Annotated in this window: 236 protein-coding genes, 1 other RNA gene, 1 pseudogene, 1 riboswitch and 3 other annotated features (2 of these 242 only partly in view); of the genes and pseudogenes, 206 read left to right on the top strand and 32 right to left on the bottom strand. The window is 42.6% G+C overall.

The window, feature by feature from the left end:
• From yihA to ACF3OH_RS08070, 12 genes and pseudogenes are all read left to right on the top strand, one after another.
• Positions 1-554: the 3' portion of a ribosome biogenesis GTP-binding protein YihA/YsxC gene (gene yihA / locus ACF3OH_RS08125; RefSeq protein ID WP_392454004.1), read on the top strand. Its footprint begins 40 nt before the window's first position; 554 of the gene's 594 nt are visible here — the last part of the coding sequence; the start codon falls outside the window, past its left edge; it ends in the stop codon at positions 552-554.
• 499 nt (positions 555-1053) lie between these two features.
• Positions 1054-2418 (top strand): glutamyl-tRNA reductase, encoded by a 1365-nt coding sequence (gene hemA / locus ACF3OH_RS08120; RefSeq protein ID WP_392454003.1) that lies wholly within the window; start codon positions 1054-1056, stop codon positions 2416-2418.
• Positions 2419-2512: 94 nt separating this feature from the next.
• Positions 2513-3340, top strand: coding sequence for a cytochrome c biogenesis protein CcsA (ccsA, locus tag ACF3OH_RS08115; protein WP_392454002.1), 828 nt, complete (start codon positions 2513-2515; stop codon positions 3338-3340).
• Between the two features lie 18 nt (positions 3341-3358).
• Positions 3359-4288, top strand: a complete 930-nt coding sequence (gene hemC / locus ACF3OH_RS08110; RefSeq protein WP_392454001.1) for a hydroxymethylbilane synthase — start codon at positions 3359-3361, stop codon at positions 4286-4288.
• On the top strand, positions 4281-4985 hold the full coding sequence (locus tag ACF3OH_RS08105; RefSeq protein WP_392454000.1) for a uroporphyrinogen-III synthase: 705 nt from the start codon (positions 4281-4283) through the stop codon (positions 4983-4985). The genes hemC and ACF3OH_RS08105 overlap by 8 nt, the downstream gene beginning before the upstream one ends.
• A 5-nt stretch (positions 4986-4990) precedes the next feature.
• Entirely contained in the window at positions 4991-5971 is a 981-nt protein-coding gene (gene hemB / locus ACF3OH_RS08100; protein WP_204590366.1) for a porphobilinogen synthase, read from the top strand.
• Positions 5972-7264 (top strand): glutamate-1-semialdehyde 2,1-aminomutase, encoded by a 1293-nt coding sequence (gene hemL / locus ACF3OH_RS08095; RefSeq protein ID WP_392453999.1) that lies wholly within the window; start codon positions 5972-5974, stop codon positions 7262-7264. It begins immediately after the preceding gene.
• Between the two features lie 202 nt (positions 7265-7466).
• Positions 7467-7679, top strand: a binding site (T-box leader).
• A 67-nt stretch (positions 7680-7746) separates the two neighbouring features.
• Positions 7747-10389: a valine--tRNA ligase gene (locus ACF3OH_RS08090; RefSeq protein WP_392453998.1), complete on the top strand. Its 2643-nt coding sequence runs from the start codon at positions 7747-7749 to the stop codon at positions 10387-10389.
• 543 nt (positions 10390-10932) lie between these two features.
• Entirely contained in the window at positions 10933-12219 is a 1287-nt protein-coding gene (locus ACF3OH_RS08085) for a bifunctional folylpolyglutamate synthase/dihydrofolate synthase (protein WP_392453997.1), read from the top strand.
• 65 nt (positions 12220-12284) lie between these two features.
• Entirely contained in the window at positions 12285-13457 is a 1173-nt protein-coding gene (locus ACF3OH_RS08080) for a bifunctional folylpolyglutamate synthase/dihydrofolate synthase (RefSeq protein ID WP_392453996.1), read from the top strand.
• A gap of 75 nt (positions 13458-13532) precedes the next feature.
• Positions 13533-15239, top strand: coding sequence for a sensor domain-containing diguanylate cyclase (locus ACF3OH_RS08075; protein WP_392453995.1), 1707 nt, complete (start codon positions 13533-13535; stop codon positions 15237-15239).
• A 453-nt stretch (positions 15240-15692) separates the two neighbouring features.
• A pseudogene (locus ACF3OH_RS08070) lies at positions 15693-15953 on the top strand (DUF6431 domain-containing protein); the annotation flags it as partial.
• A gap of 67 nt (positions 15954-16020) precedes the next feature.
• Here ACF3OH_RS08070 and ACF3OH_RS08065 read toward each other — a convergent pair.
• Positions 16021-16203, bottom strand: a complete 183-nt coding sequence (locus ACF3OH_RS08065) for a hypothetical protein (RefSeq protein ID WP_392453993.1) — start codon at positions 16201-16203, stop codon at positions 16021-16023.
• A 39-nt stretch (positions 16204-16242) separates the two neighbouring features.
• Here ACF3OH_RS08065 and ACF3OH_RS08060 point away from each other — a divergent pair, with 39 nt between their 5' ends.
• The 3 genes from ACF3OH_RS08060 to ACF3OH_RS08050 are packed head-to-tail and all read left to right on the top strand — an operon-like array spanning position 16243 to position 18630.
• The gene (locus ACF3OH_RS08060; RefSeq protein WP_094943789.1) at positions 16243-17601 is read left to right on the top strand and encodes a DDE-type integrase/transposase/recombinase; all 1359 of its coding nucleotides are present in this window, start codon (positions 16243-16245) and stop codon (positions 17599-17601) included.
• Complete coding sequence (locus tag ACF3OH_RS08055) at positions 17594-18394, top strand: ExeA family protein (protein WP_094943787.1); 801 nt, start codon at positions 17594-17596, stop codon at positions 18392-18394. Before ACF3OH_RS08060 ends, ACF3OH_RS08055 begins: the two co-directional genes overlap by 8 nt.
• Entirely contained in the window at positions 18391-18630 is a 240-nt protein-coding gene (locus tag ACF3OH_RS08050) for a DUF5348 domain-containing protein (RefSeq protein WP_204592022.1), read from the top strand. Before ACF3OH_RS08055 ends, ACF3OH_RS08050 begins: the two co-directional genes overlap by 4 nt.
• Before the next feature lie 108 nt (positions 18631-18738).
• Here the strand turns inward: ACF3OH_RS08050 and ACF3OH_RS08045 are convergent, their stop codons facing one another.
• From ACF3OH_RS08045 to ACF3OH_RS08030, 4 genes are all read right to left on the bottom strand, one after another.
• Positions 18739-19761 (bottom strand): hypothetical protein, encoded by a 1023-nt coding sequence (locus ACF3OH_RS08045; protein ID WP_392453992.1) that lies wholly within the window; start codon positions 19759-19761, stop codon positions 18739-18741.
• 16 nt (positions 19762-19777) lie between these two features.
• Positions 19778-21025: a hypothetical protein gene (locus tag ACF3OH_RS08040; RefSeq protein ID WP_392453991.1), complete on the bottom strand. Its 1248-nt coding sequence runs from the start codon at positions 21023-21025 to the stop codon at positions 19778-19780.
• 151 nt (positions 21026-21176) lie between these two features.
• On the bottom strand, positions 21177-21659 hold the full coding sequence (locus ACF3OH_RS08035; RefSeq protein WP_392453989.1) for a type II secretion system protein: 483 nt from the start codon (positions 21657-21659) through the stop codon (positions 21177-21179).
• A gap of 4 nt (positions 21660-21663) precedes the next feature.
• A complete protein-coding gene (locus tag ACF3OH_RS08030; RefSeq protein ID WP_392453988.1) occupies positions 21664-22146 on the bottom strand; it encodes a type II secretion system protein J in 483 nt (160 codons plus the stop codon).
• A gap of 217 nt (positions 22147-22363) precedes the next feature.
• Between ACF3OH_RS08030 and ACF3OH_RS08025 the strand changes: the two genes are divergently transcribed.
• From ACF3OH_RS08025 to pheA, 24 genes are all read left to right on the top strand, one after another.
• Complete coding sequence (locus ACF3OH_RS08025; protein ID WP_392453987.1) at positions 22364-23761, top strand: VanW family protein; 1398 nt, start codon at positions 22364-22366, stop codon at positions 23759-23761.
• Between the two features lie 18 nt (positions 23762-23779).
• The gene (locus ACF3OH_RS08020) at positions 23780-25444 is read left to right on the top strand and encodes a GspE/PulE family protein (protein ID WP_392453985.1); all 1665 of its coding nucleotides are present in this window, start codon (positions 23780-23782) and stop codon (positions 25442-25444) included.
• 14 nt (positions 25445-25458) lie between these two features.
• A complete protein-coding gene (locus ACF3OH_RS08015) occupies positions 25459-26499 on the top strand; it encodes a type IV pilus twitching motility protein PilT (RefSeq protein ID WP_204590295.1) in 1041 nt (346 codons plus the stop codon).
• A complete protein-coding gene (locus ACF3OH_RS08010) occupies positions 26499-27704 on the top strand; it encodes a type II secretion system F family protein (protein ID WP_392453984.1) in 1206 nt (401 codons plus the stop codon). The genes ACF3OH_RS08015 and ACF3OH_RS08010 overlap by 1 nt, the downstream gene beginning before the upstream one ends.
• Before the next feature lie 35 nt (positions 27705-27739).
• Positions 27740-28267 carry a prepilin-type N-terminal cleavage/methylation domain-containing protein gene (locus tag ACF3OH_RS08005; protein WP_392453983.1) on the top strand — a complete coding sequence of 176 codons (528 nt, stop codon included), beginning with the start codon at positions 27740-27742 and terminating at the stop codon, positions 28265-28267.
• A 90-nt stretch (positions 28268-28357) separates the two neighbouring features.
• Complete coding sequence (pilM, locus tag ACF3OH_RS08000; protein ID WP_392453982.1) at positions 28358-29350, top strand: type IV pilus biogenesis protein PilM; 993 nt, start codon at positions 28358-28360, stop codon at positions 29348-29350.
• Positions 29334-29930: a PilN domain-containing protein gene (locus tag ACF3OH_RS07995; protein WP_392453981.1), complete on the top strand. Its 597-nt coding sequence runs from the start codon at positions 29334-29336 to the stop codon at positions 29928-29930. Before pilM ends, ACF3OH_RS07995 begins: the two co-directional genes overlap by 17 nt.
• Positions 29927-30670, top strand: coding sequence for a hypothetical protein (locus ACF3OH_RS07990; protein WP_392453979.1), 744 nt, complete (start codon positions 29927-29929; stop codon positions 30668-30670). Before ACF3OH_RS07995 ends, ACF3OH_RS07990 begins: the two co-directional genes overlap by 4 nt.
• A gap of 150 nt (positions 30671-30820) precedes the next feature.
• Positions 30821-31390 (top strand): GGDEF domain-containing protein, encoded by a 570-nt coding sequence (locus ACF3OH_RS07985; RefSeq protein ID WP_392453978.1) that lies wholly within the window; start codon positions 30821-30823, stop codon positions 31388-31390.
• The gene (locus ACF3OH_RS07980) at positions 31387-32139 is read left to right on the top strand and encodes a prepilin peptidase (protein ID WP_392453977.1); all 753 of its coding nucleotides are present in this window, start codon (positions 31387-31389) and stop codon (positions 32137-32139) included. The genes ACF3OH_RS07985 and ACF3OH_RS07980 overlap by 4 nt, the downstream gene beginning before the upstream one ends.
• Before the next feature lie 588 nt (positions 32140-32727).
• Complete coding sequence (locus ACF3OH_RS07975) at positions 32728-32919, top strand: hypothetical protein (RefSeq protein ID WP_392453976.1); 192 nt, start codon at positions 32728-32730, stop codon at positions 32917-32919.
• 88 nt (positions 32920-33007) lie between these two features.
• The gene (gene radC, locus ACF3OH_RS07970; RefSeq protein ID WP_392453975.1) at positions 33008-33709 is read left to right on the top strand and encodes a DNA repair protein RadC; all 702 of its coding nucleotides are present in this window, start codon (positions 33008-33010) and stop codon (positions 33707-33709) included.
• 81 nt (positions 33710-33790) lie between these two features.
• Positions 33791-34810, top strand: a complete 1020-nt coding sequence (locus tag ACF3OH_RS07965; RefSeq protein ID WP_204590276.1) for a rod shape-determining protein — start codon at positions 33791-33793, stop codon at positions 34808-34810.
• A 12-nt stretch (positions 34811-34822) separates the two neighbouring features.
• Positions 34823-35722 carry a rod shape-determining protein MreC gene (mreC, locus tag ACF3OH_RS07960; protein ID WP_204590275.1) on the top strand — a complete coding sequence of 300 codons (900 nt, stop codon included), beginning with the start codon at positions 34823-34825 and terminating at the stop codon, positions 35720-35722.
• On the top strand, positions 35719-36243 hold the full coding sequence (gene mreD / locus ACF3OH_RS07955) for a rod shape-determining protein MreD (RefSeq protein ID WP_204590274.1): 525 nt from the start codon (positions 35719-35721) through the stop codon (positions 36241-36243). The genes mreC and mreD overlap by 4 nt, the downstream gene beginning before the upstream one ends.
• A 17-nt stretch (positions 36244-36260) precedes the next feature.
• A complete protein-coding gene (gene minC, locus ACF3OH_RS07950; protein ID WP_204590273.1) occupies positions 36261-36932 on the top strand; it encodes a septum site-determining protein MinC in 672 nt (223 codons plus the stop codon).
• 1 nt (position 36933) lies between these two features.
• Positions 36934-37734 (top strand): septum site-determining protein MinD, encoded by an 801-nt coding sequence (minD, locus tag ACF3OH_RS07945; RefSeq protein ID WP_204590272.1) that lies wholly within the window; start codon positions 36934-36936, stop codon positions 37732-37734.
• A 376-nt stretch (positions 37735-38110) separates the two neighbouring features.
• Positions 38111-38188: a sequence feature (ribosomal protein L21 leader region), on the top strand.
• Positions 38189-38202: 14 nt separating this feature from the next.
• The gene (gene rplU / locus ACF3OH_RS07940) at positions 38203-38511 is read left to right on the top strand and encodes a 50S ribosomal protein L21 (protein WP_204590271.1); all 309 of its coding nucleotides are present in this window, start codon (positions 38203-38205) and stop codon (positions 38509-38511) included.
• A 2-nt stretch (positions 38512-38513) separates the two neighbouring features.
• On the top strand, positions 38514-38846 hold the full coding sequence (locus ACF3OH_RS07935; protein ID WP_204590270.1) for a ribosomal-processing cysteine protease Prp: 333 nt from the start codon (positions 38514-38516) through the stop codon (positions 38844-38846).
• A 16-nt stretch (positions 38847-38862) separates the two neighbouring features.
• Entirely contained in the window at positions 38863-39153 is a 291-nt protein-coding gene (rpmA, locus tag ACF3OH_RS07930) for a 50S ribosomal protein L27 (RefSeq protein WP_094944214.1), read from the top strand.
• Positions 39154-39209: 56 nt separating this feature from the next.
• Positions 39210-39806 (top strand): Spo0B domain-containing protein, encoded by a 597-nt coding sequence (locus tag ACF3OH_RS07925; protein WP_392453974.1) that lies wholly within the window; start codon positions 39210-39212, stop codon positions 39804-39806.
• Between the two features lie 4 nt (positions 39807-39810).
• Positions 39811-41100 carry a GTPase ObgE gene (gene obgE, locus ACF3OH_RS07920; protein ID WP_204590268.1) on the top strand — a complete coding sequence of 430 codons (1290 nt, stop codon included), beginning with the start codon at positions 39811-39813 and terminating at the stop codon, positions 41098-41100.
• 67 nt (positions 41101-41167) lie between these two features.
• Positions 41168-41623: an ACT domain-containing protein gene (locus ACF3OH_RS07915; RefSeq protein ID WP_204590267.1), complete on the top strand. Its 456-nt coding sequence runs from the start codon at positions 41168-41170 to the stop codon at positions 41621-41623.
• Entirely contained in the window at positions 41623-42483 is an 861-nt protein-coding gene (pheA, locus tag ACF3OH_RS07910) for a prephenate dehydratase (RefSeq protein WP_392453973.1), read from the top strand. The genes ACF3OH_RS07915 and pheA overlap by 1 nt, the downstream gene beginning before the upstream one ends.
• A 360-nt stretch (positions 42484-42843) precedes the next feature.
• Here the strand turns inward: pheA and ACF3OH_RS07905 are convergent, their stop codons facing one another.
• On the bottom strand, positions 42844-43371 hold the full coding sequence (locus tag ACF3OH_RS07905; protein WP_204590265.1) for a transcription repressor NadR: 528 nt from the start codon (positions 43369-43371) through the stop codon (positions 42844-42846).
• A 602-nt stretch (positions 43372-43973) separates the two neighbouring features.
• Between ACF3OH_RS07905 and ruvA the strand changes: the two genes are divergently transcribed.
• The 12 genes from ruvA (at position 43974) to dtd (ending at position 57124) form a co-directional block, all read left to right on the top strand.
• Positions 43974-44579, top strand: coding sequence for a Holliday junction branch migration protein RuvA (gene ruvA / locus ACF3OH_RS07900; protein WP_392453972.1), 606 nt, complete (start codon positions 43974-43976; stop codon positions 44577-44579).
• A 12-nt stretch (positions 44580-44591) separates the two neighbouring features.
• The gene (gene ruvB, locus ACF3OH_RS07895) at positions 44592-45590 is read left to right on the top strand and encodes a Holliday junction branch migration DNA helicase RuvB (protein ID WP_204590261.1); all 999 of its coding nucleotides are present in this window, start codon (positions 44592-44594) and stop codon (positions 45588-45590) included.
• A gap of 18 nt (positions 45591-45608) precedes the next feature.
• Positions 45609-46652, top strand: coding sequence for a tRNA preQ1(34) S-adenosylmethionine ribosyltransferase-isomerase QueA (gene queA, locus ACF3OH_RS07890; protein WP_392453970.1), 1044 nt, complete (start codon positions 45609-45611; stop codon positions 46650-46652).
• The gene (gene tgt, locus ACF3OH_RS07885; protein WP_392453969.1) at positions 46649-47788 is read left to right on the top strand and encodes a tRNA guanosine(34) transglycosylase Tgt; all 1140 of its coding nucleotides are present in this window, start codon (positions 46649-46651) and stop codon (positions 47786-47788) included. Before queA ends, tgt begins: the two co-directional genes overlap by 4 nt.
• A gap of 45 nt (positions 47789-47833) precedes the next feature.
• Positions 47834-48091 carry a preprotein translocase subunit YajC gene (gene yajC, locus ACF3OH_RS07880; RefSeq protein ID WP_204590258.1) on the top strand — a complete coding sequence of 86 codons (258 nt, stop codon included), beginning with the start codon at positions 47834-47836 and terminating at the stop codon, positions 48089-48091.
• A 173-nt stretch (positions 48092-48264) separates the two neighbouring features.
• Positions 48265-48567, top strand: coding sequence for a post-transcriptional regulator (locus ACF3OH_RS07875; RefSeq protein ID WP_204590257.1), 303 nt, complete (start codon positions 48265-48267; stop codon positions 48565-48567).
• 123 nt (positions 48568-48690) lie between these two features.
• Positions 48691-50964 carry a protein translocase subunit SecDF gene (gene secDF / locus ACF3OH_RS07870; RefSeq protein ID WP_392453968.1) on the top strand — a complete coding sequence of 758 codons (2274 nt, stop codon included), beginning with the start codon at positions 48691-48693 and terminating at the stop codon, positions 50962-50964.
• Between the two features lie 82 nt (positions 50965-51046).
• Positions 51047-51403, top strand: a complete 357-nt coding sequence (locus ACF3OH_RS07865) for a lipopolysaccharide assembly LapA domain-containing protein (RefSeq protein WP_392453967.1) — start codon at positions 51047-51049, stop codon at positions 51401-51403.
• 64 nt (positions 51404-51467) lie between these two features.
• On the top strand, positions 51468-53774 hold the full coding sequence (recJ, locus tag ACF3OH_RS07860; RefSeq protein WP_392453966.1) for a single-stranded-DNA-specific exonuclease RecJ: 2307 nt from the start codon (positions 51468-51470) through the stop codon (positions 53772-53774).
• A 13-nt stretch (positions 53775-53787) separates the two neighbouring features.
• Positions 53788-54300, top strand: coding sequence for an adenine phosphoribosyltransferase (locus ACF3OH_RS07855; RefSeq protein ID WP_392453965.1), 513 nt, complete (start codon positions 53788-53790; stop codon positions 54298-54300).
• Positions 54301-54486: 186 nt separating this feature from the next.
• Positions 54487-56676 (top strand): RelA/SpoT family protein, encoded by a 2190-nt coding sequence (locus ACF3OH_RS07850; RefSeq protein ID WP_392453964.1) that lies wholly within the window; start codon positions 54487-54489, stop codon positions 56674-56676.
• Positions 56677-56686: 10 nt separating this feature from the next.
• Complete coding sequence (gene dtd / locus ACF3OH_RS07845) at positions 56687-57124, top strand: D-aminoacyl-tRNA deacylase (RefSeq protein ID WP_392453963.1); 438 nt, start codon at positions 56687-56689, stop codon at positions 57122-57124.
• Positions 57125-57409: 285 nt separating this feature from the next.
• Here the strand turns inward: dtd and ACF3OH_RS07840 are convergent, their stop codons facing one another.
• On the bottom strand, positions 57410-58918 hold the full coding sequence (locus ACF3OH_RS07840) for an N-acetylmuramoyl-L-alanine amidase (protein ID WP_392453961.1): 1509 nt from the start codon (positions 58916-58918) through the stop codon (positions 57410-57412).
• 117 nt (positions 58919-59035) lie between these two features.
• Positions 59036-59267 (top strand) — a binding site (T-box leader).
• A 269-nt stretch (positions 59268-59536) separates the two neighbouring features.
• Here ACF3OH_RS07840 and hisS point away from each other — a divergent pair.
• The 4 genes from hisS to ACF3OH_RS07820 all read left to right on the top strand — a co-directional run bounded on the left by hisS (position 59537) and on the right by ACF3OH_RS07820 (position 63696).
• Complete coding sequence (gene hisS, locus ACF3OH_RS07835; protein WP_392453960.1) at positions 59537-60814, top strand: histidine--tRNA ligase; 1278 nt, start codon at positions 59537-59539, stop codon at positions 60812-60814.
• The gene (gene aspS, locus ACF3OH_RS07830; RefSeq protein WP_392453959.1) at positions 60811-62583 is read left to right on the top strand and encodes an aspartate--tRNA ligase; all 1773 of its coding nucleotides are present in this window, start codon (positions 60811-60813) and stop codon (positions 62581-62583) included. Before hisS ends, aspS begins: the two co-directional genes overlap by 4 nt.
• A 56-nt stretch (positions 62584-62639) precedes the next feature.
• Positions 62640-62824, top strand: a non-coding RNA gene (gene ssrS, locus ACF3OH_RS07825) — 6S RNA.
• Between the two features lie 92 nt (positions 62825-62916).
• Complete coding sequence (locus ACF3OH_RS07820) at positions 62917-63696, top strand: ThiF family adenylyltransferase (protein ID WP_392453958.1); 780 nt, start codon at positions 62917-62919, stop codon at positions 63694-63696.
• Positions 63697-63996: 300 nt separating this feature from the next.
• Here ACF3OH_RS07820 and ACF3OH_RS07815 read toward each other — a convergent pair whose 3' ends face one another.
• Entirely contained in the window at positions 63997-65283 is a 1287-nt protein-coding gene (locus tag ACF3OH_RS07815) for a replication-associated recombination protein A (RefSeq protein WP_392453957.1), read from the bottom strand.
• Positions 65284-65417: 134 nt separating this feature from the next.
• Here ACF3OH_RS07815 and cymR point away from each other — a divergent pair, with 134 nt between their 5' ends.
• The 17 genes from cymR to mtnN all read left to right on the top strand — a co-directional run bounded on the left by cymR (position 65418) and on the right by mtnN (position 81972).
• The gene (gene cymR, locus ACF3OH_RS07810) at positions 65418-65840 is read left to right on the top strand and encodes a cysteine metabolism transcriptional regulator CymR (protein WP_204590245.1); all 423 of its coding nucleotides are present in this window, start codon (positions 65418-65420) and stop codon (positions 65838-65840) included.
• A gap of 12 nt (positions 65841-65852) precedes the next feature.
• On the top strand, positions 65853-67004 hold the full coding sequence (locus ACF3OH_RS07805) for a cysteine desulfurase family protein (protein ID WP_392453955.1): 1152 nt from the start codon (positions 65853-65855) through the stop codon (positions 67002-67004).
• A 5-nt stretch (positions 67005-67009) separates the two neighbouring features.
• Positions 67010-68122 (top strand): tRNA 2-thiouridine(34) synthase MnmA, encoded by a 1113-nt coding sequence (mnmA, locus tag ACF3OH_RS07800; protein ID WP_204590243.1) that lies wholly within the window; start codon positions 67010-67012, stop codon positions 68120-68122.
• Between the two features lie 7 nt (positions 68123-68129).
• Entirely contained in the window at positions 68130-68786 is a 657-nt protein-coding gene (locus tag ACF3OH_RS07795) for a tetratricopeptide repeat protein (protein WP_392453953.1), read from the top strand.
• A 16-nt stretch (positions 68787-68802) separates the two neighbouring features.
• The gene (locus ACF3OH_RS07790) at positions 68803-71184 is read left to right on the top strand and encodes an ATP-dependent RecD-like DNA helicase (protein WP_392453952.1); all 2382 of its coding nucleotides are present in this window, start codon (positions 68803-68805) and stop codon (positions 71182-71184) included.
• Positions 71185-71470: 286 nt separating this feature from the next.
• Positions 71471-74098, top strand: a complete 2628-nt coding sequence (gene alaS / locus ACF3OH_RS07785) for an alanine--tRNA ligase (protein WP_392453951.1) — start codon at positions 71471-71473, stop codon at positions 74096-74098.
• Between the two features lie 74 nt (positions 74099-74172).
• Complete coding sequence (locus ACF3OH_RS07780; protein ID WP_204590239.1) at positions 74173-74448, top strand: IreB family regulatory phosphoprotein; 276 nt, start codon at positions 74173-74175, stop codon at positions 74446-74448.
• Positions 74441-74860: a Holliday junction resolvase RuvX gene (gene ruvX, locus ACF3OH_RS07775; protein ID WP_392453950.1), complete on the top strand. Its 420-nt coding sequence runs from the start codon at positions 74441-74443 to the stop codon at positions 74858-74860. Before ACF3OH_RS07780 ends, ruvX begins: the two co-directional genes overlap by 8 nt.
• 10 nt (positions 74861-74870) lie before the next feature.
• Entirely contained in the window at positions 74871-75182 is a 312-nt protein-coding gene (locus ACF3OH_RS07770; RefSeq protein ID WP_204590237.1) for a DUF1292 domain-containing protein, read from the top strand.
• A 102-nt stretch (positions 75183-75284) separates the two neighbouring features.
• Positions 75285-76403, top strand: a complete 1119-nt coding sequence (gene mltG, locus ACF3OH_RS07765) for an endolytic transglycosylase MltG (protein ID WP_392453948.1) — start codon at positions 75285-75287, stop codon at positions 76401-76403.
• A 104-nt stretch (positions 76404-76507) separates the two neighbouring features.
• Positions 76508-77140, top strand: coding sequence for an O-methyltransferase (locus ACF3OH_RS07760; protein ID WP_392453946.1), 633 nt, complete (start codon positions 76508-76510; stop codon positions 77138-77140).
• Between the two features lie 5 nt (positions 77141-77145).
• Positions 77146-78072 carry a peptidase U32 family protein gene (locus tag ACF3OH_RS07755; RefSeq protein WP_392453944.1) on the top strand — a complete coding sequence of 309 codons (927 nt, stop codon included), beginning with the start codon at positions 77146-77148 and terminating at the stop codon, positions 78070-78072.
• Positions 78073-78084: 12 nt separating this feature from the next.
• On the top strand, positions 78085-79338 hold the full coding sequence (locus ACF3OH_RS07750; RefSeq protein WP_392453943.1) for a U32 family peptidase: 1254 nt from the start codon (positions 78085-78087) through the stop codon (positions 79336-79338).
• Complete coding sequence (gene udk, locus ACF3OH_RS07745) at positions 79335-79967, top strand: uridine kinase (protein WP_204590232.1); 633 nt, start codon at positions 79335-79337, stop codon at positions 79965-79967. Before ACF3OH_RS07750 ends, udk begins: the two co-directional genes overlap by 4 nt.
• Before the next feature lie 42 nt (positions 79968-80009).
• The gene (greA, locus tag ACF3OH_RS07740; protein ID WP_392453942.1) at positions 80010-80483 is read left to right on the top strand and encodes a transcription elongation factor GreA; all 474 of its coding nucleotides are present in this window, start codon (positions 80010-80012) and stop codon (positions 80481-80483) included.
• 123 nt (positions 80484-80606) lie between these two features.
• Positions 80607-81269, top strand: a complete 663-nt coding sequence (locus ACF3OH_RS07735; protein ID WP_392453941.1) for a DUF1510 family protein — start codon at positions 80607-80609, stop codon at positions 81267-81269.
• A gap of 13 nt (positions 81270-81282) precedes the next feature.
• Positions 81283-81972, top strand: coding sequence for a 5'-methylthioadenosine/S-adenosylhomocysteine nucleosidase (mtnN, locus tag ACF3OH_RS07730; protein ID WP_392453940.1), 690 nt, complete (start codon positions 81283-81285; stop codon positions 81970-81972).
• Between the two features lie 389 nt (positions 81973-82361).
• On the opposite strand, the gene ACF3OH_RS07725 is transcribed toward mtnN, so the two are convergent.
• Together ACF3OH_RS07725 and pssA are read right to left on the bottom strand one after the other, a co-directional pair.
• Positions 82362-82628, bottom strand: a complete 267-nt coding sequence (locus ACF3OH_RS07725) for a hypothetical protein (RefSeq protein ID WP_392453938.1) — start codon at positions 82626-82628, stop codon at positions 82362-82364.
• Positions 82629-82869: 241 nt separating this feature from the next.
• Positions 82870-83409, bottom strand: a complete 540-nt coding sequence (gene pssA / locus ACF3OH_RS07720; RefSeq protein ID WP_204590228.1) for a CDP-diacylglycerol--serine O-phosphatidyltransferase — start codon at positions 83407-83409, stop codon at positions 82870-82872.
• An 82-nt stretch (positions 83410-83491) separates the two neighbouring features.
• Here pssA and ACF3OH_RS07715 point away from each other — a divergent pair, with 82 nt between their 5' ends.
• The 12 genes from ACF3OH_RS07715 (at position 83492) to ACF3OH_RS07660 (ending at position 92781) form a co-directional block, all read left to right on the top strand.
• The gene (locus tag ACF3OH_RS07715) at positions 83492-84271 is read left to right on the top strand and encodes a phosphatidylserine decarboxylase (protein WP_392453937.1); all 780 of its coding nucleotides are present in this window, start codon (positions 83492-83494) and stop codon (positions 84269-84271) included.
• Positions 84272-84307: 36 nt separating this feature from the next.
• Positions 84308-84829, top strand: a complete 522-nt coding sequence (locus ACF3OH_RS07710; protein ID WP_392453936.1) for a YqeG family HAD IIIA-type phosphatase — start codon at positions 84308-84310, stop codon at positions 84827-84829.
• The gene (gene yqeH, locus ACF3OH_RS07705; protein WP_392453934.1) at positions 84829-85929 is read left to right on the top strand and encodes a ribosome biogenesis GTPase YqeH; all 1101 of its coding nucleotides are present in this window, start codon (positions 84829-84831) and stop codon (positions 85927-85929) included. Before ACF3OH_RS07710 ends, yqeH begins: the two co-directional genes overlap by 1 nt.
• Positions 85930-85932: 3 nt before the next feature.
• Entirely contained in the window at positions 85933-86727 is a 795-nt protein-coding gene (gene aroE / locus ACF3OH_RS07700) for a shikimate dehydrogenase (RefSeq protein WP_392453932.1), read from the top strand.
• Positions 86728-86738: 11 nt separating this feature from the next.
• Positions 86739-87035: a ribosome assembly RNA-binding protein YhbY gene (gene yhbY, locus ACF3OH_RS07695; RefSeq protein ID WP_204590223.1), complete on the top strand. Its 297-nt coding sequence runs from the start codon at positions 86739-86741 to the stop codon at positions 87033-87035.
• A gap of 3 nt (positions 87036-87038) precedes the next feature.
• The gene (locus ACF3OH_RS07690) at positions 87039-87614 is read left to right on the top strand and encodes a nicotinate-nucleotide adenylyltransferase (RefSeq protein ID WP_392453931.1); all 576 of its coding nucleotides are present in this window, start codon (positions 87039-87041) and stop codon (positions 87612-87614) included.
• On the top strand, positions 87598-88155 hold the full coding sequence (gene yqeK / locus ACF3OH_RS07685; protein ID WP_239584885.1) for a bis(5'-nucleosyl)-tetraphosphatase (symmetrical) YqeK: 558 nt from the start codon (positions 87598-87600) through the stop codon (positions 88153-88155). Before ACF3OH_RS07690 ends, yqeK begins: the two co-directional genes overlap by 17 nt.
• Positions 88156-88170: 15 nt before the next feature.
• Positions 88171-88524: a ribosome silencing factor gene (rsfS, locus tag ACF3OH_RS07680; RefSeq protein ID WP_204590221.1), complete on the top strand. Its 354-nt coding sequence runs from the start codon at positions 88171-88173 to the stop codon at positions 88522-88524.
• Entirely contained in the window at positions 88524-89246 is a 723-nt protein-coding gene (locus tag ACF3OH_RS07675) for a class I SAM-dependent DNA methyltransferase (RefSeq protein WP_392453930.1), read from the top strand. Before rsfS ends, ACF3OH_RS07675 begins: the two co-directional genes overlap by 1 nt.
• A gap of 190 nt (positions 89247-89436) precedes the next feature.
• On the top strand, positions 89437-89901 hold the full coding sequence (locus tag ACF3OH_RS07670; protein WP_392453928.1) for a helix-hairpin-helix domain-containing protein: 465 nt from the start codon (positions 89437-89439) through the stop codon (positions 89899-89901).
• Between the two features lie 53 nt (positions 89902-89954).
• Positions 89955-90515 (top strand): ComE operon protein 2, encoded by a 561-nt coding sequence (locus ACF3OH_RS07665; RefSeq protein ID WP_392453927.1) that lies wholly within the window; start codon positions 89955-89957, stop codon positions 90513-90515.
• Positions 90475-92781, top strand: a complete 2307-nt coding sequence (locus tag ACF3OH_RS07660) for a DNA internalization-related competence protein ComEC/Rec2 (RefSeq protein WP_392453925.1) — start codon at positions 90475-90477, stop codon at positions 92779-92781. Before ACF3OH_RS07665 ends, ACF3OH_RS07660 begins: the two co-directional genes overlap by 41 nt.
• A gap of 17 nt (positions 92782-92798) precedes the next feature.
• Here ACF3OH_RS07660 and ACF3OH_RS07655 read toward each other — a convergent pair whose 3' ends face one another.
• On the bottom strand, positions 92799-92933 hold the full coding sequence (locus ACF3OH_RS07655) for a YqzM family protein (protein WP_204590216.1): 135 nt from the start codon (positions 92931-92933) through the stop codon (positions 92799-92801).
• Between the two features lie 108 nt (positions 92934-93041).
• On the opposite strand from ACF3OH_RS07655, the gene holA reads away from it, so the two are divergent.
• Positions 93042-94046: a DNA polymerase III subunit delta gene (holA, locus tag ACF3OH_RS07650; RefSeq protein WP_392453923.1), complete on the top strand. Its 1005-nt coding sequence runs from the start codon at positions 93042-93044 to the stop codon at positions 94044-94046.
• Positions 94047-94114: 68 nt separating this feature from the next.
• Here holA and rpsT read toward each other — a convergent pair whose 3' ends face one another.
• On the bottom strand, positions 94115-94363 hold the full coding sequence (gene rpsT, locus ACF3OH_RS07645) for a 30S ribosomal protein S20 (RefSeq protein ID WP_204590214.1): 249 nt from the start codon (positions 94361-94363) through the stop codon (positions 94115-94117).
• A 157-nt stretch (positions 94364-94520) separates the two neighbouring features.
• On the opposite strand from rpsT, the gene ACF3OH_RS07640 reads away from it, so the two are divergent.
• The 23 genes from ACF3OH_RS07640 (at position 94521) to recO (ending at position 116892) form a co-directional block, all read left to right on the top strand.
• Positions 94521-94742 carry a hypothetical protein gene (locus ACF3OH_RS07640; protein ID WP_392453922.1) on the top strand — a complete coding sequence of 74 codons (222 nt, stop codon included), beginning with the start codon at positions 94521-94523 and terminating at the stop codon, positions 94740-94742.
• The gene (locus tag ACF3OH_RS07635) at positions 94736-94825 is read left to right on the top strand and encodes a hypothetical protein (protein ID WP_392456738.1); all 90 of its coding nucleotides are present in this window, start codon (positions 94736-94738) and stop codon (positions 94823-94825) included. The genes ACF3OH_RS07640 and ACF3OH_RS07635 overlap by 7 nt, the downstream gene beginning before the upstream one ends.
• A gap of 66 nt (positions 94826-94891) precedes the next feature.
• Positions 94892-96724, top strand: a complete 1833-nt coding sequence (lepA, locus tag ACF3OH_RS07630; protein WP_204590212.1) for a translation elongation factor 4 — start codon at positions 94892-94894, stop codon at positions 96722-96724.
• 62 nt (positions 96725-96786) lie between these two features.
• Positions 96787-97923, top strand: coding sequence for a radical SAM family heme chaperone HemW (gene hemW / locus ACF3OH_RS07625; protein ID WP_392453921.1), 1137 nt, complete (start codon positions 96787-96789; stop codon positions 97921-97923).
• An 87-nt stretch (positions 97924-98010) separates the two neighbouring features.
• On the top strand, positions 98011-99042 hold the full coding sequence (hrcA, locus tag ACF3OH_RS07620; RefSeq protein ID WP_204590210.1) for a heat-inducible transcriptional repressor HrcA: 1032 nt from the start codon (positions 98011-98013) through the stop codon (positions 99040-99042).
• A gap of 15 nt (positions 99043-99057) precedes the next feature.
• Complete coding sequence (gene grpE / locus ACF3OH_RS07615) at positions 99058-99597, top strand: nucleotide exchange factor GrpE (protein ID WP_204590292.1); 540 nt, start codon at positions 99058-99060, stop codon at positions 99595-99597.
• 33 nt (positions 99598-99630) lie between these two features.
• The gene (gene dnaK, locus ACF3OH_RS07610) at positions 99631-101451 is read left to right on the top strand and encodes a molecular chaperone DnaK (protein WP_392453920.1); all 1821 of its coding nucleotides are present in this window, start codon (positions 99631-99633) and stop codon (positions 101449-101451) included.
• Positions 101452-101546: 95 nt separating this feature from the next.
• Positions 101547-102677, top strand: a complete 1131-nt coding sequence (gene dnaJ, locus ACF3OH_RS07605) for a molecular chaperone DnaJ (protein WP_204590208.1) — start codon at positions 101547-101549, stop codon at positions 102675-102677.
• 14 nt (positions 102678-102691) lie between these two features.
• Positions 102692-103630: a 50S ribosomal protein L11 methyltransferase gene (gene prmA / locus ACF3OH_RS07600; RefSeq protein WP_392453919.1), complete on the top strand. Its 939-nt coding sequence runs from the start codon at positions 102692-102694 to the stop codon at positions 103628-103630.
• A gap of 11 nt (positions 103631-103641) precedes the next feature.
• Entirely contained in the window at positions 103642-104376 is a 735-nt protein-coding gene (locus ACF3OH_RS07595) for a 16S rRNA (uracil(1498)-N(3))-methyltransferase (RefSeq protein WP_392453917.1), read from the top strand.
• A gap of 14 nt (positions 104377-104390) precedes the next feature.
• Complete coding sequence (gene mtaB / locus ACF3OH_RS07590) at positions 104391-105731, top strand: tRNA (N(6)-L-threonylcarbamoyladenosine(37)-C(2))-methylthiotransferase MtaB (RefSeq protein ID WP_392453916.1); 1341 nt, start codon at positions 104391-104393, stop codon at positions 105729-105731.
• Positions 105732-106156: 425 nt separating this feature from the next.
• Positions 106157-106828: a deoxyribose-phosphate aldolase gene (gene deoC / locus ACF3OH_RS07585; protein ID WP_204591854.1), complete on the top strand. Its 672-nt coding sequence runs from the start codon at positions 106157-106159 to the stop codon at positions 106826-106828.
• A 108-nt stretch (positions 106829-106936) separates the two neighbouring features.
• Positions 106937-107110 (top strand): 30S ribosomal protein S21, encoded by a 174-nt coding sequence (gene rpsU, locus ACF3OH_RS07580; RefSeq protein WP_004227078.1) that lies wholly within the window; start codon positions 106937-106939, stop codon positions 107108-107110.
• 711 nt (positions 107111-107821) lie between these two features.
• A complete protein-coding gene (locus ACF3OH_RS07575) occupies positions 107822-109144 on the top strand; it encodes a nodulation protein NfeD (RefSeq protein WP_392453913.1) in 1323 nt (440 codons plus the stop codon).
• Positions 109144-110148: a flotillin-like protein FloA gene (floA, locus tag ACF3OH_RS07570; protein WP_204591858.1), complete on the top strand. Its 1005-nt coding sequence runs from the start codon at positions 109144-109146 to the stop codon at positions 110146-110148. Before ACF3OH_RS07575 ends, floA begins: the two co-directional genes overlap by 1 nt.
• A gap of 25 nt (positions 110149-110173) precedes the next feature.
• Positions 110174-110695, top strand: a complete 522-nt coding sequence (locus ACF3OH_RS07565; protein WP_392453912.1) for a hypothetical protein — start codon at positions 110174-110176, stop codon at positions 110693-110695.
• A 50-nt stretch (positions 110696-110745) separates the two neighbouring features.
• Positions 110746-110970, top strand: coding sequence for a hypothetical protein (locus ACF3OH_RS07560; RefSeq protein ID WP_204591862.1), 225 nt, complete (start codon positions 110746-110748; stop codon positions 110968-110970).
• Positions 110971-111207: 237 nt separating this feature from the next.
• Positions 111208-112161 carry a PhoH family protein gene (locus tag ACF3OH_RS07555; protein ID WP_392453911.1) on the top strand — a complete coding sequence of 318 codons (954 nt, stop codon included), beginning with the start codon at positions 111208-111210 and terminating at the stop codon, positions 112159-112161.
• A gap of 56 nt (positions 112162-112217) precedes the next feature.
• Positions 112218-114329 carry an HD family phosphohydrolase gene (locus ACF3OH_RS07550; RefSeq protein WP_392453910.1) on the top strand — a complete coding sequence of 704 codons (2112 nt, stop codon included), beginning with the start codon at positions 112218-112220 and terminating at the stop codon, positions 114327-114329.
• Positions 114326-114796, top strand: a complete 471-nt coding sequence (ybeY, locus tag ACF3OH_RS07545) for an rRNA maturation RNase YbeY (protein WP_392453909.1) — start codon at positions 114326-114328, stop codon at positions 114794-114796. Before ACF3OH_RS07550 ends, ybeY begins: the two co-directional genes overlap by 4 nt.
• A 4-nt stretch (positions 114797-114800) precedes the next feature.
• Positions 114801-115160, top strand: coding sequence for a diacylglycerol kinase family protein (locus tag ACF3OH_RS07540; RefSeq protein WP_392453908.1), 360 nt, complete (start codon positions 114801-114803; stop codon positions 115158-115160).
• Between the two features lie 28 nt (positions 115161-115188).
• The gene (gene era, locus ACF3OH_RS07535; RefSeq protein WP_204591871.1) at positions 115189-116094 is read left to right on the top strand and encodes a GTPase Era; all 906 of its coding nucleotides are present in this window, start codon (positions 115189-115191) and stop codon (positions 116092-116094) included.
• Between the two features lie 15 nt (positions 116095-116109).
• Positions 116110-116892 (top strand): DNA repair protein RecO, encoded by a 783-nt coding sequence (gene recO / locus ACF3OH_RS07530; protein ID WP_204591872.1) that lies wholly within the window; start codon positions 116110-116112, stop codon positions 116890-116892.
• Between the two features lie 16 nt (positions 116893-116908).
• On the opposite strand, the gene ACF3OH_RS07525 is transcribed toward recO, so the two are convergent.
• A complete protein-coding gene (locus ACF3OH_RS07525) occupies positions 116909-118279 on the bottom strand; it encodes a glycine--tRNA ligase (RefSeq protein WP_392456735.1) in 1371 nt (456 codons plus the stop codon).
• A gap of 321 nt (positions 118280-118600) precedes the next feature.
• On the opposite strand from ACF3OH_RS07525, the gene ACF3OH_RS07520 reads away from it, so the two are divergent.
• From ACF3OH_RS07520 to ACF3OH_RS07470, 11 genes are all read left to right on the top strand, one after another.
• Entirely contained in the window at positions 118601-119239 is a 639-nt protein-coding gene (locus ACF3OH_RS07520; protein ID WP_392456733.1) for a helix-turn-helix transcriptional regulator, read from the top strand.
• 13 nt (positions 119240-119252) lie between these two features.
• Entirely contained in the window at positions 119253-120074 is an 822-nt protein-coding gene (locus ACF3OH_RS07515) for a pyruvate, water dikinase regulatory protein (protein ID WP_204591876.1), read from the top strand.
• A 207-nt stretch (positions 120075-120281) separates the two neighbouring features.
• The gene (gene dnaG, locus ACF3OH_RS07510) at positions 120282-122099 is read left to right on the top strand and encodes a DNA primase (protein WP_392453907.1); all 1818 of its coding nucleotides are present in this window, start codon (positions 120282-120284) and stop codon (positions 122097-122099) included.
• Positions 122100-122130: 31 nt separating this feature from the next.
• Complete coding sequence (gene rpoD / locus ACF3OH_RS07505) at positions 122131-123255, top strand: RNA polymerase sigma factor RpoD (RefSeq protein WP_392453906.1); 1125 nt, start codon at positions 122131-122133, stop codon at positions 123253-123255.
• A gap of 887 nt (positions 123256-124142) precedes the next feature.
• Entirely contained in the window at positions 124143-124535 is a 393-nt protein-coding gene (merR, locus tag ACF3OH_RS07500) for an Hg(II)-responsive transcriptional regulator (protein WP_392453905.1), read from the top strand.
• Positions 124536-124559: 24 nt separating this feature from the next.
• Positions 124560-126200 (top strand): mercury(II) reductase, encoded by a 1641-nt coding sequence (merA, locus tag ACF3OH_RS07495; RefSeq protein ID WP_392453904.1) that lies wholly within the window; start codon positions 124560-124562, stop codon positions 126198-126200.
• Between the two features lie 241 nt (positions 126201-126441).
• On the top strand, positions 126442-127764 hold the full coding sequence (locus ACF3OH_RS07490; protein ID WP_392453903.1) for an ISL3 family transposase: 1323 nt from the start codon (positions 126442-126444) through the stop codon (positions 127762-127764).
• A gap of 490 nt (positions 127765-128254) precedes the next feature.
• The gene (locus tag ACF3OH_RS07485) at positions 128255-129394 is read left to right on the top strand and encodes an acyl-CoA dehydrogenase (protein ID WP_204591882.1); all 1140 of its coding nucleotides are present in this window, start codon (positions 128255-128257) and stop codon (positions 129392-129394) included.
• Positions 129395-129525: 131 nt separating this feature from the next.
• Positions 129526-129903, top strand: coding sequence for a cytochrome c550 (gene cccA / locus ACF3OH_RS07480; protein WP_204591884.1), 378 nt, complete (start codon positions 129526-129528; stop codon positions 129901-129903).
• Between the two features lie 94 nt (positions 129904-129997).
• On the top strand, positions 129998-130690 hold the full coding sequence (locus ACF3OH_RS07475; protein ID WP_392453902.1) for a tRNA (adenine(22)-N(1))-methyltransferase: 693 nt from the start codon (positions 129998-130000) through the stop codon (positions 130688-130690).
• On the top strand, positions 130687-131793 hold the full coding sequence (locus ACF3OH_RS07470) for a Nif3-like dinuclear metal center hexameric protein (protein ID WP_392453901.1): 1107 nt from the start codon (positions 130687-130689) through the stop codon (positions 131791-131793). The genes ACF3OH_RS07475 and ACF3OH_RS07470 overlap by 4 nt, the downstream gene beginning before the upstream one ends.
• 449 nt (positions 131794-132242) lie before the next feature.
• Here the strand turns inward: ACF3OH_RS07470 and ACF3OH_RS07465 are convergent, their stop codons facing one another.
• Together ACF3OH_RS07465 and ACF3OH_RS07460 are read right to left on the bottom strand one after the other, a co-directional pair.
• Positions 132243-133217, bottom strand: coding sequence for a 4-hydroxy-3-methylbut-2-enyl diphosphate reductase (locus ACF3OH_RS07465; RefSeq protein ID WP_204591890.1), 975 nt, complete (start codon positions 133215-133217; stop codon positions 132243-132245).
• A gap of 69 nt (positions 133218-133286) precedes the next feature.
• Positions 133287-133520 (bottom strand): hypothetical protein, encoded by a 234-nt coding sequence (locus ACF3OH_RS07460; protein ID WP_392453900.1) that lies wholly within the window; start codon positions 133518-133520, stop codon positions 133287-133289.
• A gap of 98 nt (positions 133521-133618) precedes the next feature.
• Between ACF3OH_RS07460 and ACF3OH_RS07455 the strand changes: the two genes are divergently transcribed.
• The 5 genes from ACF3OH_RS07455 (at position 133619) to ACF3OH_RS07435 (ending at position 137930) form a co-directional block, all read left to right on the top strand.
• Complete coding sequence (locus ACF3OH_RS07455; protein WP_392453899.1) at positions 133619-134917, top strand: DEAD/DEAH box helicase; 1299 nt, start codon at positions 133619-133621, stop codon at positions 134915-134917.
• Between the two features lie 11 nt (positions 134918-134928).
• On the top strand, positions 134929-135813 hold the full coding sequence (locus ACF3OH_RS07450; RefSeq protein WP_392453898.1) for a deoxyribonuclease IV: 885 nt from the start codon (positions 134929-134931) through the stop codon (positions 135811-135813).
• A 104-nt stretch (positions 135814-135917) separates the two neighbouring features.
• Complete coding sequence (locus tag ACF3OH_RS07445; protein WP_392453897.1) at positions 135918-136685, top strand: metal ABC transporter ATP-binding protein; 768 nt, start codon at positions 135918-135920, stop codon at positions 136683-136685.
• Positions 136678-137520 (top strand): metal ABC transporter permease, encoded by an 843-nt coding sequence (locus tag ACF3OH_RS07440; protein ID WP_392453896.1) that lies wholly within the window; start codon positions 136678-136680, stop codon positions 137518-137520. The genes ACF3OH_RS07445 and ACF3OH_RS07440 overlap by 8 nt, the downstream gene beginning before the upstream one ends.
• Positions 137517-137930, top strand: a complete 414-nt coding sequence (locus tag ACF3OH_RS07435) for a Fur family transcriptional regulator (protein ID WP_392453895.1) — start codon at positions 137517-137519, stop codon at positions 137928-137930. The genes ACF3OH_RS07440 and ACF3OH_RS07435 overlap by 4 nt, the downstream gene beginning before the upstream one ends.
• A 169-nt stretch (positions 137931-138099) precedes the next feature.
• Here ACF3OH_RS07435 and ACF3OH_RS07430 read toward each other — a convergent pair whose 3' ends face one another.
• From ACF3OH_RS07430 to ACF3OH_RS07415, 4 genes are all read right to left on the bottom strand, one after another.
• Positions 138100-138666 (bottom strand): hypothetical protein, encoded by a 567-nt coding sequence (locus tag ACF3OH_RS07430; protein WP_392453894.1) that lies wholly within the window; start codon positions 138664-138666, stop codon positions 138100-138102.
• 1 nt (position 138667) lies between these two features.
• Entirely contained in the window at positions 138668-139789 is a 1122-nt protein-coding gene (gene ispG / locus ACF3OH_RS07425) for a flavodoxin-dependent (E)-4-hydroxy-3-methylbut-2-enyl-diphosphate synthase (RefSeq protein WP_275580355.1), read from the bottom strand.
• Positions 139790-139862: 73 nt separating this feature from the next.
• Positions 139863-140126 carry a hypothetical protein gene (locus ACF3OH_RS07420; RefSeq protein ID WP_392453893.1) on the bottom strand — a complete coding sequence of 88 codons (264 nt, stop codon included), beginning with the start codon at positions 140124-140126 and terminating at the stop codon, positions 139863-139865.
• A 44-nt stretch (positions 140127-140170) separates the two neighbouring features.
• Positions 140171-140680 carry a DUF1189 family protein gene (locus ACF3OH_RS07415; protein WP_392453892.1) on the bottom strand — a complete coding sequence of 170 codons (510 nt, stop codon included), beginning with the start codon at positions 140678-140680 and terminating at the stop codon, positions 140171-140173.
• 158 nt (positions 140681-140838) lie between these two features.
• On the opposite strand from ACF3OH_RS07415, the gene ACF3OH_RS07410 reads away from it, so the two are divergent.
• From ACF3OH_RS07410 to ACF3OH_RS07350, 13 genes are all read left to right on the top strand, one after another.
• Positions 140839-142470 (top strand): Na/Pi cotransporter family protein, encoded by a 1632-nt coding sequence (locus ACF3OH_RS07410; RefSeq protein WP_392453891.1) that lies wholly within the window; start codon positions 140839-140841, stop codon positions 142468-142470.
• A complete protein-coding gene (locus ACF3OH_RS07405; protein WP_204589344.1) occupies positions 142471-142950 on the top strand; it encodes a DUF456 domain-containing protein in 480 nt (159 codons plus the stop codon).
• A 114-nt stretch (positions 142951-143064) separates the two neighbouring features.
• Positions 143065-143673, top strand: a complete 609-nt coding sequence (locus ACF3OH_RS07400) for a superoxide dismutase (RefSeq protein ID WP_392453890.1) — start codon at positions 143065-143067, stop codon at positions 143671-143673.
• A 99-nt stretch (positions 143674-143772) separates the two neighbouring features.
• A complete protein-coding gene (locus ACF3OH_RS07395) occupies positions 143773-145989 on the top strand; it encodes a peptidoglycan D,D-transpeptidase FtsI family protein (protein WP_392453889.1) in 2217 nt (738 codons plus the stop codon).
• 520 nt (positions 145990-146509) lie between these two features.
• Entirely contained in the window at positions 146510-147466 is a 957-nt protein-coding gene (locus ACF3OH_RS07390; RefSeq protein WP_392453888.1) for a PstS family phosphate ABC transporter substrate-binding protein, read from the top strand.
• Between the two features lie 77 nt (positions 147467-147543).
• Entirely contained in the window at positions 147544-148479 is a 936-nt protein-coding gene (pstC, locus tag ACF3OH_RS07385) for a phosphate ABC transporter permease subunit PstC (RefSeq protein WP_204589340.1), read from the top strand.
• 1 nt (position 148480) lies between these two features.
• Positions 148481-149359: a phosphate ABC transporter permease PstA gene (gene pstA / locus ACF3OH_RS07380; RefSeq protein ID WP_204589339.1), complete on the top strand. Its 879-nt coding sequence runs from the start codon at positions 148481-148483 to the stop codon at positions 149357-149359.
• 26 nt (positions 149360-149385) lie between these two features.
• Entirely contained in the window at positions 149386-150174 is a 789-nt protein-coding gene (gene pstB, locus ACF3OH_RS07375; RefSeq protein WP_392453887.1) for a phosphate ABC transporter ATP-binding protein PstB, read from the top strand.
• A 13-nt stretch (positions 150175-150187) separates the two neighbouring features.
• Complete coding sequence (gene phoU, locus ACF3OH_RS07370; protein ID WP_204589337.1) at positions 150188-150844, top strand: phosphate signaling complex protein PhoU; 657 nt, start codon at positions 150188-150190, stop codon at positions 150842-150844.
• 197 nt (positions 150845-151041) lie between these two features.
• Positions 151042-151191, top strand: coding sequence for a 50S ribosomal protein L33 (gene rpmG, locus ACF3OH_RS07365; protein ID WP_053588882.1), 150 nt, complete (start codon positions 151042-151044; stop codon positions 151189-151191).
• A gap of 117 nt (positions 151192-151308) precedes the next feature.
• Positions 151309-151863, top strand: coding sequence for a 5-formyltetrahydrofolate cyclo-ligase (locus tag ACF3OH_RS07360; RefSeq protein ID WP_392453886.1), 555 nt, complete (start codon positions 151309-151311; stop codon positions 151861-151863).
• A gap of 5 nt (positions 151864-151868) precedes the next feature.
• Positions 151869-152060 (top strand): YqgQ family protein, encoded by a 192-nt coding sequence (locus ACF3OH_RS07355; RefSeq protein WP_342525433.1) that lies wholly within the window; start codon positions 151869-151871, stop codon positions 152058-152060.
• Between the two features lie 164 nt (positions 152061-152224).
• Positions 152225-154144: an LTA synthase family protein gene (locus ACF3OH_RS07350; protein WP_392453885.1), complete on the top strand. Its 1920-nt coding sequence runs from the start codon at positions 152225-152227 to the stop codon at positions 154142-154144.
• Positions 154145-154801: 657 nt separating this feature from the next.
• Here ACF3OH_RS07350 and ACF3OH_RS07345 read toward each other — a convergent pair.
• Positions 154802-154981: a DUF2759 domain-containing protein gene (locus ACF3OH_RS07345; RefSeq protein WP_204589333.1), complete on the bottom strand. Its 180-nt coding sequence runs from the start codon at positions 154979-154981 to the stop codon at positions 154802-154804.
• Between the two features lie 142 nt (positions 154982-155123).
• On the opposite strand from ACF3OH_RS07345, the gene ACF3OH_RS07340 reads away from it, so the two are divergent.
• On the top strand, positions 155124-155756 hold the full coding sequence (locus tag ACF3OH_RS07340) for an MBL fold metallo-hydrolase (protein WP_392453884.1): 633 nt from the start codon (positions 155124-155126) through the stop codon (positions 155754-155756).
• 46 nt (positions 155757-155802) lie between these two features.
• On the opposite strand, the gene ACF3OH_RS07335 is transcribed toward ACF3OH_RS07340, so the two are convergent.
• Positions 155803-156045: a DUF2626 family protein gene (locus ACF3OH_RS07335; protein ID WP_204589389.1), complete on the bottom strand. Its 243-nt coding sequence runs from the start codon at positions 156043-156045 to the stop codon at positions 155803-155805.
• Positions 156046-156286: 241 nt separating this feature from the next.
• Between ACF3OH_RS07335 and comGA the strand changes: the two genes are divergently transcribed.
• The 10 genes from comGA to gcvPB all read left to right on the top strand — a co-directional run bounded on the left by comGA (position 156287) and on the right by gcvPB (position 164645).
• Positions 156287-157279 carry a competence type IV pilus ATPase ComGA gene (gene comGA / locus ACF3OH_RS07330; RefSeq protein ID WP_392453883.1) on the top strand — a complete coding sequence of 331 codons (993 nt, stop codon included), beginning with the start codon at positions 156287-156289 and terminating at the stop codon, positions 157277-157279.
• A gap of 3 nt (positions 157280-157282) precedes the next feature.
• Positions 157283-158266, top strand: coding sequence for a type II secretion system F family protein (locus ACF3OH_RS07325; protein WP_392453882.1), 984 nt, complete (start codon positions 157283-157285; stop codon positions 158264-158266).
• Between the two features lie 12 nt (positions 158267-158278).
• The gene (gene comGC, locus ACF3OH_RS07320) at positions 158279-158584 is read left to right on the top strand and encodes a competence type IV pilus major pilin ComGC (RefSeq protein WP_204589329.1); all 306 of its coding nucleotides are present in this window, start codon (positions 158279-158281) and stop codon (positions 158582-158584) included.
• Between the two features lie 5 nt (positions 158585-158589).
• Positions 158590-159015, top strand: a complete 426-nt coding sequence (gene comGD, locus ACF3OH_RS07315) for a competence type IV pilus minor pilin ComGD (protein ID WP_392453881.1) — start codon at positions 158590-158592, stop codon at positions 159013-159015.
• Positions 159008-159277 carry a hypothetical protein gene (locus tag ACF3OH_RS07310; protein ID WP_392453880.1) on the top strand — a complete coding sequence of 90 codons (270 nt, stop codon included), beginning with the start codon at positions 159008-159010 and terminating at the stop codon, positions 159275-159277. The genes comGD and ACF3OH_RS07310 overlap by 8 nt, the downstream gene beginning before the upstream one ends.
• A complete protein-coding gene (locus tag ACF3OH_RS07305) occupies positions 159265-159702 on the top strand; it encodes a competence type IV pilus minor pilin ComGF (protein ID WP_392453879.1) in 438 nt (145 codons plus the stop codon). The genes ACF3OH_RS07310 and ACF3OH_RS07305 overlap by 13 nt, the downstream gene beginning before the upstream one ends.
• Before the next feature lie 188 nt (positions 159703-159890).
• On the top strand, positions 159891-160406 hold the full coding sequence (locus ACF3OH_RS07300; RefSeq protein ID WP_392453878.1) for a shikimate kinase: 516 nt from the start codon (positions 159891-159893) through the stop codon (positions 160404-160406).
• A 109-nt stretch (positions 160407-160515) separates the two neighbouring features.
• Positions 160516-160607, top strand: a riboswitch (glycine riboswitch).
• Between the two features lie 148 nt (positions 160608-160755).
• Positions 160756-161829, top strand: coding sequence for a glycine cleavage system aminomethyltransferase GcvT (gene gcvT, locus ACF3OH_RS07295; RefSeq protein ID WP_392456730.1), 1074 nt, complete (start codon positions 160756-160758; stop codon positions 161827-161829).
• 19 nt (positions 161830-161848) lie between these two features.
• Complete coding sequence (gene gcvPA, locus ACF3OH_RS07290; RefSeq protein WP_392456728.1) at positions 161849-163195, top strand: aminomethyl-transferring glycine dehydrogenase subunit GcvPA; 1347 nt, start codon at positions 161849-161851, stop codon at positions 163193-163195.
• A complete protein-coding gene (gcvPB, locus tag ACF3OH_RS07285) occupies positions 163188-164645 on the top strand; it encodes an aminomethyl-transferring glycine dehydrogenase subunit GcvPB (RefSeq protein WP_392453877.1) in 1458 nt (485 codons plus the stop codon). Before gcvPA ends, gcvPB begins: the two co-directional genes overlap by 8 nt.
• Before the next feature lie 273 nt (positions 164646-164918).
• Here the strand turns inward: gcvPB and ACF3OH_RS07280 are convergent, their stop codons facing one another.
• Positions 164919-165308 (bottom strand): rhodanese-like domain-containing protein, encoded by a 390-nt coding sequence (locus ACF3OH_RS07280; protein ID WP_204589323.1) that lies wholly within the window; start codon positions 165306-165308, stop codon positions 164919-164921.
• A gap of 69 nt (positions 165309-165377) precedes the next feature.
• Here ACF3OH_RS07280 and ACF3OH_RS07275 point away from each other — a divergent pair, with 69 nt between their 5' ends.
• The 19 genes from ACF3OH_RS07275 to ACF3OH_RS07185 all read left to right on the top strand — a co-directional run bounded on the left by ACF3OH_RS07275 (position 165378) and on the right by ACF3OH_RS07185 (position 184040).
• Positions 165378-166211 carry a biotin/lipoate A/B protein ligase family protein gene (locus ACF3OH_RS07275; protein ID WP_239584762.1) on the top strand — a complete coding sequence of 278 codons (834 nt, stop codon included), beginning with the start codon at positions 165378-165380 and terminating at the stop codon, positions 166209-166211.
• A gap of 162 nt (positions 166212-166373) precedes the next feature.
• Positions 166374-168935, top strand: a complete 2562-nt coding sequence (locus tag ACF3OH_RS07270) for a vitamin B12-dependent ribonucleotide reductase (protein ID WP_392453876.1) — start codon at positions 166374-166376, stop codon at positions 168933-168935.
• A 135-nt stretch (positions 168936-169070) separates the two neighbouring features.
• Complete coding sequence (locus ACF3OH_RS07265) at positions 169071-170129, top strand: M24 family metallopeptidase (protein ID WP_392453875.1); 1059 nt, start codon at positions 169071-169073, stop codon at positions 170127-170129.
• Between the two features lie 11 nt (positions 170130-170140).
• Positions 170141-170701: an elongation factor P gene (efp, locus tag ACF3OH_RS07260; protein ID WP_204589320.1), complete on the top strand. Its 561-nt coding sequence runs from the start codon at positions 170141-170143 to the stop codon at positions 170699-170701.
• A gap of 35 nt (positions 170702-170736) precedes the next feature.
• Entirely contained in the window at positions 170737-170877 is a 141-nt protein-coding gene (locus tag ACF3OH_RS07255) for a hypothetical protein (RefSeq protein ID WP_392453874.1), read from the top strand.
• A 144-nt stretch (positions 170878-171021) separates the two neighbouring features.
• Complete coding sequence (gene accB / locus ACF3OH_RS07250; RefSeq protein ID WP_392453873.1) at positions 171022-171507, top strand: acetyl-CoA carboxylase biotin carboxyl carrier protein; 486 nt, start codon at positions 171022-171024, stop codon at positions 171505-171507.
• A gap of 21 nt (positions 171508-171528) precedes the next feature.
• On the top strand, positions 171529-172893 hold the full coding sequence (gene accC, locus ACF3OH_RS07245; RefSeq protein WP_204589317.1) for an acetyl-CoA carboxylase biotin carboxylase subunit: 1365 nt from the start codon (positions 171529-171531) through the stop codon (positions 172891-172893).
• Positions 172886-173281, top strand: a complete 396-nt coding sequence (locus ACF3OH_RS07240; protein WP_204589316.1) for an Asp23/Gls24 family envelope stress response protein — start codon at positions 172886-172888, stop codon at positions 173279-173281. The genes accC and ACF3OH_RS07240 overlap by 8 nt, the downstream gene beginning before the upstream one ends.
• A 141-nt stretch (positions 173282-173422) precedes the next feature.
• Positions 173423-173800 (top strand): transcription antitermination factor NusB, encoded by a 378-nt coding sequence (gene nusB, locus ACF3OH_RS07235; RefSeq protein ID WP_204589315.1) that lies wholly within the window; start codon positions 173423-173425, stop codon positions 173798-173800.
• 11 nt (positions 173801-173811) lie between these two features.
• Positions 173812-174669, top strand: a complete 858-nt coding sequence (gene folD, locus ACF3OH_RS07230) for a bifunctional methylenetetrahydrofolate dehydrogenase/methenyltetrahydrofolate cyclohydrolase FolD (RefSeq protein WP_204589314.1) — start codon at positions 173812-173814, stop codon at positions 174667-174669.
• A 59-nt stretch (positions 174670-174728) separates the two neighbouring features.
• Positions 174729-176090, top strand: a complete 1362-nt coding sequence (xseA, locus tag ACF3OH_RS07225) for an exodeoxyribonuclease VII large subunit (RefSeq protein WP_204589313.1) — start codon at positions 174729-174731, stop codon at positions 176088-176090.
• A complete protein-coding gene (gene xseB / locus ACF3OH_RS07220) occupies positions 176074-176268 on the top strand; it encodes an exodeoxyribonuclease VII small subunit (protein ID WP_239584761.1) in 195 nt (64 codons plus the stop codon). The genes xseA and xseB overlap by 17 nt, the downstream gene beginning before the upstream one ends.
• A 4-nt stretch (positions 176269-176272) precedes the next feature.
• A complete protein-coding gene (locus tag ACF3OH_RS07215; protein WP_338032423.1) occupies positions 176273-177154 on the top strand; it encodes a polyprenyl synthetase family protein in 882 nt (293 codons plus the stop codon).
• 87 nt (positions 177155-177241) lie between these two features.
• Positions 177242-179125 carry a 1-deoxy-D-xylulose-5-phosphate synthase gene (gene dxs / locus ACF3OH_RS07210; protein WP_392453872.1) on the top strand — a complete coding sequence of 628 codons (1884 nt, stop codon included), beginning with the start codon at positions 177242-177244 and terminating at the stop codon, positions 179123-179125.
• Entirely contained in the window at positions 179125-179937 is an 813-nt protein-coding gene (locus ACF3OH_RS07205; protein WP_392453871.1) for a TlyA family RNA methyltransferase, read from the top strand. The genes dxs and ACF3OH_RS07205 overlap by 1 nt, the downstream gene beginning before the upstream one ends.
• Positions 179938-180048: 111 nt before the next feature.
• Complete coding sequence (ahrC, locus tag ACF3OH_RS07200) at positions 180049-180498, top strand: transcriptional regulator AhrC/ArgR (RefSeq protein WP_204589309.1); 450 nt, start codon at positions 180049-180051, stop codon at positions 180496-180498.
• 11 nt (positions 180499-180509) lie between these two features.
• Positions 180510-182189 carry a DNA repair protein RecN gene (recN, locus tag ACF3OH_RS07195; RefSeq protein WP_392453870.1) on the top strand — a complete coding sequence of 560 codons (1680 nt, stop codon included), beginning with the start codon at positions 180510-180512 and terminating at the stop codon, positions 182187-182189.
• A gap of 341 nt (positions 182190-182530) precedes the next feature.
• Positions 182531-183307 (top strand): sporulation transcription factor Spo0A, encoded by a 777-nt coding sequence (spo0A, locus tag ACF3OH_RS07190; protein ID WP_204589307.1) that lies wholly within the window; start codon positions 182531-182533, stop codon positions 183305-183307.
• A gap of 13 nt (positions 183308-183320) precedes the next feature.
• A complete protein-coding gene (locus ACF3OH_RS07185) occupies positions 183321-184040 on the top strand; it encodes a glycerophosphodiester phosphodiesterase (RefSeq protein ID WP_392453869.1) in 720 nt (239 codons plus the stop codon).
• A gap of 81 nt (positions 184041-184121) precedes the next feature.
• Here the strand turns inward: ACF3OH_RS07185 and ACF3OH_RS07180 are convergent, their stop codons facing one another.
• Entirely contained in the window at positions 184122-184373 is a 252-nt protein-coding gene (locus tag ACF3OH_RS07180) for a DUF2627 domain-containing protein (RefSeq protein ID WP_204589305.1), read from the bottom strand.
• A gap of 127 nt (positions 184374-184500) precedes the next feature.
• Here ACF3OH_RS07180 and ACF3OH_RS07175 point away from each other — a divergent pair, with 127 nt between their 5' ends.
• The 12 genes from ACF3OH_RS07175 (at position 184501) to ACF3OH_RS07120 (ending at position 199334) form a co-directional block, all read left to right on the top strand.
• On the top strand, positions 184501-186456 hold the full coding sequence (locus tag ACF3OH_RS07175; protein WP_392453868.1) for a PAS domain-containing protein: 1956 nt from the start codon (positions 184501-184503) through the stop codon (positions 186454-186456).
• A gap of 14 nt (positions 186457-186470) precedes the next feature.
• Positions 186471-187346, top strand: coding sequence for a bifunctional enoyl-CoA hydratase/phosphate acetyltransferase (locus ACF3OH_RS07170; protein ID WP_392453867.1), 876 nt, complete (start codon positions 186471-186473; stop codon positions 187344-187346).
• A 24-nt stretch (positions 187347-187370) separates the two neighbouring features.
• Positions 187371-188465, top strand: coding sequence for a Leu/Phe/Val dehydrogenase (locus ACF3OH_RS07165; protein WP_392453866.1), 1095 nt, complete (start codon positions 187371-187373; stop codon positions 188463-188465).
• A 23-nt stretch (positions 188466-188488) separates the two neighbouring features.
• Positions 188489-189565 (top strand): butyrate kinase, encoded by a 1077-nt coding sequence (gene buk, locus ACF3OH_RS07160; protein ID WP_392453865.1) that lies wholly within the window; start codon positions 188489-188491, stop codon positions 189563-189565.
• A 12-nt stretch (positions 189566-189577) separates the two neighbouring features.
• A complete protein-coding gene (gene lpdA, locus ACF3OH_RS07155) occupies positions 189578-191005 on the top strand; it encodes a dihydrolipoyl dehydrogenase (RefSeq protein ID WP_392453864.1) in 1428 nt (475 codons plus the stop codon).
• A 14-nt stretch (positions 191006-191019) separates the two neighbouring features.
• Positions 191020-192024 (top strand): thiamine pyrophosphate-dependent dehydrogenase E1 component subunit alpha, encoded by a 1005-nt coding sequence (locus tag ACF3OH_RS07150; protein ID WP_204589300.1) that lies wholly within the window; start codon positions 191020-191022, stop codon positions 192022-192024.
• Positions 192024-193007 carry an alpha-ketoacid dehydrogenase subunit beta gene (locus tag ACF3OH_RS07145; protein WP_094942020.1) on the top strand — a complete coding sequence of 328 codons (984 nt, stop codon included), beginning with the start codon at positions 192024-192026 and terminating at the stop codon, positions 193005-193007. The genes ACF3OH_RS07150 and ACF3OH_RS07145 overlap by 1 nt, the downstream gene beginning before the upstream one ends.
• Positions 193008-193022: 15 nt before the next feature.
• Entirely contained in the window at positions 193023-194333 is a 1311-nt protein-coding gene (locus tag ACF3OH_RS07140) for a dihydrolipoamide acetyltransferase family protein (protein ID WP_392453863.1), read from the top strand.
• Between the two features lie 104 nt (positions 194334-194437).
• The gene (locus ACF3OH_RS07135; protein ID WP_392453862.1) at positions 194438-195769 is read left to right on the top strand and encodes a methylmalonyl-CoA mutase family protein; all 1332 of its coding nucleotides are present in this window, start codon (positions 194438-194440) and stop codon (positions 195767-195769) included.
• Positions 195766-197853: a methylmalonyl-CoA mutase gene (gene scpA, locus ACF3OH_RS07130; RefSeq protein WP_239584758.1), complete on the top strand. Its 2088-nt coding sequence runs from the start codon at positions 195766-195768 to the stop codon at positions 197851-197853. Before ACF3OH_RS07135 ends, scpA begins: the two co-directional genes overlap by 4 nt.
• The gene (meaB, locus tag ACF3OH_RS07125) at positions 197850-198845 is read left to right on the top strand and encodes a methylmalonyl Co-A mutase-associated GTPase MeaB (RefSeq protein ID WP_392456654.1); all 996 of its coding nucleotides are present in this window, start codon (positions 197850-197852) and stop codon (positions 198843-198845) included. Before scpA ends, meaB begins: the two co-directional genes overlap by 4 nt.
• A 48-nt stretch (positions 198846-198893) precedes the next feature.
• Positions 198894-199334: a BrxA/BrxB family bacilliredoxin gene (locus tag ACF3OH_RS07120; RefSeq protein WP_392456652.1), complete on the top strand. Its 441-nt coding sequence runs from the start codon at positions 198894-198896 to the stop codon at positions 199332-199334.
• 411 nt (positions 199335-199745) lie between these two features.
• Here the strand turns inward: ACF3OH_RS07120 and prli42 are convergent, their stop codons facing one another.
• The gene (gene prli42 / locus ACF3OH_RS07115) at positions 199746-199841 is read right to left on the bottom strand and encodes a stressosome-associated protein Prli42 (protein WP_165767453.1); all 96 of its coding nucleotides are present in this window, start codon (positions 199839-199841) and stop codon (positions 199746-199748) included.
• 112 nt (positions 199842-199953) lie between these two features.
• Between prli42 and mce the strand changes: the two genes are divergently transcribed.
• The 5 genes from mce to rnz are packed head-to-tail and all read left to right on the top strand — an operon-like array spanning position 199954 to position 205240.
• A complete protein-coding gene (gene mce / locus ACF3OH_RS07110; RefSeq protein WP_204589294.1) occupies positions 199954-200367 on the top strand; it encodes a methylmalonyl-CoA epimerase in 414 nt (137 codons plus the stop codon).
• The gene (locus ACF3OH_RS07105; RefSeq protein ID WP_204589293.1) at positions 200367-201914 is read left to right on the top strand and encodes an acyl-CoA carboxylase subunit beta; all 1548 of its coding nucleotides are present in this window, start codon (positions 200367-200369) and stop codon (positions 201912-201914) included. Before mce ends, ACF3OH_RS07105 begins: the two co-directional genes overlap by 1 nt.
• 10 nt (positions 201915-201924) lie before the next feature.
• Complete coding sequence (locus ACF3OH_RS07100) at positions 201925-203022, top strand: M20/M25/M40 family metallo-hydrolase (protein WP_392456649.1); 1098 nt, start codon at positions 201925-201927, stop codon at positions 203020-203022.
• Positions 203023-203035: 13 nt separating this feature from the next.
• On the top strand, positions 203036-204283 hold the full coding sequence (locus ACF3OH_RS07095) for a DNA polymerase IV (RefSeq protein WP_392456646.1): 1248 nt from the start codon (positions 203036-203038) through the stop codon (positions 204281-204283).
• A complete protein-coding gene (rnz, locus tag ACF3OH_RS07090; protein ID WP_392456644.1) occupies positions 204284-205240 on the top strand; it encodes a ribonuclease Z in 957 nt (318 codons plus the stop codon).
• Here the strand turns inward: rnz and proC are convergent.
• The gene (gene proC, locus ACF3OH_RS07085) at positions 205186-206025 is read right to left on the bottom strand and encodes a pyrroline-5-carboxylate reductase (protein ID WP_392456641.1); all 840 of its coding nucleotides are present in this window, start codon (positions 206023-206025) and stop codon (positions 205186-205188) included. The genes rnz and proC overlap by 55 nt on opposite strands.
• A 128-nt stretch (positions 206026-206153) precedes the next feature.
• Between proC and ACF3OH_RS07080 the strand changes: the two genes are divergently transcribed.
• On the top strand, positions 206154-207095 hold the full coding sequence (locus ACF3OH_RS07080) for an MBL fold metallo-hydrolase (RefSeq protein WP_392456637.1): 942 nt from the start codon (positions 206154-206156) through the stop codon (positions 207093-207095).
• On the top strand, positions 207088-207840 hold the full coding sequence (locus ACF3OH_RS07075) for an SDR family oxidoreductase (RefSeq protein WP_204589287.1): 753 nt from the start codon (positions 207088-207090) through the stop codon (positions 207838-207840). Before ACF3OH_RS07080 ends, ACF3OH_RS07075 begins: the two co-directional genes overlap by 8 nt.
• Positions 207841-207863: 23 nt before the next feature.
• Here ACF3OH_RS07075 and ACF3OH_RS07070 read toward each other — a convergent pair whose 3' ends face one another.
• From ACF3OH_RS07070 to ACF3OH_RS07060, 3 genes are all read right to left on the bottom strand, one after another.
• Complete coding sequence (locus ACF3OH_RS07070) at positions 207864-209387, bottom strand: cation acetate symporter (RefSeq protein ID WP_392456634.1); 1524 nt, start codon at positions 209385-209387, stop codon at positions 207864-207866.
• Positions 209384-209722, bottom strand: a complete 339-nt coding sequence (locus ACF3OH_RS07065; RefSeq protein ID WP_204589285.1) for a DUF485 domain-containing protein — start codon at positions 209720-209722, stop codon at positions 209384-209386. Before ACF3OH_RS07065 ends, ACF3OH_RS07070 begins: the two co-directional genes overlap by 4 nt.
• A 175-nt stretch (positions 209723-209897) precedes the next feature.
• The gene (locus ACF3OH_RS07060) at positions 209898-210923 is read right to left on the bottom strand and encodes an NADH:flavin oxidoreductase/NADH oxidase (protein WP_204589284.1); all 1026 of its coding nucleotides are present in this window, start codon (positions 210921-210923) and stop codon (positions 209898-209900) included.
• Positions 210924-211040: 117 nt separating this feature from the next.
• On the opposite strand from ACF3OH_RS07060, the gene ACF3OH_RS07055 reads away from it, so the two are divergent.
• From ACF3OH_RS07055 to argH, 3 genes are all read left to right on the top strand, one after another.
• Positions 211041-211820, top strand: coding sequence for a polyphosphate kinase 2 family protein (locus ACF3OH_RS07055; protein WP_392456632.1), 780 nt, complete (start codon positions 211041-211043; stop codon positions 211818-211820).
• A gap of 90 nt (positions 211821-211910) precedes the next feature.
• The gene (locus ACF3OH_RS07050) at positions 211911-213119 is read left to right on the top strand and encodes an argininosuccinate synthase (RefSeq protein WP_204589282.1); all 1209 of its coding nucleotides are present in this window, start codon (positions 211911-211913) and stop codon (positions 213117-213119) included.
• A complete protein-coding gene (gene argH / locus ACF3OH_RS07045; protein ID WP_392456629.1) occupies positions 213116-214486 on the top strand; it encodes an argininosuccinate lyase in 1371 nt (456 codons plus the stop codon). The genes ACF3OH_RS07050 and argH overlap by 4 nt, the downstream gene beginning before the upstream one ends.
• Here argH and ACF3OH_RS07040 read toward each other — a convergent pair.
• Positions 214478-214837 carry a hypothetical protein gene (locus ACF3OH_RS07040; protein ID WP_392456627.1) on the bottom strand — a complete coding sequence of 120 codons (360 nt, stop codon included), beginning with the start codon at positions 214835-214837 and terminating at the stop codon, positions 214478-214480. The genes argH and ACF3OH_RS07040 overlap by 9 nt on opposite strands.
• 469 nt (positions 214838-215306) lie before the next feature.
• Here ACF3OH_RS07040 and ACF3OH_RS07035 point away from each other — a divergent pair, with 469 nt between their 5' ends.
• The 10 genes from ACF3OH_RS07035 to ACF3OH_RS06990 all read left to right on the top strand — a co-directional run bounded on the left by ACF3OH_RS07035 (position 215307) and on the right by ACF3OH_RS06990 (position 224616).
• Positions 215307-215813: a type I restriction-modification system subunit M N-terminal domain-containing protein gene (locus ACF3OH_RS07035; protein ID WP_392456625.1), complete on the top strand. Its 507-nt coding sequence runs from the start codon at positions 215307-215309 to the stop codon at positions 215811-215813.
• Position 215814: 1 nt separating this feature from the next.
• Positions 215815-216444: a hypothetical protein gene (locus ACF3OH_RS07030; RefSeq protein WP_392456622.1), complete on the top strand. Its 630-nt coding sequence runs from the start codon at positions 215815-215817 to the stop codon at positions 216442-216444.
• Positions 216445-216511: 67 nt separating this feature from the next.
• Positions 216512-216775 carry a hypothetical protein gene (locus ACF3OH_RS07025; protein ID WP_204589279.1) on the top strand — a complete coding sequence of 88 codons (264 nt, stop codon included), beginning with the start codon at positions 216512-216514 and terminating at the stop codon, positions 216773-216775.
• A gap of 121 nt (positions 216776-216896) precedes the next feature.
• Positions 216897-217487: a hypothetical protein gene (locus ACF3OH_RS07020; protein ID WP_392456620.1), complete on the top strand. Its 591-nt coding sequence runs from the start codon at positions 216897-216899 to the stop codon at positions 217485-217487.
• Positions 217488-218120: 633 nt separating this feature from the next.
• Positions 218121-219371, top strand: a complete 1251-nt coding sequence (locus tag ACF3OH_RS07015; protein WP_392456618.1) for a UV damage repair protein UvrX — start codon at positions 218121-218123, stop codon at positions 219369-219371.
• 106 nt (positions 219372-219477) lie between these two features.
• Positions 219478-221238, top strand: coding sequence for an ABC transporter ATP-binding protein (locus ACF3OH_RS07010; RefSeq protein WP_392456615.1), 1761 nt, complete (start codon positions 219478-219480; stop codon positions 221236-221238).
• Positions 221231-223018, top strand: coding sequence for an ABC transporter ATP-binding protein (locus ACF3OH_RS07005; RefSeq protein ID WP_204589276.1), 1788 nt, complete (start codon positions 221231-221233; stop codon positions 223016-223018). The genes ACF3OH_RS07010 and ACF3OH_RS07005 overlap by 8 nt, the downstream gene beginning before the upstream one ends.
• 79 nt (positions 223019-223097) lie before the next feature.
• A complete protein-coding gene (locus tag ACF3OH_RS07000) occupies positions 223098-223808 on the top strand; it encodes a cytochrome c biogenesis CcdA family protein (RefSeq protein ID WP_204589275.1) in 711 nt (236 codons plus the stop codon).
• Positions 223809-223820: 12 nt separating this feature from the next.
• Entirely contained in the window at positions 223821-224150 is a 330-nt protein-coding gene (locus tag ACF3OH_RS06995) for a thioredoxin family protein (protein ID WP_204589274.1), read from the top strand.
• Positions 224143-224616, top strand: a complete 474-nt coding sequence (locus tag ACF3OH_RS06990; protein WP_204589273.1) for a CcdC family protein — start codon at positions 224143-224145, stop codon at positions 224614-224616. The genes ACF3OH_RS06995 and ACF3OH_RS06990 overlap by 8 nt, the downstream gene beginning before the upstream one ends.
• Positions 224617-224632: 16 nt before the next feature.
• On the opposite strand, the gene ACF3OH_RS06985 is transcribed toward ACF3OH_RS06990, so the two are convergent.
• Positions 224633-225088: a DUF2621 domain-containing protein gene (locus ACF3OH_RS06985; protein ID WP_204589272.1), complete on the bottom strand. Its 456-nt coding sequence runs from the start codon at positions 225086-225088 to the stop codon at positions 224633-224635.
• Positions 225089-225194: 106 nt separating this feature from the next.
• Between ACF3OH_RS06985 and ACF3OH_RS06980 the strand changes: the two genes are divergently transcribed.
• The 5 genes from ACF3OH_RS06980 to ACF3OH_RS06960 all read left to right on the top strand — a co-directional run bounded on the left by ACF3OH_RS06980 (position 225195) and on the right by ACF3OH_RS06960 (position 227232).
• A complete protein-coding gene (locus ACF3OH_RS06980) occupies positions 225195-225410 on the top strand; it encodes a DUF1659 domain-containing protein (RefSeq protein WP_204589271.1) in 216 nt (71 codons plus the stop codon).
• A 21-nt stretch (positions 225411-225431) separates the two neighbouring features.
• The gene (locus ACF3OH_RS06975; protein WP_204589270.1) at positions 225432-225644 is read left to right on the top strand and encodes a DUF2922 domain-containing protein; all 213 of its coding nucleotides are present in this window, start codon (positions 225432-225434) and stop codon (positions 225642-225644) included.
• 52 nt (positions 225645-225696) lie between these two features.
• Positions 225697-225834 (top strand): YvrJ family protein, encoded by a 138-nt coding sequence (locus ACF3OH_RS06970; RefSeq protein ID WP_204589269.1) that lies wholly within the window; start codon positions 225697-225699, stop codon positions 225832-225834.
• A 65-nt stretch (positions 225835-225899) separates the two neighbouring features.
• Positions 225900-226472, top strand: coding sequence for an SCO family protein (locus ACF3OH_RS06965; RefSeq protein WP_239584756.1), 573 nt, complete (start codon positions 225900-225902; stop codon positions 226470-226472).
• A gap of 79 nt (positions 226473-226551) precedes the next feature.
• Positions 226552-227232 carry a lytic transglycosylase domain-containing protein gene (locus ACF3OH_RS06960; protein ID WP_392456608.1) on the top strand — a complete coding sequence of 227 codons (681 nt, stop codon included), beginning with the start codon at positions 226552-226554 and terminating at the stop codon, positions 227230-227232.
• Positions 227233-227262: 30 nt separating this feature from the next.
• On the opposite strand, the gene ACF3OH_RS06955 is transcribed toward ACF3OH_RS06960, so the two are convergent.
• Positions 227263-227514, bottom strand: a complete 252-nt coding sequence (locus ACF3OH_RS06955; protein ID WP_204589267.1) for a GlsB/YeaQ/YmgE family stress response membrane protein — start codon at positions 227512-227514, stop codon at positions 227263-227265.
• Between the two features lie 88 nt (positions 227515-227602).
• Positions 227603-228145 (bottom strand): cysteine hydrolase family protein, encoded by a 543-nt coding sequence (locus ACF3OH_RS06950; protein WP_204589266.1) that lies wholly within the window; start codon positions 228143-228145, stop codon positions 227603-227605.
• 233 nt (positions 228146-228378) lie between these two features.
• Between ACF3OH_RS06950 and ACF3OH_RS06945 the strand changes: the two genes are divergently transcribed.
• Together ACF3OH_RS06945 and acnA are read left to right on the top strand one after the other, a co-directional pair.
• Positions 228379-228870 carry a DinB family protein gene (locus tag ACF3OH_RS06945; protein WP_204589265.1) on the top strand — a complete coding sequence of 164 codons (492 nt, stop codon included), beginning with the start codon at positions 228379-228381 and terminating at the stop codon, positions 228868-228870.
• A gap of 119 nt (positions 228871-228989) precedes the next feature.
• Positions 228990-230686 carry the 5' portion of an aconitate hydratase AcnA gene (gene acnA, locus ACF3OH_RS06940; RefSeq protein WP_392456604.1) on the top strand. Its footprint extends 1015 nt past the window's final position, so only the first 1697 of its 2712 coding nucleotides appear in the window; it begins with the start codon at positions 228990-228992; the stop codon falls past the right edge of the window.

Raw genomic sequence — 230686 nt, 5'->3', positions numbered from 1 at the left:
GCCCGGAACAGTACCCTGAAACGGGATTACCGGAAATCGCACTTGCAGGTCGATCAAATGTAGGAAAATCATCGTTCATCAATCGTATGATTGGACGTAAAAGTATGGCACGTATTTCATCAAAGCCAGGAAAGACACAAACTTTGAACTTCTACAAAATCGAAGAACAATTAGTGTTTGTCGACGTCCCGGGCTACGGGTACGCAAAAGTTTCAAAAACTGAGCGTGCTGCTTGGGGAAAAATGATCGAGACGTACTTCACGTCACGTGAATCTTTAAAATCGGTTGTCTTAATCGTGGATTTACGTCATCCGCCAACAAACGATGATACTATGATGTATGACTTTTTAAAGCATTACGCTATCCCATGTATCATTGTCGCAACAAAGTCCGACAAGATTCCAAAAGGCAAATGGGAGAAGCATAAAAAAATCGTCAAAGAAACACTCGACATGGATCCATCTGACCCACTCGTGTTGTTTTCATCTGAGACAGGAAAAGGTCACGACGAAGCTTGGGCTGAAATCCGCAAAGCAATCGGTGAAGAAAACTAATAGTTCAAACCCGCTGACATTATGTTGGCGGGTTTTTTTAGATACTTTTTTTTTAGGTACCTGTCACAAACACTATTCTGACATTCACGACTATTCAATAGATATGCATCCTGAACCCGCATTGCTACATTCGATGGTAAATATTTATAAATTGTGTTGGAGTTGTTTGGGGTCCAGGTACCTTTTGGGAACAGCTGGTAATTAACAGTTGACTACTATATAAGTTGAGTGGAAAGCAGCCCCGTAATGGAACTCAAGGCTTTCTTTTCAGTCGGTTTCACATCTACTATACAGGGAATAAAAGAGGGAATACTCTGACTAATAGCGTATCATTGTAAGGATCGACACATTTTGGTACACTATATTTAGAATCATTCTAATGTAGAACGTAATCCAGTGTAGGACTTTCATACACTGTTCACAAATGTCGAAGTACGCTGTCCTACACCTGTGCTATACTAGGACTAGTGAAATGGACGTATAAAGGAGATATGACGCAATGAACACTCTCGTGGTCGGTGTCAATTACCGAACAGCGCCAGTGGAGATTCGTGAAAAGCTTTCGTTTATCGAAGCTGAACTTCCGAATGCCATGGAGGCGTTGCAAGAGCAAAAAAGCATACTCGAAAACGTAATTGTCTCAACGTGTAATCGTACAGAAGTCTATGCAACTGTCGATCAGCTGCACACAGGCAAATACTATATAAAGCAATTCCTAGCAGCGTGGTTTGATCTTAGTATTGATGAGATCTCACGCTATGTGTTTGTCAAAGAAGAAGACGACGCAAAAAAACACCTATTTAAAGTGTCGGCTGGTATTGACTCGATGGTTCTTGGCGAAACGCAAATTCTCGGCCAAGTCAAAAAGAGTTTCTTATCTGGACAACAGCACGGCACAACAGGTACAGTGTTCAATCAGCTGTTCAAACAAGCTGTGACGTTTGCAAAACGTGCGCATGCTGAAACCGCGATTGGCGAAAATGCAGTGTCTGTTTCGTACGCGGCTGTTGAGCTTGGCAAAAAAATCTTCGGTTCGTTAAGAAACAAGCACATTGTCATTTTAGGTGCAGGGAAGATGGGCGAACTAGCTATTCAGAATCTCCACGGTTCTGGAGCTGGAAAAGTCACGGTCATCAACCGTACATTTGAAAAAGCGGAACTGCTTGCAGCGAAATTTGATGGAAAAGCAAAGCCACTGGATGAACTGCAATGTACGTTACTTGAAGCAGATATCTTGATCAGTTCGACAGGATCTTCGACATACGTCATTGACTTCGAATTGATGCAATTTGTAGATAAACTTCGTAAAGGAAAGCCTTTATTTATGGTCGATATCGCGGTACCACGCGATTTAGATCCGAAAATCGGGGATCTTCCGAACGTATTCTTGTATGACATCGATGATCTACAAGGCATTGTAGAAGCAAACCTTGCAGAACGAAAACGTGCAGCAGCGCGTATTGAAGATATGATCGAAACTGAAGTGACGACATTCAATGACTGGATTGCGACGCTTGGTGTTGTTCCTGTAATTTCTGCACTACGTAAAAAAGCAAGCACGATTCAACAAGAGACGATGGCATCGATTGAAAACAAGATGCCAGAACTAACAGAACGTGAGCGTAAAATTTTAAACAAACATACAAAATCCATTATCAATCAGCTATTGAAGGAACCGATCCTTCAAGCAAAAGAGCTCTCGACGAGTCCGGATGCCGCGAAACAACTTGCGCTATTCCAGCAAATCTTTGGCATTGAAGAAGAGGTCAAAGACGAAGTGCAACTCGCGCAACAAAAAGCGAAAACAGTGAAAGCGCCGACTACAAAAGAAGCGCAAGCACTGCGCGGTGAATACTCGTTTTAAAGACTGAAAAGGCGTTTCTCCAATCTATTTGTGGCATAATAGATGATAGAGAAATGCCTTTTTTCAGTTTCAATTTCAGCAGAGGATGATTTCAATGAATGAGTTATGGATGCTACGGCTGCAAGAAATCATCGTAATCATGATTGCTGTCAGTCTCGTGTTTTATGTGATTGATTTCTTGAAAAAGAATACACGCATGAACCGCATCGGGACGTCTCTACTCATCACTGGTTGGGCGGTCCAGACGTTGCTCTTGCTGTATTTATTGATTGGTGACAACCGCTTTCCGATTTTATCACTTGAGGAAGGCTTCTATTTTTATGCATGGTTACTCTTAGGAGTGACGATAGCGCTAAAAGTGTTTTTGAAACTCGACATCCCTGCCTTATTGTTCAGTTGTCTCGGCTTTATCTTTCTCGTCATTTATACATTTGGCGCAGGGCGAATTTCCGGCGGGGAAGTGTCTGCGTACTTGATCAATGAACTATTGATTATTCATATCACGTTTGCAATTCTTGCCTATGTGGCATTTTCCGTGTCCTTTGTATTCTCGATTTTGTATTTGGTTTTGCACCGGATGTTGAAACAGAAAAAATGGAATGCACAGTTTACACGCCTTCCATCTTTGTCACAAGCTGAATCGATGATGACCTATTCGATTTTAGCCGGTATTCCTTTATTATTTGTCAGCTTATTGTTAGGCTTAGAATGGGGCTATATTGCTATAGTCGGATTCAACTGGTTCGATTCTAAAATCGTGACCTCGTTCGTCCTTCTCATCGTGTATCTGATCGTCTTTATTGTACGAGAACGACCACGTGTGATTGGAACGACCTATGCATGGATCCATATCTATGCGTTCTTATTTGTACTCATTAATTTTTTCCTCGGAAGCTCGTTTTCCGAATTTCACTTATGGTAACTAGAAAGGTTGAGAGATATGCGTAAAATTATCGTCGGTTCACGCCGCAGTAAACTCGCTCTTTGGCAAACAAATTGGTTCATCGAGCAGATGAAAAGTTCAGGAGCTCCGTTTGAGTTTGAAATCAAAGAAATCATAACAAAAGGAGACCGAATTTTAGACGTCACCCTTTCAAAAGTCGGTGGTAAAGGATTGTTTGTGAAAGAAATTGAGCAAGCTTTATACGACAAAGAAATCGACTTCGCTGTACACAGCATGAAAGATATGCCGTCAGCCATGCCAGAAGGACTTGTCATCGGTTGTGTGCCGGATCGCGTGGATGAGCGGGATGCATTTATCTCGAATAATCATGTGAAGCTTGCAGACCTGCCAAAAGGTGCAGTTGTCGGAACGAGTAGTCTACGCCGTAGTGCACAGATCTTGTTGCAACGCCCAGACGTTGAAATCAAGTGGATTCGTGGAAATGTAGATACGCGCTTAGCGAAACTTGCAGCAGGTGAATATGATGCGATTATACTAGCAGCAGCTGGCTTGAAGCGTTTAGGCTGGAGCGAAAATACAGTAACGGAATATTTGGATGTCGAGACATGTATTCCGGCAGTTGGACAAGGCGCACTAGCAATCGAGTGTCGCGAAGACGATGCGGAATTACTCGAAGCGCTTGGCAAACTGACAGATGCAAACACGTGGAAAACAGTTGAAGCGGAGCGTGCATTCTTACACGCAATGGATGGTGGATGCCAAGTGCCAATCGCAGGACACGCGACGATCGATGGTGACACCATTACATTGACAGGTTTAGTAGCCGCACCAGATGCTTCGATTGTATATAAAGAAACAAAGACAGGTACAGATGCAGTAGCACTTGGAAAAGAAATTGCAGATACCCTGACAAAAGAAGGGGCCTATGATTTGATTCAACGTGTTAAAGAACAGGCCGATGTCTGAACCGTTTATTGTAACCGGGCAGCTGCATGATGAGACTTTGCTGAAGACGATTGAACAAGCAGGGTTTCAAGCTGTGCATCTCCCGTTGATTAAGACGCGACCGCTGACTCTTTCCGAGGTTGAAATCGCGCGCATTACAGCGTGCGACTGGCTCCTCTTTACAAGTCAGACGGCTGTTCATGCGTTTTTTGACCAATTAGAAACGCCTTTCACCGGTAAGTTTGCCGTCGTCGGATCAAAGACAGAAAAAGCACTGCAATCCCATGGCTACGAAGCAAGCTTTAAACCATCAGTTTACAGTGCAGATGTATTTGTCGAAGAATGGAATGCAAGTCAACCCAATGATTGTCGTGTGGGATTTGTAAAAGGCAATCTTGCAAAGCCGACAATCGAACAAGGTCTTCATTCTAGTGTTGATTTTGTCGTAGTCTACGAGACGACTTCTGTTCCACAAAATGTTCTTACAATCAATGACTGGATCGCACAGCATCACCAAGTGACGCTTGTCTTTGCGAGTCCTTCTGCAGTGCGTTCATACACACAAGCAGGAGGCTCCATAACAGACAAAGTCATTTTCTGTGCCATCGGTCATATTACAAAAAAAGCGCTTGAAGACGCGGGAATGACTGTCCACGTGATGCCTGAGCGCTATACATTGGAAGACGTCGTGAATGCGCGTCTTCATTACAAGGAGTGAATGCCATGCAACCGACTTTTAAACGTCACCGCAAACTGCGTACATCTGCAGCCATGCGTGCATTAGTAAAAGAAACGTATCTTCATAAAGAAGACTTAATTTATCCTTTATTCGTCGCTGAGGGCGAAAATCGCAAAACCGAAGTGTCATCGATGCCAGGTGTTTTCCAATTTTCTTTAGACCGTCTAGGCGAAGAACTCGATGAAATCGTAGAACTTGGTATTCAGTCCATCATCTTATTCGGCCTTCCTGCTGAGAAAGATGAAATGGGAACAGGTGCCTATCACAATCACGGAATCATCCAAGAAGCGACGCGCTTTGTAAAAGAACGCCACCCACAATTACTTGTCATCGCGGATACGTGTTTATGTGAATACACGAGCCACGGTCATTGTGGAGTCGTCGATGAATCGGAACGTATCGTCAATGATGCGTCGTTAAATCTACTCGCGAAGACGGCTGTCAGCCAAGCGGAAGCCGGAGCTGACATTATTGCACCTTCGAACATGATGGACGGGTTTGTCGCTGTGATTCGTAAAGCACTTGACGATGCAGGATTCGAAGACATTCCCATCATGTCGTATGCTGTAAAATATGCATCAGGATACTATGGACCGTTCCGCGAAGCAGCAGATGGTGCACCAAAGTTTGGTGACCGTAAAACGTATCAAATGGATTATGCGAATCGTTTAGAAGCGCTTCGTGAAGCACAGTCCGATGTGGAAGAAGGCGCAGACTTCCTAATTGTGAAGCCTGCACTGAGCTATTTAGATATAATTCGTGATGTCCGCAATGCACATGACCTGCCAATTGTTGCGTACAACGTAAGTGGCGAGTATGCGATGGTCAAGGCAGCAGCAATCAACGGATGGATTGATGAAAAGTCTGTCGTGCTTGAAACGATGACAGGAATGAAACGCGCAGGTGCAGATCTTATTCTGACGTACCACGCGAAAGACGTAGCAAAATGGCTGGAGGAGAAGTAAATGGCAAAAACCTATACAAAATCTCAGCACGCATTTGAAGAAGCAAAAGATTTGATGCCAGGGGGCGTAAACAGCCCTGTTCGTGCGTTTAAATCGGTCAATATGGACCCGATCTTTATGGAAAAAGGAAAAGGCGCGATCGTGACGGATATCGATGGCAATGACTACATCGATTATGTATTATCATGGGGTCCACTGATTCTAGGTCATACAAATGAAAAAGTTGTGGCTGAAATTCAACGTGTTGCTGAACTTGGTTCAAGCTTTGGTGCATCGACGCTGATTGAAAACGAGATGGCGAAACTTGTGATGGATCGTGTACCGTCAATCGAAATGATTCGCATGGTGTCGTCTGGAACAGAAGCAACAATGTCAGCTCTTCGTTTAGCTCGAGGGTTCACTGGCCGCAACAAGATTTTAAAATTCGAAGGTAGCTACCACGGACATGGCGATAGCTTATTGATCAAGGCTGGTTCCGGTGTTGCGACTCTTGGACTTCCCGATTCACCGGGAGTGCCAGAATCTGTTGCAAAAAACACGTCAACAGTGCCATTCAACGATTTAGAGGCTGTAAAAGAAGCGTTTAAACATTTTGGTGACGATATCGCTGCCGTTATCACAGAACCGGTTGCAGGGAACATGGGTGTCGTTCCACCACAACCTGGATTTTTAGAAGGCTTGCGTGCCATCACAGAAGAAAATGGCGCATTGTTGATTTTTGATGAAGTCATGACTGGCTTCCGTGTAGATTACGGTTGTGCACAGGGCTACTACGGGTTAAAACCTGATATCACGTGTCTAGGAAAAGTAATCGGAGGCGGCCTTCCAGTAGGCGCATTCGGTGGACGTCGTGACATTATGGAACAAATCGCTCCAGCAGGTTCTGTCTACCAAGCAGGTACTCTTTCAGGAAATCCACTTGCGATGGCAGCTGGTTATGCGACATTGTCTCAGCTGACTCCAGACAGCTATACGTATTTCCAAAAGCTTGGGGACCGTTTAGAGCAAGGATTCCGCGCAGTAGCAACGGAATTTGATATTCCGCACACGGTGAACCGTGCAGGCTCGATGATCGGATTCTTCTTCACAAACGAAGACGTGACGAACTACGACAAAGCAAAAACGTCAGACTTAGGCTTGTTTGCAGATGTATACCGTTTGATGGCGGAGCAAGGTGTCTACTTGCCACCTTCTCAGTTCGAAGGATTGTTCCTCTCAACTGCGCACACGGAAGAGCATATCGATAAAACGATTGACGCATTCCGCGAAACATTCAAACAATTGAAATCATAAATTTTTGACCCCTGGGGTTGTCTCACTTGTGAAGTTAACTAGTCACGAGACAATCCCAGGGGTTTTAAATTTCCATTTCGCTGCATAGGATACGGCAGGGAGGGGAATAATGGACAAAACTTGGTCAGAACACGAAACATTTGGGCTCGCCGATTCACTCTTGACGGCACCCGTGCGATTCCTTACAATAAGGACATATACAATAAATGCATCGAACGGGAAGAGTAATGATTTCCTTGATCTGTAGAGAGAAGGCCATTTGGTGAAAGGTCTTCGGTCAAGCGTCATGAAGGTAGCCCAGGAGCAGCTGTCGTGAACTTACAGTAGTGACAGCCGGTGAAGAGCCGTTAGTGAATGAAGTGCATGCTTCGGCATGAAGTAAAGGTGGTACCGCGACTATACCCTCGTCCTTTTTCCTAAGGACGGGGGTTTTTTGTATTCTCCGACCGCTTCATTCACACAAACCAAAAGGAGTGACGTACATGACAAACGAAATCGAAATGCCGACAAAGTACGATCCGCAATCGATCGAACAAGGCCGCTATGACTGGTGGTTGAAAGGGAAATACTTCGAAGCACATCCAGAGAGAGATAAAGAGCCCTACACAATCGTGATTCCACCGCCAAACGTAACAGGGAAGCTACACCTTGGACACGCTTGGGATACGACGCTACAAGATATCATCATTCGTATGAAACGTATGCAAGGCTATGATGCATTATGGCTTCCTGGAATGGACCATGCGGGTATCGCGACACAAGCTAAAGTTGAAGAAAAACTTCGCGCGGAAGGCAAGACACGTTATGACCTTGGTCGCGAGGCATTTGTCGAAGAAACTTGGAAGTGGAAAGAAGAATACGCAGGTCACATACGCTCACAATGGTCGAAGCTTGGTCTCGGTCTCGATTACTCACGTGAACGTTTCACACTTGATGAAGGCCTATCTCACGCAGTACGCGAAGTATTCGTAAAGCTATACGAAAAAGACTTGATCTACCGCGGTGAGTACATCATCAACTGGGACCCAGCGACGAAAACGGCATTATCGGATATCGAAGTTATTCATAAAGAAATAGAGGGTGCCTTCTATCATATGCATTACCCGCTAACAGATGGAACTGGTTCGATCGATGTTGCAACGACGCGTCCTGAGACGATGCTTGGGGATACTGCGGTCGCAGTTCACCCAGAAGATGAGCGCTACAAGCATTTGATTGGCAAAACTGTAACACTGCCAATCGTTGGACGTGAAATCCCGATTGTGGCAGATGACTACGTAGACATGGAATTCGGAAGCGGTGCTGTAAAAATCACACCTGCACACGACCCAAATGACTTCGAAATCGGTAACCGCCACAACTTGGAGCGCGTTCTAGTCATGAACGAAGATGGATCTATGAACGGCAATGCTGGTAAATACGAAGGCTTGGACCGTTTCGAATGCCGTAAGCAAATCGTCAAAGATCTACAAGAGATGGATGTTCTTTTCAACATCGAAACGCACGTTCACTCCGTTGGTCATTCGGAGCGAAGTGGGGCAGTTGTTGAGCCTTACCTATCTACACAATGGTTCGTTCGCATGAAGCCACTAGCGCAACAAGCCATGGACATTCAAGATACAGACGGCAAAGTGAACTTTGTTCCGGACCGTTTCGAAAACACGTACATGCGCTGGATGGAAAACCTCCACGACTGGTGTATTTCTCGTCAACTCTGGTGGGGCCATCGCATTCCAGCTTGGTACCACAACGAGACAGGTGAAGTTTTCGTAGGACACGAAGCGCCTGCAGACCTTGAAAACTGGCGCCAAGAAGACGATGTACTCGACACGTGGTTCTCCTCTGCACTATGGCCGTTTTCAACGATGGGCTGGCCGGATTCCGACAACGAAGAGTTCAAGAAGTATTACCCGACGAACACATTAGTTACAGGCTATGACATCATCGCCTTTTGGGTATCGCGTATGATTTTCCAAGGTGTAGAATTTACAGGCACACGCCCATTCCAAGACGTATTGATTCACGGTCTTGTACGTGACGCGGAAGGCCGCAAGATGTCGAAGTCTCTTGGTAACGGCGTTGACCCGATGGATGTCATCGAACAGTACGGTGCGGATGCACTTCGCTACTTCTTATCAACAGGTTCATCACCAGGACAAGACCTTCGCTACTCAACGGAGAAAGTAGAAGCCGTATGGAACTTTGCGAACAAGATTTGGAATGCTTCTCGTTTCGCCCTCATGAACATGGATGGCATGAAATATGAAGAAATCGATTTAACGGGTGAAAAATCAGTTGCAGATGCATGGATTTTGACGCGTTTGAACGAGACAATCGAAACCGTAACACGCTTGTCTGATCGCTATGAGTTCGGGGAAGTGGGCCGTGCCCTCTACAACTTCATCTGGGATGACTTCTGTGATTGGTACATTGAGATGGCGAAACTGCCACTGTACGGTGAAGACGAAGCAGCGAAGAAGATGACGCGTTCAGTCCTTGCGTACGTACTCGACCAAACAATGCGCTTGTTGCACCCATTCATGCCTTTCATCACGGAAGAAATCTGGCAGAACTTGCCGCACAAAGGCGAGTCCATCGTTACAGCAAGCTGGCCAACAGTACGTGACGACTTGAACTTCCCAGAGCAAGCAGAAGAAATGAAACTTCTTTCGGAAATCATTCGTTCGGTTCGTACAATCCGTGCAGAGGTGCAGACACCAATGAGCAAAAAAGTACCGCTGATCCTATCTGCGAAAGATGAAAAAGCACTGGCGACTCTAGAAAACAACGCTGCCTACATCGAGAAATTCTGTAACCCAGAAACACTTGAAATCGGCTTACGTCTAGATGCACCAGAAAAAGCAATGTCTGCTGTTGTTACAGGAGCTGAACTGTTCTTACCACTACAAGGGTTGATCGATATCGACGCTGAACTTGCGCGACTTGAAAAAGAACTTGCGAAGTGGGAAAAAGAAGTGAAACTCGTTCAGGGCAAACTTTCAAACGAACGCTTTGTTTCAAAAGCACCAGAAGCTGTTGTAGCAGAAGAACGTGCTAAAGAAGCGGACTACCTCGAAAAACGCGACACAGTCATCAAGCGTTTAGAAGAATTGAAGAATCTATAATTTGATATGAACCCCTGGGGTTGCCTCTTACCAAGTAAACTTGGCAAGTGAGACAAATCCAGGGGTGTTTTTTATTTCGTTTTTTTGATTTTTTTCTTTTCTAGGTACCTGTCCTTTTCTAGGTACCTGTCCCAAAAACAATTCTGACATTCATGACTATTCACTAGATATACATTCTGAGGTCGCATTCTTATGTTAATTACTGACTATTTATAAATTGTGTTGGAATTGTGCGGGTACCAGGTACCTTTTGGGAACTGTTGGTAATCGTTGAATGAATAGTGAAGGGAACCTTTCAAATGAAGTTGAGTGGAATGGAGGGGTTGACTCCAGTGGGATTCCAGTCTGCCGTGAGATCCCGCAGGAGCCTGCGACGAGGAAGCTCACGCAGCGCCCGCGGAAAGCAGCCCCGCAGTGGAACTCAACGTTTCAAAGTCGGAGTTTCTAGAGTGGCGTTCTGCACATCTAAAGTGTGACATTTCGTGTCTCAAATTGTTATACTAAATCTGATAAGAATTCACCCACCAAGAGGAGACCAAATGCATGTACACTAACTTACAAGAATGCCTAGAGTTCGTATTCTCCATTCGCACGAGCACTTACAAACGCACACCCCTAGAGATGATCGAGGATATCTTAAACGACCTCGGAAATCCACACCATACATTTAAAACCATTCACTTTGCCGGCTCGAACGGAAAAGGTTCTACATTAAACGCAGTTGACTCAATTTTAAAAGAAGCTGACCTACAAGTGGGCGTGTTCACGTCACCACACATTCACCGCGTCAATGAGCGTATTCGTATTAACGAAGTGCAGATTCCTGATGACAAATTACTCGACTACTTGAACCAAGTACTATCAATTGTCGAAACAAAATACGATGGCAAATATCCGACATTCTTCGGCATTATCACAATCGTTGCGTACATGCACTTTGCGGAACAGCAAGTAGACGTTGCACTGATTGAGACAGGAATTGGTGGTTTACGTGACTCAACAAACGTTATCACACCGCTCATCTCCGTTATCACAACAGTTTCATATGACCACACGGACGTCCTCGGCGAAACGATTCAAGAAATCGCGTCTGAAAAAGCGGGAATCATCAAGCCAGGCGTTCCAGTCGTTTCAAGTGTGAAAAATCCTGAAGCGCAAGTTGTCATTCGTGAAACGGCGGCAGAAAAAAAAGCTCCACTTCAACAATTAGAAGAGCACATGAAAGTATCTAATGTTCGATTAGAAGACGGATACCAAGTGTTCGACTTAGAAATCGGGGAAGCCCGTTTAGAAAATATCGCACTTTCCATGTTCGGCATTCACCAAGCAGAGAACGCAGGCTTAGCAGTAACAGCTGTGAAAACAATCGCAGATTCGTTCAATGTGTCAGACGAAGCCATTTATGCAGGGCTGAAAAAAGCGAAGTGGGCAGGGCGCTTTGAGAAATTCGGCGACCATATTGTGATTGACGGAGCCCACAATCCAGAAGGCATGACAATGCTTCTGCAAACATTAACGGCCGTATATCCGGAATACAAGTATCACTTCCTTTATGCAGCTCTAGAAGAAAAAGACAATGCATCAAGTGTCGCGATGGTCGATCAAGTCGCAACAGACATTACCTTCACATCGTTCCACCACGCTGGCGCAACTCCAAAAGAAAAATTGATGGACTACTCGTCCCACACAGAAAAGTCAGCTGTTGATGACTGGAAAAAAGTTATCACAGACTTCAATTCGTCTCATGGAGAGACAGATGTTCTTGTCATCACAGGTTCTCTCTACTTTATGAGCGAAGTTCGGGAATACTTATTAACTCTTACTCTGTAACAAAAATGAAAGGCTCGGATTCTTAGGAATGCAAGCTTTTTCAATTCGAAAAAGGAGATGAGACGATGAAAATCACTGGATTCGATACATACAAAACTCGATTCGGTATTGAGAGCCGTTCTGTAATCGAACCTGGCCTCGAGCGAATTGAACGAGTTTTGGCTGCACTCGGTCACCCTGAACGTCATGACAAAATCATTCACGTTGCAGGTACAAATGGGAAGGGGTCCACAATTGCATTTTTAAAAGCACTTTGTGAAACACATAATCTTACATATGGAGCGTTTCAGTCACCTGCGATAGTTGATGTACATGATCAAATTGTGGTAAATGGTACTCCAATTAGCGAGCACGAAATGAATTCGATTGTCGAGAAAGTATCAAAGGTAGAAGAAGCAAAGACACTAACGGACTTTGAACTTCTCACAGTCTGCGCATTTTTGTTCTTCCAACAAAAAGAAGTGGAGATGTGGCTAGTTGAAACCGGAATGGGCGGGCGCTTTGATAGCACAAATGTCGTGTCAAACAGTACAGCAGTCATTACAAGTCTCTCGATTGACCACACCAATTTCTTAGGTACAACACTTGATGACATTGGCTCGCACAAAGCGGGCATTATCAAACAGAAGGCGAATGTCTTTGTACCAGAGTCGATTTATCTCGCGCCAATCGAAAAGGAAGTCGAAGCGAAGAATGCATTACTGAACATGATTGCACCCCTTGGCGAAGAAATCGAAATTGCTTTGCTCGGCGAACACCAGCGAATGAATGCTTCACTGGCAGTTGCAGCTTTCCAATCACTAGTTGACTCTAATCCCGGTGCGATCGAGCAAGCTTTGAAAACCGCCTATATACCATTTCGAATGGAGAAGATTGCAGAAAATGTGTACTTGGATGGAGCCCATAACTTAGAAAGTGCAGTCAAACTCGCTGAGACAATAAAAAAATCATTCAAAGGTCAATCTATCCATTTAATAATGGGAATATTAGCCGATAAAGAGTATAAGGAAGTTTTAAAGGCACTGGAAGAAGTTGCGGATAAAATCACATTTGTCGAATTTTCACATGAACGTGCACTTGATGCAAATAGACTAGTCGAATTATGTCGGATAGAAAATTATGATTTGAAGAAAGTCGAAGATATAGTAATAAATTTAACAAACGATGGAAAAACAAGTACTTTTCTCACAGGTTCACTGTACTTTTTAACTGAATGGCGATTCAAAAACAGCCAATAATGCCCGATGGATTTTTCTTATGGAGTGCTATAATTTTATTTGTCAGACAACTCTAAAAATGGAAGGCGGGAGACAATGGAATTCAGCAAGCGTACGAAACGTACCATCGTTTTACTTTATTGCTTTACCGCACTTCCACTCATGGCACTCCTTTTTCTCGCATTTCCTAGTCAACCAATCGACTGGCTGATTTTTTCGTTTATGTTCATATTGGCACTTGCAACAACTGCTATTCCATTCCATATCGGGGCGACAACAATATTCCTATCCCAATGGGTGACAGTTGCAGCTTTTCTGCAGTACGGGGCAGGTGTTGAAATGATTCTCGTACAATTTTCAATCTTACCGATGTTATTCCGCGTTCGTTTTTTAACAGATTTGCCGTATCGGATTTTATTTAGTTCTTGGATGTTTGTTCTGGTCTCTTTAGTATCGGCTTTGGCCGCTCATGCAGTTGGCTACCAGCTCGGTACAACAGACATCGGAATGATTTTAATCGGCGCTAGTGTGTTTATGTTCGTAAGTTTAACTAGCAATCATATCATTTTATATACAAGAGACAGGATTTTAGGAAGTAAAGATAAATTCTTCTCACGCGATGCTCTTTGGGACTATACGGGAAGCTTGATTACATTGCCTTTTGCGATATCACTATACGTGCTCCAAAATGAAATCGGCTGGATTGCCTTTTTATTACTAGGTATTCCATTTTTACTTGTTACCTATGTCGTGCGAATGTACAACACCGTAGAGCGTGCTAACCTTGCTCTTTCGAAAGCCAGCGCATTTGGTCATGAAATGGCAGATCGCTTAAGTGCCAATCAAATTGTCGATATGTTTATGAAGCGAGTGGCAGAACTGTTCCCGCTCGATGCCATCTACATTGTTGATAATTTAAAAGGCCGCTATGTTGTACTCCGAGCTGTTGTGGACAAAGAAGAAGTTACAATTGAAGTAGAGTCAGAATCGATACAGAACTCATTCATTCATTCTTATTTTAGTCGATCAGAAAAACATTGCTTTGGGAAAGCTTCTGAATGGAGAGAAGATGCGCCTGATTTTCTTGAGAAAGATATGAACAGCTTGCTAATTGTTCCTATCCATCGCAACAAAAAGACAGAAGGAATGGTCATTTTATCTGCGCGAAAGAAATATGCGTTTGAAAAATACCAGATGGACATTGTTCACTTATTGTCGACGTACTTTGCAGTTTCTTTAGAAAAAGCAAAATACGTCCATGCAGCTGTTGAGAAAAGTGAGACATGTGCTCTGACCGGACTTTATAATTATCGCTATTTAGATAAAAAGCTAGAAATTGAGCAAAACCGCTTAGATACGAATCCACATCTTTATTTATCTGCACTTATGTTAGATATTGACCACTTTAAACAAATTAACGATCAATATGGCCATCATGCCGGAAATAGTGTATTAAAAGATTTTGCGCGTTTATTAAAAAATCATGTCCCAGAGGATGGAACGATTGCACGCTATGGTGGAGAAGAGTTTGTCATTCTATTACCGCACATGACGAAACAAGATGCCGCTGAACTAGGTGAGAAGATTCGAAAAGAAGTTCAAACCACTTCTTTTTTAATAGATTCGGACCTCTCCAAAAATCGACAAGATGAAATCATTTATTTGACGGTCTCGATTGGTGTTTCAAATGCACCAGAAGATACCGATGAAACAATCACAATGCTACGAAATGCCGATCGCGCGCTCTACATTGGAGCTAAGCAGGCGGGGCGGAATCGTGTAGCGGAATACAATAGTAACTAAAAAAACAGCCGCATAGGCTGTTTTTTTAGTTGTATTTGATTTTTGTTAGTGATGCCCATTCTAAGGGAGTGATTGTGATGGATTGAGAAGAACTTGCATATTCAGAAGTTATACTTACAGAGCAGGCTGTCTCAAAACGAGCTTTATCTAAGTAAACAGGACCTGAGTAAGATTGATTTGATTTATACTTTGCCGGATTAAATATTAATAGTTTACTATTATTTTCTAATATATAATTATTAGTGTAAATGCTGATTAAAAACGTCAATTTGTTGACGGTATTGTTTGTCCAGGAATTGACGGATATAATGTCCTTAACAAACCTGAAGAAAGGAAAAGACGCCTCCCATGATGTCGGCCATTACCAGTGGCGCGACGGAAGACGTCCCTCAAACAATATGATTGTTGTCTCTGATTATAGCATAGTCAAATGCGCCGAGAAAAGCGTTTTTTATTAAATGTGCAGAAAAGGTCCCTTGTCCCTGTTGCGAGCATCTGGAGTACAAGGTCATTGGTTCGAGAGAGCGTAAGTTGAAAGATGAGACAGGTAGTGCAAGAACATTTGTGGTCAGAAGGTTGCGTTGTAAACAGTGTGAGAAGATCCATCATGAGCTCCCTGACCTGATGATCCCCTATAAACGTTACGCTGCATCCGTACTTGAAGAGACGATCTTCCAGAGCTCCCACCTGACGGTGGCGGTAGATGAATCGACTCTGTATCGCTGGAGAAAGTGGTTCGATGAGTTGATCGACTACTGGCTGTTCATCCTACAATCCATACTTATTCAATTTCAGAAGAATGAGGCCTCGATAGCCGACCTGTCCAGTCGGCTATTGCCTGTACATAAGCGAGTCGGACAATGGTTCGGTTCAGCACCTGGTTGGCTGGGAAAGATTGTCCATCCGGTTGCGAACCGTCATTTTTGGATACATACCCGTTCTGCGTTTTTGTCCATCCTCCCATCGACTACACTTCAATTATCGACTAGAAGGAGTGTGGAGAATGGGAAGAACAAAAGCAGATGAGAAGGCGACAAATCGGTTTCAGATGATCGCGCCACTATTGAATGAAGAACTAGATCAACAGGAACGAGGAAGGCTCCTCAAGCAGGTCGCGTCACATCATGGACTTTCTGAACGCACCATCCGGCGCTATCTCTCACAATTCAAGACTGAAGGGTTCGAGGGGCTGAAACAGAAGCAATATCGATCAATCCCAGTAGAGTCACAGGACCTGGTGCTCGAGCAGGCCATCTTATTGCGACGTGAGGTGCCGAGCAGGAGCATCGCCTCCATCATCCAGATATTAGAATGGGATGGAGTCGTAGAAAAAGGTACATTGAGGCGCTCTACATTGCAGGAACGGCTAGCCAAGCGTGGTTATAGTGCGCGCCAGATGAAGTTGTATCATGAGACATCTGGTGCTGTCCGTCGTTTTCAAAAGCGCAGTCGAAATGCCTTGTGGCATTCTGACATCAAATACGGACCGTACCTGCCGATCGGACCAAACGGCACGAAGAGACAGGTCTATATGGTGGCCTTCCTCGATGATGCGACACGGTTCCCATTGCACGTCTCGTTCTATGAGATGCTTGACGCACGGTGTGTTGAAGATGCGTTTCGCGAATCTGTCCGAAAGCATGGTGTGCCAGAGAGTGTGTACTTTGACAACGGCAAACAATATCGCACGAAATGGATGGCAAGGACCTGTTCCAAATTAGGGATACGTCTCCTCTATGCCCGTCCCTACTCGCCTGAATCGACTGGGAAGGTAGAACGTTTCAATCGAACATTTGAGGAGTTCCTACAAGAGGTGAAGCTCGAAAGTCCACAGACCACCGATGAACTGAACAAGTGGCTGGAGGTCTGGTTGGAAGAGCGCTATATCCATAAGCCACATCAGGCGTTAGGTGAGAACACGACGCCGCTCGAGGCCTATCGCAAAGAAGGTACACCGATCCGTCACATATCGGCTGAAGACCTTGCGCATGCCTTTCTGCATTCAGAGAGCCGAAAGGTCGATAAAGCCGGTTGCATCAGTTTCCAGGATGAGAAATATGAGGTCGGAATAAACTTCGTGGGCTGTAAGGTCGAGATCACCTATGATCCACAGGACACCGATGAATTGATCGTAGATTACCCAGGATATGATAGCTGGAAGGCAAAACGATTGGTGATAACCGAGCGGACCGGAAGGCGTCCATCCCTTCCAGAAAAGATGACGAAGGAACCTGCCGGTTCTTCAAGACTTCTAAAAGGTGCACAGAGAAAGAACAAAGAGCGACGGGCAGCTGCCATGACCCCTACTGTTCCAGCAGTCAGCTTCCGAAATATCGGAAAAGGAGGATCAGAACATGTTTGAATCCTTCTTTGAGATGCGCCATACCCCTTTCTCGCGTAGCATCCCGACAACTGAACTCTATGAATCTACTCAGCTAGAAGAGATCATCGGACGACTAAACTACGCCGCAGAACGTCAACTGTTTGCGGTGATGACCGGAGAATGTGGACTCGGAAAGACGACAGCGATCCGCCGGTTCACAGATCAGTTGGACCCGTCGCGTTTCAAACTCCTCTATCTTTCCGACAGTAAACTGACACCCCGTCATTTTTACAAGGGGATGTTAGAACAGTTAGGACTTGAAGCGAAGTTCTATCGAGGTGACTCGAAACGGCAATTACACCGCGAGATCGAACTGATGAAAGGCATCCATAAGTTGACGCCCGTCGTCGTCGTGGACGAAGCACATCTACTCGACCGTGAGATGTTAGAAGAGGTGCGCTTTCTATTGAACTTTCGTATGGATGCGCAAAGTCCGATGGCATTGATCATGGTCGGTCAGACGGAACTATGGGACCGCCTACAGTTACAGTCCTTTGCGGCAATCCGTCAGCGTATCGACATCCAGTTCAAGCTCGACCACCTTGATCGGTCGGAGACCGAACAATACATGAACAAACATCTGCGCTATGCAGGTGTCGAGCGAGATATCTTCAGTGACCTGGCAATCGATGAGATCTTCAGTTACTCGAGTGGCGCATCCCGATTGATCAACAAGTTGGCGACACATTGTCTTCTGTTCGCAGCACAGAATGGCTCCCGCATCATCGACGACCGTATGGTCAAGAAGGTGATCGAAGGTGAACTGGCATGAAGAAGAGCCGTTGGAAGAAGATGCGTTATGAAGAAAGTCTCGACTGTTGGGTGGTCGTCTGGGATGACGAGACAGGTTACAGGATGCGATGCGGAGAATGGTTCGAGTTGTACCTTGGGTACGGGAAGGTGCTCTCGTGTCGTCTAGAGCTCGGAAGAGATTGGTACATCATCACTGGGCAACATGAGGTCCGTTTTTATCTGAAACAAAATGAGACATATCAGGTGAATCTATAAATCATCAATGGGAGGTGCCACTGGCAGCCTCCCATTTGTCTAATGACAAAAAATCCGTCAGGACTTGGACAAAATCATCCATCAACTTACGGTCATTATTTGGCGTCATTAACAATTAGTTGGATCCCAAGATGAATTAAATACACACATTGTAGAGTTATTTAATGCTATTACTTTGTTTTTAGGTTTTTGAATAAAAATATCTTTAACTAAAATCTTCGAGTTAGTAAAATATGTTTTCACTGCGCTAGAGTTTGAAGTGAAATTTAATATATTTGTTACTACATTGGCATTATAAACATAACTTTGATTGTGATTAAAAGTAATGGATTTTTCAGATAGAACAGTAATAGTGTTTTTAGCTAAATTAGTACCATCAAGATCCCCCTTTTTTTTGTTATTTCTATCACCAAGTTTTTCAAAACTAATAGCTTTTGTACTTAAAATATCTCTAGTATGAGGAGCTGTGTTATTTGCAAATTTTAATTCACTATTTGAACAAGCAAAATTTGTGCCACACATGAATTCATTAAATGTAATACTGACCACAGGAGTTCCTGCTGTAGTAGTGGTAATTGAATAGCTAATTCCTAGATTATCGGGTAAGTTAATTGTCAGATCAATTGAGTTTTCTTTACTTGAATCTCCAATTAAAGAGGTTCCATATACAGTTACGACTTTTTTTTTCGATGAGATGAAATTTGCAACCTCATTTTGTAATGAATAAGTCGAGTCAACTGAAGTGGATGTGTGGTAAGAGTTACTATCTACATCCGTATCTAAAGTTCTTAACAACTCTATAATCTCTTTTGCTGTTGCAAGCTCATGTTTAGTAATCGATTGTTCCACTTTGTTATCAAATTGAATTCTGGTTAAATTCTTGTCTATGCTTTCCACATCACGCTTAAGTGTTTGTTGGTGACGAATAATAATTTCTGAGGTTTTTGCCTCGATATACTCTGCACCCATCTCGGCTACAGAATAGGAGACGCTAGTAGTACTAGTATTTTTAATTTGCTTAGATTGATTTATAGAGGCAACTGTAAAGCTAGCAGTCACTACTAATAACAACACCACTAAAACAAGCACTAATAGTAATGTGTAACCTTCCTGTCTCCTGAGCATCTTCATTCAAACACCCCAACATCTAATTATAATTAATATCCTCAATCGAAGTTCCTGGATCAATTACACCATTTGGATCCGTAATCGTTAAATTGCATACCGTGTCTTTTTGTTGTTGCGTAATGACTGTTTGATCAGAAGCGGCAGTCATTTGATACCATGGTGCATTCACATCATTGCTTAACTTATAGATCACTTTGTAGTTAGAAGAATCTCCATGTTTAAAGCTAGATTTTACTTGTGCGAAAGCTGAAGAAGAAAGAGGACTTTCAATGCAAACGTTACTATTGATTAAAGTTACGCGTTTATCATCTTCTTTAATATTATTTCCATTCGTATTCTCGAGTGTGAAACCTATAGTGTTGGTAACTAAAGTTGAATTTAGAATATCCGATTTCGCATTAGAACTAAATGTGAAAGAAATAGTTTTAACCTTTAAAAATGAATTATCGATACGTACATGTTTTAGGAAAAACACTCCATCAGCTGCGAGTACTTTAATATTACCTAAATCTTTATTTTGCTGAGAATTAAATTGTTGTGAATCAAATGTAACTGTGATAGGGAAGTAATAGAATGTATTATCTGTAAATGAGAACCCAGGATTTGATATTGTAGGAACGTTTAAAACTGTAACTTTAGACGGATCATTTATATATAAATCCTTATAGTCATCAAAACTAATGGTTGGTAAAGTCGGAGATCCATTTATTAATGGCAAACTAAGTTTAGGATAGCTCATCTTCATATCAATACTACGTGTAACCGTTGCATCAAACACCCCTGCAACTTTCAATGTCAAAACATAACGTGTGAAACCAGAAGTAGCATCCGTGACTTCTTCTTTCGAATAGCTCTGCAATTTGTATGCACGGTTCGCAGTTGCCACTTCCCGTAAAGCTGCTGAAGCAGACTCTGCATTTAAAAAGTTCGTGATGTCTGTATTGATCAGAGTATTGTATGTAGTAATTTTACTAGCAATTTCAGTAGCTTTTGTTTCAGCTGAAAGGGTTGAATTGTTTTGAATAGTTTTAATTTCTAGTAGTGCTTTTGAATAGTGGCCGCTGATAATTGTTTCAAGACGGTTCTGATAATATTCGACTCCCATTTCTGCAAGGGAAGTGGATACAAATGAATCGTCTGTTTTTGAAACCTGTTTTTGTTGATTCATAGAAGCGATTGTAAAGCTGGCAGTGAGCATCAATAACAAAACTACAAGAACCAAAGTGAGTAACAAAGTGTAGCCTTTTTGATTAAGATAATTCGTCATGATTTCTCACTCCATTCATGGAATATAATTACTATTAGTATATCAAAAGAGATAGGTCTATAGGTATGATATTCTGGAATGTAAAAATAACGATTTTACATAATGAGAAATTTAGTCCAAAGACCTAAAAAAGCTAAGCGAAGTCGCTTAGCTAGTCAGTAGTTAATTTTGATAATGTTGTATTTAATACATAATAAGTTGATTTTCCATCCTTGAATTCAGCAGTTAAGCTCAAATGCACAGGCAAAAGAATTCTTCCCCCATTTGAATAACTTACAATACTCAAAGTAGCTTCTTCTTGATTGATTATATTATTTTCAATAGTGGGCGAGACATTATAAAGTTGATAAGTGACTCCAGGGCGTTTTGGAATTCTAATTTCACCATCATCTTTAGAGTTAATCACTAATTGGCCAGCCTCAATTTTTAGATCTATAATTGTGCTTCTTGTATGAGTAGATTGTAATGTCGACAAAATCACATTCGCTTCCTGTTGTAAGGACTGTGTAGTAACGGCATAGCTATTGGAATCGATAGTCTGAAAAAAGACTCTCCAAATCAAAATAGTCAAAAATCCTATAATGACAATGACTGCAAGAAGCTCAATAAGTGTAATTCCTTTTTGGTTTTTCATCTTGTCATCCTCCGGTCACTGTAACTGGTAGATTATCAGATGTAAGGTAGCCATAATTTGTTGCACGGATAGATTCTTTTTCCACAACATAAATTGTTACTTCAAATAAGTCTAATCCGTCAACTTCGTTATCATCTACTAGATAATAAATTTGATAACCACCAGACAAAGGTGTTGTCTCAGTGGCGACATAAAAGTCTTGAGTCGGTTTGTTATTGTCTGGAAATAACTTATTGAAAGTTTCATTGCTACTTACAAGGTTAAATTGTGGGGGTGGATTAGCTCCATCTATTTCCCAGCCTTTTGCTCTTACAAGCGCATCTTTCGCAACTGCTACCGAGTCGAGACTCTCCTCATTCACTTCATTCGTCCTGAACATATTCGGAAAAACACTTAATGCGATGGATAACACAACAGCTAAAAGTACAACAGATGCTAAAACCTCCACTAATGTAAATCCTTTAGAATTCAGAAAATTTCTATACACCTCTTGCACCCCCCTATGGTACCCTTTATACTTTCATCATAACAGAGGATTCAAAAGAATGAAACAAAGGAAATATCTGTCGTAAAGATTTCATAAATAAGGTAAATAGTTGTATTCAAAGTTACAACTATTACGTTACAATGAGATTAATAAGATAATTCTATGATGTAAGGCCTATAGAGAGTAGTAGGTAAATCTAACGGGGGAGTGAATCAATTTGAGGAAAGTAATTGCAGGTTTAATTAGTATTGGCCTACTCGCTTTACTTTTTTCTCCTTTTGTATTAGCAAATGAACATACGCATACATTAGGTGGGAAAGTAGCTCCTTCAACAGATGAGGAAGAAGTGACGGCTTGGATTGCAACAGAGATTGATGTATGGAAAGCATCAGTGGTCGAGCAGTTAAATGCAACGAATTCTTCATTAGAAGTGACAGCAGATGATTTTGTTTTTGATATCGCGCAATCGGTTGACCAATTTGTTAGTAAAGCAAATGTGCCGTGGTATGCATTTTGGAAAAGCGATCAAGAAGTCCATCAACCACTTGTGGTAACAATCAGTGAGCGACTTACTTCAGCAATCGATGCCGATCCGGCGTTTGATCGAGTCAAAACTATAGAAGACCTTCGCTTAAAAGCAAGTGTATTGAGTGATGAATCGATTCAACTAATTGCGAGTGACATTTCTATAGCGGACTTGGAACGTGTTGGGTTTGTAACAGTTCAAACCGGACTGCCAGCTGCAGAACTAAATGCAGTAAATGAATTGATACACAATAAAGTGATTCAACCTCAAGAAATCGTTTCATTAAATGAAACTTTAGTGCAAGGTGCTGCACCAATCTCGGAGACAACTGCAAACTTTGTAGCATCAATGTTTTATATAACTGTCCTTCAAACGGAATTTGATTTAGTTGAACGTCACTCACAAGGGGTCGTACCTGACTATTCGACTTTAGGATTAGAAGCGATGATCAACGCGAAGTTGAACCGTGATTTTAAATTCAAAAATACGTTTGATACACCAGTAACTATCCAAGCAACCAACTCGGGTGGTACATATTTACTTGAATTCCTAACACTCAATCCAGATTCTACTGCTAGTTTTGAAGTAGGATCTCGTGAAGAAATTGAACCGAAACGTGTGGAACGTCTGGTTGCAGATTTAAATTACGGACAGTCTCGTCAAATCGAAGCGGGAAGAAGCGGTTGGAGAGTCGTAACATACCGCACCGTTTCATCAAAAACAGGATCATTTGAAACACAAGAAATTATCGCACGGGACTATTATCCACCTGTACATACAGTGGTGGAAGTCAGTGCGAAAGAAGCACCACCAGCTCCAGAACCACCTGTACCAACAACGGGGGATCCTGCTAATGGCTCAGGTACTGGAACAGGAACGACTGGTGGAACTGGAACTGGAACAGGTACTGGAACAGGAACAGGAACTGGTTCGGGCAACGGCACCGGCAGTGGAAATGGTTCCGGATCGGGATCTGGTACAGGTTCAGGAAATGGATCAGGCTCTGGCAATGGTTCAACCAATGACCCTGCAGATTCTGACAATGATGGCACACCGGATTATGACAAAGGCGGAAATAAAGTTGATTAACGGAGGGAGGGATTCACAATGAAACCTGGGACGAAAAAACGGATTGGGGATATGCTGGTAGATGCGGGCATGATTACCCAGCAACAACTCGAATATGGTCTTGAAAACAAAGCACCTTCTGAAAAACTTGGGGATTATTTCATTCGTGAAAACCTCATCACCGAACAGCAATTAAATGAAATGCTCGAGCGCCAACTTGGTATTCCAAATATCAACTTGACGCAATACCCTATTGACCCAGAACTGACGTCACTTGTGCCAAAAGATATTGCAAAGCGACTGTTAGTTCTGCCAATTAAACGGGAGCGCAATAAACTCTTACTTGCGATGGCCGATCCAATGGATTACTTCGCAGTAGAAGAAGTCCGAATGGCAACAGGTCTTCAAGTCGAACCGGCGATTGCAGCGAAATACGATTTACTGCGCATGCTGACAAAGTTCTATGATTTGAAAGAAACGATGGATATGTCCTTACAAGACATCATTCCAACGAGCTTAGAAGACGAGAACCAAATCACGGATCTTGACTCACCAATCGTCAACTTAGTGAATCAACTCATCAGTAACGCCGTCACGCAACGTGCATCAGATATTCACTTTGATCCACAAGAAACAGACTTCCGCGTCCGGTACCGGATTGACGGTGTACTACACCTGGAACGAGCGCTACCAAAATACATTCAAAACGTCATCTTAGCGCGTATCAAAATCTTGGCGAACTTAAACATTACCGAGCACCGGATCCCGCAAGATGGTCGTATCAAACAAAACATCAATATGAAGCCAGTCGATATTCGCGTATCAACACTTCCAACGATTTATGGCGAAAAAGTCGTAATGCGGGTACTCGATTTAACGAATGCTATCAACGATATTTCAAAACTTGGCTTCAGCGACACGAACTTAACTTCGTTCAAAAAAATGTTGAAACGTCCAAATGGAATTGTGCTGATCACAGGTCCTACGGGTTCTGGTAAATCTTCTACTCTATATGCGGGTTTGAACCGCTTAAATGAAGATGAAGTAAACATCATCACAGTCGAAGATCCAGTCGAGTATCAGTTAGAAGGAATCAACCAGATTCAAGTAAAAGAAGAAGTGGGCTTAACGTTCGCAGCAGGTCTTCGCTCGATACTTCGACAAGATCCAGACATTGTCATGATCGGGGAGATTCGTGACTTAGAGACCGCCCAAATCGCGGTTCGAGCATCACTTACGGGTCACTTGGTTTTAAGTACACTGCACACGAACTCTGCAGTTGAATCGGTCTCGCGTCTTCGCGATATGGGAATTGAGCAATTCTTAATCGCCTCTTCACTAGTTGGCGTCATCTCGCAGCGTCTTGTACGTCGTGTATGCCGAGATTGTGCAGTAAAAGAACCGGCAACGAGTCGTGAAAAAGAGTTGTTCCAAGAAAACGGTATCGAAATTGACGAAATTTCACGTGGTGTTGGATGTCCAGCATGCAACAACACGGGTTACCGTGGACGACTCGCAGTTCATGAAGTATTAGAAGTCGATGATGAAGTGCGCACGATGATTATTGATGGCAGAAGCCAACGAGACATCATGCGCTATATGAAACAAGCGAAAATGAAATCCCTACTGCAAGACGGGATGGAAAAAGTAGCCCAAGGCGTGACAACGACAGAAGAAGTATTCCGCGTTGCCACACTTGATTAAAGGAGGTGACCCCACTGAGTTACTCAATACTCGATTTACTCAATCGCAGCTATGAAGAAAAGATTTCGGATTTGCATATCACAGTGGGTGTTCCCCCGATGTTCCGGAAGAACGGGAAGTTGATTCCTGGTGGAGAAGTTGTTTTGACGGAAGAAATGACCAAGCAAATGGTCAATGAATTGTTACCGGCTGACAAGCAAGAAGAATTTGCAGAAAAAGGTGAGACGGATTTCGGGTTTGCTCTCGGCGAAAAATGTCGTTTTCGTATCAATGCGTACCATCAGCAAAAGCGAATGGCACTAGCTGCTCGTCAAATTTCAAACTCCATTCCAACTTTACAACAGCTCAACATGCCAAAGGTATTATATGACTTAGCGGAACGTCCGCAGGGGTTGATTTTAGTTACGGGTCCTACAGGCTCAGGAAAATCTACGACACTAGCAGCGATGATTGATCATATCAACCGGACGATGTCTCGTCACATTTTGACTTTGGAAGATCCGATTGAGTACGTGCATCCGCACAATCAATCGATTGTGAATCAACGTGAAATTGGTGCTGACTCCATGACATTTGCCAACGCATTGCGGGCAGCACTTCGTCAAGATCCAGATGTCATCCTAGTTGGAGAGATGCGGGACTTGGAAACGATATCTACAGCTATCACAGCTGCTGAAACCGGTCACTTAGTGATGGGAACGTTGCATACAAGTTCTGCACCAACGACAATCGACCGAATCATTGATGTGTTCCCCCCGTTCCAGCAAGGTCAAATCCGGATTCAACTCGGAAACGTATTGCAAGGAATTGTCTCTCAACGATTATTCGTGAATGCAACCGGAAATGGGCGGGTAGCGGCTACAGAAATTTTAATTTCCACACCCGCTGTCTCGAACTTGATTCGAAACGAAAAAGTGCATCAGATTCAAAACGTGATGCAAACGAGTCGCGCACTAGGCATGCATACACTTGAAGCCAATATCCAAGAACTGATTACAAAAGGCTCCATCAAGTACGAAGATGCCAAGCCATACCTACCGGCAGGTGATTACTAATGGTTGTATTTCGTTATAACGGCCGCTCCATAGAAGGAGCCATTAAAAAAGGAACCATCGACGCAGTCTCCAAGGCTCAAGCGATTCAAAAGCTGCGCGAGATGAAAATTAACCCGCGTGAAGTGGAAGAGTCGAAATCGATTTTGCATAAAGAATTATCTTTAGGCTCAAAAGTGAAAAACCAAGATTTCGTAATCTATGTGCGACAGTTCGCAACCTTAATCCGTGCGGGTGTTTCCATCGTAGAATCCACACGAATACTAGCAGATCAAACAAAATCAAAGCCGTTGAAAAAAGCGTTGAATAGTGTAGAAGAAGACGTGCGAACTGGACTTACATTCTCGGATGCAGCTGCGAAATACCCGAATGTTTTTCCTGGCGTATTTGTCAATATGATTCGTGCAGGGGAAGCAACAGGTAATTTGGACAATTCACTTGATCGATTGGCGATGTCTCTTGAGAAGCAGTATGCAATCAAGAAAAAAGTTCAGTCAACCATGACGTATCCAGTTATTTTGTTAATTCTTACTTTTGGTGTAGCAGGGTTTCTAATGCTAACAGTAGTTCCTCAATTTGTCGATATGTTTGATGACATGGGTGCTGAACTGCCTACCATCACGAAAGTCGTGATGGCAATGAGTGAATTTTTACAAACCAGTTGGTATATCATCATCATCGCAATCGTTTTAGCAGTAACTATCTTTATGTATTTATTTAAAAACAATGAAAAGTTCAACTTTGGTGTGTATTACGCCATTATGCGAATGCCGGTATTCGGTCAACTTGTACAAAAGTCTTCGATTGCACGTGTAACAAGAACTTTATCGTCATTGTTTAGTTCGTCTGTTCCTATACTCCAAGCACTTACAATTGTGGAAAAAGTATCTGGGAATCCAGTCATTGGAAAAGTATTGAATGAAGCAAAACGAAGCCTTGAAAAAGGAAGCACTTTGACAGCGCCACTTCAGGAAAGTTGGATATTCCCACCTTTAGTTACGCAGATGACATTGATTGGAGAGCAAACAGGATCACTTGATTACATGTTAGAAAAAGTTGCAACGTTTTATGAAGAAGAAGTAGACAGAACTGTAGACACTTTAAAATCACTGATCGAACCTCTTATGATTTTATTTTTAGCGTTTATTGTAGGTGGAATTGTCATGGCGATTATGATTCCAATGTTTAGCTTGTATGAACAAATTTAATGCTTTCATTCCATTTAAGGAGGTGAGAATACGACATGAATGAACAAATATACTTAGAACAACAAAATGAATCGATGGGAGAGAACTCATTAATGAAAAAATTACTCAAGAAACGTTTAAATCAAAAAGGTTTAACACTTATTGAATTACTTGCAGTTATTGTTATCTTAGCAATCATCGCAGCTATTGCAGTACCTGCTATAGGAAATTTAATTGAAAATTCTCGTTATAATGCAATAAAAGCTGATGCTGTAAATGCCTTAAACGCAGCTAATTTATACTACACTGAGAATCCTGATGCAGCAGATGGTGTTTTGATTTCAACTTTAGAAACTGATGGATATTTGGATAGTGCTGGAAACCTTGATACGGATGGTACAGTTTCGAAAGACAGCCCTCGTTCACTTACCGTTTCTGTTGAAGCAGACGATTGGAATGGTAGTTCTGATTTTGACTTCACTAATGCCACTCTTGAAGATATAAATGGTGATACAGAAAGAGGTTCCAATTTACCAGAAAATCATGTTATCGGAACAGCTACAACAACTCCAACAACTCCATAATTCCAACCTTATTTGAAGCCGGAGCAATCCGGCTTGACATAAGCTTGGCATTGCGACAAGTAGAAAGAGATGGACGAGAGGGGTCATGGAATGTTTCGAAAACGCGGAAGTCGACAAATCGTGTCGATGGATCTTCACGAGACAGTGTTACGTGCGCTAGTTCGGCCACGTGAGGATGGGGACGACTGGTTGCTGTACGAAGCGGCTGTGCCTCCTGGGTATGTAGAAGATGATCATATTAAAGATGAAATTGGCTATTTTAATTGGATGAAAGAACAAGTCGCTTCTTGGGGCATCAAGCGCGATCAAGTGCGTTATTTCGTTCCGGACAGTGCAGTCATGATGAAAGCAATCGAGCATCCAGAAGACGTGAAGACTGAAGATTTAAAAGGGTATGTACAGATGGAGCTTGGGCGTTCGATTCAACTACCTTTCGAGAACCCGTTACTTGACGTATATGACCCGACTCCAGGTGACCAAAAAGCTACATTATTTGCTGCTCCTGCTGAAGAAGTCATGCGCTTTGCGAATATTTTGGATGACGCGGGACTTGATCCTGTCATTGCAGATCTTCGTGCATTGTCTGCTATTCGTTATTTTACAAAGCGCGATTATTTTAAAACAGACAAATCCTATCTCTTAGTTGAATGGTTGATGACAGGCGTCGTCGTCACAATCTACCGCGACGGGGAAGTCGAATTTTTACGTTACCAGCCTTTTGAGAAAGAAAACGGCGTATATAGTTCCTATGCGGAAGGGGACGACATCAAATTCCGTCTAGATGGGGATGTTGAAGCGTATCGTTACCAACTCGCAGAACAAGTGACTGAACTTGAGCGAATGATGACCTTCTACCGATTCTCGATTCATAAAGGCGACATTGCGGTAGAAGAAATCGTATCGTTTGGCGAGTCACCAGAACTTGATTACATCGACGGCTTACTTCGGGAAAACTTATCGTTCCCGCAAGTGACAACTGTACGAGATGAAGATGTGCGCAAGTTTTACAATGGATTCGGATCGAGTGACGTGTCACTCATCGGTCTCGCGTTAAAGGGGGATGTCCATGAATCCGGAAATTAATTTACTTCCCGTCTTTGAAAAGCGTAAACCGGAGAGTTATTTAGGTCTTATTTTATTTATCGTTGTCCTCGGTGCGCTCATCGTATTTCTAGCGGTTTATCTGATGGGAATCAAACAAGATGCAGCAGACCTACAAGCACAAGAACAAATTCTTGTTGCAGAACGGACTGCACTACAAGAACAAGTATCTACGGGCGTGGATACTCCTGAAATCAGCTACGCAGATGCGGTGCTATTTGTAGAACTGAACTCATACCCGGTATCTCCTTTATACGAAGAAATTCAAAACCTTGCTGACGAGAATACATACGTTCGCAACTATAGCTTTAGCCCAGAAACAATCACATTAGCCGTTGATTTCGAGACAAAATCAGAAGTTGCATTTTTCGTTGAGAACCTAATGAAGAGCAACTATTTCGCAAATGTCCAAGTCGACAGTATTTTAGAATTTGAACCACTCAGCACAACAAATGAACAAGAAGGCATCGTGGAAGAGAACGAAGTTGCACCACGCTACACGGCTTCGATTCGTCTCACACCGCTTCCTGAATATGTCGCGCAGGGGGTGACACAACCATGATGGATTCAATTCGTGAAAACAAACGAGCAGCGTTCCTACTTGGAGGGGCGCTCATCGCACTTATTTTAGCTGGCGTATATTATCTGTATATCTTACCGCTACAAGGTGAGAACGACGCTAAGCGAAATGCTAACGCTCTGATCCAAGCAGAGATTGACGTTCTTCAGCAACAACTAGCAGTCGAAGAAGACGGGGAACTGCCGCTTCAAGACGACCCGTACGAACTGATGAAAAAAGTTCCGAACCAACTGGAAATCGACAAGATCATTCGAACAATCGAAGAAATCGAATTGATTACGGCCACAAATGTCGGGAGTGTCAGTTTCAATGGCTATGATTCAGAAGGCGTTACAGGATTCGTTGAAGAAGAAGAGGAAGAAGTCGTGAACGAAGAGCCGGAAGAGCAAGCAGAGACTCCGGAAACGGATGATGAGACGCCAGAGCCTGGAGATTCTTCAACAGAAGCACGTGAAGAAGCCGCTGAAGGGGAAACACCAGTATCGACGATCTCAGTTGCAGATCTACCACTAGAACTGCGCATGATCACGATGACGATTGATGTCACTGCCGAGACAGAAGAGCAACTCGTTGCTATAATGAAAGAAATTGAAAACTTAGAGCGTGTGTATCGCATTGATGCTCTCGACACAGGTCTTCCTGGAGAAGAGCAGATTGCAACAGAAGCTGAGGAACAAATTAGTGCGTCACTAACAATTACTACATTCTATTATATTCAATAACCTGCCAGGGGTGGTTGCGATGGAAGCCGGACAAATAACTGTTTACATTGTTGTCTACCTTCTGCCTGCAGCCACTCTTTTTGTGTTGGCCGTCGTTGCGTTACTGGCGAATCCTTCGAACCGATTCACCTACGAATTGACGGGGCACTGATGAAAATTGATGCGACTCTTCATTATGCTTTGATTTTCCGAGACATGACGACAGAAATCGAAGCATCAAAGCTTGTGAATCGCCTGGCGTATGAAGATTCATTGACTGGAATTGCAAATAGAACGTACTTCATTCAAGAGCTTGAGAACGCATTACTTGAAAAGCGCTCTATCGGCGTATTGTTGCTAGATTTAAACGGGTTTAAACAAATCAATGATCAATTCGGGCATATAAGTGGAGATGAAGTGTTGAAAACCGTTGCCATGCTGCTCACAAAATCGTTTCCTACACCCCATTTTGCGGCGCGTCTCGGTGGAGATGAATTTGTAGTGTTGCTTGATGGCATCACACGACAGTCACAGCTCGATGAATCGATTGGGTTTATTAAAACGAAAGAAAAAAACTTCTCGGTTCTGCTAGGAGAACAATCCGTCCCTGTCGAATTTAGTGTAGGAGGAGCTTACCGCGAAAATGGCGACACGATAGACGAGTTGTTGATGCGTGCTGATGAACAAATGTACAAAGAAAAATACAAAGATCGTCCCCATGAAAGGAATTCATTCAATTGACTGCAGTTGTCACAGGTTTATTTTTTATTTATGGTTTAGTATTTGGTAGTTTTTATAACGTGGTCGGGCTTCGTGTGCCGAACGGAGAATCGATTGTCCATCCACCGTCACATTGTCCTAAATGTTCACGCAGGTTGACGGTGTTAGACCTAGTTCCCGTGTTTTCGTATATTTTCCTCCGCGGGAAATGCCGGGGGTGTGGTTCGAAGATTAGTTTCGTCTATCCCTTGATGGAGTTGATTACGGGAGTTTTATTTGCGTTCGCATTTTGGCATTTCGGCTGGTCACTAGAGCTTGCTGTGGCACTTGTGTTTTATTCACTTCTTGTCGTATTAACAGTTTCGGATCTAGCATATATGTTGATTCCAGATAAGTTTTTATTGTTCTTCGGAATCCCGCTCATTGTTTTGCGCATTTTCGAACCGCTTGACCCGTGGTGGGATAGTTATCTCGGTGCTGCCGTCGGTTTTACGTTATTGCTATTAATTGCAATCGTATCTCGCGGCGGAATGGGTGGCGGCGATATTAAATTGTTCCTAGTCATCGGAATTGTGCTCGGAACTATCCAGTCGCTCGTCGTTCTCGGACTCGCGTCAGTGATCGGCTTAATTTTTGGCATCATCTCTTTACGCCTTGCCAAAAAAGGCCGCAAAACGCCCATCCCATTCGGCCCATCCATCGCCATTGCTGCGGTCATCGTCCATCTCTACGGACAACAACTAATCGACTGGTATGTGAATTTGTTTTAATAGCAATCCCTACATCCAAAATATCATTTCCTGGGAGAGTGTCACTGAGCCTCCTCACGTCGACTTCGTCTCGTTGCGGGGTCTCAGTAAAACTCTGATGGCCCGGGAAATAACATCCTGGCTTCCGGTCTTTGAACTGCAACAAGTTTAATAAATCATTTATCACAGAAAAGAGAGTTGCCAAGAATGATTTTGGCACTCTTTTTTTATTCCTATAAATAAGCACAGTAATAAATACGAGTGGAAATACGAAGTTGAGTGGAGTGGAGGGGCTGACTCCAGCGGGATTCAAGTCGGAACGTGAGACCCCGCAGGAGCCTGCGACGAGGAGGCTCACGCCGCGCCCACGGAAAGCAGCCCCGCAGCGGAATTCAACGTTTTACTTCGCGTTCTACACATCTAAATGGAATCAGTTCCCAAAAGGTACCTGTCACCGACACAATTCCAACACAATTCATAATTATTGGAAAAAAACATAGGAATGCGGGTTTAAAATGCATAAATAATGAATTGTCATGAATGTCAGAATAGTTTGCGGGACAGGTACCTAAAAAAACAACTGGCTGTCCTGCGCACATCGAGGTTCTTGTGGATAACCTTGAGAATAGCACCGATCAAAATTTTATTTTGACGCATGCAGAGGCCGCAAAACTTCAAAGTGAAGAAATGCAAAAGTTGCAAAATGTGCTCGCCACATTTAAAGACAAATCGGTAAGTCCTCTGTTCACCTTGGATTCGGTCCTCACGAAACAAGCCTGTGTTGCGATTGAGCTCGATTGATCCATTTCACACAACTCTATTTTTAAAATTGTCTATCGTTTTTCACCAATTCATTTAGCCGGTACACTAGCTCGAAAGGGGGAATACGATGACTAAAGTACTGGCAGAAACTTTCGAATTAATTCGCGATGTGAATCAAGATGATAGACCGCGTGAGCGACTGATCCAGCAAGGAGCGCAAAGCCTTTCAAATCAAGAACTGCTTGCTATCCTATTGCGAACGGGAACAAAAGACCAATCGGTGCTTTCACTCTCAAACGAAATCTTGAAATACTTTGAACGAATCCATTACCTGAAAAACGCAACAATCGAAGAATTGACACAGATCAAAGGAGTTGGCCCCGTGAAAGCCGTGCAATTATTAGCAGCTGTGGAATTTGGAAGACGCTTGTCGGTACAAGACGTGCAAGACCGCGTGACAGTGCGCTCTCCGAAAGATGCTGCTGATTACATCAAACATGACCTCCATCACTTGATGCAGGAACATTTCATCATTTTATTTCTGAATGTCAAAAACCAAATCATCCATAAACAAACAATCTTTATCGGTGGACTGAGTGCATCCATTGTCCACCCAAGGGAAGTGTTCCGTGAAGCTATTAAGAAATCCTGCGCGTCTATTATTGCAGTTCACAATCACCCAAGTGGCAATCCAACACCTTCCCCAGAAGACATCGCTGTGACAAAACGCCTACGGGATGCTGGGCAGATCATGGGTATTGAGTTGCTCGACCATTTGATCATCGGGGACCATCAGTTCATAAGTCTCAAAGAAAAGGGGTACATGTGAGGCTGTATTATTTTCCATCTATCGTCTATAATGAACTTTATGACGTCACGTATGTGACAGCGATAGAAAGGAAGTTGGACCGTGTTTGGATTTGGAGCAAAAGATATTGGAATTGATTTAGGAACAGCAAATACACTTGTATTTATGAAGGGGAAGGGTATCGTCCTTCGTGAGCCTTCTGTAGTAGCTAAGAACACACAAACAAATGACATCGTAGCAGTTGGAGTTAACGCGCGTAATATGATCGGCCGTACACCAGGGTCAATCGTCGCAATTCGTCCAATGAAAGACGGTGTTATTGCTGACTTTGAAACAACTTCACGTATGATTGAAGACTTTATGAAAAAAGGCTTAAAAGCGGCAGGCTCTTCATGGAGCAAGCCAAATGTAATGATTTGTGTGCCTTACGGAATTACTTCTGTGGAGCAACGCGCAGTGATCGACGCAGCAAAACAAGCAGGTGCACGTGACGCTGTGACGATTGAAGAACCTTTTGCAGCAGCAATTGGTGCGAATCTACCGGTTTGGGAACCAACTGGATCAATGGTCGTCGATATTGGTGGAGGGACGACAGAAGTGGCTGTTATCTCTTTAGGAGGAATTGTAACAAGTGAATCGGTTCGCGTAGCGGGTGACGCTATGGACCAAGCAATCACAAGTTATATTCGTAAAATGTATAATTTGACGATTGGTGAACGTACTTCTGAAGCCATCAAAATGGAAATTGGTTCAGCACTAGTCATCGGTGATGAAGAAAAGATGGAAATTCGTGGTCGTGATTTGGTCACAGGACTTCCAAAAACAATCGAAATCACTTCAAAAGAAATTGCAGATGCACTGCGTGAGTCAATTACAACAATCATTGACGGTGTGAAACGTACACTTGAAAAAACTCCTCCTGAATTGTCTGCGGATATTATGGAACGCGGCATCATGTTAACAGGTGGCGGAGCACTTTTGAAGAACTTGGATAAAGTGATCAGCGACGAAACAAACATGCCTGTATTCATTGCTGAAGATCCACTTGATTGTGTAGCTGTCGGTACTGGCATGGCACTCGATCATTTAAATGATATTCGTAAACAACAACCACGTAGATAAGGAGACGTTACCATGCCATCACTATTTTCCGCTAAACGGCTGATTGCATTATTGGTGGGCATGATCGTTCTTGTGGTGTTAATCAGTTTTTCACTTCGTGATCGCGGCAACGCAAATATCGCGGAGTCATTGATAAAGGATGTCGTTGGTTTTGGTCAATCACTCGTTGCCAAACCAACGCATTTTGTCGTTGAACGTTATAAAAACATTGAAGATTTTCTCCATACATATGAAGAAAATGAGCGTTTGAAGGCACGCATCCAAGATTATGCCTCTGTTCAAGCCGAAGTCCAGCAACTCCAGCAAGAAAACGCGGAGTTAAAAGAGCTAGTCGGTGTGGAAGAGGACTTGAGCGATTATGAACCGATTCGCGCAACGGTTATCGCACGAAATCCCGATCAATGGGATGAGAAAATCATCTTAGATCGCGGAGCTGTCCATGGCGTCGAAGCCAACATGGCGGTCATGACAGCACAAGGTCTGATTGGAAAGGTCACACTTGTTACCAATCGCACCGCGACAGTTGAACTCGTCACTACACAAAATCCTAACAATCGTATTTCTGCTTTTGTAGCAGAAGACGAAACAATTTTTGGTTTGATTGAAGGCTATGATGAAGAACGCAGAGAGTTGATTCTGCGCCGCTTAGACACGAACGCAAATGTTGTGGAAGGTCAGAAAATCACGACATCCGGACTAGGAGGTATTTTCCCAAAAGGTATTTATATCGGAGAGGTGACTGAAGTCACGTCGGACGATCACGGACTGACGAAACTAGCGTATGTGAAGCCTGCAGACGATCTCTTGACGCTTAACCAAGTGATTATTGCTTCCCGCGCAATGCCTATGGTGTCAGGTGTAGACGGGCAAGTACAGGAAGAAGAAGTGGTCGAAGGAGAGGACAGCGAATGATTCGTGCTCTTGTCATCTTCGTCGCCATTTTTCTTTTTTACATGGAACCGATTTTCGGTCTATTGTCTCCTGTTAGCATAGGGCCTGAGTTTTATATTTTAGTTCCGCGCTTTCTGATTATTTACCTAGTGTTCGTAGCGATTTATTACAATCGCAAGCGTGCCATGTTGCTCGGTGTGATTTTTGGTCTCTTGTATGATGTGTTTTTCATTGATATTATTGGACTGTATAGCTTTATTTATCCGATTTTAATTTTCATCAGTGTATGGGTCATGCGATATGTGCATCTGAATATTTTCACGCTATCGTTCCTGTTGCTGTTGTTGCTTGCCGGACTAGAGTCTCTACTTTTCGTGTTCAACACGATTATCGGTTCGAGTGGTTTAGTATTTGATGAGTTTTTAAGATTGCGCCTCGTTCCGACGATGCTTGCAAACCTAGTATTTGTTGCCGCCACTGGCTGGTTTTTCAAATGGCTACTCGTCCAGCGTTATGAACAAAAATATCACGTAAACACATGATAGATGGGGTGAAGTGTTTGTCCAAACAACAAGGAATCACCATCCGAGGAACAAAAGATGGTCTTGTCATGCGGCTCGATGACCAGATGGGGTACCAAGAGCTTCTTGACGAACTCACAGTAAAACTAGCTGAAGAGGCGTTTGATGGTCAGGCGGAGATGACGATTCAACTCGGACATCGTTTTTTAACCGATGAGCAAAAGAAAGACGTCATTCAGTTGATCGAAAAAAGCAAAAAAATACGTATCACCAAAGTGCAAAGTGAAGTCATGACGGTTGAAGAATGCAATCAACGTCTGGTTGAAAAGCAATCGGAGACCTATGTCGGCATTGTGCGTTCCGGCCAAATCGTTCGCGCGGAGGGAGACCTCGTCGTAATTGGGGACATCAACCCGAATGGACGTGTCATTGCTGGAGGAAACATCTATGTTCTCGGAAGACTCAAGGGCATTGCTCATGCAGGCGTAAATGGTAACCGAGCAGCAGTTATCGCAGCAAGCTGGCTAGAGGCGACGCATTTGCAGATTGACGATGTACTTGAAACGATGACAGACGAGCTTACAGTCTTGTCTGAGCATCCGGAAATGGAATGTGCGTATTTACATACAACAGGGAAGTTGGTTATCGACCGACTCCAAGAATTAAGACGGATTCGTCCGGACATCTCGACGTTTAAAGGAGGAAGCTAATGTGGGACAAGCGATCGTAATTACTTCAGGTAAAGGGGGCGTTGGTAAAACAACATCGACGGCCAACCTGGGAACTGCATTGGCTTTACAAGGCAAGAAAGTGTGTCTTGTAGATACAGATATCGGTCTTCGCAATTTAGATGTAGTCCTCGGACTTGAAAACCGGATCATCTATGATTTAGTGGACGTAGTCGAAGGGCGCTGTAAGGTGCACCAAGCACTCGTCAAAGATAAACGCTTCGATGACAAGCTATTCTTGCTACCGGCTGCTCAAACAGCGGACAAGCATGCGGTGTCTCCGGAGCAAATGAAAGAATTAATTGCTGAATTAAAGCAAGACTATGACTACATTTTGATTGACTGCCCAGCTGGAATCGAGCAAGGCTACAAAAATGCAGTCGCAGGTGCTGATCAAGCAATCGTTGTTACCACTCCAGAAATCTCAGCTGTGCGCGACGCGGACCGTATTATCGGTCTACTTGAGCAAGAACCAAACTTAGAGCCACCCAAACTGATCATCAACCGCATTCGCCAACATCTGATGGATAAAGGTGAAGCGCTCGATGTCAACGAAATCACAACACATCTGTCTATCGATTTACTCGGAATCGTGGCAGACGACGAGCGCGTAATCAGTTCATCGAATAAAGGTGAACCGATTGTGATGGACCCGACTCAAAAGGCATCACAAGGCTACCGCAACATTGCCCGCCGCATCTTAGGTGAGTCAGTGCCATTGATGTCGATGAATGACTCTAAAGGCGGCGTCTTCTCGAAACTCAAATCGATTTTCGGAAAATAATAAAACTCCTGGGGTTGTCTCAAATCACTAGTTAACTTAGTGAAGGACAACCCCAGGGGTTATTTCAGAATGAAGCATGTAAATCAAGAAGCGCGCATACTGTAGTACAAAAAGGGGATTTCCCATGACGCGATTACAGTGGAAGGAACATTGTAAAAGTACTTACTTGTACCACCGTATTCGAAGATTATGTGAAGCCAATTTATTTTGCCACGTACTGTCTTTTTGGTATATATGCATACACAAAATTGATGGAATTGAACTTCTTTCCGCTCATCATTTGGATTGTGCTTGGAATTGAAAATTATAAGGTGAACAAGTCTTGACTCTCACCCTGTAATTATGCTATTCTATTGGATGTTAGTCTTTGTAGCACCTGTGGCTGCAACCGCTCTGAGAAGGTACAAGAATTCCCTCGGGAATCACCTGATGGCAGGCGAGTCTAAGTATATGAGGAGGTGCAGGAATATGTACGCAATTATTGAAACTGGTGGTAAACAAATCAAAGTTGAGGCTGGTCAAGAGATCTACATCGAGAAATTGAATGTAGACGCTGATGAGACTGTAACATTTGATAAAGTTTTATTCGTTGGTGGGAACGATGTGAAAGTTGGAGCTCCATTCGTGGAAGGCGCAACTGTAACAGCGAAAGCCGTGAAGAATGGTAAAGCTAAGAAAATTACTGTCTTCAAATACAAAGCGAAGAAAAACTACCGTAAAAAGCAAGGTCACCGTCAACCGTACACGAAATTAGTAGTTGACGCAATCAACCTATAATCATGATTCGTGTTGAGTTCAACCGAACGGATGCAGGGAAGATTCAGTCATTTTCGATGTCCGGCCATGCTGAATTCGATGACTCAGGTAAAGATCTTGTCTGTGCAGGAGCTTCGGCTGTTGCATTTGGCGCTGTGAATTCTCTTTTTGAGAACGCTCAGATCGAACCGATCATTGACCTAGGACAGGACGGAGGCTATTTAGCCGTCGAGCTTCCTCTACTAGAGGATGAGATGACGATGTTGAAAGTTGAAATCATACTCGAAACACTTCGTACATCACTCGAAACGATAGAAAAAGATTATGGTCAGTATATAAAAATATCCTATAACTAAACAGGTGGTGAGACACATGTTAAGATTAGATCTTCAGTTTTTCGCATCGAAAAAGGGAGTAGGTTCGACTAAAAACGGTCGTGACTCTCAATCTAAACGCCTTGGCGCAAAACGCGCTGATGGTCAATTCGTATCTGGTGGTTCAATCCTTTACCGTCAACGCGGTACAAAGATTCACCCAGGTGAAAACGTAGGCCGTGGTGGTGACGATACACTTTTCGCTAAAGTTGATGGAGTAGTTCGTTTCGAGCGCTTCGGACGCGACAAGAAAAAAGTGAGCGTATACCCAACAGCTCAAGAAGCATAAGCTTATCTGTTTAAAGGACTGCACTTGCAGTCCTTTTTATTTTGCTGACTGTGCACATGGAGTGGAATTTATCTGCGTATGAAGGGTATAATAAAGACACCTTAGCTGTGGAGTGGATGAATGTGAAAGAACAATTGGAATTGAATGAAGTATTGCGCGCAGTCAATCACGATACATTAAATCGGCTCCAGGTGATGCAGATGAATCTTGACCTTGGCCGTACGGAAGAGGTCCGTCGGCTGATTGAAGAGTATTCGCTCCGTTGCCAATATTTCTTTCGACTAAACAATGCGGGTTTTATGCAAACGAACAATTGGTTAGAGACGATTCATATGTATCATCCGGAGCTGAAAGCGACCTATGAAGTCGCAGGGACCGAGAAAGCGACACCAGCGCAGGATATGGAATTAGTAGAGATGTTCCAAGTATTCGTCCTACAAATGAAACAGCGATTTACCGGGTATCACGATCAGCTCATGCATGTGCTATTTTGCATGGATGCACCACTTGAAATTCATATTCAATTTGTGGGGAGCTGGACGGACCTTCAAGGAATCTCGTGTGAACGAGATGCAGAATTTTCAACAGAAGTACTGGAATATACAAAAACCTCTCTGAAACTAAAGCTAGTGGCTAGACGAGGACAGGAGTGAGAACATGTTTGTCGATCACGTAAAGATTTATATTAAAGGTGGAGACGGCGGAGACGGTATGGTTGCCTTTCGTCGTGAAAAGTATGTACCAAACGGGGGACCTGCTGGTGGAGACGGTGGACGCGGAGGAAATGTAATTTTTGAAGTCGAAGAAGGCTTACGTACATTAATGGATTTCCGTTTCAAACGTCACTTTAAAGCAGACCGTGGGGAGCACGGAGCAACAAAAGGTATGCACGGGCGCGGAGCAGACGATATGATCGTCAAAGTTCCACCGGGTACAGTCATCATCAATGAAGAAACTGGCGATATCCTTGCTGACTTAGTCGAGCATGGCCAGCAAAAAACAATTGCCAAAGGCGGACGCGGTGGACGTGGAAACATTCGTTTTGCGACACCACAAAATCCAGCTCCTGAGCTTTCTGAAAAAGGGGAACCAGGGCAAGAGTTGAACGTTATCTTAGAATTAAAAGTATTAGCAGACGTAGGACTCGTCGGCTTCCCAAGCGTTGGAAAATCAACACTATTGTCTGTAGTGTCTGCAGCGAAACCAAAAATCGGTGCTTACCACTTCACAACGATTGTACCGAATCTTGGTATGGTCGATATGGAAAACAACAAGAGCTTCGTCATGGCCGACCTTCCTGGTCTGATCGAAGGGGCATCTGAAGGTGTCGGTCTTGGTCACCAGTTCCTTAAGCACATTGAACGTACACGTGTTATCGTGCACGTCATCGATATGTCCGGAATGGAAGGACGCGATCCATACGAAGACTATTTAACAATCAATGAAGAATTGAAAAACTACAATCTTCGTTTGACAGAACGCCAACAAATTATTGTAGCAAACAAGATGGATATGCCAGACGCAGAAGAAAATCTGCAAGAGTTCAAACAAAAAATTGGCGAAGACGTGAAAATCTTCCCGATCTCTGCAGTATCTCGTCAAGGATTGCAACCACTATTGTATGCCATCTCAGAAACGCTAGAAACAGCGCCTGAGTACCCATTACATGAAGTGGTGGAAGAAGCATCTGACAAGTCTGTTCTTTACAAGCACGAAGCGTCTCGTGATGCATTCGTGATCACACGCGATGATGACGGCGCATTCGTCTTATCTGGTGGCACTGTAGAGCGCGTCTTCAAGATGACTGACTTCTCTCGTGAAGAGTCAATCCGTCGCTTTGCACGTCAATTGCGCGGTATGGGAATTGATGATGCTCTTCGTGAGCGCGGTGCAAAAGATGGCGATACTGTCCGTTTACTTGAATTTGAATTCGAATTTATTGAATAGCACAACTGAAAGCACCCAATTCGGGTGCTTTCCCTACATATAGAGTGAAAAGAAAGGCGGAGTCAATGTGAAGGATGTAACCAATCAGCATTTTTATTTAGTGCGCGAAGATGTATTGACAGAAGCGATGCAGAAAACGTTAGAAGCGAAGGCCCTTCTGCAAACAGGAAAAGTGAATTCAATCTGGGACGCGGTGAAAGAAGTGGATTTGTCGAGAAGTGCATTCTACAAATACCGAGATGCCGTCTTTCCATTCCATTCGATCGTACAAGAACGCATCCTTACGGTATTCTTACAATTAGAAGACCGTGAAGGGACGCTGGCACGTCTTTTGCAACTAGTCGCAGATAGCCAGTGTAACGTATTGACGATTCACCAAACGATTCCGATCCAGGGTCGCGCGAGTGTAACACTCTCCCTCGACGTGACAGCCATGAGCAAAGACATCAATGAGTTTCTCGCTGAAATGAAGCGACTTGATTTCGTGGAAGCAGCGGACGTCATCAGTTCGGGGGCGTTCTAATGACAGGAATTGCTTATCTTGGACCGGAAGCATCGTTTACGCATCTTGCAGCGAAATCCATTTATCCAGCAGATTCACTCGTTCCGATGCGCACGATTCCTGAATGCATTGAGGCAGTGTCTCAGCAAAAAGCTAGTCTTGCTGTCGTTCCTGTTGAAAATGCACTAGAGGGAACAGTGCCGCTTACGATTGATTATTTGTTCCATGAAGCGGACGTCTACATACAAGCAGAAATTTTAGCGCCTATTGCCCAACATCTAATGGTGCACCCGGATCACGTGAAGCATTGGGACCGCGTAGAGACGATTTATTCGCATCCTCATGCGCTAGCACAGTGCCACAAGTATTTGTCCTATCGATTATCGAACGTGCCAACTGAACAGTACTCGTCGACTGCCGCTGCAGCGAAGTTGTGTGCAGAGCATCCGGAACTTGCAATTGCTGCGATTGCCAATGAGACAGCTGCGCATGAATACGGGCTCGTAATCGTCGAACGTGACATCCACGATTTTCATTTCAATCACACGCGCTTTTTGGTGCTTGGCTCTAAGAAGGATCGGTTGGAACGACCAACAAAAAAAGAGCAGATCAAAACAACATGGATGCTAAAGCTCCCACAAGACGACCGTCCTGGAATTTTGCATCAAGTGTTGTCCGTCTTTGCATGGCGCCGATTGAACTTGAGTAAAATCGAATCGCGTCCGCTGAAGACAGGTCTCGGCCATTACTTTTTCATTGTCGATATTCTCGAAGAAGAGGACCATATCATGATGAAGGGGGCAGCGGAAGAATTGACGTTCCTTGGCTGCACGGTCAAAACACTCGGATCCTATTACACGTACGAAACAGAAAGTGAATAAGCTTTCCTCAACCCAGCCGCGTGCTGGGTTTTTTGGTGTTTAGTTTCCTGCGAGTTCCCAATTGGTGCCTGTCACCATTTGGGAGTGATTTCCATTTGGTGACAGGCACCGGATTGACAGGCACCGGATTGACAGGCACCGGATTGTCGGCTCCACATCTTAATGAAATCGAGTTCCGAACGCCAGAAACACACTCCGGAATCAGCCGCACCCGCAAAGGCTGAAGACCGCCTTCACGGGCACGTCTGATTTCCTCGGAGTTTCTAGAGTGGCGTTCTTCACATCTAAACAAATAATAATATTATGGAAACTAATTTCACCTCATAACAAAAACCAGCCCGAAAGCTGGTCTGCAACAGTTTAATTCTCAATCAGATACCCTTTTATTCGTAATGCATCCTTAGCTGCATCGATTTTCTCCTGGCTGTCTGCAGACAACCAGTGCAAGTGTGTCCCGTCCGTCATCTCTAACAGCAGAGTGGCATTGTTTTCTTTGATCTGCGTCATAAAAGTCGTAATCTCGTTCCGGTTCGAAACTTGCACTTGCGCAGAGATTTCCCCGTAAACCGGATGCTCGATGGTCACATCATCCACTGTGACGCCACAATCAACAATGGTTTGTAACTCATCCATTGTATTTTCGGGTAAGTGGAAACACACGACGCGTTCGCGTACCTTTCCCTCACCAGGTGATTCACTAAAGAGGATGTACCCTTGACTGGTCGCTAAAATTGGGTGGCCTGCTACTTTTAGAAGATTGATGTCATTTACAATGACTTGCCGACTGACGTTTGCTTCTTCCGCGAGTGCAGCACCTTTTACTGCGATTCCATGCTCCTCAAGCTTTTGTAAAATCCATTCTCTTCTTTGTTCTCCCTTTTTCCGCATGTAAAATCCCCCGCATCCAGCTATTTGCTCATAGTTTACCACGGCCATCCTTTTTTTTCATGTCACAATTTCAATTTCATTGCATACGATGTAAAGAAATGAAAAAAGGAGCATCGTATGGGTACCAAAACGTTCTGTATCCGCCGGGCCATCTTACATGCCACTACCTGATATGGATATGCCTGAGATAGAACCGGGGTGGCAATTGCGCATCACAATTATTGATTGGTCGAGAAGGTATAAAGCTGATCGACTTCGATCTTGCGAGTTATACAGACCCCGATGATGAATGGATTTTATTGATGCAGCGTTTTCTTCCGTTTGCCGATTACAACCTGCAACTACTGGTCGCTGAAAATCCGGATTTTTTGCGTATTATTGAAGAGTAACCTTCGAGCTTGCGGTATCCGAACGAATTGTTCCGCGAATGGCTTGCCTACTTAACTAAACCCCATGTGAAAAACAAGAACGTTTGTTGGCATTTACGGGGAAAGCGATAGAAAATCACCGGAAACTATGGTATGATAAGTAACATGAAAAAGCTCGTGATGGCCGCTACTCTTTAGCGGCCTTCTTTGTTGAGTAAGAAAAGAGGATGCGCCATGTACGACTACATAAAAGGCGAAGTTGCACGGATTACACCAGAATACATCGTCATTGATCGTGACGGTCTTGGGTTTCAGATTCTCACACCGAATCCGTTCCGTTTTCAAGTGGGATCAGCAGAACTTGTTTATACCTATTTGCAAGTGCGCGAAGATATCCAGCAATTGATTGGCTTCAAAACGCTTTCCGAGCGGGAATTGTTTCGAAAGTTAATCCAAGTAACAGGGATCGGACCTAAAGGGGCGCTTGCCATTTTAGCAAGTGGACAGCCAGACCAAGTCATCGGTGCGATCGAACGAGAAGACGATGCGTTTTTAGTCAAGTTTCCGGGAGTCGGCAAAAAGACGGCACGCCAAATTATCTTGGACTTGAAAGGGAAACTTCATGACCTTGCCGATGAAGAAATTGTTGGGGGCTTATTTGAAGTTGAAGAAGAGGAAGGGACTGGCAATCAGTCACTTGATGAGGCTTTGCAAGCCCTCACTGCTCTTGGCTATTCTGAGCGAGAGTTGAAGAAAATCACACCACGTCTTGAAGAGCTTGAAGGCGAAACAACCGATGCGATTATGAAAAAAGCACTGCAGTTACTGTTTGGCAGTTAGGAGGGATGAGCTGTGACAGATCGAGTGATTACAAGTGATGCGACACAATTTGATGAACCGTTTGAAGAGACTTTGCGCCCGGATACATTAAGCTCGTATATTGGCCAAAATCAAATCAAAGAAAACTTGAGCATCTTCATCCAAGCAGCAAAACTTCGAGAAGAGAGTCTAGATCACGTATTGCTTTATGGACCTCCAGGCCTTGGAAAAACAACGCTCGCAGCTGTAATTGCGAATGAGATGGGCGTGCAAATAAGAATGACCAGTGGACCTGCTATTGAGCGTCCTGGTGACTTAGCGGCCATCGTGAGTGCTTTAGAACCCGGTGATGTTTTGTTTATCGATGAGATTCACCGTTTGAATCGAGCGATTGAAGAAGTCTTATATCCTGCGATGGAAGACTTCTGTTTAGATATTGTCGTAGGAAAAGGGCCAACTGCAAAATCGATTCGTCTGGATCTGCCTCCCTTTACATTAGTCGGAGCTACAACACGTGCAGGGTCCTTGTCTGCGCCACTCCGCGATCGTTTTGGTGTGTTGTCTCGTCTTGAGTATTACGATGAAGCAGCACTCACTGAAATCGTTCTGAGGAGCAGTCGTTTATTCCAAGCAGAGATCGACCCACGTGCAGCGAGTGAAATTGCGCGACGTTCTCGAGGGACACCACGTATCGCAAACCGTTTACTTAAACGTGTACGTGATTATGCACAAGTGCGCGGGGACGGAAGAATTACGGAGAGTCTCGCGAATGAAGCTTTAGAATTGTTGCAAGTCGACCGACGTGGTCTCGACCACATCGATCATAAGCTTGTACGTGCTATGGCAGAGCGCTTTCGAGGAGGTCCAGTTGGGCTTGATACGTTAGCCGCGAGTGCTGGGGAAGAATCTGCTACTATAGAAGAAGTGTACGAACCATACTTACTACAAATCGGTTTTATCCAACGAACGCCTCGAGGTCGAGTTTTAACACATCTTGCCTACGAGCACCTTGGGTTGCCGTTACCAGAATGATAGAAGAGGACGTTGATTATGAGAGTTGAAGATTTTGATTTCCATTTGCCAGAGGAACTCATCGCACAGACCCCTCTAGCAGACCGGACAAGTAGCAAGTTACTGATTGCTGACTATCCGAACAATGCCGTGCAGCACACTACATTTGCATCGGTACTTGATGAACTACGTCAAGGAGATTGCTTGATTTTAAACGATACGAAGGTAATGCCTGCTCGTTTGATGGGCGTAAAAGAAGAGACGGGTGCTTCTGTTGAAGTCCTCCTTTTAACACAACTTGAAGACGATGAGTGGGAGACTCTTGTGAAGCCTGCAAAACGCGTGAAGATTGGTACAGTCATTTCTTTTGGAGATGGCTTATTAACAGCCACGTGTACAGGAATTAAAGACCACGGCGGACGCCTGTTTCAGATGGCGTATGAGGGGGTCTTTTTTGAGGTGCTCGATCAGCTTGGGGAAATGCCATTACCTCCGTATATCCATGAGAAATTAAAAGACCGTGACCGGTATCAGACGGTGTACGCGAAAGAGCAAGGGTCAGCTGCAGCACCGACTGCTGGTCTTCATTTTACGACAGAGCTACTACAAGCTGCGGCAGACAAAGGTGTAAAGATTGGCTATGTAACATTGCACGTAGGTCTGGGAACTTTCCGACCGGTCAGTGTGGACTCGATTGAGAACCACGAGATGCATGCGGAATTTTACCGTCTTCCAAAGCAGACAGCAGACTTGATCAATGAAACAAAAGCAGCAGGCGGACGCATTGTAGCCGTCGGAACGACATCGACGCGCACACTTGAATCTGTTGCGAAAAAGTTTGATGGAGAGTTAAAAGAAGACAGTGATTGGACGTCTATCTTTATTTTCCCAGGGTTCGAGTTTCAAGTGATCGATGCGATGATTACAAACTTCCACTTGCCGAAATCGACACTCGTGATGCTTGTCAGTGCACTGACGAGCCGTGAATTCATATTAAACGCTTATCAAGAAGCGATTGATCAGCGCTACCGTTTCTTCAGTTTTGGAGATGCGATGCTGATCAAAGGAAAGGATTTTAGATGACAGCGATACGCTACGAACTACTAAAAAAAGATAAACAGACAGGTGCACGACTAGGTATCGTCCACACGCCACATGGGTCGTTTGAAACACCGACATTTATGCCGGTTGGAACGCAAGCGACGGTCAAGACGATGTCTCCAGAAGAAATTAAAGGAATGGCTGCAGGAATCATTCTGAGCAACACGTACCATTTATGGTTACGTCCTGGCCACGATATCATTCGTGAAGCGGGCGGCTTGCACAAGTTCATGAACTGGGACCGTGCGATTTTAACAGACTCGGGTGGCTTCCAAGTATTCAGTCTGAGTGACATGCGAAAGATTGAAGAGGAAGGTGTTCACTTCCGCAATCATTTAAACGGTGACAAGTTATTCTTGAGCCCTGAAAAGTCAATGGAAGTACAAAATGCACTTGGTTCTGACATCATGATGGCGTTTGATGAGTGCCCGCCGTACCCAGCTTCTCACGAGTACATGAAAGCGTCAGTTGAGCGCACGTCTCGTTGGGCAGAACGTTGTATGACCGCCCACACAAATACAGACAACCAAGGATTGTTCGGCATCATTCAAGGTGGCGAGTATGAAGATCTTCGTCGTCAATCAGCGCAAGATATTATTTCACTCGATTTCCCAGGGTATGCAATCGGTGGTTTGTCCGTTGGAGAACCAAAAGACGTCATGAACCGCGTTCTTGAGTTCACAACGCCTTTAATGCCAGACAACAAGCCGCGTTATTTAATGGGTGTTGGATCACCAGACTCATTGATTGACGGAGCGATTCGTGGTGTCGATATGTTTGATTGTGTTCTTCCGACGCGTATTGCCCGTAACGGCACGATGTTTACGAAAAAAGGCCGTCTAGTAATCAAAGGTGCAAAATTTGCACGTGACTTTGGACCGGTTGATGAGACGTGCGATTGTTATACGTGCAAAAACTATTCACGCGCGTATTTACGTCATTTGTTCAAAGCGGATGAAACATTTGGTCTGCGTTTGGCATCGACACACAATCTACATTTCTTGATGAACCTTATGAAAGACGTGCGTCAAGCGATTCGTGAAGACCGTTTGCTCGACTTCAAAGAAGAGTTCTTTGAAGAATACGGGTACAACAAACCGAATGCAAAAAACTTTTAATTCGAGTATAATTAGATAGATTGAGTGAAAGGGGGAATTTTAGAGATGGAAACATTGATAGGCTTATTACCTATTATCGCGATGTTTGCTGTGATGTGGTTCTTCATCATTCGACCAGCACAGAAACGTCAAAAAGCGACAGCGACGATGCAAAACAACTTAAAGCGTGGTGACCAAGTAATCACGGTTGGTGGTTTACATGGAACGATCGATGCGCTTGACGATACAACTGTATTTGTTACAGTGGCAGACGGTACACGTCTTCAGTTCGAGAAAGTGGCAATCGGCCGCGTAGTTGAATAACAAGCAGACCTTACGACAATTTTGTTCGTAAGGTTTTTTTGTTGGGTAAACCCCCTACGACCAGGTCACCATTTTCGAAAAGACATTTGACACATCCTTCATAAATAGATACGATTTTACCTACTACCACAAACTATGAGCGGACAGACAAATTATGCACAGGAGGAAACCATATGGACAAAGGGGAGCAAGCATTGTTCAACAAAGTAGAGATGGTGCTCGACAGTAAAGTGAGTGAATTTGAACTGTATCACTTTACGACAATCACCAAAGAAGACCTTTGGGACTTTGCGAAATTAAAATTTTGGAAGAAAAAACGGCTCGACGAACTGCCATTGCATCAAATCATTTCGGATATTTATGCGATTTCACCTTCTACCTATATGTCAGTCTCACAGATTCAACAATTTAAAAGTGAAAACTGGTTCTCTGAATTAAAAAAAGAAGATTTAGAAAAATTGCTCAATCCGCGCTAATCAAGGACCAAGGGCATTTGACACACTACACAACGTGATTCATAATAATCATGTTGTGTTTTTTCGGTTTCAGACCGGCGTCTGTGATTCCCCTCGCTTAGGGGAAAAGAAGGGAGAATGAAAATGAAATCCAGAGGAAGAATAGTAGCGTTTTTGCTACTCCTCGTCATCTTTGCAGGAACCATCAGCAGTACTGCAAGTGGCATCCTGAAAGATATTAATCTTGGCCTAGATCTACAAGGTGGTTTCGAAGTTCTCTACGAACTTGAGCCGCTAGATGGAGAATCGACGACATTAAGTGAAGAGACGGTTGCAGATACTGCAGAAGCACTCAATAACCGTATCAACGTACTTGGTGTTAGTGAACCCGTCATCCAAGTCGAACAACAAAATCGAATCCGCGTTCAGCTCCCAGGAGTCGAAGACCAAGCGGCCGCTCGTGAGTTGCTCGCAACAGAAGCCAATCTGACATTCCGTGACGTCAATGATGAATTGATGTTAGATGGAACTGATCTAGTAGAAGGTGGGGCACAAGCGGCATTTGGCCAAAATGGACAACCCATCGTCACGTTACAATTAAAAGACCCAAACAAATTTGCACAAGTGACAGAAGAGTTAGCAGCACGTCCATTTGGACAAAACCTTTTGGTCATCTGGTTAGATTTTGAAGAAGGTGTGGACAGCTACGAAGCTGAGAGGATGAAAGCAGATCCTAAATTCGTTTCTGCACCTCAAGTCTCTCAACGCATCAGTTCTACCAATGTTGAAATCACAGGTGTTTTCACTACAGATGAGACACGCAATCTAGCAGGAGTTTTGAATGCTGGGGCATTACCTGTAAAATTAACGGAAATCTTCTCAACTTCAGTAGGCGCTCAGTTCGGTGAACAAGCGCTAGAGATGACAATTTTAGCTGGAATCATCGGGATTTCAGTCGTGCTGTTGTTCATGTTAGTGTATTATCGTTTGCCAGGCCTTGTGGCAGTCATCACGCTATCTGTCTTTATCTATTTGATCTTGCTCGTATTCGAACTGATCAATGGCGTACTGACGCTTCCTGGTATTGCCGCAATCGTTTTAGGGGTAGGTATGGCCGTCGATGCGAATATCATAACATATGAGCGTATCAAAGAAGAATTGCGTGTCGGTCGCAGCATTAAAGAAGCATTCAAACTTGGTGCAAAACAATCGTTTAGTGCTATCTTGGATGCAAACGTAACTTCTTTACTTGCAGCGGCAGTATTGTTCTACTTTGGGACAAGCTCTGTAAAAGGATTTGCCACGACGCTTATCATCTCGATCTTAGCGAGCTTTATCACAGCTGTATGGGGATCACGTCTACTACTCGGACTGTTAGTAAACAGTGGGATGTTTGACAACAAACCATTTTTATTCGGTGTTAGCACAAAACGAGTGCATACTCCGGAAGAGAATATGGAGACATTAGATTTATCCACTCCATTTGATAAAATTGATTTCGTTGGTAAACGTAAACCATTCTACATTTTGTCTGTTTTCTTACTCGCAGCTGGTATCGCGATGTTATCGATTTTCCAATTGAATCTAGGGATTGATTTCTCTTCGGGTACACGTGTGGAAGTGATGACAGATGGACCTCTTACTTCGGATGAAGTCCGCGCGACAATTGAAGCAGCAGGCTATGAAACAGATGATATCGTAATTTCAGGAGATACTAGCAATATAGCGGTTCTTCGTTATGTGGAAGACTTCACGCAGCAAGAGATTGCAGAATTAAAATCTAGCTTTATAGATGAATTCGGAGTGGAGCCATCGGTCAGCACCGTTTCTCCAACTGTCGGCCAAGAGCTTGCGCGTAACGCAGTGTACGCCCTTGCGATTGCTGCTATCGGAATCATCATCTATGTGGCATTCCGCTTTGAATGGCGATTTGGGGTCTCGGCAATTGTCGCTTTACTCCATGATGCATTCTTCATGATTGCCATCTTTAGTATACTGCGACTAGAAGTGGATATTACATTCATTGCGGCCGTCCTAACCATTGTCGGGTATTCCATCAATGATACAATCGTCACTTTTGACCGGATTCGAGAAAACTTGCATAGCGCAGGTGCGATTCAAACCGAACAAGAACTTGCAGACATCGTCAATAAATCACTTCGTCAAACACTTGTGCGTTCTGTAATTACTGTTTTGACAGTCGTATTTGTTGTCGTGTCACTGATTTTCTTCGGTGCACCATCTATTCAAAACTTCTCAATCGCATTATTGATTGGGTTGATTGCCGGAACATACTCATCCATCTTCATCGCAGCGCAGCTTTGGTTTGATCTGAAGCGCAAACAATTGTTCAAAAAAGGAACGATTGATGTAGCGGCTGAAAAGAAACAATGGGGTTCAGATGAACCAGTTGTCTAATAGTTTCAAGTTTTAAACAATCGGGGTATAGTGAATCTATACCTCGATTTTTTTTGAGGGAACTACATAGGGAGATGATGCTGTGAAAGCGCAATGGGCTATTTTACTCGGACTTATTTTGGCAATCGTTATCGCCATCTTTGCCGTAGTCAACGTGGATGCAGTTCCAGTCAATTATTTATTCGGAGAAGCACAATGGCCACTTATTTTGGTGATTTTGGGATCGGCTTTATTAGGAGCCCTTGTTAGCGGTATGTTCGCGATTGTTCGAACGTTTACGTTAAGTCGCAAAGTGAAGGCACTCGAAGCTGAAAAATCAAAACGAGATGCTGAACTGCACGCAACGCAAAATGAGTTGTCAGTTTATCGGGAACGTGAGACATCAACACGCTCGGCAGAACTAAATCATGAAGAATCGATGAATAAACCAACACTTTAATTCAGGAACCTGTCCAAGAGGGCAGGTTTTTTTGTATAATGGAAGTCTGTGAGGAAGTGAGAAAATGATTCAATCTAAGAAAAAATGGTCCGTACAAACTATATCTCAAGAACAAGCAGAGGAATTTGCAAAAACACTGCAAGTAGATGTTCTTGTAGCAAAGTTATTACTAGCCAGAGGGATCGATACAGAACTGGCTGCAAAAGAATTTTTAGAAATGGATGCGTCTTCTGTTCATGACCCATTCTTATTTTCAGATATGCAAGGTGCAGTAGAGCGAATTCACACGGCAATCGAACGCAATGAAAAAATCTTGGTGTACGGCGATTACGATGCAGACGGAATTACGAGTGTCACCGTTTTGATGGAAACCTTAACTTCCCTCGGTGCCACTGTCTCGTTTAAAATTCCAAATCGTTTTGAAGACGGCTATGGCCCAAGTGAGCGGCTGTTTCGACTCGCACATGAAGAAGGCGTTTCGTTACTCATCACTGTAGATAATGGTATTTCTGGTGTGTCCCAAATCGCACTCGCCAAAGAGCTAGGTATGGACGTGATTTTGACTGATCACCACGAAGCAGGAGAAGTCATTCCAAATGCAGATTTCATTATTCACCCGCATCTCGAAGAAAACTATCCGTTCTCTGATTTAGCAGGTGTTGGTGTTTCGTTTAAACTGGCGCAAGCACTTCTAGGTCGTATTCCAGAAGAGTATTTGTATCTTGTCGCCATTGGTACGATTGCTGATTTGGTGCCCTTGCAGGGAGAGAATCGGTACTTTGTAAAACGCGGACTCGAGCTGATGCGTACAAAGCCTACAGAAGCGATTCGAGCGCTTGCCTCTGCTTCTGGAGTAGAGCTTTCAGACATCAACGAAGAGACTGTCGGTTTTGCATTCGGCCCTCGAATTAATGCGGTAGGCCGCTTAGGAAGTGCAGACCCTGGGGTTCATCTTTTCCGCTCTGATAGTAAAGAAGAAGCGGCTCTTTATGCGAAATTCTTACAAGACAAAAATAAAGAGCGTCAATCCATCGTCAAGTCAATCACGGATGAAGCCGTTGCTCAAGTCGAAACAGGCCCTCTTCCAAGTGTGCTGGTCGTTTTTCAGGAAGATTGGAATCCAGGAATTTTAGGAATTGTGGCTTCTCGTCTTGTTGAAAAGTACACACGTCCGGCCATTGTTCTTGGCATCGACTTAGAAAAAGGGATTGCAAAAGGTTCTGCACGCAGTATCGAAGGATTCCATCTCTATCAAGAGATTGCCAAAAATCGTGATATTGTGCCGCATTTTGGGGGACACCCAATGGCAGCAGGGATGACGATGTCGCTTGATGACCTGGATGAATTTGTCGCACGTATGCAAGCCCAGGGGGATGAAGTGTTAACACAAGACCATTTCATTCCACGTTTGACGGTCGACATTCCTGTAGAACTGTCAGAAATTAATGTGCAATCTATTGAAAGTGCAGCAAAACTAGGGCCCTATGGTATGGGCTTTGCCAAACCGGTCTATGCGGTAAAGGGAGTAGAAGTGAAGAGCTTCCGAAAAATCGGCGCGTCGAGCAATCATGCTAAACTTGAAGTAACAAAAGACGGTCACACACTTGATGTCATCGGATTTTATCAAGGAGAACTCGTTGATCAACTGGCGCCGATGACAAGCTTGACAATTGCCGGAGACCTTCAGATCAATGAATGGAATGGTCGCAAAAAGCCGCAATTGATGTTGGAAGATGCGATGTCGTCTGACTGGCAACTGTTCGATGTGCGCGGTATTCGCCAATTATATCGATGGTTAAATCAAGTACCACAAGGAGATGCCCATTATGTGGCGTTCCATGAAGAGACAATCGCTGCCTATCAAGATCAATTACCTGAGCGAATTGTCAAATCTTCAGAGCTAGAACCGAAACACAGTTCCGTTGTGTTACTCGACATGCCAGCTCATGAACAGCAGCTGGACGAAATCGTGACGAAATCAGAGTGGAGTCGTATATTCGCGCATTTCTTCACACCATCAGAAGCATTTTTTGATGGCTTACCTAGTAGAGATCAGTTCAAATGGTATTACGGATTCTTGATGTCGAAAGAAAAGTTCGCATTAAAAGAACAAGGTGCGCAACTCGCCCGACATAAAGGGTGGAGCGAACAAACAATTAATTTTATGTCAAAGGTGTTTTTTGAATTAGATTTTGTTAGAATAGACAATGGACATTTGGTGGTGAATAAAGAAAGTGAGCGTCGTGCGTTGACTGAAGCCCCGAGCTATCAGCAACAACAGCAGCGAATCGAGCTTGAACAAGTCTTGCTTTATGCACCGTACCGCGAATTGAAACAATGGTTTGACGCAAAGCGCCAACACCGGTCCTGAGGAGGAACAATCAGTGGATTTGAAACAATATGTAACAATCGTAGAAAATTGGCCAAAAGAAGGCATTCGCTTTAAAGATATTACAACAATCATGGATAATGGTCCTGCTTATAAATATGCAGTAGATGAAATCGTGAAATACGCAAGAGAAGTTGGCGCAGAAGTTATTGTTGGACCAGAAGCTCGTGGGTTCATCATCGGTTGCCCAGTGGCGTATGCACTAGAAGTCGGTTTTGCTCCAGTTCGTAAACCAGGAAAACTTCCACGCGAAGTCATCTCTGCAGATTACGGTTTAGAATACGGCAAAGATACATTGACGATGCATAAAGATGCTATTAAAAAAGGCCAAAAAGTATTAATCGTTGATGATTTATTGGCAACAGGTGGTACAGTTGAAGCAACTGTCAACTTGATCCAACAACTAGGTGGAGAAGTAGTCGGTGCTGCATTCATGATCGAATTGACATATCTTGACGGTCGCGACAAGTTAAAAGGTATCGACATTCGTACTTTAATCAGCTATTAATTTTAGATGTGGAAAACGCCACTCTAGAAATTCCGGAGCGTGTTTCTGGCGTTTGCAACTCGATTTCAATAGCGCGTAATCTTGTTTTAGATTACGCGCTTTTTTCGTCTTTACATAAACCCTATTAGTTTACTACAATAGAGATTATAACTTCAGGTCGAAAACTAAAGAAACAGGTGAGTGGGTATGGCAAAAGAACAAATACGAACAGCCGAAGAAGTCTTTAACATCACAGCAAACTATATGAATGACAACAATGTAGAATTCGTCAAAAGAGCCTACAAACTGGCGGAACATGCCCACCGAAACCAATTCCGAAACTCCGGTGAACCATACATCATTCATCCCATACAAGTGGCCGGCATATTAGCCGATTTGCAAATGGATCCAGAGACTGTAGCTGCTGGGTTTCTTCACGATGTCATCGAAGATACAGAATACACGCGCGAAGATATCGTCAAGGAATTCAGTGAAGAAGTGGCGATGCTGGTTGAAGGTGTAACAAAGCTCGGTAAAATTAAGTACATGTCGAAAGAAGAACAACAAGCAGAGAATCACCGCAAAATGTTCATTGCCATGGCTCAGGATATCCGTATTATCTTGATCAAACTAGCAGACCGTCTGCACAATATGCGCACGCTCAAGCATTTGCCGGAAGAAAAACAACGCCGCATTGCAAATGAGACACTTGAAATCTTCGCACCACTTGCACACCGTCTCGGGATTTCGACTGTGAAATGGGAACTAGAAGATACGTCTCTTCGCTATTTAAACCCGCAACAATACTATCGAATCGTGAACTTCATGAAGAAGAAGCGTACGGAGCGAGAAGCGTATTTAAACAATGTGATGAATGACATTAATGATCAACTTGACGAAGTCGGCATCCACGCGGATATTTCAGGTCGTCCAAAACATATATACAGTATCTACCGCAAGATGGTCATTCAGCAGAAGCAATTCAACGAGATTTATGATTTGCTTGCTATGCGCATCATAGTCGACAGTATTAAAGATTGTTATGCAGTACTCGGAATCATTCATACGCTGTGGAAGCCGATGCCAGGCCGTTTCAAAGATTATATCGCAATGCCAAAGCAAAATTTGTATCAATCGATCCATACAACAGTTATCGGTCCAAATGGAGACCCACTTGAAGTGCAAATTCGTACAAAAGACATGCACAATATTGCGGAATACGGGGTAGCGGCACACTGGGCGTACAAAGAGGGCCGAAAAGTCGAAACATCTCGTGAATCTGTCGATCAAAAATTGTCATGGTTCCGCGAAATTTTAGAATTCCAGAATGAATCGTCGAATGCCGAGGAATTCATGGAGTCCCTTAAATTCGACTTGTTCTCGGATATGGTCTACGTATTTACGCCAAAAGGGGACGTGATCGAACTCCCTGCAGGCTCAGTACCAATCGACTTTGCCTATCGCGTACACTCCGAGGTCGGAAACAAGACCATTGGTGCGAAGCTGAACGGAAAGATGGTACCACTCGATACGAAATTAAAAACGGGTGACATTATCGAAGTGTTGACCTCCAAACAATCCTTTGGACCGAGCCGTGACTGGTTAAAAATTGCGCAGTCTTCCCAGGCGAAAAATAAAATCAAGCAATTCTTTAAAAAACAGCAGCGTGATGAAAATATCGAAAAAGGCCGAGAAGCGATTGAAAAAGAGATTCGCGCGCAAGACTTTGAACAAAAAGATGTGCTCACTGCTGAAAATTTAAAACGTGTCTGTGAAAAATATGCATTTTCTAACGAAGAAGATCTTTATTCAGCTGTAGGTTTTGGCGGAATCACGGCACAACAGGTCGTCAACCGCTTAGCAGAAAAAATGCGGAAAGAGCGCGAAAACGAAGAGACGCTTGAAAAGATTAACAAAACGATGGCGTCACCTCCTGTCAAAAAATCGACAGAATCGGGTGTCGTTGTCAAAGGCATCGACAACTTAATGATTCGTTTGTCGCGTTGCTGTAGTCCTGTCCCAGGAGACGATATTGTTGGCTTTATCACAAAAGGTCGTGGAGTCTCTGTTCACCGTGCCGACTGTCCGAACGTACAAGGTTCCGATAGCTCACAGCGCTTAATTGATGTGGAATGGGAGCAAGACACACATATCAAGAAAGAATATGCGGTTGATATTGAAGTCGCTGCATTCGACCGGACAGGCCTCTTGAACGAAGTGTTAATGGCGGTTACGGATTCGAAAACGACGATCGCTGCGGTTACGGGCAAGTCTGAAAAAGACATTGCAACAATTAACTTAACCATCAAAATAACAAATATCACACATCTTCACCGTGTTGTAGACCGTATTAAGCAATTGCCGAACGTCTACTCGGTGCAACGAATTATCAACTAAGAGGTGTCTTATGCGCATTGTATTGCAACGCTCTAAAGCTGCGTCGGTGACCGTTGATGGAGAAGTCGTAGGGGAAATCACGCACGGCTATACTCTTTTAGTGGGCATCACGCACGAAGATACAAAACAACAAGCAGACTGGCTCGCAGCGAAAATTGCTGGCTTACGTCTTTTCGAAGATGAAGAGGGGAAGATGAACCGATCGCTTGATGAAGTGGCAGGTCAAATTTTGTCCGTGTCTCAATTCACATTGTACGGTGACTCTCAAAAGGGTAGACGTCCGTCATTTATTGAAGCAGCACGACCAGAAGTCGCTGAACCACTATGGCTCTATTTCAATGATCAATTGCGTTCACATGGATTTGAAGTTCAGACTGGGGTCTTTGGCGCGATGATGGATGTGTCGCTCATCAATGATGGGCCTGTGACCTTGATTCTAGAGAAATAATTATGAAAAGGGAGTTCTCTCGTAATGGAGAAACTCCCTTTTGTGTGTTTTAAAGTGTATAGGGGAGGCATTCCGCAAGCGAAATAGTTTCCATAATTACAGGAAGTGGTGAAACAGTGAAAATAGACCTCGAATCTCCCGACACAATTGCCGAACAACCGAAAATAGACCTCGAATCTCCCGACACAATTGCCGAATCTCCATATGAAAACGCCACTCGCAAGATTACGAGTGGCGTTCTTTATGAAATACTGAAGTTGAGTGGAGCTTGACGTTTTTTAAATTTTATAACTCACTATCAAAAAACGAGATGAGCCCCTCATAAATAGCGTGCGCTGCCGTTTCTCTGAACTGGGCCGTTGTAATTTGACGTTCTTCCGTCGCATTGCTCAAATAGCCAAGTTCAAGTAAAACCGCATGCTGTTGGTTTTCTCGAAGCACTAAATAATTGCCTTCTCGTACACCACGATCACGCAACGACAAGCGCTTTTGCAAAGCACCGTGAATGTGATCCGCAAGCGGTTTTTGGAAGTCATGTTGATAATAGGTCGTGAAGCCATGAACAGATGAATCTGTTACTGAATCGTAATGAATACTGACAAAGGCGTCTGCTCCGTGTTGATGACTAACCGAAACTCGTTTGCGTAACCCGACATATACATCCGACTCTCGTGTGAACACGACTTCCGCGCCCGCGGCTTCAAGTTTTGCTGCTAACAGTTCAGCAGTCGGCAACGTCAATCCTTTTTCGTCCGTTCCATAATAACCTGTTGTCCCACGATCATTTCCACCATGGCCGGGATCCAAAACAATCGTCAATCCATTCAATGTACCCGGTTTACGGTCAACCACTTCTTTTTCTTCTATTTCTTCAACAGCTTCGACTTCGCCGGTTGTGACAACCCAGTTCGCAACAAACATGGTCTGACCTTCAACTTGTACCTCATACCAGTCGTTGACAGATTTGACCACTTGAAGTTTTTGTCCTGCATCGAGTCGAGCTGTTACATCATTCGCAGTGGAAGGCCCTGAACGAAGATTCGTTCCATTGTATAAAATAGTTACAGTTGAAGCGGATGGTTCTTCCGTTACATTTGATGGTTGTGGTGCTTGTTGTTGAAAACTTCCGTAAAAACTATAAACAAATCCGCTTTCCCCATTTGCGAGTTCGATTTCGACCCACGTTCCTTCAACAGAAAGAACAGAGAAAGATTCATTGCGATACACGGTTGCTTTTTTCTTTGAATCAAGTGAAGGTTTCGTACGCACATTCAGCGCGTCAACCTGCACAACAAATCCATTGTTCTGAGGAGCTGCAGCAGTTGTTTTAGATTCGACTAGTTGCACATAGTCTTTGTGAATCCAGCCGGCAGAACCATTGTATGTAATTTCAAGCCAGTCGCCTTTCACAGAGTTAATCGCAATGGACGTCCCTTCAGCAAGCTGTCCAAGTTTCGCGGAGCTTGTCGAAGCGTCTGCTCGCACGTTTAATGTTTTCACTTGAACGACAGCTGATTGATTCACTGCGGCTTCGGTTGAACCAGTTGTCAACCAGCTAGCCACCCATCCTTGTTGCCCATTGTAATCAATTTGATACCAATCATTTTCAGTAGCGATAACTTGCAACTCATCAGCTGATTTTACAGCGCCTATCACATCATACGTGAGTCCAGGACCTGAGCGGACTTTTAGTGAGTCGGTATTGACGACAACTGTTTGTGCTGCAGCAGAAAGAGGAGCAATAAGTAAGATAAAAAGTAGTGCATATATGCTATATGTACGAAAATTCTGCATAAATCGACCTCCTTCTCTATATAGTACCTAGTTCTAGAACAAATATCTAGTTCAATTTCAAATTAAAGATTGACTTTCCGGAAATACGTCATTAAGATAAAGTATAGTATTAAGAACACATTGCTTATGACCGAGAAAGTAGCAGGTACAACGAGCTGACAAGAGAGGAAAAGACATGGCTGAAATCTTTTCTACAGACGGTGCATGTGAACAACACTCGTGAGGCGCTTTGTCGAACCTGAAAAGGTGTAGGTGAAGACGGAACTGGCCGTTACCCAGGTGATGAAGAGGATCTATTCGTAGATCAATCAGGGTGGAACCGCGGAAGCTTATAGCTCTCGTCCCTTACGCATGATGCGTGAGGGGCGGGGGCTTTTTTGTTTTTCGCACAACTACCTATTTCGTTTGCCGTCGATTTTACCTGAAATAGTTTCCATAATAGGACTCAGGGCACAAAATGAGATTTTCAGGGCACAAACCAGCTCCTCGAAAGCACAAACTAGCAACTCGAGGGCGTAAACTAGTCCAACTTCAAAAAACTTCCTAGGTAAGAATTTATAACTGAGGAATTTTTCTACAGCGGCGTTCTGTACATCTACTACTAAGGAGGACCTAAATATGATCAAAGTACCTAGAGGCACACAAGATATTTTGCCGGAGCAATCCTACAAATGGCAAACTGTTGAAACCATCATTCGCGACACATGCAACGTCTACCAATACAAAGAAATTCGTACACCCATTTTTGAACACACGGAATTATTCACACGAGGTGTAGGTGATACTACAGATATCGTGCAAAAAGAAATGTACACGTTTGAAGACCGTGGGAATCGGTCTCTGACACTTCGTCCTGAAGGAACAGCGTCGACAGTACGTGCGTATGTTGAACACAAATTGTTCGGGCAGCCTGATCAACCGGTCAAGCTTTACTACATGGGACCGATGTTCCGATACGAACGTCAACAAGCAGGGCGCTATCGTCAATTCGTCCAGTTTGGAATCGAAGCAATCGGCAGTGCAGACCCAGCTGTCGATGCAGAAGTCATTGCACTTGCGATGGATGTCTATAAAAAAGCGGGACTTAAAGACTTGAAACTAGTATTGAATTCACTTGGTGATGCGGCCAGTCGCAATGCACACAAAGAGGCGCTTGTTGCGCACTTTGCCCCTCGCATTAATGAATTCTGCGGAGACTGTCAACAACGTCTAGAAAAAAATCCACTTCGCATTTTAGATTGCAAAAGGGACCGAGATCACGAGTTGATGGCGACAGCTCCAAAGCTGACCGATTACTTGAACGAGGAATCTGCAGCATATTTCGACCGTGTAAAAGCCTACTTAGACGCACTGGAAATTCCGTATGAACTCGATCCAAATCTTGTTCGTGGCTTAGATTACTACAACCACACAGCATTCGAAATCATGTCGACAGCAAGTGGGTTTGGCGCAATCACAACTCTAGCTGGTGGTGGCCGCTACAACGGACTAGTTGAAGAGTTAGGCGGTCCTTCCTCTCCAGGAATCGGGTTTGCGATGAGTATCGAACGCTTGTTACTGGCACTCGAAGCCGAAAAAGTAGAGCTTGAAGACACGTCAGCAAGTGATGCGTACATTATTGCGCTTGGCGATGCTCCGAAAATGGAAGCGATGCGATTAGTAAAACAACTGCGGGATGCAGGCGTAAGCGCAGAAATGGATTATGCGGATCGAAAACTAAAAGCGCAGATGAAATCAGCAGATCGTAAAAAAGCAGCGTATGTCTTCATTTTAGGTGAAGATGAGCTCGCATCTCAAACTGTTCAAATCAAACACATGGCAACTGGGGAACAACAACTCGTTGCTATACCTGAAGCCGTTACGTACTTACAGAAACACAAGGAGGAATCACGATGAAACGCACACATGAATGTGGAAAAGTAGAAAAACAAGCCATCGGTCAACAGGTGGAATTGATTGGATGGGTACAAAAACGTCGTGATTTAGGTGGACTCATTTTCGTAGACCTTCGTGACCGTACAGGAATCGTACAAGTCGTATTTAACCCGGACTTCTCACAAGAAGCAATCACAAAAGCTGAAAAACTACGCAGTGAATTTTTAATCTCTGTGAAGGGGACAGTTGTCGCTCGTGATGAAAAACAAATTAACAAAGCATTGAAAACAGGAGAAATTGAAGTTCAAGTATCAGAGCTTGAAGTGATTAACGAAGCGAAGACACCTCCTTTTGCAATCGAAAACCAAACAGACGTAAACGAAGACTTACGCTTGAAACACCGCTACTTAGATCTTCGCCGCCCTGTCATGTATGACACATTCAAAATGCGTTCAGACATCACAAAAACAGTGCGTAACTTTTTGGCAGACGAGGATTTCTTAGAAGTGGAAACACCAATTCTGACAAAATCAACACCTGAAGGAGCACGTGACTACTTAGTCCCTAGTCGCGTACACGATGGGGAGTTTTATGCTCTTCCACAATCTCCACAACTATTCAAACAAATGTTGATGGTGTCTGGTTTTGAGCGGTACTTCCAAATTGCGCGTTGCTTCCGCGATGAAGACTTACGTGCGGATCGTCAGCCGGAATTTACACAGATTGATATGGAAATGAGCTTTATGTCAATGGACGAAATTATCGAGTTGAATGAGCGCTTAATGAAACAAGTGATGAAAGATGTGAAGGGAATTGACGTGCAAACGCCATTTCCACGTATGGATTATCAAGAGGCGATGGACCGTTTTGGTTCAGATAAACCGGACGTTCGTTTTGCTCTTGAAATTAAAGATCTTGAAGCACTTGCAAAAGACTCTGACTTTGGTGTATTCAAAAATGCCATTGCAAATGGAGGTCAAGTTCGTGGACTCGCGGTCAAAGGTGCGGCAGCTGATTATTCTCGTAAAGACATCGATGCACTTGGGGAATTCGCGGGTCGTTACGGGGCAAAAGGTCTTGCATGGTTAAAAGTAGAAGCAGACGGCGTGAAAGGTCCAATTGCTAAGTTCTTCCCAGAACAAAAAGGGGAAGAGTTGATTGCTGCAATGGAAGCAGAAGCAGGGGACTTACTACTGTTTGTTGCAGACCAAAAGTCAGTTGTAGCGGACGCACTTGGAGCACTTCGAATGAAATTTGGAAAAGAGCGTAAGTTGATTGATGAATCTCAATTTGCATTCCTGTGGGTCGTGAACTGGCCGCTATTTGAATACGATGCAGAGCTTGGTCGTTATTTTGCAGCCCACCATCCATTCACGCGTCCTTTCGATGAGGATGCTGACAAATTAGAAACTGATCCAGCTTCGGTTCGTGCACAGGCGTATGATCTTGTTTTGAATGGATTTGAGCTTGGTGGGGGTTCATTGCGAATCTATGAGCGTGAAATGCAAGAGAAGATGTTTCGAACACTAGGATTTAGTGATGAGGAAGCGAAAGAACAATTCGGTTTCTTGTTAGAGGCGTTCGAATATGGAACACCACCTCATGGAGGAGTTGCTTTTGGACTAGATCGTCTTGTCATGTTACTTGCAGGACGTACGAATCTTCGTGATACAATTGCTTTCCCGAAAACAGCGAGTGCGAGCTGTGTACTTACAGATGCACCGAGCCCGGTAGATACAGCGCAATTAAATGATCTGCATATCTCGGTCCTTTCACAGAATAATCAGTAAATAGGACTTTCTGATAGTTGCACATCAAAAAAACATGTGCTACTATAACTGTAATACGAATCCTGATGTGTACGTGACTTGTTAATCGATTTTGACCGAACATTTTATCGTCGGGAGTCTGACTTTCAGTATTAAGAGCATGCCATTCCGGTGGACGCCTCGGCGTATTGAAGAGGACACCCACCTGCTGAGTGCGGGTTCAAAACGATAGCTTTACAGAGACGGCACGCTTGGGATTCGTCTTACTATGTCTATTCTCCCTTCAGTTTCGACTGAGGGGTTTTTTATCGGATTAATTCCGACTAAACAACTAAACTTTGGAGTGAAATCATAATGTTACATCAATTTTCTAGAAATGAATTAGCGATCGGCACAGAAGGATTAGACCTCTTAAAAAATACAACCGTTGCCATTTTAGGAATCGGTGGGGTTGGATCGTTTGCAGCAGAAGCCTGTGCACGAAGTGGAGTTGGCCGAATCGTTCTTGTCGACAAAGACAACGTCGATATTACAAATATCAATCGCCAACTAGTCGCTTATTTATCGACAGTTGGAAAGAGCAAGTCAGCAATTATGAAAGACCGTATTGCGGATATCAATCCGGATTGTGAAGTGATTGATATGCATATGTTTTATACAGAAGAGACGTATGAGCAATTTTTCGACTTAGGTATCGACTATGTTATAGATGCGTCAGATACGATTATCTACAAAGTGCATCTAATGAAAGAGTGTTTGAAGCGAGACATTAAAATTATTTCAAGTATGGGTGCTGCGAATAAAATGGACCCGACACGATTCCGTATTGCGGACATTTCGAAAACGCATACGGATCCAATTGCGAAAGTGATTCGTTTGAAGCTGCGAAAAGAAGGAATTCGCAAAGGAATTCCGGTAATCTTCTCAGATGAAAGTCCGATTGTAGTTCGGGAAGATGTTGTAAAGACCGTTGGGAAGCCGGAAGCAGAAATCCGCAAGGCGAAGATGCCACCAAGTTCGAATGCCTTTGTTCCGTCTGCAGCAGGTCTGATTGCAGCGAGCTGGGTCATTCGAGATATCCTAGAGCCGGTAGAAATCAATACAGTGATGGATGTTAAGTCGAAGAAAAAGTAATACATTGAGTCTGTCCGCAAATTTGTGGGCAGGCTTTTTTGATTCATTTACCATTTGGTACCTGTTACCATTTGGTACCTGTCACTATTTGGGAACTACTTCCATTTGGTGCCTGTCACCTTTTAAGATTCCAGTGATTTAGTTTCCATAATACGACTTCGGTAGAACAAATTTAAATCCGGTAGAACAAATTCCGACTTCGGTAGAACAAATTCCACTTTCAGCCGATGAACGGTCGCTCGACCCAAGAAAATCAAAAAAACAGCACACACTAAATCGTGTATGCTGCTAATTTCTAATCTATTTCTTCTTAAAACTCTCCAACTTCCGGTAAATCGATGCCAGACGTTTCTCTTCGCCGGCATCGATTGGCTCGTAATACTGTGTGCCGATCAATTTCTCTGGCAAATACGTTTGATCTACCCAACCACCAAACGAGCCGACTTTCGTATCATGTGGATACTGATACCCGACATGGCCAAGAGTCGCAGCACCACCGTAATGCGCATCACGCAAATGCATCGGAATGTCGCCGGTTTTTCCTGCGTGAATAGCAGCTATCGCGGCATCAAGCGCCTTGTAAGCGGAATTTGACTTCTCCGATAAACATAATAAAACAACCGCGTTCGCGAGTGGTATACGCGCTTCTGGTAATCCCAATCGCTCAGCTGACTGAATCGCTGCCAAAACTTGTGGACCTACAGCAGGATTGGCAAGGCCGATATCTTCATAAGCAATGACGAGTAGTCGTCGAGAGAACGCCACCAGGTCACCGCTTTCAAGTAAGTGAGCCGTGTAATAGAGCGCAGCGTCTGTGTCACTTCCGCGAATGGATTTTTGAAGAGCGGACAATAAATTATAAAAATGACTGCCTTTTTTATCTCCAAACACGCCAATGCGCGACACAAGTTGAGAGACAAGGGCATCTTCCACCACGATTTTTCCATCTTCTTCATCCGATGCTTCGACAATCGATTCAAGTAATGTCAAAGCTTTGCGAGCATCCCCGTTTGAAGCTTCTGCAATTTGGGTCACTTGTTCGGGTGTAAGGGCTATTGATAATTTACCTAACCCTCGCTCCGAATCTTCAAGCGCTCGGTTTAAAAGTAATTCCATATCGCTGCTTTCGATTCGTTTCAATTGCTTGATTTCACCACAACGTGATCGGATTGCTGGATTGACATCATGATACGGATTTTCTGTTGTGGCACCAATCAAAACAATCGACCCGTTTTCCACGTGGGGAAGCAGGGTATCTTGTTGCAGTTTATTGAACCGGTGGATTTCGTCTAGAAATAGTAAGACTTTTCCGGTAAGTCGGGATTCTTTCACGACATCTTCAATATCTTTTTTACCGGAAGTCGTAGCATTTAGTGCAATGAATGGTAAATCGGACGAACCTGCGATTGCATAGGCAAGAGACGTCTTCCCGATTCCGGGTTCACCATAAAGAAGCATGGACGGCACATGCCCATTGCGAATCATTTGATAGAGCCCAGTAGTTGGGCCGATGATTTCTTGTTGTCCGACAATCTCTTCAATTTTTTTCGGGCGCATTCGAAAGGCAAGTGGTTCACCCATTGGCATAATCGTCCCTCCTTTATCGAACATCTGTACTTTTTAGTGTACCAGAACGTACAGCTCATTTCATCGAAAAACCATTGCAGATTATGCTATACTTGTAGCGGAAAAGTTAACTTATGAACGGACGGTGTAAAGAGATGAAAATCTCGACTAAAGGCCGCTATGGTCTCACAATCATGATTGAATTAGCCAAAAATGAAGGCGAAAAACCACTTTCTCTGCGTCAGATTGCAGCAGACAATGATTTATCAGAAGCCTACTTAGAGCAAATCGTTTCACCACTTCGCAATTCAGGACTTGTAAAGAGTGTGCGAGGAGCCTACGGAGGCTATAAATTAGCAAAACCTTCCGAAGAAATTACAGCGGGAGACGTGATTCGCGTACTTGAAGGACCGATTCAACCTGTCGAAGGAATTGAAGACGAAGCACCTGCACAACGTGAACTATGGATTCGTATTCGTGATGCAGTTAAGAATGTATTAGATACCACGACAATTCGCGACTTGGCTGACCACTCAGATGATCCTTTCACTTCGGACGCATATATGTTTTATATTTAGGAGAGATTTATAATGACACGTATTTATTTAGATCATGCTGCAACATCCCCCGTGCATCCAGAGGTCATTGCAGCACTGACGAGTAGTTATACAGAGTGTTTCGGCAATGCATCCAGTATCCACGAGACGGGAAGACGTGCGCGAAAACAGCTGGATATGGCACGTGACCAATTGGCTGCAACTATTCAAGCGCACCCGAACGAGATCATCTTAACAAGTGGTGGTACGGAAGCGGATAATCTTGCTATTTTTGGAACAGCGTATGCCAACAAACATCTCGGACAGCATATCATCACAACTTCTGTGGAGCATCATGCTGTTCTTCATGCTTGTCAGCAACTTGAAAAAGAAGGTTTTGAAGTGACGTATTTGCCTGTCGATAATCAAGGGCGAGTGCATCCAACCTCTCTCCAAGCAGCACTCCGTGACGACACGATTTTAGTCACAATCATGTACGGGAATAATGAAGTAGGAACACTTCAACCTCTTGATGAACTTACTAAACTCGTTCAAGACCATCAAGCGGTCTTTCATACAGACGCTGTACAAGCATATGGAACCGTTGAAATCGATGTCACAGACCTTCAGGTAGACTTGCTCAGTACAAGTGCACACAAAATCAACGGACCTAAAGGAATAGGATTTCTTTATCAGCGAACTGGAACGAAATTACGTCCACTTTCACATGGTGGTCAACAAGAACGAAAACGTCGTGCAGGGACAGAAGCGATTCCATTAGCCGTCGGTTTTGCAACAGCCGCCCTTTTAAAAGAAGCAACGCTTTCTAAGTCGCATCTGGCTCTTCTTTCTTTAAAGAAGCATTTTCTTGATGAATTGACGCGTCTTGATGTAAACTATTCCCTTAATGTGAAGGATGCTGATCAGCTTCCCCACATTTGCAATCTATTTTTCCCAGACACGGACATTGAGACATTCCTCATCCAATTAGACCTAGCGGGCATCGATGCATCAAGCGGCTCTGCATGTACAGCAGGGGCTGTAGATCCTTCGCATGTACTAGTAGCGATGTTTGGAGAAGAGGCACCCCAGCTCAGATCATCTGTACGATTTAGTTTGGGTCTCGGAACAACAAAAGAGCAGCTAACAGAAGCTGCTGAAAAAATAGCTGGTGTATTAAACAAACCGGCATCGATTTGGAAGTGAACACTATGACAGAAACAAAAGGCAAACGCGTAGTCATCGGAATGTCCGGTGGCGTAGATTCCTCGGTCGCGGCCTATTTATTAAAAGAGCAAGGATACGATGTCATCGGTATCTTCATGAAAAACTGGGACGACACAGACGAAAATGGTGTCTGCACAGCGACAGAAGATTATGATGACGTTATTAAAGTGTGTAATCAGATTGGTATTCCGTATTACGCTGTCAACTTTGAAAAGCAGTATTGGGAGAAAGTCTTCACGTATTTCTTAGATGAATACAAAGCAGGCCGTACACCAAATCCAGATGTTATGTGCAACAAAGAAATCAAATTCAAAGCATTTCTTGAGCACGCATTGGCGCTTGGCGCAGACTACTTAGCAACTGGGCACTATGCACGTGTTGAAGAACGTGATGGTCAGTTCTGCATGCTTCGTGGTATAGACAACAACAAAGACCAAACGTATTTCTTGAATCAATTGAATCAAGACCAGCTCAAACATGTATTGTTCCCAATCGGCGAACTGGAGAAAAAACGTGTGCGTGAAATCGCTTTAGAACAAGGTCTCGCAACCGCTACGAAAAAAGATTCAACGGGAATCTGTTTCATTGGCGAACGTGACTTCAAAACGTTCTTAAGTGGCTATTTACCAGCACAACCAGGCGTCATGGAAACGATGGAAGGGCAAGCGGTCGGGAAACATGATGGTTTAATGTACTACACAATTGGTCAACGCCACGGTCTTGGAATCGGCGGAGCAGGAGACCCTTGGTTTGTAGTCGGCAAAGACTTGAAGCGGAACGTCTTATATGTTGGGCAAAATGCACAAAACGAAGCGTTGTATTCAACCAGCTTAATTGCAGATACACTTTCATTTACAACTAATGATGAAAAGCCTTCGGAATTTAAATGCACTGCAAAATTCCGATACCGTCAACAAGATACAGGAGTAACTGTTCGTCTGCTCGGAGACGATCGTGCAGAGGTCATTTTTGATGAGCCCGTTCGCTCAATCACTCCTGGTCAGGCTGTAGTTTTTTATGACGGTGACGAGTGTTTAGGTGGCGGAACGATTGATCACGTATTCCGTGACAATAAAAAACTTGAGTATGTAGGGTAGGGAAACGATGAACTGGAATGAGACAGGCATCCACGCGATGCATACAGGAGATTATAAAGAAGCAGCGAAAGCTTTTACACAAGCGATTGAACAAGAGCCGGAAAATGAAGTAGGGTATATCAATTTCGGGAATCTTTTAGCCATCATGAATGATGCTGAGCGAGCTGAGCGATTTTTTCAAAAAGCACTGACTTTGAATGAACAAGCAGCAACGGCTTATTACGGTCTTGCAAATCTCTATTACAATCAAGAACGATTTGAAGAAGCGGCAAAACTATACGAGCGGGCAATCCGTGCAAACTTAGAGGGTGCTGACGGGCATTACATGCTTTCAAAATCTCTTCAAATGACAGATGAGCGAAAGCTTGCACTGCCATATGCACAGCGTGCTCATGAACTCGCACCAGAAGATGCGGAAATCACGCTACATTACGCCATCTTACTTGCATCCAATGAATTATTTGCCGAAGCGAAGCCACTACTTGAACAGTTGCTTGAAGAAAACCCGGAACATGCAGATGCCCATTACAATTTGGGTGTTCTTTTTGCACTTACTCAAGAAGACCCAGAGCCAGCACTACATCATTTAGATAAGGCTCTTGAAATCGAACCAAATTACGATCAAGCTCGCTACATGGCGGACATGATTCGATTACGAAACTAATACTGGAGGCGATCGGATGACGGAACGAAATGAGGACAAATTGTTTGTTTCGGGTCGGCCGATTGTCTCCATTTTTCATAATGAAGATAATCTGTACTCGATTTTGAAAGTGAAAATCAAATCGACAAACACTACATATACCGATAAAGAAGGAATTATAGTCGGCTATTTTCCAAAACTATCGACAGACGAAAGTTATACATTTTATGGGCAATTAAAAAATCATCCGAGGTACGGACAACAATTTGCTGTGGATACATTTGTCCGGGACAAACCAGATTCCGTAAAAGGCGTCGTGCATTATTTGTCATCCGATCTCTTTCCGGGTATTGGTCCTAAAACCGCGCAGACTATTGTCAAAAAGCTCGGCGAAAATGCGCTCCAAAAAATATTGGATTCTCCAGATGTTTTAAAGACGATTCCTCGACTGACAAAAGAAAAACGGGATACCATTATAAACGGCTTGCAACAGAATCACGGGATGGAACGCATCATGGTACAACTCAATGAATGGGGCTTCGGTCCACAGTTGTCTATGAAAATTTACCAAAACTACCGAGAAGAAACGCTTGAAAAATTAAACGACAATCCCTACCGTCTCATTGAAGATGTAGAAGGGGTCGGCTTTGGTCGGGCAGATGAACTCGGGTCACAACTCGGAATCGAAGGCAGTCATATGGACCGCATGAAGGCGGGAATTTTGTATCTTTTAAATCAGGCATCTTTATCAGAAGGGCACATTTTTGTCCCAACTGACCAATTGCTAGAGGATGTGAAACAACTTCTCGAAAAATCGCAAGCAGTTGAGATGGAGTATGACGCACTTGCAAAAGCTGTGATAGAGCTTGGGGAAGAGAGTAAAGTCGTCGTTGAGCAGAACCGTGTGTATATGCCGTCGCTCTACTTTTCAGAAGTTGGAATCGCAACGAAAACAGAACGTCTTGTACAAGCGAAATTCAAAGGCTTTAAAAAGAAGTTGATTAACGAATCGTTGTCTTCGATTGAAGCGGACTTTGGTGTAACCTATGCACCTACTCAACGAAAAGCGATTGAAATGGCGCTTAACAATCAAATTTCGATTCTGACAGGTGGACCTGGAACGGGGAAAACGACGGTCGTTCGCGCCATCGTCGAACTGTATGCAGACCTCAACGGCTTATCACTGGACCCTAAAGAGTGGGCGAAAGAAGGCAAACCGTTCCCGATTGCTTTGGCGGCTCCGACCGGACGGGCTGCCAAGCGGCTGAGTGAATCCACGGGACTTCCCGCGATGACGATTCATCGGTTGCTTGGCTTTACCGGACAGGATACGGAAGACACAGAAGGGCGACCGGTCGAAGCAAGTCTTATTATTATTGATGAGACATCAATGCTTGATTGCTGGCTTGCGCATCAACTCCTTCGTGCTATTCCAGAAACTTCACAGGTCGTCCTAGTTGGGGACCAAGACCAGCTTCCACCTGTAGGGCCGGGACAAGTTTTAAAAGATCTACTTGCTAGTGGACGCCTGCCTGTTGTTGAACTTCAAGACATTTATCGCCAAGCAGACGGGTCGTCGATCATTGAGTTAGCCCATGCGATGAAATCTGGGAAGACGACGCAAGATTTGCTCTCTAAAACGAAAGACCGTTCGTTCATACCAGCGTCCGCGGACCAAATTCCGAAAGTCGTCGAACAGGTCGTCTCCAGTGCACTCGCGAAAGGATTCACCATTCGGGACCTTCAAGTATTAGCGCCGATGTATAGAGGACCTGCTGGCATTGATGCGCTCAATAAAATGATTCAAGAAATGGTCAACGCCAACCCAGATGGTACGCGAAAAGAAATGGTATTTGGAGATGCTGTATACCGTATCGGAGATAAAGTGCTTCAACTCGTCAATCAACCGGAATCGAATGTATTTAACGGGGATATGGGGGAAGTCATCAGTATTTTCAAAGCGAACGAAAATGTAGAGAAAAAAGAGCTTATGATCGTTTCCTTTGATGGAATTGAAGTGACGTATGAAAAATCCGATCTTGGCCAATTAACGCTTGCGTACTGTTGTTCCGTTCATAAATCTCAGGGCAGTGAGTTCTCGATGGTCATTTTGCCGATTACCCGTGGATATATGAAAATGCTACGACGCAATCTTCTCTATACAGCTATTACACGCGCGAAAAACTACTTGATTTTATGCGGAGATCCACAAGCATTCCAAATCGGAATCGAACGCAATGATGACAACTTACGGTTCACAACATTGATTGAGCGACTGTCTCCTGAAGCCGAGCCAATGGAACCTGTCGAAGGACAAACGTATGAGTTGACGGAAGATACACTCCTTTCCATCAATCCGATGATTGGTATGGAGGGAATTACACCACATCAATTTATGACCCAAGACGTTGACAGTTGATGCACACCTTTTGTATGATGAAGGCAGAATACGAAACACGATGACGAAAAGAGTACTGATTCTTCCGGTATAGAAAGAAGTTCCTCGGCTGCAAGAGCTTCCGAACGACGGGTCAGGAAAGCTACTTCCGAGTGCAGGCAAACCCTGCCGTCCGCCACGTTACGGCATTTTGAGATGCAAAGGACTCCTTTGCAACTTAGGGTGGTACCGCGAATGCTAAGCTTTCGTCCCTTTGGGGATGAAGGCTTTTTCTTTTTTCGTCTGGAAAATTTAAGGAGGAACACGTATGAAACAACTTTCAGGAAATGATATCCGCAGACTGTATCTTGAATTTTTTATTGAAAAGGGGCACCAAGTAGAGCCGAGTGCACCGCTTGTTCCAATCAATGATCCGTCACTTTTATGGATTAACTCAGGTGTCGCGACACTGAAGAAATATTTTGATGGCCGAGTCGTTCCGGAAAATCCACGTATCACAAATGCACAGAAATCAATTCGTACAAATGATATTGAGAATGTCGGAAAGACTGCGCGCCACCACACTTTCTTTGAGATGCTTGGGAACTTTTCGATTGGTGACTACTTTAAAAAAGAAGCAATTCATTATGCTTGGGAGTTTTTGACGGACAAAAAATGGATGGGCTTTGATCCGGAACTGCTATCTGTTACCGTTCACCCCGAGGATGAAGAAGCGTATGCGATTTGGAAAGATGAAGTTGGCGTTCCAGAAGCGCGCATTATTCGATTGGAAGGGAACTTCTGGGATATTGGAGAAGGCCCGAGTGGACCAAACTCTGAAATTTTCTACGACCGCGGAGAGCAGTATGGAAATGATCTTGAAGATCCAGAATTGTATCCGGGTGGAGAGAACGAACGTTATTTAGAAATTTGGAACTTGGTATTTTCTCAGTTCAATCACAATCCTGACCACACATATACGCCTCTTCCAAAACAAAACATCGATACAGGTATGGGGCTTGAGCGTATGGCATCGGTTGTGCAAGACGTACCAACTAACTTTGATACAGACTTGTTCATGCCGATCACTCAGCAAACGGAACAGATCAGCGGTCAGAAGTACGGAGAATCGAAAGACAAAGACGTGGCGTTCAAAGTCATCGCTGACCATATTCGCACAGTAGCATTCGCCATTGGAGATGGTGCGCTTCCATCAAATGAGGGACGCGGGTATGTTCTTCGTCGCTTACTGCGTCGTGCAGTTCGATTTGCAAAACAACTAGGCATCGAGAAGCCATTCTTGTTTGAACTTGTACCAGTAGTCGGCGAGTTGATGGAAGTATTCTACCCAGAAGTGAAACAAAAAGAAGCATTTATCATGCGCGTAATCAAGACAGAAGAAGAACGTTTCCATGAAACATTGGCAGACGGCTTATCCATCTTGTCTCGTGCTGTCACAGAACAGCAAACGCAAGGCTCAACAGTTGTACCAGGGGCGACAGTATTCGCACTGTATGATACGTATGGCTTCCCTGTAGAACTTACAGAGGAGTATGCTGAGGAAGCAGGTATGACAATTGATCGCCCAGGCTTTGAAAGTGAAATGGAAGGCCAGCGCAGTCGTGCACGTGCAGCGCGTCAAAATGTAGATTCTATGCAAGTGCAGTCCGAAGTCTTTGCGTCAATTCACGACGACAGTGAATTCATTGGCTACGATCAACTGAAGACACTTGGAAAAGTCACGACACTTGTTCTAGGAGCGGATAAAGTAGAATCAGCTACTGAAGGCGATGAAGTGAAGCTCGTTCTAGACCGTACTCCGTTTTACGCTGAAAGTGGTGGGCAAATTGCAGATATCGGGAAAATTTCAAACGATCACTTCTTAGGACGCGTAAAAGATGTGCAAAAAGCGCCAAACGGACAAAACTTGCATTCGGTGATCATCGAATCAGGTGAACTTCGAGTGGGTATGGACGTAACGGCTGAAGTAGATCCAGAACTTCGTCAAAAAACTATTAAAAATCACTCGGCAACACACTTGTTACACCAAGCATTGAAAGATGTTTTAGGAACACACGTCAACCAAGCGGGTTCCTATGTTGGACCAGACCGTTTGCGTTTTGACTTCTCACACTTTGGTCAAGCGACGAAAGAAGAGCTTGAGCAGGTGGAGCGCATTGTGAACGAGAAGATTTGGGAATCCACACCTGTTATAACAGGTTTCCATTCAATCGATGAGGCAAAACAACGCGGGGCTATGGCACTATTCGGCGAAAAATATGGAGACATCGTACGCGTCGTAGAGATGGGTGATTACTCATTAGAACTGTGTGGAGGATGTCACGTATCGTCAACTGCTGAAATTGGTATATTCAAAATTCTCTCTGAAGGCGGTATTGGAGCAGGTACACGACGCATTGAAGCGGTCACTGGACAAGCTGCTTACGAAGTAATGAAAGACGAAGAGGCACGATTGCATCAAGCTGCTGCTCTGATTAAAGCGCAACCACGTGAAATTGTAGCAAAAGTAGAAGCACTACTTGCTGAAGTGAAGAACCTTCAAAAAGAAAATGGCTCACTATCTGCTAAACTTTCAAGCAACCAAGCAGGAGAATTATTATCGTCTGTTCGTGACGTCAATGGTGTTTCTGTATTGACTGCAAAAGTGGAAGCAAAGGACAATAATCAATTGCGTCAACTCGTCGATGATTTGAAACAAAAACTTGCTTCAGGTGTCGTCGTACTAGGTGCTGTTGCAGGTGAAAAAGTCATGATTGCTGCGGGTGTGACAAAAGATATCGCAGGTGAACGCGCGCACGCTGGGAACATCGCGAAGCATGTGGCGGAACTGTGTGGCGGAAAAGGTGGAGGACGTCCAGACTTTGCTATGGCTGGTGCGAAAGATGGTTCGAAGCTCCAGGACGCACTCAAATCCATTGACGAACTAGTGAAATAAGTTCCTTCTTCATCGGTCATGGGGTATACTAAAAGTACAGTTCCATGAGTTGGACAGGAAGGGTGTTGAATACTATGGATTCCTTTGACAAAACAATGAAATTTAATGTTCAAGACGAATCAATGGAAGAGGATGTCAAACACGTCATGCTACATGTGCATGATGCGCTTGAAGAGAAAGGGTACAACGCGGTCAATCAAATCGTTGGGTATTTGCTTTCTGGAGATCCTGCTTATATTCCACGTCATCAAGACGCCCGAAATGTCATCCGCAAATTAGAGCGTGACGAAATTTTAGAAGAACTAGTTCGGTTCTATATCCGACATACAAATGAGGGCAAAGATGCGTAAAATGGGTTTAGACGTCGGTACACGTACGGTGGGTGTTGCAATCAGTGACGCCCTCGGGTGGACCGCGCAAGGAATCGAGACGATTAAAATCCATGAAGAAAACGAGGAGTTCGGTATTGAGCGATTAACGGAACTCATTCGTGAGTATACTGTGACGGAAGTCGTGATCGGATATCCGAAAAATATGAACAACACCATCGGACCACGGGCTGAAGCTAGTGAGCGTTTTGCAGAGCTAATTAAAGAAACATTCAATCTTCCTGTAGTATTATGGGATGAGCGACTGACGACAATGGCTGCAGATCGCATGCTGATCGACGCCGATGTGAGCCGAAAAAAGCGTAAGCAAGTCATTGACAAAATGGCGGCTGTCATGATCCTTCAAGGATATTTAGACAGTAAAAATCGATGAGGTGAAGAAAATGGAACATGGTCAAGAACATATCACAATCGTTGACGAAAACGGCAACGAGCAACTTTGTAACGTATTGCTAACATTTGAATCAGATGAATTTGGAAAATCCTATGTACTTTACTACCCAGTAGGTGCAGATGCAGAAGATGAAAATGAAGAAATCGAGATCCACGCTTCTTCATTCGTTCCTTCAGAAGATGGGACGGACGGCGAACTTCTTCCAATCGAAACGGATGAAGAATGGGATATGATCGAAGAGACGCTTGGTGCATTTATGGACGAGCAAGAAGACGACGAATACGGAATTCAAGAACAATAATAGGAGTGATGCCGTCTCTATATATAGAGGCGGTTTTTTTCATGTGTGGACGCCTCTGTGACTTTTCTAGTATACTATTTGAAGATAAAGGGGGAAGCCCAAGTGCCAAACGGAAGTAAAAAAGAAATAATGTTTGAAAAAATGAAAGAAAAGAAGAAAGAAGTGAAGATTGTACGTCGAATTGTCTTTGCTGTCGTACTCATTCTACTCATTGTCGGTGGAATCGGTGGATATTCTGCATATAACTATGTTACAGGTGGTTTATCTCCGTATGACGAGACAAATGAAGACCCTATTGCTGTCTCAATTCCAATCGGCTCTGGTATTGACACAATTTCACAAACGCTTGAAGACAACAATGTCATTCGAGATGCGCGAATCTTCAAGTACTATGTCAAATTTAAAAATGAATCCGACTTTCAAGCCGGTGACTATACATTGACACAATCGATGACTCCCGATGAATTGATTGAAAGTTTAAAATCTGGTCGTATTTATAGAGAACCTGTGTTCACGATGAACATACCAGAAGGATTAACTCTTGAACAGATTGCAGACGTTATTGAAGCACGTACCAATCATTCAGCAGAAGATTTCTTTGCACTCGTCACTAGTGAAGAATTTGTCGAGCTTGCACGTCAACAATTCCCAGACTTGCTGACAGATGAAATAGTTGCAGAAAACGTTCGCTACTCACTTGAAGGATATTTGTATCCCGCTACGTATCCATTCTATGAAGAAAACCCAAGTATGGAGACCATTGCTTTCGCCATGTTACAAGGTACACAAGACAATGTACAACCCTATCGTGAGATTTTGGCTGATCGTGGCCAGTCCATCCATTGGTTGTTGACGTTTGCCTCGCTGTTAGAAGAGGAAGCGACTGCACAAACGGACCGTAAGACGATTGCCTCCGTATTCAATAATCGCTTAGAAATCGATATGCCTCTTCAAACAGATCCGACAGTTCTTTACGCATTAGGTGAACACAAAGACCGCGTGCTTTATGCGGATCTTGAAGTCCAAGATCCTTATAACACCTATGTCAACCGTGGATTGCCACCTGGTCCAATTGCGGGAGCTGGACGAGCATCTCTTGAAGCAGCAATGGATCCATCAAGCTCTGAGTATTTATACTTCTTAGCAGATCCTTCCGGGACGAACCATTTTGCAGTGACATATGACGAACATTTGGCAAACATCCAAGAATATTTACGTTAACGATAGACTATCCACTTTAGCTAGTGGATAGTTTTTCTCTGTCATGGTATGATAAAAATTGAATTTTTTTTGCACGACTTCCCAGTAGAAAGAGGGAGACATGAATGAAAACAGACGACTTTCAACAGCTGTTCAGCTTACCTCGAACAGCGTTTTTTCATGAGATGGAACAGTACGCAGACTTACATCACGTACCCATCATGCGACCAGAAGGAATGGACACATTGCTTCATCTGTTGCAGCTTCAAAATGCACAAACTGTTATTGAAGTGGGGGCAGCGATTGGCTACTCAGCACTGCGTATGGCAGCAGCGAATCCAAAGCGGACAATTACAACCATCGAACGAGATGCAGAACGGTATGAGACGGCGAACCAATTCATTGCAAAAAGCGAGCATGCACAGCAAATTTCTCTTTATCTCGCAGACGCTTTAGAAATGGATCTGAGTGAGTTCCCTGAACGGTCATTTGATGCTCTTTTTATAGATGCGGCAAAAGGACAATACCAATTGTTCTTCGATCGCTACGCGCCCTTAGTCAAGAGTGGAGGCGTCATTTATAGCGACAATATCTTTTTAAATGGGTTGACTCAAGTGCCTATAGAGCAAGTGCCGAGACGAAAACGCACGATGGTTCGCAAATTGCATTTATTTGCTGAACATTTGCGAACAAACCCCGATTATGACAGTCAGTTCTATCCGATAGGCGATGGACTATTAGTAAGTATCAAGAGGTGAGTACGATGTTAACTGAACTAGTTGTAACGCCAAAATCTGTACAACATGCATTTAAACTTCTTGATGCAGGTGCAGATGCAGTTGTTGTAGGTGAAGAGCATTTTGGCCTCCGTCTTGCAGGAGAATTCTCCCTGAGGGACATTGAAGAGATTACACTTTATGCGCATACATTGTCTAAAAAGGTCTATGTATCAATGAATGCACTGTTTCATAACGACCGAGTGGATGCGCTTGCACCCTACATGCGCAAATTAAATGACATAAAAGTGGATGGCATTTATTTTGGAGACCCGGCTATCATCATGACACATCGAGAAATCGACAATGAAGTACCGCTCATTTGGAACCCCGAGCAGACAGCAACGAACTACTTTACAGCAAACTACTGGGGTGAACGAGGGGCAACGCGCGCATATCTTGCACGTGAGCTGAGTTTAGACGAACTGATTGAAGTAAAAGAAAATGCAGAGGTATCTATTGAGATTCAAGTACATGGAATGAGTTGTATGTTCCAGTCCAAGCGTCCACTGCTTGGTCACTATTACTTGCATGAAGGAAAAGCACTTCCTATTGAGAATCGGGAACAAAAAGATGCGATGTTGCTTTATGATAAAGAGCGCGAAAATCGCTATCCAATCTATGAAGATCTGAATGGCACGCATATTTTTTCACCGAACGACATGTGCATGATTGATGAGCTAGAAGAAATTCTAGAAGCGGAAATTGATGCCATTCGCATTGAAGGAATTCTACATAGCGAGGCCTATACAGTTAAAGTGACTAAATTGTACAGGAAGGCTCTCGATCTCTACAAGGAATCACCGAAACTATACCGACAGCAGAAGAATGAACTTTTTAAACAACTTGAAGAAATGCAGCCGTCGCATCGTCCACTCGACACAGGATTTTTCTTCAAAGAGTCAGTGTACTAAGGAGGAGATCAAATGGCAGTCATGGAAAGTGAACTACGAAATGGCAAACGAGTCATTACAAAAAAGCCCGAATTACTTGCTCCTGCTGGCAATCTTGAAAAGTTGAAGATTGCGGTTGAATACGGAGCAGATGCAGTGTTTATAGGTGGGCAAGAATACGGACTTCGATCGAATGCAGGAAATTTTACGATTGCCGAGATGAAAGAAGGCGTAGAGTACGCAAAGAAATTTGGTGCGAAGATTTATGTCACGACGAATATCTTTGCGCACAATGAAAATATGGATGGATTGATAGAGTACTTGCAAGCTGTTGAAAGTACGGGTGTAACGGGGATTATCGTCGCTGATCCATTGATTATTGAAACGTGCCGAAACTATGCTCCGAAACTTGAATTGCATTTAAGTACACAACAATCCTTATCCAACTGGAAAGCTGTGCAGTACTGGAAAGACGAAGGATTGCACCGAGTAGTTCTCGCTCGTGAGACTACTGCAGATGAAATTGCACTCATGAAAGAAAAAGTCGATATCGAAATTGAAGCGTTCATTCACGGAGCCATGTGTATCGCTTATAGTGGACGGTGCACACTGTCCAATCACATGACTGCTCGTGATTCAAACCGGGGTGGTTGCTGTCAGTCCTGTCGCTGGGACTATGAACTACAGAATACGGAAGCGGAAAAAGTAGACGACTTCACTACACCTTTTGCGATGAGCCCGAAAGATTTGAAATTAATTGAATCTATTCCGCATATGATAGAGCTAGGAATCGATTCGTTAAAAGTAGAAGGACGCATGAAGTCGATTCATTATGTAGCAACAGTCGTACAAGTCTACCGCAAAGTAATTGATGCATATTGCGCAGATCCAGATAATTTTACGTTTGATTCAGAATGGGTCTATGAACTCGACAAATGTGCCAATCGCGAGTCGGCTTCTGCGTTTTTTGAAGGAGAACCTGGACATGAACAACAATTATTTGGTGTCCACAGCCGCAAAGTTACACACGACTTTGTAGGTCTTGTGGTAGACTATAACGAGACGTCTCAGACCGTTACCTTAGAGCAGCGAAATTATTTCAAGCCTGGTGATGAGATTGAGTTTTTTGGGCCACAAATCGACAATATAAAATTGATTGTCCCACCAATCTACGATGAGAAAGGCAATGAACTAGATGCTGCACGTCACCCACTGCAAAAAGTAACGTTCCATTGCCCTGTCAAAGTACACCCGAACAATATGATGCGGAAGAGGTTAGTAAAGTGAAAAGACCATTAGTTATCGGAATTGCTGGCGGTTCCGGTTCTGGAAAAACAAGTGTAACAAATGCCATTTATGAAGCGTTCAAAGATCACTCAGTAGTTGTGATTCAACAAGATTTTTACTACAAAGACCAGTCGCATCTGGAGTTTGAAGAGCGTTTGAAAACTAATTATGATCACCCATTAGCATTTGATAATGATTTATTGATTGACCATGTGAATCATTTACTTGAACGTAAAGGGATTGAAAAACCTGTGTATGACTATGCACGTCATACGCGTTCGGATGAAACAATCGTGATCGATCCAAAAGATGTCATTATTTTAGAAGGGATTCTAGTTTTAGAAGATGAGCGTCTTCGCGACTTGATGAATATTAAACTATACGTAGATACAGATGCAGATTTACGTATCATTCGTCGTATATTACGTGATATTCATGAGCGTGGGCGCACAGTAGAATCCGTGGTTGAACAATATTTGAATGTCGTTCGACCGATGCATAACCAATTTATTGAACCAACAAAACGCTATGCTGATGTCATCATTCCAGAAGGTGGCCAAAATGAAGTAGCTATTGATTTAATGGTTACGAAAATTAAGGCTATTCTTGAAAGTAATGGAATTGTATAATAGGATGATACAAGTTGCATAAGACAGAAGGAGTGTATAGGAGTGTCAAATGACAAACAATATCCGATGACGCTTGCAGGTAAGCAAAAGTTAGAGGAAGAATTAGATAGTTTAAAAAATGTAAAACGTAAAGAAGTTGTTGAGCGTATTAAAGTAGCACGTGACTTCGGAGATTTATCCGAGAACTCAGAGTATGATGCAGCGAAAGAAGATCAAGCATTTGTCGAAGGTCGTATTTCACAATTGGAATCTATGATTCGCAATGCAGTCATCATTGAAGAAGATGCAAACGATGACACAGTTTCACTTGGTAAAACGGTTACATTTATCGAAATCCCAGACGGAGACGAAGAAACGTATACAATCGTTGGTTCAGCTGAAGCAGATCCATTAGAAGGATTAATTTCAAATGATTCTCCAATTGCACGAGGCTTACTTGGCCGAACAATCGGAGAAAATGTAAAAATCATGACTCCTGGTGGAGAAATGGACGTTAAGATCCTATCAATTTCGTAATTCTAGACTGCTTGGCAGCTTTTGACGCTGTCAGGCAGTTTTCGCTTTGTCAGGGTCTCAGTTGATTCTCATCCCGATTATTAGTAAGATGAAAAAAGCTTGTAGCAATGAGGAGTGAACTAAATGACGCAAGAATTTTCTAGACGTGCGCAAATGAAAAAGAAAAAACGCGCGAATTTACTTATAAATTCATTACTAGCTGTAGTTGGCATACTGATTATTATTACATTAGCAAATTTACTTTCTTCAAACGACGACACCGCTGTGGAAGCTGATCCTGGAGATGAGCAACAGCAAGTGACGGATGAGGGCCAACAAGACGTTGAGTCAGAAGATACCGCGGGTGCTGAAACGACAGAGGAATCTGAAGCGACAGATGAAGCAGAATCTACTGACGAAACAGAAGCAACAGAAGAAGATCAAACAGATACTACTGAAGAACAAGCGGAAGTAACGACTGAACCGTCAATGGACCCTATTGTGGATGAAGTCATCGTGAATACAGCTTGGCAACCGGTAGGAACAACGCAAACTGGTGAACATGTCTCGAGTTACACGAAAGGGACAGTCGATTGGGATGAAAAAATCAAAGCCCTTCAGTATGCATCTGGTCTTTCGGCTGATAACATGTACACGATTTTCTTAGGCAATGGGGGATCCCCGCAAAAGTCAATTGGCACAGTTACATCAAAAGACAAATCAGAGATGTATCGTATTTATTTAGAGTGGGTCGATGGCCAAGGTTGGAAACCGACAAAACTCGAAAAGTTGAATCAGTTACCATAACGGAGGAATGACAATGAAAGTAGCAGTTATCGGTGCGATGGAGCAAGAAGTTGAACACTTGCGTGCAGCGCTTTCGAATGCATCAACGGAAACAATTGCAAACAGTGAATTCACTGCAGGCACATACGGAGCACATGAATTGATTTTAGTGAAAAGTGGCATTGGTAAAGTGAATGCAGCGATGACGACTTCGATTTTACTAGAAAAATACTCGCCGGATGTGGTTATTAACACGGGCTCTGCAGGTGGCTATGACCCATCTTTACAAGTGGGGGACATTGTAGTATCAACAGAGGTCCGTCATCACGACGTTGACGTCCGTGCCTTTGGTTATGAAATGGGTCAAGTACCTGGTATGCCAGCAGCATTTACTGCAGACGCAAGCTTGATTGAAAAAGCACAAGAGGCGATTGAAGCTGTGGGCATTCATTCAGCAACAGGTCTAATTGCAACAGGAGATTCATTTATGCATCTCCCAGAACGTGTCAAAGAAACACGCGAACACTTCCCGACAATGGCAGCCTGTGAGATGGAAGCAGCCGCTGTTGCGCAGGTTTGTCACCAATTCGGAACTCCATTTGTAGTAATTCGCGCATTGTCTGATATCGCAGGCAAAGAATCGCCAATGAGTTTTGACGAATTTTTACCGACAGCAGCGAAAAATTCTACGGAAGTTGTGCTGCGGGTAGTGAGTTCACTTTAGATGTGGAGCCGACTTGAATCCCACTGGAGTCAACCCCTCCATTCCACTCAACTTCACTTTAACTGGAAGTAGTTCCCAAAGGGTACCTGTCACCCAAACAATTCCAACACAATTTATAAATATTCATCAATTCACACAATAATGCTGGTTTACAGTGAATAGTTGGTGAATATACATGAATGTCAGAATTGTTTGTGGGACAGGTACTTAGAAAAAATGGAACTCCACTTGTTGAAAAAATCAGTATCTTCTCTCGAACGTACTCGTGAGAAGATACTGATTTCATTTTGTTTTAGCCTGTTGATTATTTTTTTGAATTTTAATACTTGAAACAATTTAATCAATGCACGTTTTTCAATTCGAGAAACATAACTTCGCGATATTCCTAACTATTCAGCTAATGCTACTTGTGTCAAAGGGGAATAATGAAATAAGCCGTAGCGATGTTGTATGATTTCAGCTTCTCGCTCATCTAGCAAATGCATCCACTTATAGAGATGATGCGTCAACTCTTTAAAAGCTAATTGGTCATCTACTGGTAGGTCATTACTAGGTAAAATATCCGCAAGCGTGAGTGTTCCTCCCTCTAAATCTTGCCCCATCTGATCATTGAGAGAAGTCTCTTGTTCATGCTTTTTAATTTTACGAAGATGCATCAAAATCTCATTTTCGATACAGCGTGCTGCGTCATCGCTTTTGTGCATCAAGTCAAAGAGTTGTTGTTCTTTCTCTGGAGGAAGTGGTTGTTCGAATGCTTGACTTCGGATATAGCCAAGCGCGAGAGGGAGATGGGCGAGGGAACTGAGGACGATGGATAATCAGTGCATAGAATTGCCTCCTTGAAAGAGTCTATGCAAAAGACGAAATGGGCATAACAAAACCCGCTACAAGAGCGGGTTAGATTTTTCGTAGTGAAAGTGTTGAAATCATCATGAAAGATAAGATAATCATGAAGAATAGATAGACAACAGGTGATACATAAGGTACAGCGAAGTAACTAAGAGTTAATACAACCCCTGCTGCTGTAATTGGTAGACCTGTAAAAAAGCCGTTGGATTCTGAAATGTTAAAGCGCGCCAAGCGAAATGCACCAGAAGCAATGTAGATGACAGTAACGACCATGGCCAGAGTGCCCAACTCATTTGTCGCGTATGCATAAATAAGTAGTGCAGGTGCGATACCGAACGAGATAACATCACTCATAGAGTCAAGCTGTTTTCCAAGTTCCGATTCAATGCCAAGTTTGCGTGCTGTCATCCCGTCAAAACGATCTAAAAGTCCGGCGATAAAAATAAATAGGACGGCAAGTGCAAAATGGTCATTCATCGTCACCAAAATGGCTGCTCCACCAAATGCCATGTTCAATATGGTCAAAAGGTTTGCAGCTTGGCTTTTCAGCCGAGACAAACGTTCAATTGTCGATTCAAATAAGAACACTATGGTTTCCCCTCACGTATAGTTTATCCTATAAGTATACGCTAAATAGTTAAAAATTAATAGAGAGAAAGGTTCGAAATCCGTGAAAACTATAATCTATCAAAAACTAATTGAACTGACAAACAGACCAAGCACGTCGCTTATTTTAAAGCGATTTACACAGTCAAGTGTCAGCAAATTCATGATCCCTTCATATAAAAAGACATTCAAAATTGATGCCAATCTTGCAGTGAAACCGATGCATGAGTTTTCATCTTTGCATGATTTTTTTACACGCCAATTAAAGGAAGAAGTTCGCCCGATTGACACAAATGAAAAAACAATCGTGAGTCCAGTAGATGCTAAAATCGAATCCTTTGGTACGATTACGCCAACAGGCACATTTTCAGTTAAAGGACAGGAGTATTCCATTGACAGATTGCTGGCAAAACCATCCCTTACAGAGCGCTTTATCGGTGGGCAGTATGCTGTGCTGTATTTAAGCCCTGCGGATTATCACCGTATACACGCCCCTTTATCTGGGGAGATCACGGATCAATTCGTATCAGGTGGATTTTCGTACCCAGTGAACAAGCTAGGTCTTGTATATGGTAAGAAACCCTTGAGTGACAACTACCGTATCATCTCCATTTTAGAGAATGCCGGAAGCGCTTTTGCAGTCATTAAAGTCGGTGCGATGTTTGTAAATTCGATCGAGTTAGTGAAAACTGATTCACTGTGGAACAAAGGTGAAGAAGTTGCTTATTTCGCATTTGGCTCGACGGTCGTATTACTGACAGAACCAAATTGCGTGAACTGGCGAGATTCTGTGGTGAACGGCGCAAAAGTACAGGTAGGAGAGCCCTTGGCGGATATGCTATAATGGCGAAAGAGTACGTAATAGAGTGGAGTGTAGCACGTGTTAACTAATTTTATTCCTTCTGAGTTTGTGAAGAGCGTTTTTCAAATCACACCAGAACAGTTAAAAGAGCAAGGTATTAAAGGAATCATTACGGATCTTGATAATACGCTTGTTGAATGGGACCGTCCAGATGCAACACCGCAACTCGTGGAGTGGTTTGCAAGTATGCAACAAGCGGGGATTCAAGTGACGATTGTCTCCAATAACAATGAACTGCGTGTGAAGTCGTTTGCAGATCCTATGCAAATCCCATTCATTTATAAAGCGCGTAAGCCGTTCCGAAAAGCTTTTTTAACCGCTTTACGATTAATGGGATTGAAGCGTGAAGAAGTGGTAGTTATCGGAGATCAACTATTGACGGATGTTCTTGGTGGAAACCGCTTGAATTTGCATACAATTTTAGTTATTCCAGTAGCAAAATCTGATGGATTCGTCACACGTTTCAACCGACTAGTCGAGCGACGCATCTTTAGTTATTTAAAAAGCAAAGGTCATATTATGTGGGGAGATGAAGCCTGATGGAAACAGTACAATGTATCGGGTGTGGCGTTCTCATCCAAACCGAAGATCCAACCAAACTAGGCTATGCCCCGGCATCTAGCCTTGAAAAAGAAGAAGTAATCTGTCAGCGTTGCTTTCGATTAAAAAATTACAACGAGATTCAACCCGTCGAATTGACAGACGATGACTTTTTAAAAATCCTAAATGGCCTAGGTGATCAAAAAGGATTGATTGTTAAAATCGTTGATATTTTTGATTTTAACGGTAGTTGGTTGCCTGGTTTGCACCGTTTCGTTGGCAATAACCCGGTGCTCTTAATTGCGAACAAAGCAGATTTACTGCCAAAGTCCGTAAAGAAAAACAAAGTGATTAACTGGCTAAAACGAGAAGCTAAATCCCTCGGTCTTCAAACAGCTGATATTCTTCTTGTAAGTGCTGCAAAGGGCCAAGGTATGGTAGAGGCAATGGATGCGATCGAGCAATTACGTAAAGGTGAGAATGTCTACGTAGTCGGGTCAACCAATGTAGGTAAGTCAACATTTATTAATCGAATTATTAAACAAGCGACGGGAGAAGAACAAGTCATCACGACTTCTCAATTCCCAGGTACAACGCTTGACATGATTCAAATTCCAATGGACGATGGGAAATCGATTTGTGATACACCGGGTATCATTAATCACCATCAACTAGCGCATTATGTCGATCCCTCAGAGTTGAAGCTGATTTTACCGAAAAATGAAATCAAACCAAAGGTGTACCAGTTAAATGCAGAACAGACATTGTTTATTGGTGGGCTTGCTCGCTTTGATTTTATTCAAGGAGACCGTTCGGCATTCACTGCGCATTTATCGAATCAGCTAACGATTCACCGAACAAAACTTTCGAACGCAGATGCGTTATATGCCGATCATAAAGGAGAATTACTATCTCCTCCTGGAAAAAACCATGCAGAGAAGTACCCAGAACTTGTGCGTCATGAGTTTTCTATTAAGAGTCCCAAAATGGACATTGTATTCTCAGGACTAGGTTGGATCACGTGTCAGACGGGGAATGTTGTAGTAGCTGCTCATGTACCTAAAGGAGTTGCGGTGATGGTTCGTCCATCACTCATTTAATTTATGAAAAAGTGGTACGCAGTCATCGGCAACCCCATCCATCATTCGATTTCACCAAAGATGCATGAGATCTGGTTTCGTACACACAACATTGATGCATCTTATGTGCCAATTTTAGTTGAGCCTGATAGACTCGAACAATCTGTGGAATCCCTCTTTTTACTCGGATGCAGTGGGTTCAATGTCACAGTACCGTTTAAAGAAGCAATCATGCCGTTTCTAGATGAGTTGGACCAATCGGCACGCTCAGCGGGTACTGTGAATACTGTGGTACGTACACAAACCGGCTGGAAAGGGTACAACACAGACGGTCGTGGCCTTTTAGCATCTATTCCTAATCTATCGCAGTCAACACGAATCTTAGTTATTGGAGCGGGGGGAGCTGCCAAGGGAATCGCAGCAGCTCTTTCCGATTTACACATTCGTGATGTGACGATTTGCAACCGTACTTTGGAAAAAGCAACGCAACTTGCTAACAAATACAACGCCAAAGTGTTGGATATGTCAGAAGTTCCAGCAAAATTACCAGAGTTCGATTGTGTGATTCAAACAACTACTGTAGGTATGGACAGCGAAGAGTCTCCACTTTCGAATCCGATTTGGACGTCGGAGATGGTGGCTGTTGATATTATTTACTCACCACCACAAACAGAATTTTTGAAACAAGCGAATAGTCAAGGCGCCTTTACAATGAATGGACTAGCCATGCTCATTGGACAAGGGGCACTTGCTTTTGAATTATGGACAGGTATAAAGCCAGATCAAAAAGAAATAGTACAGACGATTTTTTCGTCCTAAAGGAGATTTATATGTTAACAGGTAAACAAAAACGTTTTTTACGTAGCGAAGCACATCATTTATCACCCATTTTCCAAGTAGGAAAAGGTGGCGTTAATGAACAATTGATTCACAGCGTTCAGGAAGCTCTGGAAGTTCGTGAATTGGTGAAGATTTCTATTCTGCAAAATTGTGAAGATGACAAACATGAAGTGGCGGAGACATTAGCAAATGAAACAGGTGCGCAACTTGTTCAGTTAATTGGACTTACTGTCGTACTTTATAAAGAGTCTCATAAAAATAAAAAACTCATTTTGCCACGCGCTTAATTTATGAAAAAAATCGGTATACTTGGGGGCACATTCAATCCGCCGCATATGGGCCACCTATTGATTGCAAACGAAGCAAAACATGCCTTACATCTTGATGAAGTGCATTTTATGCCGGCCGCCCAGTCGCCCTTTAAAAATAAGAATCAACAGGTGACAGACAATCATCGTCTTGAGATGGTCCGTCTGCTATCTGTCTATCTCCCAGATTCCAATGTGGAAACGATAGAGCTGGAGCGTGGTGGACTGTCCTACACGTTTGATACGTTAAAGCAATTGACTGAAATGAACCCGACAACCGAGTATTCGTTTATTATAGGTGCTGATCAAGCTGAAAAGTTAGCTGATTGGTATTGCATTGATGAATTGGTTCATTTAGTAAATGTTGTCGTTGTTCCGAGACCAGGATATACTGTGTCAACACCGTATAAAGTAACGACATTGTCGATTCCGCAATTGGAAGTATCTTCAACAGAGTTAAGAAAAAGACTCGCTCAAGGTGAAACTACTCGCTTTCTATTACCAGAAGACATTGCACGTTATTGTGAAAGGAACGATTTGTATGTGGACGAAAGATGAATGGTTTCCAATAATCCAGAGTCGCATGACAGAAAAACGGTATGTGCATACGTTAGGTGTAGCAGAAACTGCTATGGAACTTGCCAAGATATATGGGGAGGACGTTCAAAAAGCAGAAATCGCTGGACTTCTTCATGATATTTGTAAATATGCCGATAAAGCTTGGATGGCAGATCAAATTAAAGCACATCATTTGGACGCGACTTTACTCGACTTCCATCATGAGCTGTGGCATGGACCTGTGGGGAGTGTAGTGGCACGAGATGAGTTCGGAGTAGAAGACGAAGATATACGAAATGCGATTCACTACCATACATCAGGTCGTGCGGGCATGTCGAAGCTTGAAAAGATTATTTACGTAGCAGATATGATTGAACCGAACCGGAACTACCCAAAAGTTGAAAAACTTCGTGACCTAGCGCACAAAGATCTAGAACTCGCGATGCGTTACGGAGTGCGTCACACACTCCAACATTTGATAAAACAAAAGCAAACGGTATATCCTGATTCACTATTTTGTTATAATGCTTGTTGGACATAAGAAAGGGAAGATGAAATGAATTCTGAAAATCTAATGAAATTAACAGCACAAGCTGCTGATGATAAAAAAGCACAAGATATCGTAGTATTAAATATGCAAGGCGTATCGCCAATCGCAGATTACTTTGTCATTTGCCATGCAAACTCAGACCGTCAAGTACAGGCGATCGCAAAAGAAATCAAAGATAAAGCTGAAGAGCAACAGATTCACGTGAAACGCATGGAAGGCTATGATGAAGGCCGCTGGGTTCTTATTGACTTAGGCGATGTTGTCGCACACGTATTCCATCGTGATGAGCGTGACTATTACAATTTAGAACGTTTATGGGGCGATGCACCAATCGAATTCGTCCAATTAGCTGCTGAGTGATGTACGAAAAGTTTGCGAGCGTCTACGATGAATTGATGGCAGACATTCCATACGAAAACTATTTAACTTGGATCTTGCATGAAGCAGGACCTCTACAGGAGAAAACAATTGTTGACCTAGGATGTGGGACCGGAACGCTTTCCATTCCGCTTGCTCATATGGGAGCAGACGTACATGGAATCGACCTTTCTCAAATGATGATTGAACAGGCGAAAGCAAAGGCCCAAGAAGAACAAGCAGCCGTTCATTTTTCACAAGGTTCGATGGCAGACTTCACAGCAGCACGTCCAGCTGACGTAGTTGTCATTGCTGTGGACTCACTCAACTATCTTGTAGATGAAGAGGAAGTAGTCAAAACGCTTCGAGCCGCTTTTCATGCGCTACAACCAGGGGGCCATTTGTTTTTTGATGTGCATTCGACTAAAAAAATCGAGGCTTACTTGGACGGCCCATTTATTTATGAAGATGAAGATGTCGCGTATTTATGGAGTACGGAACCAGGTGAAGAAGACCATTCTGTATACCATGACATCACTTTTTTTGTGCGAGCAGAAGATGGGCGCTATGAACGGTTTGAAGAGCATCATTATCAACGCACCTTTGAAATAGAGATGTATAAGCAGTGGATTCATGAATTAGGATTTTCAAACTGTCTAGTGGACGATTCTATTTTTGGAGAAGATCACAAAGGTCTTCGCTATTTTTTCCATGCGACGAAATAAAACTTTCCGTCGATCGGGGTTTGGAGTATGATGGAACTACTCCTACGATTCCCCGATTGTATGGGAGGTTTTTTCTATTCAAACAAAACGTCTGCATCGATCGACTGCTTACGTAGTGATCGCTATAACCATTCTTCTAAGTATTCTTCTAGTTGTATTCTTCACGAAACCCTCACAACAGTCACAACTCATGCCTCTTCAAACACACCCAACAGAACCTGCGCAACAAGATGAACCGCAAGAATCACTTTATTTAATCGTCGAAATCAAAGGTGCTATTAAACAACCCGGTGTCTATGAATTACCAAATGGCAGTAGACTTGTTGATTTGATAGTAAAGGCGGGGGGTCTACTCGCTGAGAGCGACAACAAGCAAATCAATCAAGCAGCCTTATTGTCGGATGCTGAATCAATCTACGTACCTGTCATTGGAGAGACGCTGGCAGTGAATGAAGAAGAGGAGAAACTGGTAGAATTAAACACGGCTGAGCTTGCTGAACTTCAAACATTACCTGGGATTGGACCCGCTAAGGCACAGGCGATTCTAGTTTTTCGAGAGCAAACTCCATTTACATCAATTGAAGAGTTAAGTTTAGTGGACGGGATTGGTGACAAGACGCTGGAACGACTTCGCCCCCTCGTTTACGTAAAGTGAGTTGACGCACTTCAAAAACTATAGGTACACTGATAACAAAAGGGGGAATCGTAATGGAGCGAATAACGTGGGATCAATTTTTTCTAGCACAGTGTCATTTGTTAGCATTGAGAAGTACATGTACAAGACTAGCTGTTGGTGCGGTTATAGTAAGAGATCGTCGCATCATTGCTGGGGGCTATAACGGGTCTATTTCTGGTGGCGATCACTGTATCGATCAAGGGTGTTATGTGATTGATAACCATTGTGTACGCACGATTCATGCGGAAATGAATGCTTTGTTACAGTGTGCGAAGTATGGGGTCTCAGTCAGTGGGGCTGATTTATATGTGACGCATTTTCCGTGTCTACCGTGTACAAAATCCATTATTCAGTCCGGTATTCACCGCTTGTACTATGCGGCGGATTATAAAAACAACAGCTACGCGATTGAACTACTTGACCAAGCAGGTGTAGAAGTAATACATGTGCCGTTTGATGCGCGGAAGATTGATTTCTTGGCGATGGAAAAAGAGAACTTGACCCGTTCACTTCTCGAAGAGTTAGCTCTACATACTGATCAAGAAAAGATTGATGCATACACGAAGAAAGTGGATGCTTTATTTGCAAAATAACTGGATTTATTGTGCGTTTGCAGCCGTCATTGGCTGCTTCGCCATCTTTTCAAGCATTTGGTTCGTGCTACTAGGAGTAGGTTTAGCTATTTTTTGCTTCTTTCGCATAAGTAAGAGAGCGGCAATTGTTGTCAGTGGTACGCTGTTCCTCTTCATGTGGATGGTCTCAGAAAGACTGCCAGTCGAAACGATTGAAAGTCAGCAGCTTGGAACTGTCACATCTCTATATAAACAACAAGGAGATCGTTTTGCAGCATTTATTAAAGTGCAAGACGGTCCACTTATTTACGTTTCGTACACTCTTCCAGATGAAGAGACGGCACGAGTTTTCAAAGAGACAAACTGGACAGGAATAGTAGTGGCACTTGAACTTGAACGGCAACCTGAAAGGTTACAGAGTCACCCGTTCGAATTTCAATTTGATGACTATTTACTCTCTAAAGGAGCGCAAGGTGCTTACAAAGCACTTACACTTCAACCGTATTCCCCAACCACCACCCTCACTTGGCAAATGAAGCGAAAGGTTTCCTCCATACGACTTTTCATCCAGCAATCGGTCGTTACCAAAGTACCGGTAGAACTTCAAGACGAAGTGCTAGCTTTAACCATAGGAGACCGCTCTCTCGGAGATCAAGATACCAATCGTCTGTATCAACGCTTAGGGCTTTCTCATCTTTTTGCAATCTCTGGGTTACATATTGCGTTATTGACAGGTGCCCTTTATGGTGTTTTGCTTGCAGCAGGAGTGAGGTTGCGCATGATTTATATTCTGATTTTAAGTTTTCTACCGTTTTATATGGTGTTAGCTGGAGGGGCTCCCTCTGTAATTCGTGCATGTTTCATGGTGTTTATAGGAACAGTCTTATTGATGAAAAAAATCAAAGTGACTAGTCCGGATCTTATTTCCTGGGTATTGCTGATCACACTAGCCTATTTTCCATTTTTCGCGCTTCAGCCGGGGTACCAATTATCATTTATCGCTGTATTTAGCTTGATTTATTCAACGAAACTTATGGCGTCTTCGTCTTATTTACTTTCCACATTCTTTACAACTGTCATCTGTCAATTAGCAGTGCTTCCTATCGTACTTTACCATTTTCAACAACTCTCCTTGATTTCGTTCGTAATTAACATACTAGCGATTCCACTCTTTACATTTCTCATTTTGCCCGTCAGTTTTTTTTATGTACTGTGTGCTATTCTTCCAATTAACTTCCTTCCATTCGTTGATTCCTATACGCGCATCCGATCGACTATTCAGCTTGTATTTCAATGGTTTTCTGAACTCCCATTCGTCACATGGACGCCTCCAGCACTTGAAAGTTATTTTCTTATAACTCTAGGCGTCTGCATAATGACATTTTTACTGTGGGAGAGACGAGGTGTGTTAGCTCTACCGTTTATTCTTGTAGTATCAATTGGTTGGCATGTACTCCCGTATTTCAATGACCAGGCAAAACTATCTTTTGTCTATGTTGGGCAGGGGGATAGTACATTTATACAATTACCAAACCGAGACTTTACTCTATTGATCGATGCGGGGGGTAGGGTATCCTTCGAGAAGGAGCCTTGGCAAGAGCGAGATAGCTACGAAATAGGACGATCTATCGTTTCTCCCTACATTCGGTCATTTGGCGTATCCACCATTGACTTGTTTATTTTGACACACGCGGATGCGGATCATACAGAAGGTGCAGAGGAACTCGTCGAAGATTTTCATGTCCGACAAATCTTAGTGCCTGTTGGAGTACTAGAGTTACCAGAACTCGAGCAGCTAAGACAAAGTGCAGAAGCTAAAAAAGTACCGATTTATGAAATTGAAGAAGCTGTCAGTATACAGATAGGGGATTCTAGGATTTATGTGTTGCCGGTAGAGGGACCTTACAAAGGGAATGACAGTTCACTAGTCACTGTAGTAGAGGTGTTTCATCAAAAAATTGTATTGCCTGGCGATTTGGAAAAGGATGGTGAACAGTGGATGGTAAGTCGGTACGGAGAGTTGCTCATGAATGCCGACTTGTTAAAGCTTGGACATCATGGAAGTAAAACCTCTACAACGCCCGCTTGGCTAGATGTTATAAACCCGAAATATACAGTGGCAAGCGCAGGGAAAGACAATCGATATGGCCATCCACATGAAGAGGTTCTTAAAGAATTAGTAGCCCGACAAATTCCGATACGAGGAACGTATGAAGGCGGGACGATAGAAGTAATAATCTCTCGGAAGGGTGTGGAATGGAAGACAAACAAAAAAGACGCCAAGTAATGGCGTCTTGTGTCGTCTTATTGAGCGACGAATTGTACGACTACTGCGATTAAGAACATGGTTGCGAAAAATACAAAAGAGGCCACAAAACCTATTCCCGAGTCAATCGCGTCGTTGCGTTTGGACTGTACGTTGTGTTCAAATTCGTTCATTTAAACCCCTCCTCTGTCTTTTTAAGTATAAACAATCTAGTACAAAAAATCTACATACAATGATGTGAACAATTTTTGTATAATAAAGAAGAAGGAGAGGTGTCTCTCATGATTACAAAACAGTGGCAAGCTCTAAACAAAGAGCCACTTGCGCCTTTTTATGTGATTGTCGGTCAGGAAGGCTATTTACGGGATGAAACAGTCAAACGCATTCAGGCTCGAGTCGATCCGGAAGAATGGTTTGTACTAGATTTAGAGCAACAGTCGATTGAAGATGTGATGCTCGAAACCGATACTATTCCATTTTTTGCAGAAAAAAAGGCAATTATCGTGCATAACCCTCAGTTCTTGAGAGCTGCGGTGAAAGACAAAGAAAAAGAAAAGAAAGACACATTTCCACAAAAACAATTTCTCAATTGGTTAGATCATCCTTCAGAAACTGCAGTCGTCGTGTTCGTTGCGCCATATGAAAAACTAGATGATCGAAAAAAGGTGGTCAAAGAGCTTCGTAAATCAGCAGTTGTCATTGAAGCAAATCCGTTATCGGAAAGTGACCAAAAAAGTTGGGTGCTCTCGCAATTTAGAGCACATGGCAAAGCGCCGACAGATGAATTGATTGATTGGGTAGCTGCTGTTCCGTTATCACTGTCGTTCAAACGTAATGAAATTGCAAAAGCAGCGCTCTACGTTTCAGATTCTGAAGAAGTGACATTTGACGATTATCAACAAGTTGCATCGCCAGTCCTTGAAGACAATGTGTTTGCATTAACAGAAGCATTTTTGCAATCTAATCGTGAGAAGGCGGTAACACTTTACAATGAGTTGTTAAAACAAAAAGAAGAACCACTTAAGCTTGTGGCACTTTTAGCGGGACAATTGCGATTATTGATTCAGGTGGGGTACTTTAAAAAGATGGGCTATCCGAATACGCAAATAGCCGGTCAAGTCAAAGCGCACCCTTACCGCGTCAAACTGATGATGGAACATCCTTTAGTTGAACAAGAAGAACTTCTTGTAGAGAAATTGAAACTGTTAGCAGAAGTAGACATGCAACTAAAATCATCACACATGAAAAAAGAACGAATTTTAGAACTCTACTTATTAGCAAATTAAACAGAAAGAGCTGTCCCCGAATATGGGGACAGCTCTATTTCTGTAGGTGACCAATTGACACAAAAAACTTACGCTTTTTTCATCAATTGAGATTTTTTGCGCGCAGCCGCGTTTTTGTGGATCAAGCCTTTTGAAGCAGCTTTTTCTACAGATTTGATAGCAGCTTTGATTGAATCGTTTTTGTTTTCATCATTATTAGTTACAGCAGTTTCGGCACGCTTAACAGCAGTACGCATAGCTGATTTTGTTTGTGAGTTTTGAGCGTTTGCAGTAGCATTCGTCTTCACACGTTTAATAGCTGATTTAATGTTTGGCATTCCTTTCACCTCCTAGTAAGGATGAGATGATACTTGTTAATTGATTTCAGTTCAATTACAACAAGAATTATTTTAACAAACCTGAACTGATTTTGCAATATTTAAATGCAAAGAATATTTACTTGACACCTGCTCAAACTAAAGTGAGGTGAAAACAATGAACAGAAGTGATTTGGAACTTGAGGTAATGCTAGCTACCGAGAACTTGGAACAAAGCAAGACAACCACACAACAAGGGATTACCATCTCAACGATTACTCGTGAAATACAGTCAAAAGACAAGACCTTTGTTTCGATCGACTATCCAGATTTGGATGTAGATGAAGGACGCGGTGTTGACGGGGTGTATAACCAAGATCTTCACCCCGAGCCCTGTTAATTGAACTTGGTGGTATCGAAAATACACAGGAAGAAGTGCGGGCAACTATTGAACAATTAGCGAAAGCACTTGGTGCGCTATAGATTTGCGTATCACTTCGCGCCTGATTCTGCTATAATTTGTTGTAGCTTAATTAGGAGTGGACAAATATGAATAATCAGGAACGATTAAATAGACAAAGCAAGATTCGAAACTTTTCCATCATTGCGCACATCGATCATGGAAAGTCGACACTTGCAGACAGAATTTTAGAAAAAACACAAACAGTTAGTAGCCGTGAGATGAAAAGTCAGCTACTTGACTCCATGGATCTTGAACGTGAGCGCGGAATTACTATCAAGTTAAATGCCGTGCAACTGCAATATAAAGCAAAAGATGGAGAATTCTACACATTCCATTTGATTGATACACCAGGACATGTCGATTTTACGTATGAAGTGTCGCGCAGTCTAGCAGCTTGTGAAGGCGCTATACTAGTTGTCGATGCAGCACAAGGTATCGAAGCACAGACGCTTGCGAATGTGTACCTTGCATTAGATAACGACTTAGAAATCTTACCTGTCATTAATAAAATTGACCTGCCAGCAGCAGACCCAGAGCGTGTACGTGGTGAAGTCGAAGAAGTCATTGGTCTGGATGCGTCAGAAGCCGTACTTGCTTCGGCAAAAGCAGGGATTGGAATCGAAGAGATTTTAGAACAGATCGTCGAAAAAGTTCCTGCACCAACAGGTAATCCAGAAGCGCCCCTGAAAGCGCTGATCTTTGATTCACTATTTGACCCGTACCGCGGTGTTATCTGTTACATTCGAATCGTAGAAGGAACAGTAAAACCGGGAGACAAGATACGCATGATGTCTACGGGTAAAGAGTTTGACGTAGTGGAGACAGGCGTCTTCACACCGAAAGCTATGCAACGTGATGAACTGACAGTAGGAGACGTAGGTTTCTTAACAGCTTCGATGAAAGATGTTGGAGACTCAAGCGTCGGGGATACAATCACGCTTGCAGCTAACCCAGCGACAGAGGCTTTACCGGGTTACCGCAAAATGAATCCAATGGTGTTCTGTGGTCTGTATCCGATTGATAACTCACGCTACAATGATCTGCGTGAAGCACTTGAGAAACTTCAACTAAACGATGCAGCGCTTGAGTTTGAACCAGAAAGCTCTCAAGCACTAGGGTTTGGTTACCGTTGTGGATTCCTTGGGCTTCTGCATATGGAAATCATCCAAGAACGTATCGAGCGAGAATTCAAAATTGATTTAATCACAACAGCTCCTAGTGTTATTTACAATGTCGTGATGACAAACGGAGACTTGTTACGCGTTGACAATCCATCTATGATGCCAGATCCGCAAAAAGTCGACAAGATGGAGGAGCCTTACGTGAAAGCATCTATTATGGTTCCGGAAGATTATGTCGGGGCTGTAATGGAACTGTGCCAACGTAAACGCGGGAACTTCTTGACGATGGATTACTTGTCTTCTGCACGAGTGAACATTTTATATGAAATCCCACTGTCTGAGATTGTCTATGATTTCTTTGACTCGTTAAAATCGAGTACAAAAGGTTATGCATCTTTCGACTATGAATTGATTGGGTATAAAGAATCGAAACTTCAGAAGATGGATATTTTATTGAACGGTGAAAAAGTCGATGCACTGAGCTTCATCGTCCATAAAGACTTTGCCTATGAGCGTGGAAAATTAATTGTTGAGAAATTAAAGAGCTTGATTCCTCGTCAACAATTCGAAGTGCCTGTACAAGCTGCTGTCGGACAAAAGATTGTAGCGCGTTCTACCATTAAATCAATGGGTAAAAACGTACTTGCAAAATGTTATGGTGGAGATATTTCACGTAAACGTAAACTACTAGAGAAACAAAAAGAAGGTAAAAAACGTATGAAACAGGTCGGTTCTGTTGAAGTACCACAAGAAGCATTCATGGCTGTACTAAAGATGGACGAAGACCAGAAAAAATAACAAATGAGGAGGAAGCGACTTTAGCTGTCCTCCTTTTTGATTGATAAGGAAGTTGGTGAACTATGATTCAAGGCATTTATATTCATATCCCATTCTGCCACCAGATTTGTAGTTACTGTGATTTCAATAAGTTTTATTTTCATAATCAACCAGTAGATGAGTATTTGACACGACTCGATCAAGAGATGGAACTGTGGGCGCGAAAAACAGATTTGTCAGAAGTACACACGATTTTTCTTGGTGGAGGCACCCCAACATCGCTGAGCTTACGCCAGTTGAGTCGTCTGTTCGATTCCATTTCCAAGCACTTTCCAGTTGATCAAGTAACGGAATTTACATCAGAAGCGAATCCGGATGAGTTGACGTACGACAAAATGGAACTCATGGCCGCGCGAGGAGTAAATCGTTTTAGTATTGGCGTTCAAACCTTTGACCAGCAGTTACTGAAAGTGTTGGGGCGCACTCATTCGACGGAACACGTCGAACGAGTGATCACTCATGCCGAACAGTTAAACTTCCCGTCCATCAGTATGGATTTGATGTACGGTTTGCCAAACCAAACGATGGAACAGTGGGAACAAGCTCTGACGAAAGCATTTTCTATGCCCATCACACATATCTCTGCTTATTCTCTACTTGTTGAGCCGAAAACAATTTTTTATAATTTACTGTCTAAAGGAAAACTGAAGCTTCCGACACAAGAGCTCGAAGCAGACATGTACGATGTATTGTTGAAGCGAACGGAGAAAGCCGGGTTTGAACAATACGAAATCAGTAATTTTGCAAAAAATAAGTTGTATTCTGAACACAACTCTATTTATTGGCGCAATGAAGAGTACTTAGGTCTTGGCGCGGGCGCACACGGATATGTAGACGGAGTCCGTTATTCCAATCACGGACCCCTCAAAAAATATATGACACCACTCGAGCAGAATGAATTACCTGTGTTGCATCAAAATCTTGTGACCGTTAAAGAATCAATGGAAGAACAAATGTTTTTAGGACTTCGTATGAATCAAGGTGTTCAGTACACGAAATTTGAAGAGAAGTTTGGCAAAGATCTTCGCACGGTCTATGCAGAAAAGATTCGTCCTCACGCTACTAGTGGCTTTTTAGAACTGACAGATGAAACACTGCGACTGACAAGAAAAGGTCGATTTATCGGAAATGAGATTTTTCAAGATTTTTTACTCGACTAAATTTATTGACAGGATTTTCAACGTTTGATAACTTTATAGGTGAGTATTAGCACTCTCACAAGACGAGTGCTAACAGGAGTGATCAACATGTTAACGGAAAGACAATTATTAATCTTGCAAGTTACTGTCGATGACTTTATCCAAACTGCTCAACCTGTAGGGTCAAGGCAACTCTCGAAAAAACAAGAGATGCCGTATAGTCCGGCAACCATACGCAATGAGATGGCTGATTTAGAAGAGATGGGGTATTTAGAAAAAACACATACCTCTTCTGGTCGTGTTCCTTCTCAAAAAGGGTACCGCTATTATGTAGACAACATGCTCTCGCCAAATCAACTTAGTACTTCTGAGATCGCCAAGTTGCAATCTGTTTTTGCGGAACGAAGAGTAGAGACAGAGCATGTGATTCGCCGTTCTGCTGAACTTTTAGCGGAACTGACGAACTACACGACGATACTCCTTGGAGAGGATATTCAACGCCACCGCGTTCGCAAGTTTTCAATGGTTCCACTATCCTCTGAAAATGCAGTGGCGATTATTGTCACGGATAATGGGCATGTTCAAAACAAGCTTGTTAGCATTCCTTCGGATGTGAAGATGGAAGACTTGGAGCGAGTCGTGGAAGAGATTAATGCGCGCGTTATTGGTTCGTATCTCTTTGAACTACCGGCTATTTTGCAGCGGGTCATGCATCAATTGATCCATCAATCCAACTCACGTCTCCTTGAAGTGTTTGAAACACTGACAGCTGAAGTGGGCAAAGGGGCTGAAGAGAAAGTCGTATATGGCGGAAAGATGCAGCTTTTTAACCAGCCTGAATTTAGTGACTGGCAAAAAGCGCGAAACTTATTAGAGTTTATGCAGCAGCTAGAAGACCATCCACGCTTAATCGTCCCGAATTCGAGTGGCTTGTCCATTCGAATAGGCTCAGAAAATGAAATGGATGCAATGGAATCTTGCAGTATAGTAACGGCGACCTACTCGTTTGGTGAGCAGCAAAAAGGCCAAATCGCTATTATTGGACCTACCCGTATGGATTACAGACGAGTGATTTCACTTCTCGACTATGTAACGGGCGACATGGCGAAAGAACTGGCTAAGATTTTCAATACAAAATAGAAGGGCTTTGTGATGATGACTGAAGAAAACAAACAGCAACCTGAAGAACAATTGCCAGAGCAACAAGATGTAGTGGAAGAAGAAGTTTCAGAGCAACTAGAAGAGCCAACTGAACTTGAGCTTTTACAAGCAAAACTTGATGAGCAAGAGAATAGTTATCTTCGATTGCGCGCTGATTTTGATAATTATCGCCGCAGAGTTCAAAAAGACACAGAAGCGGCTGCAAAATTCCGTGCCCAGTCTCTTGTCACGGACATCTTACCTGTGCTTGACAACTTTGAACGTGCGATTGATACGGCTCCACAGACAGAAGAAGCCCAGTCGTTCGTTAAAGGTGTAGAAATGGTTTATAGAAGTTTAAAAACTGCTCTTGAAGCAGAAGGTGTTCAAGAAATCGCACCGGATGGACAAGCGTTTGATCCAAACTTCCACCAAGCTGTTATGCAAGAGCCATCTGAAGAACATGAATCCGGTATTGTGATTCAAACACTTCAAAAAGGGTATCAATTGAAAGACCGTGTCATTCGACCTGCAATGGTAAAAGTAAGCGAATAAAAATTGAAAAGTAGTCTAGGAGGAACTTGAATTATGTCTAAAATTATCGGTATTGACTTAGGAACAACAAACTCATGTGTCGCTGTATTAGAAGGCGGCGAACCAAAAGTAATTCCAAATCCAGAAGGAAACCGCACAACACCATCTGTTGTAGCGTTCAAAAACGGTGAGCGTCAAGTCGGAGAAGTGGCAAAACGCCAAGCTATCACAAACCCGAACACAATTGCTTCTGTAAAACGTTTAATGGGAACATCTGAAACAGTTTCAGTTGAAGACAAAAACTATACACCACAAGAAGTTTCTGCAATGATTCTTCAGTACTTAAAATCGTATGCTGAAGAGTATCTTGGTGAAAAAGTAGAAAAAGCGGTTATCACAGTACCTGCATACTTCAACGACGCAGAGCGTCAAGCAACAAAAGACGCTGGTAAAATTGCTGGCTTAGAAGTAGAGCGTATCATCAACGAACCAACTGCGGCAGCACTTGCATACGGTTTAGATAAAATGGACAAAGATGAAAAAATCTTAGTATACGATTTAGGTGGCGGTACATTTGACGTATCGATCCTTGAGCTTGGAGACGGCGTATTTGAAGTACTTGCAACTGCAGGTGACAACCGTCTAGGTGGAGATGATTTCGACCAAATCATCATCGACTTCTTAGTTGCTGAATTCAAAAAAGAAAACGGCATCGACTTATCAAAAGACAAAATGGCAATGCAACGCCTAAAAGACGCAGCTGAAAAAGCGAAAAAAGATCTTTCAGGTGTGACGTCTACACAAATCTCATTACCATTCATTACAGCAGGCGAAGCTGGACCACTTCACCTTGAAGTCACTCTTTCTCGTGCGAAATTTGAAGATATGAGCGCATCACTTGTAGAACGTACAATGGAGCCTACTCGTCAAGCAATGCGTGATGCAGGTCTTTCTGCAAGCCAAATTGATAAAGTCATCTTAGTGGGTGGTTCTACACGTATCCCTGCTGTACAAGAAGCAATCAAAAAAGAGACAGGCCAAGATCCACACCGTGGCGTTAACCCAGATGAAGTTGTAGCAATGGGTGCTGCAGTTCAAGGTGGAGTACTGACTGGTGATGTTAAAGATGTCGTTCTTCTTGACGTAACGCCATTGTCACTTGGTATTGAAACTATGGGTGGCGTGTTCACGAAGTTGATTGAGCGCAACACAACAATTCCAACGTCGAAATCTCAAACATTCTCTACAGCAGCTGACAACCAACCAGCAGTAGATATTCACGTACTTCAAGGTGAGCGTCCAATGGCTGCGGATAACAAGACACTGGGTCGTTTCCAACTTGCGGACATTCCACCAGCTCCACGTGGTGTGCCACAAATCGAAGTAACATTCGATATCGATAAAAACGGTATCGTAAGCGTAAAAGCAAAAGACCTTGGCACACAAAAAGAACAAACGATTACGATTCAATCAAACACTTCACTATCTGACGAAGAAATCGAGCGTATGGTAAAAGAAGCTGAAGCAAATGCAGAAGCAGATGCGAAGCGTAAAGAAGAAGCAGATCTTAAAAATGAAGCCGATCAGTTAGTGTTCATGACTGAAAAGACATTGAAAGATCTTGAAGATAAAGTGTCAGAAGAAGAGAAGCAAGAAGCTGAAACAGCAAAAGATGCTTTAAAAGCAGCTCTTGAAGCAAATGATTCAGAAGACATCAAAGCAAAACGTGACGCGTTGCAAGAAATCGTTCAAAAGCTTACTATGAAGCTATATGAGCAAGCAGCTACAGAGCAACAAGCAGCAGAAGGCAACCCAACAGATGATGGTGTTGTTGATGCAGATTTCGAAGAAGTAGACGATAAAAAAGACAAGTAAGAGTTGTCAGGAAAAGTCAAAGGCACCATTGTCTTTGGCTTTTTCCATGTCAGTAAAAACATGATACAATAGGGTAGCTGTTAGGAGAGTGAAACATGGATAAACGAGATTATTATGAGGTGCTCGGCGTTTCAAAGACTGCCTCTCAAGACGAAATAAAAAAAGCATACCGAAAATTATCAAAACAATACCATCCAGATATCAATAAAGAAGATGGTGCAGATGCAAAGTTTAAAGAAATTTCTGAGGCTTATGAAGTATTGAGTGATCAGGAAAAACGCGCACAATACGATCAGTTTGGTCACGCTGGTCCCCAAGGATTCGGTGGATTTAATGGCGGATTCTCTGGTGGAGACGGTTTCGGATTTGAAGATATCTTTAGTTCGTTTTTTGGCGGAGGTGGCGGTGGTCGCAGACGTGATCCGAATGCCCCGCGTAAAGGGAATGACTTACAATACTCGATGACAATTGAGTTTGAAGAGGCTGTTTTCGGAAAAGAAAAAGAAATTGAAGTGTCAAAAGACGAAATTTGTGACACGTGTGACGGTAGTGGTGCAAAACCAGGGACTTCTCCTACAAAATGTACGCAGTGTCAAGGTCACGGACAAGTCAATATCACACAAGATACACCGTTTGGCCGTGTGCAGACGAAACGTACTTGCCCTGTGTGTGAAGGAACTGGAAAAGAAATCAAAGACAAATGTACGACATGTTCTGGACGTGGACGCGTTACGAAGCGTAAGAAAATCAAAATCACGATTCCTGCAGGCGTCGATGATGGTCAACAATTACGCGTTTCCGGTCAGGGTGAGCCAGGAGTCAATGGCGGACCAGCGGGCGACTTGTATGTCGTATTCCGTGTAAAACCAGATGCTCGTTTTGAACGTGACGGAGATGACATCTATTACTCACTACCCTTAACATTTGCGCAAGCAGCACTTGGAGACGAAGTGGAGATTCCAACTGTTCAAGGGAAAGTGAAGCTTAAAATTCCTGCTGGTACGCAATCTTCTACGAAGTTCCGTTTAAAAGGAAAAGGCGTAAAGAATGTACACGGATACGGAGTCGGCGATCAACACGTCATCGTAAAAGTTATTACACCAAAGAAATTGACTGAAAAACAAAAGCAGTTACTGCGTGAATTTGCAGAAATCAGTGGCGACATTCCGGAAGAACAGGGAAGCTCGTTATTTGATAAAATCCGTACGAAAATCAAAGGTGAATAAGGAGTGAATCGCAAGTGAAATGGATGGAATTGTCGGTACTCACGACGAATGAAGCAGTCGAACCTATCAGTAATATTTTGCATGAAGCAGGAGCAAGTGGAGTCGTCATTGAAGATTCTCTTGAACTAGGGAAAGAGCGAGAAGATCAATTTGGGGAGCTCTACGAATTAAATCCACAAGATTTCCCTGCTTCTGGAGTTCGTGTGAAAGCTTATTTGTCGGTGACAAGCTTTATTTATGAAACCGTTGAAGAAATTAAACTTGCGATTGATAATCTCCGCACTTTTGGTATTTCGATTGGAGAAGGAATCGTCACACTACATGAAGTAGACGAAGAAGACTGGGCGACTGCTTGGAAGCAGTATTATCACCCTGTGAAGATTTCAAACCGATTTACAATTGTTCCTACGTGGGAAGATTACCAACCTGTCCAGTCCGATGAGTTGATTATAGAACTCGACCCAGGGATGGCATTCGGAACTGGAACACATCCTACAACAGTCATGTGTTTGCAAGCACTTGAAAAACAAGTCCAGTCAGGACATTCAGTGATTGATGTTGGAACGGGTTCAGGCGTACTTGCAATTGGTGCCGCTCTTCTTGGTGCAGACCATGTGCACGCACTAGATCTTGATGAGATCGCTGTAAAAGCTGCGACTGAAAATGTTGAGCTGAATAATGTGCAGGACCGCGTACGGACAGTACATGGAAATTTACTAGATTCAGTTGATGCACAAGCAGATGTTGTAGTCGCAAATATTCTGGCTGACATCATCTTGTCCTTCACTGAGGATGCGTATCAGATGGTAAAACCGGGTGGTGTCTATATCACGTCGGGTATCATTGGGGCACGTAAAGAAGATGTTAAACAAGGATTGGTAGATGCAGGATTTGCAATCGAAGAAGTGATGATGATGGAAGATTGGGTTGCCATCATTGCACGAAAGCAGTAGGAGGGAACGGCATGCAACGGTATTTTGTCGATTCACTCGACTATCCTACTGCGGTAATTACTGGAGACGATGCCCGTCACATCGAACGCGTGATGCGCATGAAAGAAAACGATCAAGTGATTATCGTGGCAGATAAAAAAGCTTATGTAGCGTCCATTTCTTCTTTAGGAGATGAAGGAGTAACTGTACAGGTACAAGAAGCAGTCGAGCGAGAGGTTGAACTTCCGGTTGATGTGACAATAGCATGCGGTCTTCCTAAAGGGGATAAACTAGACCTAGTCATTCAAAAAGCTACAGAGCTTGGAATGACTGGGTTTATTCCTTTTGAGGCAGACCGCTCGATTGTAAAATGGGAAGCGAAAAAATGGACAAAAAAACAAGAACGATTTGAAAAGATTGCGAAAGAAGCGGCCGAACAAAGTCATCGAACAGTGATTCCGCATGTCCACTCACTGCTTTCGTTCAAAGATCTTGTAAAAGTGTCTGAAACGTTTGATGTTGTGTTGATTTGCGATGAAGAAGAAGCGAAAAAATCAGAGCGCATCCGGTTTGCAGACCACATCAAAACGGTGTATGATAATAAGTCGATACTGCTCGTATTTGGACCTGAAGGTGGACTTGCACGCCATGAGGTGGAACGCCTCGTCGAAAACGGTGCATCTGCCGTAACACTGGGTCCTCGCATACTTCGTGCAGAAACAGCTCCATTATATGCACTAGCTGCAATTTCCTATGAATATGAATGAAAGAGGTGGCTACTATGGCTTCAGTAGCATTCCATACGCTCGGATGTAAAGTAAATCATTACGAGACAGAGGCAATTTGGCAACTTTTCAAAGAACAAAACTATGAACGAACAGAGTTTGATAAACAGTCAGACGTGTATGTGATCAATACATGTACGGTAACGAACACGGGGGACAAAAAGAGTCGTCAAGTGATCCGCCGTGCAATTCGACAAAATCCGGATGCTGTCATCTGTGTAACCGGTTGTTATGCACAAACGTCTCCTGCAGAAATCATGGCTATTCCAGGCGTTGATATTGTTGTAGGAACACAAGATCGCAGAAAAATGCTAGATTACATTGAACAATACAAAGTCGAGCGTCAACCGATCAATGCGGTAGGCAATATCATGAAAAATCGTGTGTATGAAGAATTAGATGTCCCGAACTTTACTGATCGTACGCGCGCTTCGCTAAAAATCCAAGAAGGCTGCAACAACTTCTGCACATTCTGTATCATTCCCTGGGCGCGTGGTTTAATGCGTTCACGTGATCCAGAAGAAGTGGTGAATCAAGCAAAACAACTTGTAGCAGCGGGCTATAAAGAAATCGTTTTGACAGGTATCCATACAGGTGGTTACGGAGAAGACTTAAAAGATTACAATTTAGCTCAGCTTCTTCGTGACTTGGAATCACAAGTGACAGGCCTAAAAAGACTTCGCATCAGTTCCATTGAGGCAAGTCAATTAACAGACGAGGTCATTGCAGTTTTGAAAGAATCTAAAATTGTTGTACGCCATTTACATATTCCGATTCAGTCTGGCTCGGATACCGTATTGAAGCGTATGCGTCGTAAATATACGATGGCATTTTTCGCAGACCGTTTAATCGAGTTGCGCAAAGCTTTGCCAGATTTAGCTATCACTTCGGACGTTATTGTTGGATTCCCAGGCGAAACAGAAGAAGAGTTTATGGAAACGTACGAATTTATTCGTACACACCGTTTCTCAGAATTGCATGTATTCCCCTACTCTAAACGTACTGGAACACCTGCAGCTCGCATGGACAATCAAGTAGACGAAGACATCAAAAATGAGCGTGTGCATCGCTTGATCACTTTAAACGACCAACTTGCAAAAGAGTATGCGTCGAGCTATGAAGACGAAGTGTTAGAAATCATCCCAGAAGAGCGCTATCAATCAGATACGTCCGGAGACTTCGTTGTCGGGTATACAGATAACTATTTAAAAGTTGTTATTCCAGGAACAGAAGAGCTGATCGGTCAGTTAGTGAAAGTGAAAATCACAAAAGCCGGCTATCCATACAATGAAGGTCAATTTGTTCGTGTTTTAGAAGAAAATTTTGTCACCCTATAAGACCAAGTAACGCCACTTCCAATTCGGAAGCGGCGTTTTCTTATCATTTGATATAATCTTCGACTTTTAATGAAATCGAGTTGCGCCTCCTAGAAATCCCGCAAGAAGCCATCGCGGCCCATGAAGCAAGAACGCTTCACGGTCCACGCTGTCTTCTCGCAACATTTCTGACCAGTCGGCTCCACATCTAAAACTAAAGTTGAGTGGAATGGAGGGGTTGACTCCAGTGGGATTCCAGTCTGCCGTGAGATCCCGTAGGAGCCTGCGACGAGGAAGCTCACGCAGCGCCCACGGAAAGCAGCCCCGCAGTGGAACTCAACGTATAAAGTGGCGTTCTCCACATCTAGAAGTCTACCTTGCTATTTCCAATTAAATTGCTTATGATGAAGAGGTACGTACAACTCAATTTAAAGGAGTGTCTATTGATGAAAAAATCAACAGCATCATACATTGATCATACATTACTAAAACAAGACGCTACAAAATCTCAAATCGAAGTTCTTTGCCAAGAAGCGGCAAAATACGAATTTGCATCTGTATGTGTAAACCCGACATGGGTTGCATTTGCAGCGGAACTTTTAACAGATAGCCCTGTAAAAGTTTGTACGGTTATCGGATTCCCACTGGGTGCATCAACTACTGACGTGAAAGCATTCGAAACAAAAGATGCCATCGCAAAAGGTGCTACTGAAATCGACATGGTTTTAAACGTAGGTGCATTAAAATCAGGTTTGACAGAAGAAGTACAAAAAGACATCGAAGCAGTTGTTGAAGCAGCTAAAGGCAAAGCAATCGTTAAAGTGATTCTTGAAACATGCCTACTTACGAAAGACGAAATCGTACTAGCTTCTCAACTTTCAAAAAATGCTGGCGCTGACTTTGTGAAAACATCTACAGGATTCTCTACAGGTGGCGCAACTGCAGAAGACGTTGCACTTATGAAGAAAACTGTTGGTGATGACCTTGAAGTTAAAGCATCAGGCGGCGTTCGTAGTATCGAAGATTTCAATACAATGGTGGAAGCTGGAGCGACTCGTATTGGAGCAAGTTCTGGTGTGTTAATTATGGAAGGTAAAAAGAGCGATTCTGATTACTAATATTTTGTTGCACTAGTTGACGTTTCTTGCTGGATACGCTATAATTTTTAGGTAACATAACTTTGTTGTTATGTGCTTTGATGTGTGTTCGGAGGGAGGGAAAGAGAGATGTCAAAAACTGTCGTTCGCAAAAACGAATCGCTTGAGGATGCTCTTCGACGCTTCAAACGTACTGTTTCTAAAAGCGGTACTATTCAAGAGGTACGAAAGCGCGAGTTTTATGAAAAACCAAGCGTAAAACGTAAAAAGAAATCAGAAGCTGCGCGTAAACGTAAGTGGTAATCTTCCCGATGCATCCCTGCGTTACTAACACTTGATGATTAAATCGAACACAAACCCGTAAGTTCCTTTTGGAGCTTGCGGGTTTTTAATTTTGCACTAGGTGCCTGTCACCATTTTCCACTTATTGGCAGGGAATCCCTCCACCCAGGCCGCCATTTCCTGGGAGGATTTCCCCGAGCCTCCCCACGTAAGCTGAAAGGAGAGCACTTTCATCTTCGTTACCGGGTCTCGGGAAAATCCTGATGACCCGGGAAATGACGACCTAGCTTCCGGGATTTTTCAAATAATCCATTTAACTGTTTGAAAATTTGGGCGTTGATCTTGAAATAGTTTCCATAATATGACTTCGGTAGAACAAATTTGTTTTGGGTAGAATAAATTGTAGTTTCGGTAGAATAAATTGTAGTTTCGGTAGAATAAATCCTCAATTCATCCGATGAACGAGCGCTCAGCTTCATTCGATTCTTCTTAGAGGCGATATTTTACAATGAAACCCCTTATTTCTGCTACTTAGGTTAAGTGTAGCCCCAGAGATTGACGACATTAAAAGTTCTAGAGTAGTCGGCTCCACAAACTAAACTACCGACACAATATTGACGAATTAAATATAATTTCCCGCTAATACAATCAAAAAAACATGCATGCGTATGAAACTTTTCGGTATGATAATCGTAGAAGCAGGTAGACAGATCGAGAAAGTGGGGTGAAAAGGTGAAAAAATTGCGAATTGTATGGGTCCTCTCACTTTTACTTGGACTCCTCTTGCCACTTTTTTCCGTTGGTGCTCAAAATGAAACCGTTTACCGTATTCCATTAGATGATGTCGTAGAAAAAGCGCTATACACATTTCTAGCACAATCTATTGAAGAAGCGGAAGAAGCTAACGCAGAAGCTATTATTATTGAAATGAATACGCCCGGTGGACTTGTAGACGAAGCAGAAAATATTGCAAAGCTAATGGCTGATACCGAGGACATTCCAATTTATCTCTTTATCAATAACCGAGCATTATCTGCCGGAGCATTCTTAGCGCTTTACGCAGAAGAGATTTACATGTCACCGAATGCTACAATGGGAGCAGCGGCTGTCATTGATCAAACTGGAAATGCTGCTGATGAAAAAGCGCGCAGTGCCTGGGCAGCTTCCATGCGAAACGCCGCGGAACACTCTGGACGTAATCCTGTCTATGCAAAGGCTATGGTGGATGAGTCTTTAGAGATTCCGGAACTTGGTGTGGATGCCGGAGAACTTCTGACTCTATCAGCAAGTGAAGCTTTAGAGGTTGGGTATGCAGAAGGTATTGTCAATTCATTAGATGAAGTATTAGATGCAGTTGGTCTCGCAGATGCAGAGGTCGTCTCAGTAGAAGAATCTTTCTTGGTCAAACTAGCCCGATTCGTTACAAACCCGATTATTGTTCCAATTTTGCTCTCCATCGGAAGTCTAGGACTAGTGCTTGAACTCTACTCGCCAGGATTTGGTCTGCCAGGAATTGCGGGCTTGAGTGCTTTAATGCTGTTTTTCTACGGGCACATGATTGCTGGGCTTGCGGGGTATGAAGCGATGCTTTTATTTGCTCTAGGCGTCATCTTGTTGATTGCAGAGATTTTCGTCCCCTTTGGTATCAGTGGTGTACTTGGAGGGATAGCGATCATCGGAAGCCTTTATTTAGCAGGGGCAGATATGACACAAATTAGTATCTCAATTTTAATTGCACTTGGAGTTGCGATTATAGGAATGGTGATCATTATGAAGTTTTTTGGAAGAAGATTAAAATTGTTTAATAAAATAATTTTAAGTGACTCAACGTCTACGGAGAGAGGGTATGTCTCGTCTATAGAACGAAGAGAATTAGTTGGATCTACAGCAGACACCTTAACACCACTTCGTCCATCTGGTACTATTGTTATTGGTGATGAGCGATTGGATGCGGTTTCTGAAGGGGATTTTATTGACCGCAACAAAAAAGTAATCATCCGAAAAGTAGAAGGATCACGAATTGTAGTTCGTGAACTGAAAGAGGAGGAAATGTAATGATAGAAAGCTTTGGAATTGTCGGCTTGGTAGCAGCGATTGTTATCGTATTTTTATTCCTTGCCGTATTCTTCACTTTCGTACCTGTCACGTTGTGGATTTCCGCACTAGCTGCAGGCGTACGAATCAGTATTTTCACACTAATCGGGATGCGTTTACGTCGCGTTATTCCAAACCGAATTGTTAATCCGTTGATTAAAGCACATAAAGCGGGTCTTGACGTTCAAATTAACCAACTAGAGAGTCACTACCTTGCGGGTGGTAATGTTGACCGCGTAGTAAATGCTCTAATTGCAGCACACCGTGCAAACATTGATTTATCATTTGAACGAGCTGCAGCAATTGACTTAGCAGGTCGTGATGTTTTAGAAGCAGTACAGATGTCTGTTAATCCAAAAGTAATTGAAACTCCATTTATCGCGGGTGTTGCGATGGACGGTATTGAAGTAAAAGCAAAAGCGCGAATTACAGTTCGTGCAAACATCGACCGTCTTGTCGGGGGTGCTGGTGAGGAAACAATCGTCGCTCGTGTTGGTGAGGGGATTGTAAGTACTATTGGTTCTTCAGAAAATCACAAAAAAGTACTTGAAAATCCAGATATGATTTCTCAAACCGTACTATCTAAAGGTCTTGATTCAGGTACAGCATTTGAAATTCTATCGATTGATATCGCGGACGTTGATATCGGCAAAAACATCGGTGCTGAACTACAAACAGAGCAAGCTGAAGCAGATAAGAAAATTGCACAAGCTAAAGCCGAAGAGCGACGTGCAATGGCCGTTGCTACTGAGCAAGAGATGAAGGCTCGCGTTGAAGAAATGCGCGCGAAAGTTGTTGAAGCGGAATCACAAGTTCCACTTGCAATGGCAGACGCTTTAAAAGATGGAAACATCGGTGTTATGGATTACATGAACTACAAGAATATCCAAGCAGATACATCCATGCGTGATTCTATCAGCAAAGTTGGAAAAGATGATAGCAAAGACAATCCGACAAACTCGTAAGTTCGAGTAGAAGGGAGGAGCGGACATGGAAGGATTATTGCTAATTGTCTTGTCGCTAATTATCAGTTCGTTTTTTGGCAGCAAGAAAAAAGCAAGTCAAGAAACTCCACCTCCAGTGAGACAAAAAGAACCAACTCAAACATCGCAACCGGCTCAAACTAGACAAGCGAGTCAACAACAACCTGCTCGCCCTCGTTCTTTAAAAGAATTAGAGGACTGGACGAGACAGATGCTTGAGCAGAATGAAGAAAAGATTCCTCCCAAAGTGAAGGAAGTTGTGAAGCGGGCCGAAACTGAAGTTCGAGAACGATCTTCTCAAAGTCGGCCGCAAACGATTCGACCTGAGCGTGCCGCTAAAGTAGATCCAGTCATTGCAGCTGGTGAAATCGGTCAATCACGTCCTGGTCGTTTGTCCGCTCACAATAAACCAAAAGAACAACCAATGAAGGAAATACCGGTAAAAAAGCTGATTGATTCAAAAGAGCAATTGGCACAGGCCATTGTTCTATCAGAAGTGCTTGCACCACCAATTTCAAAAAGACGCTAGTCTGAACACCTGCTCTCTTACATAGTCATATGTAAGAGAGGGGTGTTTTTTTGTTGAATCCTCACTATGTAGAAACGAATCTATCCTCGTATCTCCTTATCAAATCATCGGTTACTATCCGAACAATGACGGATACAATGTTTGCGCTACAGACGACTGATCATTTCATTCAATTACATGCAGAAAGCCTCCGTGTTCGTAAGCTAACCAATGAATCACTAGAAGTCTTGTTCAAAGGATTGAAGACACTTGAAATTCAGACCATTACTAATTGAACCCATTTTGGAGAGAACTAGAGTTTGAGGCCGCCACTACGAAAAAGAATTTCGAGCTTGAATCGAGTCACATTACTGAGCTTTTGAGACAGTTTGTTTCGGAGAGTGATGAAGAAGTGAAAATACTCGGTGTAAAGGTTTTACATTTGGAAAATAATAATGGTAAAGTAAGAGGTAAGGTACTAGTCAACTTACATGGCAACATCGCGAAAACGGAGTACCTTAAGGAGATAGTAAATGACTGAAGAAAAACTCGAAATCAAAGTGAATGACCCTGCAGAAGCGGCGCAGCTTCATGGTAATGGGGATAAAAACTTTGCGCTTATTGAAGAAAACTTTTCGGTCCAGCTAATCGCGCGTGGCGACACGTTTTTAATTGTTGGCGAGGAAGAAGCTGTTAAAAAGGCGCATAGTGTAGTGAACGCTTTACTAGAATTGATTCGTAAAGGTATTCAAGTAAATGAGCGTGACGTGGTTGCTGCTCTTGAAATGGCAAACGCAGGAACAATTGATTATTTTGTTCGCCTTTACGAGGAAGAGATTGCTCGTACGGTAAAAGGAAAAGTTATTCGAGCAAAATCAATCGGTCAAAGAGCCTATGTCAAAGGCATTAAAAATTTTGATTTGACGTTTGGAATCGGACCAGCTGGAACAGGGAAAACCTATCTAGCTGTTGTAATGGCTTCCCAAGCTCTTAAAAACGGACACGTCAAGCGTATCATTTTAACTCGTCCAGCCGTAGAAGCCGGCGAAAGCTTAGGTTTCTTACCAGGCGATTTAAAAGAAAAAGTAGATCCGTATCTACGTCCACTTTATGATGCACTGCATGATGTCATCGGTGCAGAACAAACTGAACGCCTTATTGAACGTGGTGTTATTGAAATCGCACCTTTAGCCTATATGCGTGGTAGAACATTAGATGATGCGTTTGTCATATTAGATGAAGCACAGAATACGACACCTGCCCAAATGAAAATGTTTTTAACGCGCCTGGGGTTTGGCTCTAAAATGGTCATCACGGGTGATAAGACACAAATTGACCTTCCGAAAAATACGAAATCGGGTCTAATGATTGCAGAATCAATGTTGAAATCAGTAAAAGGGATTGATTTCCATTATTTAGAGCAAGGGGACGTTGTACGTCATCCATTGGTCGCAAAAATAATACAAGCGTATGAAGAAGGGCAGTAGTCGGTTTCGACTACTGCTTTTTACATGGTATACTTATGGAAGATGGAGGGGTGCTTGTGAACCGGATTCTTTCTTTTTTACAAACCGTACATGATAAAAAAGGTGTGTTTGCATCTGTCACATTAGTGATGGCTGTAGTATTGTTTGTCTTGCTCTCATTTGTAACGAATGAAAATACATATACAATCGAGCGTTTCCAATTGTCTCCTGAAACGATTCGTTCCACCAAAACGGTGGAAGATCCTTTAAAAACTGAACAGGATCGACTAGCTGCTCGAGAGTCAGTTGATCCAGTTTATGTGTTTCAAGAAGAAGCTAGCGATAACCAAGCCGCATGGACTTCTTCTGTGTTTGAAACAATCTTAGTGATAAAGCAAGAAGCACTGTCTGAAGATAGTGAACAACCACCCGTTCAACAACTGAAAGTAGAATTAGAAGCGCTATCAAACGAACTTGTTGAACGACTGAGTGATGAAGAACTATCCGTATTACTAAACCAACCTGCATCGACTCTTACAACCGCAGACGAGGTTGTAACCGATGAAGTGGCTACAGCGCTCAATCAACCTATTCGTGGGCCTCAATTAACTGTAGCACGTGAAGAAGCCGCATCTCGTGTACTAGAACGTTTGCCATTTCCAACTAACTTTGAAACAATTCTCACAAAAATCCTGGCTGTTGCGATCATTGAAACAGAATTTTTAGATGAAGAATTGACTGAACAACGCATTCAACAAGCGGTCAATGCAGTAGAACCTACAAGAATTTTACAAGGACAACTATTGGTGCAACAAGGCCAGTATGTGGACCGTGAAATTTATCGCCAACTTGAATTGACTGGAATGATTGAAGATACTGTCCAATACAAATCATACTTAGGTCTAGCTGTGTTAATTTTCTTAGCGGTAGCTATGGTATACTGCGCTATCCATTTAACAAAAGGTACGCGTAAAACACGACTCACTTGGTTGACGGTGGCACTTGTTGTGATACTTGTTGCATCGATCTTGATGGTATTGACCTCTATGATTGATGATAATTTCACAATCTCACTTGCATTTTTATTTCCAACAGGATTTGTTGCCATGACAGTTTATCTGTTGACGAGCGAACGCCTTGCCTATATTTCACTAATCGCAAATGCTTTACTGTCAGGATATATTTTCAGAGAAGACTTCACGACTTTTTTACAAACCGATGTGGCACTTTATACATTGATTGGTGGTCTTTCAGGTATATTCGCCTTTAAGTTCCTATCAGGAAGTGCTCCAATATTAAAAGCAAGTGGTATAGTTGCGGCAACGAATGCTCTCTTTATGCTTGCCTATTTGTTACTCTCAACAAGCGCATTGACTTTAAATTATTCATTACTTTCATTAGGTCTCGCACTGTTATCAGGTTTGATTTCCGGAGCGTTCACATTTGGTACATTGCCGTTCTTTGAATCAGCTTTTGGTATTTTGTCTACAATGAAATTATTCGAACTTGCGAATCCTGGGCACCCACTTCTAAAAAAGTTGTTAATGGAAACGCCGGGAACTTACCATCACAGTGTTATGGTTGCAAACCTTTCAGAAGCAGCTTGCGAAGCAATCGGAGCAAATGGTCTGTTTGCGCGTGTAGCTTGTTATTATCATGATATTGGCAAGACAAGAAGACCTGGATTTTTCATTGAAAATCAAACCAATGGGTATAACCCACACGACAGTCTCCCGCCAGAAACAAGTGCCTCAATAATTCGGGACCACACAACAGATGGGGCTGCCTTATTGATACAAAACCGAATACCTAAGGCGATCGTAGACGTTGCACTTCAACATCATGGGACAACATGTATTAAATTCTTTTATCATAAAGCCAAGCAACACGACGAGACATGTATAGAAGCAGATTTCCGCTATGAAGGACCAAAACCTCAAACAAAAGAAGCAGCTGTTATTTCGATAGCTGACAGTGTAGAAGCAGCAGTTCGTTCTATGAAACAACCCGATAGTGAAAAGATAATGAAACTTGTTGATTCGATTATCAAGGATCGTGTGAATGATGGGCAATTCGATGAATGTGATATTTCAATGAAAGACTTACAAATTGTAAAACAAAGTATATGTACAACATTAAAAGGGTTTTATCATGAGCGTATTCAATATCCAGAGGAGGACAAAAAATGATTGTCGATTTTCAAAATGAGCAAAATGCGGCGGATGAAAAGACGTTGCAGTTAGTGGAAGATGTATTGCTATTTATTGCAGATAAAGAATCCGTTGCTCAAGATGCGGAACTCTCTGTATCCTTTGTGACCAATGAAGAGATTCAAGAGATCAATAAAACTTACAGGGGCAAAGATGCAGTGACAGACGTCATCTCATTTGCGATGCAAGAGCATGGGGAAGGGGAAATCCAGATTATTGGTGAAGAACCAATCCTTCTAGGTGACATTATCATCTCAGTAGATCGTGGAAGAGAGCAAGCAATCGAATATGGTCACAGTTTTGAACGAGAGCTAGCATTTTTAGCAGCTCATGGACTTTTGCATTTACTTGGATATGACCATATGACAGAACAAGACGAACGTGAGATGTTTGCCAAACAAGAACACTATTTAACTGAGTTCGGCTTACCTCGCACAACTGAGTAAGCGTATGCGACGTGAAGTAAAGTCATTCCAAAATGCATGGCAAGGGATATTTCGTGCAGCCAAGTTGGAACGTCACTTAAAGTTCCATATTGTAGCGGCTATCGGAACGATTGCCGGTGCTTTCCTTCTTCAGTTTTCCGCCTTAGAGTGGGTGGTCCTTGTTCTGACCATAAGTGGAATGATTGCACTGGAGTTGGTCAACACTGCAGTTGAGCGTATAGTTGATTTCGTGCAGCCTGAATGGGATGAGAGGGCAGGACAGATAAAAGACATTGCGGCAGGCGCATGTCTCATTTATGCGTGCGGTGCACTAGCAATTGGGTGTATACTATACATTCCAAAACTAATTGAAGTGATCAGTTAGAGAGGAATGAACGGAGGAATTTTTTAGTATGGAATCAAAATTTAAATCAGGCTTTATCTCAATCATTGGTCGACCAAACGTTGGAAAGTCGACATTCTTAAATCGAGTCATCGGTCAAAAGATCGCTATCATGAGTGACAAACCACAGACAACTCGCAATAAAGTGCAAGGTGTTTTGACACAAGATACGAGCCAAATGATCTTTATTGATACACCAGGTATGCACAAACCTAAGCATAAACTGGGTGATTTTATGATGAAAGTTGCAAAGAACACGATGAAAGAAGTAGACGTCATCATGTTCATGGTCAATGCAACTGAGCCCATTGGATCTGGGGACAAAATGATTATGGAACTACTAGAGGGTAATCAAACACCTGTATTTTTAGTGATTAATAAAATTGACGAAGTACATCCAGATGAGCTATTTGGAATCATTGATTCTTATAAAAATGAATACAAATTTGCGGAAATCGTACCCATCTCAGCACTGCAAGGAAACAATATAGATCGTCTACTGTCCACAATCGAAAGCTACTTACCGGAAGGACCTCAGTATTATCCAGCTGATCAAGTAACTGACCACCCAGAACGTTTTATTATTTCGGAATTGATTCGTGAGAAAGTATTGCATGTAACACGTGAAGAAATTCCTCATTCAATCGCAGTTGTCATCGAGCAGATACGAAAAGAAGAGGGGAAAGAATTAATCAATGTCTCTGCAACGATTGTAGTAGAACGAGATTCTCAAAAAGGAATCGTCATCGGTAAACGAGGAGCGCTTCTTAAAGACATCGGAACAAAAGCGCGTCAAGACATTGAAATGCTTCTTGGTTCAAAAGTATTTTTAGAGCTTTGGGTAAAAGTTCAAAAAGACTGGCGCAATAAGTCTAATCAATTGCGCGATTACGGTTTCCGTGACGATGAGTATTAAGAGGGAGGCCTCACCATGCTGACAAAAGTAGAGGGATATGTGCTACGAGCGATTCCTTACGGAGAGAACAATAAAATTATAACTATTCTCACCGAAGAACTTGGGAAGCGAACAGCCATGGCGCGTGGAGCTAAAAAGCCGGCAAGTCGATTTTCTGCTGTCACGCAGCCCTTTACACATGGTCACTTTTTACTTCAACAGGGAAAAGGAATGGGGACCCTGCAACAAGCAGAAATTATTCAGTCGATGCGTCATATCCGTGAGGACTTTTTAAAGACAGCGTATGCGAGTGTTATAACAGAGCTTGTTGATAAACTGACAGAACAAGATGTAGCCTCGAGTGGCATTTATCAGCTTCTTCATCAAGCAATGCAAGCCATTGAAGAAGAACAAGATCCAGAAGCTATTTTATTGTTCGTGGAATGGAAGATGTTACCGGTCGCTGGAATTCGACCCTTCTTAGATGGTTGTGCAAATTGCGGGTCAAAAGAAGGGGAGTTTGCATTTTCTTTTCAACAGATCGGATTTTTGTGCCATAGATGTTTTCACATAGACCCTTACATCATTCGATTGACACCTGTGCAAGTTCGCTTGATTCGAACATTTATGTTCACGTCACTCGAAGAAGTGAATTCCATTCAACTGAAAAAAGAAACGAAGCAATTCATGCGAAAGATTGTTTCAACAATTTACGAGGAACAAGTGGGCATCCATTTGAAGTCACGGAAATTTTTAACGCAAATCGAACGCAATCCTTTGCTGTTTGCAGACGAAAAAAAGGACGTCCCTGAAGACTAGGGACGTCCTTTATCTATTAAAATTCTAAGTGTTTTTCAATGTATGCTTTCACGTCTGCGACTTTCATACGTGTTTGTTCCATTGAATCACGGTGACGCACTGTCACTTGTCCATCTTCTTGTGAATCAAAGTCATACGTGATACAGAACGGTGTGCCAATTTCATCCTGGCGACGGTAGCGTTTCCCAATGGATTGCGACTCATCGTAGTCCACCATGAAATGTTTGCTAAGTTCTGCAAATAATTCACCTGCAGGTTCGCTCAACTTTTTAGAAAGTGGCAAAATAGCCGCTTTATAAGGAGCAAGAGCTGGGTGGAAGCGCATCACATTTCGTGTGTCGTCACCTTCTAATTGTTCTTCTTCATACGCATTGATCAAGAAAGCAAGTGTTACGCGGTCTGCACCAAGAGAAGGCTCGATCACATAAGGGACGTAACGTTCGTTTGTTAAAGGATCAATGTATGTGAAGTCTTCGTTTGAGTGTTCCATATGTTGCTTCAAATCGAAGTCTGTACGGTCTGCAATTCCCCAAAGCTCGCCCCATCCGAATGGGAATTTGTATTCGATATCGACTGTTGCATTTGAGTAATGCGACAACTCATCTTGATCGTGCTCACGCAAACGAATCGTATCTTCTTTCATCCCTAGGTTTAGTAACCAATCTTTACAGAAGTCACGCCAGTATGCGTACCACTCTAGGTCTTCTCCTGGCTTGCAGAAGAATTCAAGCTCCATTTGTTCGAATTCACGCGTACGGAATGTAAAGTTACCCGGTGTAATTTCATTGCGGAAACTTTTTCCGATTTGACCAATCCCAAACGGCACTTTTTTACGCATAGAGCGCTGTACATTTTTGAAATTGACGAAAATACCTTGTGCCGTTTCAGGGCGTAAGAAAATTTCGTTCGTAGAGCTTTCCGTAACACCTTGGAATGTTTTGAACATCAAGTTGAACTGACGAATATCTGTGTAGTCGAACTTCTTACAAGTCGGGCAGACAATGTTGTGCTCATCGATTAATTTCTTCATGTCATCAAAGGATAGACCGTCGACAACCATTTCGATTCCTTTTGCGTCAAGTGCGTCTTCAATGATCTTATCTGCACGATGACGTGATTTACAGGCTTTACAATCAATCATTGGATCATTAAAGTTTCCGATATGTCCAGAAGCCACCCACGTTTTTGGGTTCATTAAAATCGCTGCGTCAATTCCGACATTCGTTGGCGATTCTTGAATAAACTTTTTCCACCATGCTTTTTTAATATTGTTTTTCAGTTCGATTCCTAGTGGGCCGTAATCCCATGTGTTAGCTAAACCACCATAGATTTCAGAGCCAGGAAAGACAAATCCACGTTGCTTGGCAATGCTTACAATCGTCTCCATGTTCATCGCTATTCCTCCTTAAGTATTGGACAAAGAAAAACGACCCGCCCACGGGCCTATTGCCCGAGGACGAGTCGTTAAACCCGCGGTTCCACCTCGATTGACTGAAACTAGTCAGTCCTCTTTGTCCGGATAAGACTCCTGGATGCCGTTTCATACCATGCAGGCTTTCACTATTTCCTGCTCGCTTTAGGCGGTACTACTTATTGTCCACTCAACGTCTCTATTTGAATAAAATTAGTATAGCATGAGCAAGTTTACTTCGCAATCACTCCTTATGTGCGCTATAATTAGACTGAAATTTTGATGAACTTTGAGGCGGTGGAAACAATCGAACTCAATAAACGACAAGTAGAGATCCTCGATATTGTTAAAGAGAATGGACCGATCACAGGTGAACAGATTGCGGACCGACTTAGTCTAACGCGCTCGACACTTCGCCCGGATTTAGCCATTTTGACAATGGCAGGCTATCTTGATGCACGACCTCGTGTCGGTTATTTTTATTCTGGAAAAAAATCTGGACAGGCAATTTCTGAAACGATGACCAAGTGGAAGGTCAAAGATTTTCAATCTGTCCCGGTTGTCATACAAGAACATATCTCCGTTTACGACGCAATTTGTCAGCTCTTCTTAGAGGATGTTGGCTCGATGTTTGTCGTGAACAAAGCGGGAATTTTAACAGGTGTAGTGTCGCGCAAAGACTTGCTCCGCATCTCTATAGGGAACCAAGACCTGACGAAGATGCCGGTGCATATGATGATGACGCGGATGCCAAATATAACAGTCTGCCAAAAAGAGGATTCGCTGTTAAGTGCTGCTCAACTCTTGATGGATCGACAAATCGATGCATTGCCGGTCGTCAGAAAACAAGAAGATGGGTTTGAAGTTGTGGGCCGTGTAACGAAGACGACAATCACTCGCGCATTTTTAGCGCTTGCAGATGAACACGACATTTAAGGAGAGTGGCTGCATGCACATTTTTATTATTTCAGATTCAATCGGAGAAACTGGAGAGCTCGTAGCGAAAGCAGCGCTCAGCCAATTCGAAGAAGTGTATCATAAAGCAAAAATTAAACGCTTTACCCATATTGATTCTCTTGAGCATATTCAAGAAATAGTGACGCTTGCAAAGTCACATCGTGCAATTATTATCTACACACTCGTGCGGGACGACATGAAAGATCAAGTGGCATCCCTATCTGAGCAGTCAGGTGTCGAAGCAATTGATCTGATGGGACCTGTTATCACAAAGTTTGAAAAAGTCATCGGTTCACAAGCGATGCAAGAACCAGGTCTTGTTCGCCGCTTAGATGAAGATTACTTCGCAAAAATCGAAGCGGTAGAGTTTGCTGTCAAATATGATGATGGACGAGATCCAAGAGGTCTTTTGCAAGCTGATATCGTCTTAGTAGGGGTTTCTCGCACATCCAAGACGCCTCTATCGCAATATTTGGCGAACAAACGATGGAAAGTTGCGAATGTACCCTTGGTTCCAGAAGTGGAGCCGCCAGAAGAACTCTATGAGATCGACCCGGCAAAATGTTTTGGCTTAGTAATCAATCCTGAAAAATTGAATTCTATTAGGCGGGAGCGGCTCAAGGCAATTGGCTTGAGTGACGAGGCAAACTACGCTAAAATAGAGAGAATACAAGAAGAGCTTGACCACTTCCACTCAGTCGTTTCTAAAATTCAGTGTGAAGTTATTGATGTTACGAATCGCGCAGTCGAAGAAACGGCAAACATTATCATATCCAAAAGACAAGATTCACTAAAAAATTGCACACGTACTTAAAAAAATCCGGGCGACCATCGTCCGGATTTTGTCACGGTATACGTTTCAAAATCAAATTATTCCATAGCGATTGACCCCGATTTAGTTTATAATAATTCTTTGTGATTAGAATTTAACTAGTTTTAAAGAATTAATGTCGATTTTTGAAGGATTTTCGTTATCACTTGTAGAATAACGATAGAGTAAGCAAAGAGTAGGTGAACCAAAATGGCTAAGCATGTGGATGATGAGGTGATTGAACAAGTCCGGTCATCCGTCGATATTGTGGATGTTGTTGGGGAATATGTTCAATTGACAAAACGTGGACGAAACTATTTCGGACTGTGCCCATTTCATGGTGAACAAACACCTTCTTTTTCTGTAGCACAAGAAAAACAAATTTTTCATTGTTTTGGGTGTGGTGCGGGTGGAAATGTCATCACCTTCTTAATGGATATCGAGGGATTGAGCTTTCAACAAACGATTAATCGCTTAGCTGAACGTGTCGGAATCGATGTTCAAATTGAGGACAGTGGAGCTGCTCGAGAACCTGTTAAAAACTCTGCTCATGAGAAGTGGAAAGCAGCCCACACATTCGCTGCATCTTATTATCATCACCTTTTACTTAATACGGTGGAAGGTGAACAAGCTTTAGCCTATTTACATGAGCGTGGAATCGATGAAGAGACCATCAAGAAGTTTCAAATCGGTTGGAGTTTGCCAGGGTGGGACAATCTTACATCACTGCTTAAACAACGAGACTATAATCTTTCTGATATGGAGGCTTGTGGACTCGTCGTTCGTCAAGAGCAGAACGAGCGGTACTTTGATCGTTTCCGTGGACGTATCATGTTTCCAATTATGGATGAAAAAGGTCAAGTCATTGCGTTTTCTGGACGTATTTTGAATTCGGATGCTGATGAAGCCAAGTATTTAAATAGTCCAGAGAGTGAGCTGTTTCAAAAAAATGATGTGCTTTACAATTTGCACAATGCTCGAATGTCGATTCGACTTAAGAAACAAGTCATCTTAGCGGAGGGGTTTCTTGATGTCATCGCATTCACACGATCGGGTATCGATCATGTTGTCGGAACAATGGGAACAGCACTCACTCAAAATCACATCACACGTTTGAAACGTTTGTCGACAAATTTCGTCTTTTGTTTTGACGGTGATAAAGCGGGGTTTGAAGCGACGAAAAAAGCATTTGCGGCTACGGAAGCTAAACAAGTCCAGCGCACCGCAATCGTTTTACCTGATCAAAAAGATCCCGATGATTTTGTTCGAACAAATGGCAAGGATGCACTCACTAAAATCGTTGAAGAAAATGGTCTATCAGAAATGGCATTTACAATGCTTTATTTCAGAAAAGGACTCAACTTTCAAAATGATACGGATGTACTTCGCTACACAGAAAATGTGTTAGAAGCTCTTGCCAAGTTTTCATCACCCATTGAACAATCGTATTATACAAAGCAATTAGCGGACGAAGTTGGAATTGACCAATCCGTCATTGAACAACAACTTCGAAAATTGCTCGCAAAACGTGCGCGTTCCGAACAAACACCACGAGAAGCGCCTCAAGTGGTTAAACAAGAAAGAAAAACACAAAAACTCGATGCCACAAGTCGAGCCGAATATCTACTTCTTGCCCATCTTTTAGATGACCCGACTGCGCTTAGGTCACTTGGAATAGAAGAAGATATGGAAGTGTTTGTACACGATGAACTCGTAGAGGCATTTATTCATCTGTTAGCATTCTATGAAAATTACCCACAAGGCGATTTTCAAAGATTGCTTGAAGTGACGGAAAATGCAGAGTTGAAACGAGTGTATATGTTTGCCACTATGCTGGAGAAAGATCCAGAAAGTAGCAAAAAGGAAATTGAAGATAGTATGCGTCAACTACGCAAATATCGGGTAGAGAAACGTATTGAGCACTTAATGCACGAATCAAAAGTAGCTGAAAAATTATCAGATTATACAAAAGCGCTCGATCTTGCAAAACAAGCGATCGAACTCAAGCGCACACTTCATAAAATCTGATGTCATTTAGGCACGTAAAGGAGGAATTCTTATGGCAGAAAAAACAGATCAGGTGAAAGAGGATTTGGAATTGTCATTAGATGAAGCAAAAAAGCAACTGATTGAGTTAGGTAAGAAAAATGGGGAATTGACATACGGGGACATCGCTGAGAAATTAGCTACATTTGAACTCGAGTCAGACCAGATTGAAGAATTCATTGATCAACTAGAAGGCAAAGGAATTGAGCTTGGCCGAAAAGATGGGGATGAAGAAGAACTCGATCAGCTAATGAATAAAAAAACGACGGAAACCTTCGATCTAAATGATCTGAGCGTTCCTCCTGGTGTGAAAATTAATGACCCAGTTCGTATGTATTTAAAAGAAATTGGCCGTGTCGAACTTCTAAACGCTAAGCAAGAAATTGAATTAGCAGAACGAATCGAATTAGGTGACGAAGAAGCACGCAAACGTCTTGCAGAAGCGAACTTACGTCTTGTAGTTAGTATTGCAAAGCGCTACGTTGGTCGTGGGATGTTGTTCCTTGATCTAATTCAAGAAGGAAACATGGGATTAATCAAAGCAGTAGAAAAGTTTGATCACCGCAAAGGATTTAAGTTCAGTACGTATGCAACATGGTGGATTCGTCAAGCCATTACTCGTGCAATCGCTGACCAAGCTCGTACAATCCGTATTCCGGTACACATGGTTGAAACAATCAACAAACTGATTCGTGTGCAGCGTCAACTTCTGCAAGACTTAGGCCGTGAGCCATCTCCAGAAGAAATTGGAGAAGAGATGGACCTTCCTGCAGAAAAAGTGCGTGAAATTTTAAAGATTGCTCAGGAGCCTGTTTCATTAGAAACACCAATCGGTGAGGAAGATGATTCCCACCTTGGGGATTTCATTGAAGATGCAGATGCGCAATCTCCGTCAGACCATGCAGCTTATGAGTTGTTAAAAGAACAGTTAGAAGATGTTCTGGATACGTTAACAGATCGAGAAGAGAATGTCTTACGATTACGTTTTGGTTTAGATGATGGGCGTACACGTACACTTGAAGAAGTCGGCAAAGTATTTGGTGTTACGCGTGAGCGTATTCGTCAGATTGAAGCAAAAGCTCTTCGCAAGCTACGTCATCCGTCTCGCAGCAAACGTCTAAAAGATTTCTTAGATTAATATCTTGCCCCTCAACTTCCGTGTTGAGGGGTTTTTTGGCGATTTTTTCCTAGAAAATCCCTACACTCAGAACGCCATTTCCTGGGTGAGTTTTCCCGAGCCTCCCCACGTAAACTGAAAGAAGGCCACTTTCAGTTTCGTTGCCGGGTCTCGGGAAAACTCAGATGGCCCGGGAAATGACGTCCTGACTTCCGGGATTTTACAACAAATATAGATAAGCCTTGTAATTCGATGGAAAGCACACTGTATTCGATTTCTTTAATTATTTATTGGGAGTTCTTTTTAGTGCTGACTGTCAACTCTTCAGCTCCAATCGACAAGTGGAGGTAGTGAGTTCCTGGGGTGACGTTCTATTAATCTAAATGGAATCGAGTTGCACCTCCTAGAAATCCCGCAAGAAGCCATCGCATCCCATGAAGCAAAGAGCGCTTCACGGGCTCCGCTGTCATCTTGCACAATTTCTGAACAGTCGGCTCCACATCTAATTACAGTGGAGGCGAGAAGTGCCAGCTTCTCGTATGCCAAGAGGAGGCTCCGGTATGCTCCCCCTGGAACTCACTACCGTAACGCCAGAGATTGAGTACATCTTTCTGAACAGTCGGCTCCACATCTAAAGTAATCGAGTTTCTTGAGTGGCGTTCTCCACATCTAAAAGCACATGTGTTTTATTTCGGGTCTTCGGAATATATAGTGGAATTACTTTCTTAATAGTTTAAAAACAACTGGTGTTTAAATCGGATTTTCTGGTGGGATGTTAGGACAATCAATAGTATTATATAAAAGTATCAATCACATACGAGTGATACGTTGGGGAAAAATAAAATAGTCCAATTTACTTGACCGCGTACTATGGTACACGGTTTATAATATTCATGGGGTGAAATAAGATGATTTATCGCATTAGTGAGTTTGCAGATAAATGTGGAGTTAATAAAGAAACGATTAGATATTACGAGAGAAAAAATTTATTACAAGAACCTCACCTAACGGAAGCTGGTTATCGGATATATTCATATGATGACGTTAAGCGTGTTGGGTTTATTAAACGAATACAGGAACTTGGTTTTTCTTTAAGCGAGATTTATAAATTACTTGGTGTTGTAGATAAAGATGAAGTTCGTTGTCAAGACATGTTCGAATTTGTTTCTAAAAAACAAAAGGAAGTGCAAAAACAAATAGAGGATTTAAAACGAATTGAAACTATGTTAGACGACTTAAAACAACGATGTCCAGATGAAAAGCAATTACATTCGTGTCCAATAATAGAAACATTAACATGAGACATTTACGAAAGGGGCTTTTTTATGAATAAATTTAAGGTAAATATTCAAGGAATGACTTGTACGGGTTGTGAAAAACACGTAGAATCAGCACTTGAAAAGATAGGTGCTAAAAATATTGAGTCTAATTTTCGTCGTGGTGAAGCAGTATTTGAACTGCCCGATGATATTGAGGTTGAAAGTGCAATAAAGGCGATTGATGAAGCAAATTACCAAGCCGGAGAAATTGAAGAAGTATCATCACTAGAAAACGTGGCGTTAATTAATGAAGACGATTATGACCTTCTTATTATTGGTTCTGGTGCTGCTGCCTTTTCTTCGGCAATTAAAGCTATAGAATACGGTGCAAAAGTTGGAATGATTGAGCGTGGAACGGTTGGGGGAACCTGTGTGAATATTGGCTGTGTTCCGTCAAAAACTCTTCTTAGGGCAGGGGAAATCAATCATTTATCAAAAGACAATCCGTTTAAAGGTTTACAAACATCCGCTGGAGAAGTGGATTTAGCTAGTTTAATCACGCAAAAGGATAAATTGGTGAGCGAACTTCGGAATCAAAAATATATGGATTTAATTGATGAATATAATTTTGATTTAATTAAAGGTGAAGCAAAATTCGTTGATGCTAGTACGGTTGAGGTCAATGGGGCAAAGTTATCTGCAAAACGCTTTTTAATTGCAACAGGTGCATCGCCTTCGTTGCCCCAAGTTTCAGGACTTGAAAAAATGGACTATTTAACTAGTACAACACTTCTTGAGTTAAAGAAAATACCAAAACGATTAACTGTAATTGGCTCAGGATACATTGGAATGGAGCTTGGACAACTATTTCATCATTTAGGTTCAGAAATAACGCTTATGCAAAGAAGTGAGCGACTTTTAAAGGAGTATGATCCTGAGATTTCAGAGTCAGTTGAAAAAGCGTTAATTGAACAGGGTATAAACCTTGTCAAAGGGGCAACTTTTGAGCGTGTTGAACAAAGTGGAGAGATAAAAAAGGTTTACATAACAGTAAATGGCAGTAAAGAAGTCATTGAATCAGATCAGTTACTTGTTGCCACTGGAAGAAAACCAAATACGGATTCTTTAAATTTAAGTGCAGCAGGTGTTGAAACTGGAAAAAATAATGAAATCCTGATCAATGATTTTGGTCAAACAAGTAATGAAAAGATTTATGCAGCAGGAGATGTGACGTTAGGACCGCAATTTGTATATGTAGCAGCCTATGAAGGTGGAATTATTACTGATAATGCTATCGGTGGATTAAACAAAAAAATAGATTTATCGGTAGTTCCTGCTGTTACGTTTACGAATCCGACGGTTGCAACGGTTGGTTTAACAGAAGAACAAGCAAAAGAGAAAGGGTATGATGTGAAGACATCTGTATTACCTTTAGATGCTGTTCCAAGAGCAATTGTAAACCGTGAAACAACCGGTGTATTTAAACTAGTAGCAGATGCAGAAACACTAAAAGTATTAGGGGTTCATATTGTATCTGAGAATGCAGGAGATGTCATCTATGCAGCATCATTAGCTGTTAAATTTGGCTTAACGATAGAAGATTTAACAGAAACCCTAGCACCATATTTAACAATGGCTGAAGGGCTAAAATTAGCTGCACTTACGTTCGATAAAGATGTTTCGAAATTATCTTGTTGTGCAGGCTAAGGGAACTTTTTTTACAACTCCCTATTCAAGTGAACCAGCTAATACTGTACTAAAGGTGTGCAGTAGTTTAGCAAAGTCTACAAAAGATTTCATACACTATTTTGCGATCACCCATTATATAAATGCTTTAAGGGATTTTCTAAGTGCATTTGTGGTCACAAAAATAATTTAACACTGATGATTTCGACATCAAATCTATAATTGATACCTTAACACCGCAGAGTAATAAAGGATGAACAATATGTCAGACTTATTATCCCTACCAGACATTAAAACAATAGAACCACCACAAGAAAATGAAACCGATATGATGTTTAAAGTTGAAGCAGTCGGACCACCTGAACGTTATCCTGAATGTGGTTTTGACAAGTTGTACAAACACAGTTCAAGAAATCAACTAATTATGGATTTGCCCATTCGCTTAAAGCGAGTGGGCTTACAATTGAACCGTAGACGATACAAGTGTCGTGAATGCGGATCTACCTTCTGGGAACGCCTAATATCTGTAGATGAAAAGCGTAGTATGACCAAAAGGCTTTTAAAGTCCATTCAAGAGCAATCCATGTCTAAGACCTTTGTAGAAGTCGCAGAAAGCGTTGGTGTTGACGAGAAAACTATTAGGAACGTTTTTAAGGACTATGTGGCACTCAAAGAACGTGAATACCAGTTTGAAACTCCTAAGTGGCTTGGGATAGACGAGATACATATTATCCGTAGACCTCGGCTTGTATTGACTAATATTGAACGCAGGACTATTTATGACATCAAGCCAAACCGTAACAAGGAAACAGTCATCCAACGTCTTTCAGAAATCAGTGACAGGACTTATATTGAGTACGTCACAATGGATATGTGGAAGCCTTACAAAGACGCAGTGAACACTATCCTTCCACACGCTAAAGTTGTCGTAGATAAGTTTCATGTAGTTAGAATGGCTAATCAAGCCTTAGATAACGTCAGAAAGTCTTTGAAAGCCCATATGAGCCAAAAAGAAAGACGTACCCTTATGCGTGAAAGGTTTATCCTTCTAAAGCGTAAACACGATCTAAATGAACGTGAATCATTCCTCTTAGATACTTGGTTAGGTAATCTTCCTGCTTTAAAAGAAGCCTATGAACTCAAAGAAGAGTTTTACTGGATATGGGATACTCCTGATCCAGATGAAGGTCGTCTTCGTTATAGTCAATGGAGACACCGTTGTATGTCCAGTAACTCTAAAGACGCATATAAAGACCTCGTGAGAGCCGTAGACAACTGCCATGTCGAAATATTCAACTACTTTGATAAAAGGCTCACTAACGCTTATACGGAGTCAATTAACAGCATTATTAGGCAGGTAGAGCGAATGGGTAGAGGTTACTCGTTTGATGCCTTACGAGCCAAAATCCTTTTCAATGAGAAGCTCCATAAAAAGCGTAAGCCACGATTTAATTCAAGTGCTTTCAATAAAGCTATGTTATACGATACTTTCAATTGGTATGAAGTGAATGATCACGACATTACAGACAACTTTGGTGTCGATTTTTCCACACTTATTAAGAATTTGGAGAAGGGTGATTTATAAGCCCTTTTCCACCATGAAATCCGAATACCCATTATTTATTGGGAGTTCTTTTTAGTGCTGACTGTCAACTCTTCAGCTCCAATCGACAAGTGGAGGTAGTGAGTTCCTGGGGTGACGTTCTATTAATCTAAATGGAATCGAGTTGCACCTCCTAGAAATCCCGCAAGAAGCCATCGCATCCCATGAAGCAAAGAGCGCTTCACGGGCTCCGCTGTCATCTTGCACAATTTCTGAACAGTCGGCTCCACATCTAATTACAGTGGAGGCGAGAAGTGCCAGCTTCTCGTATGCCAAGAGGAGGCTCCGGTATGCTCCCCCTGGAACTCACTACCGTAACGCCAGAGATTGAGTACATCTTTCTGAACAGTCGGCTCCACATCTAGAAGTGCATGTGAATTAAAACACATTCATTTTTATGCCAATTCCTCAAAAAGTTCTGTATAATCAAACATGTAAGCGTTTACTAAGGGAGAAAAAAGGGGATGTCAACATGAATTTTGATCTTACACAAGAACACCAAATGCTAAAAAACATGATGCGAGACTTTGCCAATGAAAAAGTCGCACCGGGTGCAATCGAACGCGATAAAACGAAACAATTTCCTACTGAAATCTTCAAAGAATTAAGCGACATGGGGATGATGGGCTTACCTTTCGACGAAGAATACGGTGGTGCTGGTGCAGATACAATCAGCTTTGCAATCGTTACAGAAGAACTGAGCCGAGCATGTGCTTCTACAGGAATTACATACTCCGCGCATATTTCATTAGGTGGTGCGCCACTTCATCTATTTGGAACAGAAGAACAAAAACAAAACTATCTTGCACCTATTTGTTCTGGAGAATCATTCGGTGCATTTGGCTTAACAGAACCAAATGCTGGATCAGATGCGGGTGGTACACAAACCACTGCAAAACTTGAAGGAGACGAATGGGTAATTAATGGAAGCAAAGTATACATTACGAATGCTAGTCACGCCAAACACTTGGCTATCACAGCCATTACAGGGACGCATGACGGCCGTAAAGAGATTTCTGCTATCATAGTGCCAACTGACGCTGAAGGCTTCACAATCATCGATAACTACGAGAAAATGGGCCTCAACGCTTCCAATACAACTGAACTAGTATTTGAAAACGTCCGTGTTCCAAAAGAAAACCTATTGGGTGTTCAAGGAAACGGCTTCCGCCAGTTCCTAACAACACTCGACGGCGGTCGTATCGGAATCGGAGCAATGGCTGTTGGGATTGCACAAGCGGCATTTGATAAAGCGCTTCGTTATTCAAAAGAGCGTAAACAATTTGGCAAGTCTCTATCTGAATTCCAAATCACACAGTTCAAATTAGCAGATATGGCGATGAAAATTGAACTTGCACGCACAATGGTCTATAAAGCAGCTTGGTTAAAAGATCAAGGACGACCATTCGGAAAAGAGGCGGCGATGTGTAAACTATATGCTTCTGAGATTGCGATGGAAGTTGCAGATGAGGCTATTCAAATCCATGGTGGTTATGGCTATATGAAAGAATATGAGGTCGAGCGATTCATGCGTGACGCGAAATTACTTGAAATCGGTGAAGGAACTTCAGAGGTTCAACGAATGGTCATTGCGCGTCATATCGGGTGCTGATAGATTTGTCGAATTTGTCACAATGCAACAAAACTTGCCTTATTTCTCTTTTCGTTTTTTCGTGAATGGAGTACAATAATGATGTTGACTAATGTTATTAGTGATAGTGTGACCAAGAGGGAGGGTTATTGATGACAAAGAATCCAATCGTTCCGTACATTTTAATCATGCTTTTCGGGATCGGACTTATTTTCTTCCTTTCTGTTCAGGGTGTTGGAAACCAAGCAGAAATAGCTGAATCTGGCGAAGAGGGTACAGAGTCAACTGAAGGTGGCGAAGGAGCATCTGCAGGTGAATTCGACCCTGAAGTTCTAGCTCAGCAAAAATGTATCAGCTGTCACGGAAGCAGCTATGAAGGCCAAGGCGCATTCCCAGGTATTAAAGGATCAGCTTTATCTGAAGAAGAAATCGCTGACATCCTTGCTAATGGTAAAGGTGCAATGCCAGGCGGATTAGTTCCTGCTGAAAACATCGAAGAGATGGCTGCATGGGTTAAATCGTTAGAATAGTAAGCTAGAAGGTCTCACTCTATATAGAGTGGGGCTTTTTTCTTTGCTTTCTTCTCTTTGTTGAAATCGGTATACTACATATGAGGTGTTAAATATGAACAGTGAACAATTATCAGAACGTTTGAAACGAGTAGGAGAGCATGTACCTAAGAATGCACGTCTTGCAGACATTGGTAGTGACCATGCATATCTACCATGTTATTTAGCCAAGCAGCAACGAATTGAATTTGCGATTGCTGGAGAAGTCGTCAAAGGGCCATTTCAATCCGCAGAACGTCAAGTGAGAACAGAAGGTCTTACAGACATAATTGAAGTCCGGATGGGAGATGGGTTAGATGTCATTCGTGCAGAAGACCATATCTCAACGATTTCAATTGCTGGCATGGGCGGTCCACTCATTGCCAAAATAGTAGAGCGTGGGAAAATTAAAGCGAATCTAGCTGAACGCTTAATCTTACAGCCGAATGTTCATGCACTTGCTATACGCGAGTGGGCAGAACAAAACGGGTGGAAACTCATTCACGAAGAGATTTTAGAAGAGAATCAAAAAATTTATGAACTACTGGTACTTGAAAAAGGGACTATGAATTTGACGGATCAAGAACGTTTGCTAGGTCCACTATTGATGCACGAAAAATCTGCAACTTTCACGAAAAAATGGACTAGAGAATCTACAGAGTGGAAACGGATCTTGCAAAATCTCCCTGATTCAGACCGTCCGGAACTAGCTGAAAAACGACAAGAGCTTGAATGGAAGATCAAACTCGTAGAGGAGGCACTTCAATGAATGGACACAGAGTCATTGAATTATTCGAAAGATGGGCAAAACCAACCCTCGCCATGGAGGGAGATCCCATTGGTTTGCATATTGGAACGTTAAACAAAGAGATTTCTCGTGTTTTGGTTACTCTTGATGTCACACCTGCAGTCATTCAAGAAGCAATTGACAATCACTGCGAGTTAATCATTGCGCACCATCCTCCGATCTTTCGAAAGCTAAAGGCTGTCGATACATCTACACCAGTTGGCGCTATGATTGAGAAATGTATCAAGCATGACATCGCGGTCTATGCTGCACATACCAATTTAGATATCGCAGCAGGTGGTGTGAACGATATGCTCGCACAAGCTTTAGAACTTGAAGATATCGAAATACTGACTGAAACGTACTCGGAGCGGGTTATGAAATTAGCTGTTTTCATTCCAGAAACTCATGCAGATGCTATGCGTCAAGCGTTAGCGGGCGCTGGGGCAGGAGAAATTGGAGACTATGAACACGTATCGTATTCAATGAAAGGTCAAGGTCGTTTTCGTCCAGCGGAAGGAGCAGACCCGTTTATAGGAGAGATTGGTAAGTTGGAACTTGTCGATGAGGAGAAAATTGAAGTCGTCTTTCCAACATCTAAAAAAGCACGTGTAGTAAAAGCAATGTTGAATGCCCATCCCTATGAAGAGGTGGCATATGATATCTATACATTAGACATTGAAGCAAACGAACATGGTCTTGGCCGAATCGGGCGAGTTCATGACATGAACCTAGAGCAATTTGCCAGTTACGTCAAACAGAAACTCGGCGTCCCGTTTGTTCGAGTGACGGGAGATTTTTCAAAGTCAGTTACAAAAATAGCTGTGATTGGTGGAGACGGCAATAAGTATATTTATGATGCGAAACGTGCAGGTGCGGATGTACTTGTTACGGGGGATATGTATTTCCACACAGCGCAGGATGCGGAGACAATCGGCTTGTCGATTGTGGATCCGGGACATCATGTCGAAGCAATTATGAAGCAGGGGACTGTTGATTACATGACGGAGCTTCTAAAAAACGAAAAGAAAGCGCCAGAATTCATTGCTTCTACCATTTCTACTGAACCGTTTAAGCTAGTCTAAAAATACAGAACGCCATTAGAACTTGAAAAGCCCTACAACTAGAACGTCATTTCCTGGGTGAGTTTCCCCGAGCCTCCCCACGTAAGCTGAAAGAAGAGCACTTTCATCTTCGTTGCCGGGTCTCGCGAAAACTCAAATAGCCCGGGAAATAACGTCCTAGCTTCCGGGCTTTGACATATAAATTAAACTAGCAATCATCACACGTATCAAATTTTTTCCAAAAGGTACCTGGTACCCAAACAATTCCAATACAATTTATAAATATCGAGAACATAACGGAGGAATGCGGCTTCTAAGTGCATATTTAGTGAATAGTCATGGATGTCAGAATAGTGTTTGGGACAGGTACCTAGAAAAATAATAATATTATGGAAACTAAATTATGCGACAAAAACAAAAGCAGTATCCTCTCTTGAATAAATTCAAAAGGGGATACTGCTGTTTTTTGATTAGTTAGCGTATGGTTCGATACGTATTACTGGTTTTGGAACTTTAATTTTCGGTAAAATTTTATCATTTGCTACTTTTTTCGTAGTATCATGTGTCGATGGATCTGCGGGGTCATACTTTTCTAAAAACTGAATGACCTCTTTTACGATAGGTGTAGGGGTAGAAGCACCTGCAGTAACAGAAACCGTTTCAACACCCTCTAACCATTCTAACTTTAATTCAGAAATATCTCCAATACGGTACGATGGCGTATCTGCAATTTCTTCTGATACTTGTGTTAGACGATTTGAGTTGTTACTCATTGGATCCCCAACAACAATTAATAATTCTGTGTCGCCCGCTTGTTCAGCAACAGCCTCTTGGCGAACCTGAGTAGCTAAACAAATTTCTTTATGCACTTCAATAGTTGGAAATTTAGCTTTTAATGCATCCATTAACTTTACAACGTCCCACTGAGACATTGTTGTTTGGTTCGTTACTAAAAGTTTTTCATTTGTTAATGTAAGATTATCGACGTCTTCCAACTTTTCAATCAAATGCACGTGATCAGGTGCAACCCCAATCGCGCCTTCAGGTTCTGGGTGTCCTTTTTTCCCGATGTAGAGAATGTCATACCCTTCCACTGTTTTCTCAGCAATCAAATCGTGCGTCACCGTTACGTCTGGGCATGTCGCATCAATAGACACTAAGCCTTTTTGCTTTGCCAGTTCACGCACTTGCGGGGACACTCCGTGAGCCGTGAAAATAACTGTCCCCGATTCTACTTGACGAAGAATCTCGAGACGATTTGGACCATCAAGTGTAATGATCCCATCTTCTTCGAACGCATCTGTCACATGTTTATTATGAACAATCATTCCTAAGATATATATTGGTCGTGGCAAACTTGTATCTAGTGCAGCATTTCGCGCGATGACCATCGCATCGACGACACCATAACAATAGCCGCGGGGTGAGATTTTTTTTACTTTCATGGAGAAACTCCTTTCACAACACATACTACATTCATTATAACGAAGGAATGGTGTCGTAGCAAAGTATAGCTATTTTGGCATAAATACTGTAGAATCACGAGAGTGTGTATTTTTTCGTTCCTGCGGTATCGGGGAAGAGATTCCCTGGAGCAGGCTAACTAGCATTATGAACTGTTGAAGCAACGGACTAACCTGTTTAATGAGCGGGGCAAGTTGATGAGCAACTTGCAGCCATTCCATCAGGTTATCTGTTTTTTTTGTGGCTTGAGTTAATTCGAATGGATAAAATTCTTTGTACTTCACTCGGTCACTCCTTTCATAGTTAGTATATGAATGATAGGGAAAGACGTTAAAGACATGGTACAATAAACGAAGGTAGTAACCGGATAGGAGGGACAGCTATGTCCAAATTTAGCGACTATAATTTCCAGCCATTTTTGATGGATGCCATCAATGACTTGAAATTTGACAAACCAACACCGATTCAACAAAAAATGATCCCACTCATTATGAAAGGGAAAAGTGCCATTGGGCAGTCTCACACAGGGACTGGCAAGACGCACAGCTTCCTTTTGCCAATCGTGGAACAAATCAACACGGACAAACAAGAAGTGCAAGCTATTATTACGTCTCCAACACGTGAACTTGCCACGCAAATTCACAAGGCACTTCAGCAACTGATTGAGCACTCAGATATCCAATCGAAGTTATTTATCGGTGGTACAGATAAAGCCCGTGCAATTTCAAAACTGACAACACAACCGCATATTGTGGTCGGTACACCAGGTCGAATTAAGGACTTGATGGTTGAAGGTGCTTTACACGTGCATACGGCGTCTACTCTAGTTATCGATGAAGCAGATCTTGCTTTTGATTTAGGCTTCATCACAGATATCGATCAATTTGCAGGGAAGATGCCAGAAGATTTAAAGATGTACGTTTTCTCGGCAACCATTCCAGAGAAATTGCAACCGTTCTTGAAAAAGTATATGGCGTCACCTGAACATATCAACATCAATGATAAAAAACCTGTAGCAGAAGGCATTGAGTTTTTAGCGGTACCTGTGCGCGGTAAATCTAAAAAGAACCGTTTGGTCGAAGTGTTAGAAGTTATTAATCCGTATCTCGCAATTCTTTTCGTCAACACAAAGAAATACGCAGACAAAGTAGCGCAACATTTAAATGAAAATGGCTACAAAGTCGGCTTACTTCACGGTGATATTTCTCCACGTGAACGAAAAAAAATGATGCAGAGTGTTCATGATTTGGAGTATCAGTACATTGTAGCAACAGATTTAGCAGCACGTGGGATTGATATTCCAGGTGTATCACATGTGATCAACTTAGAAATTCCAAGTGATCTTGAGTTCTTCATACACCGTGTTGGTCGTACAGCACGTGCTGGACTTGAAGGACAAGCCATTATCTTGTACCAACCAGAAGATGAGGATGCGCTAAACCGCATTGAAAAAATGGGAATCACATTTAAGCATGTTGATATCAAAAATGATGAATGGGTCGAGTTGAAAGACCGCCATGCTCGTAAGAATCGTCAAAAAGTAGACAATGAAATAGATGCGAAAGCAAAAGCACTTGTCCGTAAACCGAAAAAAGTAAAACCTGGATACAAACGCAACATGAAATGGGAAATGGACAAAGTGAAAAAGAGAGAACGCAAAATTCGTAACCGCAAACGCTAGGGGGATGAACAATGTTACTAGGGTCACATGTTTCAATGAGTGGCAAGAAAATGCTTGAAGGTGCGAGTGAAGAAGCACGAAGTTATGGCTCATCGACATTTATGATTTATACAGGGGCACCTCAAAACACTCGAAGAAAGCCAATCGAAGAATTAAATATCGAAGCTGGCCTTGCGCATATGGCAGCGAATGGTATGTCCAATATTGTCGTTCATGCTCCGTATATCATCAATTTAGGCAACACAACAAAACCCGAAACATTCGCACTTGGTGTAGACTTTTTGCAAAGTGAGATTGAACGCACACACGCGCTTGGCTCAAAACAGATTGTTCTCCACCCAGGTGCACACGTGGGCGCTGGTGTAGAAGCGGGCGTAGCGCGTATTGTTGAAGGCTTAAATACAGTGCTTGAGACAAAAGGTGATGTCCAGATTGCTCTTGAGACAATGGCAGGAAAAGGGTCTGAAATCGGTCGAACATTTGAAGAGATTGCGATGATTATGGAGGGTGTTACACATAACGAACGTTTATCTGTTTGTATGGACACCTGTCACGTTCACGACGCAGGCTACAATGTTCGAGAAGATTTCGATGGTGTATTAAATGAATTTGATAAAATTGTTGGGCTTGATCGACTAAAAGTCATTCATGTCAATGACTCGAAAAATGTACAGGGCGCAGCGAAGGACCGCCATGCCAATATTGGTCATGGTGAAATTGGATTTGAAGCACTGCATTATGTGATTCATCATCCACAACTTGCAGCACTTCCCAAAATCTTAGAAACACCTTTTGTTGGTGTCGATGCAAAATCAAAAAAAGCACCGTATGCAATCGAAATTGAGATGTTGAAATCTGGTAAATTTAATCCGGATGCATTAAATGCGCTTATGTAAGATCGCCAATTGGCGGTCTTTTTTTATTTACATTCAATTTTACTTCCAGTATACTAAATCAAGTGTAAATCGGAATGATTATTAGTTAGAAAGAAGTGTCGTCTATGACTCCATATATAGAAATGAATAATGTGAGTTTCTACTATGATAAAACGGAAGCTCTACAAGATGTCTCGCTCACAATCAATGAAGGAGACTTTTTAGCGATCATTGGCCCGAATGGTTCAGGGAAATCGACGTTAATGAAAATAATTCTAGGCCTCCTTCGTCCTATGAAAGGGGAAGTCCATTTATTTGGAAAGCCTGTGCAAGATTTTAAGGATCGTGCTTGCATCGGTTACGTCTCTCAAAAATCCAATAGCTTTAATAGTGGTTTTCCTGCTACAGTTTTTGAAGTAGTCCGAAGTGGTCTTGCAAAAAAATCAGGTTTATTTCATAGGTATCCAAAAAATGTAGCAGACCAAGTGAAAGAAGCCTTGATTTCTGTCGGTATGCAAGCGTATACTGATCGCCCAATAAGTGCTTTATCTGGGGGACAGCAGCAGCGTGTGTTTATTGCTAGGGCGTTAATTAGCAAGCCTAAGATATTATTGCTTGATGAACCAACTGTAGGAATTGATCAACAGAACATGCAATCGTTCTATCGCATGTTAACGCATTTGAATACGCATCATGGAATTACAATCATTTTAATAACGCATGATGTCGATGCCGTCTCTAAAAGTATTTCACACGTGGCTTGTTTGAACCGCACGATTCATTTTCATGGCTATCAAAAAGATATGGCAATGCTTTCCGATGAACAGCTTGAGAAATGGTACGGCCATCCTGTCCGACGTGTGACACACGGGGGCGGCCATACCCATGATTGAAGCAATCCTTACGTATGATTTTTTACGACAAGCATTTATCTCAGGAATATTAATTGGGATTATGGCGCCTCTACTAGGTGTGTTTATAGTGGTACGTCGTCTTTCGCTCATTGCAGATGCACTGAGCCATGTGACCCTTGCAGGAATCGCGGGTAGCTTATTTTTGAGTCAAACTGTGCCAGCCCTGGCGTTGCTTAATCCGTTGTATCTCGGAATGGCGTCAGCTGTGGCAGGGTCAACCTTAATTGAGAAATTACGTTCTCTTTATAAACACTACCAAGAACTCGCTATACCCATTATCATGTCTGCAGGACTTGGTTTAGCTGCTTTATTTATTTCACTTGCGGATGGCTTCCGAACAGATCTATTTTCGTATTTATTTGGTTCGGTATCTGCGGTGAGCTATCAAGATATGATGATTGTTATCGCCGTTACAGCAATTGTTGTACTATTCTTGCTTGCATTCTTTAAAGAACTATTTGTATTATCATTTGATGACGAGTATGCATCTGCTGTAGGTCTTCCCGCAAAATGGATTCACTTTATGTTCATGATTGTTACAGCTTTAGTTATTGCTGCTTCAATGCGCATTGTAGGAATTCTCTTAGTGTCTTCACTAATGACTTTACCGGTAGCAGCTGCAATGCGGATTGCGAAAAGTTTTAAAAGTGCCATACTTTGGTCGTTATTGTTTGGCCAGTCGGCAGTATTAATTGGTCTTGTGACTGCCTTTTATTTGGACCTAGCTCCAGGCGCAACGATTGTGTTGACATCTATTTTGATTTTACTTATTGTCATTGCAATTGTTTCGAATCGGAAGGGGAGAGTAGTATGAATGAAAGAAAAGCATGGGGAATATTGAAAGAAAATGGTTTTAAACGGACAGATAAACGAGAGCGCCTTGTGGAACTTTTAACGAAAACAGATAAATATGTGACGGCTAAAAATGTAGCCACAGAACTGCGTGCAGATTATCCATCTATGAGCTTTGATACGATTTATCGCAACTTGCATACATTTGTAGAGTTAGGAATCTTAGAAGAGACAGAGCTTTCTGGAGAGAAACATTTCCGAATGCATTGTGACGTGGATCATCATCACCATCATTTTATATGTATGGAGTGCGGGGACACGAAACAAATTGCAATTTGTCCAATAGACTCTATCAAGCAAGAAATTCCTGGATATGCCATTGAAAACCATAAATTAGAGGTTTATGGGAAATGTCCAGAATGCCAACTATAAAATGTGCAGACCGCGGCTTCAAAAACTTCGAGTAAACAAGATGTGCCTGCTATGACGTTGAGTTCCACTGCACTCAACTTTATTTGCTCAATAGATATCTAGTATTAATTTTCTATTTCTAAAATAAAAATCCAGCGATTTCTCAAGATGAGAGAACCGCTGGATTTTTTTATTTAATTGGAAAGTGATACTTAATCCAAGCATCTGCTTCTTTCCAGTTTTGTACGCGTACTACTTGCTTCGGTACAGGTTGTCGATTATACGGTGTGTCAAATAATAAAACCGGTATATCGAGTTCCTCACCAATTTCTACAGCATTGTCGTGCTTGTCTTCAAAAAATGCATCGACTTGATGAATACGAGCAGTTTCTACTTTATTATGAGAACCGATCAATTCAATATGATCATAATGGAGCTCTTGTTGTTTGAACCAGTCTAGCGTCACGTCCGATACGTTTTCACCTCGTGCAGAGATGAAATACAACTCGTAATGCTTCTTCCACTCGTCTAACACACGTTTTGCATGCTCTTGAATAGGAGAAGTAGCGTAGATTTTAGGTTCGGCCTCTTTAAACCATTTGTAAAATGTCATTTGATCGACAGGGAAAGCTGCCGTCAAATCGTATTCTTTGATATCATCTAAAACAAGATTTGTCTCAAAGGCTTCATTGATATGGGGAAGAAGGGACGTTGGACACGTGACCGTTCCATCAATATCGATTCCAAAACGAGCCATTTTAGACTTCCTGACTTTGCGCATTTTGCTTTTCAAGTTCTTGTTGCGCAAAATATTCAGCTGCAATTTTATCAATTTCTATTTTTAGTTCTTCCACCATTGTTTCTTCTGGCACTTTTCGTACCGTCTTCCCTTTACGGAAGAGAAGTCCTTCTCCACGTGCACCAGCAATCCCGATATCTGCTTCACGTGCCTCACCAGGACCGTTTACCGCACAACCGAGTACAGCTACTTTGATTGGTGCTTTAATTGTTGAGATATATTCTTCTACTTCGTTTGCGATAGAAATCAAATCGATTTCAATACGTCCGCAAGTAGGGCATGAAATTAATGTTGCAGCATTAGAGGATAATCCAAATACTTTTAATAGTTCGCGAGCCACTTTAACTTCTTCGACTGGGTCTGCTGAGAGAGAAACACGTAATGTATTTCCGATACCCATGCTTAGAAGAGTTCCTAAACCGGCTGCACTCTTGATTGAACCTGCGAATAATGTACCGGATTCTGTAATCCCTAAATGAAGGGGATAATCAAATGCTTGTGAAGCTAGACGATAAGCTTCAATAGCCAAGTTGACGTCCGAAGCTTTCATCGAAACAATGATGTCATGGAAATCAAGGTCTTCAAGAATTTTTATATGATGTAAAGCACTTTCTACCATACCTTCTGCAGTTGGGTAGCCGTACTTTTCTAAAATTTTACGCTCAAGTGACCCCGCGTTTACACCAATACGAATTGGAATATTTTTCGCTTTCGCTGCATTTACAACAGCTTCTACTTTTTCACGACGTCCAATGTTTCCTGGATTGATACGAATTTTATCCGCACCTTGCTCAATCGCAATCAAAGCAAGCTTGTAATCAAAGTGGATATCAACAACAAGTGGGATGTTGATTCGTGCTTTAATAGCACCGATTGAATAAGCTGCACGCTCATCTGGGCATGCAACACGAACAACCTGACAGCCGGCTTCTTCAAGACGAAGAATCTCAGCTACTGTTGCGTCCACATCATGTGTTTTTGTAGTTGTCATACTTTGAATAAATAATTCATTACTTCCACCAATGGTGATATCTCCAACACGTACTGGGCGTGTGTTTGAACGATGGATCATTTCTGGCATTGTTTTCGCTCCTTTTGTTGTTGCGCTTCACTTCATTCTACCAATGTACCAGACAGAAAGACAAGAAGGAAGCTTAATCCGTCCATTTAGGATAAACGTATGCTTCTTCATTAAAGTTCCGGACAGCCGGATTTAATTGTCGGACCAGTACGTGCCAATCTACAAAGGAAAGTGGAGAAGATGAAGCCGCATAACTTTCTTCTAATGAAGTTTTTTGGGAGTGAACAACCGAATAGTTCGAAGTAGATGGATGTGAAACGAGGGAATCCTGTTCTAAATCCACACGTATTGCATAGCAAATAAAACAAATGAGCAAAGAAACAAGTATGTACCGCATAAAAAAACCTCCTGTCTACAAAGTGTATGAGAGGAGGAAGATTTCTATGATTTTTTTGGTAGCTTCGGATAATACTTGAGTGCCCATAAAGCGAGAATTAGAGTGAGGGCATAACTCAACCACTGAATACTTACTATATCACCAATAAACATGTAGCTTACTAGTAAAAGTATGAAGGACCATGTGTTTGCAAATAATGTTGTTCTCCACAAGAATCGATAGTCACCGCGTTTTTTAACTAAAGGAGCTAGTAGCCAGACAATTCCTGATAATAGGCTGATTCGTGCAAATATCAGTAACGTTTGAATAATAAATAAAAGCAAGAATGCAAACGGATATAACAACCAATTGATTTCATTAAAGTACTCTAAAACTCCATCCAATTCAGTCGTGCTCGGGCCGATTTGCGTGGTGAATTGAAAAAAACCAAGTAAGGTAAACAAAGTGATAAAAAGAAAAATATACTGCATCGTCTTACCCATCGGAGCTAGTCGAAAAGCTGCTAGTTTCTTAGGGGAACTAAGACTTGCCGTGAAAAGTTTCCATAGAGTCATCAGTCACGCGTCCTTTCGAACCGTATTGTACCATGTCAAAATTTAAAACTTCAATTATTAAGAGTTTGTAAATTTGGTGTGATTTCTCTTTACAATAGGTTTATACTTTAAGCATAATAGGTGACGTGTGAAAAAATTGTATGGGAGTTGACCTTTACGTGGAATTAAACTGGCAGGAAATGCTGTTCACATTCTTTGGTGGGTTAGGTATTTTCTTATTCTCTATAAAATTCATGGGAGACGGCCTGCAAAAAACTGCAGGAGATAAGCTACGTGATATTTTAGATCGCTTTACAACAAACCCGTTTATGGGAGTACTAGTCGGGATTGTCGTTACGATTTTAATTCAATCGTCTTCAGGAACTACCGTGCTAGTCGTCGGACTAGTAAGTGCTGGGTTCATGAATTTGCGCCAAGCGATTGGTGTCATCATGGGTGCCAACATTGGTACAACTGTTACAGCATTCATCATCGGATTTGATGTCGGTGCTTATGCACTACCAATCATGGCTGCGGGTGCGTTCGCAATTTTCTTCTTTAAAAACGTACGTATCCACAACATCGGAGAAGTTATTTTTGGATTTGGTGGACTGTTCCTCGGTTTAGAACTTATGGGTGAAGGGATGAAACCTTTACGCGAAGTGCAGGCTTTTACTGACTTAACAGTAGAAATGAGTGTTAACCCGATTCTTGGCGTTGTTGCTGGGACATTATTTACTGTACTAGTACAAAGCTCAAGTGCTACAATCGGGATTCTTCAACAGCTTTATGCTGAGAACTTGGTGACATTAGATGCTGCGCTACCAATTCTATTTGGAGACAACATCGGAACGACAATCACGGCAATTTTAGCTTCACTTGGTGCTTCTATCGTAGCTCGTCGTGCTGCTGCTGTACACGTACTGTTTAACTTGGTTGGTACAGTTATATTCCTATTAATTCTTCCATTGTTCGAAAGTTATGTTCTGTGGTTATCAGGCCTTCTAGATTTGGAAGAAAGAATGCAAATAGCATTTGCCCACGGTTCATTTAACGTTGCCAACACAATTATTCAATTCCCATTAATTGGTTTATGGGCGTATATTGTAACGAAAGTGATTCCAGGTGAAGAGGTATCAATTGAATACAAACCAAAACATTTAGATGAAAACTTTATTGAACAATCGCCATCGATTGCAATCGGTCAAGCGAAAGAAGAAATTCTTCGCATGGGTGGCATGAGTGTTCAAGGATTAGAATTAACATATAGTTATTTAAAAAATAGAACAAAGCGTGATGCTGAGCTTACGGTTCAGATTGAAGAGGCATTAAACAATCTTGACCATAAGATTACGGATTATTTAGTGAAAATCTCATCTCAGTCGCTTTCACCACAAGATTCAACACGTCATAACATGTTGATGAACACAGTACGCGATATCGAGCGTATCGGAGATCACTTCGAAAACATCATCGAGTTGATTCAATACCAAGATGCACACAAGCTTCAATTGACAGAAGATGCGATTGAAGACGTGTCTGAAATGTTCGAGTTAACGATTGATACAGTTTCAAAAGCGATGAAAGCATTGGATGAAAACTCTGCTGAGCTTGCACGTGAAGTAGCAGAGCAAGAGAACACAATCGACAAAATGGAACGTAAATTCCGTAAAAACCATATCGCTCGTCTAAACGAGGGCAAGTGTACAGGTCAAGCAGGCGTTATGTTCGTTGATATTCTAAGCAACTTAGAGCGTATCGGTGATCATTCTGTAAATATCGCAGAAGCAGTACTTGGGAAGCGTGTATAAATGGAGATCATCGGATGGATTTTAATCATCGCAAGTTTTGCCATTGCTTATGTTGGGCTCGTATATCCCATCATACCATCAGTTGTATTCTTGCTGATTGGTTATATTCTATACGGATTGTTCTTCTCATTCTCAGAACTGACAGTATGGTTCTGGATTATACAAGTGTTCTTCGTCGTCCTAATCTTTAGCGCAGATACACTCGCCAACCTCGCGAGTGTTAAACGCTTTGGAGGCACGAAGCCTGGCCTATACGGAAGCACAATCGGATTGATCTTCGGTCCTTTTGTGATTCCAGTAGTAGGTATCATAGTTGGTCCATTTTTAGGTGCTTTCCTTGCTGAATTGATTTTCTCGAAAAAGAATGTGAAAGATGCATTCCGTGCAGGGGTAGGCTCGTTTGTTGGACTTGTGACATCGAGTTTGGTGAAAGCGATACTCTTCACAATTATGATTTTGATTTTTATCTTCTTTGTATAAGTTCAGTCAAAAGCCTGAAAAATGAAACAATAAATAGTTTTTATTTGATTGCCATTGTCTTCTTTGCTAATGTAAATAGTGGAAGTATCACTAGTACCTTAGGAGGAATTGACAATGGCTTTTGAATTACCGAAATTACCGTACGAATATGACGCATTAGAGCCTCATATCGACAAAGAGACTATGAACATTCACCACACGAAACACCACAACACGTATATCACGAACGTGAACAACGCTCTTGAAGGACATTCGGATCTTTCTTCAAAGTCTGTTGAAGAACTTATCGCAAACTTGGATGCTGTTCCTGAAGACATTCGCACAGCAGTTCGTAACAACGGTGGAGGTCACGCAAACCACTCATTGTTCTGGGAAATCCTTTCTCCAAATGGTGGCGGCCAGCCAACAGGTGCGCTTGCTGAAGCAATCGACAGCAAATTCGGTAGCTTTGATGCGTTCAAAGAAGAGTTCGCAAAAGCAGCAACTACTCGTTTTGGTTCAGGATGGGCTTGGTTATCAGTAGCAAACAGGGAAATTGAAGTTTCTTCAACTCCAAACCAAGACTCACCAATCATGGAAGGCAAAACTCCACTACTAGGTTTGGATGTATGGGAGCACGCTTACTACTTGAACTACCAAAATCGTCGTCCTGACTACATTTCTTCTTTCTGGAATGTTGTAAACTGGGATGAAGTGTCAAAACGTTACGAAGCAGCAAAATAATACAGTACGACCACAAACTTCGGTTTGTGGTTTTTTTTCGGTTTGTTGAAACATTTTCATCTAGTTAGACGTGTTATACTTGTAAGCGAGGTGCACGTAATGAAAAAAGCTAAACAACAAACTAGAAGTTCCAAATCAAAACAAAGAGCCCATTTAATCTTCCGGATGAATATTTTGTTTTTCACAATTTTTCTTCTGTTCACAGCATTGATCTTCAGGTTAGGCTATTTACAGATAGTAAAAGGAGAAGATTACTCGCGAATACTCGCACGAACGGAAGAAGTTCCTGTTAATACGAGCGTCCCGCGTGGTCGCATCTTTGATAGTCAAGGGCGTATTCTGGTCGACAATCAAGCAGAACGTGCGATTACATACACGAAGATGCAAACAACAACAGGTGACGAGATGTGGGGAATTGCTGAGCAGCTTGCCCAGTTAATTGAAAAAGAAACGTCCCAAATTACGAAAAGTGACTTACAAGATTATTGGTTACGAAAAAATAAAGACGACATGTATCGCTATGTAGATAAGGATGAGCAAGATGCAATCGAACAAGATGAGACGTTGACGAATCCTGAAAAATCGCGTCAGATGAATCGCTTGATTCGAGATAGTATTCCAGAGGCAGAACTTGAATCCTTTACAGAGCAAGAGCTTGAGAACATCGCGATTTACCGTGATATGGTTTCTGGGTATGCATTATCTCCTCAAATTATTAAAGGAGAAAATGTGACGGTAGAAGAGTTTGCACGTGTTTCTGAGCGCTTGAACGAATTGACAGGCGTTAACACAACAACAGACTGGCGCCGTGTACGAAACTCAAACCTTGCCATTTTAGGAACAACTACACTACCAAAAGAGGGGATTCCTCGCTCGGATTTAAATCACTACCTTGCACGCGATTATTCTCGTAATGATCGAGTAGGGCGCAGTTATGTTGAGCAACAATATGAAGAAATATTACAAGGTCAAAAATCTGTAGTAAAGAATATCACAGACGGTAAAGGCCGAGTAATTGATACGCAAACTGTATATGAAGGGGACCCAGGGAAAGATCTTGTACTTTCAATTGATACGGAAGTGCAAGCTAAACTCGAAGAGATTGTGACGCAGCGGCTTCTTGAAATGAAGCGAAATTCAGGGACACGTCATTTAGATCGTATGTTCTTTACAATGATGGATCCGAATACGGGTGAAGTTATTGCAATGGTAGGTAAAATATTACGACGCGATCCCGTAACTTCAGAGTTTGCACGCGACCCACAAACGGGTGGTTATATTGTAGATGACTATGCATTCGGTACGTTTACTACTGCATATGAAGCTGGTTCTACTATTAAAGCAGGAACGCTGCTAACCGGTTACCGTGAAGGTGCGATTCGACCTGGTGATGTAAAAGTGGACGAACCGATTCTGATTGCTCAAGATAGACCGAAAACTTCTGTATTTAATCGAACGGGTCGAATCTCTATGAATGATATAACAGCTATTGAGCGTTCATCCAATGTATATATGTTTAAAACTGCTTTTACATTAGCAGATGAAGTGTACCGACCACGCCAATCCATTAACTTTAATTTTGACGCCTTCACGAAAATGCGAAATGGTTATGCTCAACTAGGTTTAGGAGTTCCGACGGGTATTGATCTTCCTGGTGAAGTCTCAGGTTACAGTAATTCTGATAATGACGAGGCAGGGAAATTGCTCGATTTAAGTATTGGGCAGTATGATACGTATACACCACTTCAATTAACGCAATATATTGCAACATTAGCGAATGGTGGAAAACGAATACAACCAAGAGTTTTAAAAGAAATTCGCCAGGCTTCTGAGAATGGAGTGGAAATGGGTGTATTAGAAAGAGAAATTCAACCCACTGTGTTGAATATCTTAGAAAATACCCCATCCGAAATTGAGCGGATGCGTTCTGCGATGCGACGTGTTTACAGCGGGTCTGCAGGAACGGCACGTGGATCATTTGCAGATTTCAAATATGACGGAGCAGGAAAAACCGGAACTGCTGAAACATTTGCATACGATCCAGTTCAAAGAACACAATTTCCAACAGTTACACTTTCTCATGTAGGCTTTGCTCCTTATGATAATCCTGTGGTTGCATATTCTACAATGATTCCATGGGCTTCGACTCGTGATGTCTATGAAACAAATACATCCACACCACTAACACGAGAATTAGTCGATGCGTATTTTGAAATTATGGAGCGCCGAGCAGGAGAAGAGAAAGTCGATTCTTTGTATCCACAAATCATTCCATCCATTTCTGAAGATGCGATTGACGAGGAAGATGAATCGTAAAATAGAAGTACTATATTTTAAGCACATTCTTTTGATGAACTTCAAAAGAGTGTGCTTTTTTATTGTTTAAATTAAATTGAGCCGGATGATTAGTTTCCATAAAATCATTTGGGGCGTTAATGACGAGATCTCGGTCGCTAATGGATAGAGTACGGTCGCTAAATGAGCTCTCTCGGTCCTTAATTGGCACATTACGGGCGTTAAATGCCGAATTCTTAAGTCCTTACTAGCAAGATCTTAAGTAATCATCTGAAGTTGAATCTGGCTCTTTCAACAAGTATTCGACTTCGAACGAAATCGAGTTGCGCCTCCTAGAAATCCCGCAAGTAGCCATCGCGGCCCATGAAGCAAAGTGCGCTTCACGGTCCACGCTGTCATCTTGCACAATTTCTGAACAGTCGGCTCCACATCTAAAAGGTCATTTACAATTTCTTTACAAGACGTTCATTTCTACTCAACAAAGTCTTGATAAAGTTACTAGTGTAAGAAAAAAACAAGAAAACGTAGGGGGACACACCTGATGAAGAACTGGAAATACTTTATGGGAACAGCAATGCTTGGATCTGCACTTATTTTAGGAGCGTGTGGAGACGAAGCTGCGGAATCAGCAGAAGGTACAGATACAACAGATACTGGTAGTGAAGAAGCAGTCGTTGAAGGTTCAGTAGTAGGAGATGGTTCATCAACAGTAGCGCCAATCCTAGAAGCACTAGTTGAAGAATATTCTGCACAAAGTGAAGTACAAGTAACAGTTGGTGTATCAGGAACAGGTGGAGGATTTGAGAAATTTATCGCAGGAACTACAGACTTCTCAAACGCATCTCGTCCAATCAAAGATGAAGAAGCAGCAAAATTAGAAGCAGCAGGAATTGACTTTACAGAATTCCTACTTGCTTATGACGGATTAACGGTAGTAGTAAACAGTGAAAATGACTGGGCATCTGATTTGACTGTAGAAGACTTGAAGAAGATTTGGGTAGAAGATGGCACAACAAAAATGTGGTCAGATATCAACCCTGAATGGCCTGAAGAAGAAATCGTGTTCTATTCACCTGGTTCAGACTCAGGTACTTACGATTACTTCAATGAAGTTATCTTAGAAGATGCTGACATGGTTTCAGCTGCAACTCTTTCTGAAGACGATAACATACTTGTACAAGGTGTACAAGGTGACGTCAATGCAATTGGATTCTTCGGGTATGCGCACTACCTAGCGAACCAAGATACAATTTCTGCAGTGAGCATTGAGGGCGTTGAGCCAAACAACGAAACAATTGAATCTGGTGAATATTCACCACTATCACGCCCACTCTACACATATGCGAGCAACGCAGCTATTGCTGAAAATCCAGCAGTATATGACTTTATGAAATATGTGATTGAAAATGCAGGAGCAATGGCTGAGGCTGTTGGGTATGTAACTGCACCACAAGAAGAGTATGACGCAGATATGGAAGCACTTGAAGCTTTAAAATAATCACTGTTTATACGTGAAGAACAAGAGTAGCGTCTTGCTACTCTTTTCTTCCGTCTAGTTGGAAAAGGGGGATCACGATGGCTGAGCAACGTCCATCTGTTCAAGAGATGATTGCAAACGCAGGAGCAAAGCGAAACCGGAAAACACTTGAAAAAGCAATACCGGTTGTCCTTTTCATCATTGCAGCAATCTCTGTACTAACTACATTAGGTATTGTATTTACACTAATAGTTGAAACATTTATCTTCTTTACAGAAGTACCTTTCTTCTCTTTCTTATTTGGTACAGAGTGGTTACCATTCTCCAATACAGAAGCGCGATTTGGGATATTGCCCCTCATTGTTGGTACTTTAAAAGTAACATTCATAGCAGTAATTGTAGCAGTGCCACTTGGTCTATCGGCAGCTATCTACTTAAGTGAATATGCAAGTGATACTGCTAGAAGAATTATTAAGCCAATTCTAGAAGTACTTGCGGGTGTACCAACAATCGTATATGGCTACTTTGCATTAACATTTGTTACTCCAGTGCTTCAGCAGTTTATTCCTGAACTGAAGATCTTCAATGCAATCAGCCCTGGTATCGTAGTGGGTATCATGATTATTCCAATGATTGCTTCTTTATCTGAAGATGCGATGAGCGCAGTACCGAACAGCATTCGTGAAGGTGCACTTGGAATGGGATCAACTCGTCTTGAAGTGGCACTGAAGATTGTTCTTCCAGCTGCCCTGTCTGGAATTTTAGCATCGATTGTATTAGCGATGTCACGCGCAATTGGAGAGACAATGATTGTATCTCTAGCAGCAGGGTCAACGCCTCGATTTGATGGTCAATTCACAGACAGTATTCAAACCATGACAGCTTACATTGTGCAAGTAGCAACAGGTGATGCTGGGTATGGCACAACAATCTATTATTCCATTTACGCAGTTGGGTTTACATTGTTCTTGTTCACACTAGTGATGAACTTGTTAGCACAACGAATTTCAAAACGTTTCAGAGAGGAGTATTGATATGCGCTATATGAACAATGAAGCCGTGATGAAAAAGATGAATTCACGTAAAATCGTCAATCTTATCTTCAAAGGCATCTTCTTATTTGCGACAATACTCGCTCTTATGACGCTTGCTGTGCTATTTTATCGAATTTTATCTCAAGGAATCGGCTATCTCTCTTGGGATTTCTTCAACAACTTTGCCTCACGCTTCCCAGAAAAAGCTGGTATTAAAGCGGCTTTAATTGGATCGATTTGGTTGATGGCTGTTGTCGCACCTGTTTCGATGTTCTTAGGTATCGGTAGTGCAATCTATCTAGAAGAGTATGCCAAGAAAAACAAAATCAATGATTTTATTCGAGTCAATATTTCAAATTTAGCCGGCGTACCTTCTGTTGTATTCGGTTTACTTGGTTTAACGATTTTCGTTCGTGCGCTTGCGCTTGGAAATAGTGTATTAGCAGCTGGATTTACAATGAGTCTTTTAATACTACCGGTGATTATTGTGGCATCTCAAGAAGCTATCCGTGCTGTTCCTAGTGAAGTGCGAGCAGCTTCTTATGGAATGGGAGCTACAAAGTGGCAGACGATTACACGCGTCGTATTGCCAAGTGCAATACCGGGGATTTTAACAGGTTCTATTCTTGCATTATCTCGAGCAATTGGAGAAACAGCTCCACTAGTCGTCATTGGAGTTCCCGTCATTATTCAGTTCTTGCCGAGTGGTGTGTTCGATACATTTACCGCACTTCCTATGCAGATCTATGACTGGGCGAAGCGTCCACAAGCGGACTTCCAAAACGTTGCTTCTGCCGGGATCATTGTTTTGATGTCTGTTCTATTGTTAATGAACTCTGTGGCTATATTAATACGTAATAAATTCCAGAAGCGTTACTAGACGCATCGGAAAAGGGGAGACTATACATGGTACAACAAATTGATAAAAAGCCTGAAACAACTCAAATTGTCTATGATACAAAAGGTTTGAATCTTTGGTACGGCACGAATCACGCTTTGAAAAATATTGATTTGTCAATTTACGAAAATGAAGTGACAGCGATTATCGGTCCATCTGGATGTGGGAAATCGACGTATATAAAAACGCTAAATCGTATGGTGGAATTAACACAAGGTGTAAAAACATCTGGCGAAATTCACTACCGCGGTCGCAACATTTTTGATAAGGATTACACAGTTGAAGAACTACGTACGAAGGTTGGAATGGTATTCCAAAAACCAAACCCATTCCCGAAGTCAATCTATGACAACATTGCCTATGGTCCACGTATCCACGGTATTAAAAACAAGAAAATCTTAGATGAAATTGTCGAGAAAAGTTTACGTGGCGCAGCGATCTGGGATGAAGTAAAAGATCGTCTATCTACAAATGCTTACAGCTTGTCGGGTGGTCAACAACAACGAATCTGTATTGCACGTGCACTAGCAATCGAACCAGATGTCATCTTGATGGACGAGCCTACTTCTGCCCTAGATCCGATCAGTACTTTAAAAGTAGAAGAATTGGTGCAGGAATTAAAGAAAGATTACTCAATCATCATCGTCACGCATAACATGCAACAAGCAGGACGAATTTCAGACAAGACAGCATTTTTCTTAAACGGGGAAGTTGTTGAATACGATGAGACAAATGTGATTTTCTCAAATCCATCTGATCAACGTACAGAAGATTATATTTCAGGTCGATTCGGCTAAGGGGGCTATTCACATGGTAGTAAGAGAAATGTTTGATAACGAATTAAAGAATTTACACCAAAAGCTCATTCATATGAGTCAACTTTCAATTGAACGTCTTAGTGAATCTGTAGATGCACTTGCAAATCATGATGTCGCGCTGGCGAGTAAAATTAAAGAAGCAGATGCGGAGATTAATAAACTCGAGGAAGAAATTAATGATGCGGTCATTTTAACGATAGCTAGACAGCAACCTGTTGCTACAGATTTGCGACGATTAATGGTCTTAGTGAAGATTGCTGGAGATATGGAGCGAGTCGGGGACTATGCAGTCAACATTGCGAAAGAGACGGAACGCATCGGTTCACAAGAGCATTTAACTCAATTGCCTAAAATTCAAGAGATGAAAGACAAAACCGTGTCTATCTTACGTCTGACATTAGATGCATTTATCGCAGAAGATGTTGAACAAGCGCAAACTATTGCGAAGCTCGATGACGAAATTGATAAAATGTACGGTGAACTGATTCGTGACTTGTTAGGGTCTGGTGTATCAAGTCCAGACCAGCTTCCACAAATCACACAACTTGCCTTTATCTGTCGCTACTTAGAGCGTTCAGCAGATCATGCAACGAACATGGCAGAGCAATTGCTGTACCTTCGCAAAGGAAAGCACATTGATTTAAACTAAAATTATTTCAATCCAGTGCAGACTCTATGGAACCAATAGAGAATGCACTGGTTTTCCTTTAGAGTAAAACAAGAGTTCATCAAAATAATTTAGTGAAAATGACTAGATTTTATATTTCATTGTGATATAATAGGTAAGTCGTATAAATCAGCTCAAAATGATTTTAATACATCCTTTATAGAGTGGGAGGGACTACAATGCGCGTTAATATTACTCTTGCATGCACAGATTGTGGAGAGCGTAACTACATTTCTAAAAAGAACAAACGTAACAATCCAGAGCGTTTGGAGCTTAAGAAATATTGCTCTCGTGAAAAGAAAATGACTCTTCACCGTGAAACGAAATAATAACTGATCAACCAAAATCCCCGCTCGGATTTTGGTTTTTTTAAAAAAATAATACCACATCATTCACTCATCTGGTCTTGATCAGATGAGTGTTCTTCTTGAAGGGAGTTGCAGGAAATGAAACGACAGCTGCGAATAGATGTATTGAATCAATTGCAAAACTTATCAAAAGAAAACCATGCTAAAAAAAGTACATTCCTTCATCAACATGTTTGGCAGTATATAAAAGATAAGTCTGTACAGTCTGTTGCCGTAACCATTTCCTCATACCCTGAAGTTGATACAAAACGTTTGATTGAATGGCTGTGGGAAGCAGAAAAAGATGTGTACGTTCCGAAAAGTGACTTTTCTACACGACAGATGAAGTTTATAAAGATCACCTCATGGAATGATGTTAAACCTGGCTTTAAAGGGATCTTAGAGCCAATTGAGAGCAGTCCTGAATCTACAACATTTGATTTAGTTATAGTTCCAGGAGTGGTCTTTTCGAAAGATGGATATCGTATCGGTTTTGGTGGAGGTTTTTATGATCGTTTTTTAGAAGAGTACAAGGGAGAAACGCTTTCTTTGGCATTTGAAACCCAGCTCCGAGATGCCGTGCCGTATGAAAGCCATGATATCCCCGTGAAGCATCTCGTTTTACAAGATGGTATTTTTGATACAAGTAGGTGAACAAAGTGGAATCATTTTATGACGTCCAGCAGTTATTAAAGAAATTTGGTATTTTTGTTTACACAAAGGATTTACAGGCAGATGTAGATCTTATGGAATTTGAGCTGTATGAATTGCACAGTTCGGGTTTGTTATCGACTGATGACTATATTAAAGCTAAGCTAATTATTCGAAATCGCGTATCAAAAGGGATATAAATACATGAACGATTTACAATTGACTATGACTTTTGGTGTAAAATTTATAAATTTTGAAACTAATTAGGACTAAATCCGTCTAATAGAGGGTATTATATTTACGTTATGTAAAGATTTTATGGAATATGTGAAGAGTATCCACATATATTGAAGGAGGAGTGGCCATGAAAAAACGGTCTACACATTCTTTACTATTTGCTGCAATAGTATTGACTTGGTTAAAAACATTTACTGTTTATCATACAAGTTTTGACTTGAAATTAGAAAACATCATGCAGCAGTTTATTTTATTTTTAAATCCATTAAGTTTTATTTTAGTGTTCTTTGGTCTTTCTTTGTTTTTCTCTAAAGAAAGTAGCCGTCGTCGATTTATCTTGGCTGGAGCAACAATTTTATCTATTGTTCTTTACGCAAATGTAGTGTTCTACCGATTCTTTACTGACTTTATTACACTACCCGTTTTGTTCCAAACTAGTAACTTCGGAGATCTCGGAAGTTCTGCAAAAAATAGTATTTATTTCACGGATATCTTTTACTTCGTAGATGTCATCTTGTTGTTCGTAATTGCTCGTAAACTCAAGAAACAAAATACAGAAATTGTGCAAAAGCAAATTCACCGGAAGGCATACTTTGTGTTTGCTGCTGCAATTTTCTTTCTAAATTTAGGGCTTGCAGAGATTGAACGTCCACAGTTATTGACGCGCAGCTTTGATCGTGAAATGCTTGTTAAAAATATCGGCACATACAACTACCACATCTATGATGCGTATGTGCAATCAAAATCCCAAGCGCAGCGTGCATTTGCTGATGGTAGTGAACTTGTAGAAGTGAATAACTACGTCCGAGCAAATCATGTGGATAGCCCTTCACCTCTTGAAGGAATTGCAAAAGATAAAAATATCATCGTGGTTTCAATGGAGTCGATTCAAAACTTCGTAATTAATGAAGAAATGAATGGAGAAGTTATTACACCATTTCTAAATGAATTGACGCAAGATCCGGATACGATGTATTACTCAAATTTCTATCATCAGACAGGACTTGGAAAGACATCTGATTCAGAATTTATCGTTGAAAATTCACTTTATCCACTTGGTGGGGGAGCGGTATTCTTCACGCATGGTGGAAATACGTACAACTCTCTTTCTGAACGTTTAGGTGAAAATGGCTACCATACATCTGTAATGCATGCCAACAATAAAAGTTTTTGGAACCGTGATATGATGTATCAATCTCTTGGCATTGAAAAATTCTTTGATATTGATAGCTACACGATTGAAGAAGGTCAAGCGGTCAACTGGGGAATGAAAGATATTCCATTCTTTGAACAGTCTGTGGAATTGATGAAAGACATTCCACAACCGTTCTACACACGTATGATTACATTAACAAATCACTATCCATTTACATTGGATGAAGAAGATAAATTTATTCCAGAGTATGATTCTAACTCTGGAACACTAAATCGTTATTTCCAAACAGTGCGCTACATGGATGAGTCACTTCGTATATTGTTTGATGAGTTAAAAGCAGCTGGTTTGTATGAAGATTCAATCATTGTAATGTACGGTGATCATTATGGTATTTCTGAAAACCATAACCGTGCAATGTCTCAATATCTAGGGGAAGAAGTTACTCCTTACGTTTCTTCAGGCCTTCAAGAGGTACCTCTATTCATCCATATCCCAGACAGTGGAATGGGTGGAGAGAAAACAGATATCGCAGGTCAAATCGATTTACGCCCAACAATTTTACACATGGCTGGAATTGATTCGTCTAAGGATATTCAGTTAGGTACTAACTTGTTTGCAGAAGATCGTGAACAGAAAGTAGTTTTCCGTGATGGAGGTTTTACTACAGAAGATTTCGTTTTCACGAAAAACACATGTTATGATGCGAAAACAGGCCTTGAAATTGAAGCTGTAAATTGTGAAGAACAAGCAGCAGCTGCCAACCAAGAATTAAATTACTCGGATCAATTGATCAATGGAGACTTATTACGATTCTATAATCGTGAGACAGGCCAGTTATTAATTGATGAGGGTTCAGTAGAAGAGCCAGTAGAAGAACCTGTAGTAGAATAAAAGAAGTGGACCAGTACCTTACTTGATTAAATTCAAGATAAGGTGCTGGTTTTTTATTTTGGAAATCCCTCCACCCAGAACGCCATTTCCTGGGTGGGTTTCCCCGAGCCTCCCCACGTAAGATGAAAGAAGAGCACTTTCATCTTCGTTGCTGGGTCTCGTGAAAACCCAAATGGCCCGGGAAATAACGTCCTGACCTCCGGGATTTCCTATAAGGGGCCTGTCACCTATAAAAAATTGTCGGCATCAAACTGAACGAACGTTCATCGGATGAACACGTAATTTATTCTGCACTAATCAGGATTTCTTCTACTGAAACTGATTTTTCTTCTACACTAACATTGATTTCTTCTACCGAAGTACTATTATAGAAACTAATCCAAAACTCAGACCTGATTTCTTAAGGGCCTTACTACTAAAATCTTATGACTTTCGCAATCGACAAGTGAAGGTAGTGAGTTCCCGGGGAATCAGAGTATGGCGGAGACCCCGCAGTGGAGGCGAGAAGTGCAAGCTTCTCGTATGCCAAGAGGAGGCTCCGGTATGCTCCCCCTGGAACTCACTGCCATAGCGCCAGAGATTGAGTCGACTTCACATCTAAATAAACAAAAAAGCCTCCCCTAATCGGGAGGCTAAGTTGCTCATGCATGCATGAAATTAGTGTAATCCTGGTGGATATCCTTGGAAGATAACCGTCGCAACCGAAAAGAAACCAAATACTAAAACAGTTGCGGCATTAAAGAATACGCCTAAGAAATTTCTTTCTTTAAACGCTTGGTACGTTCCAACGATAGCTAAGATCGTTGTTAAACCAAAAATAACGATTAATAAGTTCATGGATGACACTCCTTTCGACATCAGAAAATGAATGCCGTAAACAAATATTCCTCTTTTATTTTACGTTGTTCCTGCGCATTTGTCGAGTAGGATTCATGACATTTGTTTGAACGTTCGGTTACACTAAGTAGGAGGTGAAATTATGACAACGATTCGAAGATTACCACTCGGACCCATTCAAACAAATTGTTATATCGTACGAAAAGGAAATGCCGCACTCATTATTGATCCAAGCGACGAACCTGCAAAAATTACGCAAGCACTTGAACAATCTAATGTACGCCCTATCGCTATTCTTTTAACGCATGCCCATTTTGATCACATTGGAGCTCTTCAGGCGATGGTTGATACCTATTCGATTCCTGTGTATTTGCATAAAGCAGAAGAAAAATGGCTGTCTGACCCAATGAAAAATGGGTCAGGAAAATATGCTGAGCTTCCAAATGTAGAAGTAGCAGTCGAAATCACACCTGTTAGCGAAGGGAATTTAACACTTGAAGGATTTGAAATTGACGTACTTGAGACACCAGGCCACTCTCCAGGGAGTGTCAGCTATTCATTTAAAGAGCATGGGTTTGTTGTGAGTGGGGATGTATTATTCAGAGGGAGTATCGGTCGTACGGACCTTATCGGCGGCGATTTAAAACTCTTAATGCAATCAATTACACGTAAGCTTGTTGAATTACCAGAAGATACGGTTGTATATTCCGGTCATGGTGAAGAGACAACGATTCAACAGGAATTAGATACGAATCCGTTCCTAAACGGTTTTTAAATAAAAAAGACCAGAGTCTCGATAAGAGAATCTGGTCTTTTTTGGATTAGTGACTTGCTCCTGGTACGTGAATGAATGATGCGTAGTACGTAAATCCTGCAAAGAAAAACATGAGGTACGCACCGAAGATATACATATACATACGTTCAGATAAGTTCAAGAAACCAAGAAGAAGAAATAATCCGGTGTTTGCTAACATGATCAATGAAGCTGGAACCATATCGCCAAGGTAGAACATGACAGAGAAAATACCTGTCCAAAAAGCCATTACTTTATACATATTGCCCATCATAATTAGAGTCCCTCCTTTTAACGGCAGACGAATCACACTCTTATTATAATGTATTGGACAAACGAATGTAAACAGAATCTCACCTCGAAATGACAATGACAAGATGTTGTCACATCTTGCCCTCATTTAATAAAGTTCTGATAATTCAGAAATAATGCTAGACAGACAATTTTGTTTAGGTATACTAAAACTACATTCTGGTGGCGATGCAGGATGTACTGGAGAAAAGGAGCTAGCTTTGTCTGAACTAAATCCAATTGAAAAGAAGAGCAAAGAATTGCTTGAAAAAGCGATTTTATTTGAAGCGTCAGATCTTCATTTTATACCTATAGAAAAAAGTTATCAGCTGTTGTTCAGAAGAAATCAACAAATGTTCGATGCCGGTAAAATCCCCCATGCATTCGGTGATCGAATTGTTACGTACTTCAAATTTTTATCCTCACTTGATATTACCAATAAGCGAAATCCTCAAAGTGGTGCATTTGAAATGCCCTTCGAATCTTTATTTTACAATTTCCGTGTTTCTACCCTATCGTCTGTTTCCAAAAGAGAGAGTATGGTAATTCGCATTGCCAAACCAAATGTGAGTGTTCCTATTGATGAAATTAGTTTAAGTGCCTCACAAGCAGTCCAATTACGTGAAATTGTCGCGTCACGACAAGGCTTGGTTTTGCTAATAGGTCCTACTGGCTCTGGGAAATCTACGACGATGTATGCTCTAACGAAGTATTGCTCCAATGAACTGGCACGCCACGTGATCTCTTTAGAAGATCCTGTTGAAGTTAGCCAAGACTATTTATTACAAGTTCAAGTCAACGAAGGCGCAGGTCTAACCTATTCTGCTGGACTCCGAGCGATACTACGGCATTCTCCAGATGTCATCTTAATAGGTGAGATACGTGACAAAGAGACAGCTAAAATCGCAGTGGAGGCAGCTCTAACTGGCCACCTAGTAATCTCAACAATTCATGCGAAAGACGCAATCGGTGCGATTTACCGTTTACTTGATTTAGACGTAACGCTTGAAGAAATCAACCAAGTTTCGCGCGCATATATCTCTCAGCGTCTGTTACTGCGTAAACAGGTGAAGCATGCACTAGGTGCGGTATACGAAATTTTAGAGACAGATGACATCCAATCCTTGGTTGTTTCAATTCAAAATGGGCAGCGCCCAACAATTCCTCATGACTTATCACTTGCCTATCAAATTGAACATGCGGTTCGAGAGTAAGTGATGCATCCACAGGCACAGGCGGAACTTTTGGATAAACTGGCTGTGACGATAGAGGAAGGGATCTCGAGTACAGATGCCCTGTTTATACTTACACCATTTTACTTATCTTCTGATAAAGTCGATGAATTAAAACGACTGTTTGAAGAAGGGGGTGAGTTATCGATGGGTTTTCACTATCTTGGTTATTCCTCTGCTATTGTAGAATCTATCAAACTAGCGGAAGTTCACGGCCAAATGAGTCGCATTTTTAAAGTGACGGCGCATAATTTACGTGTCCGATACAACTTAAAACAAAAGGCAATCCGGACCCTTAGCTACCCAGTCGGACTATTGCTCTTCATGTCTCTGTTATTTGTTGTCTTCAAATTATATTTCCTTCCGATTTTTCGTCCAATTATTGAACGTGCAAATCCAGAAGCTGTGACCTATGTAGAGATAGTCTTTTCTTTGCCATTTTATTTTATAACTGGAGCCGCTATGTTGTCCGTCATGATGGCGGGTGTAATAGGGAGTATGAGAAGAAAACCCAATACCCACCGCTTTCGACAATTCCGTATTATCCGAAAGTACCAAAACGAGCTGACTGGATATATGCTATCAAAAGACTTGAGTATGTTACTTGAAAGTGGATTTACCATTGCGGAATCACTTCGCTACATGGAGTCCAACCGTTCAGAACTTTTAAAGTCATCGGCAACTGCTACGCTCTTTCATCTGAATAGTGGTCATTCATTTTCAAAAGCTATGCATTTATCTGGGTGGTTCACAAAAGCATTGATTCGTTATGTGGAATATGGCGAAATCCATGGTTATATTGCGAAGGAACTTGAATTGTTTCAAGAGTTTACAATGGATACTCTTGAGCGAAAAGTCACAAAAGCGATTGCGATAATGCAACCAGTCTTATTTTTAGTATTGGGCGCTTTAGTGGTGAGTGCCTATTTATCGTTAATGTTACCGATGTACAATCTACTATCACTTTAGGAGGAATTCAATATGAGATGGCTTAAAAATCAAAAAGGTTTTACTTTAGTAGAAATGATGATCGTTTTATTGATTATTTCTGTATTATTGCTTGTGACAATTCCTAATATCGCACGACAAACCGCGACGATTGATGAAAAGGGATGCGAGGCCTATCGTACGATGCTTTCTAGTCAAATCGAGTCTTATAAACTCGAGTTTAAGAAAAAACCAGACCTTGCTGACTTACAATCTGAGGGATTTGTAAAAGAGGGACCATTGGTTTGCCCAGACGGTACAGAATTAACGATAGCTGCAGGTGTAGTTAACAATAAGTGAAGCGTATGAAGAATGAGTCAGGTTTTACATTTCCGGAAGCACTCGTTGTATTACTCATTGCTACACTAGTACTTAGTTTTTCAATTCTATACAGCTATCGAACTTCTATAAAACTAGAGGAAACGCAATTCTTCTTACTCCTGAAACAGGATATTTTGTCTGCGCAAGTCTCCTCCATCGAGCAAAAACGTCCTTATGCCGTAAATTTTTCTTCCGCACAAAACGTTTATACAATACATTCGGGAATGAATGAGCTTAAACGAGTCAAGTTTCCTGACAGTGTTAGGTTTAAAGATACCTCTTATTTATCAATCATCCAATTTACTGCGGATGGATCAATTACTTCCTTTGGGACCGCAATCTTTGTAACTTCAAAAGGAGATAAGACCATTACGGTTCATATTGGGAAAGGGAGGGTGCAGCTTGAATGAACGCGGATGGAGTACAGTAGAGGCGCTTGCTGCATTTAGCTGTTTGTTAGTGTTGATTTTCACGACCGTTCCATTAGTGACTGCGATGACTGAAAATCTTGCTGCCTCAAAATTCGATTATTTCACTACTTTAGCGGAATATGAATTGGTTGGTAAATCAGAAGGGAGACTTGTTTTAGATGATGAAATCTATACAAGTTATTGGAAGGGAGAGACGTGGTGCATTGCCAAAAATGGAGAGGAACTCTCTTGCCGAGAATAAAAAGTGAGAAGGGATTTACACTAGCAGATCAGCTCTTGCAAATTTTGGTGCTAGGTCTCACCACTACACTTTTGTTAGTTTTTTCTGCGGTACTAGCAGACTATGTAAAAAATACGGAGAGTGCGGAGCATCAGGAATTTGATCAATTCTGGTTGGAATTTACGCAATTGATTCATTCCAGCAGCCACGTTAGTCCGCACTTTTCTTCGTGTTCCTTAAACATCGTGCAACAAACAACAGTGCATCGCTATGAAAAAGTAGGTACACGGATTCGTAAATCTAAGAACGGGGCAGGAAATGAACCGATGCTGTTGAATGTCTCGTCCTGCACAATAAAAGTAGATGAAAATAAAGTTGTACTCTCTGTGGAGTTGCTGTCTGGTGAAACGTTTAAAAGGGAGACTTATCGAGATGTTGCATTCTAGAGGGTATATCTTGCCACTCACCTTATTAATTGTTCAACTACTTCTCGTAGCCATGTTGTTTGGATCGGCGCATTACCTCGCTCAACTCAACTTTTATGATTCTCTGGAAAAAATCTATAGGGAGAAGGCAGAGCAGCGGTGGATAGTGTATACTGAAAAAAACAAATCGAAGTAAATGAGTGAGTGTAGTGAAAAAAGTCTACTTGATCGGCTTTATGGGCTGTGGAAAAACGGCAATCGGAAAGCGACTGAGCTTCGCACTTCGAATACCCTTTTATGACATGGACAAAGAAATCGTCAAACAACAAGGCATGTCCATTCCAGAAATTTTTGAACGATATGGAGAAGCCCATTTTCGAAAGCTCGAGACCGAATTTTTGGCAGGATTTAGAGATGAGTATTGTATAATCTCTACCGGTGGAGGTGCGGCTATAGCAGAAGAGAACAGGAAGCTTATGCGAGAGACAGGACTTGTATTGTTTTTAAATGCAGTGTTTCCAGATATTTGGATGCGAATTCACCGCGACAAAAATCGTCCGATTGTCCAGCGCAGTACTCGTGAACAAATTGAAAAATTGTACAACGAAAGGCTTCCTTTTTACAAAAAAGCAGCCCATATTGTCATTCGAACCGAAGGAAAAACGTTGCGACAAATAACAGAATACTGTGCATTTCAAGTAAATCGTCTAAAAGGCGAACATTAATTACTTGTTTTCGGTATGTAGTTCGTGTATAAACTCAAAAATAGAAAAAGATTGCGTTTTCAATACGTGAATGTTAGGATGTAGGTATTGAAAACAGCATAAATTGCGGATGAAGGTACGGGGAGAGAACGCATTTTGCGTCGCCGAAGGAGCAAATGTCTAGTACATGAATCTCTCAGGCAAAAAGACTCGGACTGGACGCACCTCTGGAGAGAGCTAAACACTAGCCACCAAAGAAGATAAGCCTATGGCAAAACTTTCAGGTAACAGGACAGAGACCCACGAAATTGGGTTTCTGTCTTTTTTTTATGCGAAAAATTCACAATACTATGAATTCAACTGAGGAGGAATAGATTTGAAACGTACACCTTTGTATGATTTGTATGCTGATTACGGAGCAAAAACGATTGATTTTGGTGGATGGGACCTTCCTGTGCAGTTTTCTAGCATTAAAGAGGAGCATGAAGCTGTCCGTACAAAAGCAGGCTTATTCGATGTTTCCCATATGGGAGAAGTCTGGATCACTGGGGCAGATAGTGAAGCATTCATTCAAAAGCTTGTCACGAACGATATCTCGAAGCTCGTACCTGGTAAAGCGATGTATGCGGCGATGTGTTACGAAGACGGCGGAACAGTCGATGACTTGTTAGTGTATAAATTTGATGATGAAAAGTATTTGTTAGTCGTCAATGCATCCAATATCGACAAAGACGTAACTTGGATGAACGAGCATGTCTCAGGCGACGTTCATATTGACAATCAATCGGATGACTGGGGGTTACTTGCACTCCAAGGTCCAGCAGCTCAAGAATTCCTTCAAAATTATACAGAAACACCTCTAGCAGACTTAAAATTCTTTACGTTTGTTGAGGGACAAGTCGATGGTAAAGACGTTATCATTTCTCGCACAGGGTATACGGGAGAAGACGGTTTCGAGCTATATGCAAAAAACGAAGTACTTCCTGATTTATTTACAACTCTTTTATCTTCAGGTGAAGTCGTACCAGCAGGTTTGGGAGCACGTGATACGCTGCGTTTTGAAGCATGTTTACCTCTTTATGGTCAAGAATTATCAAAAGATATCTCACCACTTGAAGCTGGAATTGGCTTTGCGGTTAAAACAGCGAAAGAAGATTTCATTGGAAAAGATGCAATTGTCGCAAAAGGCAAACCACGTAAACTTGTCGGTATCGAAATGATCGATAAAGGAATTCCTCGTCACGGATACAAAGTATTCGTTGGAGACGTAGAGGTAGGCGAAGTGACAACAGGTACACAATCGCCAACTTTAAAGAAAAACATCGGTCTTGCCCTCCTAAAGGCTGACTATACGGAACTCGGTCAAGAGGTTGAAGTTGAAATTCGTAATAAGCGTCTAAAAGCAGTGACTGTAGCAACGCCATTTTACAAGCGACAAAAATAAAAGGAGCGATCCAGTTATGATCAAACACCGTTACTTACCAATGACTGAGCAGGATCAAAAAGAAATGCTCGAAACAATTGGAGTATCTTCTATTGATGAGTTATTTTCTGATATCCCTGAAAAAGTTCGATTCAAAGGGGAGTACAACATCAAACCTGCAAAATCGGAAACAGCGTTACTAAAAGAGTTAACAAAAATGGCTGCAAAAAATGCAGACAGCCGACGTTACGCATCGTTTATCGGAGCAGGCGTCTACGATCACTTCAAACCAACGATTGTCGACCATGTGATTTCTCGCTCTGAGTTCTATACGGCGTACACACCGTATCAGCCAGAAATTTCACAAGGTGAATTGCAAGCAATCTTTGAATTCCAAACGATGATTTGTGAATTGACAGGGATGGAACTTGCGAACTCTTCTATGTATGACGGCGGAACTGCACTTGCAGAGGCTGGAAATTTAGCGGCAGGCCACACACGTCGCAAAAAGATTTTGATTTCTGAAGCTGTACATCCGGAGTACCGTGATGTTGTAAAGATGTATGCGCACGGTCAAAATATTGCTGTTGAAGTTGTTGCACAGAAAGACGGGAAGACAGACCTTGCAGCATTAAAAGAGCAATTATCAGATGAGATTGCAGCCGTAATGGTTCAATATCCAAACTTCTTTGGCCAACTTGAAGACATGCAAGCTATTTCAGACATGACGCACGAACACGGTGCACTATTCGTGAGCTCTTCCAACCCACTCGCATTAGGCGTGTTAACACCACCAGGTAAATTCGGTGCGGACATTACAGTTGGAGATGCGCAAGTGTTTGGGATTTCTGAAGCATTCGGAGGACCACACTGTGGATACTTTGCGGTTTCGGGGAAATTGATGCGTAAAGTGCCAGGTCGCTTAGTTGGTGAAACGACTGACGATCAAGGACAACGTGGCTATGTATTGACACTTCAAGCGCGCGAACAGCATATCCGTCGGGATAAAGCGACATCAAACATCTGTTCAAACCAAGCATTGAATGCATTAGCTGCAAGTGTTGCAATGACCGCTCTTGGAAAGCAAGGCACAAAACATATGGCGATTCAAAACATCGCGAAGACAGCATACGCGAAACAAGCTTTTGAAGCAGCTGGATTCAAAGTAGTATTTGATGGGGCACACTTCAACGAAATCGTTGTGAAACTACCAGGCAGTGTAGAAGGTTTGAATGTTCATCTACTAGAAAAAGAAATTATTGGTGGACTACACCTAGGCACATATTATAAAGATCTTCAAGATCACGTACTAGTTGCGGTAACTGAGCAACGCACGAAAGAAGAAATCGATGCACTTGTGCAGGAAATGGGGGCTTATTATGCATAAAGATAACCAACCCTTGATTTTTGAACTATCCACTGAAGGCCGAATCGGCTATAGCTTGCCAGATTTAGATGTACCAGAAGTTGATCTTTCTTCTCTTCTGCCTGAAGGTATGTTGCGCGCGGAAGAAGCAGAGCTTCCAGAAGTATCAGAGTTAGATATTATGCGTCATTACACGGCACTTTCAAATCGAAACCACGGTGTAGACTCAGGTTTCTACCCACTTGGTTCATGTACGATGAAATACAACCCGAAAATCAATGAGAGCGTTGCGCGTTTCCCTGGATTTGCAAACGTTCACCCATTGCAAGATGAATCATCTGTTCAAGGTGCAATGGAATTGATGTACGACCTTCAAGAGCATTTGATTGAAATTACGGGTATGGATGATGTAACACTTCAACCAGCAGCTGGAGCTCACGGAGAGTGGACTGCTCTTATGATGATTCGTGCGTTCCACGAGTCAAACGGTGATCACCATCGTACAAAAGTAATTGTTCCAGATTCAGCGCACGGAACAAACCCAGCATCAGCAACAGTTGCGGGCTTTGAAACAGTAACTGTTAAATCAGATGAGTTCGGTCTAGTGGATTTAGAAGATCTACGCCGCGTGGCGGGTGATGACACAGCTGCGCTTATGCTGACAAACCCGAACACACTCGGATTATTTGAAGAGCATATTTTAGAAATGGCGAGCATCATTCACGGTGTCGGCGGAAAGCTTTACTATGACGGAGCAAACTTAAATGCGGTTATGTCAAAAGCACGCCCTGGCGACATGGGCTTCGATTGTGTTCACTTGAACTTGCATAAAACATTCACAGGTCCTCACGGTGGTGGTGGTCCAGGTTCTGGTCCAGTTGGCGTGAAGAAAGATTTGATTCCGTTCTTGCCAGCACCAGTCCTTGTGAAAAAAGATGACCGTTACACATTTGATTACGACCGTCCACAAGCAATCGGACGCGTAAAACCGTTCTACGGAAACTTTGGAATCAACGTACGTGCATACACGTACATTCGTTCAATGGGGCCAGACGGGCTAAAAGCGGTAACAGAATATGCCGTATTAAACGCAAACTATATGATGCGTCGTTTAGAGCCGTTCTTCGACCTTCCATACAACCGCCACTGTAAGCATGAGTTTGTACTAAGTGGTCGTCGTCAGAAGAAACTGGGTGTACGTACACTGGATATGGCAAAACGCTTGCTTGACTTTGGCTATCATCCGCCAACAATCTACTTCCCGTTAAATGTAGAAGAGGGAATGATGATTGAGCCGACGGAAACAGAGTCGAAAGAAACGTTAGATGCATTCTGTGATGCATTGATTCAAATCGCAAAAGAGACAGAAGAGAATCCAGAAATGGTGCAAAATGCGCCACATACGACGGTGATCGGTCGTCTAGATGAAACGAAAGCAGCGCGTAAGCCTGTGTTGCGATATTCAAAGTAAGATGTGGAGAACGCCACTCGTGATTTTGCGAGTGGCGTTTTATTTTGTGCGTTTGGCAATTGTGTCTTAAGATTCGATGGATAAATGGAAAGATTCAGTGGCTAAGTCGAAAGATTCGACGGTTATTTCCTGACGTTCACCACTTCCTGGTATTATGGAAACTATTTCGCGCATCTTTCTAAAATCACCCAAGACCTTACCATTTAAATCATTAATCAATAAAAAACAGAATCCACTCTAAAAGGAAGAGTAGATACTGATTTCATTAACGATTTATTTGGATTTGATCTTACCTGTCCACTTACGGAAGCCGCCCTCTAACTGATAGAGCTGGTCATATCCGTTCTTTTTAAGTGTCAGTGCTGTACGGGCGCTGCGAGCACCGCTTTGACAGTACAAGTAAACGGGCTTGTCTTTGCGAATTTCTTTCATACGCGTACGCATTTGACTTGCAGGAATATTACGGGCACCTAGAATATGACCACCGTCAAATTCCTTTGGTTCACGTACATCGATTAACTGCGCTTTGCGATATCCCTGGATAAATTCATCCTGAGAGAGCGTCGTCACAGATTTCTTCATTTTCATTCCAGTAAAGAATGTGTAAATCCCAAACACAATGATGGCACCTAAAATACCTAAGACGATTTCTAACAACTTCATTACTCCCTTCTCTATTTCTATTATAATGTAGTAGTGTAGAGAGATTCAATGATAAACGGAGGCAATTCAATGACAAACACTTGGTATTTCCTTGATTCCGGTAAACAAGACGCCGCATACAACATGGCTTTAGACGAAGCGCTGCTTGAATGGCATTCGGAAGGACTCATCCCACCTATCATTCGCTTTTATCAATGGCAACCTGCTGCATTATCAATTGGCTATTTCCAACGGGTGGAACGCGACATCAATTTGCAGGCTGTAAAAGACATGGGACTTGATTTTGTAAGAAGACCCACAGGAGGACGCGCAGTATTACATGAAGATGAACTGACGTACAGCGTCATCGTCTCAGAAGACTACCCGGACATGCCTAAGACGGTAACAGAAGCGTACCGCGTGATTAGTGAAGGTATTTTACAGGGGTTTCGCAATCTCGGAATGCGGGCACAATTTTCTATTCCTAAAACGGAAAGCGATCGTGAGTCCTTAAACCAGCCAAAATCAGCTGTCTGTTTCGATGCGCCGTCTTATTATGAATTGGTTGTGGAGGGCAAGAAAGTTGCGGGATCTGCACAAACACGTCAACGTGGCGTGATTTTACAGCATGGAGCAATTCTTGTAGATTTAGACGAAGAAAAATATATTAACTGTTTTTCTTATAGTTCTGAAGACCACAAAGAAAAAGTGAAAAAGAGCTTAGGGCAAAAAGCTATCTCAATCAACAAAATAGTATCAAATCCGGTAACGGTTGATCACTGCATTCCCGCTTTCCGTGATGGCTTTGAATCGGCTCTAAATATTCACCTCACTTCTTTTTCTCTTGATGAACAACAGCAAGCATATGTGAAGAATCTAGCTGCATCAAGGTATCGCTCACCAGAATGGAATTTTAGAAAATAATCGCCACTTCTGGGCTATGGAATTCCACCGAAATAGGTTCAAAGTTTCATATTTCGAAAGAGGTAAGTTCAAACTAGACATTCAATATATTGTGCTTTATGATTTCTATATACACTATATATTGTGTCAAGAAGTGAATAATCTATTTCGGGAGGAATTTACATGGTCTCACCATCTACTCTACAAACACATCAACAAGCTATCCAACAATTGAACGAAGCAATCAAGAAATTTCCTCAAGTTCACCCCATCACACCAGATATGAAGTTAACACACAAGGGCGTCTCACGACTGGTGATGATCGACCGTTATTCCTTCAAAGATACGGAGAAAAAAACACTCCAAGCAGATGATTTTGTTGTACTAACAGTAAAAGAAGACCCAAAATTCCCTGCGCGTGGACTTGGACAAATCGTCTCGATAGATTGGGACAAGAAAACAGCTGTCGTTCGCATTGATGAAGAATATCGCAGTGCAATCGACGACCCTGAAAAAGCAAAGACAGGTGAAATCACACGACCGCTATCTGTGATTGAAAAACCACTTGAGCTTTTTTATGAGCAAATCGCTCTTCGCAATGCAACAGGACTTGCAAGTGTTGAAACGACAGAAGAAAAACGCAAAGAATGGTTCGATAAATTTTACCAACAACTTGTTTCACTCAATTTCATCCCAGCTGGACGCGTCATTTACGGAGCAGGCGCTGAAACAGACGTAACGTACTTTAACTGTTACGTGATGCCATTTGTTCCAGATTCACGCGAAGGAATTAGTGATCACCGCAAACAAGTTATGGAAATCATGAGTCGTGGAGGGGGAGTTGGAACAAATGGTTCTACACTTCGTCCTCGGAACACACTTGCACGTGGAGTGAACGGGAAGTCTTCAGGATCTGTTTCGTGGCTAGATGACATTGCGAAATTAACACATCTTGTTGAACAAGGCGGATCTCGTCGTGGAGCGCAAATGATTATGCTTGCAGACTGGCATCCAGATATTGCGGAGTTCATCATCTCTAAGATGCAAAATCCGCGAATTTTGCGGTATTTGATCGAGAATACGCATGATGAATGGATTACACAACTCGCAAAAGATAAATTAAAATTTAAGCCACTTTCCATGCAGGAAGAACAGATGTACCAAGGGATTGTCAATTACAAAGCAATTCCAGGGTTGGGCGGCTTTAGTGAAGCAATCATTCGTGATGCGGAATCTAAACTACGTGATGGTGGACACTACAGTGTTCATAATTCAGAGTTCTTAACGGGTGCGAATATTTCTGTCACACTGACGAAAGAGTTCATGCAAGCTGTTGAAGACGATGCAGAGTTTGATCTTCGCTTCCCAGCTGTTGAGAACTACTCGAAAGAAGATATGGAAGTATACAACAGAGAATGGCATAAAGTTGGAGATGTTCGCGAATGGGAGCAAATGGGCTATGAAGTGCGCACATACCGCACGATCAAAGCACGCGAGCTTTGGAACCTCATCAATATTTGTGCTACGTACTCTGCAGAGCCTGGTATTTTCTTTATCGACAATGCCAATGACAAGACGAATGCAAAAGCATACGGTCAAAAAGTAGTAGCTACAAACCCATGTGGAGAACAACCACTTGCACCATACAGTGTGTGTAATCTTGCAGCGGTCAACCTCGCTCAATTCGCACAAAAAGATACGAAAACAGTAGATTTTGAAGGGCTGAAAGAAACAGTACGTGTCGGTGTTCGCATGCAAGATAATGTAATTGATGCGACACCATACTTCTTAGAAGAGAATAAAGTACAAGCTCTTGGAGAGCGTCGTGTAGGGCTTGGCGTAATGGGACTTGCGGATCTACTGATTTACTGTGAGAAACCATATGGCTCAGATGAAGGAAATATACTCGTTGATGAAATCTTCAAAACAATTGCTGAAACAGCTTATGAGACATCTGTTGAACTTGCGAAAGAACGCGGAAGCTTCCCGTTTTTAGTCGGTGATACAGAACAAGAGACAGAGCGCCTTCGCAAAGCATTCACAGAGACAGGGTTCATGCAAGGAATGCCTGAGGCGATTCGCGCGTCTATTCTGGAATCAGGAATTCGTAACTCGCATCTATTGACAGTGGCACCAACAGGTTCTACTGGAACGATGGTTGGAGTATCGACTGGACTTGAGCCATACTTCTCGTTCACTTACTATCGTAGCGGCCGACTTGGTAAATTCATTGAAGTAAAAGCGGATATTGTTAGTGAGTACTTAGAGCGCAATCAGGATGCATCTTCTGAAACACTTCCAGAGTGGTTTGTGACGGCAATGGAATTAAAACCAGAAGCACATGCAGATGTGCAGTGTATCATTCAGCGCTGGATTGATTCATCTATCTCGAAAACTGTAAACGCGCCAAAAGGGTATACGGTTGAACAAGTAGAAGGCGTATACGAGCGTCTTTACCATGGCGGTGCAAAAGGTGGAACAGTTTATGTCGACGGTAGCCGTGACTCGCAAGTATTGACACTAAAAGCAGAAGAAAATGATATGACAGAAGTGCAAGATGAAGTAGTAGAACAAAAACGACCAATCGTTTTAATCGATACAATTCAAGATCTTCGCAGCACAAATGTGACAATCGGTTCAGAAGTTGGCAACACGTGTCCAGTGTGTCGTAAAGGGACGGTTGAGGAACTTGGTGGCTGTAACACTTGTACAAACTGTGGAGCGCAGTTGAAGTGTGGACTTTAATTCATAACTAATACGTTAAAAAGCATTTTCTCTGGTACTCTAAGGGAAAATGCTTTTTATGTGTCATTGAAGGATAGCGGAATCGTTTTCGGCTATGCTACACTAAGACTAGTGTTTAAATAGGAGGCCAACTACATGAAATTGCAAAAAGTACGCAAGTCATTAACCGATTCTTCACTATCCGCACTACTCGTCACGAACCCATACAGCCGTCGTTACTTAACAGGTTTCACAGGGACTGCAGGAGTTGCACTGATTACGGAGTCAGATGCTTTCTTCATTACAGATTTTCGTTACACAGAGCAAGCAAATGCACAAATCGAAGGCTATACAATCATTGAGCAAAAAACCACGTTAATCGAAGCAGTTGCTGAAGTTGTGAAAGAACATCAGCTAACGAAAGTCGGTTTCGAGCAAGAAGCGATGTCTTATGCCGAGTATGATCGTTACCAAAAAGCACTCGAAACAGAACTTGTTCCGACTTCTGGAATTGTTGAAAAAATCCGCTTGATTAAGAGCGAAGACGAGCTTACTATTATTAAGCACGCATGTAAAATTGCAGATGATGCATATGAACATATCTTGACGTTCATCAAACCAGGGATGACAGAACTTGATGTCTCAAACGAATTAGAGTTCTTCATGCGAAAGCAAGGTGCAACTTCTTCTTCATTCGATATCATTGTAGCCTCCGGTGTCCGTTCAGCACTTCCTCACGGTGTCGCAACACATAAAGTGATTGAGTCAGGCGATTTTGTTACACTGGATTTCGGTGCTTATTACAATGGGTATGTCTCGGATGTAACACGTACTCTTGCAGTAGGTGAACCCACTGATCAGCTGAAAGAAATTCATCAAGTCGTACTGAAGTCTCAATTGCTTGCACTTGAAAAAATCAAACCGGGTATGACAGGGAAAGAGGCAGATGCTATTTCTCGCGACTACATCGCATCAAAAGGATATGGCCAGGCATTTGGTCATTCACTTGGTCACGGAATTGGTTTAGAAGTACATGAAGGACCTGGATTGTCATCTCGTTCAGATGTTGTATTAGAGCCAGGAATGGTTATCACAATTGAACCAGGAATTTATCTTCCGGGAATCGGTGGTGTGCGCATTGAAGATGACGCCTTAGTCACAGAAACAGGCGTTGAAAAACTGACGCATACATCAAAAGAATTAGTTATTTTATAGGGGGAAATCACATGATTTCAGTAAACGATTTTAAAACAGGCCTGACAATCGAGTTTGATGGCAACTTATACCGCGTTATCGAGTTCCAACACGTAAAACCAGGTAAAGGCGCTGCATTCGTTCGCTCGAAACTTCGCAACCTTCGCAGTGGTTCAGTGAATGAGCGTACATTCCGTGCAGGTGAAAAAGTAGAGAAAGCACAGATCGATACGCGCAAAATGCAGTATCTTTATGCAAATGGTGACATGCACGTATTCATGGATACAGAAAGTTACGATCAAGTCGAGCTTCCTGAAACGTCTATCGAATATGAGTTGAAGTTCTTGAAAGAAAACATGGAACTAAGCATTATCCAATATAAAGGCGAAACGCTTGGCGTCGAGCTACCAAACACTGTCGAGCTTGAAGTAATCGAGACAGAGCCAGGAATCAAAGGAGATACGTCTGGTGGCGGTTCAAAAACTGCGAAACTTGAAACCGGTGTAATGGTTACTGTTCCTTTATTCATCAATGTTGGAGATCGTTTGATTATCAATACTTCAGAAGGCGCATACGTATCTCGCGCTCAATAATTTCTCATTCATCACTCGGCTATCCGGAAGTTTTGGTGAGAATTCAAGAAGATCACGTGTTAGTGAATGTATCGGCAGAGGTGGTCAGTCCAGAAAGAGCGAATGACATTATCTACGCAGTGAAAAAAGAATATCCCGAAGCTGCTAAAGTCCAAGTCGACTATTCAGCGTATTAAAGACTCGCCTTGTGCGAGTCTTTTTATTGTTTGAAAAGTGGGAAATATAAGAGCAGGTACTAAAAAAGAGTGCGCGTTTTGTTGAAAAACGGTAGAATAGACTGTGGAAGAATGTCATTACTAAAATAGGGGAGTTTGATAGCAATGAAAATTCAAGAAATCCGAGAAATTATCAAATTAATGGATCAATCATCATTAGATGAATTTGTATTTGAATCAGAAGGCACAAAACTAAAACTAAAAAAACATGGCATCACGACGACGGTAGTAGAAGCACCTGTTGCTAAACCATCTGCACCACAAGTTGCTGCTCCAGTCGCTGAACAAGCAGCTCCGGCTCAAGAGGAATCAAAAGCAGCCTCTGAACAATCAGCTCCAGCTGCTGATACATCTGCCTATAAAACAATTACTTCTCCAATGGTTGGAACGTTCTATGAAGCTTCTTCTCCAGACGCAGATGCATACGTAAAAGTAGGGGACAAAGTTACTGCAACTTCAGTCGTGTGTATCGTTGAGGCGATGAAACTATTTAATGAGATAGAGGCTGAAATCGAAGGAGAGATCGTCGAGATTCTCGTAAAAGACGGCCAATTAGTAGAATACGGTCAGCCATTGTTCTCTATTAAATAATTCATCGAAGAGGTGACGACTATGAAAAAAGTATTGATTGCCAATCGTGGCGAAATCGCAGTGCGTATAATCCGTGCTTGTAAAGAGATGGATATCCAAACAGTCGCCGTCTATTCTGAAGCTGATAAAGAAGCACTGCATGTGCAACTAGCTGACGAGGCCTATTGCATTGGACCCCGCACATCAAAAGATTCATACTTACATTTCTCAAACATTATGAGCGTTGCAAAACTAACTGGAGCCGACGGGATTCACCCAGGGTATGGGTTCCTCGCAGAAAATGCAGACTTTGCAGAACTATGTGAGACTTGCAACATCAAGTTCATCGGGCCATCTAGCTCGGCTATTTCAAAAATGGGGACGAAAGATGTTGCTCGTGAAACCATGCGTGCAGCTGGCGTTCCTGTAGTCCCTGGTTCAACAGGTATTGTAGAGACAATTGAAGATGCGAAATCTATTGCATCAGACATCGGGTACCCTGTGATTATCAAAGCCACTGCCGGTGGTGGCGGGAAAGGGATTCGTGTGGCGCGTTCTGAGGAAGAACTCGTGACAGGAATCAAAATCACGCAAAAAGAAGCACAAGCTGCATTCGGTAACCCTGGTGTATACTTAGAAAAATTCATCGAAGAGTTCCGCCACGTGGAAATTCAAGTGTTAGCAGATGGACACGGAAATGCAATTCACTTAGGAGAGCGTGATTGTTCGATTCAACGTCGCATGCAAAAACTAGTGGAAGAAGCACCGTCTCCAGCACTTTCAGAAGCCACGCGTCAAAAAATGGGAGACGCAGCTGTAAAAGCAGCGCTTGCTGTGAATTATGAATCAGCAGGTACAGTCGAATTTATTTACGACCACATTAACGATTCGTTCTATTTCATGGAAATGAATACACGTATCCAAGTAGAACATCCTGTAACCGAAATGGTAACAGGCGTCGATTTGATCAAACAACAACTTCTTGTTGCCTCTGGAGAAGTATTGACAATCAAGCAGGAAGACATTCAATTAAATGGCTGGTCAATTGAGTGCCGGATCAATGCTGAAAACCCATCGAAAAACTTTATGCCATCCCCAGGGAAGGTCGTCATGTATCTCCCGCCAGGTGGCTACGGTGTTCGAGTTGATTCCGCAGTGTACCCAGGTTATGCAATCCCACCATTCTACGACTCAATGGTCGCTAAACTCATTGTGCATGCCCCAACGCGTGAAGAAGCTGTATTGAAGATGAAGCGTGCATTACAAGAGTTCATCGTCGACGGTGTCGAAACAACGATTCCATTCCACTTGCGTTTAATGGATCACGAAGTCTTCCGCTCAGGTGACTTTGACACGAAGTTTTTAGAAACATACGAAATCATGAAGGAGGAGACAATCAATGGCTGAAACAAAAGACCAAGAATTTTTTCAGATGTCTACAGGTAAAGGTGATCTCGGATCAATTCAGATTGCTCCTGAAGTCTTGACAGTTATTGCAGGAATCGCAGCACATGAAGTAGATGGAGTGGCTGCAACTCGTGGAAACTTTGCTGCTGGAGTTGTTGAACTCTTAGGCAAAAAAGTGCATGGCAAAGGAATCAAAACAGACATCTCTGCCAAAGGGTTGTTCATCGATGTGTTTTGTACCATTCGCTACGGTAAGGCTGTACCGACTGTTGCTCAAGAAGTTCAGCAAAATGTCCGTCAAGCGATTTTAAATATGACGGGACTTGAAGTCAAAGAAGTCAATGTTCACGTGACAGGAATTCAATTCGAAACACCTGAATCCAATTAAGTAAGAGTGCTTCACAGAACCTCTGTGAGGCACTTCTTTTTTTGATTACTCAAAAACTTTCTGAATAGGGAATTAAGTTTTGTAACCGCCATTTCTATGCTATGATGAAAAGCATAGTGAAGTGAAAAAGGAGTCAAGTCTATGAAAAGAAGAGAAGCCCGCGAGCATGCCCTGCGTGTGTTGTTCCAACTCGATCATTCCGAGATGGACGTCAATGAAGCGATGTTGCATGTGACCGAAGAAAAGGACGTGTTCTATGACACGCTTGTCAAAGGGACACTCGCGCACCGAGAAGAAATTGATGAGAGCTTAGAACAAAAACTTGAAAATTGGTCATTGAATCGTCTCCCGAAAATCGAGCGGACGATTTTACGTATGGCGGTTTTTGAGCTTGAACATACAGAAGATACACCGAAACCTGTAATTGTGAATGAAGCAATAGAATTAACAAAAGCATATGGAGACGAACAGTCTAGCCGATTTGTAAATGGCGTATTATCGAAATACATCAACAAGTAGGAGTGTGCAACATGACAGCGATAATCATTGATGGAAAAGCAATTGCAGAACAAGTAATTTTAAAAGTGAAAGACCGTGTTGAAACTTTAAAACAGTCTGGCATTACCCCAGGGCTAACGGTCGTTTTAGTGGGAGACGATCCAGCATCACAGACCTATGTAGGAAGTAAAGAAAAAACAAGCAAACGTTTAGGCATGGATTCAACTGTACTAACACGGCCGTCCACTGTAACTGGGCAAGAGTTGTTGGAACTGATTGAGAACTTGAACAATGACGAATCTGTTCATGGGATCTTAATCCAACTGCCACTTCCAGGTCATATTGATGAAAATAAAGTGTTACAAGCGATTCACCCAGACAAAGATGTTGATGGCTTTCATCCATTGAATGTTGGCAAGCTATTGTTGAATCAACACGGGTTTATTCCTTGTACACCATTTGGAGTCATTCAATTACTTGACTATGCAGCCATTCCAATTGAAGGCAAACACGCTGTCATTGTCGGACGAAGTAATATCGTCGGCAAACCGATGGGCCAACTTCTATTAAACCGCCATGCAACTGTAACCTACACGCATTCGCGCACAGAAGACCTTGCTTCATACACAAAGCAAGCAGATATTCTAATTGTAGCAACAGGACAACCGCTGATGATTACTGCTGAGCATGTTAAACCTGGCGCCGCTGTCATCGATGTCGGCATTCACCGCAACTCCGATGGCCGTCTTTCAGGTGACGTCGACTTTCATTCTGTGAAGTCTGTCGCTGGTGCGATTACACCCGTTCCGGGAGGCGTTGGTCCAATGACAATTGCAATGTTAATGGAAAATACATGTTTAAGCGCTGAACGTATGGCACAAAAAAAATAACTACACCACTCGAGCTTGTACGTCTTGTACAAGCTTCTTTTACCTAAAGGGGCGTTGGTATGACGGAACATGCGTATTTAACCGTGACAGCACTTACTCGGTATATTAAGAAGAAATTCGATGCCGATCCGTATCTAAGAAAAGTGTATGTAAAAGGTGAATTGTCCAATGTGAAATACCATTCAAATGGACATATCTACTTTACATTGAAAGATGCGGGGGCACGTATTTCCTGTGCGATGTTTGCGGGACAAGCAAGAACACTTTCATTTCGAGCTGAAGAAGGCATGAATGTTTTTGTCACAGGGGATATCAGTCTGTTTGAAAGTGCGGGGAATTATCAATTTTATGTAAAATCAATGGAGCCGGATGGCATCGGGGCATTGTTTGTGGCATTTGAGCAATTAAAACGTAAGCTCGAACAAGAAGGACTGTTTTCAGCCTCATTGAAAAAACCACTTCCGAAAATTCCACTTCACATCGGAGTCATCACATCCCCAACAGGCGCAGCGATTCGTGACATTCTAACGACGCTCGAACGTCGCTTCCCACTTGCACGTGTCACCGTGTTCTCTACACTTGTTCAAGGCTCAGGTGCAGGAGCATCTATCGTTGAATCCATCCAAAAAGCAAATCGGGTACAGGATCTAGACGTTTTAATTGTCGGACGCGGGGGTGGTTCGATTGAAGACTTATGGGCATTTAATGAAGAACCTGTCGCTCGGGCAATTGCGAACAGTCAAGTCCCTATAATTAGCGCTGTTGGTCACGAGACTGACACGACGATTGCAGATTTCGTTTCGGATTTACGTGCCCCAACACCAACTGCTGCAGCTGAACTTGCTGTACCAGACCGCGTGCAATTGGTGCGAGTACTCTCTGATCAACAAACGCGCCTGCGCACAGCAACTTCGAATAAACTATTTCATGCGAAAGACCGACTCACGCGAGTTCAAAAATCCGTTGTTTATATGGATGCCTCTCGATTATATCGTCCGTATGTAGAGCAACATCTTCGGCTACACGAACGGTTAGAATCGGTCCTCCGAATTTCAACGGATCGTTACTCAAATCACTATTCGCAGTTAACAAATCGATTGGACCATTTGTCACCAGACAAACGTGTACAAATGGAGCAAAAAGCACTCCAAACACTTACGGATCGTCTACAATATGTGGTCAAACAAAACACAACCTCCAAAAAACGTCAGTTTGTTGAGACGTTGCGCACATTAGAAGCATTGAGCCCACTACAGACGATGAAAAAAGGGTTTGTCTATACGGAAGTAGAAGGCACAGTGATTCGTTCTGTAAATCAACTTCAAAAAAATGACGAACTAACGATTCATTTTCAGGATGGAACTGCCATAGCACGTATTGAATCCATAGAAAAGGGTGAAACGAATGGAACGAACATTTGAAGAAGCGATGAAACAATTAGAAGAAATCGTACGTAAGCTCGAGCAAGGCGATGTGCCACTCGAGGAGTCAATTGACCTTTATAAACAGGGGATGGAACTATCCGCACAATGTTCAACAAAACTGCAAGAAGCTGAAAAGCAGCTTGTTCAGTTTATCTCAGCGGAAGAGGAGGTATAAGTACGTGAAAAATGTGAAAGACTTTATCGGGCAGCACCTTGAGCAAGTAGACCAGTATTTGCTCGAGGCGATTCGTACACAACCTTTAACCGACTCTCTAAAAGAGTCCATGCTATATTCTTTAGAAGCAGGGGGCAAACGTGTGCGCCCTATGCTTCTTTTGGCTGTGTTGGATGAGTTTGGTGTTCCATTAGAAAAAGGGCTTGATGCAGCATGTGCCTTGGAGTATATACATACGTATTCCCTTATTCATGACGATTTGCCGGCAATGGACAATGATGACTTACGTCGAGGGAAGCCAACCAATCATATCGTATACGGTGAGGCAACAGCGATTTTGGCAGGAGATGCTTTACTAACAGAAGCTTTCCGTCTTATTAGCTCATCAAACCAGTATACGGATAGTCAAAAAGTAGCGTTGATCACGCTTCTTTCAGAAGCAGCAGGAGCTGCCGGAATGGTCGGTGGGCAATTGATGGATATGGAGGCAGAGGGGAAGCTTGTGGAACTAGAGCACTTGCAAAAAATCCATGCACTAAAAACCGGTGCACTTCTTCGCTTCAGTATTGAAGCCGGTGCGCTTCTTGCAAATGTGCAACTTGAAGAGAAAAAAGAATTAATGACATATGCGCACGCTCTCGGTATTTTGTTCCAAGTCCAGGACGATATTTTAGATGTGACTTCTGACTCAGCTAGTCTTGGGAAGACGGCTGGTAAAGACGAAGCTGCAAACAAAAGTACCTATCCAGCGCTACTAACTTTAGAAGGTGCGATTGCTGAACGTGATCGTTATCACAAAGAAGCAGCAGGTGCTCTCACAGCAATCGGAAAGCAAGACGGGTTACTAAAAAGTTTTGCAGACTATATTAGCTACCGTGAGAACTAACTTCTCGCTGTATTTTAACAGACATTTAATGCTATTATTAAAATTACCTATAACTAGAGGAATAACAAGATAAGGTGTGTGATGGAAGTGGATCTGAATACTATAACAAGTCCATCCTTTTTGAAAACGATGTCAAACGAAGAACTCGAATCACTCAGTCAAGATGTTCGAGATTTTCTTATTGAAAAATTATCTGTAACAGGTGGTCATATTGGACCAAATTTAGGTGTTGTAGAACTGACACTCGCTCTTCATAAAGCGTTCAATTCGCCGGAAGACAAATTTATTTGGGATGTAGGCCATCAAGCTTACGTACACAAGATTTTAACGGGACGTGCAAACCAGTTTGATACGCTTCGTCAATTTAAAGGATTATGTGGATTCCCAAAACGCGTGGAAAGTGAACATGATGTTTGGGAAGCTGGACATAGTTCTACTTCTCTATCTGCAGCAATGGGGATGGCGAAAGCTCGTGATGTATTAGGAAAATCAAATCACGTCGTTCCGATCATCGGTGATGGTGCATTAACAGGTGGTATGGCACTTGAGGCACTAAATCATATCGGACATGAAAAAACAAAGATGATTGTCATCTTAAACGACAATGAAATGTCAATTGCACCAAACGTCGGAGCCCTTCATAACATCTTAGGGAAACTTCGCACACATGGTTCTTACAATAAAGCAAAAGATGATATTGAGTACTTGATGAAGAAGATTCCTGCCGTTGGTGGGAAAATTGCTTCAACTGCTGAACGTGTCAAAGACAGCTTAAAATATTTGATGGTATCAGGTGCATTTTTTGAAGAGATGGGCTTCACATATCTAGGGCCAATCAACGGACATGATTTTGAAGATTTAGAGGAAAACATCAAGTTTGCTAAAAATGCTGAGGGACCAGTCATTTTACACGTTCTCACGAAAAAAGGAAAAGGGTTTAAACCAGCTGAACTCGACACAGTCGGTACGTGGCACGGTACAGGTCCTTACAAAATGGAAACAGGGGATTTTGTTAAGTCTGCTGCAAAAGGCCCTTCTTGGAGTGGCTTGATTTCAGAAACAGTTCGAACGCTCGCGCGAGAGGACAAGCGCATTGTCGCAATTACACCTGCAATGCCGGTAGGTTCCAAATTAGAAGGCTTTGCATCTGAATTCCCGGACCGTATGATTGATGTCGGGATAGCGGAACAACATGCGATTACGATGGCAGCAGGTATGGCAATGGATGGAATGAAACCATATGTGGCGATTTACTCAACTTTCTTACAACGCGCATATGATCAAATGCTTCACGATGTCTGTCGCCAAAACTTAAACGTATTTTTAGGTATCGACCGTGCTGGATTAGTAGGGGCAGATGGTGAAACACATCAAGGTGTCTATGATATCGCATTCTTGCGTCATATGCCGAACATGGTGATCATGATGCCAAAAGATGAAAATGAAGGTCAACACATGGTGAAGACGGCCATTGAGTACAATGATGGACCAATTGCTCTTCGCTATCCTCGAGGGAACGGCTTTGGTGTGCCACTCGATTCGGAGTTGACGACAATTCCAATCGGTAGCTGGGAAGTCTTAGAACAAGGTACGGATGTAGCGGTATTGACATTTGGTACGACGATTCCAATGGCCATGCAAGCAGCTGAAGAACTAAAAGCAGAAGGTATTTCAGTAGAAGTTGTAAATGCACGCTTCATCAAACCGCTGGATGCAAATATGCTGGCCTCTTTAGCAGCACGCCAAATTCCGCTTATTACACTTGAGGAAGCCGTATTACAAGGTGGTTTTGGTAGCAGTGTTCTTGAACATTACAACGAACAGAAGCTAGATGTACCTGTTACGCGAATCGGTATTCCAGATGAGTTTATCGAACACGGTGATGTACCTGAACTTCTAAACGATATTCATATCTCTGTTGAAGATTTGAAAAAGCAAATCAAGTCACAATTGCAGCAGGCAACTGTGTAATGAGTCAAGTACCGAAAGAACGAGTGGATATTCTACTCGTTGAAAAAGAACTGTTTACATCCCGTGAACAAGCAAAACGAGCAATCATGGCGGGTCAAGTGTATGTCAATGAGATGCAAATCACGAAGCCCGGAGAGAAAATAGAGGTTACAAGTGAATTTGTCTTAAAAGGTCAACGACTAAAGTATGTCAGCCGCGGTGGCTTGAAACTTGAAAAGGCGATTGAAGTATTTGATCTAGACATCGAGGGAGCGATTTTACTCGACATTGGCTCTTCTACTGGTGGATTTACAGATTGTGCACTTCAAAATGGGGCTACGCACGCTTATGCACTGGACGTTGGGTATAACCAACTCGATTGGAAAATACGTAGTGACGAGCGGGTGACGGTAATGGAGCGCACAAATTTCCGTTACAGCAAGCCAGAAGATTTCACAAAGGGGCTGCCAACGCTTGCAACTATTGATGTGTCTTTCATCTCTTTGAATTTAATTTTCCCTCCGCTCGCTTCTATAATTGTATACGGTGGAGACGTTGTAGCCCTTGTTAAACCTCAGTTTGAAGCAGGAAAAGACCGCGTTGGGAAAAAAGGGATTGTCCGAGATGCCAAAGTACACAGTGATGTTCTATATCAAGTGGAGAAATTCGCCAACACAGCTGGTTTTGAGGTTATAGATGCCACGTACTCCCCTATTACAGGTGGAGAGGGCAATATTGAATTTTTATTTTATCTAAAAAAATCAAATGAACCTGCACAAGTGCTAGATTTCAAAAAAATTGTTGCGGATGCACATACAACATTAAATGCCTAAACTATGGACGCTATCTGTCCATAGTTTTTTTGTCGCACTTGTCGCGACACCCCCTGAATGATACTGTATAAGTACGAAGGTATAAATATACAATCAATGGAGTGGATACCAATGAATAAAGGACAACGTCATATTCGCATTCGCGACATCATTTCAAATAATGAAGTCGAGACACAAGATGATTTAGTCGATATCTTAAAAGCAGAAGGGTTTGCAATTACACAAGCAACTGTCTCCCGCGATATCAAAGAATTGCATTTAGTAAAAGTCCCGTTGCCAGATGGACGTTATAAATACAGCTTGCCAGCAGATCAGCGCTTTAATCCAATGCAAAAATTAAAACGCGCGTTGACAGATGCATTTGTTTCAATCGATGGGGCCAGTCATTTTTTAGTTATGAAAACTTTACCTGGAAATGCTCACGCAATCGGCTCTCTGATTGATTATTTGGACTGGGAGGAAATCCTAGGTACCATTTGTGGGGATGATACATGCCTGATCCTTTGTCGAGAAGAAAAGGATCGGGATCTTGTCAAAACGAAATTGCTTGAGATGCTGTAAGGAGGGTTGATATGTTAGCTGAACTGTCTATACGGAATTTTGCCATTATTGATGAGTTGACTGTTAGCTTTACAGAAGGACTTACCGTGTTGACGGGTGAAACAGGAGCCGGAAAATCGATTATTATCGATGCCGTCCAGTTACTATGTGGTGCACGTGGATCTTCTGAATTCATTCGGCATGGTACAAAAAAAGCAGAGCTAGAAGGCATGTTTTCGCTAAACTCAACGTCTCATTCAAGTTATAAAAAACTTGAAGAGCTCGGGATACCTACGGACGAAGAGAGCATAATATTGCGCCGTGAATTGAATGCAAATGGCAAAAGTACATGCCGAATTAATGGTAAATTGGTGACCATTGCTGTTCTACGTGAAGTGGGAAGTACACTTGTAGATATACACGGACAACACGAAAGCCAAGAGCTTATGGATGAACGATCCCATATTAATTTATTGGATCAGTTTGCTTCTAAACAATTTGTAGATGCCAAAGACGCATATTCTCAAGTTTACGAAGCCTACAATCGAACAAAAAAACGGTTGAAGGGTCTACAGATGGATGATCAGGAAATGACACATCGTATGGATCTTTATCGTTTTCAATTAAATGAGATTGAAGAAGCGGAGTTAATCAGTGGAGAAGAAGAGACGTTGTCTGCAGAACGGACAGAGATGCAGAACTACTCAAAAATTGTTGATAAGCTTCAAACTTCTTCCCAAGCACTTACGGCAGAATCTGGCGCAATGGATTATCTTGGAGTGGTGTTGCATGCGCTTCAAGATATTCAGAGTGTAAATACTACGTACGGCAAGATTAGCGAAGAATTTGCAAATGCTTATTTCATTCTTGAAGATGTTCAGTCACAAATCCAAAATCAGTTGGATTCGATGGAGTTTGATGAACAACGTGTTCAATATGTAGAAGATCGTCTTGCATTGCTTCAAACACTAAAGAGGAAATATGGTCAAACGGTGGATGAAGTCATTGCATATGGTGAAAAAATTAAACGTCAACTTGATCAACTGACCAACCGCGACCAAGAGATTGAAGAACTAGAAAGAAAACTTGCTCAGATCGAACAAGACTTGCAACTTGAGGCAGATGAGCTATCGACCATTCGTAAGCAGACTGCTGAAGAGTTAAGTACACGTATCATGGAACAGCTCAGTGCACTTTATATGGACCGAGCAATTATGGATGTTCGTGTGGAAGAACTTTCGCACTTTACAGAGAACGGAAAAAATCATGTCGTATTCTACATTGCCACCAATGTAGGCGAACCATTGAAACCGTTAACGAAAGTTGCATCGGGTGGAGAACTGAGTCGTGTCATGCTTGCGCTAAAAAGTATTTTTTCCAAACATCAGGAAATCACTTCTATTATTTTTGATGAAGTGGATACCGGCGTTTCCGGACGAGTGGCGCAAGCGATTGCTGAGAAGATTGGGCAAATTGCTAAAGATTCTCAAGTTCTTGTTATTACGCATTTGCCAGCTGTTGCTGCTCTTGCCGATTCGCATTTGCGCATTGAAAAGCATGTAGAAGCCGACCGAACAAAAACAAAAATTCAAGAATTGTCACTAGAAGAGCGAACAGAAGAATTAAGCCGAATGATGGCGGGAGAAGAAATATCTGAAATTACACTCCATCATGCTGCAGAATTACTTGCACAAGCACAAACAAAAAAATAATACCAATCATGAATCACTTCCTTTCGAACACACTAATTCGTTTAGCAGCGGTTGACCAGATTGTACCTTCAAAACCAAAACACCCTGGTTTTAAAGTGACAAAACCACTACTAATTCTGCCAGGCTACGCTCGAGTATGAGCGTGACCTGGTTTTTTGTTGTCTCTAGAGAATTTTGTACATACACGTTATACTATAGAGAAGATTATTCGACAAAATGAACAGCGAATTGTCACAAGATGTCAGAATAGAAAGAAATTATCCTACAAAAGATTTTTTTAACAAAAGACCTATTTTCTTTATAGTGAGGAAGTAGATGAATGAAGACAGGGGATGAATGACATGGAAAAGATTAAAGTGATGATTGTAGATGATAACCGAGATTTAGTAGCGACGATTGCAGATTATTTTAAGGAGCATCCATCGATAGAAGTTATCCATACAGCATATAACGGAAAACAATGTTTAGATTTACTTGAAGAACAAGTTCCAGATGTGCTATTACTTGATATTATTATGCCGCACTTGGATGGTATTGCGGTAATGGACCATTTACACAAAGAGCAACTCTACCCGACAATGAAAGTGATTATGCTGACTGCGTTTGGTCAAGAAGAAGTCATGAAGCAAGCGGTAGATCTCGGAACTGCGTATTTTATGTTGAAGCCATTTGAATTCGATCGCCTTGTGCAGCAAATTTTGCAGGTAGCAGGTACGGCTCACAATCAAACCTCAGCTACTACTGTTCGAACAGCTCCAAAAACGAAAGGCATCGATTTCACAATCACAAACGTCATTAAAGAAATCGGTGTTCCAGCTCATATTAAAGGATACTCCTACTTACGAGAAGCCATTCAAATGGTTTACAATGATATTGAATTGCTCGGTTCGGTCACAAAAGTTCTCTATCCTGAAATTGCAGACAAATTCGATACGACACCGTCCCGTGTAGAACGCGCAATTCGTCATGCAATCGAAGTAGCATGGAATCGAGGAAACTACGAGACGATCTCGCAAACATTTGGATACACTGTTCACCACTTAAAGAGCAAACCAACCAATTCAGAATTTATTGCCATGATTGCAGACAAAATTCGTCTAGAGAATATGGCAAGTTAAAGGAGTTTTACACATGCTTCCGATTTATGCGCATCGAGGTGCATCCGGTTATAAGATGGAAAATACTCTTGCCGCATTTAAAGAGGCCATTTCCCGCAATGCAAAAGGGATTGAAATTGATTTACAACTAACTGCAGATGGACAGCACATGGTTATTCATGATTTAGACTTGTTTCGCTTAACGGGTCAAAACAAACAGATCCGCGACGTCGCTGCAGAAGAGGTATTACAATGGAAAGTCGGAAAACGTTTCCTTCGTCGTTTTTTTGGACACCGTATTTTAACGCTTCAACAATTTATAGAGTTTGCAAGAGTCTATGATGTTGCGTTAAATGTTGAGCTGAAAGAGACTTATATGGGGAAGCAAGAAAAGATTCGGGAAGTCGTAGAACTTATTAAACCGTTTTCAGATGTTCACTTTTCATCGTTCGATCTTTCGATTTTAGCCATTGGACATGCCAACTATCCAGACTACGAGTGGTGTTTAATCGCTAAGAAGTCTACTGACTGGGAAGAATTAAAAAGTTATCCGTGGTTGAAGACGTTGCATATCAACAAGCGCTATTACAATGCCTCTTGGATAAACGAGTTATGCGAGCGCTATTCCATAAGGTTTTACGGTCTGACCGGAAAAGAAAAGTATTTAACGTCACCAAGATCTTGTGTGATTGGTTGGATCACCGATTTTCCAGATAAAGTTGAACAAAAGCAAAAAGGCTTTAATAAGGTATGATGGATTATTTGTAATAGGTTAAGAACGCAACTTTACCAGTGGGTAGGGGTGACCTAACCCCATATAAAAAAGGCTAGATCCTCAATCGGATTTAGCCTTTTTTTCTTTGAATCGTTCAGATACCCGTCCATTTTTACGGTCTCGTCTAAGTAAAAATCCTGCAAAGAAACCTATACCTAGTACCATTAAAGCTAGTCCTAGAACAAATTGAAACCATAGTGGAGCAGTACCTAGATTACTAATTCCGAAAAATGTATCACGCATTAACTTGATTCCGTATGCCGCTAGTATTCCAGGAATTACAAGGACAATCAGTGCTGCTAAACGTGCCAAACCAGTCAACTCCTTATCTGTTATTTACTATCGCATGTGTAAAAATGATTGTCAATCGAGTCAGCTTACGGTATTATAGAGTGGAAATGCAACAACTTGCACTAACACCAAGGAGGTGTGCAATATATTGCAAAATATACTTTTACTTGGAGCAGGGCGAGGTGGAACAGCTATCCTCCGACTCCTTAATAATCTCGGCAACTTTTCATTTACTGCAGTTATCGATGAAAATCCATTAGCACCTGCTATGGCTGTTGCAAAAGAGTTAGGAATACCAACAGATACTCATTGGGAAACCTACATAAGTCCAGACCTCGATATCATCATTGATGCAACAGGGGACTCGAATTTATTCACCCGACTATTAGAAAAGCGGGACCGCTCTACTGTTGTTATTCCTGGAGAAATTGCTTCTATCTTAGTGCAGTTGATTGAAGAGAAGAATCGTTCTTTTCAATTGATGGATGCGCAACGACAAATCCAGCGAATTATTTTTGATTCAATGGATGAAGGAATCATAAGTGTCGATCAAGATGGGAAAATCACATTCTTCAACGAACGAGCTGCAAAGCTGACCAACGTAAAAAAAGAAAAAGTGCTCGGCAAACCTATACATGAAGTTATTCCGCACAGTCGCCTATTACAAGTTATCGAGACGGGACGCTCGGAGTCCAATCAACAATTAACTCTTGAAAGCGGTACCAAAATTGTTACGTCTCGTTTCCCATTGACGACTGGAGACGGTCAACGAATTGGTGCATTTGCTGTTTTTAAAGATATTTCTGAGATTCAACAAATGGCGGAAGATTTGACGAATTTGCGAGAAATTCAAATGATGTTAGAGGCCATTATTCAGTCATCAGATGATGCAATATCCGTAGTGGATGAAAATGGAGTGGGTCTTCTGATCAACCCGGCATATACAAGGATTACTGGACTTGAAGAGAAAGATATTATCGGTAAGCCTGCTGAGGCCGATATTATGAACGGCGAAAGTATTCACAGGCAAGTGCTTGAAACGCGCAAACCAGTGCGAGGGAAGCAATTGCAAGTTGGAAAAGATCGTAAAGAAGTAATTGTGAACGTTGCGCCTGTCATCGTCAACAATCGCTTGAAGGGGAGTGTTGGCGTCATACATGACGTCACAGAAATGCGAACGATGATGAAAGAGCTTGACCGTGCACGCTTGTTAATTCGGTCACTAGAATCCAATCTTTCATTTGAAGATATCATTGGACAATCTGACAAAATTCAGTTCGCTAAAGACCAAGCAAAACTCGCTGCCGGAGTTCCTGTAACCATATTGTTGCGAGGAGAGACGGGAGTCGGGAAGGATCTTTTCGCACACGCTATCCACCGAAAAAGTGAACGAAAGCATAACAAGTTCATACGAGTGAATTGCAGTTCTCAAGAAGCAACAGATCAATTGTTTGATGGTTCAAAACAGGAACCCTTCATCTCACAAGCTTCAGGAGGTACCCTGTTTTTAGATGAAATCGGAGAACTCTCGATTGAACATCAGAGAAAATTACTGAAAGAACTTTCAAACGACAAGTTCCGTTTAATTGCTTCCACAAGTGATCAGCTTGAAAAAAGTATGCGAGATGGCCACTTCCTGGAGGAGCTTTATTTCCAAGTGAATAAAATGCCTATTTATATCCCGCCGTTACGTGAGAGGATTGAAGACATTTCACTCATCCTCGATCATGCGTTAGTGAGACTGAATAAAGAATTCGGCAAACAAGTTGATGGGTTCTCTAGTCGGGCTTTAAAAGCACTCGAATCCTACGATTGGCCTGGGAATGTCCGGGAACTTGAAAATGTCATCAGTCGAACACTGATTTTCATGAATGCGAATGAGCGCTTAGTAGAAGAAAGACATCTTCCACTGACAACGATTCGAAAGTCGAAACCTGAACTGCCAGATGGATCGCTTTCAGACCTTGTTGAAGAATACGAGCGAAAGCTAATTCAAGATACGCTCGCTTCCTTTAAAGGGAACAAGACGGAAGCTGCAAAAAAATTAAATATTTCCCTTCGGACATTGTATTACAAAATTGAAAAACTAGGTGTCGAAGAGTAAAGGAGGAATTTCGGATGAAATCATTTGAGGAACTAGTGCAAATGAAGTCGACGAAGACAATCGCAGTCGCCTGTGCAAACGATCCAGAAGTGTTAGAAGCGATTCGCCAAGCCACTGAATTAGGGCTCGCCAGGTTTTTACTCGTCGATACTGAAGAGAATTGTGCGGCACTACCTGAATTTGTCAGTGCGTCAGGGGCCTGTGAAGTATATCCTGTAAAATCTACACATGTCGCTATCAGAGAAGCTGTAAAAGCGGCAGGTGATGGGCGCGCGGATGCACTGATGAAAGGCCATATCGACACAGCATCTTTGCTACGTGAAGTGCTGCGCGATGACAACGGGCTGAAAACAGGAAAAACGATTTCACACGTCGCTGTCTTCGAGTTTCCAGAGTTTGACCGTTTGTTGTTTGTCACAGACGCTGCTATGAATATTGCGCCGGACTTGAAACAAAAGAAAGATATCTTAGTGAATGCAGTGGCCGTTGCACATCGAATGGGCTTACATGAACCAGTGGTTGCCCCGCTCAGTGCAGTAGAAGTTGTGAATCCTGCGATGCCGTCGAGCACGGACGCAGCGCTACTCACTATGATGTATCAACGTGGGCAAATTAAAGGATGTATTGTGGATGGTCCACTCGCGTTTGATAATGCGATTTCTGTTGCGTCTGCGAAAGCAAAGGGCATTACGTCTGATTCAGCGGGACAAGCAGACATCTTGCTCGTTCCGAACATTGAAGCAGGCAACGTCTTGTACAAATCATTTATGTATTTCGGTCGCGCCAAAGTTGGGGCCGTCATTGAAGGTGCGAAAGTGCCAATCATACTAACTTCCCGTGCTGATAGTGCAGAAAGTAAATTGTACTCAATCGCACTTGCAAGTATATAAAACACTTAATTGGAGGAATTACAAATGGAAATTTTCAAATATATGGAGACTTACGATTACGAGCAATTGATTTTCTGTCAGGACAAAACTTCAGGACTAAAAGCGATTATCGCAATTCATGACACAACACTTGGGCCAGCTCTTGGTGGAACTCGTATGTGGAACTATGCTACGGAAGAAGAAGCAATTGAAGATGCACTTCGTCTAGCAAAAGGGATGACATACAAAAATGCAGCAGCTGGTTTAAACCTTGGTGGAGGTAAAACAGTTATTATTGGTGATCCGTTGAAAGATAAGAACGAAGAGATGTTCCGTGCGTTCGGTCGTTTCATTCAAGGTCTAAATGGTCGTTACATCACAGCAGAAGATGTCGGTACAACAGTTGCAGACATGGACTTGATCCACGAAGAAACAAATTATGTAACAGGTATCTCACCAGCATTCGGCTCTTCAGGAAACCCATCACCAGTTACGGCTTACGGCGTTTACATGGGGATGAAAGCAGCAGCTATGGAAGCATTTGGTTCAGATTCTCTTGCAGGTAAAAAAGTAGCGGTACAAGGTGTCGGAAACGTAGCGTACAAATTATGTGAATTCCTACACGAAGAAGGTGCTATCTTAACAGTTGCAGATATCAATCAAGCCTCTGTAGACCGTGCTGTTAATGAATTCGGTGCAACACAAGTAGACGTGTCTGAGATCTACTCACAAGATGTGGACATTTTTGCTCCATGTGCGCTTGGTGCCATCATCAATGATGAAACAATTCCACAATTAAAAGCAAAAGTTGTTGCAGGAGCTGCAAATAACCAATTAAAAGAGCCACGCCACGGTGACAAGCTGAACGAACTGGGTATCGTGTATGCACCGGATTATGTAATCAACTCAGGTGGTGTTATGAACGTAGCTGACGAGTTAAATGGTTACAACCGTGAGCGTGCTATGAAACGCGTTGAAGGAATCTATGACACAATTGCTCGTATTTTTGAAATCTCTAAAAAAGAAGGCATCGCTTCATACGCTGCGGCTGACCGTCTGGCAGAAGACCGTATCGCACGTATGGCAAAATCACGTCGCCAATTCTTACAAAATGGTAAACATTCATTAACAAACCGATAAGCAAAAAAGAGGAGGCTATTGCAATGGAACCTTATCGTATCCTAGTTCTAAATCCAGGTTCGACCTCCACGAAGATCGGTATCTATGAGAATGAAACGTTACTTTTTGAAAAAACGATTCGTCACAACACAGATGAAATTGAAAAATTTCCATCTATCATCGATCAGTATGCCTTTCGGAAAGAGATGATCTTACAGGCATTGGATGAAGAACAAATGAATATTTCCCGCCTCTCAGCAGTCTGTGGGCGGGGAGGACTATTACGTCCAATCGAAGGCGGTACATATGCCGTCAACGACCAAATGTTACAAGATTTACGTGCCGGCTATTCGGGTCAACATGCTTCGAATCTTGGAGGTATCATTGCCAATGAGATTGCAAAGGGGTTGAATATCCCGGCATTCATTGTTGACCCAGTAGTGGTCGATGAACTCCAGGACTTAGCACGTATCTCAGGAACTGCAAAACTTGAACGTCGCTCAATTTTTCATGCGCTTAATCAAAAAGCTGTCGCAAGACGCTATGCAAAAGAAATTGGCAAACCATATGACGCACTCTCATTAATTGTTGTGCATATGGGCGGCGGAATCACGGTCGGAACACACCATAACGGCCGAGTAATCGACGTTAACAATGGACTACACGGAGATGGACCATTTAGTCCAGAACGTGCAGGCAGTGTTCCAATTGGAGATCTAGTCGAGATGTGTTATTCCGGTCAATACTACCAACATGAAATTATGAAAATGATTGTAGGTCAAGGTGGTCTCGTAAGCTATCTAGGTACAAATGACGCCGTGACCGTTGAGAAACGAATTGAGGCCGGCGACACAGAGGCAAAATTGATTTATGACGCGATGGCGTATCAAGTCGCAAAAGAAATCGGTGCGCAAAGTGCTGTATTGTCTGGAAAAGTCGATGCCATTTTATTAACAGGTGGACTTGCATATGGCAAAGCATTTGTCGCTGAAATTGCAGATCGTATAAGCTGGATTGCAGATGTCGTGACCTATCCAGGAGAAGATGAATTGCAGGCTCTTGCAGAAGGAGCCTACCGCGTATTGAGTGGAGAAGAACAACCGAAGAATTATCCGAACTAGAGGAGGGATTGCATGGCACAAGAATATGATATCGTCATACTAGGCGGTGGAACGGGTGGCTACGTAGCCGCTATTCGCGCAGCTCAACTTGGACTAAAAACTGCCATTGTTGAAAAAGGAAAGCTTGGAGGAACATGCTTGCATAAAGGCTGTATTCCGAGTAAAGCCCTATTACGCTCTGCAGAGGTGTATCATACAGCGAAGGATCGGGCGCATGAATATGGTGTCATCACGAGTGACGTCACACTTGATTTCAGCGCAGTGCAAAAACGCAAACAATCGATTGTCGATCAATTGCATCAAGGTGTACAAGGATTGATGAAAAAAGGCAAAATCGATGTATATGAGGGCACAGGTCGTATGCTCGGACCTTCTATTTTCAGTCCATCTCCAGGTGGAACGATTTCTGTTGAAATGAATAATGGAGAAGAAAATGAAATGCTGATCCCGAAAAATGTCGTATTGGCAACGGGTTCTCGTCCACGTACATTGCCTGGACTTACAATCGATAAAGAATTCGTGATGACGTCGGATGAAGCCCTTGAAATGACAGAACTTCCAAAGTCGATCATCATCGTTGGCGGTGGCGTCATTGGAATTGAATGGGCATCAATGCTACATGATTTTGGTGTAGAAGTCACAGTCATTGAGTATGCGGACCGTATTATTCCTACTGAAGATGATGCCATTTCTAAAGAAATGAAAAAAATTCTTGAGAAAAAAGGTATTACGATCGTTACTTCAGCGAAAGTGGTCTCAGAGACGTTGAAAGTAGACAATGGTGTCACTATCGAAGCTGAAATCAAAGGCGAAATGCAGAGCTTCCAAGCAGAAAAAATGCTAGTGTCCGTTGGTCGCCAAGCAAATGTCGAAAACATTGGTATCGAAAACACAGATATTGTAGTTGAGAATGGATTCGTTCAAGTATCAGACACGTATCAAACAAAAGAGTCGCACATCTACGCAATCGGAGATGTTATCGGAGGTCTTCAACTTGCACACGTGGCGAGTCACGAAGGAATCACTGCTGTCGAGCATATTGCAGGGGAAGACATGCACGCGATGGAAACTGAAAAAGTTGCTCGTTGTGTTTACTCAAACCCTGAAGCGTCAAGCGTTGGGATGACGGAAGCACAAGCTAAAGAGCGTGGCTACAACATCAAAACTGGAAAATTCTCATTCAAAGCTATCGGAAAAGCACTTGTCTACGGTGAATCAGATGGTTTTGTAAAGATTATTGCTGATAAAGATACAAATGATATTTTAGGCGTACACATGATTGGACCGCACGCGACAGACTTAATCTCTGAAGCAGGTCTAGCAATGGTATTAGATGCGACTCCATGGGAAATTGGTTCAACTATTCACCCACACCCAACACTATCTGAAATCATGGGTGAAGCAGCATTAGCAGTCGATGGAAAAGCCATTCATAGTTAAAAGGGGGAAATCAAATGTCTACACGTCATGAAGAAGTCGGTCTAACAAACGACGATGTGTTGAAAATGTACGAAACAATGCTACTGGCACGCCGTATTGATGAGCGTATGTGGTTACTCAACCGTGCAGGTAAAATTCCATTTGTTATTTCATGTCAAGGACAAGAAGCCGCTCAAGTAGGAGCAGCCTATGCACTAGATACTGATAAAGATTACATTGCACCGTATTATCGCGATATGGGTGTTGTCTTGCATTTTGGTATGACAGCACGTGATTTAATGCTTTCGGCTTTCGCGAAAGCGGAAGATCCAAACTCTGGCGGTCGCCAAATGCCGGGTCACTTTGGACAGAAGAAAAACCGAATCCTAACAGGTTCTTCTCCTGTAACGACACAGTTACCGCATGCAGTAGGTGTCGCACTTGCAGCAAAAATTGAAAAGAAAGATTTTGTTTCTTTCGTAACACTTGGAGAAGGTTCTTCAAACCAAGGCGATTTCCACGAAGGATTGAACTTTGCGGGCGTTCATAAATTGCCATGTATCACAATGGTAGAAAACAATAAATACGCGATTTCGGTACCTTTTGATCGCCAAGTCGCTAGTAAAAATATTGCGGATCGTGCAATCGCTTATGGAATGCCTGGTTTTGAAGTAGACGGGAAAGACCCAATCGAAGTCTACCGTGTTACAAAAGAAGCAGTAGAACGTGCACGTAATGGGGAAGGTCCTTCTCTAATCGAAGCTGTGACATTCCGTTTAACGGCGCACTCATCCGATGACGATGATCGCCAGTACAAATCTGCTGAAGAGATTGCAGAAGGTAAAAAACTTGATCCTATCCTTTCATTTGCAGCGTACTTAAAAGAAAACGGCGTCTTAACAGATGAGTCTGAAAAAGAATTAAACGACCGCATCATGAAGGAAGTCAATGAAGCTACAGATTACGCTGAAAACGCAGCGTATGCGGCTCCAGAAGATGCACTGAAACATGTATATGCTGAGCAAGGAGGCGACAACTAATGCCGATTATGTCTTATATCGATGCCATCACACTTGCAATGAAAGAAGAAATGGAACGCGATGAGCGCGTATTCGTTCTTGGAGAAGATGTTGGCCGTAAAGGTGGCGTATTCAAAGCTACAAATGGTTTATATGATCAATTCGGAGAATACCGCGTTCTTGATACACCACTTGCTGAATCAGCAATCGCAGGTGTCGGAATTGGTGCAGCGATGTACGGACTACGTCCAATCGCAGAGATGCAGTTTGCAGATTTCATCATGCCAGCTGTGAACCAAATTATCTCAGAAGCAGCGCGTATTCGCTACCGTTCAAACAATGACTGGACATGTCCAATGGTTATTCGTGCTCCTTTTGGTGGAGGCATTCACGGTGCACTCTATCATTCACAATCTGTTGAAGCGGTCTTTGCAAACCAACCAGGACTTAAAATTGTCATTCCTTCTACACCTTACGATGCAAAAGGCTTGTTAAAAGCTGCGATTCGCGACGAGGATCCAGTGCTATTCTTTGAGCACAAACGTGCGTATCGTTTGATCAAAGGTGAAGTTCCGACAGAAGACTATACAATCGAAATCGGAAAAGTGGATGTGAAGCGTGAAGGAGAAGACATTACGGTCATCACTTACGGATTAGCGGTTCACTTTGCACTACAAGCAGCAGAGCGCTTAGAAAAAGACGGCATCTCTGCACACGTAGTCGACCTTCGTACAGTCTATCCACTGGATAAAGAGGGGATCATCGAAGCGGCATCGAAAACGGGTAAAGTACTACTTGTAACAGAAGATAACAAGGAAGGAAGTATCATGTCAGAGGTCGCAGCAATCATCGCTGAAAACTGTCTGTTTGATTTAGATGCACCTGTTCAGCGCCTTGCAGGACCAGATGTTCCAGCAATGCCATATGCACCAACGATGGAGAAGTTCTTCATGATCAATCCAGATAAAGTTGAAAAAGCAATGCGTGAGCTTGCAGAATTCTAACAAGGAGGTCTTTACATGGCACTTGAACAAATTAAAATGCCTCAACTTGGCGAGAGTGTTACAGAAGGTACGATTGAAAAGTGGCTCGTCTCTCCTGGAGATCACGTAAACAAGTACGATCCACTAGCTGAAGTGAATACAGATAAAGTAACTGCTGAAATCCCATCTTCGTTCACGGGTGTTATCAAAGAATTAATTGCTGCTGAAGGAGATACTTTGGCTGTTGGTGAAATCGTATGTACGATCGAAACAGAAGGTGGCGGGACGGAAGAAGCGCCAGCTGAAAAAACAAGCGAACAACCGAAAGAGGAATCTAAATCTGCACCACAACAAGAGCAATCTAAAGCAGCCCCTGCAAAAGCAGAACGTCCAGCGGGTGCTGGTCGCTTCTCACCTGCTGTGTTAAAAATGGCAGGCGAACATGGCATCGACTTAAGTTTGGTCGAAGGATCTGGGAAAGAAGGCCGCATCACGCGTAAAGACCTTCAAAAAATCATTGATTCAGGTGAACTACCACAAGCAAAAGAAGCGCCAGTTGCTGCACCAGTAGAAGAAGCACCAAAGTCTACTCCTGCTGCGCAAACGACGGCTGCTGCACCGAAACAAGACATCCCAACATTACCTGGTGATGTTGAAATTCCAGTTACGGGTATCCGTAAAGCGATTGCAGCAAACATGTTACGCAGTAAACATGAGGCGCCACATGCTTGGACGATGATTGAAGTCGACGTGACGAACCTTGTTCAGTACCGTGACTCGATCAAAACTGAGTTCAAACAAAAAGAAGGCTTCAATGTCACGTATTTTGCGTTCTTCGTAAAAGCTGTTGCACAAGCATTGAAAGAATTCCCAATGATGAACTCGATGTGGGCTGGGGACAAAATCATCCAGAAAAAAGACATCAATATCTCCATCGCAGTCGCTACGGAAGATGCTCTTTACGTTCCTGTTATCAAACATGCGGATGAAAAAACAATCAAAGGCATCGCACGTGAAATCAATGAACTTGCAGGCAAAGTCCGTGCAGGTAAATTGAAATCAGACGATATGCAAGGTGGAACATTTACAGTGAACAATACCGGTTCATTTGGTTCTGTTCAGTCTATGGGAATCATCAACTACCCACAAGCTGCAATTCTTCAAGTGGAATCCATCGTAAAGCGTCCAGTGATTATGGACGGCGGTATGATTGCTGCGCGTGACATGGTCAATTTATGTCTGTCACTAGATCACCGTGTGCTTGACGGTCTCGTTTGCGGACGCTTCTTAGCGCGAGTAAAAGAGATTTTAGAAAACATGACTAAAGAAAACACATCTGTTTATTAAGATGTCGAAGTCGTCCAATTTTTTGGACGACTTTTTGTTTATCTTGAAAAAATCTAGTACACTAGAAAGTGGAATGGAAACGGATTCACGGGGAGGAACGGATAATGGTAGACAACAGGGAACAACCAACTGCTAACGACTGGAAGCAGCTGGTGACGGATTCATTAAAAGGGAAAGACTGGCGTGTACTGACAACGCAAACACCAGAAGGTATTTCTATAGAGCCTCTTTATTTTGAGCGGACAGACAAGTTGAGAGAACAAGCTTCTACTTTGCATACAATCTGGAATAGTCAGGTAGCGACCTTTACTAAACCACTAGATTCTATAGAAGTGGACACACGTCCTGTACACCGAGAAGGCGCTGACGCTATTACCGAATTAGTGGCGTTTTTAACTGCTGCTCATGATTTTACAGAGACGCATCATCAGTTGCCGTCACAAGTCGGATTCGCAGTAGATACGCATTTCTTTATGGAAATTGCAAAGTTACGAGCGGCACGTCTTGTTTGGCATGCATTTTGTCATGCGCGAAAAGTAGAACCAACGACTTTACATATATATGCGGAAACATCACTCCGTTCGTATTCACTTTACGACCCACCTGTTAATTTGCTTCGTAGTGCAAACAGCGCATTTTCTGCAGTCATCGGAGGCGCTAATGCGGTCGCAGTTTATCCATATGACGAATTGACAGGAGCTACAGCTACAAGCGAGCGCCTCGCAGAAAATGTTGTCGAAGTCATTCGTCATGAAAGTTTTGTAACGGCTGTCCAAGACCCTTCAGCAGGAGCATACGCAGTTGAGAGTTTGACAGATCAATTGGCCAATGAAGCCTGGACACTATTTTTACAAACTGTTGAGCTTTCTGTTGAAGAACGCGCACAGTGGTTTGCAGATCGTGCACAAGCATCGTTTACTTTCCAGCTTGAGCGTCTTGCGAAACGCAAACAAGCATTGATTGGAACAACATCGTACGCAAACCCTGTAGATGTCGCAGGTACTAGTGTGTCTGATCATGGCTATAAGCGTCTTGCAGAACCATTTGAGAAACTAAGAAATGAGTTACACTCCTACAGTGATAAAGTTGTTATCATTCAAGCCGGAGAGTATAAAGCATCCAAAGCGCGAGTAGATTATATCAAAGGTGTGCTTTCCGTCTATGGCTGGGATGCACAAGTCATCGATGTAGAAACGTTCCATCAGGTACATGATGCATACGTATATGCAGTAGTTGCAGGAACAGATGAAGATAGTGAAGCCTTTGTAGAGAGTGGACACTCTTTTGAGGGAACACTGAACGTTGCAGGCAATCATCCAAAGCTTGCGGCATGGAGAGAATACGGAGTGCAAGGAGCGATTTATGCTGGACAGTCACTTCTAGAAAAAGGATCAGAACTTGTTGCAGTCTTCAAAGGTCAGGGGGAAGTCAAATGACAATCAAAACAAACGAAGGAATCTCTATCAAGCCTGTCTACACAGAAGCGGACCTACAAGCAGTGAAGCATGTGAATGATTTCCCTGGAATGGTGCCATTTACCCGTGGACCGTATCCAACGATGTACGTTACAAAACCATGGACGGTTCGTCAATACGCAGGATTCTCAACAGCTGAAGAAAGTAATGCGTTTTATCGTCGTAATTTGGCGATGGGGCAAAAAGGACTTTCTGTAGCATTTGACCTTGCGACGCACCGCGGATATGACTCGGATCATGCACGTGTAAAAGGAGACGTAGGAAAAGCCGGGGTTGCCATTGACTCAGTGGAAGACATGAAAATCTTATTTGATGGAATTCCATTAGATCAAATGTCTGTTTCGATGACGATGAACGGAGCAGTTCTTCCAATTCTTGCATTTTTCATTGTGACCGCGGAGGAACAAGGCGTTACTCCTGAGCAGCTAACAGGAACGATTCAAAATGACATTTTGAAAGAGTACATGGTTCGTAATACGTACATCTATCCACCTGAAATGTCGATGAAAATCATTGCGGATATTTTCGCATTCACATCTCAGCACATGCCAAAATTCAATTCGATTTCAATTTCCGGTTATCACATGCAAGAAGCAGGGGCGACTGCGGACATCGAGCTTGCCTATACACTCGCAGATGGACTGGAATATGTGCGAACAGGTTTAGCGGCAGGTATGGACATTGACCGCTTTGCACCCCGCTTATCGTTCTTCTGGGCAGTTGGCATGAACTACTACATGGAAGTAGCCAAGATGCGCGCTGCTCGTCACATCTGGGCGGAGTTACTTGCACAGTTTAACCCGAAAAACGAAAAATCATTGGCACTACGCACGCACTCGCAAACGTCGGGTTGGAGTTTAACAGAGCAAGATCCATTCAATAACGTGACGCGCACACTTCTTGAAGCGAATGCCGCAGCAATGGGGCATACGCAATCTCTTCACACGAATGCGCTGGATGAAGCGATTGCACTCCCTACAGACTTCTCTGCGCGCATTGCACGCAATACGCAACTGTTCTTACAAGAAGAAGCAAAGATGACGTCTATCATTGATCCTTGGGGCGGTTCTTACTATGTAGAGTCCCTTACAGATGAATTAATCAAAAAAGCATGGGCGCATATCGAAGAGATTGAGGGTCTAGGTGGAATGGCTAAAGCAATTGAAACAGGTCTTCCTAAAATGAAGATTGAAGAAGCTGCTGCAATTCGCCAAGCTCAGATTGATTCGAAACAGGAAAAAATTGTCGGTGTCAACTATCGTAGATTAGATAAAGAAGACCCAATCGATATTTTAGCAATTGACAATACAGCTGTACGAAAATCTCAAATTGAGCGTCTTGCACATGTTCGTCAGACTCGCGATGAAAAAGCTGTCCAGCAAGCACTAGTTGCTTTAACAGACGTTGCGAAGTCGGGAGAAGGCAACCTGTTAGCATATGCTGTGGAAGCTGCGCGTCACCGGGCGACTCTTGGAGAGATTTCCGACGCAATTGAAGAAGTGTCCGGTCGTCACAAAGCAATTATTCGTTCCATCAGTGGCGTGTACAGCTCCAATTATTCAGAAGCACAAGAAGTAGATGACGTGAAACAAATGGCAGAAGATTTCTTAGAAAATGAAGGTCGACGCCCGCGAATTATGATTGCTAAGATGGGACAAGATGGACATGACCGTGGCGCGAAAGTAATCGCGACAGCATTTGCAGATCTCGGGTTCGACGTTGATATGGGGCCACTGTTCCAGACACCTGAAGAAACAGCGTTACAAGCTGTTGAAAATGATGTACACGTGATTGGTGTTAGTTCACTCGCTGCAGGGCACTTAACACTTGTACCGGAATTAAAAGAAGAATTGAAAAAGCTTGGCCGTGAAGACATTTTACTCGTCGTCGGCGGCGTTATTCCAAGTCAAGATTACGCATTTTTACTCGAAAACGGAGCATCCGCTATTTTTGGACCGGGAACAGTTATCCCCGTCGCTGCTCAGAAAGTGATTGAAGAAATTTACCGTCAACTTGGCTATGAAGAAACCGGAGTTTCTTCATGAAAAAATTTGTAAAAAAAATCGATAAACCAATTGATGTGGCGCAACTTGCGGATGATATCTTAGCAGGTTCCCGCATCGCCCTTGCAAAAGGAATCACATTGCTTGAAAGCCAGCGCAATCAAGACCATGAGCTAGCCCAGACGCTCTTACAAACCGTTCTCCCGAAATCTGGACAATCTCTACGAATTGGGATTACCGGTGTGCCGGGTGCAGGGAAAAGCACGTTCATTGAAACGTTTGGCAAAATGCTTTGTGATGAAGGCCACCGTGTGGCAGTTCTAGCCATTGATCCTACTTCTTCCCGTTCTGGTGGAAGCATTCTGGGTGATAAGACGCGGATGGAGCAACTCGTCAAAGAGCCCAATGCTTTTGTCCGCCCTTCGCCTACTTCAGGAACGCTAGGCGGTGTTCACAAGAAAAGTCGAGAGACCATGCTGCTATGTGAAGCTGCTGGGTTTGATATTGTGCTGATTGAAACAGTTGGGGTCGGCCAATCCGAGACGACTGTCCGTGGTATGACCGATTTTTTCTTGCTTTTGACGTTAACCGGCGCAGGAGATGAGTTGCAAGGGATGAAAAAAGGGATTATGGAGCTTGCAGACGCCATTGTTGTGCATAAAGCAGATGGACCGAACGAAGCATTTGCGAAAAAAACCGTTGCGGAGTATAAACAGATTTTGCATTTTATCCAACCTGCGACGGAAGGATGGACACCAAGAGCTCTACCGGTATCTTCGTATAAGCGAACGGGATTAGAGGATGTCTGGTCGATGATTCAAGAATTTCAACAAATGACGAATGAATCGGGACGATTTGCAGCGCGGCGTGCGTCGCAACAACGGGAATGGTTTCAAAACTCCGTGACGGATGAACTTGTACGTCGTTTCTTTTCAGATGGGACAAAGAAGCAGAAGATGAAAGAGCTTGAGAAGCAAGTGGCAGACTCCAAACTTACCATTGAACAAGCACTCGCTAAACTTTTTACTTCTTAAAGTGACCAAAAGTCTGATACAATACAGCTATAAAGGAGTGTTTACACGATGAATATGGATTTTAACCTATATATGAATGAAATCGTTACAACAGCACGTAACGAGATGGACGCAGCAGGCTATGAGCAATTACGTACACCTGAGGATGTGGACCGCGCTTTAGAACGCCCGGGTACGACTCTTTTCATGGTGAATTCAGTATGTGGATGTGCGGGCGGTATTGCACGTCCAGCAGCAACACATGCAGTACACTATGATCGTCGTCCAGATCACTTAGTGACAGTATTCGCAGGACAAGACAAAGAAGCAACATTCTACGCACGTGATAAGTTTGGCGACGAGCATTTGCCATCTTCTCCATCTTTCGTACTTGTAAAAGACGGACAGATGGTAGCGGAAGTAGGCCGTCATGAAATTGAAGGCCACGACCCGATGAGTGTGATTGCAAACTTGCAAGGTTTATTTGAAGAACACTGCGAAGAGTATTAAGTGAAGTAGGACTATTTGAAAAGCGTTGAAGTCTCTATTTATGAGGGGCTTTAGCGCTTTTTCTAGTTTAGGAAACTGAGCGGTCGTTCATCGGCTGAAAGTGAAATTTATTCTACCCAAATCACGATTTATTCTACCGAAATCAATTTTAATCTACCGAAGTCAAGTTATGGAAACTAATTTCTAATGTGTATGCCAAGAATCAACGTCAATAACCAAAAAAAGTATCTCCTCTTTAAATATTTAGAGGAAATACTGATTTTTTAGTAACAATAGCTATTGCCAATGATGAAATCGAGTTGCAAACGCCAGAAACACGCTCCGAAATCCGTCGCACCCGCAAAGGCTGGAATACGCCTTCACCTGCACGCCGGATTTCCTCGGAGTTTCTAGATCGCCGTTCTCCACATCTTAAAGTAAGAAACTTAACCCAAAAACAAACGTCGATAATAACATTGTAATGATCATCAAGTAAATAATAACTTTTCGAAAGGTTTCATTTCGCATCCAAACATCGCTCCTCTAGTTGACTACCCTTATTTTATCAGACACAAAAGAGGTAGCCAACCTTTTTTGAAATCGCTACAATAGAAGATAAGTGTGAAAGGGGATGACGAAGATGAAAAAAGTCGATCACATTGGAATTGCGGTTCATTCAATTGATGAAGCGCTTCCATACTATATAGAAACATTAGGGCTTCCACTGCTGAAAGTCGAAGAAGTTCAAAGTGAGCAAGTGAAAGTGGCCTTCCTTGATGCGGGCAACTTGAAATTGGAATTACTCGAACCATTATCTGAAAGCAGTGCCATCCATGGCTTTTTGGAAAAGAAAGGTCCAGGCATGCACCATATTGCGTTTGGAGTAGAATCTATTCAAGCTAGACTGAATGACTTGAAAGACAACGGGGTACGTCTCATTCAAGAACAACCGAAAGTGGGAGCAGGTGGAGCACTAGTTGCATTTATCCATCCAAAATCTTCTCACGGTGTACTTTATGAACTTTGCGAAAAACAGTCGGAGGCGAAAAACTAATGGATATGTACGATAAAATCAATGAATTGTATGACCGAAAACGCACGATTGAACTTGGCGGTGGCGATGAGCGCATCGAAAAACAACACGAAAAAGGCAAATTAACTGCGCGCGAGCGAATCGATTTATTAGTCGATGAAGGTACATTTGTAGAGTTAAATCCTTTCATCAAACACCGAACAACCGACTTTGGCATGGACAAGCTTGAAGGACCTGGAGATGGAGTTGTCACAGGGTATGGTAAAGTCGCTGGGAAACCAGTCTATTTGTTCTCACAAGACTTCACCGTATTTGGCGGTGCGCTTGGAGAGATGCATGCACTTAAAATTGCAAACGTAATGGATCTTGCAGCGAAAAATGGAGCGCCATTCATCGGACTCAATGATTCTGGCGGGGCTCGTATTCAAGAAGGCGTAGTTTCACTTGATGGATATGGTCAGATTTTCTATCGCAATGCGATCTATTCAGGTGTTATTCCTCAAATTTCTGTCATCTTAGGCCCATGTGCGGGTGGGGCTGTCTATTCGCCTGCAATCACTGACTTTGTGTTTATGACAGATAAAACAAGCCAAATGTTTATCACTGGACCTAAAGTAATCGAAACAGTTACTGGCGAAAAGATTTCCTCAGAAGACCTGGGTGGTTCAAAAGTACATAACACAATCAGTGGGAATGCGCATTTCCGTGGTGCTACAGAAGAAGAAGTGCTGGCAGAAGTACGAAAATTGCTTACATACTTGCCACAGAACAATGAAGAAAAGACGCCAATCATGGAAACACAACCAGAATCGGATGAGCGTCCAGACCTTGCTGATATCGTACCGTTTGAAGCAATTCGTCCGTACGATATTCGCCGCGTTCTTGAGCAAGTGGTCGATGCCGATTCGTTCTTAGAAGTGCAATCTGAATTTGCGCGGAACATCGTAGTTGGGTTCGCACGGATTAAAGGCGAAACGGTCGGACTGATCTGTAACCAACCCAAAGTGATGGCTGGAGGACTTGACATCGATTCATCCGATAAAGCTGCGCGCTTTATCCGTTTCTGTGACTCATTTAACATTCCACTCATCACATTTGAAGATGTGACGGGTTTCTTCCCAGGCATCAAGCAAGAGCACGGAGGGATTATTCGCCACGGCGCGAAGATCCTATATGCGTACTCAGAAGCAACCGTTCCTAAAATTACAGTTATCTTACGGAAAGCGTATGGCGGTGCATACGTAGCTTTAAATTCAAAATCTATCGGAGCCGACGTTGTATTTGCTTGGCCAAACGCAGAAATTGCCGTAATGGGACCAAATGGTGCAGCGAACATTATATTTGCGCGTGAAATCGCAGGAAGTCCAGACCCAGAAGCAACGCGTGCTGAAAAAATCGAAGAATACCGCGAGAAATTTGCGAATCCTTACGTAGCAGCATCTATGGGTATGGTAGATGACGTCATCGATCCACGTGAGACACGTATCAAACTTATTCAAGCACTCGAGATGATGCGCACGAAAAAAGAAACACGGCCAAAGAAAAAACACGGAAATATCCCGTTGTAAGGAGAGACGCATGACACGACTACTCGAAGAATTTATTGAACTTGTTGAAATTCCATCAGAGACTGGAAATGAACAAATCATTGCACCCGTCTTAAAGACAAAACTTGGAGACTTAGGATTTACCGTTCTAGAAGATGATGCAAAAGAAAAAACAGGCTTCGGTGCTGGAAACTTGATTGCAACAAAACCAGGAGACGCAGCATTACCAAAACTATTGTTCTCCGTGCACATGGATACCGTGACACCAGGGGTAGACATCAAAGCAGTACGCGAGGGCGACCGCATCGTGTCTGAAGGTGAGACGATTCTTGGAGCAGATGACAAAGCGGGAATTGCAGCACTTTTTGAAGCGTTACGTCGCGTGAACGAATCGGAAGCACACCATGGTCAGTTGCAAGTGGTTATCACCGTTGGGGAAGAGAGTGGCTTAGTTGGGGCAAAAGCACTGGACCCATCTCTACTCGATGCTGATTTTGGTTATGCACTCGATAGCGATGGAGAGGTTGGCGGTATTGTCGTTGCAGCACCTTTCCAAGCAAAGCTCTGGACGACCATCACCGGAAAACCGGCACACGCTGGAGTAGCACCTGAAAAAGGGATTTCAGCAATTACAGTCGCAGCAAAATCCATCAGTGCGATGAATCTAGGACGTATCGACGAAGAGACGACAGCGAACATCGGTCGTTTTGAAGGTGGAAAGGCGACGAACATCGTCTGTCCGGAAGTCCATATCTTATCAGAAGCCCGTGCACTGACAGAAGAAAAAGTAAATGCCCAGGTGAAGCATATGGTTGATACATTCGAGACGACTGCAACGTCGCTTGGTGCGTCGGCAGAGACGAAGACAGAATTGATGTATCCAGGATTCTCTTTCAGTGAACAAGATGAAGTGGTCAGCTACGCGAAACACTCATTTGAAGCACTTGAAATTCCAGTATCCATCAAACGGAGCGGAGGCGGAAGTGATGCCAATGTATTCAATGGACTTGGGATCCCGACAGCTATCTTATCTGTTGGCTATGAAGAAATCCATACGACAAACGAGTCGATGCCAATCGCTCAGCTAGAAAAGCTTGCAGATGTTGTGACACATCTAATCAAACGCTAAAGGAGGAAAGCATATGGCCGAACAGGCGAGAATTTTGTTTCATCTAGATATGAATAGTTTTTTCGCTTCTGTTGAACAGGCCTATGATCCCACTTTGAAAGGGAAGCCAGTCGCAGTGGCCGGCAACCCAAAAGAGCGTAAAGGTATCATCATCACGTGTTCCTATGAAGCACGAGCTTACGGGATTTATACAACAATGCCCGTTTGGGAAGCGAAGCGCAAATGCCCTTCGCTTCTTTTCGTTACACCAACATTTGAGCGCTACAGAATCGCCTCACAAGCCATGTTTGCTATCTTGCGCGACTATACCTCCCTCGTTGAACCGGTTTCAATTGATGAAGGGTATGTAGATGTCACAGATATCGTAGAAGGGGCACAGGCTATCAAACTCGCGCATACGATTCAAGATCGAATCAAGCGAGAGCTAGACTTGCCATGCAGTATTGGTATTGCGCCAAATAAGTTTCTAGCAAAGATGGCGAGTGGTATGAAAAAACCCATGGGCATTACGATTTTACGCAAACGCGATGTTCCCCAAGTACTATGGCCACTTGCAGTAGGAGAGATGCATGGTGTTGGTGACAAGACAGAAAAAAAGCTAAATGACAAAGGCATCCAAACAATTGGGGATCTTGCCCGTTTATCTGAAAAACAGGTACAAGAAATGCTTGGTCAACACGGCGAAAAACTATGGAGACGCGCACATGGAATTGACAGACGGCTGGTGGATCCTGACTCAGTCTATGAGCGGAAAAGTGTTGGGAACTCAAAAACGTTGTCCATTGATGAAACATCCAAACTAGCGCTTTTTGCACACATCGACCAACTCTCGACAAAAGTGGCAGACCGTTTAAAAGAAAAAGGCTACGTCGGCTATGTGGTGAACGTTCAAGTGCGCTACCACGACTGGCAGAACAAGTCGAAAAGTCGCACATTTCGAGAATCCATTTATAAAAAAGCTGATATCGCAAGAATTTCCAAGCAGCTGTTTACAGAACTTTGGAACGAAGAGCCTGTTCGACTTGTTGGAGTGACTGTACAGGATTTAAAAGAACCCGGTGAAATCACCGAGCAGTTGACATTTGAATCGTATGAACAAATTGCTAAAGAAGAGCCTGTCCGAAATCTTATAGAAGATTTGCAGAAGAAATACGGGAAAACAAGCATTCAAAAAGGAATTAAACTAAAGAAGAACACTGGCTCTACATCAAGTTTTAGTAAAGACTTTTTAAACGATCATAGGCGAAAGAAGGACGATTGAATGGAACTACTTTTTCTTGGGACCGGTGCAGGTATGCCGTCTAAACAACGCAATACGACCTCTATTGTTGTCAATCTCGTGGAAGAACGGGGCACATACTGGCTGATTGATTGTGGAGAAGCAACGCAGCATCAGCTTTTGTATACGTCACTAAAACCTCGGCGCATCGAAAAGATATTCATCACACACATGCATGGAGATCATATTTACGGTTTACCCGGCCTACTTGGATCACGCTCGTTCCTTGGTGGTACGGAAAAACTCACGGTATATGGGCCACGCGGAATCGAAGAGTATATCCGGTTGTCACTCAAACTTTCTCGCACTCACTTGACGTATCCACTTGAAATTATTGAAATCGAACCGGGTGTGGTGTTTGAAGATACGGAGTTCCGAGTCCTGACAGAACGATTGGATCATGTCATTCCGTGTTATGGATTTCGTATTGAACAGAATGATCAGCCTGGGACATTGTTAATGGAAAAAGTACGTGAACTTCACGTGCCGAGAGGTCCACTACTTGGACGGTTAAAAGCAGGGGAGGATATCGTGCTAGAAGATGGGCGAGTAGTCAAAAGTGGAGATGTTACTTCACAACCGAAACCAGGATTTACAGTTACTGTTCTAGGTGACACGCGTTTCACTGAATCCTCTATTGCACTTGCTAAAGAGGCGGACATCGTCGTGCATGAAGCAACGTTCGACGATACAGGGAAGAAAATGGCACAAGACTATGGGCACTCGACGTTCCGACAAGCGGCACAAGTGGCAAACGAAGCGCAGGCGAAACATTTAATCGTAACTCATATCAGTGCACGGTTTACAAATGAAAACGAGCCGTCTCTTTTAGCGGAACTAAAAGAGAGCGGCTGTCCATCTTTTATTGCGTCTGATTTTATGCATTACAAACTGCTGCGCGATGGCAGCATTGAATCTTTTACAACTTCCCCTAAATGAGCAGATTGTGTACAGGCTGCTTCAATGCCTTTTACAATCGCCGTATCGAGACCTAAGTCTTTCATTTGTTTCAGCCCAGCTTCTGTCGTCCCACCAGGACTCGTCACACGCTTTCTTAGTGTGGCGGGTTTTTCATTTGTCTCTTTCAGCATTGCTACAGCTCCATCTAATGTTTGTAAGATCAGCGCGTTCGCTTGCTCTTGTGGTAAACCGATTTTCTGTGCAGCACGTTGCAATGCTTCGGTGACAAAGTAGATGTAAGCAGGTCCGCTTCCTGATAACGCAGTCACGGCATGCATCTGGTCATCCTTCATTACCTCGACAGTTCCAATTGCTTCAAACAATGCTTTTACAAAGTGTAAGTTCGATTCTATAACTGTAGGCGTGTGACTCATAACCGTAGCACTTTTCCCAATAGTAGCGGATGTATTCGGCATAATACGCACAATTGGATGGCCAGGAAAGGCATGAGTCAAGACCTCTAAATCAATACCAGCTATCACCGACAATACAGTTACATGCTTTGGGAGCAGAGGCTGAATCGCCTGGAAGGCTTGCTGAGCATCTTTTGGCTTCATCGCAAGCACAACATAATCTGCATCCTCTAAGCATGTTGGATGATCTTTCATGAGCTCAATTTTGTATTTTGTTTGTAGGTCTGTGAGCGCTTGATCATCACTCTTATTGGTCACGTACAACGAAAGAGGAGGAAGTTTGGGAGAGTTCACCCACCCGCTAATAATCGCTTCTGCCATTGCACCAGCTCCAAAAAACACAATCTTCATGGAAAACGCCTCCTCAAGTATAATGATTCGAATTATAGAGTTGTCCGTCTAACTTGTCAATGCTACTAGTGACGTCATATTGCATTCATAGTACACTATGAATAACCATTCATTTTAGGAGGCCCAAAATGATTCATACACTAACACTTCCGACTCCTTTTGCTGTTGGAGATGTGCACAGCTATTTGCTTAAAGGGGACTCCTTGACACTTTTTGATGTCGGTCCAAAAACGGAACAAGCTAGGCAACTACTAGAGGCCCAGCTGAAAGATCTAAACGTGGCTCCAGCTGATATCGAACAAGTCGTGTTAACGCATCATCATCCAGACCATTCCGGTTGGACAGAGCTTTTTGAGAATGCCTCGTTGCTGGGTCATGCATACAATGATGTGTGGTTTAAACGAGATCAAGCATTTTTTTCCTATCACGACGATTTCTACCTTGAACAATTAAAAGAGGAAGGCGTTCCAGAACACTATCATCAATGGATTGAAAAGATGAGACGGCCAATCCAATTGATGGGAAATCGTCCTTTAGATGGTATTCTTCAAGACGGTGAAAAGTTACCAGGACATCCAGACATCATGGTGCTCGAAACACTTGGACACGCCCAAAGTCAATTATCTTTTTACAATGAAAAGACAAACTGGATGATCGGTGGGGACCACGTGATTGCACATATTTCTTCGAATCCATTGATTGAACCACCCCTCTTAAAATCATCCGGACGACCGAAAGCATTGTTGCAGTATAATGCTTCTTTAAAACGTATGCTCGATTATCCGGTAGAGCAAATCTACAGTGGGCATGGAGATGTTGTAAAAGATGTGCACCCGCTCATTACATACCGCCTCGAGAGACAGCATCAGAGAGCGATGCACGTCCAAACTTTGCTAGGAGATGAATCACTCTCCATCTTTGAATTGACGAAGCGTCTCTTTCCAAAAGTTTACGAAAAAGAACTTGGATTGACCCTGTCTGAGACAATCGGGCAAGTCGACTATCTTTCGGATCTTTCACTAGTAGAAGAAGTGACGAGTGAAGGGGTGATTTATTATCGTAATGCCTAAAAAAGTACTAGTGACAGGCGGTACTAGTGGTCTTGGTCTCTACGTCACGCATCAACTAGTAAAAAGAGGATACAAAGTGACGGTAACAGGGCGTAATGCAGAGGCACTTGCTGATTTACAAACAGTCGGAGTTCGTGCGGTGGCATGGAATATGACGCTGCAACATGAACAGACAGACTGGCCACTTGAATTACTTGAAACAGATTATGATGTTGTGGTCATCAATGCGGGGGTGGGATTTTTTAAAACACACGACACGCTAACACCTGAGGAAATTCGTGAAATGCTAGTGATCAATGTAGAGCTACCGATGTTGCTTGCTCGCTACCATAGTCCGTTCATGCAACAAAAGAACAAGGGGCTGTTACTTTTCATCGGTTCACTAGCAGGTCGAATGGCCTCACCTAAAGCAAGTGTGTATGCTGCCTCAAAACACGCGTTAACTGGTTACGTTCAAGGTCTTCGCATGGAGCTGATGGACTCAGGAGTGGACGTTAGTATCGTGCAGCCAGGACCAATCGATACACCCTTTATCGATAAAACAGATCAATCAGGTGGTTATAAAAAAGCGCTAGGAAAACACATTCTCTCAATTGAACAAGTGGGAGACATTGTCATGCAGCAGCTTGACTCTCCAAAAGGAGAAGTACTGGTACCTGGTCATCTTGGTGCGGGTGCAAAGCTTGCGCAACTTGCCCCGCTGCTATTTGAACGGTACGGTAAACGCATATACGCAAAAAAGTAGAGAGCCGAGGCCCTCTACTTTTTTTATTTCAACCCAATGGTTGCTTTAACATCGACTTCGGCATATTTTTTCAAATCAGCACGTTGCCCAACGAGTGTTCCGATCCATCCTCCTAAGAAACCAGCTGGCACGGAAACAAGTGCAGGGTTTGTAAGAGGGAAGAGAGGTTCACCAGTGAATAGCATCGACCCATCTGCCGCCCATAAGTTCGGGCTTAAAATTACAAGGACAAGTGCTGTCACAAGACCTGTAACAATAGCAGCCAGTGCACCTGTTGTTGAGAAACGCTTCCAGTAGATGGTGTAAATAATCACCGGCAGGTTAGCGGATGCTGCAATACAGAAAGCAAGAGACACAAGGAATGCAACGTTCATGTTTTGAGCGCCAAGTGCCAAAATAATCGAGATAACAGAAACTGCGATCGATGCACTACGTGCTGCAATCATCTGCTCTTTTTCAGTCACTTTTCCTTTTTTAATGATTTGTCCATACAGGTCATGTGCAAATGCAGAGGCGCCGGAAAGCACAAGCCCTGCTACTACAGCTAAGATGGTTGCAAATGCGACAGCCGATACAAAGGATAGCAACAAGTCGCCACCGAGTGCTTCTGCAAGGAGAGGAGCTGCCATATTTCCAGCTGCATTTGCTGCTACAATCTGTTCAGAACCTACAAATGCCGCTGCGCCAAAGCCCAGGAAAATCGTCAAGATGTAGAAAATTCCTACAATCCACGTTGCATAGACGACAGAACTGCGTGCGGTTTTTGCATCTTTTACTGTAAAGAAACGCATCAAGATGTGCGGTAGCCCTGCTGTACCTAGTACAAGGGCAATCATCATAGAGATTGTATCAATTCCATTTGTATAGCGAACACCTGGGTGTAAATATGCTTCCCCGTGTGCTGTCGCTGTTTTCATCTCCGAGAACATCCCTAAGATGTTGAAGTTGAATTTCCAGAGAACGAGGAAAGAGATCACAACTGTTCCGACCATCAAAAGAACAGCTTTGATAATCTGGACCCAGCTGGTTGCAGCCATTCCACCGAACAATACATAAATTGTCATCATAGTACCGACAATCAAAACAGCAATCCAATAATCAATGCCAAGAAGTAATTGAATAAGTGCACCGGCACCTACTAACTGTGCAATCATATAAAAAAGTACGATGGTGATTGTGCTGACCGCTGCTGCGCCCCGTACTTTTTTCTGATTGAAGCGCGCAGCAATCATATCAGCAAGTGTGTAGCGACCAAGATTTCGTAATGGTTCCGCTACGATGTATAAAACAACAAGGTAGGCAACCAAATAGCCGATGGAGAAGAAGAATCCGTCGAAGCCAAATAATGCAATAGCTCCTGCAATTCCTAAGAAAGACGCGGCCGATAAGTAATCTCCGGCGATGGCGATTCCATTTTGCCATCCTGTCAGGCCACCTCCTGCAGTATAGAATTCACTGGCAGAGTTCGTGCGCTTTGAAGCAAGATATGTAACGTATAAGGTCAACCCGACGATAGCAACGAAGAAAAAGATTCCTACTCCACTCATCGTGTCACCTCACCAACTGCATCTTCTTTGATCTTTTCGGCCTCTTTATCAAAGCCATTTGCTTTTTTAACGTAGATCATGCAAAGTGTCCAGGTCATAATAAACAACAGGAATGAATAAATCCATACAAGTGAAATATCACCAATTACAGGGGTGTTTAAAATCGTCGTGTACGAAGTCAGGATGGGCAATGCTAGATACGCTGTTAAAAAGAAAATCGAAATACCTACTATGAATTTGTTTTTTCGTTTCTTGAGAGATTTGAAGTTATTCTGTTCAGAAATCTCTTCATATGGATACTCTCGGGTGTAACCGCTTTCTTTGATAGGTTCCATAAACTGCCTCCTTTTCTATAATGATTCAGTATAATGAATAATTAATCAGAAAACAATGAATAGTTCAAAAACAGAACCTTCTACTTACTTTGAATTCAAGGGTTGGTGCTATAGGCCGATATTACTAAAAAATTGCAATAAAAAACCCTCACAACCATCATGTGAGGGAAAGAACTTAAAAACCGCGTTCGTAGGCTTTTGGCGGTACGACAGAACCTGTTAATTGTTCTTGTGCATGAAGGGCCCAATATGGATCACGGAGTAATCCGCGACCAATTGCAACAAATTCTGCATCGCCTTCTGCAATTACTTTTTCTGCTAAGATTGCATCTTCTAAACGCCCTACAGCAATCACAGGAAGTTCGAAAGCTTTTTTATACGCACGTGCAAACCCAACTTGGTAACCAGGTTCATTCGATGGCTTTTTCTGTCCAGGAGGTGCTTCACCACCACTTGAAATATGAAATACATCCACGCCTGCTTCTTTATAACGTTGTGCAATGTCTAGTGCGTGCTCCAAATCATAGCCGCCATCCATATACTCTATCGCTGACATCCGGAAGATAAGCGGCATGTCTGCTGGCATGACCGATTTGACTGCTTGAATCACTTCGACTCCAAAGCGGGCAAGGTCAATTCCATACTCATCCTGACGCTTGTTGATAGCTGGAGAATGGAACTGGTGGATCAAATACCCATGTGCGCCGTGCAGCTCAATCGCATCATACCCAGCTGCTATCGCGCGTTCAGTTGCCTTTTTAAATTTGTTTACCATCTCGTGTACTTCTTCCGTCGAAAGGGAACGAGGGGTTTTCCAGTCCGCATCCGTTGTTACGGGAACTGTAGAAGAGGAGACCGGTTGTACAGCATCTGTTGCTTTGCGTCCAGCGTGTGCAATCTGGGCGGCAATTTTTGCTCCATTTTTCTTTACACAGGAAACAAGGCGAGCATGTGATTCAATATGTGCATCGTCCCATAATCCTAAATCACGATTTGTGATGCGTCCGTCTGGTTCGACATCTGTCATTTCGACGATAACGAGCCCGACGCCGCCGACCGCACGCGATGTGTAGTGCACAAGATGCCAGTCCTCAGGGTGACCATCCTCTGCCTCAACAGAATACTGACACATTGGTGCCATGATCACTTTATTTTTAAGCTCGAGTTTACCAAGCTTTGCAGGTTCAAATAATTTCGACATATCTCATCACCTTTCTCGGGTATGTTGTTATTATTCCGCATTCTATGAACTTTTTCAAAGATTAGCTACCGAATTTTCAGAAATCACTTATAATAGGGAGAAACTGGAGGTGTCTGAATGAAAGTGCAGTTAAATAACATCCCGAAAAAAGAAAATACGTTATCAAAAGAAGACTATAAGGTGGAACTGAAAAAACTACAATATCATCTGTTAAGTTTGCAACTCACACTCCGCAAACAGCAAGTCGGTTTGATTTTTGTATTCGAAGGAATGGACGCTGCAGGAAAAGGCGGCGCCATCAAACGATTAACAGAGCGACTTGATCCCCGTGGATTTATCGTGCATCCCATTTCTGCATCTCGTCCACACGAAAAACGGTATCATTATATGCACCGCTTTTGGCGAAAATTGCCGATGCATGGACAAATCAGCATTTTCGACCGCTCTTGGTACGGCAGAGTATTAGTGGAACGCATCGAGAAATTTGCAACGAAGCAAGAATGGAAGCGTGCATATAATGAAATCAATGAGTTTGAACGGCTATTGAGTGATGAGGATTATATTCTCGTCAAATACTGGCTTCAAATTTCAAATGATGAACAACTCAGCCGCTTCATCAAACGAAAAAACGATCCTTTCAAACAGTGGAAATTAACAGACGAAGATTGGCGTAATCGGGACAAATGGGACCAGTATGTAAAAGCAGCACAAGACATGTTGGAAAAAACCGATTCAGAGCACGCCCCATGGTTTGTTGTGGCAGCTGATGACAAAAAACATGCACGGTTGCAAGTTTTGAAGAAGGCAATTGATACCATCGAAGCGGAATTGTCTCGCCGTGGAATCGAGTTTCCACCGATTCATGACAAAGAGCTGTCACAAATTATTGGTGAATAAATAATTAAAGTGTTGTATTTTTATAACCTCCATGCTAGTATATGCATATTGATAAATCATTATGCATAAAAATACATGGAGGTTTTTAGTATGAAAAAAGTTGTCTTAGCGTACTCAGGTGGTCTAGATACATCGGTTGCCATTACATGGTTGAAGGAGCAAGGATATGAAGTAGTGGCTGTCTGCCTAGACGTTGGGGAGGGTAAGGACCTCGATTTTATTAAAGAAAAAGCATTGCTTGTCGGAGCCACTGAGAGCTACGTGATTGATGCGAAAGAAGAGTTTGCGACGGAATATGCACTTACGTCTATGCAGGCTCATACATGGTACGAGCAAAAGTACCCACTTGTCTCTGCACTTTCTCGTCCTCTAATTGCAAAAAAATTAGTCGAAGTAGCAGAGCAGGTCGGAGCAACTGCCGTTGCACACGGATGTACAGGTAAAGGAAACGACCAAGTACGTTTTGAAGTTTCGTTCCAGGCCCTTGCACCACACCTAGAAGTAATTGCTCCGGTACGTGAGTGGTCATGGAGCCGTGATGAAGAGATTGCCTACGCAAAAGAAAAGAACATTCCAATTCCTATTAATCTCGATAGCCCGTTCTCCATCGATCAAAACTTATGGGGACGTGCTAACGAATGTGGCATTCTAGAAGATCCGTGGGCGGCACCACCTGAAGACGCATACGATTTAACGAATGCACTTGAAAACACACCGGATACACCGGATGTGATTGAGATTGAATTTAAACAAGGAGTCCCTGTCGCGTTGAACGGGCAAGAGTATCTCTTGAGCGATTTGATTCAAGAATTAAACAAAGTGGCTGGTAAACATGGTGTTGGACGTATCGATCACGTCGAAAACCGTTTAGTTGGTATTAAATCACGTGAAGTGTATGAGATTCCAGGAGCGCACACACTTTTAGTGGCGCATAAGGAGTTAGAAGATATCACACTTGTCAAAGAGCTTGCACATTTTAAGCCGGTGATGGAGAAAAAACTGACAGAACTCATCTATGAGGGACTTTGGTTCTCGCCACTTCGCACGGCATTACAAGCATTTTTGAAAGAAACGCAACAGTACGTGAACGGAACGGTTCGTGTGAAATTGTTCAAAGGGCATGCGATTGTCGAAGGCCGTAAATCTCCAAATTCATTGTATGATGAAAAGCTTGCGACGTACTCAACAGACGATGCATTCAATCACGCTTCGGCAGTCGGTTTCATCGAACTATGGGGTCTTCCAACAAAAGTACATGCAGTCGTGAACAAACAACAGGAGCAGAAGGTGACAGTATGACGAAATTGTGGGGAGGGCGCTTTCAACAGACGGCAGAGGAATGGGTCGATGATTTTGGTGCATCGATTCACTTTGACCAAGCGCTCGTTTTAGAAGATATTACTGGAAGCCTTGCACATGTTCAGATGCTGGCAGAGCAAAGCATTCTATCGCGCAGTGACGCGGAGAAAATCATGGACGGACTTCTAACGCTTCAAGAGAAAGCAAAAAATGGAGAACTTACTTTTTCTGTTGCTCAGGAAGATATCCATTTGAATTTAGAGAAGCATTTGATCGATTTGATTGGTCCAGTCGGTGGGAAGCTTCACACAGGACGCAGTCGAAATGATCAAGTCGCCACGGACATGCATCTCTATTTAAAAACACGTACGGAAGAAATCATTGTGCTTATCGAAGACTTTCAAAAGCAATTGGTTTCTCAAGCCGAGCAACATATTGAAACGATTGCACCAGGATATACGCACCTGCAGCGAGCCCAACCGATTTCTTTTGGTCATCACTTGATGACATATTTTTGGATGCTTGAACGTGACAAAGCGCGTTTTCAAGATGGCTTGAAGCGTACGGACTTGTCGCCACTTGGTGCCGGCGCACTCGCTGGTACGACATTTCCGATTGACCGTGAACGCACAGCAGAATTATTAGGTTTTTCCGGTGTCTACGAAAACAGTTTAGACGCTGTCAGTGATCGTGATTTCATCGTTGAATTTTTGAGTGCTTCGTCACTTCTCATGACGCATCTTTCTCGTCTTGCCGAAGAAATCATTTTGTGGTCGAGCCAGGAGTTTTCATTTATTGAATTATCGGATGCGTTCTCGACAGGGTCGAGCATCATGCCGCAAAAGAAAAATCCGGATATGGCAGAACTGATCCGTGGGAAGACGGGACGTGTGTACGGGAATCTCTTTGGGTTACTGACCGTGTTGAAAGGATTGCCTCTCGCCTACAACAAAGATATGCAAGAAGATAAAGAGGGAATGTTCGATACAGTTCAAACTGTCACAGGTTCATTGAAGATTTTTGCTGGAATGATCCAGTCGATGACAGTGCGCACGGAAACGTTGGAAGCCGCTGTCGAATCGGATTTCTCCAATGCGACAGAGCTTGCAGATTATCTGGCAGCAAAAGGTATGCCGTTTCGTGAGGCACATGACGTGACCGGGCGTCTCGTGTTTTATTGCATCCAGCAAGGCATTTTCTTAAAAGATGTGTCACTCGCAACATTTAAAGACTACTCGTCTTTAATTGAAGACGATATCTTTATAGCACTTGCACCGCGCGAGGCCGTCCGCCGCCGTAACTCACTTGGTGGAACAGGCTTTGAGCAAGTCGGTCTTCAAATTCAGAAAGCAAAGGCGTTACTTTAAGTTTTTAAAACTCCTCCAGAAAGAAGACGGGAAGGGTGAGGTGCTTGTCCCCGCTATTCTTTTAGTCTTTGATATTTTGAACTCCTTCAGAAAGAAAGATGGGAGCTGAGGTGCCTGTTTTAGACTCAATTCTGGCAGATGATGAGACTCAGTTCGAGACGAAGTCGAAGAAGTGTGGCTCTTCAACTGCCAAGCTAGAATTGTGGCTGTGACAGGCTCCGTATGAAAAGAAAAAAGCACAACGATAGAAATTTCTTCTTCAACCCGAGGTTCGATTCTGTCAAAGAAATAAAAACCAACAGTGGCCGATTCGCTTTTTGAGCGAATCGGCCACTGTTCTTCTTTAACCACACTTCGCCCCTTCAATGCCAAAAAGCTGCTCTCCCGTTCGGAAGAGCAACTTTCCTTTTCTAAAAAACCAAATCCCAATGATTAAAATATGTTTTCTCCATTCTAGAAGAAAAGACCACGCTAGTTAGTGCCAGTTCCCTCTATCCTTAGTCTTTGGCATTTAAAACTCCTCCAGATAGAAAGACGGGGGGTGAGGTGCCTGTTTTAGACTCAATTCTGGCAGATGATGAGACTCAGTTCGAGACGGAGTCGAAGAAGTGTGGCACTTCAGCTGCTGATCTAGAATTGTGGCTGTGACAGGCTCCGTATATCTTAATCTAAGATAGTGCTAACAAATTGTGAGCCTCAATGGTCTATCTGCACTTCCAAACACCTCCTAATTTTACTTTACACCTAGTAAAGCGCTTACCGAATAGGTAAAATGAAAGGGAATACATATAAAACTATCAACAAGAATGAGGTATACTAGATGATCAATTTTCAAGATAAAGTAAGCTTTATCTGGTCAATCGCTGAAGTATTACGCGGACCATACAAACCAGAAGATTACGGAAAAGTGATTTTACCACTTGCCGTATTACGTCGCTTTGACTGCGTACTCGAAAAAAGTGGCGGCTCTGAACTTGATCCACAAAAACATGGTGCTAGCGGGGTAGTAGAAGACGAGAAAGTTCGCTTGTCTTCGATTCTCGATAAATTAAACGACCGATTTGGTACAGAGTTTTCAGAGACTGACTATCTATCACGTGAACAAGTAAAAGAAGATATTCTAAATAGTGATGACATTCGTCAAAAAGCTAAAAATAATACAAAAGAGAACTTTAAGTTTGCATTTGAACGCACCTTTATGGACTTTGTCATTGATCGTATGAACACTAACCAAGACTTCTTCATGAAAATCCTTGAGAACCCTGAATTTAAAGCCTATATCATGGAGGATATGATGAATGAAGTGTATGGTGAGGTGAATTCATAATATGAAAAGTTCAAACAGTCAGGTGCCGAAAAATATTGTGTTTTTTGAAGATAAAGAGGCAATGCTCATTAATGGTGTTATAGAATTTGACGATAAACAATTAACCCAAATTAAACAGATTTCAAGTGCACATACTAAATTTGAACTGAATGAAATGGATAATGGCTTCAATTTAAAAGACCTAACGTCGGAACAAAAAGCAACCATTCTTCAAGAAAAGAAGAACATTGTAATTTCTGGAAAAGAAGACCCCCAAGAACTATTCGATAAAAAATTGGTTTATCTTACTTTTCATGCTCTTGAGCGTAGCTTCCAACGAGTTCAACAGGAAGTTGCGAATATGGATATTTATATTATTGAGAAAATTATCGAGTCTAATAAAGTTCTGAAAGCACAATACAAAGGGTTCCCTCAACTTTCTTACACACTTCAAACAAAAAATGAAAGTGAAAAATTTAATTCTAGTATTAGCTTTGTCATTCATAATGGGATCGCACGCAATATTAGGGTAATAACCGTTAGTTTGACAGAATTTAGTGATACTAACACTTTAGGTAAGTCGCGTTCTAATCAATATTTAAGTGATAATCCATTATTAAAAGAGCTTTTGGAGCGACTCTCTACAGATTAAATTCTAACTGTGTGGGTATGAAATATAGTATAATTACTTAAAATAACAAAGTAAGGGGTGAGACATCATGCGTACTACTTTATCGAAGAGTTCTTCTGCTAAGGAGGAAAAAAGGTTGGCACCGGATATACCGATAGTAAAAGATTTAGTTTGGAAAATCTCTGGTACAGAGTACACTATAAAAAATGTCCCTGCCTATGAAATGAATGCCGATGGTCGTGAATTTGTAGATATGAAAATTGTTAATCTTTTATCAATGGTTAGAAATCTTATGTATGCGGATGAAATACCTCATACTGTAGATTTCAATGATATTGCCGATTTAGTCTAAACTCTATCCCATGAACTTTTTAAGTTCATGGGACTTTTTATTTTTTATGGAATTTAAAGTAAAAAGTAAGTATTTTACTTTTAATTTAATAGTATAATAAAGAGAAAAAGCGGGTGATTATTTGAAGAAATTTAATCCATCGATTTTATTGTTCGTAATTGCATTGGGGATTTTTGTCGGTTTAAATCTAAACAATGATCTCTTTAGCACTCAAAGCATAGTTGATAATCTGGCACCTTCCGAGACATTGAAAGAAGAAGCGACTGCTACCACAAATAAACAAGAGGCGTCGGCAAATTCCACTTCAATACTTAATTATGATATTATCTACTCTATTGAAAAAAGGTACGATGGTGGAACTTCCTATTATGTTTTAATTGATTCTGTAGATTTAAATTCTTTATTATTTATGGATGATGTGAAATACATAGTTAATGATTTGGTTCGTGAAAAAGGGGAGAAAATTTCAATAGAACTTTTCGATAATCGAGACGCATTGGAACTGGCCTATAAACAATATGGTGATTTATCTATGGGGCGAACATTAACAGAAAGTGAAAATCTTTTGCAAGCACGTCATTATATTGCTGCTTATTCTGGAAATCTCGAGACTGGATTTTATTTTAATACACTTCTAATGTTTCCTTCAGCTTCTTCTGATTATCCCGAAGTTGGAAAACATGTAACAATAACGGAGTTCAATCCTCAATGATTTTACAATTTACAATTGTAAAAAGCGCCTAAGACAAGTTTGATTGTCTCTGGCGCTTTTTTTATACGGAGCCTGTCACAGCCACAATTCTAGAGCGGCAGTTCAGGAGCCACACTTCTTCGACTCCGTCTCGAACTGAGTCTCCAGAACTACCAGAATTGAGTCTAAAACAGGCACCTCACCCTGAGATTTTCTTTTCTTGAGAAGTTTTAAATGACAGCCACCAGAAAAAATATGTATTCTCAAAAGTTACTTGTCTGTTTCTCTCAACTCGCTGTCTTATACTGTGGCTATCAGCTCGATGAATCGGCCACTGTTGGTTTTTATTTCTTTAGACAGAATCGAACCTCGGATGACAGACAAATGCTCTATCGGTGCGTAATCATACGGAGCCTGTCACAGCAACAATTCTAACGCGGTAGTTCAGGAGCCACACTTCTTCGACTCCGTCTCGAACTGAGTCTCCAGCCCTACCAGAATTGAGTCTAAAACAGGCACCTCACCCCGGGCTCTTTTTTTCTTGAGGAGTTAACCCCGACAAATTTTTCCTCGATCAAAAAACATTCCGCACTAGATTAAGAACGTGTGTTCGGTGTATACTAAATCAAACTAGAATAGAAAGGCGGAATTGTTATGTATGAACTACTTGAACCGCGCAAGATTCTTTGCATCGACATGCAAAGCTTCTTTGCAAGTTGTTCTGCAGCCGTCTATGGCCTCGATATCCAACAAGAAGCCATCGCCATCGTCGGCAACCTCGAACAAAAAGGAAGTGTCGTCCTTGCCGCTTCTCCGAGAATGAAAAAACAATTTGGCGTCAAAACCGGTACACGTCGGTTTGAAATTCCAAACCACCCCGAAATACGCATCATCCAGCCGCAAATGGAGCTCTATGTGAAAGTCTCAGCAGAAATTACCCGTTACTTAAATCAACTCGTCCCGATGGAATCCCTTCATGTGTACAGTATCGACGAAAGCTTCATTGACTTAAAAGGCACCGAAAAACTATGGGGTGACCCGTGGGATGTCGCTCGCAAAATTCAAGATGATTTGAAGCGTCAATTTCAAATCCCTTGCAGCATTGGCATTGGACCAAATATGTTGCTTTCCAAACTCGCACTTGACCTAGAAGCGAAAAAAACTGGCATTGCCGAGTGGACCTACGAAGATGTTCCAGAAAAACTCTGGCCCGTCTCTCCTCTGAGGGAAGTATGGGGAATCGGCACTCGAACGGAAGCTACACTCAACGCTATGGGCATTTTCACAGTTCGCGATCTTGCTCACACCCCGCTCGAGCAACTCGAAGCAAAATTCGGTGTGATGGGGAATCAACTGTATCACCACGCGTGGGGGATTGATCTATCTGAAGTCGGTGCACCCATCATGGAAGGACAGATCAGTTACGGCAAGGGGCAGATCTTGTTCCGCGACTACAACTCCAAAAAAGAAACGATGGCCGTCGTACTCGAAATGACAGAAGACGTGGCACGCCGCCTGCGAGAAGCAGGGAAGGTCGGTCGCACGATGCATATGAGTATCGGCTACAGCAAATTCGGCGGGTTCAGTCGCTCTCTATCGATTGACGAAGCTACCAACCGAACATCTGTCATCTACGCTGCATTTGACCGCTTGATGGACACTTTTTACGATGGCAGTCCCGTGCGTAGAATCGCACTCTCTGTCAGTAACATCGAGGAGGACGATTCCCTTCAATTAAATTTATTTACCCACACTGAACAGATCCGCGAGCAACGGCTCGGCCAAACAATCGATGCACTTCGTAGAAAATATGGTTCGACCGCTGTTTTACGTGCCGTATCCTATACAGCGGACGGTACAGCGCGTTACCGAGCAACTCTTCTTGGCGGTCATAAAAAGATGTGATATTTCTATTTTCGAAATTATTTCAGTTGTTCGTCTTCCGAAATGTTTGAAGATTTGCTAAACTAAATAAGGTTTTTAAATTGTACGAGAAAAGGGGAACGAACACATGAGGGTATTTTTAGACCTTGCCTGGTTCTTTAAAGAGAGAAAATGGCACTACGGACTCGGCGTCGTCATGCTGCTGTTTGTGGCATTCTTGACACTGATTCCTCCGCGCATCATCGGAGAAGTCGTCGATGCCATCAATGAAGAACGGCTTACATCACAGCTACTCATGCAGTGGCTCGGTTTACTTGCAGGGGCTGCACTACTAATGTATATTCTCCGCTACTACTGGCGAATGATGATCTTCGGCTCAGCAATTTTGCTTGCTCGTCGTATGCGTCAGACATTGTTTCACCATTTTAGCCGGATGTCCCCTTCGTTTTATCAAAAACGACGCGTCGGAGATTTGATGGCACATGCAACGAATGATTTGTCGGCTGTGCAACAAACAGCAGGGGCAGGCGTGCTGACACTCGTTGATTCACTAGCAACTGGTGGATTTGTGATTGCTGCGATGGCCATCACCATCAACTGGAAGCTGACATTGATTGCCTTACTACCAATGCCCATCATGGTACTGACAACTAGTTATTACGGACGATTGTTACACCAACGCTTCCGTTTTGCACAAGAAGCGTTCTCTGACCTGAACGACAAATCCCAAGAAAGTATTAGTGGAATCAAGGTCATTAAGACGTTCGGACAAGAACAAGAAGATACGGAAGACTTTAAACGCCTGTCACAAGAAGTCGTCGATAAGAACATCCGTGTAGCAAAAGTCGACTCATTGTTCGACCCAACGATTTCACTCATCGTTGGAGCATGTTTCTTCTTAGCGATCAGCTTCGGTACCCAGTTCATCTTAGCGGATGAGATGACAATTGGAGACCTTGTAGCATTCAATACGTATCTTGGCTTACTCGTGTGGCCGATGCTAGCGTTTGGTTGGTTGTTCAACATCGTAGAGCGTGGCCGTGCTTCGTATGAGCGCATCCAGCAACTGCTATCGGAACCAGTCGACATTGATGACCGTGTTGGCGCACTGGAAGTGAAACCTCAAGGCAAAGTAACATTTGCGATTGATGCGTTCTCATTCCCAGGGGATGAGCGTGTGGGCCTTCGTGACGTCCATTTCACATTGGACCGCGGGGAGACATTAGGTATCGTCGGACGAACTGGCTCCGGAAAGACGGCGATTCTAAAACTGTTGATGCGTGAATTTGAAGGATATAAAGGAAGTATCACATATGGCACACACGATATTCGTGATTACAAAAAAGAGAGTCTGCTTGAAGCGATCGGCTACGTTCCACAAGACCATTTCTTATTCTCAACGACAGTTGGGTTGAACGTTGCATTCACAAATGTTAAAGCAAGCCAACAAGAAATCGAACGTGCGACAAAACTTGCAGCGATTCACGAAGACATCACACGGTTCACGGATGGGTACGACACCATTGTCGGTGAACGAGGCGTCTCTCTGTCCGGTGGTCAAAAGCAGCGTATTTCGATTGCCCGCGCGCTCATGATGCAACCAGAATTGTTGATACTCGATGACTCCTTGTCAGCGGTGGACGCAAAGACGGAAGAGGCCATTTTAGAATCACTAAAAGCAGAGCGAACAGATGAAACAACGATCATCACATCACACAGACTAAGTGCCATTCAACATGCACACCAAATCATCGTGATGGAAGACGGGACCATTAAAGAAAAAGGGACCCATGACGAATTAATGGCTCAACAAGGCACGTATTTCGAGATGTACCAGCTCCAGCAGCTCGAGTCACTCGTAGAGCAAGGAGGCGACATCCATGGATGAGAAAATGCCCAAACTGACCGGGAAAATGCAGTGGCAAGTCGTAAAACGTTTACTACGCTATTTACTCCCACATAAAAAGATGTTGGCGATTGCCCTCGTTCTACTTACTTTGACAGTCGTAGGAGATCTGGTCGGGCCCTATTTAATTAAAATCTACATCGATGACTATTTAACAGTCGGTTCGTTCCCGCAAGCAGCCATTATTGGGCTTGCTGCAGGATATCTTTTCATTCAGATCAGTAATGTCGTGATCAGCTATTTCCAACTGATGACATTCCAAAAACTTGCATTGAAAATTATCCAGACGATGCGAATCGATGTCTTCACGAAGGTACAGGGGCTTGGCATGCGCTATTTCGACCGCACGCCTGCCGGAAGCATCGTATCACGTGTCACGAACGATACAGAAGCCATCAAGGATATGTTTGTCAGTGTACTTGTCGGATTCGTCCAAGCCGGATTCTTGATCATCGGGGTCTACATTGCGATGTTCTTGATTAATCCGCAACTCGCACTGATGGCGACATTGTTGTTACCGATTTTAGGATTTATCATCTACACGTACCGTAAACACAGTTCCGTCGTCTACCAAGACCTTCGCGAACGTCTTTCGCAACTCAATGCAAAACTTGCAGAATCCATTTCTGGAATGGGCATGATCCAAGCATTCCGCCAAGAAAAACGTTTGAGAGATGAATTCAGCGAAATCAATGACAAGCACTTCCAAGCAGGAGGCCGCAATATCAAGCTCGACAGTTTGCTTCTTCGTCCAGCCATCGATTTGGTGTACGCATTGGCTATTATCCTGGTATTGAGTTATTTCGGAATCACGTCTTTCTCGAACCCGGTTGAAGTCGGGGTGATCTATGTATTTGTTGCCTACATCGACCGTTTCTTCGAGCCGATCAATCAAGTGATGCAACGACTTTCGATTTTCCAGCAAGCTATCGTTGCTGCTTCACGCGTATTTAAACTGATGGACGAAGAAGATATGGCACCGGCACAGGCGAACAATCCTGCTGCCAAAATACTCGACGGAAAAATCGAATTCCGCAATTTGACGTTCTCGTATGATGGACGCCAAGACGTACTGAAGAACATTTCGTTCACTGCGGAGCCTGGACAGACGGTCGCCTTAGTTGGGCACACCGGAAGTGGGAAGAGCTCGATCATCAATTTGTTGATGCGGTTCTACGAATACGAAAACGGGGAAATCCTCATCGATGGACATTCTTTAAAAGACTTTCCGATGAGTGAGTTACGAAAGAAGATGGGGCTTGTGCTCCAGGATCCATTCTTATTCTACGGCGACATTGAAAGCAATATTCGCCTCCATGCACCAGAGATGACGAGCGCACAAGTGCGTGCTGCTGCAGAGTTTGTGCAAGCGGACAGCTTTATACGCGCACTGCCAGATGGGTATCAGCAAAAAGTGACAGAGCGCGGATCAACATTCTCAAGTGGACAGCGCCAACTGGTTGCGTTTGCGCGCACCATGGCAACAGACCCGAAAGTATTGATTCTAGATGAAGCAACAGCCAACATCGATACCGAGACAGAAGTGGCGATTCAAACGAGTCTTGAGAAGATGAGAAAAGGCCGTACGACGATTGCTATCGCACACCGACTCAGCACGATTCAAGACGCAGAACTGATTCTTGTTTTGCACCAAGGAGAGATCGTTGAACGCGGCACGCACCAAGAACTGATTCGTCAAAAAGGGCTCTATCACAAAATGTATCAGCTTCAAAATGGAATTGTCGAAGAACAAATGTCATAAAACTGTCATGAGCAAGAGTAGGGTGTAAAGAGGAAAAGTCTGATACGATGGATGTAGTTTAGCTGAAAGGGTGATTTTTTTGGCAACCGATGTGACCATCTGGCTTGCTTTTGGTGCAGGTTTCTTGAGCTTTGTCTCCCCGTGTACCTTGCCTCTTTACCCGGCTTTCTTGTCCTATATAACAGGGATGACGATTGAAGAGATCAAAACAGATAAAAAGAAAATGCAACGAAGAGGGATGTTCCATACATTGTTCTTCTTGCTTGGTTTTTCCGTTATATTTATAGCATTAGGTTTTGCAACAACGTGGCTTGGTACATTCTTTATTCAATACGGTGACCTCATCCGTCAAATCGGCGCTATTTTGATTATCGTATTTGGATTACTTGTCGTAGGAATCTTTAAGCCGGAAATGCTGATGTCTGAAAAACGACTACAATTTAAGAATCGACCTTCTGGTTATTTAGGCAGTAGTTTGATCGGGATAGCGTTTGCAGCTGGATGGCAGCCATGTACAGGGCCGATCCTTGCAGCGGTTCTTGTAATGGCTGGATCAAACCCTGAACTTGGTGTGTGGTATATGGTCGCCTACGTACTCGGCTTTGCCATTCCATTCTTCTTGCTATCCTTCTTTGTGACACGCACGGACTGGATGCGCAAAAACAGTGCAAAATTTATGAAGGTCGGCGGGTACATCATGATTGCACTTGGTGTAGTGTTATTCTTTGACGGACTGACATGGATCATTCGTGTGTTAACACCAATCTTCGGTGACTTTACAGGATTTTAAGGAAGTGGAACTATGAAAGACATTCAATCATTCGATGCGTGGCAAGAGGCGTTCGAGTCGAACCCAAAAGGACTGCTGTTTGTGAAGACAGACGGTTGTTCCGTCTGTGAAGGCTTGCGTCCGCAAGTAGAGGCTATTGAAGACGACTATCCAACAGTTCCATTTTTTAAAGTGAATATCGCCCAAGTACCAGAAGTGGCCGGTCAATTATCACTTTTCACAGCACCCGTCGTGATTTTATGGGAGTCCGGAAGAGAAGTGCAGCGTTTTGCGAGATTTGTTCCGATGCAAGAACTACAATTTCGATTAAAGTTGCTTGACGGAGGATCTGCTGATGTTTGACTTTATTTCTGAAGAACTGCTTGTGACCTTGTCACTTGTCAGTGCAATCGTGATGGGGACGCTTCTTACAATCGTCCGCAGTCGCGCTGCGAAAAAGCCAGCGAGTGCAAAAAAGATTTTGCTACCACCGCTATTCATGTCTACAGGAGCGTTGATGTTTTTGTTTCCATTCTTCCGTGTCCCGTGGATCAACGTACTGGAGGCACTGGCAGTCGGCGTATTGTTTTCATTTTTACTTGTTAAAACGTCCAATTTTGAAAAACGTGACGGCGAAGTTTACCTAAAACCTTCGAAAGCGTTCATTTTTATTTTATTTGGACTTCTCGGTCTGCGGATCGTACTCAAGCTTGTACTAAGCAGCGAAATCGATGTCGGTGAACTAAGCGGCATGTTCTGGTTACTGGCATTTGGAATGATTGTGCCATGGCGATTGATGATGTACAAAAAATACAAAGCTCTGACTTAAAAAAAGACCGTATCACTCAGTTTTTGAGTGGTACGGTCTTTTCTTGATGAAAATACACTTCATACGGTGTCAAATCGATTTCTAATTCATCCATCTTTTTACGCAAGAATTTGTGATCGCGTTTGGGAGTCGCTAGAATATACCCACGGATTAATAATTCTTGCGTGATGGCGTCGGCATTTTCTTCTAATGCCAATTGTCCAATACGTCCTGCAATCTTTTGTTTGGCAACTGGGCGGAAAATTTCCGGAACCGGTGCCACGAGTTCGTTCAATAATGCTTTTTGTTCTTCAGACCATAGATGAATCGTCTTGTCAACATAATAGGATTCCCAATCCAGGTCGGATTTACCGTCTTCTTTCGGGAGTGCCTTTAAAAACTTGCGGAACATGAAATAGCCACCGATTGCCATCAACGTGATCAAAACGACGACCCAAAATAGGATAAACCATAAAAACCAGCCTTCTAACACAGTTGTTCACCTCGAGTTAAGTATACAAGGTTCTTGAAGAAAATTCACCTCGAGGTATCCCTTTTTTCACGTGCGCTCTATATAGCGTATGAAGGAGGTGATACACATGGCATCGTATCAACTTAGAAGTGCGTCATTCCGCCTCGTCTATGATGACGGAATGACAGGAGATGGCAAGCCGAAACGTCACACGAAGAGTTATACAGGGATTGATTCGTCTCTACCTGCAGATCAGCTGTTCCAAGCAGCTGTCACAATCTCTTCACTTTCAGCAAAAGAATTACTCGCAGCACAAAAGCAAGAAATGGAAGAAATTATCTAACCAAGAAGGGAGGCCCTTTAAATGGCCAAAACATTACAACTTGAATTCGGCAACGCTGCGGGCAAGAAAGTAACAGTAGCTGTCGAAGAGCCACGCGACAACTTGACGGTACCAGAAGTAGAAGCCGCGATGCAACAAATCATCACGTCACAAGTGTTCTTGATCGACACCAATCCAGTGACAGAAGCCGTGTCCGCTCAAATCGTCGACCGCAACGTTCAGCAGTTATTTTAACGAACTTCCCTCCTCCGATTCGGGGGAGGGTTTTTTAAAAGGAGGAGACTATATGGAGCAATGGATCGCACTTGTGCAAGAGATCGGCTTTCCCGTCGTGGTGTCGTTTTACTTACTACATCGAATCGAATCACGACTTGAAGCCATTCGAGATGTACTAGTGGCAATCAACCCTGTCACAAAAGTGTAAGAATCAAACGATTGAACACTCCTCATCCCTCGGCTATCATTAGAAAGAGACGAGGAGTGATTCAGTTGAAGAAGATTGCAGTAGTAATGAGTCTTGTCATGTTGTTACTGGCTGGTTGTGGTGGCTTTGAAGCACAGACGGACTGGGAAGTAGATTCGTTCTCGGTGACCAATCACCGTGGGGAGGACGTTTCTCTTGAAGATTTAAAGGGGACCATCTGGCTCTCGACCTTCATTTTCACGAATTGCAATACCATCTGTCCACCGATGACCTACAACTTGACAGATATTCAAGAAGAACTTGAAGCAGCGGGTGTGGAAGAGTATAAAATAGTAGCGTTCAGTGTGGACCCAGCTGTTGATACACCGGAAGTGCTTACTTCTTACTTAGAGATGTATGATGTTGCGGATGAGTCGAAATGGGAATTGTTGACGGGCTACGACCAGACGTTTATTTCACAACTTGCACGGAACTCGTTTAAAGCCATTGTACAAAATGATCCGAATTCAGACCAAGTCATTCACGGAAGCAGCTTCTACCTTGTTGATCAAGAGGGGATTGTCGTGAAGAACTATAGCGGTGTGAGCGAAGTACCCGTTGAAGAAATCGTTGAAGATATGGATGCATTATCAAATTAAGACTGTCCCGTAGCGGGCAGTTTTTTTATTTGAAAGTTTATAGTATGATGGGACAAGCGAAATGAAAAGGTGAACGGATATGAAAAAACAACAAAAATTCAAATTAAAATCACGCATCTACTTCCGTTTGTGGGCACTTCTCTTGTTTTTGCCTATCATGGTTGTAGCCTATTTTATAAGCGTTATTGGTTGGCATGAGCTTCGGAATATCGCATGGACTCATGAGATCGGCCAATTCGTCGACTCAAAAGTCATCGAATTCCGCGATCCCGAAATTCCTGAGGAGTACGTTGCGGTCTATCAATCTGCAGAACTTGAATACGGCGTGCCGTGGCAACTACTTGCTGCCCATCACCGGATTGAGACGCGTTTTTCAACGATGGATCCACTGTTGTCACCAGTTGGTGCAGAAGGGCATATGCAGTTTATGCCATGTACATTTGTTGGCTGGACGCATCCGACGTGCGGGGGACTAGGGGAAGGGGAGATTCCTGAAGAGGAAAAGACAGATCCTGAAGTGATTGCGTATTACGGGGGATATGGTGTGGATGGAGACGGGGATGGCATTGCTGACCCGTACAATATCACCGATGCGGTTTATAGTGCTGCCAATTATTTAGGATCAAACGGTGCAGCCGACGGAGACTTGGAATCAGCCATCTTTTTATACAACCGCAGTGATCAATATGTGGCGGATGTCCTTCATTTTTACTCCTTGTACAAAGAAAACTATCCTGAACAAGTCACCCAAGCCAAGTAAAAAAGCCTCCCAGATTCGGGAGGCTTTTCATTATGCTTTACGCATAGATTTTAAAATGAATGATACGATGAACACTACGATAATAGCACCAATCAATGCTGGAATAATCGCGATGTCCGCTATTACAGGACCTAAATCAGGGAAGAGTAGTCCACCTACCCAAGCACCTACGATACCTGCGATGATGTTTCCGATAATACCACCAGGAATATCTTTACCAAGAATAAGTCCAGCTAACCACCCGATGATACCGCCTACGATTAAGTATAAAATGAATCCCATTTTCCTTCACTCCTTGTCTAATGTTAGTGTATGAGTACACTCTTTAAATAACCTAAGACAAGAAAGTATAAACCTTTTTCTTAAAAAATTATTTTACGACCGCACCTAATGTCGATGCAAAGTGCCGGAGAGCCCATTCGTGGCCTTGTGGATCAAAGGATGCGACTGCATCTTGATGAATGACGATCGAGTATCCGAGATTGTAAGCATCGACGGCTGTATGAAGAACACAGATGTCTGTACAAACCCCTACTATATGAACTGTATCTACTTTTCGCTCGCGTAAGTATTGATCAAGGTTCGTGCCAGCAAATGAACTATAGCGACGCTTGTCCATCCAATAGACGCTCTGCTTATTCGTTTCATAAAATGAAGCAAGTTCACCATACAAATCGCGCCCGGAAGTTCCTTCTATATTGTGTGGAGGAAAAAGTTTTGTTTCCGGATGATGCGGATCATCTTTATAATGTAAATCAACGGGGAACACAATGACTTTATTGCTGCTAGCAAATTCTTCACATAACGCTACGATTTTACCCTCGATCGCTTGTCCTGGTTTGCCACAAGTCAAAGCACCATCATCTGCTACAAAATCTACTGTATAATCAACTACGAGTAAAGCTTCTTTCATTTTTACCACCCTTTCAAAGGAAAATATTTTTCAAATGTTCTGAAAAATTGTATACTAAAAACAAAAGGAGGTACACAACTATGGATCAGGAGATGCATAAGCGTTGGACAAAACACGGCATGTGGTTCGCTGCACTTCACAGTCTGTTCGTTGTTACTCTCGCCTTTGACTTTATTCAATTTTACTAAAAGAGTGGAAGAGCTTTCCACTCTTTTTACTGTGAGGAGATAGTTATGGATACTTTAAAACACTTAAACGCGACACGTGACAAACTGATTCAAGAACTTCATACCGTGTCTGAGCAAGACTTCAATCGAAAACCCGACGCCACTACTTGGAGTCCAAAAGAAGTAAGCGAACATATTGCGTTGATGGACAGGTACATCGCATCCTTGATGAAAAAAGGAAAGACCGAGGAAAAGAAAACAGTTAAAAAACCGATTCGCTTCACAACAGTTCGTAGCCTCAAAGTGCATGCACCAGCACCTGTTGACCCACAGGCTGCCGAGAAGTCAAAAAATGAGATACTCAATCTATTGTTCGAGTCTCGGATGGATGTGCTTGAGATGTACAAGAGCTTTTCACGTGAACAGAAAAAGCAACTCGCGATGAAACATCCCGTGTTTGGCTATCTATCCTTGGAACAATGGTTTGATTTTCTTGGGTACCACGAACTCCGCCATGTGAAGCAGCTACAAGAAGTCCGAAAACAATTAAAGATATAAACAATACTTATCAAGATTTATAATTTTAATGTAATTTACTTATCAATCTAGGTAGCGTATGATTAATAGTGGAGAAAAGCGACATATGTCTCTTTCAAGATTGTAAAGGAGGAAACACGATGGCAAAAAGTAACTTACACCAAAGCCGTGCTTCATTCGAAGTCAATGGCAAAACGTACAACTACTACCGTCTGAAAGCTTTAGAAGAAGCTGGAATCGCAAACGTTTCACGTCTGCCGTATTCAATTAAAGTTCTTCTTGAGTCTGTACTTCGTCAATACGACGGGTATGTGATCAAAGAAGATCACGTTGGCAAACTAGCAAACTGGGGCAAAGAAAACGACCCAGAAGCAGAGGTACCATTCAAACCTTCACGCGTTATCCTTCAAGATTTCACAGGAGTTCCTGTAGTCGTTGACCTTGCTGCATTACGTTCAGCAATGGCTAAAATGGGTGGAGACCCATCAAAAATCAATCCTGAAATCCCAGTGGACCTTGTAATTGACCACTCAGTTCAGGTTGATAAATACGGTACAAACGATGCGCTTCGTATAAACATGGAGCTTGAGTTTGAGCGTAATGCAGAGCGTTACCAGTTCCTTAGCTGGGCACAAAAAGCATACGACAACTACCGTGCAGTTCCACCAGCAACTGGTATCGTTCACCAAGTAAACTTAGAGTACTTAGCGAATGTTGTCCATGCTGTTGAAAATGAAGACGGTACATTTGAAACATTCCCAGATACATTAGTCGGTACAGATTCTCATACAACGATGATCAACGGTATCGGTGTACTTGGATGGGGTGTTGGTGGTATCGAAGCTGAGGCTGGAATGCTTGGTCAACCTTCCTATTTCCCAATCCCAGAAGTTATCGGTGTACGTTTAGTTGGAGACCTTCCAAACGGAACGACTGCAACTGACTTGGCACTTAAAGTAACAGAAGTTTTACGTAAAGCTGGCGTAGTTGGTAAATTCGTTGAGTTCTTCGGACCTGGCGTTGTTCAACTTCCACTTGCTGACCGTGCAACGATTGCCAACATGGCTCCTGAGTACGGTGCTACATGTGGTTTCTTCCCAGTTGACGAAGAGGCACTTGACTACATGCGCTTAACTGGCCGTGAAGACGAGAACATTGAAGTCGTGAAAGCTTACTTACAAGCAAACGACATGTTCTTCACAGCAGATTCAGTTGAACCAACATACACAGACATCATTGAATTAGACCTTTCTGCAATCGAACCAAACCTTTCAGGTCCTAAGCGTCCACAAGATTTGATTCCTCTTTCAGCAATGAAAGAAGAATTCAACAAAGCTGTAGTCGCTCCACAAGGAAACCAAGGTTTCGGTCTTTCAAAGAAAGAGTTCTCAAAAACTGCAGAAATCGAGCTTGATGGCAAAGAAGTAACGATTCCTACAGGTGCTGTTGCAATCGCTGCAATCACTTCTTGTACGAACACTTCCAACCCATACGTAATGCTTGGCGCTGGTCTTGTAGCAAAGAAAGCAGTTGAAAAAGGATTAACTCCTCCTGCTTACGTGAAGACTTCATTAGCACCAGGTTCAAAAGTTGTAACAGGCTATCTTCAAGATTCAGGACTGCTCGCACCACTTGAGCAAATCGGCTTCAACTTAGTTGGATACGGCTGTACAACATGTATCGGGAACTCAGGACCACTTCTTCCTGAAATCGAGCAAGGCATCATCGATAACGATTTACTAGTGACTTCCGTACTTTCTGGTAACCGTAACTTTGAAGGCCGTGTTCACCCATTAGTAAAAGCAAACTATTTGGCTTCACCACCACTGGTTGTGGC

Source organism: Chryseomicrobium aureum (assembly GCF_043182735.1).
Classification (GTDB): domain Bacteria; phylum Bacillota; class Bacilli; order Bacillales_A; family Planococcaceae; genus Chryseomicrobium; species Chryseomicrobium aureum.
The sequence above is the reverse complement of the archived record's forward strand: the minus strand, read 5'-3'. Positions and strand labels throughout refer to the sequence as shown.

Coding starts and splice junctions, on each gene's coding strand:
- hemA (WP_392454003.1), top strand. CDS start 1,054: ATGAACACTCTCGTGGTCGGTGTCAATTACCGAACAGCGCCAGTGGAG.
- ccsA (WP_392454002.1), top strand. CDS start 2,513: ATGAATGAGTTATGGATGCTACGGCTGCAAGAAATCATCGTAATCATG.
- hemC (WP_392454001.1), top strand. CDS start 3,359: ATGCGTAAAATTATCGTCGGTTCACGCCGCAGTAAACTCGCTCTTTGG.
- ACF3OH_RS08105 (WP_392454000.1), top strand. CDS start 4,281: ATGTCTGAACCGTTTATTGTAACCGGGCAGCTGCATGATGAGACTTTG.
- hemB (WP_204590366.1), top strand. CDS start 4,991: ATGCAACCGACTTTTAAACGTCACCGCAAACTGCGTACATCTGCAGCC.
- hemL (WP_392453999.1), top strand. CDS start 5,972: ATGGCAAAAACCTATACAAAATCTCAGCACGCATTTGAAGAAGCAAAA.
- ACF3OH_RS08090 (WP_392453998.1), top strand. CDS start 7,747: ATGACAAACGAAATCGAAATGCCGACAAAGTACGATCCGCAATCGATC.
- ACF3OH_RS08085 (WP_392453997.1), top strand. CDS start 10,933: ATGTACACTAACTTACAAGAATGCCTAGAGTTCGTATTCTCCATTCGC.
- ACF3OH_RS08080 (WP_392453996.1), top strand. CDS start 12,285: ATGAAAATCACTGGATTCGATACATACAAAACTCGATTCGGTATTGAG.
- ACF3OH_RS08075 (WP_392453995.1), top strand. CDS start 13,533: ATGGAATTCAGCAAGCGTACGAAACGTACCATCGTTTTACTTTATTGC.
- ACF3OH_RS08065 (WP_392453993.1), bottom strand. CDS start 16,203: ATGGGAGGATGGACAAAAACGCAGAACGGGTATGTATCCAAAAATGAC.
- ACF3OH_RS08060 (WP_094943789.1), top strand. CDS start 16,243: ATGGGAAGAACAAAAGCAGATGAGAAGGCGACAAATCGGTTTCAGATG.
- ACF3OH_RS08055 (WP_094943787.1), top strand. CDS start 17,594: ATGTTTGAATCCTTCTTTGAGATGCGCCATACCCCTTTCTCGCGTAGC.
- ACF3OH_RS08050 (WP_204592022.1), top strand. CDS start 18,391: ATGAAGAAGAGCCGTTGGAAGAAGATGCGTTATGAAGAAAGTCTCGAC.
- ACF3OH_RS08045 (WP_392453992.1), bottom strand. CDS start 19,761: ATGAAGATGCTCAGGAGACAGGAAGGTTACACATTACTATTAGTGCTT.
- ACF3OH_RS08040 (WP_392453991.1), bottom strand. CDS start 21,025: ATGACGAATTATCTTAATCAAAAAGGCTACACTTTGTTACTCACTTTG.
- ACF3OH_RS08035 (WP_392453989.1), bottom strand. CDS start 21,659: ATGAAAAACCAAAAAGGAATTACACTTATTGAGCTTCTTGCAGTCATT.
- ACF3OH_RS08020 (WP_392453985.1), top strand. CDS start 23,780: ATGAAACCTGGGACGAAAAAACGGATTGGGGATATGCTGGTAGATGCG.
- ACF3OH_RS08010 (WP_392453984.1), top strand. CDS start 26,499: ATGGTTGTATTTCGTTATAACGGCCGCTCCATAGAAGGAGCCATTAAA.
- ACF3OH_RS08005 (WP_392453983.1), top strand. CDS start 27,740: ATGAATGAACAAATATACTTAGAACAACAAAATGAATCGATGGGAGAG.
- pilM (WP_392453982.1), top strand. CDS start 28,358: ATGTTTCGAAAACGCGGAAGTCGACAAATCGTGTCGATGGATCTTCAC.
- ACF3OH_RS07995 (WP_392453981.1), top strand. CDS start 29,334: ATGAATCCGGAAATTAATTTACTTCCCGTCTTTGAAAAGCGTAAACCG.
- ACF3OH_RS07990 (WP_392453979.1), top strand. CDS start 29,927: ATGATGGATTCAATTCGTGAAAACAAACGAGCAGCGTTCCTACTTGGA.
- ACF3OH_RS07985 (WP_392453978.1), top strand. CDS start 30,821: ATGAAAATTGATGCGACTCTTCATTATGCTTTGATTTTCCGAGACATG.
- radC (WP_392453975.1), top strand. CDS start 33,008: ATGACTAAAGTACTGGCAGAAACTTTCGAATTAATTCGCGATGTGAAT.
- mreC (WP_204590275.1), top strand. CDS start 34,823: ATGCCATCACTATTTTCCGCTAAACGGCTGATTGCATTATTGGTGGGC.
- mreD (WP_204590274.1), top strand. CDS start 35,719: ATGATTCGTGCTCTTGTCATCTTCGTCGCCATTTTTCTTTTTTACATG.
- rplU (WP_204590271.1), top strand. CDS start 38,203: ATGTACGCAATTATTGAAACTGGTGGTAAACAAATCAAAGTTGAGGCT.
- ACF3OH_RS07935 (WP_204590270.1), top strand. CDS start 38,514: ATGATTCGTGTTGAGTTCAACCGAACGGATGCAGGGAAGATTCAGTCA.
- rpmA (WP_094944214.1), top strand. CDS start 38,863: ATGTTAAGATTAGATCTTCAGTTTTTCGCATCGAAAAAGGGAGTAGGT.
- ACF3OH_RS07925 (WP_392453974.1), top strand. CDS start 39,210: ATGGAGTGGAATTTATCTGCGTATGAAGGGTATAATAAAGACACCTTA.
- obgE (WP_204590268.1), top strand. CDS start 39,811: ATGTTTGTCGATCACGTAAAGATTTATATTAAAGGTGGAGACGGCGGA.
- pheA (WP_392453973.1), top strand. CDS start 41,623: ATGACAGGAATTGCTTATCTTGGACCGGAAGCATCGTTTACGCATCTT.
- ACF3OH_RS07905 (WP_204590265.1), bottom strand. CDS start 43,371: ATGCGGAAAAAGGGAGAACAAAGAAGAGAATGGATTTTACAAAAGCTT.
- ruvA (WP_392453972.1), top strand. CDS start 43,974: ATGTACGACTACATAAAAGGCGAAGTTGCACGGATTACACCAGAATAC.
- queA (WP_392453970.1), top strand. CDS start 45,609: ATGAGAGTTGAAGATTTTGATTTCCATTTGCCAGAGGAACTCATCGCA.
- tgt (WP_392453969.1), top strand. CDS start 46,649: ATGACAGCGATACGCTACGAACTACTAAAAAAAGATAAACAGACAGGT.
- yajC (WP_204590258.1), top strand. CDS start 47,834: ATGGAAACATTGATAGGCTTATTACCTATTATCGCGATGTTTGCTGTG.
- ACF3OH_RS07875 (WP_204590257.1), top strand. CDS start 48,265: ATGGACAAAGGGGAGCAAGCATTGTTCAACAAAGTAGAGATGGTGCTC.
- secDF (WP_392453968.1), top strand. CDS start 48,691: ATGAAATCCAGAGGAAGAATAGTAGCGTTTTTGCTACTCCTCGTCATC.
- recJ (WP_392453966.1), top strand. CDS start 51,468: ATGATTCAATCTAAGAAAAAATGGTCCGTACAAACTATATCTCAAGAA.
- ACF3OH_RS07850 (WP_392453964.1), top strand. CDS start 54,487: ATGGCAAAAGAACAAATACGAACAGCCGAAGAAGTCTTTAACATCACA.
- dtd (WP_392453963.1), top strand. CDS start 56,687: ATGCGCATTGTATTGCAACGCTCTAAAGCTGCGTCGGTGACCGTTGAT.
- ACF3OH_RS07840 (WP_392453961.1), bottom strand. CDS start 58,918: ATGCAGAATTTTCGTACATATAGCATATATGCACTACTTTTTATCTTA.
- hisS (WP_392453960.1), top strand. CDS start 59,537: ATGATCAAAGTACCTAGAGGCACACAAGATATTTTGCCGGAGCAATCC.
- aspS (WP_392453959.1), top strand. CDS start 60,811: ATGAAACGCACACATGAATGTGGAAAAGTAGAAAAACAAGCCATCGGT.
- ACF3OH_RS07820 (WP_392453958.1), top strand. CDS start 62,917: ATGTTACATCAATTTTCTAGAAATGAATTAGCGATCGGCACAGAAGGA.
- ACF3OH_RS07815 (WP_392453957.1), bottom strand. CDS start 65,283: ATGCCAATGGGTGAACCACTTGCCTTTCGAATGCGCCCGAAAAAAATT.
- cymR (WP_204590245.1), top strand. CDS start 65,418: ATGAAAATCTCGACTAAAGGCCGCTATGGTCTCACAATCATGATTGAA.
- ACF3OH_RS07805 (WP_392453955.1), top strand. CDS start 65,853: ATGACACGTATTTATTTAGATCATGCTGCAACATCCCCCGTGCATCCA.
- mnmA (WP_204590243.1), top strand. CDS start 67,010: ATGACAGAAACAAAAGGCAAACGCGTAGTCATCGGAATGTCCGGTGGC.
- ACF3OH_RS07795 (WP_392453953.1), top strand. CDS start 68,130: ATGAACTGGAATGAGACAGGCATCCACGCGATGCATACAGGAGATTAT.
- ACF3OH_RS07790 (WP_392453952.1), top strand. CDS start 68,803: ATGACGGAACGAAATGAGGACAAATTGTTTGTTTCGGGTCGGCCGATT.
- alaS (WP_392453951.1), top strand. CDS start 71,471: ATGAAACAACTTTCAGGAAATGATATCCGCAGACTGTATCTTGAATTT.
- ACF3OH_RS07780 (WP_204590239.1), top strand. CDS start 74,173: ATGGATTCCTTTGACAAAACAATGAAATTTAATGTTCAAGACGAATCA.
- ruvX (WP_392453950.1), top strand. CDS start 74,441: ATGCGTAAAATGGGTTTAGACGTCGGTACACGTACGGTGGGTGTTGCA.
- ACF3OH_RS07770 (WP_204590237.1), top strand. CDS start 74,871: ATGGAACATGGTCAAGAACATATCACAATCGTTGACGAAAACGGCAAC.
- ACF3OH_RS07760 (WP_392453946.1), top strand. CDS start 76,508: ATGAAAACAGACGACTTTCAACAGCTGTTCAGCTTACCTCGAACAGCG.
- ACF3OH_RS07755 (WP_392453944.1), top strand. CDS start 77,146: ATGTTAACTGAACTAGTTGTAACGCCAAAATCTGTACAACATGCATTT.
- ACF3OH_RS07750 (WP_392453943.1), top strand. CDS start 78,085: ATGGCAGTCATGGAAAGTGAACTACGAAATGGCAAACGAGTCATTACA.
- ACF3OH_RS07735 (WP_392453941.1), top strand. CDS start 80,607: ATGACGCAAGAATTTTCTAGACGTGCGCAAATGAAAAAGAAAAAACGC.
- mtnN (WP_392453940.1), top strand. CDS start 81,283: ATGAAAGTAGCAGTTATCGGTGCGATGGAGCAAGAAGTTGAACACTTG.
- ACF3OH_RS07725 (WP_392453938.1), bottom strand. CDS start 82,628: ATGCATCTTCGTAAAATTAAAAAGCATGAACAAGAGACTTCTCTCAAT.
- yqeH (WP_392453934.1), top strand. CDS start 84,829: ATGGAAACAGTACAATGTATCGGGTGTGGCGTTCTCATCCAAACCGAA.
- aroE (WP_392453932.1), top strand. CDS start 85,933: ATGAAAAAGTGGTACGCAGTCATCGGCAACCCCATCCATCATTCGATT.
- yhbY (WP_204590223.1), top strand. CDS start 86,739: ATGTTAACAGGTAAACAAAAACGTTTTTTACGTAGCGAAGCACATCAT.
- ACF3OH_RS07690 (WP_392453931.1), top strand. CDS start 87,039: ATGAAAAAAATCGGTATACTTGGGGGCACATTCAATCCGCCGCATATG.
- yqeK (WP_239584885.1), top strand. CDS start 87,598: ATGTGGACGAAAGATGAATGGTTTCCAATAATCCAGAGTCGCATGACA.
- rsfS (WP_204590221.1), top strand. CDS start 88,171: ATGAATTCTGAAAATCTAATGAAATTAACAGCACAAGCTGCTGATGAT.
- ACF3OH_RS07675 (WP_392453930.1), top strand. CDS start 88,524: ATGTACGAAAAGTTTGCGAGCGTCTACGATGAATTGATGGCAGACATT.
- ACF3OH_RS07670 (WP_392453928.1), top strand. CDS start 89,437: ATGCCTCTTCAAACACACCCAACAGAACCTGCGCAACAAGATGAACCG.
- ACF3OH_RS07665 (WP_392453927.1), top strand. CDS start 89,955: ATGGAGCGAATAACGTGGGATCAATTTTTTCTAGCACAGTGTCATTTG.
- ACF3OH_RS07660 (WP_392453925.1), top strand. CDS start 90,475: ATGCATACACGAAGAAAGTGGATGCTTTATTTGCAAAATAACTGGATT.
- ACF3OH_RS07655 (WP_204590216.1), bottom strand. CDS start 92,933: ATGAACGAATTTGAACACAACGTACAGTCCAAACGCAACGACGCGATT.
- holA (WP_392453923.1), top strand. CDS start 93,042: ATGATTACAAAACAGTGGCAAGCTCTAAACAAAGAGCCACTTGCGCCT.
- rpsT (WP_204590214.1), bottom strand. CDS start 94,363: ATGCCAAACATTAAATCAGCTATTAAACGTGTGAAGACGAATGCTACT.
- ACF3OH_RS07640 (WP_392453922.1), top strand. CDS start 94,521: ATGAACAGAAGTGATTTGGAACTTGAGGTAATGCTAGCTACCGAGAAC.
- lepA (WP_204590212.1), top strand. CDS start 94,892: ATGAATAATCAGGAACGATTAAATAGACAAAGCAAGATTCGAAACTTT.
- hemW (WP_392453921.1), top strand. CDS start 96,787: ATGATTCAAGGCATTTATATTCATATCCCATTCTGCCACCAGATTTGT.
- hrcA (WP_204590210.1), top strand. CDS start 98,011: ATGTTAACGGAAAGACAATTATTAATCTTGCAAGTTACTGTCGATGAC.
- grpE (WP_204590292.1), top strand. CDS start 99,058: ATGACTGAAGAAAACAAACAGCAACCTGAAGAACAATTGCCAGAGCAA.
- dnaK (WP_392453920.1), top strand. CDS start 99,631: ATGTCTAAAATTATCGGTATTGACTTAGGAACAACAAACTCATGTGTC.
- dnaJ (WP_204590208.1), top strand. CDS start 101,547: ATGGATAAACGAGATTATTATGAGGTGCTCGGCGTTTCAAAGACTGCC.
- ACF3OH_RS07595 (WP_392453917.1), top strand. CDS start 103,642: ATGCAACGGTATTTTGTCGATTCACTCGACTATCCTACTGCGGTAATT.
- mtaB (WP_392453916.1), top strand. CDS start 104,391: ATGGCTTCAGTAGCATTCCATACGCTCGGATGTAAAGTAAATCATTAC.
- deoC (WP_204591854.1), top strand. CDS start 106,157: ATGAAAAAATCAACAGCATCATACATTGATCATACATTACTAAAACAA.
- rpsU (WP_004227078.1), top strand. CDS start 106,937: ATGTCAAAAACTGTCGTTCGCAAAAACGAATCGCTTGAGGATGCTCTT.
- floA (WP_204591858.1), top strand. CDS start 109,144: ATGATAGAAAGCTTTGGAATTGTCGGCTTGGTAGCAGCGATTGTTATC.
- ACF3OH_RS07565 (WP_392453912.1), top strand. CDS start 110,174: ATGGAAGGATTATTGCTAATTGTCTTGTCGCTAATTATCAGTTCGTTT.
- ACF3OH_RS07555 (WP_392453911.1), top strand. CDS start 111,208: ATGACTGAAGAAAAACTCGAAATCAAAGTGAATGACCCTGCAGAAGCG.
- ybeY (WP_392453909.1), top strand. CDS start 114,326: ATGATTGTCGATTTTCAAAATGAGCAAAATGCGGCGGATGAAAAGACG.
- ACF3OH_RS07540 (WP_392453908.1), top strand. CDS start 114,801: ATGCGACGTGAAGTAAAGTCATTCCAAAATGCATGGCAAGGGATATTT.
- era (WP_204591871.1), top strand. CDS start 115,189: ATGGAATCAAAATTTAAATCAGGCTTTATCTCAATCATTGGTCGACCA.
- recO (WP_204591872.1), top strand. CDS start 116,110: ATGCTGACAAAAGTAGAGGGATATGTGCTACGAGCGATTCCTTACGGA.
- ACF3OH_RS07525 (WP_392456735.1), bottom strand. CDS start 118,279: ATGGAGACGATTGTAAGCATTGCCAAGCAACGTGGATTTGTCTTTCCT.
- ACF3OH_RS07515 (WP_204591876.1), top strand. CDS start 119,253: ATGCACATTTTTATTATTTCAGATTCAATCGGAGAAACTGGAGAGCTC.
- dnaG (WP_392453907.1), top strand. CDS start 120,282: ATGGCTAAGCATGTGGATGATGAGGTGATTGAACAAGTCCGGTCATCC.
- rpoD (WP_392453906.1), top strand. CDS start 122,131: ATGGCAGAAAAAACAGATCAGGTGAAAGAGGATTTGGAATTGTCATTA.
- merR (WP_392453905.1), top strand. CDS start 124,143: ATGATTTATCGCATTAGTGAGTTTGCAGATAAATGTGGAGTTAATAAA.
- merA (WP_392453904.1), top strand. CDS start 124,560: ATGAATAAATTTAAGGTAAATATTCAAGGAATGACTTGTACGGGTTGT.
- ACF3OH_RS07490 (WP_392453903.1), top strand. CDS start 126,442: ATGTCAGACTTATTATCCCTACCAGACATTAAAACAATAGAACCACCA.
- ACF3OH_RS07485 (WP_204591882.1), top strand. CDS start 128,255: ATGAATTTTGATCTTACACAAGAACACCAAATGCTAAAAAACATGATG.
- cccA (WP_204591884.1), top strand. CDS start 129,526: ATGACAAAGAATCCAATCGTTCCGTACATTTTAATCATGCTTTTCGGG.
- ACF3OH_RS07475 (WP_392453902.1), top strand. CDS start 129,998: ATGAACAGTGAACAATTATCAGAACGTTTGAAACGAGTAGGAGAGCAT.
- ACF3OH_RS07470 (WP_392453901.1), top strand. CDS start 130,687: ATGAATGGACACAGAGTCATTGAATTATTCGAAAGATGGGCAAAACCA.
- ACF3OH_RS07465 (WP_204591890.1), bottom strand. CDS start 133,217: ATGAAAGTAAAAAAAATCTCACCCCGCGGCTATTGTTATGGTGTCGTC.
- ACF3OH_RS07455 (WP_392453899.1), top strand. CDS start 133,619: ATGTCCAAATTTAGCGACTATAATTTCCAGCCATTTTTGATGGATGCC.
- ACF3OH_RS07450 (WP_392453898.1), top strand. CDS start 134,929: ATGTTACTAGGGTCACATGTTTCAATGAGTGGCAAGAAAATGCTTGAA.
- ACF3OH_RS07445 (WP_392453897.1), top strand. CDS start 135,918: ATGACTCCATATATAGAAATGAATAATGTGAGTTTCTACTATGATAAA.
- ACF3OH_RS07440 (WP_392453896.1), top strand. CDS start 136,678: ATGATTGAAGCAATCCTTACGTATGATTTTTTACGACAAGCATTTATC.
- ACF3OH_RS07435 (WP_392453895.1), top strand. CDS start 137,517: ATGAATGAAAGAAAAGCATGGGGAATATTGAAAGAAAATGGTTTTAAA.
- ACF3OH_RS07430 (WP_392453894.1), bottom strand. CDS start 138,666: ATGGCTCGTTTTGGAATCGATATTGATGGAACGGTCACGTGTCCAACG.
- ispG (WP_275580355.1), bottom strand. CDS start 139,789: ATGCCAGAAATGATCCATCGTTCAAACACACGCCCAGTACGTGTTGGA.
- ACF3OH_RS07420 (WP_392453893.1), bottom strand. CDS start 140,126: ATGCGGTACATACTTGTTTCTTTGCTCATTTGTTTTATTTGCTATGCA.
- ACF3OH_RS07415 (WP_392453892.1), bottom strand. CDS start 140,680: ATGACTCTATGGAAACTTTTCACGGCAAGTCTTAGTTCCCCTAAGAAA.
- ACF3OH_RS07405 (WP_204589344.1), top strand. CDS start 142,471: ATGGAGATCATCGGATGGATTTTAATCATCGCAAGTTTTGCCATTGCT.
- ACF3OH_RS07400 (WP_392453890.1), top strand. CDS start 143,065: ATGGCTTTTGAATTACCGAAATTACCGTACGAATATGACGCATTAGAG.
- ACF3OH_RS07395 (WP_392453889.1), top strand. CDS start 143,773: ATGAAAAAAGCTAAACAACAAACTAGAAGTTCCAAATCAAAACAAAGA.
- ACF3OH_RS07390 (WP_392453888.1), top strand. CDS start 146,510: ATGAAGAACTGGAAATACTTTATGGGAACAGCAATGCTTGGATCTGCA.
- pstC (WP_204589340.1), top strand. CDS start 147,544: ATGGCTGAGCAACGTCCATCTGTTCAAGAGATGATTGCAAACGCAGGA.
- pstA (WP_204589339.1), top strand. CDS start 148,481: ATGCGCTATATGAACAATGAAGCCGTGATGAAAAAGATGAATTCACGT.
- pstB (WP_392453887.1), top strand. CDS start 149,386: ATGGTACAACAAATTGATAAAAAGCCTGAAACAACTCAAATTGTCTAT.
- phoU (WP_204589337.1), top strand. CDS start 150,188: ATGGTAGTAAGAGAAATGTTTGATAACGAATTAAAGAATTTACACCAA.
- rpmG (WP_053588882.1), top strand. CDS start 151,042: ATGCGCGTTAATATTACTCTTGCATGCACAGATTGTGGAGAGCGTAAC.
- ACF3OH_RS07360 (WP_392453886.1), top strand. CDS start 151,309: ATGAAACGACAGCTGCGAATAGATGTATTGAATCAATTGCAAAACTTA.
- ACF3OH_RS07350 (WP_392453885.1), top strand. CDS start 152,225: ATGAAAAAACGGTCTACACATTCTTTACTATTTGCTGCAATAGTATTG.
- ACF3OH_RS07345 (WP_204589333.1), bottom strand. CDS start 154,981: ATGAACTTATTAATCGTTATTTTTGGTTTAACAACGATCTTAGCTATC.
- ACF3OH_RS07340 (WP_392453884.1), top strand. CDS start 155,124: ATGACAACGATTCGAAGATTACCACTCGGACCCATTCAAACAAATTGT.
- ACF3OH_RS07335 (WP_204589389.1), bottom strand. CDS start 156,045: ATGGGCAATATGTATAAAGTAATGGCTTTTTGGACAGGTATTTTCTCT.
- ACF3OH_RS07325 (WP_392453882.1), top strand. CDS start 157,283: ATGCATCCACAGGCACAGGCGGAACTTTTGGATAAACTGGCTGTGACG.
- comGC (WP_204589329.1), top strand. CDS start 158,279: ATGAGATGGCTTAAAAATCAAAAAGGTTTTACTTTAGTAGAAATGATG.
- comGD (WP_392453881.1), top strand. CDS start 158,590: ATGAAGAATGAGTCAGGTTTTACATTTCCGGAAGCACTCGTTGTATTA.
- gcvPB (WP_392453877.1), top strand. CDS start 163,188: ATGCATAAAGATAACCAACCCTTGATTTTTGAACTATCCACTGAAGGC.
- ACF3OH_RS07280 (WP_204589323.1), bottom strand. CDS start 165,308: ATGAAGTTGTTAGAAATCGTCTTAGGTATTTTAGGTGCCATCATTGTG.
- ACF3OH_RS07275 (WP_239584762.1), top strand. CDS start 165,378: ATGACAAACACTTGGTATTTCCTTGATTCCGGTAAACAAGACGCCGCA.
- ACF3OH_RS07270 (WP_392453876.1), top strand. CDS start 166,374: ATGGTCTCACCATCTACTCTACAAACACATCAACAAGCTATCCAACAA.
- ACF3OH_RS07265 (WP_392453875.1), top strand. CDS start 169,071: ATGAAATTGCAAAAAGTACGCAAGTCATTAACCGATTCTTCACTATCC.
- efp (WP_204589320.1), top strand. CDS start 170,141: ATGATTTCAGTAAACGATTTTAAAACAGGCCTGACAATCGAGTTTGAT.
- accB (WP_392453873.1), top strand. CDS start 171,022: ATGAAAATTCAAGAAATCCGAGAAATTATCAAATTAATGGATCAATCA.
- accC (WP_204589317.1), top strand. CDS start 171,529: ATGAAAAAAGTATTGATTGCCAATCGTGGCGAAATCGCAGTGCGTATA.
- ACF3OH_RS07240 (WP_204589316.1), top strand. CDS start 172,886: ATGGCTGAAACAAAAGACCAAGAATTTTTTCAGATGTCTACAGGTAAA.
- nusB (WP_204589315.1), top strand. CDS start 173,423: ATGAAAAGAAGAGAAGCCCGCGAGCATGCCCTGCGTGTGTTGTTCCAA.
- folD (WP_204589314.1), top strand. CDS start 173,812: ATGACAGCGATAATCATTGATGGAAAAGCAATTGCAGAACAAGTAATT.
- xseA (WP_204589313.1), top strand. CDS start 174,729: ATGACGGAACATGCGTATTTAACCGTGACAGCACTTACTCGGTATATT.
- xseB (WP_239584761.1), top strand. CDS start 176,074: ATGGAACGAACATTTGAAGAAGCGATGAAACAATTAGAAGAAATCGTA.
- ACF3OH_RS07205 (WP_392453871.1), top strand. CDS start 179,125: ATGAGTCAAGTACCGAAAGAACGAGTGGATATTCTACTCGTTGAAAAA.
- ahrC (WP_204589309.1), top strand. CDS start 180,049: ATGAATAAAGGACAACGTCATATTCGCATTCGCGACATCATTTCAAAT.
- recN (WP_392453870.1), top strand. CDS start 180,510: ATGTTAGCTGAACTGTCTATACGGAATTTTGCCATTATTGATGAGTTG.
- spo0A (WP_204589307.1), top strand. CDS start 182,531: ATGGAAAAGATTAAAGTGATGATTGTAGATGATAACCGAGATTTAGTA.
- ACF3OH_RS07185 (WP_392453869.1), top strand. CDS start 183,321: ATGCTTCCGATTTATGCGCATCGAGGTGCATCCGGTTATAAGATGGAA.
- ACF3OH_RS07170 (WP_392453867.1), top strand. CDS start 186,471: ATGAAATCATTTGAGGAACTAGTGCAAATGAAGTCGACGAAGACAATC.
- ACF3OH_RS07165 (WP_392453866.1), top strand. CDS start 187,371: ATGGAAATTTTCAAATATATGGAGACTTACGATTACGAGCAATTGATT.
- buk (WP_392453865.1), top strand. CDS start 188,489: ATGGAACCTTATCGTATCCTAGTTCTAAATCCAGGTTCGACCTCCACG.
- lpdA (WP_392453864.1), top strand. CDS start 189,578: ATGGCACAAGAATATGATATCGTCATACTAGGCGGTGGAACGGGTGGC.
- ACF3OH_RS07150 (WP_204589300.1), top strand. CDS start 191,020: ATGTCTACACGTCATGAAGAAGTCGGTCTAACAAACGACGATGTGTTG.
- ACF3OH_RS07145 (WP_094942020.1), top strand. CDS start 192,024: ATGCCGATTATGTCTTATATCGATGCCATCACACTTGCAATGAAAGAA.
- ACF3OH_RS07140 (WP_392453863.1), top strand. CDS start 193,023: ATGGCACTTGAACAAATTAAAATGCCTCAACTTGGCGAGAGTGTTACA.
- ACF3OH_RS07135 (WP_392453862.1), top strand. CDS start 194,438: ATGGTAGACAACAGGGAACAACCAACTGCTAACGACTGGAAGCAGCTG.
- scpA (WP_239584758.1), top strand. CDS start 195,766: ATGACAATCAAAACAAACGAAGGAATCTCTATCAAGCCTGTCTACACA.
- meaB (WP_392456654.1), top strand. CDS start 197,850: ATGAAAAAATTTGTAAAAAAAATCGATAAACCAATTGATGTGGCGCAA.
- ACF3OH_RS07120 (WP_392456652.1), top strand. CDS start 198,894: ATGAATATGGATTTTAACCTATATATGAATGAAATCGTTACAACAGCA.
- prli42 (WP_165767453.1), bottom strand. CDS start 199,841: ATGCGAAATGAAACCTTTCGAAAAGTTATTATTTACTTGATGATCATT.
- mce (WP_204589294.1), top strand. CDS start 199,954: ATGAAAAAAGTCGATCACATTGGAATTGCGGTTCATTCAATTGATGAA.
- ACF3OH_RS07105 (WP_204589293.1), top strand. CDS start 200,367: ATGGATATGTACGATAAAATCAATGAATTGTATGACCGAAAACGCACG.
- ACF3OH_RS07100 (WP_392456649.1), top strand. CDS start 201,925: ATGACACGACTACTCGAAGAATTTATTGAACTTGTTGAAATTCCATCA.
- ACF3OH_RS07095 (WP_392456646.1), top strand. CDS start 203,036: ATGGCCGAACAGGCGAGAATTTTGTTTCATCTAGATATGAATAGTTTT.
- rnz (WP_392456644.1), top strand. CDS start 204,284: ATGGAACTACTTTTTCTTGGGACCGGTGCAGGTATGCCGTCTAAACAA.
- proC (WP_392456641.1), bottom strand. CDS start 206,025: ATGAAGATTGTGTTTTTTGGAGCTGGTGCAATGGCAGAAGCGATTATT.
- ACF3OH_RS07080 (WP_392456637.1), top strand. CDS start 206,154: ATGATTCATACACTAACACTTCCGACTCCTTTTGCTGTTGGAGATGTG.
- ACF3OH_RS07075 (WP_204589287.1), top strand. CDS start 207,088: ATGCCTAAAAAAGTACTAGTGACAGGCGGTACTAGTGGTCTTGGTCTC.
- ACF3OH_RS07070 (WP_392456634.1), bottom strand. CDS start 209,387: ATGAGTGGAGTAGGAATCTTTTTCTTCGTTGCTATCGTCGGGTTGACC.
- ACF3OH_RS07065 (WP_204589285.1), bottom strand. CDS start 209,722: ATGGAACCTATCAAAGAAAGCGGTTACACCCGAGAGTATCCATATGAA.
- ACF3OH_RS07060 (WP_204589284.1), bottom strand. CDS start 210,923: ATGTCGAAATTATTTGAACCTGCAAAGCTTGGTAAACTCGAGCTTAAA.
- ACF3OH_RS07055 (WP_392456632.1), top strand. CDS start 211,041: ATGAAAGTGCAGTTAAATAACATCCCGAAAAAAGAAAATACGTTATCA.
- ACF3OH_RS07050 (WP_204589282.1), top strand. CDS start 211,911: ATGAAAAAAGTTGTCTTAGCGTACTCAGGTGGTCTAGATACATCGGTT.
- argH (WP_392456629.1), top strand. CDS start 213,116: ATGACGAAATTGTGGGGAGGGCGCTTTCAACAGACGGCAGAGGAATGG.
- ACF3OH_RS07035 (WP_392456625.1), top strand. CDS start 215,307: ATGATCAATTTTCAAGATAAAGTAAGCTTTATCTGGTCAATCGCTGAA.
- ACF3OH_RS07030 (WP_392456622.1), top strand. CDS start 215,815: ATGAAAAGTTCAAACAGTCAGGTGCCGAAAAATATTGTGTTTTTTGAA.
- ACF3OH_RS07025 (WP_204589279.1), top strand. CDS start 216,512: ATGCGTACTACTTTATCGAAGAGTTCTTCTGCTAAGGAGGAAAAAAGG.
- ACF3OH_RS07015 (WP_392456618.1), top strand. CDS start 218,121: ATGTATGAACTACTTGAACCGCGCAAGATTCTTTGCATCGACATGCAA.
- ACF3OH_RS07010 (WP_392456615.1), top strand. CDS start 219,478: ATGAGGGTATTTTTAGACCTTGCCTGGTTCTTTAAAGAGAGAAAATGG.
- ACF3OH_RS07005 (WP_204589276.1), top strand. CDS start 221,231: ATGGATGAGAAAATGCCCAAACTGACCGGGAAAATGCAGTGGCAAGTC.
- ACF3OH_RS06995 (WP_204589274.1), top strand. CDS start 223,821: ATGAAAGACATTCAATCATTCGATGCGTGGCAAGAGGCGTTCGAGTCG.
- ACF3OH_RS06990 (WP_204589273.1), top strand. CDS start 224,143: ATGTTTGACTTTATTTCTGAAGAACTGCTTGTGACCTTGTCACTTGTC.
- ACF3OH_RS06980 (WP_204589271.1), top strand. CDS start 225,195: ATGGCATCGTATCAACTTAGAAGTGCGTCATTCCGCCTCGTCTATGAT.
- ACF3OH_RS06975 (WP_204589270.1), top strand. CDS start 225,432: ATGGCCAAAACATTACAACTTGAATTCGGCAACGCTGCGGGCAAGAAA.
- ACF3OH_RS06970 (WP_204589269.1), top strand. CDS start 225,697: ATGGAGCAATGGATCGCACTTGTGCAAGAGATCGGCTTTCCCGTCGTG.
- ACF3OH_RS06960 (WP_392456608.1), top strand. CDS start 226,552: ATGAAAAAACAACAAAAATTCAAATTAAAATCACGCATCTACTTCCGT.
- ACF3OH_RS06955 (WP_204589267.1), bottom strand. CDS start 227,514: ATGGGATTCATTTTATACTTAATCGTAGGCGGTATCATCGGGTGGTTA.
- ACF3OH_RS06950 (WP_204589266.1), bottom strand. CDS start 228,145: ATGAAAGAAGCTTTACTCGTAGTTGATTATACAGTAGATTTTGTAGCA.
- ACF3OH_RS06945 (WP_204589265.1), top strand. CDS start 228,379: ATGGATACTTTAAAACACTTAAACGCGACACGTGACAAACTGATTCAA.